Origin of the sequence: Nocardioides sp. 1609 (genome assembly GCF_004522105.1) — a bacterium.
Lineage (GTDB): Bacteria > Actinomycetota > Actinomycetes > Propionibacteriales > Nocardioidaceae > Nocardioides.
Map to the genome: position 1 here is coordinate 226473 of NZ_SPUJ01000004.1, position 228227 is coordinate 454699.

The 228227-nt window shown below is 73.5% G+C and carries 208 protein-coding genes and 4 tRNA genes (2 of these 212 cut by a window edge); 126 read left to right on the forward strand and 86 right to left on the reverse strand.

Features of this window, described 5'->3' with window-relative positions:
• Window positions 1-17, forward strand: the end of a protein-coding gene (gene purM / locus E4623_RS11470; protein WP_134766679.1) for a phosphoribosylformylglycinamidine cyclo-ligase. 1048 nt of this gene lie to the left of the window's left edge; only the last 17 of its 1065 coding nucleotides appear in the window; its start codon lies off the left edge, out of view; the stop codon is at window positions 15-17.
• Window positions 18-151: 134 nt separating this feature from the next.
• Window positions 152-340, forward strand: coding sequence for a DUF3073 domain-containing protein (locus E4623_RS11475; protein WP_134766680.1), 189 nt, complete (start codon window positions 152-154; stop codon window positions 338-340).
• 146 nt (window positions 341-486) lie between these two features.
• Here the strand turns inward: E4623_RS11475 and E4623_RS11480 are convergent, their stop codons facing one another.
• The 11 genes from E4623_RS11480 to E4623_RS11525 form a co-directional block, all read right to left on the reverse strand.
• Entirely contained in the window at window positions 487-1587 is a 1101-nt protein-coding gene (locus E4623_RS11480; protein ID WP_134766681.1) for a Glu/Leu/Phe/Val dehydrogenase dimerization domain-containing protein, read from the reverse strand.
• A 132-nt stretch (window positions 1588-1719) separates the two neighbouring features.
• Window positions 1720-5025 (reverse strand): response regulator, encoded by a 3306-nt coding sequence (locus E4623_RS11485; protein WP_167736581.1) that lies wholly within the window; start codon window positions 5023-5025, stop codon window positions 1720-1722.
• A gap of 120 nt (window positions 5026-5145) precedes the next feature.
• Window positions 5146-5424: an HU family DNA-binding protein gene (locus E4623_RS11490; RefSeq protein WP_134766683.1), complete on the reverse strand. Its 279-nt coding sequence runs from the start codon at window positions 5422-5424 to the stop codon at window positions 5146-5148.
• 144 nt (window positions 5425-5568) lie between these two features.
• A complete protein-coding gene (locus E4623_RS22615; protein WP_167736582.1) occupies window positions 5569-5730 on the reverse strand; it encodes a hypothetical protein in 162 nt (53 codons plus the stop codon).
• A 46-nt stretch (window positions 5731-5776) separates the two neighbouring features.
• Complete coding sequence (locus tag E4623_RS11495) at window positions 5777-7081, reverse strand: hypothetical protein (protein WP_134766684.1); 1305 nt, start codon at window positions 7079-7081, stop codon at window positions 5777-5779.
• Between the two features lie 31 nt (window positions 7082-7112).
• Window positions 7113-9041, reverse strand: a complete 1929-nt coding sequence (locus E4623_RS11500; protein ID WP_134766685.1) for an LTA synthase family protein — start codon at window positions 9039-9041, stop codon at window positions 7113-7115.
• Window positions 9042-9221: 180 nt separating this feature from the next.
• Window positions 9222-15758, reverse strand: coding sequence for an Ig-like domain repeat protein (locus E4623_RS11505; protein ID WP_134766686.1), 6537 nt, complete (start codon window positions 15756-15758; stop codon window positions 9222-9224).
• Entirely contained in the window at window positions 15755-21940 is a 6186-nt protein-coding gene (locus E4623_RS23340) for a carboxypeptidase regulatory-like domain-containing protein (RefSeq protein ID WP_134766687.1), read from the reverse strand. The genes E4623_RS11505 and E4623_RS23340 overlap by 4 nt, the downstream gene beginning before the upstream one ends.
• Window positions 21933-24692: a carboxypeptidase regulatory-like domain-containing protein gene (locus E4623_RS11515; RefSeq protein ID WP_134766688.1), complete on the reverse strand. Its 2760-nt coding sequence runs from the start codon at window positions 24690-24692 to the stop codon at window positions 21933-21935. Before E4623_RS11515 ends, E4623_RS23340 begins: the two co-directional genes overlap by 8 nt.
• Before the next feature lies 1 nt (window position 24693).
• A complete protein-coding gene (locus E4623_RS11520) occupies window positions 24694-26982 on the reverse strand; it encodes a carboxypeptidase-like regulatory domain-containing protein (protein WP_134766689.1) in 2289 nt (762 codons plus the stop codon).
• Between the two features lie 216 nt (window positions 26983-27198).
• Window positions 27199-27759, reverse strand: coding sequence for a DUF4255 domain-containing protein (locus tag E4623_RS11525; protein ID WP_167736583.1), 561 nt, complete (start codon window positions 27757-27759; stop codon window positions 27199-27201).
• Between the two features lie 139 nt (window positions 27760-27898).
• Between E4623_RS11525 and E4623_RS22620 the strand changes: the two genes are divergently transcribed.
• The gene (locus tag E4623_RS22620) at window positions 27899-28393 is read left to right on the forward strand and encodes a septum formation family protein (protein WP_167736584.1); all 495 of its coding nucleotides are present in this window, start codon (window positions 27899-27901) and stop codon (window positions 28391-28393) included.
• Window positions 28394-28415: 22 nt separating this feature from the next.
• Window positions 28416-28808 carry a DUF4280 domain-containing protein gene (locus tag E4623_RS11535; protein WP_134766691.1) on the forward strand — a complete coding sequence of 131 codons (393 nt, stop codon included), beginning with the start codon at window positions 28416-28418 and terminating at the stop codon, window positions 28806-28808.
• 1104 nt (window positions 28809-29912) lie between these two features.
• Here the strand turns inward: E4623_RS11535 and E4623_RS11540 are convergent.
• On the reverse strand, window positions 29913-30950 hold the full coding sequence (locus tag E4623_RS11540) for a helix-turn-helix domain-containing protein (RefSeq protein ID WP_134766692.1): 1038 nt from the start codon (window positions 30948-30950) through the stop codon (window positions 29913-29915).
• 214 nt (window positions 30951-31164) lie between these two features.
• Between E4623_RS11540 and E4623_RS11545 the strand changes: the two genes are divergently transcribed.
• From E4623_RS11545 to E4623_RS11595, 12 genes are read left to right on the forward strand one after another with little or no spacing between them, the layout of a single operon-like run.
• Window positions 31165-32736, forward strand: coding sequence for a phage tail sheath subtilisin-like domain-containing protein (locus tag E4623_RS11545; RefSeq protein WP_134766693.1), 1572 nt, complete (start codon window positions 31165-31167; stop codon window positions 32734-32736).
• A gap of 47 nt (window positions 32737-32783) precedes the next feature.
• On the forward strand, window positions 32784-33263 hold the full coding sequence (locus tag E4623_RS11550) for a phage tail protein (protein ID WP_134766694.1): 480 nt from the start codon (window positions 32784-32786) through the stop codon (window positions 33261-33263).
• Window positions 33260-33796, forward strand: a complete 537-nt coding sequence (locus tag E4623_RS11555) for a hypothetical protein (protein WP_209020640.1) — start codon at window positions 33260-33262, stop codon at window positions 33794-33796. The genes E4623_RS11550 and E4623_RS11555 overlap by 4 nt, the downstream gene beginning before the upstream one ends.
• Before the next feature lie 27 nt (window positions 33797-33823).
• Window positions 33824-34000, forward strand: a complete 177-nt coding sequence (locus E4623_RS22625; protein ID WP_167736569.1) for a DUF6760 family protein — start codon at window positions 33824-33826, stop codon at window positions 33998-34000.
• Window positions 33990-34484, forward strand: coding sequence for a phage tail protein (locus tag E4623_RS11560; RefSeq protein WP_134767102.1), 495 nt, complete (start codon window positions 33990-33992; stop codon window positions 34482-34484). The genes E4623_RS22625 and E4623_RS11560 overlap by 11 nt, the downstream gene beginning before the upstream one ends.
• A 24-nt stretch (window positions 34485-34508) precedes the next feature.
• Complete coding sequence (locus tag E4623_RS11565) at window positions 34509-38399, forward strand: hypothetical protein (RefSeq protein ID WP_134766695.1); 3891 nt, start codon at window positions 34509-34511, stop codon at window positions 38397-38399.
• The gene (locus E4623_RS11570) at window positions 38399-39055 is read left to right on the forward strand and encodes a LysM peptidoglycan-binding domain-containing protein (RefSeq protein WP_134766696.1); all 657 of its coding nucleotides are present in this window, start codon (window positions 38399-38401) and stop codon (window positions 39053-39055) included. The genes E4623_RS11565 and E4623_RS11570 overlap by 1 nt, the downstream gene beginning before the upstream one ends.
• Window positions 39055-40821: a phage baseplate assembly protein V gene (locus E4623_RS11575; RefSeq protein ID WP_134766697.1), complete on the forward strand. Its 1767-nt coding sequence runs from the start codon at window positions 39055-39057 to the stop codon at window positions 40819-40821. The genes E4623_RS11570 and E4623_RS11575 overlap by 1 nt, the downstream gene beginning before the upstream one ends.
• Window positions 40821-41255: a GPW/gp25 family protein gene (locus tag E4623_RS11580; protein ID WP_134766698.1), complete on the forward strand. Its 435-nt coding sequence runs from the start codon at window positions 40821-40823 to the stop codon at window positions 41253-41255. Before E4623_RS11575 ends, E4623_RS11580 begins: the two co-directional genes overlap by 1 nt.
• A 33-nt stretch (window positions 41256-41288) precedes the next feature.
• Entirely contained in the window at window positions 41289-43241 is a 1953-nt protein-coding gene (locus E4623_RS11585) for a putative baseplate assembly protein (RefSeq protein ID WP_134766699.1), read from the forward strand.
• Window positions 43238-43825 carry a phage tail protein gene (locus E4623_RS11590; RefSeq protein ID WP_134766700.1) on the forward strand — a complete coding sequence of 196 codons (588 nt, stop codon included), beginning with the start codon at window positions 43238-43240 and terminating at the stop codon, window positions 43823-43825. The genes E4623_RS11585 and E4623_RS11590 overlap by 4 nt, the downstream gene beginning before the upstream one ends.
• A gap of 2 nt (window positions 43826-43827) precedes the next feature.
• Window positions 43828-44409 (forward strand): hypothetical protein, encoded by a 582-nt coding sequence (locus E4623_RS11595; protein WP_167736585.1) that lies wholly within the window; start codon window positions 43828-43830, stop codon window positions 44407-44409.
• Between the two features lie 71 nt (window positions 44410-44480).
• On the opposite strand, the gene E4623_RS11600 is transcribed toward E4623_RS11595, so the two are convergent.
• Together E4623_RS11600 and E4623_RS11605 are read right to left on the reverse strand one after the other, a co-directional pair.
• Window positions 44481-44687, reverse strand: coding sequence for a helix-turn-helix transcriptional regulator (locus E4623_RS11600; protein WP_134766702.1), 207 nt, complete (start codon window positions 44685-44687; stop codon window positions 44481-44483).
• Window positions 44687-45154, reverse strand: coding sequence for a DUF2975 domain-containing protein (locus E4623_RS11605; RefSeq protein ID WP_134766703.1), 468 nt, complete (start codon window positions 45152-45154; stop codon window positions 44687-44689). The genes E4623_RS11600 and E4623_RS11605 overlap by 1 nt, the downstream gene beginning before the upstream one ends.
• Before the next feature lie 140 nt (window positions 45155-45294).
• On the opposite strand from E4623_RS11605, the gene E4623_RS11610 reads away from it, so the two are divergent.
• Window positions 45295-46209: an NAD(P)H-binding protein gene (locus E4623_RS11610; protein ID WP_134766704.1), complete on the forward strand. Its 915-nt coding sequence runs from the start codon at window positions 45295-45297 to the stop codon at window positions 46207-46209.
• 76 nt (window positions 46210-46285) lie between these two features.
• Here the strand turns inward: E4623_RS11610 and E4623_RS11615 are convergent, their stop codons facing one another.
• Genes E4623_RS11615 through E4623_RS11625 form a run of 3 tightly spaced genes read right to left on the reverse strand, consistent with a single transcriptional unit; the run spans window position 46286 to window position 48656 of the window.
• Window positions 46286-47050 (reverse strand): SDR family NAD(P)-dependent oxidoreductase, encoded by a 765-nt coding sequence (locus E4623_RS11615; protein ID WP_134766705.1) that lies wholly within the window; start codon window positions 47048-47050, stop codon window positions 46286-46288.
• Window positions 47050-47889, reverse strand: coding sequence for an enoyl-CoA hydratase/isomerase family protein (locus E4623_RS11620; protein ID WP_134766706.1), 840 nt, complete (start codon window positions 47887-47889; stop codon window positions 47050-47052). Before E4623_RS11620 ends, E4623_RS11615 begins: the two co-directional genes overlap by 1 nt.
• The gene (locus E4623_RS11625; protein ID WP_167736586.1) at window positions 47886-48656 is read right to left on the reverse strand and encodes a tyrosine-protein phosphatase; all 771 of its coding nucleotides are present in this window, start codon (window positions 48654-48656) and stop codon (window positions 47886-47888) included. Before E4623_RS11625 ends, E4623_RS11620 begins: the two co-directional genes overlap by 4 nt.
• Before the next feature lie 115 nt (window positions 48657-48771).
• Here E4623_RS11625 and E4623_RS11630 point away from each other — a divergent pair, with 115 nt between their 5' ends.
• The 5 genes from E4623_RS11630 to ppsA all read left to right on the forward strand — a co-directional run bounded on the left by E4623_RS11630 (window position 48772) and on the right by ppsA (window position 55718).
• Window positions 48772-49632: a 3-hydroxybutyryl-CoA dehydrogenase gene (locus E4623_RS11630; protein ID WP_134766708.1), complete on the forward strand. Its 861-nt coding sequence runs from the start codon at window positions 48772-48774 to the stop codon at window positions 49630-49632.
• A gap of 51 nt (window positions 49633-49683) precedes the next feature.
• On the forward strand, window positions 49684-52047 hold the full coding sequence (locus E4623_RS11635) for a hypothetical protein (RefSeq protein WP_134766709.1): 2364 nt from the start codon (window positions 49684-49686) through the stop codon (window positions 52045-52047).
• Between the two features lie 60 nt (window positions 52048-52107).
• Window positions 52108-52284 carry a hypothetical protein gene (locus E4623_RS22630; protein WP_167736587.1) on the forward strand — a complete coding sequence of 59 codons (177 nt, stop codon included), beginning with the start codon at window positions 52108-52110 and terminating at the stop codon, window positions 52282-52284.
• Between the two features lie 108 nt (window positions 52285-52392).
• Window positions 52393-53280 carry a pyruvate, water dikinase regulatory protein gene (locus tag E4623_RS11640; protein WP_134766710.1) on the forward strand — a complete coding sequence of 296 codons (888 nt, stop codon included), beginning with the start codon at window positions 52393-52395 and terminating at the stop codon, window positions 53278-53280.
• Window positions 53277-55718, forward strand: a complete 2442-nt coding sequence (gene ppsA, locus E4623_RS11645) for a phosphoenolpyruvate synthase (protein WP_134766711.1) — start codon at window positions 53277-53279, stop codon at window positions 55716-55718. Before E4623_RS11640 ends, ppsA begins: the two co-directional genes overlap by 4 nt.
• Before the next feature lie 30 nt (window positions 55719-55748).
• On the opposite strand, the gene E4623_RS11650 is transcribed toward ppsA, so the two are convergent.
• From E4623_RS11650 to E4623_RS11670, 6 genes are all read right to left on the reverse strand, one after another.
• A complete protein-coding gene (locus E4623_RS11650) occupies window positions 55749-56735 on the reverse strand; it encodes a TauD/TfdA family dioxygenase (RefSeq protein ID WP_134766712.1) in 987 nt (328 codons plus the stop codon).
• Between the two features lie 291 nt (window positions 56736-57026).
• On the reverse strand, window positions 57027-57908 hold the full coding sequence (locus tag E4623_RS11655) for a LysR family transcriptional regulator (protein WP_167736588.1): 882 nt from the start codon (window positions 57906-57908) through the stop codon (window positions 57027-57029).
• A gap of 14 nt (window positions 57909-57922) precedes the next feature.
• Window positions 57923-58435: an Hsp20/alpha crystallin family protein gene (locus tag E4623_RS22635; RefSeq protein WP_209020641.1), complete on the reverse strand. Its 513-nt coding sequence runs from the start codon at window positions 58433-58435 to the stop codon at window positions 57923-57925.
• Between the two features lie 53 nt (window positions 58436-58488).
• A complete protein-coding gene (locus E4623_RS11660; protein WP_167736589.1) occupies window positions 58489-59430 on the reverse strand; it encodes a glycine betaine ABC transporter substrate-binding protein in 942 nt (313 codons plus the stop codon).
• A complete protein-coding gene (locus E4623_RS11665) occupies window positions 59427-61001 on the reverse strand; it encodes a BCCT family transporter (protein WP_167736590.1) in 1575 nt (524 codons plus the stop codon). Before E4623_RS11665 ends, E4623_RS11660 begins: the two co-directional genes overlap by 4 nt.
• 135 nt (window positions 61002-61136) lie before the next feature.
• Window positions 61137-61877: a GntR family transcriptional regulator gene (locus tag E4623_RS11670; protein WP_134766716.1), complete on the reverse strand. Its 741-nt coding sequence runs from the start codon at window positions 61875-61877 to the stop codon at window positions 61137-61139.
• A 146-nt stretch (window positions 61878-62023) separates the two neighbouring features.
• On the opposite strand from E4623_RS11670, the gene E4623_RS11675 reads away from it, so the two are divergent.
• The 13 genes from E4623_RS11675 to E4623_RS11735 all read left to right on the forward strand — a co-directional run bounded on the left by E4623_RS11675 (window position 62024) and on the right by E4623_RS11735 (window position 76289).
• Window positions 62024-62917, forward strand: a complete 894-nt coding sequence (locus E4623_RS11675; RefSeq protein ID WP_134766717.1) for a TIM barrel protein — start codon at window positions 62024-62026, stop codon at window positions 62915-62917.
• Window positions 62914-63903, forward strand: coding sequence for a 5-dehydro-2-deoxygluconokinase (iolC, locus tag E4623_RS11680; protein WP_280633651.1), 990 nt, complete (start codon window positions 62914-62916; stop codon window positions 63901-63903). Before E4623_RS11675 ends, iolC begins: the two co-directional genes overlap by 4 nt.
• Window positions 63900-64805 (forward strand): aldolase, encoded by a 906-nt coding sequence (locus tag E4623_RS11685; RefSeq protein ID WP_134766718.1) that lies wholly within the window; start codon window positions 63900-63902, stop codon window positions 64803-64805. Before iolC ends, E4623_RS11685 begins: the two co-directional genes overlap by 4 nt.
• Window positions 64802-65710, forward strand: coding sequence for a 5-deoxy-glucuronate isomerase (gene iolB, locus E4623_RS11690; RefSeq protein ID WP_134766719.1), 909 nt, complete (start codon window positions 64802-64804; stop codon window positions 65708-65710). The genes E4623_RS11685 and iolB overlap by 4 nt, the downstream gene beginning before the upstream one ends.
• Window positions 65707-67692, forward strand: a complete 1986-nt coding sequence (gene iolD / locus E4623_RS11695) for a 3D-(3,5/4)-trihydroxycyclohexane-1,2-dione acylhydrolase (decyclizing) (RefSeq protein WP_134766720.1) — start codon at window positions 65707-65709, stop codon at window positions 67690-67692. Before iolB ends, iolD begins: the two co-directional genes overlap by 4 nt.
• A complete protein-coding gene (locus E4623_RS11700; protein WP_134766721.1) occupies window positions 67689-69197 on the forward strand; it encodes a CoA-acylating methylmalonate-semialdehyde dehydrogenase in 1509 nt (502 codons plus the stop codon). The genes iolD and E4623_RS11700 overlap by 4 nt, the downstream gene beginning before the upstream one ends.
• A 29-nt stretch (window positions 69198-69226) precedes the next feature.
• On the forward strand, window positions 69227-70189 hold the full coding sequence (locus E4623_RS11705) for a sugar ABC transporter substrate-binding protein (protein ID WP_134766722.1): 963 nt from the start codon (window positions 69227-69229) through the stop codon (window positions 70187-70189).
• A gap of 81 nt (window positions 70190-70270) precedes the next feature.
• A complete protein-coding gene (locus tag E4623_RS11710) occupies window positions 70271-71308 on the forward strand; it encodes an ABC transporter permease (RefSeq protein ID WP_134766723.1) in 1038 nt (345 codons plus the stop codon).
• A gap of 38 nt (window positions 71309-71346) precedes the next feature.
• Window positions 71347-72255, forward strand: coding sequence for an ATP-binding cassette domain-containing protein (locus tag E4623_RS11715; protein ID WP_245155032.1), 909 nt, complete (start codon window positions 71347-71349; stop codon window positions 72253-72255).
• A complete protein-coding gene (locus tag E4623_RS11720) occupies window positions 72252-73406 on the forward strand; it encodes a Gfo/Idh/MocA family oxidoreductase (protein ID WP_245155033.1) in 1155 nt (384 codons plus the stop codon). Before E4623_RS11715 ends, E4623_RS11720 begins: the two co-directional genes overlap by 4 nt.
• Complete coding sequence (locus E4623_RS11725) at window positions 73403-74410, forward strand: Gfo/Idh/MocA family oxidoreductase (protein ID WP_134766725.1); 1008 nt, start codon at window positions 73403-73405, stop codon at window positions 74408-74410. Before E4623_RS11720 ends, E4623_RS11725 begins: the two co-directional genes overlap by 4 nt.
• 66 nt (window positions 74411-74476) lie before the next feature.
• Complete coding sequence (locus E4623_RS11730; RefSeq protein WP_134766726.1) at window positions 74477-75499, forward strand: Gfo/Idh/MocA family oxidoreductase; 1023 nt, start codon at window positions 74477-74479, stop codon at window positions 75497-75499.
• Between the two features lies 1 nt (window position 75500).
• On the forward strand, window positions 75501-76289 hold the full coding sequence (locus E4623_RS11735) for a TIM barrel protein (RefSeq protein WP_134766727.1): 789 nt from the start codon (window positions 75501-75503) through the stop codon (window positions 76287-76289).
• A 182-nt stretch (window positions 76290-76471) separates the two neighbouring features.
• On the opposite strand, the gene E4623_RS23165 is transcribed toward E4623_RS11735, so the two are convergent.
• A complete protein-coding gene (locus E4623_RS23165; RefSeq protein WP_134766728.1) occupies window positions 76472-77725 on the reverse strand; it encodes an HNH endonuclease signature motif containing protein in 1254 nt (417 codons plus the stop codon).
• 141 nt (window positions 77726-77866) lie between these two features.
• Between E4623_RS23165 and E4623_RS11745 the strand changes: the two genes are divergently transcribed.
• Complete coding sequence (locus E4623_RS11745) at window positions 77867-78598, forward strand: GTP pyrophosphokinase family protein (protein ID WP_245155034.1); 732 nt, start codon at window positions 77867-77869, stop codon at window positions 78596-78598.
• Window positions 78599-78636: 38 nt separating this feature from the next.
• Window positions 78637-79047, forward strand: a complete 411-nt coding sequence (locus E4623_RS11750; RefSeq protein ID WP_134766729.1) for a hypothetical protein — start codon at window positions 78637-78639, stop codon at window positions 79045-79047.
• A 1-nt stretch (window position 79048) separates the two neighbouring features.
• Here the strand turns inward: E4623_RS11750 and idi are convergent, their stop codons facing one another.
• Window positions 79049-79591 carry an isopentenyl-diphosphate Delta-isomerase gene (idi, locus tag E4623_RS11755; RefSeq protein WP_134766730.1) on the reverse strand — a complete coding sequence of 181 codons (543 nt, stop codon included), beginning with the start codon at window positions 79589-79591 and terminating at the stop codon, window positions 79049-79051.
• 79 nt (window positions 79592-79670) lie between these two features.
• Between idi and E4623_RS11760 the strand changes: the two genes are divergently transcribed.
• Genes E4623_RS11760 through E4623_RS11780 form a run of 5 tightly spaced genes read left to right on the forward strand, consistent with a single transcriptional unit; the run spans window position 79671 to window position 84343 of the window.
• Window positions 79671-80504, forward strand: coding sequence for a UbiA family prenyltransferase (locus E4623_RS11760; RefSeq protein WP_209020642.1), 834 nt, complete (start codon window positions 79671-79673; stop codon window positions 80502-80504).
• Window positions 80501-81655 carry a hyaluronate lyase gene (locus tag E4623_RS11765; RefSeq protein ID WP_134766731.1) on the forward strand — a complete coding sequence of 385 codons (1155 nt, stop codon included), beginning with the start codon at window positions 80501-80503 and terminating at the stop codon, window positions 81653-81655. Before E4623_RS11760 ends, E4623_RS11765 begins: the two co-directional genes overlap by 4 nt.
• Before the next feature lie 11 nt (window positions 81656-81666).
• Window positions 81667-82758, forward strand: a complete 1092-nt coding sequence (locus E4623_RS11770) for a 3-oxoacyl-[acyl-carrier-protein] synthase III C-terminal domain-containing protein (RefSeq protein WP_134766732.1) — start codon at window positions 81667-81669, stop codon at window positions 82756-82758.
• The gene (locus E4623_RS11775) at window positions 82755-83276 is read left to right on the forward strand and encodes an isoprenylcysteine carboxylmethyltransferase family protein (RefSeq protein WP_134766733.1); all 522 of its coding nucleotides are present in this window, start codon (window positions 82755-82757) and stop codon (window positions 83274-83276) included. The genes E4623_RS11770 and E4623_RS11775 overlap by 4 nt, the downstream gene beginning before the upstream one ends.
• Entirely contained in the window at window positions 83273-84343 is a 1071-nt protein-coding gene (locus E4623_RS11780) for an NAD(P)/FAD-dependent oxidoreductase (protein ID WP_134766734.1), read from the forward strand. Before E4623_RS11775 ends, E4623_RS11780 begins: the two co-directional genes overlap by 4 nt.
• A gap of 772 nt (window positions 84344-85115) precedes the next feature.
• Here the strand turns inward: E4623_RS11780 and E4623_RS11785 are convergent.
• Complete coding sequence (locus tag E4623_RS11785) at window positions 85116-85442, reverse strand: antibiotic biosynthesis monooxygenase (RefSeq protein ID WP_134766735.1); 327 nt, start codon at window positions 85440-85442, stop codon at window positions 85116-85118.
• A 131-nt stretch (window positions 85443-85573) separates the two neighbouring features.
• Between E4623_RS11785 and E4623_RS11790 the strand changes: the two genes are divergently transcribed.
• The 10 genes from E4623_RS11790 (at window position 85574) to E4623_RS11835 (ending at window position 100727) form a co-directional block, all read left to right on the forward strand.
• On the forward strand, window positions 85574-86962 hold the full coding sequence (locus tag E4623_RS11790) for a serine hydrolase domain-containing protein (RefSeq protein WP_134766736.1): 1389 nt from the start codon (window positions 85574-85576) through the stop codon (window positions 86960-86962).
• A gap of 64 nt (window positions 86963-87026) precedes the next feature.
• The gene (locus tag E4623_RS11795) at window positions 87027-88622 is read left to right on the forward strand and encodes an ABC transporter substrate-binding protein (protein WP_134766737.1); all 1596 of its coding nucleotides are present in this window, start codon (window positions 87027-87029) and stop codon (window positions 88620-88622) included.
• An 8-nt stretch (window positions 88623-88630) separates the two neighbouring features.
• Entirely contained in the window at window positions 88631-89674 is a 1044-nt protein-coding gene (locus tag E4623_RS11800; protein ID WP_134766738.1) for an ABC transporter permease, read from the forward strand.
• Window position 89675: 1 nt separating this feature from the next.
• The gene (locus E4623_RS11805; RefSeq protein ID WP_134766739.1) at window positions 89676-91610 is read left to right on the forward strand and encodes a dipeptide/oligopeptide/nickel ABC transporter permease/ATP-binding protein; all 1935 of its coding nucleotides are present in this window, start codon (window positions 89676-89678) and stop codon (window positions 91608-91610) included.
• Window positions 91607-92425 (forward strand): ATP-binding cassette domain-containing protein, encoded by an 819-nt coding sequence (locus tag E4623_RS11810; protein ID WP_134766740.1) that lies wholly within the window; start codon window positions 91607-91609, stop codon window positions 92423-92425. The genes E4623_RS11805 and E4623_RS11810 overlap by 4 nt, the downstream gene beginning before the upstream one ends.
• Window positions 92422-95730, forward strand: a complete 3309-nt coding sequence (locus tag E4623_RS11815; RefSeq protein ID WP_134766741.1) for a serine hydrolase — start codon at window positions 92422-92424, stop codon at window positions 95728-95730. The genes E4623_RS11810 and E4623_RS11815 overlap by 4 nt, the downstream gene beginning before the upstream one ends.
• Window positions 95731-96894, forward strand: a complete 1164-nt coding sequence (locus E4623_RS11820) for a M20/M25/M40 family metallo-hydrolase (protein ID WP_245155035.1) — start codon at window positions 95731-95733, stop codon at window positions 96892-96894. It abuts the gene before it with no gap.
• A 32-nt stretch (window positions 96895-96926) separates the two neighbouring features.
• On the forward strand, window positions 96927-97805 hold the full coding sequence (locus E4623_RS11825) for a GNAT family N-acetyltransferase (protein WP_245155036.1): 879 nt from the start codon (window positions 96927-96929) through the stop codon (window positions 97803-97805).
• Between the two features lie 56 nt (window positions 97806-97861).
• Window positions 97862-98932, forward strand: a complete 1071-nt coding sequence (gene menC, locus E4623_RS11830; RefSeq protein WP_134767109.1) for an o-succinylbenzoate synthase — start codon at window positions 97862-97864, stop codon at window positions 98930-98932.
• A 91-nt stretch (window positions 98933-99023) separates the two neighbouring features.
• Window positions 99024-100727 (forward strand): helix-turn-helix domain-containing protein, encoded by a 1704-nt coding sequence (locus E4623_RS11835; protein WP_134766742.1) that lies wholly within the window; start codon window positions 99024-99026, stop codon window positions 100725-100727.
• Between the two features lie 7 nt (window positions 100728-100734).
• Here the strand turns inward: E4623_RS11835 and E4623_RS11840 are convergent, their stop codons facing one another.
• Window positions 100735-101049, reverse strand: a complete 315-nt coding sequence (locus E4623_RS11840) for a hypothetical protein (protein WP_134766743.1) — start codon at window positions 101047-101049, stop codon at window positions 100735-100737.
• Between the two features lie 67 nt (window positions 101050-101116).
• The gene (locus tag E4623_RS11845; protein WP_134767110.1) at window positions 101117-102103 is read right to left on the reverse strand and encodes an aldo/keto reductase; all 987 of its coding nucleotides are present in this window, start codon (window positions 102101-102103) and stop codon (window positions 101117-101119) included.
• Between the two features lie 95 nt (window positions 102104-102198).
• Here E4623_RS11845 and E4623_RS11850 point away from each other — a divergent pair, with 95 nt between their 5' ends.
• Window positions 102199-103281: an SDR family oxidoreductase gene (locus E4623_RS11850; protein ID WP_134766744.1), complete on the forward strand. Its 1083-nt coding sequence runs from the start codon at window positions 102199-102201 to the stop codon at window positions 103279-103281.
• Window positions 103282-103349: 68 nt separating this feature from the next.
• Here the strand turns inward: E4623_RS11850 and E4623_RS11855 are convergent.
• The 3 genes from E4623_RS11855 to E4623_RS11865 form a co-directional block, all read right to left on the reverse strand.
• A tRNA-Phe gene (locus E4623_RS11855) sits at window positions 103350-103423 on the reverse strand.
• 81 nt (window positions 103424-103504) lie between these two features.
• Window positions 103505-105109: a TerD family protein gene (locus tag E4623_RS11860; protein WP_134766745.1), complete on the reverse strand. Its 1605-nt coding sequence runs from the start codon at window positions 105107-105109 to the stop codon at window positions 103505-103507.
• 4 nt (window positions 105110-105113) lie between these two features.
• Window positions 105114-106427 (reverse strand): TerD family protein, encoded by a 1314-nt coding sequence (locus tag E4623_RS11865; RefSeq protein WP_134766746.1) that lies wholly within the window; start codon window positions 106425-106427, stop codon window positions 105114-105116.
• A 139-nt stretch (window positions 106428-106566) separates the two neighbouring features.
• Here E4623_RS11865 and E4623_RS11870 point away from each other — a divergent pair.
• From E4623_RS11870 to E4623_RS11880, 3 genes are all read left to right on the forward strand, one after another.
• Window positions 106567-106639, forward strand: a tRNA-Glu gene (locus E4623_RS11870).
• A gap of 107 nt (window positions 106640-106746) precedes the next feature.
• Window positions 106747-106820: transfer RNA gene (locus tag E4623_RS11875), tRNA-Asp, on the forward strand.
• 81 nt (window positions 106821-106901) lie between these two features.
• Entirely contained in the window at window positions 106902-107258 is a 357-nt protein-coding gene (locus E4623_RS11880; protein WP_134767111.1) for a metallopeptidase family protein, read from the forward strand.
• Window positions 107259-107268: 10 nt separating this feature from the next.
• Here E4623_RS11880 and E4623_RS11885 read toward each other — a convergent pair whose 3' ends face one another.
• From E4623_RS11885 to E4623_RS11895, 3 genes are read right to left on the reverse strand one after another with little or no spacing between them, the layout of a single operon-like run.
• Window positions 107269-107589, reverse strand: coding sequence for a CrcB family protein (locus tag E4623_RS11885; RefSeq protein ID WP_134766747.1), 321 nt, complete (start codon window positions 107587-107589; stop codon window positions 107269-107271).
• The gene (locus tag E4623_RS11890) at window positions 107586-107996 is read right to left on the reverse strand and encodes a CrcB family protein (RefSeq protein ID WP_167736591.1); all 411 of its coding nucleotides are present in this window, start codon (window positions 107994-107996) and stop codon (window positions 107586-107588) included. Before E4623_RS11890 ends, E4623_RS11885 begins: the two co-directional genes overlap by 4 nt.
• On the reverse strand, window positions 107993-108892 hold the full coding sequence (locus E4623_RS11895) for an ATP-binding protein (protein WP_245155039.1): 900 nt from the start codon (window positions 108890-108892) through the stop codon (window positions 107993-107995). Before E4623_RS11895 ends, E4623_RS11890 begins: the two co-directional genes overlap by 4 nt.
• Window positions 108893-109178: 286 nt before the next feature.
• Here E4623_RS11895 and E4623_RS11900 point away from each other — a divergent pair, with 286 nt between their 5' ends.
• The 5 genes from E4623_RS11900 to E4623_RS11920 all read left to right on the forward strand — a co-directional run bounded on the left by E4623_RS11900 (window position 109179) and on the right by E4623_RS11920 (window position 114398).
• The gene (locus E4623_RS11900) at window positions 109179-110672 is read left to right on the forward strand and encodes an NAD(P)/FAD-dependent oxidoreductase (protein ID WP_134766750.1); all 1494 of its coding nucleotides are present in this window, start codon (window positions 109179-109181) and stop codon (window positions 110670-110672) included.
• 48 nt (window positions 110673-110720) lie between these two features.
• Window positions 110721-111284 carry a GNAT family N-acetyltransferase gene (locus E4623_RS11905; protein WP_134766751.1) on the forward strand — a complete coding sequence of 188 codons (564 nt, stop codon included), beginning with the start codon at window positions 110721-110723 and terminating at the stop codon, window positions 111282-111284.
• A gap of 100 nt (window positions 111285-111384) precedes the next feature.
• A complete protein-coding gene (locus tag E4623_RS11910) occupies window positions 111385-112665 on the forward strand; it encodes an acyl-CoA dehydrogenase family protein (RefSeq protein WP_245155040.1) in 1281 nt (426 codons plus the stop codon).
• Between the two features lie 108 nt (window positions 112666-112773).
• Complete coding sequence (locus tag E4623_RS11915) at window positions 112774-113424, forward strand: response regulator transcription factor (protein WP_134766752.1); 651 nt, start codon at window positions 112774-112776, stop codon at window positions 113422-113424.
• A 77-nt stretch (window positions 113425-113501) separates the two neighbouring features.
• Window positions 113502-114398: a DICT sensory domain-containing protein gene (locus E4623_RS11920; protein ID WP_167736592.1), complete on the forward strand. Its 897-nt coding sequence runs from the start codon at window positions 113502-113504 to the stop codon at window positions 114396-114398.
• A gap of 15 nt (window positions 114399-114413) precedes the next feature.
• On the opposite strand, the gene paaZ is transcribed toward E4623_RS11920, so the two are convergent.
• On the reverse strand, window positions 114414-116468 hold the full coding sequence (gene paaZ, locus E4623_RS11925; protein WP_134766754.1) for a phenylacetic acid degradation bifunctional protein PaaZ: 2055 nt from the start codon (window positions 116466-116468) through the stop codon (window positions 114414-114416).
• 156 nt (window positions 116469-116624) lie between these two features.
• On the opposite strand from paaZ, the gene paaA reads away from it, so the two are divergent.
• The 7 genes from paaA to paaK all read left to right on the forward strand — a co-directional run bounded on the left by paaA (window position 116625) and on the right by paaK (window position 122259).
• The gene (gene paaA / locus E4623_RS11930) at window positions 116625-117596 is read left to right on the forward strand and encodes a 1,2-phenylacetyl-CoA epoxidase subunit PaaA (protein ID WP_134766755.1); all 972 of its coding nucleotides are present in this window, start codon (window positions 116625-116627) and stop codon (window positions 117594-117596) included.
• Between the two features lie 62 nt (window positions 117597-117658).
• Complete coding sequence (gene paaB / locus E4623_RS11935; RefSeq protein ID WP_134767113.1) at window positions 117659-117964, forward strand: 1,2-phenylacetyl-CoA epoxidase subunit PaaB; 306 nt, start codon at window positions 117659-117661, stop codon at window positions 117962-117964.
• A 13-nt stretch (window positions 117965-117977) separates the two neighbouring features.
• Window positions 117978-118907: a 1,2-phenylacetyl-CoA epoxidase subunit PaaC gene (gene paaC / locus E4623_RS11940; RefSeq protein ID WP_134766756.1), complete on the forward strand. Its 930-nt coding sequence runs from the start codon at window positions 117978-117980 to the stop codon at window positions 118905-118907.
• Window positions 118908-118945: 38 nt separating this feature from the next.
• Window positions 118946-119428, forward strand: coding sequence for a 1,2-phenylacetyl-CoA epoxidase subunit PaaD (gene paaD, locus E4623_RS11945; protein ID WP_209020643.1), 483 nt, complete (start codon window positions 118946-118948; stop codon window positions 119426-119428).
• Complete coding sequence (gene paaE / locus E4623_RS11950; protein WP_134766758.1) at window positions 119428-120522, forward strand: 1,2-phenylacetyl-CoA epoxidase subunit PaaE; 1095 nt, start codon at window positions 119428-119430, stop codon at window positions 120520-120522. Before paaD ends, paaE begins: the two co-directional genes overlap by 1 nt.
• The gene (gene paaI, locus E4623_RS11955; protein ID WP_134766759.1) at window positions 120515-120949 is read left to right on the forward strand and encodes a hydroxyphenylacetyl-CoA thioesterase PaaI; all 435 of its coding nucleotides are present in this window, start codon (window positions 120515-120517) and stop codon (window positions 120947-120949) included. Before paaE ends, paaI begins: the two co-directional genes overlap by 8 nt.
• Before the next feature lie 2 nt (window positions 120950-120951).
• Complete coding sequence (gene paaK / locus E4623_RS11960) at window positions 120952-122259, forward strand: phenylacetate--CoA ligase PaaK (protein WP_134766760.1); 1308 nt, start codon at window positions 120952-120954, stop codon at window positions 122257-122259.
• Window positions 122260-122269: 10 nt separating this feature from the next.
• On the opposite strand, the gene E4623_RS11965 is transcribed toward paaK, so the two are convergent.
• On the reverse strand, window positions 122270-122878 hold the full coding sequence (locus E4623_RS11965) for a TetR/AcrR family transcriptional regulator (protein WP_134766761.1): 609 nt from the start codon (window positions 122876-122878) through the stop codon (window positions 122270-122272).
• Between the two features lie 105 nt (window positions 122879-122983).
• Here E4623_RS11965 and E4623_RS22640 point away from each other — a divergent pair, with 105 nt between their 5' ends.
• The 4 genes from E4623_RS22640 to E4623_RS11980 all read left to right on the forward strand — a co-directional run bounded on the left by E4623_RS22640 (window position 122984) and on the right by E4623_RS11980 (window position 125615).
• The gene (locus E4623_RS22640) at window positions 122984-123139 is read left to right on the forward strand and encodes a hypothetical protein (protein ID WP_167736593.1); all 156 of its coding nucleotides are present in this window, start codon (window positions 122984-122986) and stop codon (window positions 123137-123139) included.
• A gap of 300 nt (window positions 123140-123439) precedes the next feature.
• On the forward strand, window positions 123440-123973 hold the full coding sequence (locus E4623_RS11970) for a hypothetical protein (RefSeq protein WP_134766762.1): 534 nt from the start codon (window positions 123440-123442) through the stop codon (window positions 123971-123973).
• A 47-nt stretch (window positions 123974-124020) separates the two neighbouring features.
• Window positions 124021-124320 (forward strand): TraR/DksA C4-type zinc finger protein, encoded by a 300-nt coding sequence (locus E4623_RS11975; protein ID WP_134766763.1) that lies wholly within the window; start codon window positions 124021-124023, stop codon window positions 124318-124320.
• The gene (locus tag E4623_RS11980; RefSeq protein ID WP_134766764.1) at window positions 124317-125615 is read left to right on the forward strand and encodes an FAD-binding oxidoreductase; all 1299 of its coding nucleotides are present in this window, start codon (window positions 124317-124319) and stop codon (window positions 125613-125615) included. The genes E4623_RS11975 and E4623_RS11980 overlap by 4 nt, the downstream gene beginning before the upstream one ends.
• On the opposite strand, the gene E4623_RS11985 is transcribed toward E4623_RS11980, so the two are convergent.
• Window positions 125616-125882 carry a hypothetical protein gene (locus E4623_RS11985; protein ID WP_134766765.1) on the reverse strand — a complete coding sequence of 89 codons (267 nt, stop codon included), beginning with the start codon at window positions 125880-125882 and terminating at the stop codon, window positions 125616-125618. It lies immediately after the preceding gene.
• Between the two features lie 71 nt (window positions 125883-125953).
• On the opposite strand from E4623_RS11985, the gene E4623_RS11990 reads away from it, so the two are divergent.
• The gene (locus E4623_RS11990) at window positions 125954-126598 is read left to right on the forward strand and encodes a TetR/AcrR family transcriptional regulator (RefSeq protein ID WP_134766766.1); all 645 of its coding nucleotides are present in this window, start codon (window positions 125954-125956) and stop codon (window positions 126596-126598) included.
• Between the two features lie 43 nt (window positions 126599-126641).
• Here the strand turns inward: E4623_RS11990 and E4623_RS11995 are convergent, their stop codons facing one another.
• A complete protein-coding gene (locus tag E4623_RS11995; protein ID WP_134766767.1) occupies window positions 126642-127430 on the reverse strand; it encodes a hypothetical protein in 789 nt (262 codons plus the stop codon).
• 82 nt (window positions 127431-127512) lie between these two features.
• Window positions 127513-127585, reverse strand: a tRNA-Lys gene (locus E4623_RS12000).
• A 372-nt stretch (window positions 127586-127957) separates the two neighbouring features.
• On the opposite strand from E4623_RS12000, the gene E4623_RS12005 reads away from it, so the two are divergent.
• Together E4623_RS12005 and E4623_RS22645 are read left to right on the forward strand one after the other, a co-directional pair.
• The gene (locus tag E4623_RS12005; RefSeq protein WP_134766768.1) at window positions 127958-128161 is read left to right on the forward strand and encodes a cold-shock protein; all 204 of its coding nucleotides are present in this window, start codon (window positions 127958-127960) and stop codon (window positions 128159-128161) included.
• 217 nt (window positions 128162-128378) lie between these two features.
• Window positions 128379-128552: a hypothetical protein gene (locus E4623_RS22645; protein ID WP_167736594.1), complete on the forward strand. Its 174-nt coding sequence runs from the start codon at window positions 128379-128381 to the stop codon at window positions 128550-128552.
• A 72-nt stretch (window positions 128553-128624) separates the two neighbouring features.
• Here the strand turns inward: E4623_RS22645 and E4623_RS12010 are convergent, their stop codons facing one another.
• Window positions 128625-129683: a hypothetical protein gene (locus tag E4623_RS12010; protein ID WP_134766769.1), complete on the reverse strand. Its 1059-nt coding sequence runs from the start codon at window positions 129681-129683 to the stop codon at window positions 128625-128627.
• Between the two features lie 46 nt (window positions 129684-129729).
• Here E4623_RS12010 and E4623_RS12015 point away from each other — a divergent pair, with 46 nt between their 5' ends.
• The 6 genes from E4623_RS12015 (at window position 129730) to E4623_RS12040 (ending at window position 135573) form a co-directional block, all read left to right on the forward strand.
• Window positions 129730-130596, forward strand: a complete 867-nt coding sequence (locus E4623_RS12015) for an NUDIX hydrolase (protein WP_134766770.1) — start codon at window positions 129730-129732, stop codon at window positions 130594-130596.
• Between the two features lie 145 nt (window positions 130597-130741).
• Entirely contained in the window at window positions 130742-131857 is a 1116-nt protein-coding gene (locus E4623_RS12020; protein WP_209020644.1) for a phosphate ABC transporter substrate-binding protein PstS, read from the forward strand.
• Window positions 131858-131949: 92 nt separating this feature from the next.
• Entirely contained in the window at window positions 131950-132906 is a 957-nt protein-coding gene (gene pstC, locus E4623_RS12025) for a phosphate ABC transporter permease subunit PstC (RefSeq protein WP_245155041.1), read from the forward strand.
• On the forward strand, window positions 132903-134006 hold the full coding sequence (pstA, locus tag E4623_RS12030; RefSeq protein WP_134766771.1) for a phosphate ABC transporter permease PstA: 1104 nt from the start codon (window positions 132903-132905) through the stop codon (window positions 134004-134006). The genes pstC and pstA overlap by 4 nt, the downstream gene beginning before the upstream one ends.
• A gap of 18 nt (window positions 134007-134024) precedes the next feature.
• Window positions 134025-134804 (forward strand): phosphate ABC transporter ATP-binding protein PstB, encoded by a 780-nt coding sequence (gene pstB, locus E4623_RS12035; RefSeq protein WP_134766772.1) that lies wholly within the window; start codon window positions 134025-134027, stop codon window positions 134802-134804.
• Between the two features lies 1 nt (window position 134805).
• Window positions 134806-135573 (forward strand): response regulator transcription factor, encoded by a 768-nt coding sequence (locus E4623_RS12040; protein ID WP_134766773.1) that lies wholly within the window; start codon window positions 134806-134808, stop codon window positions 135571-135573.
• Window positions 135574-135603: 30 nt separating this feature from the next.
• Here the strand turns inward: E4623_RS12040 and E4623_RS12045 are convergent, their stop codons facing one another.
• The 3 genes from E4623_RS12045 to E4623_RS12055 form a co-directional block, all read right to left on the reverse strand.
• Window positions 135604-136632 carry an inorganic phosphate transporter gene (locus E4623_RS12045; RefSeq protein ID WP_134766774.1) on the reverse strand — a complete coding sequence of 343 codons (1029 nt, stop codon included), beginning with the start codon at window positions 136630-136632 and terminating at the stop codon, window positions 135604-135606.
• Window positions 136633-136636: 4 nt separating this feature from the next.
• On the reverse strand, window positions 136637-137254 hold the full coding sequence (locus tag E4623_RS12050) for a DUF47 family protein (RefSeq protein WP_245155042.1): 618 nt from the start codon (window positions 137252-137254) through the stop codon (window positions 136637-136639).
• A gap of 88 nt (window positions 137255-137342) precedes the next feature.
• The gene (locus E4623_RS12055) at window positions 137343-139526 is read right to left on the reverse strand and encodes an RNA degradosome polyphosphate kinase (protein ID WP_134766775.1); all 2184 of its coding nucleotides are present in this window, start codon (window positions 139524-139526) and stop codon (window positions 137343-137345) included.
• 69 nt (window positions 139527-139595) lie between these two features.
• On the opposite strand from E4623_RS12055, the gene E4623_RS12060 reads away from it, so the two are divergent.
• Window positions 139596-140657, forward strand: coding sequence for an alpha/beta hydrolase (locus E4623_RS12060; protein WP_245155043.1), 1062 nt, complete (start codon window positions 139596-139598; stop codon window positions 140655-140657).
• An 85-nt stretch (window positions 140658-140742) separates the two neighbouring features.
• Here the strand turns inward: E4623_RS12060 and mshD are convergent, their stop codons facing one another.
• Window positions 140743-141582 carry a mycothiol synthase gene (gene mshD / locus E4623_RS12065; protein ID WP_134766776.1) on the reverse strand — a complete coding sequence of 280 codons (840 nt, stop codon included), beginning with the start codon at window positions 141580-141582 and terminating at the stop codon, window positions 140743-140745.
• Window positions 141582-141944, reverse strand: a complete 363-nt coding sequence (locus E4623_RS12070) for a DsrE family protein (protein ID WP_134766777.1) — start codon at window positions 141942-141944, stop codon at window positions 141582-141584. Before E4623_RS12070 ends, mshD begins: the two co-directional genes overlap by 1 nt.
• A 128-nt stretch (window positions 141945-142072) precedes the next feature.
• On the opposite strand from E4623_RS12070, the gene E4623_RS12075 reads away from it, so the two are divergent.
• The gene (locus tag E4623_RS12075; RefSeq protein WP_134766778.1) at window positions 142073-143005 is read left to right on the forward strand and encodes a folate-binding protein YgfZ; all 933 of its coding nucleotides are present in this window, start codon (window positions 142073-142075) and stop codon (window positions 143003-143005) included.
• A gap of 161 nt (window positions 143006-143166) precedes the next feature.
• Complete coding sequence (locus tag E4623_RS12080) at window positions 143167-144126, forward strand: hypothetical protein (protein WP_134766779.1); 960 nt, start codon at window positions 143167-143169, stop codon at window positions 144124-144126.
• 128 nt (window positions 144127-144254) lie between these two features.
• On the opposite strand, the gene E4623_RS12085 is transcribed toward E4623_RS12080, so the two are convergent.
• The gene (locus E4623_RS12085; protein ID WP_134766780.1) at window positions 144255-144989 is read right to left on the reverse strand and encodes a response regulator transcription factor; all 735 of its coding nucleotides are present in this window, start codon (window positions 144987-144989) and stop codon (window positions 144255-144257) included.
• Window positions 144990-145162: 173 nt separating this feature from the next.
• Between E4623_RS12085 and E4623_RS12090 the strand changes: the two genes are divergently transcribed.
• The 4 genes from E4623_RS12090 (at window position 145163) to E4623_RS12105 (ending at window position 147149) form a co-directional block, all read left to right on the forward strand.
• Window positions 145163-145378, forward strand: coding sequence for a MoaD/ThiS family protein (locus E4623_RS12090; RefSeq protein ID WP_245155044.1), 216 nt, complete (start codon window positions 145163-145165; stop codon window positions 145376-145378).
• Window positions 145375-145716 (forward strand): thioredoxin family protein, encoded by a 342-nt coding sequence (locus E4623_RS12095; protein WP_134766781.1) that lies wholly within the window; start codon window positions 145375-145377, stop codon window positions 145714-145716. The genes E4623_RS12090 and E4623_RS12095 overlap by 4 nt, the downstream gene beginning before the upstream one ends.
• A gap of 286 nt (window positions 145717-146002) precedes the next feature.
• Entirely contained in the window at window positions 146003-146851 is an 849-nt protein-coding gene (locus E4623_RS12100; protein WP_134766782.1) for a sulfurtransferase, read from the forward strand.
• A 1-nt stretch (window position 146852) separates the two neighbouring features.
• A complete protein-coding gene (locus E4623_RS12105) occupies window positions 146853-147149 on the forward strand; it encodes a DUF1416 domain-containing protein (RefSeq protein ID WP_134766783.1) in 297 nt (98 codons plus the stop codon).
• Between the two features lie 138 nt (window positions 147150-147287).
• On the opposite strand, the gene dtd is transcribed toward E4623_RS12105, so the two are convergent.
• Entirely contained in the window at window positions 147288-147734 is a 447-nt protein-coding gene (gene dtd, locus E4623_RS12110; protein ID WP_134766784.1) for a D-aminoacyl-tRNA deacylase, read from the reverse strand.
• A 278-nt stretch (window positions 147735-148012) separates the two neighbouring features.
• Here dtd and E4623_RS12115 point away from each other — a divergent pair, with 278 nt between their 5' ends.
• From E4623_RS12115 to E4623_RS12135, 5 genes are read left to right on the forward strand one after another with little or no spacing between them, the layout of a single operon-like run.
• The gene (locus E4623_RS12115; protein WP_134766785.1) at window positions 148013-148972 is read left to right on the forward strand and encodes a hypothetical protein; all 960 of its coding nucleotides are present in this window, start codon (window positions 148013-148015) and stop codon (window positions 148970-148972) included.
• A 1-nt stretch (window position 148973) separates the two neighbouring features.
• On the forward strand, window positions 148974-149648 hold the full coding sequence (locus tag E4623_RS12120) for a hypothetical protein (protein ID WP_134766786.1): 675 nt from the start codon (window positions 148974-148976) through the stop codon (window positions 149646-149648).
• A gap of 23 nt (window positions 149649-149671) precedes the next feature.
• Window positions 149672-150541, forward strand: coding sequence for a 3-keto-5-aminohexanoate cleavage protein (locus E4623_RS12125; protein WP_134766787.1), 870 nt, complete (start codon window positions 149672-149674; stop codon window positions 150539-150541).
• A gap of 10 nt (window positions 150542-150551) precedes the next feature.
• Window positions 150552-151046 carry an FABP family protein gene (locus E4623_RS12130; RefSeq protein ID WP_134766788.1) on the forward strand — a complete coding sequence of 165 codons (495 nt, stop codon included), beginning with the start codon at window positions 150552-150554 and terminating at the stop codon, window positions 151044-151046.
• Entirely contained in the window at window positions 151039-151491 is a 453-nt protein-coding gene (locus tag E4623_RS12135; RefSeq protein WP_134766789.1) for a Fur family transcriptional regulator, read from the forward strand. Before E4623_RS12130 ends, E4623_RS12135 begins: the two co-directional genes overlap by 8 nt.
• 87 nt (window positions 151492-151578) lie before the next feature.
• Here E4623_RS12135 and E4623_RS12140 read toward each other — a convergent pair whose 3' ends face one another.
• The 5 genes from E4623_RS12140 to cysC form a co-directional block, all read right to left on the reverse strand.
• Window positions 151579-152868, reverse strand: coding sequence for a GTP-binding protein (locus E4623_RS12140; protein ID WP_245155045.1), 1290 nt, complete (start codon window positions 152866-152868; stop codon window positions 151579-151581).
• Window positions 152868-153782 carry a sulfate adenylyltransferase subunit CysD gene (cysD, locus tag E4623_RS12145; RefSeq protein WP_134766790.1) on the reverse strand — a complete coding sequence of 305 codons (915 nt, stop codon included), beginning with the start codon at window positions 153780-153782 and terminating at the stop codon, window positions 152868-152870. Before cysD ends, E4623_RS12140 begins: the two co-directional genes overlap by 1 nt.
• Before the next feature lie 167 nt (window positions 153783-153949).
• Window positions 153950-154159 carry a hypothetical protein gene (locus tag E4623_RS12150; protein WP_134766791.1) on the reverse strand — a complete coding sequence of 70 codons (210 nt, stop codon included), beginning with the start codon at window positions 154157-154159 and terminating at the stop codon, window positions 153950-153952.
• Window positions 154160-154191: 32 nt separating this feature from the next.
• Window positions 154192-155184 (reverse strand): sulfite exporter TauE/SafE family protein, encoded by a 993-nt coding sequence (locus E4623_RS12155; protein ID WP_134766792.1) that lies wholly within the window; start codon window positions 155182-155184, stop codon window positions 154192-154194.
• Window positions 155184-156419 carry an adenylyl-sulfate kinase gene (gene cysC / locus E4623_RS12160; protein ID WP_245155046.1) on the reverse strand — a complete coding sequence of 412 codons (1236 nt, stop codon included), beginning with the start codon at window positions 156417-156419 and terminating at the stop codon, window positions 155184-155186. The genes E4623_RS12155 and cysC overlap by 1 nt, the downstream gene beginning before the upstream one ends.
• A 40-nt stretch (window positions 156420-156459) precedes the next feature.
• Here cysC and E4623_RS12165 point away from each other — a divergent pair, with 40 nt between their 5' ends.
• The 5 genes from E4623_RS12165 to E4623_RS12185 all read left to right on the forward strand — a co-directional run bounded on the left by E4623_RS12165 (window position 156460) and on the right by E4623_RS12185 (window position 159917).
• Window positions 156460-157428 (forward strand): asparaginase, encoded by a 969-nt coding sequence (locus E4623_RS12165; protein ID WP_134766793.1) that lies wholly within the window; start codon window positions 156460-156462, stop codon window positions 157426-157428.
• A gap of 194 nt (window positions 157429-157622) precedes the next feature.
• Window positions 157623-158132 (forward strand): helix-turn-helix transcriptional regulator, encoded by a 510-nt coding sequence (locus E4623_RS12170; RefSeq protein ID WP_134766794.1) that lies wholly within the window; start codon window positions 157623-157625, stop codon window positions 158130-158132.
• Window positions 158133-158134: 2 nt separating this feature from the next.
• A complete protein-coding gene (locus tag E4623_RS12175; protein WP_134766795.1) occupies window positions 158135-159025 on the forward strand; it encodes a hypothetical protein in 891 nt (296 codons plus the stop codon).
• Between the two features lie 120 nt (window positions 159026-159145).
• On the forward strand, window positions 159146-159427 hold the full coding sequence (locus E4623_RS12180; protein ID WP_134766796.1) for a DUF2516 family protein: 282 nt from the start codon (window positions 159146-159148) through the stop codon (window positions 159425-159427).
• A 40-nt stretch (window positions 159428-159467) separates the two neighbouring features.
• A complete protein-coding gene (locus E4623_RS12185) occupies window positions 159468-159917 on the forward strand; it encodes a phosphomannose isomerase type II C-terminal cupin domain (protein WP_280633654.1) in 450 nt (149 codons plus the stop codon).
• On the opposite strand, the gene E4623_RS12190 is transcribed toward E4623_RS12185, so the two are convergent.
• The 3 genes from E4623_RS12190 to E4623_RS12200 all read right to left on the reverse strand — a co-directional run bounded on the left by E4623_RS12190 (window position 159887) and on the right by E4623_RS12200 (window position 164646).
• Window positions 159887-161290: a sugar nucleotide-binding protein gene (locus tag E4623_RS12190; RefSeq protein WP_134766797.1), complete on the reverse strand. Its 1404-nt coding sequence runs from the start codon at window positions 161288-161290 to the stop codon at window positions 159887-159889. The genes E4623_RS12185 and E4623_RS12190 overlap by 31 nt on opposite strands.
• 75 nt (window positions 161291-161365) lie before the next feature.
• Complete coding sequence (rfbB, locus tag E4623_RS12195; protein ID WP_134766798.1) at window positions 161366-162367, reverse strand: dTDP-glucose 4,6-dehydratase; 1002 nt, start codon at window positions 162365-162367, stop codon at window positions 161366-161368.
• Between the two features lie 38 nt (window positions 162368-162405).
• Window positions 162406-164646: an MMPL family transporter gene (locus E4623_RS12200; RefSeq protein ID WP_167736596.1), complete on the reverse strand. Its 2241-nt coding sequence runs from the start codon at window positions 164644-164646 to the stop codon at window positions 162406-162408.
• 156 nt (window positions 164647-164802) lie between these two features.
• Between E4623_RS12200 and E4623_RS12205 the strand changes: the two genes are divergently transcribed.
• Entirely contained in the window at window positions 164803-169548 is a 4746-nt protein-coding gene (locus tag E4623_RS12205) for a family 16 glycoside hydrolase (RefSeq protein ID WP_167736597.1), read from the forward strand.
• 141 nt (window positions 169549-169689) lie between these two features.
• Here E4623_RS12205 and E4623_RS12210 read toward each other — a convergent pair whose 3' ends face one another.
• The 6 genes from E4623_RS12210 to E4623_RS12235 all read right to left on the reverse strand — a co-directional run bounded on the left by E4623_RS12210 (window position 169690) and on the right by E4623_RS12235 (window position 175763).
• Window positions 169690-169887: a hypothetical protein gene (locus E4623_RS12210; protein ID WP_134766801.1), complete on the reverse strand. Its 198-nt coding sequence runs from the start codon at window positions 169885-169887 to the stop codon at window positions 169690-169692.
• 258 nt (window positions 169888-170145) lie between these two features.
• A complete protein-coding gene (locus tag E4623_RS12215; RefSeq protein ID WP_209020645.1) occupies window positions 170146-170757 on the reverse strand; it encodes a hypothetical protein in 612 nt (203 codons plus the stop codon).
• Window positions 170754-172097 (reverse strand): MFS transporter, encoded by a 1344-nt coding sequence (locus tag E4623_RS12220; RefSeq protein ID WP_134766802.1) that lies wholly within the window; start codon window positions 172095-172097, stop codon window positions 170754-170756. Before E4623_RS12220 ends, E4623_RS12215 begins: the two co-directional genes overlap by 4 nt.
• Window positions 172098-172314: 217 nt before the next feature.
• Window positions 172315-173286 carry a GDP-mannose 4,6-dehydratase gene (locus E4623_RS12225; protein ID WP_209020646.1) on the reverse strand — a complete coding sequence of 324 codons (972 nt, stop codon included), beginning with the start codon at window positions 173284-173286 and terminating at the stop codon, window positions 172315-172317.
• On the reverse strand, window positions 173283-174263 hold the full coding sequence (gene gmd, locus E4623_RS12230) for a GDP-mannose 4,6-dehydratase (RefSeq protein ID WP_134766804.1): 981 nt from the start codon (window positions 174261-174263) through the stop codon (window positions 173283-173285). The genes E4623_RS12225 and gmd overlap by 4 nt, the downstream gene beginning before the upstream one ends.
• A gap of 36 nt (window positions 174264-174299) precedes the next feature.
• The gene (locus tag E4623_RS12235) at window positions 174300-175763 is read right to left on the reverse strand and encodes a sugar transferase (protein ID WP_134766805.1); all 1464 of its coding nucleotides are present in this window, start codon (window positions 175761-175763) and stop codon (window positions 174300-174302) included.
• Window positions 175764-176048: 285 nt separating this feature from the next.
• Here E4623_RS12235 and rfbA point away from each other — a divergent pair, with 285 nt between their 5' ends.
• The 4 genes from rfbA (at window position 176049) to E4623_RS12255 (ending at window position 180137) form a co-directional block, all read left to right on the forward strand.
• Window positions 176049-176927 (forward strand): glucose-1-phosphate thymidylyltransferase RfbA, encoded by an 879-nt coding sequence (gene rfbA / locus E4623_RS12240; RefSeq protein ID WP_134766806.1) that lies wholly within the window; start codon window positions 176049-176051, stop codon window positions 176925-176927.
• 320 nt (window positions 176928-177247) lie between these two features.
• On the forward strand, window positions 177248-178252 hold the full coding sequence (gene galE / locus E4623_RS12245) for a UDP-glucose 4-epimerase GalE (RefSeq protein ID WP_134766807.1): 1005 nt from the start codon (window positions 177248-177250) through the stop codon (window positions 178250-178252).
• A gap of 7 nt (window positions 178253-178259) precedes the next feature.
• Window positions 178260-179105 (forward strand): N-acetylmuramoyl-L-alanine amidase, encoded by an 846-nt coding sequence (locus E4623_RS12250; RefSeq protein WP_245155048.1) that lies wholly within the window; start codon window positions 178260-178262, stop codon window positions 179103-179105.
• 108 nt (window positions 179106-179213) lie between these two features.
• On the forward strand, window positions 179214-180137 hold the full coding sequence (locus E4623_RS12255; RefSeq protein ID WP_134766808.1) for an alpha/beta hydrolase: 924 nt from the start codon (window positions 179214-179216) through the stop codon (window positions 180135-180137).
• A gap of 8 nt (window positions 180138-180145) precedes the next feature.
• Here E4623_RS12255 and E4623_RS12260 read toward each other — a convergent pair whose 3' ends face one another.
• The gene (locus E4623_RS12260; RefSeq protein ID WP_134766809.1) at window positions 180146-181105 is read right to left on the reverse strand and encodes a dihydropteroate synthase; all 960 of its coding nucleotides are present in this window, start codon (window positions 181103-181105) and stop codon (window positions 180146-180148) included.
• Window positions 181102-181836 (reverse strand): dihydrofolate reductase family protein, encoded by a 735-nt coding sequence (locus E4623_RS12265; RefSeq protein ID WP_134767124.1) that lies wholly within the window; start codon window positions 181834-181836, stop codon window positions 181102-181104. Before E4623_RS12265 ends, E4623_RS12260 begins: the two co-directional genes overlap by 4 nt.
• A gap of 213 nt (window positions 181837-182049) precedes the next feature.
• Between E4623_RS12265 and E4623_RS12270 the strand changes: the two genes are divergently transcribed.
• The 3 genes from E4623_RS12270 (at window position 182050) to E4623_RS12280 (ending at window position 186663) form a co-directional block, all read left to right on the forward strand.
• Window positions 182050-184587: a reprolysin-like metallopeptidase gene (locus E4623_RS12270; protein WP_245155049.1), complete on the forward strand. Its 2538-nt coding sequence runs from the start codon at window positions 182050-182052 to the stop codon at window positions 184585-184587.
• An 83-nt stretch (window positions 184588-184670) separates the two neighbouring features.
• On the forward strand, window positions 184671-185990 hold the full coding sequence (locus tag E4623_RS12275) for an MFS transporter (protein ID WP_134766810.1): 1320 nt from the start codon (window positions 184671-184673) through the stop codon (window positions 185988-185990).
• A gap of 85 nt (window positions 185991-186075) precedes the next feature.
• Window positions 186076-186663, forward strand: a complete 588-nt coding sequence (locus E4623_RS12280; protein WP_134766811.1) for a rhomboid family intramembrane serine protease — start codon at window positions 186076-186078, stop codon at window positions 186661-186663.
• 136 nt (window positions 186664-186799) lie between these two features.
• Here E4623_RS12280 and E4623_RS12285 read toward each other — a convergent pair whose 3' ends face one another.
• Both E4623_RS12285 and typA read right to left on the reverse strand, forming a co-directional pair.
• Window positions 186800-188380: a fatty acyl-CoA synthetase gene (locus E4623_RS12285; RefSeq protein ID WP_134766812.1), complete on the reverse strand. Its 1581-nt coding sequence runs from the start codon at window positions 188378-188380 to the stop codon at window positions 186800-186802.
• Window positions 188381-188421: 41 nt separating this feature from the next.
• Window positions 188422-190320, reverse strand: a complete 1899-nt coding sequence (typA, locus tag E4623_RS12290) for a translational GTPase TypA (protein ID WP_134766813.1) — start codon at window positions 190318-190320, stop codon at window positions 188422-188424.
• A 152-nt stretch (window positions 190321-190472) separates the two neighbouring features.
• On the opposite strand from typA, the gene E4623_RS12295 reads away from it, so the two are divergent.
• Entirely contained in the window at window positions 190473-191198 is a 726-nt protein-coding gene (locus E4623_RS12295; RefSeq protein WP_134766814.1) for a hypothetical protein, read from the forward strand.
• Window positions 191199-191207: 9 nt separating this feature from the next.
• On the opposite strand, the gene E4623_RS12300 is transcribed toward E4623_RS12295, so the two are convergent.
• Together E4623_RS12300 and E4623_RS12305 are read right to left on the reverse strand one after the other, a co-directional pair.
• Complete coding sequence (locus tag E4623_RS12300) at window positions 191208-191897, reverse strand: aspartate/glutamate racemase family protein (RefSeq protein ID WP_134766815.1); 690 nt, start codon at window positions 191895-191897, stop codon at window positions 191208-191210.
• Window positions 191898-192150: 253 nt separating this feature from the next.
• Window positions 192151-192894, reverse strand: a complete 744-nt coding sequence (locus tag E4623_RS12305) for an SDR family oxidoreductase (protein ID WP_134766816.1) — start codon at window positions 192892-192894, stop codon at window positions 192151-192153.
• Window positions 192895-192955: 61 nt separating this feature from the next.
• Between E4623_RS12305 and E4623_RS12310 the strand changes: the two genes are divergently transcribed.
• The 3 genes from E4623_RS12310 (at window position 192956) to E4623_RS12320 (ending at window position 195168) form a co-directional block, all read left to right on the forward strand.
• Window positions 192956-193282, forward strand: coding sequence for a hypothetical protein (locus E4623_RS12310; RefSeq protein WP_134766817.1), 327 nt, complete (start codon window positions 192956-192958; stop codon window positions 193280-193282).
• 93 nt (window positions 193283-193375) lie between these two features.
• The gene (mshA, locus tag E4623_RS12315) at window positions 193376-194611 is read left to right on the forward strand and encodes a D-inositol-3-phosphate glycosyltransferase (RefSeq protein ID WP_134766818.1); all 1236 of its coding nucleotides are present in this window, start codon (window positions 193376-193378) and stop codon (window positions 194609-194611) included.
• A 38-nt stretch (window positions 194612-194649) separates the two neighbouring features.
• Window positions 194650-195168, forward strand: coding sequence for a YbjN domain-containing protein (locus tag E4623_RS12320; protein ID WP_348537293.1), 519 nt, complete (start codon window positions 194650-194652; stop codon window positions 195166-195168).
• 15 nt (window positions 195169-195183) lie between these two features.
• On the opposite strand, the gene E4623_RS12325 is transcribed toward E4623_RS12320, so the two are convergent.
• The 8 genes from E4623_RS12325 to pilM form a co-directional block, all read right to left on the reverse strand.
• Window positions 195184-196500 carry an EAL domain-containing protein gene (locus E4623_RS12325; RefSeq protein ID WP_134766819.1) on the reverse strand — a complete coding sequence of 439 codons (1317 nt, stop codon included), beginning with the start codon at window positions 196498-196500 and terminating at the stop codon, window positions 195184-195186.
• Between the two features lie 3 nt (window positions 196501-196503).
• Complete coding sequence (locus E4623_RS12330) at window positions 196504-196947, reverse strand: response regulator (RefSeq protein WP_134766820.1); 444 nt, start codon at window positions 196945-196947, stop codon at window positions 196504-196506.
• 234 nt (window positions 196948-197181) lie between these two features.
• Window positions 197182-197988, reverse strand: a complete 807-nt coding sequence (locus tag E4623_RS12335; protein ID WP_245155050.1) for an A24 family peptidase — start codon at window positions 197986-197988, stop codon at window positions 197182-197184.
• Window positions 197985-198920, reverse strand: a complete 936-nt coding sequence (locus E4623_RS12340; protein WP_134766821.1) for a hypothetical protein — start codon at window positions 198918-198920, stop codon at window positions 197985-197987. Before E4623_RS12340 ends, E4623_RS12335 begins: the two co-directional genes overlap by 4 nt.
• Before the next feature lie 84 nt (window positions 198921-199004).
• On the reverse strand, window positions 199005-200390 hold the full coding sequence (locus E4623_RS12345; protein ID WP_134766822.1) for an EAL domain-containing protein: 1386 nt from the start codon (window positions 200388-200390) through the stop codon (window positions 199005-199007).
• Complete coding sequence (locus E4623_RS12350) at window positions 200387-201022, reverse strand: hypothetical protein (RefSeq protein ID WP_134766823.1); 636 nt, start codon at window positions 201020-201022, stop codon at window positions 200387-200389. The genes E4623_RS12345 and E4623_RS12350 overlap by 4 nt, the downstream gene beginning before the upstream one ends.
• Entirely contained in the window at window positions 201019-201960 is a 942-nt protein-coding gene (locus tag E4623_RS12355) for a hypothetical protein (RefSeq protein ID WP_134766824.1), read from the reverse strand. The genes E4623_RS12350 and E4623_RS12355 overlap by 4 nt, the downstream gene beginning before the upstream one ends.
• Complete coding sequence (pilM, locus tag E4623_RS12360; protein WP_134766825.1) at window positions 201957-202979, reverse strand: type IV pilus assembly protein PilM; 1023 nt, start codon at window positions 202977-202979, stop codon at window positions 201957-201959. The genes E4623_RS12355 and pilM overlap by 4 nt, the downstream gene beginning before the upstream one ends.
• 140 nt (window positions 202980-203119) lie before the next feature.
• Here pilM and E4623_RS12365 point away from each other — a divergent pair, with 140 nt between their 5' ends.
• The 5 genes from E4623_RS12365 to E4623_RS12385 all read left to right on the forward strand — a co-directional run bounded on the left by E4623_RS12365 (window position 203120) and on the right by E4623_RS12385 (window position 209136).
• Entirely contained in the window at window positions 203120-204265 is a 1146-nt protein-coding gene (locus tag E4623_RS12365) for a PilT/PilU family type 4a pilus ATPase (protein ID WP_134766826.1), read from the forward strand.
• Window positions 204266-204408: 143 nt separating this feature from the next.
• A complete protein-coding gene (locus E4623_RS12370) occupies window positions 204409-204915 on the forward strand; it encodes a hypothetical protein (protein ID WP_134766827.1) in 507 nt (168 codons plus the stop codon).
• A gap of 117 nt (window positions 204916-205032) precedes the next feature.
• Entirely contained in the window at window positions 205033-206706 is a 1674-nt protein-coding gene (locus E4623_RS12375; RefSeq protein ID WP_209020649.1) for a GspE/PulE family protein, read from the forward strand.
• Window positions 206693-207922, forward strand: coding sequence for a type IV pilus twitching motility protein PilT (locus tag E4623_RS12380; RefSeq protein WP_209020650.1), 1230 nt, complete (start codon window positions 206693-206695; stop codon window positions 207920-207922). Before E4623_RS12375 ends, E4623_RS12380 begins: the two co-directional genes overlap by 14 nt.
• Window positions 207919-209136 carry a type II secretion system F family protein gene (locus tag E4623_RS12385; RefSeq protein WP_245155051.1) on the forward strand — a complete coding sequence of 406 codons (1218 nt, stop codon included), beginning with the start codon at window positions 207919-207921 and terminating at the stop codon, window positions 209134-209136. Before E4623_RS12380 ends, E4623_RS12385 begins: the two co-directional genes overlap by 4 nt.
• A 159-nt stretch (window positions 209137-209295) precedes the next feature.
• Here the strand turns inward: E4623_RS12385 and E4623_RS22990 are convergent, their stop codons facing one another.
• Window positions 209296-210135: a hypothetical protein gene (locus tag E4623_RS22990; protein ID WP_209020651.1), complete on the reverse strand. Its 840-nt coding sequence runs from the start codon at window positions 210133-210135 to the stop codon at window positions 209296-209298.
• 192 nt (window positions 210136-210327) lie between these two features.
• Between E4623_RS22990 and E4623_RS12395 the strand changes: the two genes are divergently transcribed.
• The 6 genes from E4623_RS12395 (at window position 210328) to E4623_RS12420 (ending at window position 216376) form a co-directional block, all read left to right on the forward strand.
• Entirely contained in the window at window positions 210328-211626 is a 1299-nt protein-coding gene (locus E4623_RS12395; protein WP_134766828.1) for a carboxypeptidase regulatory-like domain-containing protein, read from the forward strand.
• Entirely contained in the window at window positions 211623-212360 is a 738-nt protein-coding gene (locus E4623_RS12400) for a hypothetical protein (protein WP_134766829.1), read from the forward strand. The genes E4623_RS12395 and E4623_RS12400 overlap by 4 nt, the downstream gene beginning before the upstream one ends.
• Complete coding sequence (locus E4623_RS12405; RefSeq protein ID WP_134766830.1) at window positions 212357-214153, forward strand: hypothetical protein; 1797 nt, start codon at window positions 212357-212359, stop codon at window positions 214151-214153. The genes E4623_RS12400 and E4623_RS12405 overlap by 4 nt, the downstream gene beginning before the upstream one ends.
• Before the next feature lie 332 nt (window positions 214154-214485).
• Window positions 214486-214890, forward strand: coding sequence for a prepilin-type N-terminal cleavage/methylation domain-containing protein (locus tag E4623_RS23345; RefSeq protein WP_134766831.1), 405 nt, complete (start codon window positions 214486-214488; stop codon window positions 214888-214890).
• A gap of 103 nt (window positions 214891-214993) precedes the next feature.
• Window positions 214994-215566: a hypothetical protein gene (locus E4623_RS12415; RefSeq protein ID WP_134766832.1), complete on the forward strand. Its 573-nt coding sequence runs from the start codon at window positions 214994-214996 to the stop codon at window positions 215564-215566.
• Between the two features lie 78 nt (window positions 215567-215644).
• Window positions 215645-216376 carry a FliA/WhiG family RNA polymerase sigma factor gene (locus E4623_RS12420; protein WP_134766833.1) on the forward strand — a complete coding sequence of 244 codons (732 nt, stop codon included), beginning with the start codon at window positions 215645-215647 and terminating at the stop codon, window positions 216374-216376.
• A gap of 64 nt (window positions 216377-216440) precedes the next feature.
• On the opposite strand, the gene E4623_RS12425 is transcribed toward E4623_RS12420, so the two are convergent.
• From E4623_RS12425 to E4623_RS12440, 4 genes are all read right to left on the reverse strand, one after another.
• Entirely contained in the window at window positions 216441-216791 is a 351-nt protein-coding gene (locus tag E4623_RS12425) for a DUF1304 domain-containing protein (RefSeq protein ID WP_134766834.1), read from the reverse strand.
• Window positions 216792-216816: 25 nt separating this feature from the next.
• Window positions 216817-217755: a DMT family transporter gene (locus E4623_RS12430; protein WP_134766835.1), complete on the reverse strand. Its 939-nt coding sequence runs from the start codon at window positions 217753-217755 to the stop codon at window positions 216817-216819.
• A 99-nt stretch (window positions 217756-217854) separates the two neighbouring features.
• Window positions 217855-218532, reverse strand: a complete 678-nt coding sequence (locus E4623_RS12435; protein ID WP_134766836.1) for a response regulator transcription factor — start codon at window positions 218530-218532, stop codon at window positions 217855-217857.
• Window positions 218529-219728, reverse strand: a complete 1200-nt coding sequence (locus E4623_RS12440) for an ATP-binding protein (protein WP_134766837.1) — start codon at window positions 219726-219728, stop codon at window positions 218529-218531. The genes E4623_RS12435 and E4623_RS12440 overlap by 4 nt, the downstream gene beginning before the upstream one ends.
• Window positions 219729-219849: 121 nt before the next feature.
• Between E4623_RS12440 and phoU the strand changes: the two genes are divergently transcribed.
• Window positions 219850-220503 carry a phosphate signaling complex protein PhoU gene (gene phoU / locus E4623_RS12445; protein ID WP_134766838.1) on the forward strand — a complete coding sequence of 218 codons (654 nt, stop codon included), beginning with the start codon at window positions 219850-219852 and terminating at the stop codon, window positions 220501-220503.
• A 174-nt stretch (window positions 220504-220677) separates the two neighbouring features.
• Here phoU and E4623_RS12450 read toward each other — a convergent pair whose 3' ends face one another.
• The 3 genes from E4623_RS12450 to E4623_RS12460 all read right to left on the reverse strand — a co-directional run bounded on the left by E4623_RS12450 (window position 220678) and on the right by E4623_RS12460 (window position 223337).
• Complete coding sequence (locus E4623_RS12450) at window positions 220678-221421, reverse strand: phosphoglyceromutase (RefSeq protein ID WP_134766839.1); 744 nt, start codon at window positions 221419-221421, stop codon at window positions 220678-220680.
• A gap of 2 nt (window positions 221422-221423) precedes the next feature.
• Window positions 221424-222026 (reverse strand): hypothetical protein, encoded by a 603-nt coding sequence (locus tag E4623_RS12455; protein WP_134766840.1) that lies wholly within the window; start codon window positions 222024-222026, stop codon window positions 221424-221426.
• A 111-nt stretch (window positions 222027-222137) separates the two neighbouring features.
• Window positions 222138-223337, reverse strand: a complete 1200-nt coding sequence (locus E4623_RS12460; RefSeq protein WP_134766841.1) for a UbiA family prenyltransferase — start codon at window positions 223335-223337, stop codon at window positions 222138-222140.
• A gap of 186 nt (window positions 223338-223523) precedes the next feature.
• On the opposite strand from E4623_RS12460, the gene E4623_RS12465 reads away from it, so the two are divergent.
• Together E4623_RS12465 and E4623_RS12470 are read left to right on the forward strand one after the other, a co-directional pair.
• Window positions 223524-224009: a CarD family transcriptional regulator gene (locus E4623_RS12465; RefSeq protein WP_134766842.1), complete on the forward strand. Its 486-nt coding sequence runs from the start codon at window positions 223524-223526 to the stop codon at window positions 224007-224009.
• 149 nt (window positions 224010-224158) lie between these two features.
• On the forward strand, window positions 224159-224743 hold the full coding sequence (locus E4623_RS12470) for a 2-C-methyl-D-erythritol 4-phosphate cytidylyltransferase (RefSeq protein ID WP_134766843.1): 585 nt from the start codon (window positions 224159-224161) through the stop codon (window positions 224741-224743).
• On the opposite strand, the gene E4623_RS12475 is transcribed toward E4623_RS12470, so the two are convergent.
• Window positions 224684-225385 carry a 2-C-methyl-D-erythritol 4-phosphate cytidylyltransferase gene (locus tag E4623_RS12475; RefSeq protein ID WP_134766844.1) on the reverse strand — a complete coding sequence of 234 codons (702 nt, stop codon included), beginning with the start codon at window positions 225383-225385 and terminating at the stop codon, window positions 224684-224686. The two genes, E4623_RS12470 and E4623_RS12475, sit on opposite strands and share 60 nt — an antisense overlap.
• 154 nt (window positions 225386-225539) lie before the next feature.
• On the opposite strand from E4623_RS12475, the gene nirD reads away from it, so the two are divergent.
• The gene (gene nirD, locus E4623_RS12480) at window positions 225540-225902 is read left to right on the forward strand and encodes a nitrite reductase small subunit NirD (protein WP_134766845.1); all 363 of its coding nucleotides are present in this window, start codon (window positions 225540-225542) and stop codon (window positions 225900-225902) included.
• Between the two features lie 116 nt (window positions 225903-226018).
• Here nirD and ispF read toward each other — a convergent pair whose 3' ends face one another.
• The gene (ispF, locus tag E4623_RS12485; RefSeq protein ID WP_280633656.1) at window positions 226019-226528 is read right to left on the reverse strand and encodes a 2-C-methyl-D-erythritol 2,4-cyclodiphosphate synthase; all 510 of its coding nucleotides are present in this window, start codon (window positions 226526-226528) and stop codon (window positions 226019-226021) included.
• Window positions 226529-226559: 31 nt separating this feature from the next.
• Between ispF and E4623_RS12490 the strand changes: the two genes are divergently transcribed.
• A complete protein-coding gene (locus E4623_RS12490) occupies window positions 226560-228083 on the forward strand; it encodes a molybdopterin-dependent oxidoreductase (protein WP_134766847.1) in 1524 nt (507 codons plus the stop codon).
• An 18-nt stretch (window positions 228084-228101) separates the two neighbouring features.
• Here the strand turns inward: E4623_RS12490 and E4623_RS12495 are convergent, their stop codons facing one another.
• Window positions 228102-228227: the final stretch of a C39 family peptidase gene (locus E4623_RS12495; RefSeq protein WP_134766848.1), read on the reverse strand. It continues 1167 nt past the right edge of the window; only the last 126 of its 1293 coding nucleotides appear in the window; its start codon lies beyond the right edge, outside the window; its stop codon occupies window positions 228102-228104.

Sequence of the window (228227 nt, forward strand, 5' to 3'; positions counted from 1 at the left end):
AGCACCCCGGCTGGTAGGAATTCGTCGTCCGAACGTGATCCCGGCGTGCCGGAACAGACAGCGAACAGGTAGCGTTGCCCCCACGAGATCCTGTTGAGAGAGTCCGGGACGCCATCGGCGCCCGGCCAAGTGTGCGAGGGGGCTGGACCCTATGGGCCGCGGCCGAGCGAAAGCCAAGCAGACGAAGGTCGCGCGCGACCTGAAGTACCGGACGCATGAGACGGACTTCGGGGCGCTGGCCAAGGAGTTGCACGGTGAACCCGACGACGTCGACCCGGTCGACCCGGTCGAGGAGCCAGATGAGTGGTCGGGCTACGCGCCCGACCGCTCGCGCGATTGACGCACGCACGCATCGACGCCCGGGGCCCTGAGCCCCGGGCGTGACGTGTCACGCCTCGGCGCGTGGGACCGGCGTGCCGTGCGCCCGCGCGCGGTCGGTGGACCGCGCCCGGGCGACGTCCGGCTCGGTGGGCCCGGTCGGTCCGGTCAGGGCAGCCAGATCCCGCGCAGCCGGCCGACCTCGCGCATCCGGCGCTCGGCGAGCCGGTCGGCGGCGGTGGCGGGCGGGACACCGTCGGAGGCGGCCAGCTCGAGGACCGCGCGGGTGGTGTCGTAGATGCGGGCGGCGCGCTGCTGGGCGCGCTCGAAGGAGAACCCCTCGAGCTCGTCGGCGACCTGGATGAGGCCGCCGGCGTTCACGCAGTAGTCGGGGGCGTAGACGACACCGCGGTCGGCGAGGGTCTTCTCGACGCCGGGGTGGGCGAGCTGGTTGTTGGCAGCGCCGCAGACCACCCGGGCCGAGAGCACGTCGACGACCTCGTCGCTCAGCGCGTGGCCGAGGGCGCACGGTGCGTAGACGTCGAGGGGCGAGGCGACCAGCGCCTCGGTCGACTCCGCCACCCGGACGCCGGGGTGCTCGTCGCGGACCCGGTCGAGCGCCCCGTCCCAGACGTCGGTGACGACCACCGAGGCGCCGGCCTCCACGAGGTGGCCGACGAGGTGCCGCCCGACCTTGCCGACGCCGGAGACGCCGACGACGCGACCCTCGAGCGCGCCGGTGCCCCAGGCCGCCTCGGCGGCGGCGATCATGCCACGGAAGACGCCGAAGGCCGTGAGCACCGAGCTGTCACCGGCGCCGCCGTGGGCGACGGTGCGACCGGTGACGTGGCGCGACTCGCGGGCGACGTGGTCCATGTCCTCGGAGAAGGTGCCGACGTCGCACGCCGTCAGGTAGCGCCCCGACAGCGACTCCACGAACCGGCCGTAGGCCCGCAGCAGGGCCTCGCTCTTCAGCGTGGCGGGGTCGCCGATGATGACGGCCTTGCCGCCGCCCAGGTCGAGCCCGGCGAGCGCGGCCTTGTAGGACATCCCGCGGGAGAGGTCGAGGACGTCGGCGACGGCGTCGGCCGTCGTCGCGTACGGGTGGAAGCGGGTGCCGCCCAGGGCGGGGCCGAGCGTGGTCGAGTGGATCGCGACGATGGCGCGCAGCCCGGTGGCGGGGTCGTTGCAGAAGACGACCTGCTCGTGCTCGGCGCCCAGGTCGAGGACGTCGACGGGCGGGGCTGGCGGGGACGACGTGACTGACATGGGTGGTGTCCGTTCGGTTCGGTACGACGGTCACCGGATGAGGCGACCTGGGCGGCCCGCAGGGGTGGCGCGGACCACACCACCCTAGGACACGGGCCGCGGACCCGCGGCACGTCGAGCGTCGCGGCGGTGTCAGGGTGCGGGCGGACGACGGCCGGGGAGGTCGACCCCGACGAGCGCCTCGACGCCGAGGACGACGGCGTGGCGCAGCGCCTGGAGCAGCGCGTCGGCGTGGTCGAGCGAGCCGTCGCGGGCGGCCTGCTCGAGGTCCTCGGCGGTGGCGCCGACCCGTCGCAGGCCCAGGTTGAGCGCGCTGCCCCGCAGCTGGTGGGCGCTCTGCGCGGTGCCCTCGGCGTCGCGGTCGGCGACGGCGCGCCCGAGCTGGTCCATGGACTGGTCGATGCGCGCCAGGAACGACATCCGGCCGCGCTCGAAGAAGCTGACGCCGTCCTTGACCAGCTCGTCGAGCAGCTCCACCCGGCCCACGTCCAGGACGTCGCCGTCGTCCGGGGGCGTCACCGCCCCGGTGGCGGCGGGGAGGGCCGCCTCGTCCTGGGGCACGCTCGGATCGGTGCGCGTCGCCACCGCCCGGGCGAGGGCGACGGCCAGCCGGGCCGGGTCGACCGGCTTGGTCAGGAAGTCGTCCATCCCGGCGGCCAGGCACCGGTCGCGCTCGCCGGGCAGGGCCGAGGCGGTCATCGCGATGATCGGTACCCGGCGGCCGGTCTCCACGGCGCGGACGGCGCGGGTGGCGCCGAAGCCGTCGAGGCGCGGCATCCGGCAGTCCATCAGGACGACGTCGAAGGCGTGGCCCGGACGCAGCGCGATGACCGCCTCCTCGCCGTTGTCGACGGCGGCCACCGTGCACCCGAGGTTCTCCAGGACGCCGATTGCGACGAGCTGGTTGACGGCGTTGTCCTCGACGACCAGCACGTGCAGGCCCAGGCTGGGGGCCGGGCCCCCGGGCCGGACGGCGGGGGACGGTCGCCGCCTCCGGACCCGGGCGGGGGCGACCCCGTCGTCGCCGGCGTCGCCGGTGTCCGTGACCGCGTCGAGCAGGTCCTCGCGGAGCGCGGCGACGCGGATCGGCTTGGCCGTCACCGTGCGGAAGCCGGCCTGGCGTGCCGTCGCGAGGTCGGCACTGCCGTCGGCCGCGACGAGGACGAGGGCGACGTCGGCGAGGTCGGGGTCGAGCGTGATCCGGTTCCCGAGCGCGAGCCCGTCGGTGCCCGGCATGTCGAGGTCGACCACGGCGAGGTCGAACGGCGTCTCGTCGGCCGCCGCCGCGGCGAGCGTCCCGATCGCGTCGGTCGTCGAGCCGACGACGACAGGGGACAGCTCCCACTCGGCGAGCTGACGGGCCAGGAACGCCGCCGCGGTCGGGTTGTCGTCGACGACGAGGACCTTGCGCCGGCGCAGCGGCCGGACGGGCGGCAGGGCGGTGTCGGCCCCCGGTGGAGCCGTCCGGAGCCGGACGTTGAACCAGAACACGCTGCCCTCGCCGGGGGTGCTCCGCACGCCGATCTCGCCGTGCATCGTCGTGACCAGCCGGCGGGAGATCGTCAGCCCGAGTCCCGTGCCGCCGTGCTTGCGGGTGGTCGACAGGTCGGCCTGGGTGAAGGCGTCGAACAGCCCCTCGACGTCGGCGGGCGCGATGCCGACCCCGGTGTCGCGCACCTCCACCTGCAGGACGACGTGGTCGTCGTGCTCGTCGTGCTCGGCGAGGTCGTCGTGCTCGTCGGGGGCGAGGCGGGTCACCTCGATGACCACGGTGCCGGTGTCGGTGAACTTCACCGCGTTCGAGCCGAGGTTCGCGATCACCTGGCCGAGCCGCACCGGGTCGCCCAGCAGCGTCCGGGGCACCCCGGGCCCGTAGCCCGCGACCAGGTCGAGCCCCTTGGCCAGCGCCGGTGCGGCGAGGAGCCCGACGGTCTCGTCGACCAGGGCGCGGAGGTCGAACTCGGTGACCTCGAGCTCGAGCTTGCCGGACTCGACCTTGGACAGGTCGAGGACGTCGTCGATCAGGGCCAGCAGCGTGAGGCCCGCGCTGCGGACGCCCTGCGCGTAGCGCTGCTGCTGGTCGTCGAGGGCGGTGCCGAGCAGGAGGTCGTTGAGCCCGATGACGCCGTTCATCGGCGTGCGGATCTCGTGGCTCATCACGGCCAGGAACTCCGACTTCATCCGGGAGGCGGCCATCGCGTCGTCGTGGGCGCCGGCGAGCCGGGCCGCGGCCCGCTCGCGCTCGGCGACCCAGCCGAGCTGGTCGCTGCTCTGCCGCACCAGGGACAGGGTGGCCGCACTCGGTGTCTCGGTGTCGGTGAGGAGCTGGTAGACGTAGACGACCTCGTCGTCGGTGACCACGGGGACCGACAGGATGCCCGTGCCGGGACGACCCGGAAGCGGTGCCACCTCGGGTCGACCGCTGCGCAGGGCAGCCTCCGCCAGGGCCGCGTCGGCGGCCGGGAGGTCGGGCCCGAACGGTTCCGGGAGCCGCTGCTGGACGAGCGCGCCGTCGGGGGTGACCGCGAAGAGCCCGACCGTGCGCCACCGGCTCAGGTCGACCAGCTCGCGGTGGGACTCGACGATCGCCTCGGCCACGGTCGCGGACCGGTTGGCGGCGGCGGCGAGCCGCTGCAGGATCTCCACGCGCCGGGTGGCCTCGCCGACGGCGTGGTCGGCGGCCCGCAGGGCGGTGATGTCCTGGCTCGTTCCCGTGGCCCGGACGACGGCGCCGTCCTCGTCGCGCTCGAGCACGCCGAAGTTGCGGATCCAGTGCTCGGCGCCGTCGGCGGTGGTGACCCGGCCCTCCCAGGAGAAGTCGTCGGAGTGGGCGAGCGCGTCGAGGATGACGGTGCGGCCGTGCTCGGCGTCCTCGGGGTGGAACGCCGACAGCCCCGCCTCCCAGCTCCCGCCGAACGACCCCGGGTCGACGGCGAGGATCTCGAAGAGCTCGTCGGAGAAGGTGACCAGGTTGCGCGGCAGCTCCCACGTCCAGCCGCCGAGCCGGGCCATCCGGCCGGCGGTCGCGAGCTGTTCCTCCCGCAGCCGCAGCTCCTCCAGGAGCCGGCGCCGTTCGGTGTACTCGGTGAGCCGGTGCAGGTAGGTGCCGGGGGCGCCGGGGACCGGCGCCCAGCTGACGAGCGTCCAGACGGGGGTGCCGTCGCGCCGGACCAGCCGGACCTCCTCGTTCTCGGCCCCGGCGTGGCCGTCGCGCATCTTCTGCAGGTGCCGCTCGAGGTCCGTGCGCCCCTGGGCGTCCACGAGGTCGTGCAGGGAGAGCCCGAGCAGCTCGTCGAGGGGGTATCCGACGAGGTCGGCGAGACGCTGGTTGGCGTAGCGGGTCACGCCGTCGGTCCCGAGCAGCCAGAGGCTGTCCGGTGTCGCGTCGACCATGCTGCGCAGCAGCGCGTCGTCCGGCCCGGGCGGCATCCCATCCATCCGGGACATCATCGCTGCTCCGGGCCGCCGTGTCTCGCTCCCGGGCAGAAGGGCGGCGGAACGACGGAAGCCGGCCCCGCGTGGCGGGACCGGCTTCGGACGTGGTGCGTGGTGCGTGGGTCAGCTGCCGGAGACAGCCTTCTTCAGCGCGGACCCGGCCTTGAAGGCGGGAGCGGTGCTCGCGGCGATGTCGATGGCCTCGCCGGTCTGCGGGTTGCGACCCTGGCGGGCGGAGCGCTCGCGGGTCTCGAAGGTGCCGAAGCCGGGCAGGGTGACCTTGTCGCCCTTGGCCAGGGCGCCGGTGATGGCGTCAAGGACGGCGGTGAGGGCCTGGTCGGCCTGGGCGCCGCTGAGGCCGGTCTCGGTCGCGATGGCCTCACGGAGCTCGGTGCGGTTCATGGGAGTTACTCGTCCTCTCGGTGGTGGTCAGGGGTGCGGACCCCAGGGAAGTGAGGTCACGCAGCAGCCGACCGTAGCGCAGTCCGGGTGGCCACCGGGCCACCAGGGCCGGTAGCGCGGGCCCCGGGGCCGCTGCCGGCACCCTCAGCGGGGGAGCAGACCCTGGGCCAGGAAGCACGCGACGGTGAGCGCCAGGATCGCCATCATGGCGAGGATCGCGACCAGGTCGTGGTCGAGGTCGGCGCGTCGCCGGGGGTCGGCCGCGTGGTGCTCGTGGTGGCTCGTGTCGTGGTGCAGTGCGCTCATCGTGGGGCTCCCGTGGCCGTCAATGACTAGTGAGATACTAGGGATACTACGCGAGAACGACGCGCTGCACCACCAGGTCCCCGTGGGTGCCGTAGCCGAGCAGTGGTCCGCCGGCCGGGGTGCCGTCGAAGCCCACCACGACCGGACCCTCCGACGTCGGCACGAGGGTCGGCCACGGGATGTTGGTGGGGTAGTCGGCGTCGAGCGTGCCCCGCTGGCGCAGGTCGAGGTCGTAGACCGGGTAGCCCGCCCGCCGTCCGCGGGGGTTGTCACGGCCGTCGGAGGCCAGCACCGCCCACTCCTCGCCGAGGCGGGTCAGCGTCGGTCCCTCGGTGGCGGTGCGGTCGGTGGCCGCGGCGCGCAGCCGCAGCCGGTCGAGGTCGGGCCCCTGGGCCAGCACCGGGTGGAAGGAGAAGAACCGCCGCGCACTCACGTACGCCGCCAGCCAGCCGCCCTCGGTGCGCACCAGGTGCGGGTCCCAGCGGCCCACGGAGTCGAGCCCGTCGACCGGGAGGTCGAGCGGGACGGTGTCGAGCACGTGGTGACCGCGCAGGAGGTCGCCGTCCGCCGCCGCCCCGGTCGCCAGCGTCGTGGTCACCCGCGGGTGGGTGCGCTTGTCGAAGTCGCCCCACGTGCTGGTCGCGACCAGCCACCGGTCGGCGTCGCGCACCAGGTGGGTGGCGTGGTCGCCGAACGTCCCGGGCCGGTCCGCGCGGCGGAAGAACAGGTCGGCGCGGTGCTCCAGCTCGAGCCGCAGCGGGTCGAGGGCCCACACCGAGGTGTGACCGGTCCGGAAGCCGCCCGGCCCGGCGCTGGTCGCGGTGAGCAGCACCCGGTCGCCGTCGAGGTACGCCGTCCCGTCGGCGTGGGTGACCGCGCGGACGTCGCGGAACCCGAGCTGGCCGAAGGTGCCGGTGCGCTCGCCCTCGGCCGTCAGCGCGGCCAGCCACGCCTCGTCGTGCACGTCGGGCGCGCCGGGCAGCAGCGTCAGGTCGACCACCGCGCGGGCGACCCACGCCCCGGCCTCGCGCACGAACGCGGACACGAACGGGCCGGTGAGGGCGACCGCCAGGCTGGTGGGCGACTCGGCGCGCCCGTGCCGGCGGCTGACGTGCCGGCTGACCCCGCCGGTGGGGCCACCGACCTCCAGGGCGACGACGGCGCCGTCCCAGGTCGCGCGCAGCGTCGTTCCGCCGGAGCGGAGGACGACGTCGGCCGGCACCGGGCGACCGGCGCCCAGGTCGCGCTCGGCGGCGACGTACGGTGCGGGCCCGACCCGGGTGCCGGGCTGGACGACGTCCACGGGGCGCAGGCGGGCGGCGGTGCGGAAGGCCGGGAGAGGAGCGGGCACCCGGCGAGCCTAGGGCGGGTCGGTGCGCCGGTCAGCGCATCGAGCCGGGCCACATCCGCTCGACGGAGTAGCGGTCGCCGATCGAGAAGTCGTACTGCACGAGCCGCATGTCCTCGAGGAGCCGCTTGCCCTTGGGTGGCAGGTCGTCCTCGGTGATCTCCTGGCCCTCGGGGGAGAGCATCCGGCCCTGCTCGAGCGCGCTGACGTAGGTGCGGAGGCGGTTGAGCAGCACGTAGTAGGGCGGGAGCGGTGCGCCGACCATGTCGTAGAGCATCGGCAGGAACTGCGTGGGGCTGCTCTGCGGGAGCTGCTGCTTCGGCGTCCCGGCGCTGTCCCAGAGGAAGAACGGCGTCGTGTAGAGCGCGAGGCCGGGGTTCTGGTCGGCGATCGAGGAGTCGTAGATGCCGGGCTGGTGGTCGCCGTAGAACACCACGACGGTGCGCTCCTTGGACCGCTTCATCCGGGTGAGGAACTCGGCGACGGCGTCGTCGGTGTGGCTCAGCCCGCGGGCGTAGTTGGAGATCCGGTCGGCCTGGTCGCCGTCGACGCCGGTGACCGGGATCGGGTCGTCGTAGTTGCCGTCGACCGGGATGTGGTTCTGCATGGTGACGAGGTTGACCATCAGCGGCTCGTCGGCCTCGTCGATCTGCTGGGCGACCTCGTCGAAGGCCGACTTGTCGGAGATGAACTCGTTGTCGTCGATCTTGTCGGTCTCGGTCATCGTCGTGTCGTGGATGAACTCGTCGAAGCCGAGGGTCTCGTAGACCTTGTCACGCTTGTAGAACGACGTGAGGTAGGGGTGCACCGCGATCGGCGTGTGGCCGTGCGCGCCGAACCAGCCCACCGCCGAGGGGTACTGGTCGTAGTCGGAGACGAGCATCTGGTACGGCGTGCTGAGCTGCGGCTCGAAGAGCCCGATCGACTCGCCGGTCAGCGTCTCGAACTCCATGTTGGCCGTGCCGCCGCCGAGGAGCTGGGCCATCATCGTGCCGGAGCTGCCCTCGCGCATGAGCTTGCGGATCTTCGGGATCGGGTCGCGGGCGAGCTCGAAGCCCTGCAGCTGGGTCGGGTCGGTGAAGGACTCGCTCAGCACGACGACGACGTTGGCGTCGTCGAGGGACCCGGTGCGCTTGCGGTTGATCCGGGCCGCGGCCCGCTCGTAGCGGGTCGCGACGGCGTCCATGGTCTCCTCGGAGTAGGTCTCCGGGGTCTTCATGGCGACGGTCGGCATGTTGGACAGGAAGCCGCCGACGAAGCCGTTGGCGAGGTAGTTGTTGCGCTGGTTCCAGTACTTCCACTCGTGGTCGCCGACCTCGTAGAGCCCGCGCAGCGGGTTGCCCGGGTCGTTGAAGTTGGCGGTGTTCTGAATCGTGCCGACCGCGAGGGTCACCAGGACCGCACGCACCCCCACCGCGACGAGCTGCTTGCGCATGGTCAGGTGGTGCGGCCAGATTCGCGGCATCCGGGGCTCGAAGCGGCGCCCCAGGAGCCAGGCGACGACGACGAGGCAGACCAGCCCGATCCCCGCGACCACCAGCGTGCCGACCGAGACCTGGGTGAGCAGGAAGCTCGGCTCCCGCAGGAAGTCGACGTCGCTCGGGTAGACCGGCTCCGAGCGGAGCCCCAGCTTGACCCGGTTGGCGGCGGCGAGCGTGATGGTGCCCGCCGCGACGATGCCGAGGGAGAGGATCACCCGGTTGGTCAGGCCGATGACGGCCGCCAGGATGACCCAGATGACGACGCTGTCGAGGACGTAGCTGAGGCCGTCGACGAAGGTCGAGTGCCACCAGTAGGACTCCTCGCCGATCAGCCCCGACAGCTCCAGCACCAGGGCGCAGGCCATCGCGCCGAGCCAGGACACCCGCAGCGCCCACAGCAGCGACTGCCACGGGTTGTAGGCCGGGCGCGCGTCGGCCGCGTCGGTCGTCCCGACCGGCTCGTCGACGAGCTGCTCCGACAAGGTGACCTGCTTCCGCGGCGACGTGGTGAGCCGCGAGAGGTGCGGCCGGCTGGACGCCCATCGTAGAAGACACGACGTCCTGCGTTCATTTCCCTTTCGCCTGCCCGTCAAACTCCGGCGAGCGCTGAGCGTGGCCCGGTGACGGACCTCACGTCGCTCCGGCCGGCCCCGCGGGCCCGGTCAGCGGGCCACGAACCGGATGACCTGCACCTGCTTGCTGCCCTGGAGACGGACGCCGAGGCGGTGGGAGGCGACGTTGGCGGGCAGCCGGGAGGTGGTGGTGAAGAGGAACAGGCCCTCGCGCACGCTCTCCGCGACCATCACGGGGCCGGGGGTCCAGCCGCCGCCCTTGCGCGGCAGCATCAGCTGCGGCTTCCGGCGCGTGCTGGTCGCCGCGATGCGCACCGTCGAGCGGGGCTTGACGGCGAACCGGCTGCCCCGCAGCGGGGCACCGACGACCCACTCCTTGAGCTGGCGGTAGGGCACCGTGACGACCGTCCGGTTGCCGGCGCGGTCGGTGGCGGTCGCGACGAGCTCGCGGGTGTCGCGCCCGGTGACGACCGTCCTGGTCACGCAGCCCACGAGGCCGGACAGGGCGTCGGAGGCGACGCAGCGCCCGCGCGGCGGGACGTCGCGGTAGTCGGCGTTGCGGGTGACGCCCTGGATCACCGGCACCGGGCCGGTCTTGTCGATGTCGATCCCCCCGACCGTCACGGTGGCCCGGCCGCCGTTCGTGGCCCGGACGGTCTCGGTGTGCGACTGCCCGGCCGCGTCGGCGGAGAAGACGTGCGGCGACGGGCACGGGGCGGCGAGCTCCGCGCCGGCCGGTCGCGTGCACTCGTAGCGGATGGTGACGTTCGTCCGCTGCCAGCCGGAGGCGCCGCCGGGCGTCGCCCTGATCGTGGGCAGCGCCCGCCGCAGCGTGCCGGTCTGACCGGCCCGGGTGCCGTCGCCGGCGTACGACGCCTGGACGACGACGTCGGCGGTCGGGTCGAGCGTGTTGTCGATCCGGGCGACGCCGGAGGCCAGCGTCGCGGTGCCGAGGGTCGCGCCGCCGACGATCCGGAACACCACGCTGCCGGTCGCCGTGCCGGCCGCCGCGCGCTGGGGCGAGACGGTCGCCCGCACGGCGTCCGCGGTGATCACCAGCTCGACGTCGACCGGGGCGGGGGCGACCGTGGAGGACCCGGTCGCGTCGCTGCCCGCGTAGAGCGGCTCCGAGGTCCCGGTCGGCACGAACACGGCCCGGACGGCCGTGTCGCCCGCGGAGGTCGGGACCCACGAGAGGGTCGCGCGGCCGCCCACCACGGGCACCGGGTCGCCGACGGGCAGCCCGGACGCGCTGAACTGCACGGTGCCGCCCGCGGGCGCCGCGCCCGGCACGGGGAGCACGGACGTGACGGTGGCGGTCAGGTCGGTGGGTGCGCCGACGGTGGCGCCGGCCGGCACCAGCACGGCGACGCTGGTCGCGTTCCTCTCGACGGCGACCGTGGCCCCGAGGGTGGGCGCCGCCGCGTAGTAGTCGTCGCCCGGCTGGGAGAACGTGATCGTGCAGGCGCCGACGGCGCTGTAGGTGACGACGGCGCCGGCCGCGGTGCACGACGCGGACGTCGGCGTGACGACGACGGGCAGCCCGGCGGAGCTCTCGGCGAACGGGTAGGTCCAGGAGGTCAGCACCTTGGCCGGCGTGGGCGGCACCACCTGCGTGATCGTCTGGGCGTGCTTGCGGACGAGCACCTGGTACGAGGTGGTGCTGCCGGCGAACGTCACCGGGTCGCTCGGCACGAACGTCGCGGTCACGGTGTAGCTGCCGAACCGGGTGAACGAGACGTCGGTGGAGGCCGCACCGCTCTCCGCCACGACGCGGGCCAGCTCGACCGGACCGGGCGGGTCGACCGGGTCGGTCGAGACCCGGGTGCGGGTGAACACGACGGTGCCGGCGAGCGCGCCGGGGTCGAGGACGTCGCCGCTGAGCCGGCCGGTCAGCGTGGCCGGGATCGTGAGGGCGGGGTCCTGGAACGTGGTGCCCGGGCGGGTGACGAGGGTCGAGGCGGCGCTCGGCAGCGCGATCGCGGTCGGGTTGCGCAGCACCCCGATCGTGCGGGAGACGGTCGTCGCCGGGAGCCAGTCGGGCGAGGCGGCACCCTCGGGGGCCTCGACCACGCCCAGCGTCACCGTGCAGGTGCCCTCGGCCTCGAGGTGCACGACCGTGCCGTCCCAGCGACACACGGCGGGGGTGGCCACGTCCACGGCCACCTCGGCTCCGGCCGGGCCGTGGGTGACGACCGCGGCCGGGGTCCACCCGTCGCCGACGTACTGCTGGTCGGCGGGCGGGTCCGCGGAGGAGAAGGTCTGGGTGCCGGCGTCGACGGCGACGGTGACGGGGGTGGCGATGCTGTCGGCGAAGGCGTTGTCGTCGTCCGGCGCGAACGTCGCGGTCGCCTCGACCGGGCCTCGCGAGGTCGGCGTCCACGTGGTGCTCGCGGTGCCGTCGGGGTGGGGGACCGTGACGGCGTCGGGCTGGCCCGCGACGGCGATCGCGTAGTCACCGGGGACGGCCGCGCCGGCCAGCGAGGACGCCGTCGCGCGGGCGGTCACGGTGACCGGCGTGCCGACCCGCGGCGACCCGCTGACGCTCAGCGTCACCGTGGTCGGGGCGCGGTCGACGGTGAACGAGACGACCCGGTCGGCGGCGAGGTAGTCGTCGTCGCCGTCCTGGTGGAAGGTCACCGTGCACAGGGTCGGCGAGGTGAGGTAGACCTCGGGCGCGGCCGTCGTGCCGCGCAGCGTGCAGCCGCCGGACGCCTCGACGACGACCGGGTTGCCGGAGCCGCCGCCGGTCGGTGCGGGGAACCAGCTGCCGTCGACGTAGTCGGGCCCGGTCCGTGGCGTGACGTCGATGTCCTGGCCGGCCCGGCCGACGGTGAGGGACGTCGGGCTGACCTGGCGCAGGGGCTGGGGCTGACCGGCAGCGGGAGCGACGTAGGGAGCGACCTCGTAGACGCGGCTGTCGGTGGGGGCGAACTCGTGCCAGACCTGGTAGCTGCCCGCGCGCACCGGGGTGGCGGAGAGGAAGCGGCCGCTGCCGAACCACGCGGTCGTGGGGTTGGCGGTCTGCGCCAGCGTCGTGGCGGTCCCGCCCGCGACCCGGTCGATGCCGATCGCGCCGGTGCCGGCGATCTTGAGGTTGCTCCCGCCCGTGCCCTCGCCGCGGGCGAACGCCTCGGCGCGGACCTCGAGCTCGCGGTCGACGGCCAGGTCCGTGACGACCTCGCCGTCCACCGGGCTGACCGGGGTGACGCGCAGCGTGACCGTGACCTGGATCCGGTCGACGGTGACGAGGATCGACACCGGGGTGGCGGCGGAGTACTTGGTGGGCACCGCGGCCTGCGTGGCCTGGAGCTCGCAGGTGCCCTCGCGGTCGAAGGTCACCACGCCGGCGGAGACCGAGCAGTACACCGAGGCGGCCGGCACCGTGGCGAGCACGATCGGCTGGGTCGCGTTGGTGCTGGTCAGGGTCGGCGTCCACGTCTTCGTGACCCGGCCGGGATCCGGCTTCGCCGGGGCGGCGCCGAGGGTGACGACCTGCTTGGCGAGCGCGACCGTGATCGACGCCGTGCGGCCGGTGAAGGACTCGTGCCGCGTGGTCGCGGCCGTGAACGTCACCACGATGTCCTGCGGGCCGGCCGCGGTCGGGGTGTAGGTCAGCGTCGCCCGCCCGGTGACCGGGTCGAAGGACTGCTGGGAGGCCGGGAACCCGGCGACGACGGCGGTGCCGGTGCCGAGCACCACGTCGGCCGACGCGGCGGGCTGGAGGGCGTCGTACAGCTGGACGACGACGGTCGTGAGGACGCCGAACTCGGGGGCGGCGGGCGTGGTCGTCACCGCGATCCGGACGGGGCGGCTGGTGACCGCGACCGTGCGCTCCACCGCGGGAGCGGCCTGGTAGTTCCCGTCGCCGGCCTGGGTCACGCTCACCGTGCAGGTGCCGGGGGCCGGGACCGTGAAGGTGACCACGAGGCCCGCGACCGTGCACGAGCCGCTGGGCACGATCGTGACCGCGCCGGACGACGGGCCGCGTGCCGCCAGCGGCTCCCACGTCTGACCGACGTACGCCGGGCTGGGGGCGGTCCCCACGGTCACCGACTGCGGCGCCTTCGCCACCACCAGCGGTCGGGTGGTCGTCCCGGCCGCGTGGGTGGGGGTGGCCGTGTACGTGGCCGAGATCGTGAACGAGCCGACCGGGACCGAGGTCAGCCGGCGCGTGGCCGCGCCGAGGGCGGGACCGGTCGAGGCGTAGGTGACGGCCTCGGGGTCGCCGGTCATCGGGGCGTCGACGGCGATCGTGCCGGAGCCGGGGAGCCGGGCACCGGTGAGGGTGTCGGTCGCCACGACGGTGACCGTGACGGTGTCGCCGTAGACCGGGGCCGTCTCGTCGACCGTCGCGGTCAGCGTGACCGGGCGGCGGACCACCTGGAAGGAGTGCTCGAGGTGGGCGGCCTCGTGGGTGGCTCCCTCGGCCTGGTCGGCGTAGACCGTGCAGGTGCCGCCGGCCACGAGGGTGACGGTCGTGCCGCTGACGGTGCAGACGGCGGCGTCCGCGGTGGTGATCACCAGGGGCTGGGGCGAGGCGCCCTTGACCGCGCCGGTGACCCACGTGCGCCCGGCGTAGGCCGGGCTCGGGACGGCCCCGGTGTTCCAGGTGATCGGGGAGGAGGCCTTGGCGACGGTGATCGTGCCGGTGCCGGTGGCGGTGGCGTACTTCTTGGCCACCCCGTTGAACGTCGCGACGGCCGAGACGCTGCCGACGGTGCCGGCGGTGAAGGTGCGCGTGTAGGTGCCGCCGGTCCAGGTCACCGTGGCGGGGCTCGGGTTGGCGACGCCGGTGATCGTCATCGAGCCGGTGCCACCGGTGACCAGGTCGCCGCTGGCGCGGTCGCGGACGGTGGCGGTCACGGTCACGGTGCTGCCGAAGACCGGAGCGGCCGGGCTGGAGGTGACGACGACGTCGACCGGCGCGGTCGCGGCGGTGACGGACCTCGTCACGGCGCTCGCCGCGGCGTAGAGCGAGGTGCCGGGGTGGCTGGCCCGGAGGGTGCAGGTGTCGGTGGTGAGGAACGTGACGTCGTTGCCCGAGACGGTGCACGACGACGTGGTCTGCGAGGTCAGCACCGGCGTCAGGCCCGAGTCGGACGGCGTCAGGGTGGCGGCGTCGGTCCAGGTGCGGCCGACGACCAGGTCGGCGGCCGGCGGGGTGGGGATGGACGCCGTCAGCGCGGCCCTGCCGACCACGACGTCGTACGACGCGGCGGCCACCGACGCCCACACGCCGGTGTCGGTGGGCACGAAGTCGGCCCGGGCGACGTAGGTGCGCACGCCCGGGGCCTCGAACTCGCGGGTCGCCCGGCCGTCGACCCAGGTGGCGTCGGCCGGCGCGGCGGCGTCGACGTCGACGATCTCGATGTGCCCGGACCCGGGGACGACCTCGTCGGTCACGCTGTCGCGGGCCTGCGCGGTCACCTTGACGAGGTCGCGGTAGCGGGGCCCGACCGGCGCGACCGACCACGAGATCTCGACGGTGCGGGCGTCGACGTCCATCGTGGCGGTCGCGGAGTCGGCGTCGTACAGGGTGCCGGCGGGGACCGAGGCGGTGACCTCGCACGCGCCGGCGCGGTCGAGACGCACGCTGGTGCCGTTCGCCCGCACGGTGCAGGCGTCGGCGTCGCTGACCTCGAGCGTGACGTCCTCGTCGCCGTCCTGGGTGACCACGGGCGTCCAGGTGCCCCGCACCACCGAGGACGCGGTCGGCTGCGCGATCGACAGGGCGGGGTCGGCCAGGCCGACGGCGATCGTCTCGTCGTCCTGGGCGGCGTCGTCCTCGGTGTCGGCCTCGACCGTCGCGCGGACGGTGCAGTCGCCGGGCTCGAGCAGCGACACGTCGACCCCGTTGGCGGCGATGCTGCAGACCACGGGGGTCCTCGACGTCAGCTCGACGCTCGACGTGCCGGCGCCGGTGACGACCGGCGTCCAGGTCCCGAGCGCGCGGAAGGAGCCGGTGGGCGCGGTGATGGCGAAGGTGCGCGGCCGGCGGACCCGGTAGGTCGCGGCGGCGGTGCCGACGGCGTACGTGGTGTCACCGGGGACGGTGGCGGTGACGGCGCAGTCGCCGGGTCCGACGAGCGTGACGCTGCTGCCGTCCGCCGCAGCGGTGCAGACCGCCGCCGGGGTGCTGCCGACCGCGTAGCTGATCGGCGTGCCGGTCGACGGCGTGGTGATCGGTGGCGACCACGGCGTGGCGCTGACCTGCTGCGCGGCCGTCGTCGGGGTCGTGAACGCCGGCGACTGCGGGCGCCGGACCTGGAAGGTCTTGCTGGCGGTGCCGACCTCGTAGGTGGCGTCGCCGGGGACGGTGGCGGTCACGGCGCAGCTGCCCGGCGCGACAAGGGTGATCGTGCGCCGGTCGGTGGGCGTGGTGCAGGCGCCGGCCGGGGTCGCGACGACCGAGAAGGTGATCGGGGTCCCGGACGACGGCGTGGTGACGGCCGGGGTCCACGGGGTCGCGCTGACCAGCCGCGGGGTCGCTGCGGAGTCGGTGAGCACCGGGGTCTGCGGGGTCGCCGCGACCGCCGGCACCGCGGTGGCCGCCGTGGTGACGAGCGCGCCGACGAGCGCCGCCGTCAGGACCGTCGTCAGGCGCCGGGGCGCGGCCGGCCTCACGGGGTGAGCTCCCCGTCGGTCCCGTCACTGCCGTCGGTGCCGGTCCCGGTGCCGTCATCGGCGTCCGGGTCGGGCTCGGGGTCCGGGTCGGGAGCGGGGTCCGGGTCGGGCACGGGGTCGGCCGGTGCGGGTCGCAGGGTGACCGTGGTCGGGCCGGTGACGGTGACCTGGACGGAGTCGGGGCCGTCGGCCCAGTCGCCCTCGAAGAGCCAGGCGCCGTGGGGGAGCGTGAAGACGACCTGTCCGGAGGCGTCGGCAGTGAGGAGGGCGGGGCTCGGTGCGACGCCGTCCTGCCCGGTGCCGGGCGAGACCTGGACGGTCGCGACGTCGCCGGCGGTGAACCCGTCGATCCGCACGGTGACCTCGAACGTCGACTCGGCCAGGGCGAGGACGACCGGGGACGCCGTCGGCACGCTCACCGAGGACGTCGTGACCGGCCACCAGGCGTCGGGGACGCCGGCGAGGACCGGGGTGACGTCGTACTGGCCGGGCGGCACCCAGAGCTCGCCGCCGGCCGTGACCGGGGTCGGGACGGTGCGGTCGAACCCGCCGCCGTTGGTGCGGACGAGCCGCAGGGACGTCGTGGGCTCGGGGTGGCCGTCCCAGGCGTCGGCGCTGAGCGTGTAGGCGAACCGGTCGGCCTCGACCTCGTAGGCCAGGACGACGCGCTCCTCGGAGGTGCCGTCGGGCACCCGGACGACGGTCGTGCCGGCGGCCCCGGCCGGGCAGTCCGCCGTCGTGCCGGTGCCGGTGGGACCGCTCACGGTGCCGAGGTGCCCGGCGCCCTGCGTGAGGGTCACCTGGTAGCAGCCGGAGCGGACCTGCTGGAAGGAGCCGGTGCCGGCCGCACTGAGGGTGAGGTCGAGCTCGGGGCTGACCGTGCCGCCGATCGGGTCGAGGGTGAGCTCGGTGCCGGACAGGTTCTCCGCGGCACCGGCGCTCGAGGTCAGGGTCACGTCGAGGAAGCGGCGGGTCGGGACCAGCGCGTGGTCGAGCTGCATCGCGACGCTGCTCGGGAAGCTCGTCTCGGGCGAGGAGGACGTCTCGAAGCCGGGCTTGGCGAAAGTGACGACGTACCGGCCGGTCGGCACGTCCTCGATCTGGTAGGTGCCGTCGGCGGCGCTGACGGTGGCGGTCAGCGGCTGGCCGTCGGTGCCGCGGGCGGGGGCGTCGTCGGGGCAGAACGTCGCGGCGCGGTCGGTGCAGGTGAGGGTGACGGTGGCGCCGCCGGCGAAGTCACCGGCGTCGGAGTCGGAGCCGCCGACGGTGACGACGCCCTCGATCGAGGCCTCGGTGCGCTCGACGGTGACGGTGTCCTCCTGCTGGGGGTCGCCGGGCACCAGGACGGTGTCCTGGGTGGTGCGGATGATCGTCGGTCCGGTCACCACGATGGTCCAGGTGCCGGGGACGACGGCGCCGAAGACGTAGCGCGGGTCGGCGGTGCCGCTCCCCACCAGCGTGGCGGTGGGGTCGCCGGCGGTGGGGACCTCGTCGTCGTTCTGGGTCAGGCGGACGACGACGCTCGCGTCGTCGACGGTCGCCACGGCGTCCTTCACCGTGAGGGAGAGCGCGACCGCGGTGGCGTAGACGTCGACGTCGGCGGTCTGGACGCCGCGCCCGACCTGCACGACCCGACCACGCACGCCGGCGGCGTTCGTCCGCTGGTCGAAGCCGGGGACCGCGGCGGTGAGCACCCACGTGCCCTCGGCGAGGCCGGACCGGCCGACCTGGTTGGTGCCGGTGAGGACGAACGCGCCGTCCTCGTCGGTGGTGGCGGTGAAGACCTCGCCGGGTGCCTCGGAGACCGCCGTGCACCCCCCCGCGACCGGGTTCGTGCACAGCGCGGCGGTGACCACGACGTCCTCGGGGTGGCGGACCTCGCTGGAGGTGCCGCCCTGCACGCCGAGGTGGGCCAGGACGTCGCCGCTGATGGTGCCGAGCCGGGTGAGGATCAGGTCGCAGCGGGTGGTGCCGCCGGGCTCGACGGTGACCCGGGTCGGGTCGGGCACGTCCTTGCAGTCGAGACGGACCTCGTCGGCGGAGTTCTGGACCAGCCGGGTGGTGTCGTGGGCGTAGCCGGCGGCCCGCACGGCGAACTGGGTGCGGGTGTCGGTGCCCGGCACGACCTGGTCGTAGGTCACGACGTTGCCGGTCGGGCTCAGCTCGAAGGAGTCCGCGGCGCCGTCGACGATGCGTCGGACGACCGCGCCGTTGACGGCCTCGCCGTCGCGGCCCTTCAGGGTGAGCTCGATCTCGCCGAGCTTCCGCAGCTCCACGTCGTCGTCGAAGGCGCAGCCGCCACCGACCTCGCAGACCAGGTCGCCGGTGAAGGGGACGTAGCCGTCGAGCTCGATGGTGACCGGGTAGGTGCCCGGGATGGCGCGGCCGACGGGCAGCGCGTTGCCGCGGGCGTCGTTGCCCTGGTCGTCCCACTGGAGGACGCCGCGCGCCGGGTCGAGCGGGTCCGCGACCAGTCGGGCGGTCACGGTGCGGCCGTTGGGGACGTCGTCGACGGTGACGGTGACGGGCATGGTGAACGGCGAGGTGGTGCCCGGCGGGGTGACGGTCACGTCGACGTCGACGTCGACCGGTGCCGGGGCGAGCTCGATGGTGTTGACGGCGCCCACGACGAGCCGCTCCTTGGTGCGCCGGTAGGGCTCCCAGCCCCGGGACTCGCCGCTGACCACGATCTCGTTCATCGTGTCGGTGAGGAAGCGCATCACGGTCCGGTTCGTGTCGTTCCAGCCGGTCGTGCAGCCGTAGAGCGGCGGCGCCTCCCGAGCCTCGACGGCGAAGCACCCGTCGCTGCCGGTGACCGGCTCGGTGACGCTGTAGGCGGGCACGCCCTCGTCCGAGAACGAGGTGGCCCCGCGCAGGCGCACCGGGATGTCGCTCAGGGGCACGAGCGCGCCGTCGAGGCGGCCGACGACCCGGCCGACGAAGTTCGGGATCGGGTCGATGAGGGCCAGCCGCAGCGGCAGCACCTGGTTGTACGCGACCGTGGCCTCCTCGGTGCCGCTGTAGGCGCCGCTGGTGCCGGTGACGTTGTAGGTGCCCGGCTGGACCTGGTAGATCCGGGTGACGCCGGGGTCCGGCTCCTCCTCCTGCTGGTAGCCCGGCGGCGCCGGCGCGAGGCTCAGCGTCGGACGCGGGTCGCTCGGCACGAGCCGGTCGGTCGGGTCGACCTCGCCGTCGCCGGGGACCGGCTCGGGCTGCAACGACGTCACGACGATCTGGCCGAGCCGGTTGAGGACCGGGTTGTACTGCTCGGCGCCGCCGTCGAGCAGCAGCGTGCCGGACCGGGAGACGACGTACTCGGGGTCGGCCGGGACCACCGTGAGCGTGTAGGCCCCGGTCCGCGGGGCCTCGATGGTGAACCGGTCGTCGGCCCCGATGGCCGCGCACCAGCGGGTCCGGCCCGGCTGGGCGCCGACCTGGTAGAACGCGCCGGGCAGGCAGGCGTCCACGTCGGCCTGGGCGGCGGCGTCGTTCGCGGTGCCGGCCGCCACCGCGGCGGTGCAGTCGGGCAGCGCGCCGGCGGCGCCGTCGACCTGCATCCACACGCAGGTGACCGGCACCGGCTGGTTCGGCTGCGGGTCCAGGGCCTCGAGGTCCGCGCCGACCAGCGGCGCGAGGCTGACCCGGCCGGTGACCGAGGGGACCGCCGTCAGCTCGGCGACGGGGGCGGTGACGTTGCTGCGCTCGGCCACCTGGACGTCGAGCGACTTCGGGAGGTAGCCGGGGGCCTCGATGAGCACGGTGTAGAGCCCGGGCGCGATGCCGCAGGTGCGGCCGGCGGTGATGGCCTCCTCGCAGAGGTCGTCGGCGGGGTCGGGCAGCGTGTAGGCGTCCTCGGGACCGAAGCGGGTGGTGAACTCCTCCGGGTCGGCGGCGCCGTTGCCGTTCTCGTCGAGCGTGGCGGCCAGGCAGCCCTCCGGGTCCACCGGCCGGCCGTCGTCGCAGGTCCGGATCGGCTCGGCGGTCGCGACGTCGACGACGGTGCCCCGGATGGTCGAGGTCTGGGGCAGGACGCCGTCGGCGACCGGCTCCATGACGAGGTCGACCCGCTTCTCGCCCCCGGCGGTGACCCGGACGGTGAGCTGGCGCGAGACGTAGCCGAAGTACTCGGCCGTGAGCGAGTAGACGCCCGGCTCGACCCCGGTGAACACGTAGGAGGAGGTGTCCTTGCCGGACGAGCTCGTCGTCTTGTAGGTGGCCTCGTTGTTGGTGAGGACCAGCCCGGTCGCGCGCAGCGGGACCCCGGAGGACACCGGCTCGCGGGCCCGGCCGCGGGCGTCCACGGGGGTGGCCGTGGGCTTGTCGGCGATCGTCACGTCGCCCACGAGCCGGCCCGACGAGCTGAGCAGGAGCGTCGAGATGGGGTCGGGACGCCGTCCTGGCACCAGGTCGACCTGCCGGCTCTCGGACTGGAAGCCGGGCGCGCTGATCGTGACGGTGTAGCTGCCGGGGACCGGCACGCCGGAGAGGAAGAACTTGCCCTGGGGCTGCTCGGTGAGCGTGGTGGCGGTGCGGACGTTGCCCTCGCCGTCGCTGACCGACACGGTGGCGCCGAGCAGCGGCCCCTTCGACCCGTCGGGCAGGTAGCGCTTGACCTTGCCGGTGAGCAGGGCGACGCCGGGGGTGAGGGTGAGGTCGACGGTGCGGGTCTCCTCGGGGTCGACCCGCACCGAGGTCGCCTCGCTGCTCATGTCGTGGCGCGTCGCGATGACGACGTAGGTGCTCGGCGTGGAGAGGCCGGTGATCGACCAGGCGCCGACGTTGCCCTGCGAGTTGCTGCTCGTCGTGACGGTGTTGATGCCGTCGGTGATGGTGACCTGGGCGCCGCCGACGGGCCCGTCCGGGCCCGAGATACGGCCCTGGAGGGCGCCGCTGCCGGGCACCATCTCGACCTCGAGCGGCTCCTTGGCGGCCTCGCTGGCGCTGTTCACCACGAAGCGCTGGGTCTGGTAGCCCGGCTTCGACATGGTCAACAGGTAGTAGCCGGGGCTGCGGACGTCCTGGAAGGCCCACGCGCCGTTCTCTGGGGTGGTCTTGGTGCGGGCGTCGCTCTCGCTCGGGAGCGCCGCGACGGCGGCCGAGGCGAGCCGCTTGCCTTCGCCGGCGACGTCGTCCTCGGACACGCCGACGGTGCGCACACCCTGCTGCATCGACTCGTCGACGAGGGCCTTCGACTCCAGGCGGACCGTCACGCCAGCGGGGGCCTCGCCCAGCATCGTGCCGCTGATCAGGCCGGGTCCGCCGGCCGCGGCGGGCGCCGCGCCGGCGCCGCCGTCGGCACCGCCGTCCTCGCCGCCCGAGCCGCCGTCGCTGCCGCCGTCCTCGCCGCCGTCCTCGCCGTCGGTGGTGGCGCCGGCCGTCGTGGCCTCGTCGGAGGACGACGAGATCTTCTCCGACAGCATCGGGACGAGGGTGAGCGCCGCCGCCGCCCAGACCGCGAGGACCGCGACCAGCGCGACGGCCTTGAGGGCCCACGGGCCCAGCAGCGCGCGCTGGTGCAGGGTGCCGACGGTGTGCCGCACGGAGTCGGCGGCGTTCGCCGTCACCGCGAACGCCGCGCGCGAGCCGTAGCCGGCCATCCGGGGGCGGTTCATCCGGGCGCGCGCGCCGATGCGGACCTCGCCCTGGGCGGGCACCGTCACGCGCTGCCGGCGCAGCTTGACGTAGCCGATCGAGGGGTTGGTGACGCTGAGCCCGACGTCGGTGGCCACGCTGCCGCCGTTGCGGACGACGACGGTGAAGCGGGCCTTGGCGACCGCGGACGGCTCGGCCGGCTCGAGCGAGACCGACAGGGTCGTGCGCGGGTTGACGAGGAGGGTCGTCTCGGCGAGACCGGGTCGGCTGCCGTCGGTGAGACCGGTCGCGGGGTCGAGCGCCTGGACGGTGACGACGAGCGGGTACGACGCGGGCAGCGTGCCCTGCGGCGGGTGCAGGGCGACGGTGAGCTCCTGCGACGCCCCGGGACCGAGCGTCGTGGTGCGCTGCGGCGGGCCGACGACCCAGCCGGGGTCGACGCCGAGCGGGGTGACGGTCAGGACGCGCGGGGAGGCGGCGGTGTTGGTCACCGTCACCGGCACCGCGAGCTCGACGCCGGCCGCCGTCCGGAGCACCGGTGCGGTGGTGACGCCCGGCGGGAGCGGGGCGTGGGGGACGTGGTCAGCCATCGGAACGCACCTGGAAGTCCTTGGTCTGGGGCTCGCTGCGGTTGACCTCGGCCCGAGCGGTCGCCAGGGGCGCGCCTCCGCTGGTGCGTCGGACCTGGATCACGTAGGTCTGCGGAGCATCGATGTCGAGGAACTCGTAGTAGGCGCACATGTTCTCGGGACACCCCCGGCCGCGGAGCTCCTTCATCACCACGGTGGTGGTGAGGTAGGTCTGGCTGGGGTACTCGGAGGAGCGGTAGAGCTCGACGACCCACCCGGCGCGGGCGTTGGTGATCACGCCGCTCAGCGACGCCGGCGGATCGAGCCTGAGGTTGCGCTCGTACTCCTGGCCGGCCTCGACGGTGAGGGTCTCCGTCGTGGGGGTGACGCCGCTGCGGCTGGTCTGCAGCGTGTAGGTGCCCGGGGGCACGGCGTCGAAGCGGTAGTCGCCGGCCGAGGCGGCCGGGACCGAGGCCGCGACCACGCTGTAGGTCGCGGTGTTGGAGATCAGCTGGACGACGGTCTCGCCGGCCGGCTGGGCCGCGACCCCGCGCGTCGGCGACTGGGTCACCTTGCCGAAGACGACGGCGGTCGAGGCCTGCAGGCGCACGGTGATGACGCCGTTGACGACGGCGCTGTTCTCGGCGTCGGCGGAGACGTTGCCCTCGCCGTCGAGCGCGACGGCGACCGTCTGCGACTCGAGGTCGGCGCGCGAGAAGGTGATCGTGTAGTCGCCGGGCAGGGGGAGGCCGGAGGCCTTCCAGTTGGTGCCGGGGCTGGTCGGGCAGGCCGGCCCGGCCGAGTCGTCGGACTGGGTGGCGGTCTGCACCGTCTGGCTGCCGTCGGTGACGGTGACGGTGACGTCGGGCGCGGGCAGGTCGTCGAGGACCGAGATCACCTTGCCGCAGAGCTCGCCGGAGGACTTGTCGAGGTTGACCGCGACGCCGGTGAGGCGCTGACCCTCGCCGAGCGCGACGGTCAGGGTCTGGGAGGCGTAGCCGTCCTGGCTCACGACGAGGGTGAACGCGGCCGGGGTCGGCAGGCCGCGCAGGGTGAAGTCGCCGCCGTCGGTGCCGGTCTGCGACGTCGTGGTCACCGACGTCTGCCCGACGGTGGCCGTGATCGTGGCGCCCTCGACCTTCTGGGTCGCGGACGTGACGGTGCCGCTGATGACGCCGTCGCCCTGGCGCAGCGTGATCTCGACGTCCTCGCGCTCCTCGCCGGCGCTGACGTCGATGCGCTGGGTGGAGGTGGCGTACCCCTCCTTCTCCACGACCAGGTCGTAGGTCTGCGGCGAGGGGACGTCGGTGAGCGAGAACGTGCCGTCGTCGCCGATCGGCACCGAGGTCACCGTCGCGCCCTCGGAGGCGACGTCGACCGACGGGTTGTCGACGCCGTCGGCCGGGATGGGCGCGTTGGCGCCCGCCCCGGCGCCGGTCGCGTCGAGCGGCGCCTTGAGGGTGAGCGTGGCGTTCGAGACGTCGGCGCCGACGACCGTGCCGCTGATCGAGGCCGGGACGCCGCCGAGGTCGACGTCCAGCGAGAGCTGCTGGCCGCCGGACTCGACGGTCACGGTCTGGCCGTCGGCGGCGTCGAGCGCCGTCGGATACCAGAGCTGCACGAAGCCGGCGCCGCGGAAGGAGAACTTGTAGTCACCGGCGGGGAGGTCGGCGACCTTCCAGGCGCCGTTGCGGTCGGTGGCGATGGTGCCGCGCGCGGTCTCGGTGTCGTCGGCGGAGAAGACACTGACCTCGACGCCCTCGACCGGCTTGCTCGACGTGAGCAGCCGCACGGTGCCGCCGACCTGGGCGGACCCGCTGGTCGCGCTCGCGTCACCCGCGGCGGCGATCGCCAGGGCGAGGTCGCGGTCCTCGGCGGAGCGCCCGACCAGCTGGCCGAGCGAGAGGGTGATGACGATGGCGAACACGGTGACCGCGACGAGCAGCCCGACCAGGGACAGGCCGCCGCGCGAGATGGTCGCGCGCTGCACGAACGTCGCCTGCGCCTGCGCGGGCACGTCCTCGCCGACCTGGGGCGGGCGCCTGCGCCGCAGCTTCGGGCCGAGCTTCTGGGCCGCGCCGGGCTGGGGCGCGGGCTCCTGGGCGGCGCCGTCGGCGGCGGCGGCGGGGACGGCGGCGGGGACGGCGACCGGCTCCTCCTGGGCGCGGGCCAGCGCCGCGCTCTGGGCCTCGTCGAGCATCCGCAGCTCGAGCGGACGGATCACGGGGCTGCCGGTGAGCGGACGACGGCTGCGCGCGCGCAGGTCGATCATCGTGTTCTCGCCCGGCGCGAGGTCGACCGCCTCCGGGCTGAACTCGAACCGGACGCGGCCCTCGGGGTCCTGGCCGTGCATCCGGCCGCTGACGCGGGTGTTGCCCTCGTTGGCGACCAGGATGCTGAGCTTGGCGGTGCGACCGGCCGAGACGACCACCGGGTCGGCGGTGACGGTGACCGAGGGGGCCTCGGGCACCGACAGGACGACGTCCTCGACGATGCTGGCGAACGGCGGCGTGACCTCGCGGACCTGCACGGCGACCCGGCGGTCGCCGGCGGTCATGCCGGGCGGGACCTCGAGCGTGACGATCACCGTGCGGGTCTCGTCGGGGAACAGCGTGATCTCGGCGTCGTCGAGGCCGACCCACGACGGGTCGGCGCCGAGCACCCGGAGCGTGTAGCCGCCGATGACGTCGCCGGTGTTGCTCAGGGTGACGACGATCGGCTGGGGGATGCCCGCGATGACGTCGAACTGGCGAGGGGAGACGTCGACGTGCACCTCAGCCGCCGCCCGAGCCGAGGGCGAGGTCCTGGAACGACGTCAGCCCCTCCATCACCACGACCATCGCGGTCTGCTGGCGCAGGCCCTCGGCGGTGACGGTCACGCTGTAGGTGCCCGAGGGGAGTCCCTCGACCCGGTACCCGCCGTTGCCGTCGATGCTCCCGGTGCCGCCGCTGGTCGCGGTCCACGTGGTGAGGCCGTTGGTGATGGTGACCTGCGCGCCGACGTAGGGGTTGTCGGTGGCGCCGTAGACCTGGCCGGCGATGCCGCCGAGCTTGTTGTTCAGCTGCACCTCCACCTCGGGCGGCGGGCTGACGCCGTCGAGCGAGACCGGGACGCTGCGCGGGGCGTAGCCCTCGAGGGTGAAGGTGAGCGTGTAGTCGCCGGGGGCGGCCAGGCCGCTGAGGCTGAACCGGCCGACGTCGCCGGAGGTCAGCGTGGTCGTCGTGGGGGTCGTGGTGCCGTCCTCGGTGGCGGCGACGCCGCCCACCGTGACGGTCGCGCCGCCGAGGCCGTTGCCGTCGGGGCCGCGCAGGTAGCCGGTGACGCTCGTCGTGCCGGCCTCGACCTGCACCACCAGGCCGTCCTCGCTGGCGCCGGCGTCCAGGTCGACGATGGTGGTGTCGGTGCCGTAGGTCTCGGAGGTGAAGGTCAGCACGTAGGTCGCCGGGGTGGGGAGGTGCTCGAGGGTGAACGAGCCGACCGCCCCGACGGTCGGGGTGACGACCGCGACGGTCTCGCCGTCGACGGTGGTGGTGACGGTGACGCCGCCGGCCGGCGTCCCGTCGGGCAGCTCGACGCGGCCGGTGATCCGGCCCTCGGCGGAGGCCGGGACGACGCTCGGCTGCAGCCGCTGCTCGCCGCCCGCGACGGAGGTGGTCAACGTCTTCACCTCGTAGCCCTCGGTGGTGAAGCTGAGCTCGTAGCGCGACGGCGCGAGGAGGCCGAGCAGCCGGTAGGTGCCCCGGCCGTCGGTGGTGGTGCGCACCGTCGGGGCGTCGGGGATGTCGAGGGAGCGGGCCACGACGGTCGTCGGCAGCGTCGTCAGCGAGGCGCCCTGGTCGACGACGCCGGTGATCGAGGCGTCCAGGCCGGTGACGACGACGTTCTGCAGGCCCTCGGCCTCGCCCTGCGCGGGCACCGGGACGGCGGTGGCGCGGCCCCTGGCGACCGGGCCGCGGTCGCCCCACCAGGTCGGCTCGTAGCCCTGGGCGACGAACTGGAGCTTGTAGCTGGTGGGGAAGAGCCCGACCAGGCGGTAGCTCCCGTCGGCCTGCGTCGCGGCCGAGCTGACCAGCACCGGGCCGTCGCGGCCGTCGCGCCAGGCCTTGACCAGGATCCGGGGGACCGGCTGCAGGTTGCTCGCGGCCGTGACGACGCCCTGGATGGTGCCGCCGATCTCGGGGTCCACCAGGCCGTCGTCCTTGTCGAGCGCACCCTCGGGGGCCGTGGCGGCGACGTTCTCGACGCGGTCGGCCGGGTAGAACGACGTCGCGACCTTCTTGGTGACCGGGTCGCCGCCGAGGACCTGCGCGAGGCCGAGCACGAAGATGGCCGCCCACACGGCGATGATCCCCATCAGGATCAGCGCCGTGAGCAGGCCGCGGCTCAGCGTCGGGCGCTGCTTGAGGACGACGCGCGTGTCGGCGACGAGGTCGGGGTCCTGCTCGGTCTCCTCCATCGCGGCGATCGAGTGCGCCCGGCTGGCGGTGAGGTTGATCGCGGCGGTGCGGTCGATCTCGGCGCCGGTGATCATCCGCGGGCCCTTGACGACCAGGATGACCGGGGTGCGGGTGCCGGGATCGACGGTGAACCGCTCCGAGCTGAACCGTGCGGTGCTGCGGCCGTCCTCGAGGGAGGAGGCGAGGGTGACGTCGAGCGCGGTGTTGCCGGTGTTCTCGACGTCGAGCAGGAAGCGGCCGGAGCGCCGGGCCCGGATCAGCTGCGGCGTGCGGTGCAGGCGCAGCGCGGGGTGGGCGGCCACGGACAGGTCGAGGTCGAGGTGCTGGGTCGGGGCGCCGCTGCCGTGGGAGACGACCTCGACGGTGACCGGGTGGCTGCCCGCGGTCAGCGACCGCGGGACGTCGACGTGCATGACGAGCCGGCCCTCGGCGCCGGGGAAGAGCGGCAGCAGCTGCGGCTCGATCCGGGTCTCGGCGTCCGGGAGGCCGATGAGGCGGGCGGTGACGCCGTCGATGAGGTCGCTGGTGTTGACCACGTCGACGGGGATCTCGAGGGTCGTGCCGGGGTCGGCCTGCAGGACGAGGTGCTCGGTCGCCAGTCTCATCGGGCGTCCCCCGCGGGCATGCGGAGGTGCCGCGCGTGGGGGGCGGGGACGGAGCCGAGCACGGATACCTGCCGAGGGCCTAGGACGAGGGGGGCAACACCAGGCACAGTAGGAGCAGGGAGCAGCGCCGCGAGGCGGAATGAGGAAAGTTTTCCCCGCCCACGACGCGGTGCTCCCGTCCGGGGCGACGGCGACGACCCGACGGGTCGGACCGTCTCAGATCTGCTTCGGAGCGGCCAGCACCGACACGCGCTCGACCGCGGCGGCCTGGTCCTCCCAGTCCCAGGTGTCGGCGGCGACGGTGGCGCGGATGACCGCACAGGCCTTGAGCTGTCCGCTCACGCCCTGCCAGATCTCCCGCGGCCGCATCGTGGGGTCGCTGCCGAAGCCGAGGGTGACGCTCGAGTTGAGGTTGGCGTGCGTCAGGTCGGGCGGGAGGACCGGCACGCCGGCGAACAGGCTGACGACGTCGCTGAGCAGCTGGTGCTCGTCGCGGGGGCTGCCGGCCCAGGCGCTGACGAGGTAGTCGAGGTCGACCATCGGCAGGGGAGCGCGGCGCTCGGCGCGGCCCGACGCGTCGACCCGCGCCTGCACGGTCCGGGTGGGCTGGTTGCTGCGGTCGAGGCCGTAGAGGAAGAGGTTCACCGTGAGTCGCGAGAGCTGGGCGGCCCAGGTGGAGGTGGGCGTCTCGAAGCTGACGTCGCCGACGTCCTCGGGGAGCGGGAGGCGACGACGGACCAGCTGCTCGAGGCCCTCGTCGACGTACCTGATGAACACGTGCGCTCTCCTCGGGTGGGGGGTCGGAGCCAATGTAGGGGCGGCGACGGGGTGCGTGCGGGCAATCTCCGCATTCACCCGCGGCGGGCGTCCGGCCGCGACTAGATTGCCCGGGCCGGGTCGTCGAGAGCGAGAGGTCGTGACCGGGAACGTGAACGCTCCCCACACCCGCCGAGCCGCGCGCCTGGTCGTGCTGGTGTGCCTCGCGGTGCTGGCGCTCGCCGGCTGCAGCGGTGACGACGACGGCGACGAGAACCCGGTCCTCGACCTCGAGGTCGGGGACTGCGTGAACGCCCCCGAGGAGATCAAGGCGCAGGTCAGCGACATCGCCACCGTGCCGTGCGACGAGCCGCACGACCAGGAGGCCTACGCGGTCGCCGACTACGAGCCCGCCGACCAGGACGTCGACGGCGACGTCTTCCCGGGCGACGACGCCCTCACGGCGTTCGCCGACGGCCGCTGCGCCGAGGAGTTCAAGGGCTACGTCGGCGTCGACTACCTCGACTCCCAGCTCTACTTCACCTACCTCTACCCGTCCCCGCGCTCCTGGCAGTCCGGCGACCGCGCCGTCGTCTGCCTGGTGCTCGAGTCCGGCCGCCAGCTCGACAAGTCCGTCAAGGGCACCAAGCTCTGACCGATCTGACCAGGAGACAGCCATGGGCAACCCCGCAGCGGTGACCGGCGCGATGCTGGCCTGCACGTTCGGCGTCGCGCCGTCGACCCTGAACACGCTCCCCGCCAAGCTGGTGATGGTCGAGGGCCGCCCGGTCGCCACCATCCCCGACATCGCGCCGGGGATGAACATCGCGCCGTTCGGGATGTGCACGAGCCTCGCCAACCCGACGGTGGCCGGCGCCACCGCTGCCGCGCTCGGCGTGCTCACCCCCATGCCCTGCGTCCCGGTCGTCCCGGGGCCCTGGACCCCCGGCGCCCCGAAGACCCTCATCGGCGGCGTGCCCGCCCTGACGGCCGGCTCGATGTGCAACTGCGCCTGGGGCGGCGTCATCAGCATGACGATGTCCGGCGCCGTCCGCACGACGATGGCCTGACGCTCGCCCGATCGATCCGCCCCCGGTGGTCGTCCGCCCCCGGTGGTCGATCCGCCTCCGGTGGTCGAGCCGCCTCCGCTGGTCGAGCCGCGGGGACGGAGTCACCGCGAGTCGAGACCTGGTGACGGGGTGGGGGTGGTCTCGACTCGGCTCGCTGGCGCTCGCCGGCTCGACCAGCGGTGTCGTCCGGTGGTCGAGCCGCGGGGACGGAGTCACCGCGAGTCGAGACCTCGCGGGTGGGATGCGGTGGTCTCGACTCGGCTCGCTGACGCTCACCGGCTCGACCAGCGGGGGTTGTCGGTGGTCGAGCCGCGGGGACGGAGTCACCGCGAGTCGAGACCTCGCGGGATAGGTGGGCTCGACTCGGCTCGCTGGCGCTCGCCGGCTCGACCAGCGGTTGCCGGTGGTCGAGCCGTGGGGACGGAGTCACCGCGAGTCGAGACCCTGGTGGGCTGGTCGGTGGTCTCGACTCGGCTCGCTGGCGCTCGCTGGCGCTCGCTGGCGCTCGCCGGCTCGGCCAGCGGTGTCGTCCGGTGGTCGAGCCGCGGGGGCGAAGTCACCGCGAGTCGAGACCCTGGTGGGCTGGTCGGTGGTCTCGACTCGGCTCGCTGACGCTCGCCGGCTCGACCAGCGGTTGCCGCCTCCGGTGGTCGAGCCGCGGGGACGGGGTCACCGCGAGTCGAGACCTGTTGGCAGTTGTGGGGGTCTCGACTCGGCTCGCTGGCGCTCGCCGGCTCGACCAGCGGGGGGTGCCGGTGGTCGAGCCGCGGGGACGGAGTCACCGCGAGTCGAGACCTGGTGACGCTGACGTGGTCTCGACTCGGCTCGCTGGCGCTCGCCGGCTCGACCAACGGTGTGGCGGGTTCCGGTGGTCGAGCCGCGGGGACGAAGTCACCGCGAGTCGAGACCCTGGTGGGCTGGTCGGTGGTCTCGACTCGGCTCGCTGACGCTCGCCGGCTCGACCAGCGGTTGCCGGTGGTCGAGCCGCGGTAACGGGGTGCGGTGGTCTCGACTCGGCTCGCTGGCGCTCGCCGGCTCGACCAGCGGGGGCGCTCGACCAGCGGGGGGGGGCTCGACCACCGGGGCGCGACGAGGAGGCGCGGCCTACCGGCGCGGCGGGACGACCGTCCGGGCACCGGGTCCGGACCAGACCAGGGGCGCGGGCAGGACGAGGTCGCCGGAGGTCAGCCCGCGCAGGAGGTCGGCCATCTCGGGCGCGCAGCCGGGACCGGCGGTCTGGGACTCGGCGAGGGTCAGGAAGGCCGTGGTGAGGCCGAGCCACCGGCGGGTGCTGCCGGCGTGGTGGGTGCGGACGTGGGGCCGGGCCGAGAGCCAGGCCGCGACCGCGGGCCGGGCGAGGGCGTCGGCGGTGTCGGCGACCAGGCACAGCCGCGCGCCGCCGGCGCCGTCGCCGGTCTCGAGGCCGTCCAGCCACCGACCGAGGTCGAGCCGGCCGCGGCGCGCGTGGGCGGCGGGGTCGGCGAGCGCGGCACGGGTGGCGGCGTACAGGTAGAGGGGCGCCAGGCCGGTGCGGGGGGAGCGGGTCAGCGCGTGCCGGGTCGCGCCGGTGGCGGTCGCGTCGCGCACGAGGAGCGCGACCAGGCGGACGTCGCGGGCCACCACCAGGCCCACCACCTCCACCAGCTGGACGACGAGCTCGGGCGTGGTCGCGACGCGGAACGTGTCGGCGCCGTTGGGCCGGACGCCGTGCGCCACCCACGCCCGCGCGACGGTGCTGTGCCCGACGCCGAGGTGGGTCGCGAGGGTCCGCGCCGACCAGGTCGTGCTGCCGACGGACGCCGGCGGCGGCACCAGGCTGGCCGCCACGATCGCCCGGTCGTCGACCGCGCGGACCGGCTCGGGCGGCTGGTCGTGGAGGCCGGCGAGACCCGCGCCGGCGTACCGCGTGCGCCACGTGTGCACCGTCTGCCGGCTCACGCCGAGCACCCGCGCCACCTGGGTCGGGCCGATCCCGCGCCCGGAGAGCAGCACGATCCGCGCCCGCAGGCCGAGTGCGCTCGGGGCCGCGGCGTACGCCGAGAGCTGCGGCACCTCACCGGGGCGCAGCGCGTAGCGCTCGGCGCGGGCGGGGGAGATCTCGGGGAGGTCGGCCGGGCCCCAGGACCCGGCGGTGGTGGTCACGACACCAGTCTGGGCAGGAACGCGTCCCGGCGGGCGAAAACGTCAAGACCCGTTGGGACGCTCCCTGGTCAGATCGAACCACTTTCCGCGATTACCCGCCGGGGCCCGCCCGACCGGACCACGATTCGACTTGTCAGAACGTGTCTGCCCGGGCGTGATGCCGTCGCCCTCCCCGAATTTCCCACGAGCCACGAAGCCACGAAGCGGAGAACCCATGCCTACCTACACCGCACCCGGTGTGTACGTCGAAGAGGTCCCGTCCTCTCAGAAGATCCTCTCGGCCGCCCCCACCGCTGTCGCCGCGTTCGTCGGCTTCACGGAGCTGGCACCCACCGACGACCCGCTGGACCCGCAGGGCCTCGCCCCGCGCCTGGTCACGAGCTGGACCCAGTTCGAGAGCCTGTACGGCGGCTTCGCGCCCGGCTGCATGCTCCCGCTCTCCGTCTACGGCTACTTCGCCAACGGCGGCTCCATCGCCTACATCTGCCGCGTGCCGAACACCGAGCCCGCCGGTGAGCCGGCCACGGCCGCCCTCCCGGCCGCCGACCGGTCCCTGGGTCTGCCCGTTGCCGTCACGAGCGTCGAGCCCGACGCCAACATCGCCGTCCAGGTCACCTCGGACGACGCCGGTGACGACGACGACGCGCAGCCGACCTTCACGATGACGATCATCGAGAACGGCGTCGCGGTCGAGGAGTTCTCCGGCCTCAGCTTCGACAAGGGTGACTCGAACGTCGCCACGAAGGTCAACGCGACCTCCACCAAGGTCAAGGTCGACCTCGACCTCGCCGAGGACGCCGACGTCGCCAGCCAGCTCGAGCTGGTCAAGCCCGGCACCTACAGCCTCTCGAAGGCCGCGCCGATCCCGGTGCCCGTCACCGGCAAGAAGTTCGCCGGCTCGGAGTCGGCCCGCGCCGGCATCAACGGCCTCGCGGTCGCCGAGGACGTCACCATGGTGATCGTCCCCGACCTCGTCACCGCGGCCACCAAGGAGGACGGCAGCCTCGACCTCGGTCTCTGGAAGGCCGTCCAGACCGCCCTGATCTCGCACTGCGAGCAGAACGGCAACCGGATGGCGGTCCTCGACGCGCCTCCCGGCATGAACCCGCAGCAGGTCAAGGAGTGGCGCTCGGAGACGGCCATGTACGACTCGGCCTACGCCGCGCTGTACTACCCCTGGGTCAAGGTCGAGAACCCGAACCCGACCAACGGCGAGACCGAGATCCTGATCCCCCCGTCGGGCCACGTGGCCGGCGTCTGGGCCCGCACCGACGACACCCGCGGCGTGTGGAAGGCCCCGGCCAACGACACCATGCGCGGCGTCCTCGACATCGAGCGCTCGGTCACCCAGAACGAGCAGTCGCTGCTCAACCCGATCGGCATCAACTGCATCCGCCCGTTCGGCACCCGCGGCATCCGCATCTGGGGCGCCCGCACCCTGGCCTCGGACACCGACTGGAACTACATCAACGTCCGCCGCCTGTTCAACATGGTCGAGTCGACCATCCTCGAGGGCACCCAGTATGCCGTCTTCGAGCCGAACGACATGGCGCTCTGGGAAGGTGTCAACCGCACCGTCAGCGGCTTCCTGCGTGGCCTCTGGACGGCCGGCGCCCTGTCGGGTCTCTCGGCCGACGAGGCGTTCTACGTCAAGTGCGACGCGGAGACGAACCCGCCGGAGTCCGTGGACGCCGGCATGCTCGTGGTCGAGGTCGGCATCGCGCCGGTCAAGCCCGCCGAGTTCGTCGTGTTCCGCATCAGCCAGAAGAAGCAGGTCGCCGGCTGACGCCGGTGCCCGTCCCCCTCACCCACACCGAGAAAGTGGTTTAGCAGATGCCCAACGAGTCTCTCATCGCGACCGACCCGATCGTCGCGCAGAACTTCTACCTGGAGATCGCCGGCGAGAACATCATCCTCACCGGCGTCTCCGGCCTCGACGTCGAGGCCGACGTCGTCTCCATCCAGCAGGTCGGCAAGACCGGCCGCTCGGAGATGGTCAAGACCCGCGGCAACATCAACAAGGCCGCCGACATCACGATCACCCGGATGGCGCCGATGGACGCCATGTCGGACCCGATCTGGAAGTGGTTCAAGGACATCCGGGACAAGGGCATGGGCGGCACCGCCCGCACCGCCACCCGCAAGGACGGCTCGATCGTGCTCTACGACGGCGCCTACGCCGAGGTCGGCCGGTTCAACTTCTCCAAGGGCTGGCCCAGCAAGATCGCCACGGACGCCGTGAGCACCGACTCCAACGAGGCGGTCAAGGAGACCATCACCCTCGTGATCGAGCGGCTCGACCGCGTCAAGTGAGCTCGCTGCGCACGACGTACGAGTTCACGCTGCCGCGAGGCTACGTGGACGACGAGGGCACCCTGCACCGCAAGGGCGTCATGCGGCTCGCGACGGCGCGCGACGAGCTCGCGCCGCTGCGGGACCCCACGGTCCAGGGTCCCGACGACCCGAGGCTGACCATCCTGGTGCTCACCAGGGTGGTCACCCGCCTCGGTTCGCTCGAGCAGATCAACTCGTACGTCATCGAGGGCCTGTTCGCGGTCGACCTCGCGTTCCTCCAGGACTTCTACGGAGTGATCAACTTCGGGAACCAGGAGGAGTTCGACGCCCTCATCGCGGCGCAGGAGTCCAGTGCGCTGGTCGGGTCGTCCTCGCCCGCTCCGTCCCCGGCCCCCGCGGCGGCTCCGGCCGCCGAGGGTGCCGGGGCGGAGCCCGCGGACGCCGCGGTCGCTCCTGCGGCCCCGGCCGGCTCGACGGGTGTCTCGGAGCAGGTGTCCGAGCGACCCAGCCTGCGGCACAGCGTCGAGGAGCTGCCGCGTCGCTCGTCGTAGCGTGCGTCGGGACAGGAGCACCGCCGCATGATGCGCTACCCGAGTGACGCCCTGTGGCAGGAGATCGCCTACCTGGCCTACCACCTGCACTGGCCGCTCGACGAGCTGCTCGACCTCGAGCACATGGATCGCGTGCGGATGGTGCGCGCGGTCGTCTCCCTGAACGAACGAGCCTGGCAGGTGGTGCGTGAGTATGGCCAGTAGCGGCGGAAGCGGCAGCGCCGCCGAGGATCCCCTCGGCGGGGACATCCCCACCGCGAACCGGTTCCTGTTCGAGCTGGACGGCGTCGAGATCGGCGTCTTCCGCGAGCTGTACGGGCTGCAGGTCACCGTCGGCGTCGAGGAGTTCCGCGAGGGCGGGCAGAACGGCTTCAGCCACCGGGTGCCCGGCCGGATGACCTGGCCGAACATCGTGTTCAAGCGCGGTGTCACCTCCAGCAACGCGCTCTTCGAGTGGCTCCAGAAGAGCTCGGGCGAGGGGTTCGCCAGCTCGGGCAACAAGCTGACCCGCTCGACCGGCGCGGTCACCGCCATCGACCACGTCGGCACCCGGCTCCGCGCCTGGGAGCTGATCGACGTCTTCCCCGTACGGTGGAAGGGACCCGACTTCTCCGTCGCCAGCCAGGACGCGCTCGAGGAAGAGCTCGAGATCGCCCACCACGGGTTCCGCGCCAAGACCCAGGCCTGACCCCGGACCCCCGAGATGACCGACATGACCGACGCACCGGCCGACCCTGCCGACTCCCCGCCCCCGCCCGCGCCGTGGCTGGGCGGTGCCGTGCGCCGTCGCCTGCGCCTGCCCGGTCCGCCGGTCGGGCGCCCGCTGCCGTCCCGGATCGGCTCGCTGGCCTCCGGCGTCTCCCGCTTCGCGGCCGCCACCTCGCGCCCGATCGACATCCGGCGTGCGCTGGCCGGCCCGGACCCGGGTGGCCCCGGCGTCCGTCCGCCGCGCTGGTGGGTGCCGCGCCCGGTCGACGACGACGTCGCGGACGTCGTCGACCCCCGCCCCGTCTTCCGTCAGACCGGGCCTGCGGTGGTCTCGACACGCGGTGACTCCGTCCCCGCGGCTCGACCAGCGGAACCTGCCCCCGTCGGTCGAGCCGGGTCCACAACACCGGCCCCCGGTTCCGCCCCCGCGGTGCGACGGACCGAGGCCCCCGCCTCCGAGTCCGCCCCCACGGTGCGACGGACCGAGGTTCCCGCCTCCGAGTCGGCCCCCACGGTGCGACGGACCGAGGCCCCCGCCTCCGGGTCCGTCCCGACGGTGCGACGGACCGAGGCCGCCCCCGCCTCCGAGGCCGCCCCCGCCTCCGTTGGTCGAGCCGGCGAGCGCCAGCGAGCCGAGTCGAGACCTCCGACCCCCGGACCCGGCTGGCTCACGTCGTCGCGGCCGCTCGACGTCGAGGCGCTGCCCGAGCGCCGGCTGCCCCGCGCGGCGCACTCGGTGCCCCAGCAGGACACCTACACGCCCGGTGGCATCGTCGGCGGGTTGACCGCCCAGGTCGCCCAGGTGCGCCGGCACGTCGAGGTCCAGGCGGCCGGCCCGATGCTCACCCCCGGCGACCTCTCCCGGCTCCAGGCCACCCGTCGCGTCGCGGCGCCGCCGCCCGACCCGGCGCCCCCGGTGCGGCGGACGCCGTCCGCCGCCGCGAGCCCCGGACCCACCAGCCCGCCCCGCACCGACGGCCCCGACCTCGGCGAGGGTCCCGCGGCACCTCCCGCTCCCGGTCCCTCGGGCGGCCCGTCCGGCGGCCCGTCCGGCGGCCCCGGCCCGAGCACGCCGCCCCCGCCGTCCGGTCCGGTCGCCGGGCCGTCCGGAGCCGCGGTGCCGACGTCTACCTCGTCGCCCGCTCCGTCGTCCTCCGCGTCCACCGCGTCGTCCTCGGTGTCTCCGGCGCCGTCCTCGGCGGCCGCCGCCGCGACGGGTCGCGCGGGGGCGCCCGCGCTGCCCCCGGTCCGCCGCGCGTCGTGGCAGCTCGGCTCCGGTCCCGGCCGGTTCGGGGCCATGGTCCGCCGCACCCCCGCCGCGGCCGCGACGCACACCACCGCGTCGGCCCCGCTGGTCGCGGGTCGCGCGGCGCTCGACAGCGGCGTCCGCGACACCCGGACGGTCGCCGCGTCGGCGCCGTCCCTGATCCGCCGATCGGCCACCCCACCGGGCGTCTCGCGCCGCGACGTGTGGTCGGCCGGCAGCCTGGTGATGCGGCAGTCCGGACGCTCGGCCGGGATGGCGCTGAGCACCGCGGGCTCGCGCTCGCGCTCCACCGCCCCCGGACTGGTGGCCGCCTCCGCGCCCACCGTCCCCACCCCGCTCGCGACCCCGGCCTCGACCGGCACCGCACCCGCCGTCGGGTCCGTCGCTCCCGCGCCGGCGACCGCAGCCACGACCACAGACCCGACCGCAGCCACGACCGTGGGCGCCGGCGTGCCGGTCGCCGCGGCGACCGGCCTGCCCTCGAGCCAGCAGCGCGCGCTCGGCAGCGCGGTCCGCGACGGCGAGGTCGTGCGCGCCGCGGGGCCCGACCTCATCGCTCGCGCCTACGCCGCCCCGGCCTCCGGTGCCGCTGCCGGCGCCGCTGCCGGTGCCGCTGTCGGCGCCGCGCGGCGACAGCGCTGGACGGCGTCCAGCCCGGTGATGCGTCAGGCCGGCGGCACCGTGCGCCGTTCGACGGCCGGGCCCACCTCGTCGTCGGTGTCGTCACCCGCCCCGTCGTCGGGGACCGCCGGCTCGCCCGCGCTCGCCGCCCCGTCCGCCGCCCCGTCCGCCGCCCCGGCCCCTGCGCCCGGCGCGCACCCGGCCACGGCACCCGGGGCGACCCCGGGTCTCCCGGCGTCCCCGGGTGCGCACCGGCGGGGTCCGCGCGCTGTCGACCCCACCCCCGCAGCCGCACCGGCCGCCGCTCCGTCCGCTCCGTCCGCGCCGGTTGCCCAGGGCGGCGGCGTCGGCCGGGCGCCAGGCGGCGTCCTGCGCCGCATGCTCGGCGCGGCACCCCTGGGTGCCGCCGCCGGCGCCGCCGGCTCCCCGCCGGACGCCGTCGCCGCCGCCGCGTCGCCCAGCACGTCGACCGGTCCGCTGCCCTCCGGATCACCGGCCACGCCCGGGCTCGCGCGGAGCACCCGTCGCCCGGTCCGCCGGCTGTGGGGCGCCGACCAGGTCATCGCCCCCGCCGCCGACGTCCGCCGCTCGGCCGTCGTGGGCCGGCAGGCGCCCGGCCTCGCCGCCGGCGCGGCGTCGTCCGCGGCCGCGACGCCGACCACCCCCGCGGTATCGCCGGTCGAGGTGCCCGCCCCGAGCGCTCGGGCCACGCCGGGTCGAGCGGCCGTCCCCGGGACGACGGGACCGGCCGCAGTCCCGGTGCCCGTGAGCGTGACCGCGCCCGCGACCGCGCCCGTGACCGCGCCGACCATCGCCCCCTCGATCGGTCGCGTCGGTGCGACGTCGGTCGCGATGGGCGACCTCTACTCCGTGCGCCGCTCCACCCGGTACGGCGTCGACGCCGGCCACCCGCTGGCCACCGCGCTCGGCACCGCCGAGGACATCCGGCCCGCCACCGCGAGCGCCTCGCCTTCCCACCCGCAGCTGGTCGGAGCCGGAGCCGGAGCCCGGTCCGGCGCCGGTGGGCGCCCGGGTCGGGCCCGCGGCGGGTCGGCCCCGGAGCAGATCCGTCGCCAGGTGGCCCGCGCGTCCACGCCGTCCGCGGCCTCGGTCCGCGGCGCCGGCGGCTCCCGCGCCGCCGGCAGCTCCCGCGGCGCCGGCGCCGCGGCGTCGGGGCCGACCGTGCTCCGGTGGGCGGCCCCGCCGGCCCCCGCGACCGACGCCGCGACCGACGCCACGACCGCCGCCACCCCCGACGTGCGCCGCGCGGGTCTCGGCGCCCAGGTCCCCGCGCTCGGCCGGCACCCGGCGTCCGGCACCGCGGAGGCGGTCGCGCTCGTGGCCCGGGCGGGCGGCATGCCGATCGGCCCGGGAGGCCCGACCGGCCCGGCGGCTCCCGCCGTGGCCCGCCTCGGCCGGCCCGGCGCGCCGGCGGCACCCGGCGCACCCGGCGCACCCGGCGCCGCCACGCCCGACCCGAGCCTGCTGCGCCGGATGACGGTCGCCCCGCCGCGGGTCAGCCTCAGCCCGGCCCGCCCGGCGGCCGCCGCGCCGCCGGTGCCGGCGTCCGCCCGGGCCGACGTCGTCCGCCGCACCCCGTCCGCGACGGCCGCGCCGGTCGCGCCTGGCGCCCCGGCCGGCGGCTCGCTGCTCTCCTCGACCGCCCACCTGTTCGGTGACGCCCAGGCCGGCGTCGTCCGGCGACTGCTCGACCAGGGAGGACCCACCATGCCCGGTGGCAACGCGCCAGACTTCTTCGGCCAGGGCCGCGAGAGCTGGGAGCTCGAGCAGCGCGGCGGCAGCATCACGCCGGCCGAGGACATGACCGGGTGGACGTCGAACGACGGCTACCGCGGCTTCGCGGTCAACACCGCCGCCGCCGACGCCGGCGCCCTTCCCGGGGACGCGATGGAAGCGCTCGTCGACGCCGTCGTCGAGCGGATCGAGGCCCGCGTGGTCGACGAGCTCGAGCGGCGCGGACGGCGCCAGGACTGGGGAGTGTTCTGATGGCGGAGCTGGAGAAGGCGTTCCTCGAGATCGAGGGCGGCGCGAAGGTGCCGTGCCTCTACAACCCCGAGACCCTGAGCGTCGGTCGCCGCAACAACTGGACCTCCAACCCGATGCCCGGCAAGGGCGTCCCGACGCTGCAGTACGCCGGCGCCACGTCCGGGTGGATGCGCCTCGACCTGGTCTTCGACACGACCTCCGACGGCACCCCGGTCAGCGTCCACACCGGCAAGATCCTGGGCCTGATGGACGTCGACCCGAACCTGCCGGGCAGCGACGAGACCTCCAACAACCTGCGACCGCCGACGCTGACCTTCCACTGGGGGGACCTGCACTCCTTCACCGCCGTCGTGGAGGACCTGCGCCTGACGTTCACCTACTTCTCCTCCTCGGGGGTGCCGCTGCGGGCCCGGATGCTGCTGGAGCTGCGGCAGTACGAGGAGTCGCAGGCCTTCGGGCCGCAGAACCCCACCTCCGGCACGCCGAAGCCGCACCGCACGCACCGGGTGCTGCCCGGTGAGACGCTCGACCGGATCAGCGCCCGCTACTACGGCAACGCCACCCGGTGGCGGATGCTCGCCGACGCCAACGGTCTGCAGGACCCGCTCGCGGTCCGTCCGGGCACCATCCTGGACATCCCCCGGCTGGAGAACTGATGGGTGCCGAGCTCGGCGTCGCGCCCACCGTGAAGGTGAAGGGCAGCCCGCTGCAGTCGACGTGGCTGGACCTGCTCTCGAGCATCCGGATCGACCTCGCGGTCGGCCTGTCCGGTCGGACCGTGCTGCGCTTCCGGGACCGGGGGTTCGCGCTGTCGACGTCCCAGCAGTTCGCGATGGGCGTGGAGGTCGAGATCACCGCGGGGGGCAACCAGCTGATGATCGGGGAGGTGACCGGCGTCGTCCTCGAGCAGGCGGCCGGGCAGACGCCCGTGCTCGTGGTCACCGTCGACGACCGGGCGTGCCGGCTCAACGGCTCGACGAAGAACCGCACGTTCCTCAACCAGACCTACACCGACGTGGTGAGGAAGATCGTCGGCGAGACGGGCCTCTCGATGGGGACCGTGCCCGCGACCAACCCGGCGCACCCCTACCAGCTCCAGACCGGGAGCAACCTGGCCTTCCTGAACGCCATCTGCTCCCGCGCCGGGCTCGCGTGGTGGGTCGAGGGCGTGGCCCTGAACGTCGTCCCGGTCGGCACCGCGGGCGCGACGGTGCCGCTGGCGCTCGGCACCGACGACCTCACGTCGTTCTCGGTGCGCGCCACCAACACCGGTCCGGCGCAGGTCGTCGTGCGCGGCTGGAACCCCGACCAGCAGGCGGTCGTCAGCGGCGAGCACACCACGAGCGTCACCGGGGAGTCCGCCTTCGTCGCCAAGGCCGCCGGCCGCGACGCGCGCCCCTCGCGCGGCGCCACCGACGTCATCCTGGCGGCGCCCGCGCTCGACGCGGGGGAGGCCGGCACGATGGCCAAGGCCCGGTTCGCGGAGGCGAGCTCCGCGGCCGTCGTCGCCAAGGGCGGCGGCGCGATCAACTCCAGGATCAAGCTCTACGACAAGGTCAAGATCTCGAACGCAGGTCCGGCGTCCGGCTCCTATCTCGTCACCGGCCTCGAGCACGTCTACAGCCACTCCGCCGGGTTCCGGACCCACTTCACCGCCGGGCCGGTCCGCCCTGCCGGCCTCGTCGACCTGCTCGGGACGCCGCCCCCCGACTCGGGGATGGCCGTCAGCGGCGTCCTCGCCGCGGTCGTCACGAACCTCAAGGACCCCGACAACAAGGGCCGGATCGCCGTGAAGTACTCCGCCGTCTCCGAGCAGGTCGAGTCGGCCTGGGCGCGGATGGTAGTCCTCGGCGCCGGCAAGGACCGCGGGATGCTCTTCTACCCCGAGGTCGGCGACGAGGTGCTGATCGCCTTCGAGAACGGCGACACCCGCCGTCCCGTCGTCCTCGGGGGGCTCTTCTCGGCCAAGAACACCCTCCCGGTCGGCAGCGGCGCGGCCGTCGACAACAACAAGATCAAGTACCGCCGGATCACCTCGCGGCTCGGTCACATGGTCGAGCTCGCCGACGGCGAGCAGCCCGGCGAGCAGCACATCCTGCTGCAGCACAAGGAGAAGAAGCACCAGATCAAGATCTCCGGCGAGGAGGTCGAGGTGATCTCCGACGGGCTGCCGATCACCCTGTCGAACGGTCAGGCGAAGGTGATCCTGGCCAAGAACGGCGACATCACCCTCGACGGCAACAACATCGAGATCAAGGCGAAGGCGGCGATCAAGGTCACCGCCAACGGCCAGGTCGCGATCAAGGGCACGGCGGGCACCGAGGTCGGCGGCGCCTCGGTGAAGGTGAAGGCCGACGGCCTGGCCTCGGTCGAGGCGAGCGGCCCGCTCACCCTCAAGGGCGCGCTGGTGGCGATCAACTGATGAGCGAGCTGGCAGTGCCGGGTGGGCCCGGCGACGAGACGTCGTTCATCGGCCGCGGCTTCGGCTGGCCGCTGGGTGTCGACCACACCGGCTCGATCCGGCTGTCGAACGGCGTCCCCGAGCTGGACCGCTCGATCGAGATGGTGCTGATGACCGCGCCGGGGGAGCGGCTGATGCGGCCCCAGTTCGGCTGCCGGATCTGGGACCTGCTCTTCGAGCCGGTCACCGCGAACCTGCTCGGCCTGATCAACCAGGCCGTGCGCGACGCCCTGGCCCAGTGGGAGCCGCGCATCACCGTCGAGGAGGTCACCAGCGTCGGTGACGACTCCTCGTCCTCCCTGGTCAACATCCACATCGGCTACCGCGTCCGCTCCACCAACGACCGCCGCAACCTCGTCTACCCGTTCTACGTCATCCCGCACGACGCCGAATAGCCGTCGCGAAGCCCAGTCAGGACACCCGAAGCCATGCCCCTGCCGAGCCCGTCCCTCGACGACCGCACCTTCCAGGACATCGTCGACGAGGCCAAGCGGATGATCCCCCGCTTCTGCCCGGAGTGGACCAACCACAACGTCTCCGACCCCGGCGTCGCACTCATCGAGCTGTTCGCGTGGATGAGCGAGATGGTGCTCTACCGCGTCAACCAGGTGCCCGACCGGCTCTACACGCAGTTCCTCAACATGGTCGGGATCGAGCCGTTCCCGCCGTCGGTGGCCAGCACGAACCTCACGTTCTGGCTCTCCGCGGTGCTGGAGTCGGCGGTCGTGGTGCCCGCGGCCACCGAGGTGATGACCGTGTCGACCACGTCGGCCGCCGTGGACTCGGTGGTCTTCTCCACCGTCGACGAGCTGGTCATCGCGCCGCCGAGGCTCGAGCACGCCAAGGTGTCGACCGCCGTGGAGGGCACGGTCACCGACGTGTGGGACGACCTCCGCTTCGGCACCGTCGGCGCCCGCGTCTTCGCCTCCTCGACGATGACGGTGGGTGACACGTTCTGCCTCGGCTTCCGCGACTCGCTGGCCGGGATGGTGCTGCGCCTGGCCGTCGAGGCCCAGGCCGAGGGCATCGGCGTCGACCCGCGCAACCCGCCGATCGCCTGGGAGGTCTGGAACGGCGAGGGCTGGCTCGCCACCGAGGTCTACGAGGACACCACCGGCGGTCTGAACCGGGCCGGCGAGATCGTGCTGATGGTCCCCGTCGAGCACCAGCCGATGAGCGTCGGCAACCAGTCGGCGTACTGGCTGCGGGCCCGGCTGCTGCCCACGGCGAACGGCCGGCCCACCTACCAGGCCTCGCCGCGGGTGCAGCGGATCGAGGTCTCCGCCCTGGGGGGCACGGTGCGCGCCGAGCACGCGGAGGAGGCCGCCGGCGAGCAGGTCGGCCGCAGCGACGGCGGCGCCGCGCAGCGCTTCTCGGTCTCGCACCGCCCCGTCCTCCCGCGCCGGGGCGACGAGGTGGTCCGCGTCGTCGACGGCACCGACGTCCAGGAGTGGACCGAGGTCGCCGACTTCTCCGGCTCCACCCCGCGCGACCGGCACTACGTGTGGAACGACAGCGACGGCGAGATCCAGTTCGGCCCGCGGGTGCGCTACCCCGACGGGTCGGTGCGCCAGCACGGCGACATCCCTCGCGACGGCGCGATGATCGAGGTCAGCGGCTACCGCCACGGCGGTGGCTCGCGCGGCAACGTCGGCGCCCGCACGCTCACCCTGCTGCGCTCGACGGTCCCGTTCGTCAGCGGCGTGGTCAACCTGCTGCCGGCGACCGGCGGCGTCGACGCGGAGAGCGTCGAGGAGGCCAAGATCCGCGGCCCGCTCACCCTGCGCACCGGCCAGCGCGCCGTCACCGCCCAGGACTACGAGCGGCTCACCATCGAGGCCTCGCCCGCGGTCGCCCGCGCCCGGTGCCGCTCGGCCCGGCGCGGCAACGGCACGGTGCAGCTGCTCGTCGTCCCCGAGGTGCGCGGGGAGCCCAGCGGCCACACGATCGACGACTACGCCATCTCCCAGCAGCTGATGGCCACCATCACCGACCACCTGGACGCCCACCGGGTCGTCGGCACCGCGGTCGAGGTGACCACGCCGTTCTACCAGGGCGTCTCGGTCGTCGCGCTCGTCCACGGCGCCCCCGGACGGCCCCAGGGCATCGTCAAGCAGCGGGCCGCGGAGGCGCTGGCCCGGTTCGTCAACCCGCTCCTCGGCGGGCCCGACGGCGCCGGCTGGCCCTTCGACGCCGACCTGAACGTCGCCACCGTCACCCAGCTGCTCGAGTCGGTCGAGGGCGTCGAGCGGGTGGAGGAGGCGCTGCTGTTCGAGTACGACCTGCGCACCGGACGCCGCCTCGGCGCGGCCAAGGACGTCATCCGGCTCGACCGCCAGTCGCTGTTCCTCTCGGCCTCGCACCAGGTGGTGGTGCGATGAGTGCCCTGGTCAAGGTCGCCTCGGCCGGCCTGACCCGGCCACGCACGCCGCGCCGTCCCGATGACTGGATGCTGCGCCAGCTGCCGGTGCAGATGCTCAGCCACGACTTCTTCGTCCGGTTCGTCTCGATCTTCCAGGAGCTCGGCAGCACCCTCCTCGAGGACGCCGACGGCGTCGAGCACGCCGTCGACCTCACGATCGCGCCGGAGAGCTCGATCGCCTGGCTCGGGTCGTGGATCGGGGTGGACAAGCTCGACAACTCCATGCCGGAGGCGCTGCGGCGCCGTATCGTGGCGACCGCGGCTCGCACCCTCTCCACGAGGGGCACGGTCGCCGGGCTTACGTCGTTCCTCGAGCTCCTCAGCGGCTCGTCCGCCGAGGTCGTCGAGGGGGGCGGGATCTGGCGGGCGGGTGAGGTGCCCGACGACACGGCGTGGGTGCGGATGCGGGTCGCACGGACCGGTTCTCTCGACGAGGCCGCGTTCGTCGACATGGTGCGCGACGAGATCCCGGCCCACGTGACGGCCGAGCTCTGGGTCGCGGACCGTCAGGTGTGGAACTCCGAACAGGACGAGGAATGGTGACCATGCGCGTCGACGGGCAGGCCGACCCCGGCGAGGGTCTGGGAGGGCCGGTCAAGCCGGCCGCCCCCGAGCCGCCGGCCACGCAGACCCAGGGTCTCCCCGTCGTCCCGGTCGTGGCCGAGGGGTACGAGCAGTCCACGCACGCGGTGGGTCGGTCGGTGACGTGCCCCGAGTGCGGCGCGGTCGCCGAGATCACCGTCAACCGGCGCGAGTCGCACGACTTCTGCCCGCGCTGCGACTTCCCGCTCTTCTGGACGCCGGCCCAGCTGGTGCTCAGCGACGCCGAGTCCGCGACCCAGGCGCTGCGCCGTCTTCCCGGCACCGGCGGCCGCGTCACCGTCGGCTCGCTGGCCTGCCCGCACTGCGCGGAGGCCAACCCGATCACCGGGTCGCTCTGCCTGCGCTGCGGCGGCGACCTTCACCCGGTCGCGCCCCCGCCCGCCCCCGCCCCCGCGCCGGTCGTCGTCGCCCCGCCGCCGCCCGCGGCCGAGCCGGAGCGCAGCATCCCGCTGTGGTGGTGGGTGCTCGGCACCATCACGGTGTTCCTGCTGGTCGCGGTGGTCGTCGTCCTGGTCCAGCGCTGACGCTGGTCCCCGTGCGGGTCTCCCCGGCCGCCCGGGGAGCCTGCCGGTCGGCGCCGGGCCGCGCGGGCGACTCAGTCCTGCTCCCAGCGCAACAGGTCGCCCGGCTGGCAGTCGAGCACCTCGCACAGCGCCTCGAGCGTGTTGAACCGGACGGCCTTGGCGCGGCCGTTCTTGAGGACGGCGAGGTTGGCCGGGGTGATGCCGACCCGGGCGGCGAGCGCGCCGACGCTCATCTTGCGGCGGGCCAGCATCACGTCGATGTCGACGACGATCGCCATCAGATGACGGCCTCGAGCTCGGTGCGCATGGCGGTGGCCTGCACGAGCAGCGCGCGCATCACGAGGACGGTGAGCGCCGCGCCGGCGACCAGGACGCCGAGGCCGCCCAGGAGGAGCACCACCCCGGGAGCGACGTCCTCGCCCGGCGCCAGGACGACGCCGAGCGCGAGGGCGAGGAGCGCGGCGGCCGCGATCGAGCCGATCAGGACGTCGACGAGGCGGAACGCCGCGTCGGAGAAGACCGTGTCGCCGCGCACCATCGTGACCAGGCGCCAGACGCAGACCATCGCGACCTGGATCGTGACGATGCCGAGGAGCACGATGGCGACCACCGGCCAGCGCACGGCGGCGTCCGCGCCCTCGAGGTCGACCGCGAGCAGCGGAACCATGACCGCCTGGACGACGAGCGAGCCGGCAAGCCCGCAGGCCAGGACGAGGCGGAGCAGCGTGGTGGTGATCGATCCCATGTCGATGCCTTTCGGTCGGGAGACGATGACAACCTATCGAATGTCGATCGATTACGCCAGTGGGTCGGGGTGCGTCGCACCAGCGCCGGAGGAGGTCGGCCGCCTCGTCCGTGCCGACGGCGCGTGCCATGGTGGTGGGCATGACTGAGAGTGCTGCTGCCCCCGTCGTCGTGGTCACCGGGGCGAACGGGTTCGTCGGCTCCCACGTGTGCGCCGCGCTGGTCGAGCGGGGCGCACGCGTGCGGGCCGTCGTCCGCCGTGCCGGGACGGCGCCCGACCTGCCCGGCGTCGAGGAGGCGGTGGGGGAGTTCTCCGACCCGGAGGTCGCGCGCAGCGTGGTCGAGGGTGTGGCCGCCGTGGTCACCACGGTGCACCCGATGGGCAGCGACCGGGAGACCCAGCAGCGGATCGGGGTCGAGGGCACGACGACCATCGCCCGGGCCGCCGCCGCCGCGGGCGTCGAGCGGTTCGTGCACGTCTCGACCGCGTCGGTCTACGACCGCTCGGCCGCGGCCGGCGACATCGACGAGGACGCCAGGCTCGCCCCCGACGACGGCGACGACTACTCGGTGACCAAGCGTGACACCGATGTCGCGCTCGCCGCCGTCGACGGGACGACCCGCGTGCTGGTCCGTCCGCCCGCCATCCTCGGCCCCGGGGAGACCTCGATCTGGAACACCCTGCGGCCCGCCGACCTGCGCGACGACGAGAGCCAGCGCCACGACGTCCCCGACCGGACCTTCGCCTGGGTCCACGTCGTCGACCTCGCGTCCTTCACCGCCGACCTGGCCGTCGGGCGGATCGCCACCGCCGACGACGCCGCGGCCGGTCCGCTCGCCGGCGGCTGCACCCCGGTCAACCTGGCGGCCGCGCCGGCCACCCAGCGCGACTACTACGACACCGTCTGCGCCGCCCTCGGCGTCGACCCCGTCTGGGACGACGGCCCGGCCTGGACCGGCCGGATCGTCGCCGACCGGGCGCACGGCTGGGGCTGGCGGCCCAGGGTCGACCGGGACCGCGCGTTCACCGAGATCGCGGCCGGCCTGCGCGGCTGACCGGGATCCCCGTCGTCCGGGATCCCCGTCGTCCGGGATCCCCGTCGTCCGGGATCCCCGTCGTCCGGGATCTGCGTCAGCGGGGCATCTGCCCGTCGTCGACCTTGATGATCGTGCCGGTGACGTACTCCGACGCCGGCGAGACGAGGTGGAGCAGGGTCGAGTCGAGCATGGCCGGGTCGCCGAGCCGGCGCCGCGGGTAGCCGGCGGTGATGTCACCCATCCGCTCGAGCATGCCGTCCATCATCTCGGAGGCGAAGGCGCCGGGGGCGATGGCGTTGACGTTGATCCCCTTCGCGGCCCACTCGACGGCGAGCACCTCGGTCATCCGGTTCACCGCCGCCTTCGTGACGGAGTAGAGGGTGGCTCCCTCGCCGCCGTACTGGAAGGCCGACATCGAGGAGATGTTCACGATCCGGCCCGGGCGCTCGGCCGCGATGAGACGGGCGGCGAGCGACGTCGCCAGCAGCCACGGCCCGCGGAGGTTCGTCTCGAGGACGGCGTCGACGAGCTCGAGGGGCATCCGGTGGGCGCGTCGGGCGTCCGGGACGCCCGCGTTGTTGACGAGGATCGAGGGGAGCCCGAGCGCGTCGGTCACGCCGTCGAGGGTGGCCTCGATCGCGGCCGCGTCCCGCACGTCGAGGACGACGGGCAGCACGGTGCCGCCCGCCGAGCGGATCGCGTCGGCGGCCTCGTCGAGCCGGTCGAGCCGGCGACCGGCGACGGCCACCGCTGCCCCGTGGCGCGCCAGGGTCTCGGCGAACCGGCGGCCGAGGCCGGTCGCGGCGCCGGTGACCAGGGCGACCTGGCCGGTCAGCACCGGCTCGGTGACGGGCTCCATCACCGCCTCCCGAACGACGGCGGCCGCTTCTCCAGGAACGCTCGTTGGGCCTCGACGGAGTCCTCGGTGAGGGCGGTGATCACCTGTTGGCGGTTCTCCAGCTCGATCATCGTCTTGAGCGAGGGCACCTCGAGGGCCAACCACATGCCCTCCTTGGTGAGCTCGACCTGGATCGGCCCGTTGAGCATGATCTCCTCGGCCTTGGCCAGCGCCACGTCGAGCAGCGTGTCGGGGGTGACGACCTCGACGACGAGACCGATCCGGTGCGCCTCGTCGGCGTCGAACCGGCGCCCGGTGAGCATCAGCTCGTGGGCGGCGCCCGCGCCGACGATCCGCGGCAGCAGCCACGAGACGCCGATGTCGCACGCCGAGAAGCCGGCCCGGATGAACGAGACCGCGAAGACCGCGCCCTCGGCGGCGATCCGGACGTCGCTCGCGCAGACCAGCGCCAGTCCGCCGCCGGCCGCCGGGCCGTTGACGGCCGCGATCACCGGCTGCGGCAGCGAGTGCAGCCGCTCGGTCAGCGCGGCGATCTCGCGCTGCCGCTCGAGGGTGGCCCGCGTCCTGCCGAGCCGCTCGTCGCGCTCGGGGTCGCCGTACCCGCCGAGGTCGAGGCCGGCGCTGAAGGCCCGTCCGGCGCCGGTGAGGACGACGACCCGGCAGGTGGGGTCGTCGGCGATCTCGTCGAGCGTGCGGTGCAACCGCTGGACGAGCGTCACGTCGAGCGTGTTGAGCCGGTCGGACCGGTCGAGGGTGACCAGCCGGACGCCGTCGCGCGGGGTCTCCACCCGCACGGTCCCGGCCGATCGGTCCGCCGGAGCGGACGGTGTCGTCGTCATTGCTTCTCCTCCACGAGCTGGTGGTCGAGGGTGTCGAGGACGGCGTCCTCGACGCCGACCGAGCGCAGGTACGCCGCCGCGCCGCCGTACGTCGCCCGGACGCCGGCGAGGAACGCGGTCATGGTCGCCGGCTGCGCGCCGAGCGCCTCGGCGGGCAGGGCGGCGATCCGCTCGGCGTACCCGGGCAGCGCCCGCAGCCGGTCGAGCAGGTCGTCGTTCTGACCCTCGGTGCGGGCGTAGTCGGCGACGATCGCCTCGTCGGTGACGCCGACGGCCGAGAGCAGCAGGGCGACGGTGACGCCGGTGCGGTCCTTGCCGAGCGTGCAGTGCACGAGCGCCGGGGTGCGCCCGGGCGTCGCCACCGCACGGGTGATCGCCGCGAACGCGTCGGGGGAGTGCTCGAGGAAGCGCAGGTAGTGCGCGGTCATGATCTCGACGGGACCGGTGCCCTCGTCGCCCGTCGGGTCGACCGCGAACGACGCCCCCGACCGCACCGGCGCGTGCAGGACGTCGTGCTCGACCGCCGCGAGGTGGTCGCTGCTCGCCCCGGCGACCTCGCCGCGGGAGCGGAGGTCGATCCGCAGGCGGACCCCGACCTCGTCGGCGAGCACCGCCGCCTGGGCGGCGTCCAGGTAGAACGGGGTCGCGCTGCGCAGCAGGCGGCCCGACCGGGTGCGCCGGCCGTCGTCGGTGGGCAGCCCGCCGACGTCGCGGAGGTTGGCCAGGTCGGGCAGCCACGGCGGTCCGGTGGGCGCGGCGTCCGTCATGCTGGCACCATACCTAACGATCGTTCGGTTTTGTCCAGGTCGCCCGGCCCCCGGTCGGGGCCGGGCCCCGGACGGACGACATGATGAGCAGAGTCGACCAGCGTGGAGGAGCGGGATGAGCGTCAGCAGGACCGTCAGCAAGGCCGGGGTCGTGGGCTTCGGGCTCATGGGCAGCGGCATCGTGGAGGTCTCGGCACGCGCCGGCCTGGACGTCGTCGTCGTCGAGTCGAACGACGCCGCCGCGCAGGCCGGGCTCGCCCGCCTCGAGAAGTCGCTGCGGCGCGCCGTCGACCGCGGCAAGCTCGACTCGGCCGAGGCCGTCCTCGAGCGGGTCCGGGTCGAGACCGAGCTGGACGCGCTCGCCGACCGTGACCTCGTCGTCGAGGCCATCGTCGAGCAGGAGGCGGCCAAGGTCGACCTGTTCAAGCGGCTCGACGCGATCGTCACCTCGCCGGACGCGATCCTCGCGTCCAACACCTCGTCGATCCCGATCATGAAGCTCGGCGTCGTCACGGCCCGTCCGGAGCACGTGCTCGGCATCCACTTCTTCAACCCGGTCCCCGTGCTGGCGCTCGTCGAGCTGGTGCCGAGCCTGCTCACCTCCGCCGAGACCACCGAGCGCTCGCGCGCCTTCGTCGAGGGCTCGCTCGGCAAGCAGGCGATCCTGTGCCAGGACCGCGCCGGCTTCGTGGTCAACTCGCTGCTGATCCCGTTCATCCTCTCCGCGATCCGGATGCTGGAGTCCGGCTTCGCGACCGCCGAGGACATCGATCGCGGCCTGGTCCTGGGCGCCGCCCACCCGCAGGGCCCGCTCGCCCTCGCCGACCTGATCGGCCTCGACACCACGAAGGCCGTCGCCGAGTCGCTCTACGAGGAGTTCAAGGAGCAGCTCTACGCCCCGCCGCCGCTGCTCGCCCGGATGGTCGACGCCGGCCTCCTCGGTCGCAAGACCGGCCGCGGGTTCTACGACTACTGACGCCGGGCGACCACACGGTTGGCGGGCGCCCCACGTGGGAACGACGGGGTCATGGCAACCCGACCCGCCCCTCGGCTCCTCGCCGTGGCGGCCCTCCTCCTGCTGGCTCCGACGTTGGCTGCCTGCAGCGACGACGACCGGGACGCGGCCGCGCCGGGGTCGACGAGCACGACGTCCGCGGACCCGGCGCCGCCCGCGATCGAGCCGGTGTGGAGCGCGGTGGTGCAGGACCCCCGGCAGAGCGTGGTGACCGACGACCTGGTCGTCTACACCACCGACACCGCCGTGGTGACGGTCCGGCTCGACACCGGCGCGGAGGTGTCGCGCTGGACGCCGCCGAAGGGCCGCACGCTGTGCCAGGTCTCCGACCAGGTGAGCGCGGACGGCGTCCTCGGCGTGCTGGTCAAGGACCGGTCCTGGCGCACGTGCGCGGGCGCCGTGGCGCTCGACGTCCGGTCCGGCACGGTCCGCTGGCAGCAGGTGCTGGAGTCCACCGACCCCGACGTCGGACCCGGTGAGCGGGACCAGTACCACTCGGTCGACGCGATCGCCGTCACCGATCGCACGGTGCTGGTGACCACGTTCTGCAGCGAGGTCCGGCGGTTCGCGATCGGCGACGGCCGCGCCCTCCGGTCGATCGTGCCGCGCGACACCGCCTGCCGCAACGAGAGCGCCATCCTCGGCGACCGCGTCGCGGTGATGGACTACGACCTCGGGCCCGACGACACCGTCGACGAGTCGGGCACTGGGTGGGTCCCGGCGGAGTCCGGGGTCGGCGCGATCGCGTTCTACGACGCCGACAGCGGGCGCCGGCTGTGGATGCACCTGGTGCGCGACCACCGCTACGCCGAGGTGCACGACCTCGTCTCGACCGACCCGGTCGTCCTCACCACGACCGTCCAGGGCCGCGCGGCCACCCGGCTGTGGGACGCCACCGGGCAGCCGGGGGCCTACGTCGGCAGGACGCCGCCGGCCTACCTCAACGACGACGAAGCCGCCTTCACCGTCGTGGGGCGCCACGACGACCTGCTGGTCGGGCGCTACCCGGCCAGTCCCGACCCGTCGGTGCTGTACGCCTACGACCTCACCACCGGCGCGGAGGTGTGGGCCTGGACACCGTCGACGGCCGACGGCGGCGGGTTCCCGGCCGAGGCCGTGGTCGACGGCGACCGCCTGCTGGTGACGGTGGCGACCGGCGCCGGGACCGACGTCCTGGCCTACGCGGTCGACGACCCCGGCACGCCGCAGGTGCTCGGCCGCCTCGACGCCGCCGCGGCCTACACCGGCCTGCAGGTCGCCGGCGGCCTCCTGGTGGTCGGGGCGACGGCGTACCGGCTGCCCGACGAGGGCGAGACCCGCGACTACCAGCTGCCGGCCGGGCCCGGCTCCGACCAGGACGAGCCGTGGGCCGAGGGCGAGGTCCGCCCCGAGCAGGCGGTCCGGGCCTGCGAGGCCGCCGGCGCGACCGCGCCGCGGCTGCTCCGGCTCGGGTGGGGCGACCGGCCCGCGCCGGTCGACTGCACGTGGCGGCGCGACCACCAGCCGACGTACCGCGACCTCGGCCTCGCCGTGACGGTGGACGTCGGGACGCCCGGCCTCGACAGGACGGCCACCGAGGACGCGCAGGTGCTGGCCGACGGTGTCCGGGGCATCAGCGACGGCGAGCCGATCGACCCCGACGTCGTCCCGCCCCCGCTGCTCCCGCCGGAGGCGACGGTGGGGGAGGAGTCCTGGGGCTCGTTCGGCACCGAGGACGGCAGCTCGTTCGAGGGGTACGGCGCCCGGCTGATCACCCGCTGGCGGAACGTCGTGGTCACCGTCGAGGCGGACCAGAGCCTGCAGATCGAGGACCGGGTCGGCGCGCTGACGCCGTACGCCCGGCTCCACGACGCGACGTACGTCGCCACGGTCGACGTGCTCCGCTCCCTCGGGGCCCACGTCGACCTGCCCGCCCGTGGGACCGACGGTCCGGTCCGCCGGGTCGCGGAGGTCTGCGGTGCGCTCGCCCCGGTCGTCGCCGTCCTCCAGCCCGACCTCGCCACGCTCGCCGGCGGCGCCGGGGACGAGCAACGCACCTGCGCGTGGTCCGGCGACAGCCTGGACTCCGTCACGGTGGTCGCGAACGCGGTGCGAGGCGGCTACGACGGCTCCGACGCGACCGACCGGGCACCGGTCGTGGCGGCGATGCTCGGGTCGGGGCGGCGCGCCGGTGCGGACGTCACCGGCTTCCCGGGCGACGTGGTCGCGGTGCGTCGCTACGTCGACGACGACTACCTCGTCTGGTCGGTCTCCACCGTGGTCGACAACCTCGCGGTCTGGGTCGAGTACGCCGACTACGAGGGGACCGCGGACCGGGCCTCGATGGAGGCGGGGCTGCGGCGCCTGGTGCGGACCACCGTCCGGGCGGCGACCTGACCCGCCTCTCACCCCCGGGGTCGTCGTGCGCCGGCCGCCCCCGGGACTAGCGTCGGGTCCATGAGCACCGGACCCTCCGACCCCGACCCGACCACCGCTGACGTCGACACCGACGCGCCGGCCGACCCCGACACCCAGTCCGACCCCGCCCTCGACGACAGCACCACCTCGGAGTGGGCCGGTGAGGGCGGCGCCGTCGACGAGGGTCCGGCGACCGCCGTCGACGACGACGCCTGAGGGCCCACCCCCGGACGGCTGCTCCGGGGGCCGGCGTCGCCCGGTGGACGGGCAACCGAGCACGCGGAGGGGATCGCGCTTCCGGCGCGCGTGCAGCAGAGTGGGCCCATGGTGAGCGAGTCCGGTGCCGACGCGGGCGTCGTCCCGGTGTTCTTCCTGTCCGACTCGACCGGGATCAGCGCCGAGACGATGGGCAACGCGCTGCTGCTGCAGTTCCCCGACCTCGTCTTCGAGCGGACCACGATCCCGTTCATCACCACGCCCGAGAGGGCCCGCGAGGTCGTGGCCATGCTCGACGCCGCGATGGACGGGCCTGTCGCGCCGCTGGCCTTCACCACCGCGGCCGAGGACGCCATCCGGGCCGAGCTGACCCGCACCCGCGCACCGATCGTCGACTTCTTCGACATGCACATGGAGCGCGTCGAGGGCATCCTCGGGCAGCGCGGCGTGCGTGAGGTCGCCCGGCTGCACGGCGTCGGCGACATCAAGCGCTACAACACCCGGATGGCGGCCGTCGAGTTCACCATCGAGCACGACGACGGGCAGAGCGTGCGCGCCCTCGACCGGGCCGACGTCATCCTGCTGGCGCCGTCGCGGTGCGGCAAGACGCCGACCAGCATGTACCTCGCGCTGCAGCACGGGCTGTTCGTGGCGAACTACCCGCTCGTCGAGGAGGACCTCGAGGACACCCGCCTGCCGCAGCCGATCCGCGACCACGCGGAGCGGTGCTTCGGCATCGTCACCACCGTCGACCGGCTCAGCCGGGTGCGCAACGAACGACGTCCGGGCTCGAAGTACGCCGAGCCGTCGCAGTGCCGGTGGGAGCTGCGGCGCGCCAAGGAGCTCTTCGCGGCCCACCGCGTCCCGGCGATCGACTCCTCGACGAAGTCGGTGGAGGAGATGGCGGCGCTCATCCTGCAGACCCTGAAGAAGAACGGCGGTGTCCCGAGCCGACAGGCGGCCCGGGCGACGCGCAAACCGGGAGGCACCTCGTGAACGACAGCACCAGCACCGACGCCGGCGGACCGGCCAACGTCCGGTGGTTCTCCACCCTCGGCCTCGGTGACCTCGAGCAGGTCGGCGGGAAGAACGCCTCGCTCGGCGAGATGGTCTCCCACCTGACCGACCTCGGCGTCCGGGTGCCCGACGGGTTCGCGACCACGGCCGACGCCTTCCACCGCTTCATCGGCACCGACGTCGACGGGAGCGGCGGTCTGGCCGAGCGGATCTCCGGCCTGCTCGCGGGGCTCGACACCGACGACGTCCGCCGGCTCGCCGAGGTGGGGGCCGAGATCCGCGACGCCGTGGTCGGGCAGCCGTTCCCCGAGGACCTCGAGGCCGACGTCCGCGCGGCCTACGACCAGCTCGTCGCCGACTCCGGCGGGCCCGACGGCGCCGCGTCGTTCGCGGTGCGCTCCTCGGCGACCGCCGAGGACCTGCCCGACGCCTCGTTCGCCGGTCAGCAGGAGACGTTCCTGAACGTGCGTGGCATCGACGCGGTGCTGCACGCGATCCGCGAGGTCTTCGCCTCCCTCTACAACGACCGCGCGATCGCCTACCGCGTGCACCACGGCTTCGCCCACGACGACGTCGGGCTGTCGGCCGGCGTGCAGCGGATGGTGCGCTCCGACATCGGCTCCTCCGGCGTCATGTTCACCATGGACACCGAGTCGGGGTTCCGCGACGCCGTCTTCATCACCTCCGCCTACGGGCTGGGGGAGGGCGTCGTCCAGGGCGCGGTGAACCCCGACGAGTTCTACGTCTACAAGCCCGCGCTGCGTGCCGGGCGGCCCGCCGTGCTCAAGCGCGGCGTCGGTGGCAAGGCGACCAAGATGGTCTACACCTCCGACGAGACGGTCGGGCGCACCACCGAGTTCGTCGACGTCGAGCCCGCCGACAGCCGGCTGCTCAGCCTCACCGACGCCGAGGTCGAGGAGCTGGCCCGGCACGCGCTGGTCATCGAGGACCACTACGGCCGGCCGATGGACATCGAGTGGGGCAAGGACGGCGTCGACGGCAGGCTCTACGTGCTGCAGGCCCGGCCGGAGACCGTCGAGTCGCGTCGCGGCGGTGCGCTCGAGCGGTTCGCGATGAACGAGTCCGGCCCGGTGCTCGTCGAGGGCCGCGCGATCGGGCAGAAGATCGGCGCCGGTCCGGTGCGGGTGCTGCGCGACGTCGAGCAGATGCACGAGTTCCAGGAGGGCGAGGTGCTCGTCGCCGACATGACCGACCCCGACTGGGAGCCGATCATGAAGCGGGCCTCGGCGATCGTCACCAACCGCGGCGGCCGGACCTGCCACGCCGCGATCATCGCCCGCGAGCTCGGCATCCCCGCCGTCGTCGGGTCCGGCAACGGCACCCGGGAGCTCGCCGACGGCCGCGAGGTCACCGTGTCCTGCGCCGAGGGTGACACCGGCCTGGTCTACGACGGCATCCTCGACTTCACCGTCGAGCGCACCGAGCTGTCCGAGATGCCCGACCTGCCGGTCAAGATCATGATGAACGTCGGGACGCCCGAGCAGGCGTTCTCGTTCGCGCAGCTGCCGCACCGGGGTGTCGGCCTGGCCCGGCTCGAGTTCATCATCAACCGGCAGATCGGCATCCACCCGAAGGCGCTGCTCGACCTGGCCCGCGACCCCGACGCCCTCGAGGCGGACCTGCGCCAGGAGATCCTGGAGACGATCGCGTCGTACCCCGGCCCGCGCGAGTTCTTCGTGCAGCGCGTCTCGGAGGGCATCAGCATGCTCGGGGCCGCGTTCGCGCCGTACCCGGTGATCGTGCGGATGTCGGACTTCAAGTCCAACGAGTACGCCAACCTCGTCGGCGGCGAGCTGTACGAGCCGCACGAGGAGAACCCGATGATCGGCTACCGCGGCGCCGCGCGGTACCTCTCGCCGGACTTCGCGGAGTGTTTCACGATGGAGTGCGACGCGATCAAGTACGTCCGCGAGGAGATGGGCCTGAGGAACATCTGGGTGATGATCCCGTTCGTACGGACCGTCAAGGAGGCGCGCGGCGTGATCGACCTGCTGGCCCAGCACGGGCTGGTCCGGGGCGAGAACGACCTGAAGGTCGTGATGATGTGCGAGGTCCCCTCGAACGCCGTGATCGCCGAGCAGTTCCTCGAGCACTTCGACGGCTTCTCGATCGGCTCCAACGACATGACGCAGCTGACCCTCGGCCTCGACCGCGACTCGGCGCTGGTCTCCGAGGGCTTCGACGAGCGCGACCCGGCCGTGCTGCACATGCTCGACCTGGCCATCACCGCCTGCCGCGCCCAGGGCAAGTACGTCGGCATCTGCGGTCAGGGCCCCTCCGACCACCCCGACCTCGCGGAGTGGCTGCTCGAGCGGGGCATCGAGTCGATGTCGCTCAACCCGGACACCGTCGTCCCGACCTGGCTGCGGCTGGCGAAGGTGGCCGGCGGCTCCTGACCGCGGCGGTCCGGCCGGGCCGCGGACCCGTCAGGAGATGAGCTCGTCGATGCGCGAGTAGGCCTCGGCGTCGCCGCGCAGGACGCGGCTGCGCTGGCCGCCGATGCTGACCGGGACGTCGCCGGCGACGGTGATCCGGCGCATCTCGCGGTACTGCGTGCCGAAGTCGGCCACGGCGTAGTGCTGGGTGGCGCGGTTGTCCCACATGGCGATGTCGCCGGGCTGCCAGATCCAGCGGATGGTGTTCTCGAGCTTGGTGATCCGGTTCTGCAGCAGCGTGAAGACCGCGGCCGACTCGGCGGAGTTGAGGCCGGTGAAGTGCTTGACGAAGTGGCCGAGCGTCAGCGAGCGCTCGCCGGTCTCGGGGTGCACGCGCACGACGGGGTGCTCGGTCTCGAAGATCTGGGCGGCGAAGTCGGCGCGGCTGTAGTTGGCGTCCGGCTCCTCGGACTCCTCGTCGCGCTGGGCGTAGTCGTAGCTGTTGGTGTGCACGGCCCACAGGTCCTCCACCAGGCCCTTGAGCGACGGCGTGAGCGCCTCGTAGGCGGCGACCGTGTTGGCCCACACCGTGTTGCCGCCGTACGGCGGGAGGTGGATCGCCCGCAGCACGCTGATCGCCGGCACGCGGTCGACGAAGGTCACGTCGGTGTGCCAGGCGTTGGCGGCCATGCCCTTGTCGGCGGTGACCTTGAAGATGCGCTTGCTGCCGGTGTTGACCGTCGGGTGCGCGGTGGTGAGCGGGCCCATCCGCTCGGCGAAGGCCTGGTGGCTGTCGTCGTCGAGGTGGTCCTGGCCGCGGAAGAAGACGACCTTGTGCTGCAGCAGTGCCGCGCGGACCTGGGCCACGGTGTCGGCGTCCAGGTCGCCACCGAGGCGGACGCCGTCGATGCGGGCGCCGATCCGCGCGCCCAGCTGGTGGACCTCGACGCCGGCGGCGGAGGTCGCGGAGGTCCGGGAGGGCTCGGTGGTGACGGAGGCGGGCGGGGCGACGTCGCGGTGCTCGAGGGTGCTGGTCATCGGGTGCTCCTGGGGTTGCGGTGAGGCCGGGGAAGACCTGGAACGGGTGGACCGTGCTCCTCCGCCGGTCCCATATATGAGTGAGAGTATAGAGTTAGCGCAGACCGGTCACCAAGCCGAGGCGCGCCACGAGCGAGACCAGTTCCGGCAGCCAGGTATAGATGCCGTCTATGGGTCGACGCCGAGTCGGCGTGAAGCTCAAGTCAGTTCTCGCCGAGTCGGCGTTCGTGCTCGACGCGAACGCCGACTCGGCGTCAGGGGGACCGACCACCCCGGTGGCGCGGCCGGGGGTCAGCGCTGTCCGCGCGCCAGCCCTCGGGCGATGCCGAGCAGGGCCTCGCCCGCGTGGTCGAGGTGGCCGTCGCGCCAGAGCAGGTGGACGGCGGCGCGGGTCGGCGGGTCGAGGCGGGCCAGGCGGGCGCCCTGGGCGCCGGCCTCGCCGGCCATCCCCTCGGGCAGCAGGGCGGCGCCCGCGCGGGCCAGGACCATCGGGACGACGCTGGCGACGTGGGCGGTCTCCACGGCGAGGTCGGGCGGGAGGCCCGCGGCCTCGAGCCGCTCGTCGAGCAGGGTGCGCAACGCGCTGCCGCGCGGGGTGCAGATGAGGCCGTGCGAGGCGATCTCGGCGAGGTCGACGGTGAGGCCGTGGTCGGTGCCGGGGGGCAGGACGCCGACGAGCTCGACGTCGACCACGTGGAGGCTGGAGACGTGGTCTCCTGGCGGCGCGCCGGACACCAGGCCGAAGTCGACCTCGCCGGCGCGCACCTGCTCGACGACGACGGTGCGGTTGGCCGGGTCGGTCACCTGGAGCTGCAGCCGCGGCATCAGCTGGCGCAGCTCACCGACCACCTGCACCAGGGGGTCGATCGCCCACATCGTGTTGGTCACCACGCGCAGCTGGGCGAACCCGTCGTCGCCGGCCCCGCGGACGGCGCCCGCGGCCTGCGCGAACGAGCGCAGCGTGCGCCGCGCCGGCCGCACCAGTGCGTGACCGGCGGGCGTCAGCCGGACGCCGCGGCCGTGCCGCTCGAAGAGCCGCTCGCCGAGCTCGTCCTCGAGGGTGCGCACGGCGTAGGACAGCGACGGCTGGGCGATGCTCAGCACGCGCGCCGCGCGGGTGAAGCTGCCGGCGTCGGCGATGGCCAGGAAGAACTCGAGCTGCCGACGTTCCACCGTCGGGTCCCGGGTCAGTCGTCGCGCGCGTCGACCGCGCGCGACGTCCTGCCGCGGGAGCGGTCGGCCAGCGCGATCCGGGTGCCCACGCCCCGGACGGCCGCGCCCCGGACCGTGATCTCCACCAGGCCGTCGTCGAACTCGGCGCCGAGGTCGTCGGCCTCGGTGCCCTCGGGCAGCGTGACGACCCGCCGGAACTCGCCGTGGAACCGCTCGCGGACGTAGAAGACGACGTCGTCGTCCCCGTCGCCGGCCGCGGACCGGCGCGCCCCCGACACGGTGAGCACCCCGTGGTGGAACTGGAGGTGGACGTCGTCGGGGTCGACGCCGGCGAGCTCGATGCGGATGACGACGTCGTCGCCGCGGGCGAGGATGTCGGTCGTGGGCAGCCACGCCGAGGCGTGGGTGCGCTCGGACGCCTCGCTCCCGAGCTCGCTGCCGTGGACGCCGAGGGTGCGCATCCGGCTCAGCTCGCTGACGAAGTCGGTGATGCCCTCGAAGGGGTTGCGACGTGAGGTCGGCGGCACGGGTTGCTCCTGGTGGCTGGTCGGGACGGGCGGGTGGGGCGGGACGGGGCTGGTCAGTCGAGGTCGAGCGGCGTCAGCAGGTCGACGCTGCGCAGGTGGTCGCGGGCGACGTCCTCCTCGTCCTCGCCGGCGGTCACCTGCGCGTTCATCGCCACCATCGCATCCTCGCCGAGGGTGCGGTTGACCGCCGCGACGACGGCCATGAACGCGTCGGCGTCGATGGAGTCGAGCTTCTGCTGGCCCACCACCATGACGACGTTCTGGGAGCCGAACAACCGCTCCGGGTCCTCGAGCAGGGTGTAGGCGCCCGACTCGAGCTCGGGGTCGGTGGTGAAGGCGTCGGCCGCGTCGGCGTCCTCGGCGTCGAGGGCGGCGTACTGCTCGCCGAGCTCGGTCGGCTGGAAGGTCACGTCCTCGAGCCCGTAGACCTCCCGCAGGCCCTCGAGCCCGAGCTGGAGGGACTCGAACTCCGCCCGCGCGGACAGCCGGACGCCGCCCTCGACGCCGGCGAGGTCGCCGATCGAGGTGAGTCCGTTGGCCTGGGCGTACTCCCGGGTGACCGCGATCGCGTCCTTGTTCTCGAACGGCGTCATGGTGCTCATCACCATGTCCTGGCCGGCGTAGAAGTCGGCGGCGCGGTCGTAGGTCTCCTCGGGGTCGAGGCCGCTGACCTCCTCGCCCGCGACGACCGAGAGCACGGTGCCGGTGTAGGCGACGTAGCCGTCGATGTCGCCGTCCTTCAGCGACTGGTCGAGCTCCTCGGCAGGGCCGACGCCCTTGCGGAGGTCGACGGTGTAGCCGTTCACGGCGAGCGCCTGGCGCCACAGCTCGCCGAGGATCCGGCCCTCGGGGAACTCCTGCGTGCCGATCCGGATGCGCAGCGTCGCACCCTGCGGCTGCTGCGACGCGTCACGCTCGGAGCTCTCGCCGCACGCCGAGAGCAGGGTCGCGCCCAGCAGCGCCGCCACCAGTGCGGCGAGCGGGCGGCGGTTCACCGGTCGACCTCCACGGGGGGCGCGGACGCGGGCACGACGTCCGTGCGTGGCCCGGCTGGGGGATCGCCCCGTTCGGCGCGGGCGTCCTCCCGCAGCGCCTTCATCCAGCAGTAGGCGACGGCGACGAGCACGAACGTGAACGGCACCGATCCGAGGACGGCGGCCTGTTGCAGCGCGACCAGACCGCCGACGAGCAGCATGGCGCAGGCGATGCCGCCCATCAGCACGCCGAGGATCACCACGACCGCCTTCGACGGCGCGAGCGACCCGCGGGAGGCCATCGTGGCCATCACGATGCTGGCGGCATCGGCGCCGCTGATGAAGAACAGCGCGATCAGCAGCACGCACAGTGCCGAGCTGACCACCGGCAGGGGCAGCGCGTCGAGCGCGGTGAACAGCGACAGCTCGGGCGTCGCGAGCGAGCCGAGGATGTCGGCGCGGCCGCTGCTCTGCAGCTCGATCCCGGTGCCGCCGACGACGGCGAACCACAGGAAGCCGAAGCCGGTGGGCGCCGCGACCACGCCGAGGACGAACTCGCGGATGGTGCGCCCGCGCGAGATCCGCGCGACGAACATCCCGACGAACGGGGCCCACGAGACCCACCAGGCCCAGTAGAAGATCGTCCAGCTCGCCATCCACTGCTCGTCGCCGACGCCGGTCTGCAGCGACATCGGGAGCACCTGGATGACGTAGTTGCCGATCGACTCGATGCCGTTGGAGATCACCAGCACCGTCGCGCCGCCGACCACGGCGAAGAACACGAACAGGCCGATGGTCGCGAGCGAGCCGAGGTTGGCGAGGAGGTTGATGCCCTTCTCGACGCCGGACGTCGCCGACAGCAGGAACAGTGCGGTGACCCCGACGATGATCGTCACCGCGACGGCGTTCGACTTCTCCACGTCGAAGAGGTACTCGAGCCCGCTGTTGAGCTGGAGGCCGTTGAGGCCGAGGGCGGTCGCCGTCCCGAAGAGCGTGGCGACGATGGCGAGCGCGTCGACGATCCGGCCGATCGGTCGCTCGTGGGCCTTCGGGCCGAGGATCGGCGACAGCGTCGAGCTCACCAGCGTCGGCAGGTTCTTGCGGTAGCTGAAGTAGGCCATCGCGCCGCCCATGATCGCGTACATCGCCCAGCCGTTGAAGCCCCAGTGGAAGTAGGTGTAGCGCAGCGCGGTGAGCGCCGCCTCCTCGCTCTGCGGCTCGGCCAGGCCGTGCGGCGGGGCGCTCCAGTGCGAGACCGGCTCGGCGATCCCGTAGAAGAGCAGCCCGGCGCCGAGCCCGGCGGCGAACATCATCGAGACCCACGAGAACGTGCCGAACGCCGGCCGCGAGTCGTCCGGGCCCAGGCGGGTGCGGCCCCACGGGTGCACGACCAGGAAGATGCACAGCGCCAGCGAGCCGAAGGCCAGCAGCACGAACGACCAGCCGAAGTTGCCGATCACCCAGTCGAGGCTGGTCTTCATCACCGTGCCGAGGCTGGTCGGTGCGGCGAGCCCCCAGCCGACGAAGCCGGCGATGAGGAGGGCCGACCCCCAGAACACGCCCGGATCGACACCCTTGATCCACCTGTTCATGCCCGACCTCCGCACCATCGAGAATTAGTCGAGCGACAAACTAGACCAAATCGGCAGCACGTGCTGGACGGGTGTCCGGGAACGGCGACCCTCGACCCGGCCGGCCGAGGGCCGGGCGGCGTCGGGGGGCCGGCGTCAGCGCTCGACGAGCGTCAGGTCGAAGGAGTAGAGCTCCGGCCGGTAGGCGTGCCGGCCGAACTCGACGGCCTGGCCCGCGTCGTCGTACGCCGTGCGCTGCATGGTGAGCAGCGGCGAGCCGCGGCGCTCGCGGAGCCGGGTGGCCTCGGCGGTGGTGGCGCGTCGGCAGCCGATGCGCTGCCGGGCGACCCGGATCAGGATGCCCGAGCGGCGCAGCGTCGCGTAGAGGCCGTGGTGCTCGAGGTCGGCGCCGGCAAGGTCGATCAGGCCGATCGGGAGGTAGTTGCGCATCAGGGCGAGCGGCTCGTCGCCGACGAAGCGCAGTCGCTCCAGCGACCAGACCTCGGCACCCTCGGCGACCCGGAGCTCCTGGGCGGTCTCCTCGTCGGCGGGGGAGCGGCGCAGGTGCAGGATCTCGGTGCGCGGCTCCTGGCCGGCGCGGGCGAGGTCGTCGTACAGGCTGGTCAGCTCGACCGAGCGACGGACCTTGCCGTGCACGACCTGGGTGCCGACGCCGCGCTTGCGCACGAGCATCCCCTTGTCGACGAGGGTCTGGATCGCCTGGCGCATCGTCGGGCGGGAGAGGCCGAGGTCGCGGGCCAGGTCGACCTCGTTGTCGATCCGGTCGCCCGGCGCGATCGCGCCGGAGAGGATGGCCGCCTCGAACTGCTCGGCCACCTGGAAGTACAACGGGATCGGGCTGGAGCGGTCCAGGGTGATCGCGGGGCGGCCGGGCATGGGCGGATCGTAACCCCTCTATGTCAGGACCTTTTAATGTCAGGACAATTGCTTGACAGGGCGGTGTGACTGTCGACACACTCGTCGGAGTCGAGCATATGTCACGACATACCGCGCCGCACGGCCTCCCCGAGAGAAGGTCCCGCATGACCCTCCGTCCCCACTCCCGCATCGCCGGAGCCCCGATCTCGTGGGGCGTCTGCGAGGTGCCCGGCTGGGGTCTGCAGCTGCCGGCCGAGCGCGTCCTGTCGGAGATGCGCGAGCTCGGCCTGCGGGCCACGGAGCTCGGGCCCGACGGGTTCCTCCCCGACGAGCCGCAGGCGAGGGCAGCGCTCCTCTCGGGCTTCGGGCTGCAGGCGGTCGGCGGGTTCGTGCCGGTCCTGCTCCACGACGCCGGCCACGACCCGCTGCCCGAGGTCGACGCCTTCATCGACGGCTGCCTCGCCGCCGGCGGCGCGACCGTGGTGCTGGCCGCGACCACCGGCCAGGACGGGTACGATGCCCGCCCGGTCCTCGACGACGTGCAGTGGAAGACCCTGCTCACCAACCTCGACCGGCTCGCCGACCACGCCCGCGAGCGCGGCGTCGTCGCCGTCGTCCACCCCCACATGGGCACGATGGTCGAGGGGGCCGACGACGTGCAGCGGGTCCTCGAGGGCTCGCACATCGGGCTCTGCGTCGACACCGGCCACCTCGTCGCCGCCGGCGCCGACCCTGTCGCGATCACCCTGGCGCACACCGCGCGCGTCGGCCACGTGCACCTCAAGGACGTCGACGCCGCGCAGGCCGCCCGCGTGCTGGCCGGTGAGATCTCCTTCTCCGACGCGGTCCGTGAGGGTCTGTGGACGGTGCTCGGCGAGGGCTCGGTCGACGTGCTCGCCATGGTCGAGGCGCTCGAGGGCGTCGGCTACCAGGGCTGGTACGTGCTCGAGCAGGACCTGATGCTGAGCGGTGAGCCCGAGGGCGAGGGGCCGGTCGCCGACGTGCGGCGCTGCCTGTCCTACGTCGAGGCCGCGCTCGAGCGGGCGGCGCGCGCGTGAGCCACCCCGACCCCGCCGACACCCCCTTCGAGCTGGTGACGATGGGCCGCGTCGGCGTCGACATCTACCCGCTCCAGGTCGGCGTCCCGCTCGAGGACGTCACGTCGTTCGGCAAGTACCTCGGCGGCAGCTCGACGAACGTCGCCGTCGCGGCCTCCCGCCTCGGTCACCGCGCCGCCACGATCACCCGCACCGGCGACGACCCGTTCGGCCGGTTCGTGCACCGCGCGCTCCGCGGCTTCGGCGTCGACGACCGCTGGGTCACCGCGGTCGACCACCTGCCCACCCCGGTCGTCTTCTGCGAGATCTTCCCGCCCGACGACTTCCCGCTCTACTTCTACCGGTTCCCCACCGCCCCCGACCTCGAGATCCACGCCGAGGAGCTCGACCTCGACGCGATCGCCGCGGCCGACGTCTTCTGGACGACGGTCACCGGCCTGTCCCGCCAGCCCAGCCGGGCCGCGCACCTGGCCGCCCTCGCCGCCCGGTCGGCCCGCTCGACGAGCGGGCGGGGCGGCACCACCGTGCTCGACCTCGACTACCGCCCGATGTTCTGGGACTCCGAGGCCGAGGCCACCGCCGCCATCGGCGAGGCGCTGCCGCACGCCACGGTCGCGGTCGGCAACCGCGAGGAGTGCCGGGTGGCGGTCGGCGAGACCGAGCCGCAGGCCGCCGCCGCCGCCCTGCACGCCGCCGGCGTCGACCTCGCCGTCGTCAAGCAGGGACCCGACGGCGTGCTCGGCAGCCGCCGGCACCCCGACGGCCGGATCGAGCAGGTCGTCGTCCCGCCCGTCCCGGTCGACGTCGTCAACGGGCTCGGCGCGGGCGACGCCTTCGGCGGCGCCCTCGTGCACGGCCTGCTCGCGGGGCTCGACCTCCGTGACACCCTCACCCTCGCGAACGGTGCCGGCTCCTACGTCGCCGGGCAGCTCTCCTGCGCCGACGCGATGCCCACCCTCACCGAGCTCACGGAGTACCTCTCATGACTGCCCCCACGCGCGTCACCCCCGACGACGTCCGCCGGATCGTCGAGACGCGCGTCGGCGACCCCGGACGGATCGCCGGTCTCGCGGCCGCCCGGCAGCAGCCGACCGGTCTCGTCGGCTCCACCGGCCGGCTGATGCTGATCGCCGCCGACCACCCGGCCCGCGGCGCGCTGCGCGCCGGCGACGACCCGCTCGCCATGGGGAACCGGCTCGAGCTGCTCGACCGGATGGTCCGCGCGCTCGCCCGGCCCGGCGTCGACGGCGTCCTCGGCACCGCCGACGTCCTCGAGGACCTGCTGCTGCTCGGCGCCCTCGACGGCAAGGTCGTGGTCGGCTCGATGAACCGCGGCGGCCTGGCCGGCAGCGCGTTCGAGATCGACGACCGGTTCACCGGCCACGACGCCGCGGGGATCGCCGCGGCCGGCTACCAGGGCGGCAAGATGCTGATGCGCATCGACCCGGAGGACCACGCGACGGTCCGCACGCTGGAGGCCTGCGCGCACGCGGTCGGTCAGCTCGCCGAGCGCGGCCTGATGGCCATGGTCGAGCCCTTCCTCTCCTACCGCGACCCGGCCGGGCCGGGCGGCCGGGTGCGCAACCTGCTCACCGCCGAGGCCGTCGTCCGCTCCGCCACCGTGGCCGCGGGGCTGGCGGCGACCTCGGCCCACACCTGGCTCAAGCTGCCGGTGATCGACGACATGGAGCCGGTGCTCGCCGCCACCACCCTGCCGGTGCTGCTGCTCGGCGGCGAGGTCGCGGCCGACCAGGACGCCCAGCTCGCCACCTGGCGCAAGGCGCTGGCCAACCCGGTCGTGCGCGGCATGGTCGTCGGCCGGTCGCTGCTCTTCCCGCCCGGCGGCGACGTCGAGGCCGCCGTCGACGCCACCGTGGAGATGATGTGAGCAGCCCCGCACCCGACCTCGGCCTCGTGGTCCGCGACGGTGAGTCCGCCCGCGGGCCGTGGGTCCTCGACATCGACCCCGAGCGGGCCGGGTGGGGCCACAGCGGGCTCCGGGTCCTCGCCCTCGACCCCGGCGCCGAGCACACCTTCGCCACCGGCGACAGCGAGGTCGTCGTCCTGGCGCTGGCCGGGTCGGCGACCGTCACGGTCGACGGCGCGAGGTTCGAGCTCGTGGGCCGGGCCTCGGTCTTCGCCGGCCCGAGCGACGTCGTCTACGCGCCCCGCGACGGCGAGGTCACCGTCGCCAGCGCCGCGGGCGGCCGGTTCGCGCTCTGCGCCGCCCGCTGCGAACGGCGCCTCGCGCCGGTCCACCTGCCCGCCGCCGACGTCCCGGTCGAGCTGCGCGGCGCCGGACGGGCCAGCCGCCAGGTGCACAACTTCGGGGTGCCCGGCGTCCTCGACGCCGACCGGGTCATCGCCTGCGAGGTACTCACGCCCGGCGGCAACTGGTCGTCGTGGCCGCCGCACAAGCACGACGAGGAGCGCCCCGTCGAGGACCGGGGTGGGGAGACCCTGCTGGAGGAGATCTACTACTTCGAGGTCGCGGACGGACCCGCCGCCGCCGGCCCCGGCATCGGCTTCCAGCGGGTCTACGGCCACGCGGACGCCGACATCGACGTCACCGCCGAGGTACGCACCGGCGACACCGTGCTGGTGCCGCACGGCTGGCACGGTCCCTCGGTCGCCGCCCCCGGCTACGACCTCTACTACCTCAACGTGATGGCCGGTCCCGGCGCCGAGCGGGCCTGGCGGATCTGCGACGACCCCGCCCACACCTGGGTCCGCGACGCGTGGGCCGGCGAGGAGATCGACCCCCGGCTCCCCTTCGGGGAGGAGGCGCGATGACCACCCGGCTCACCGTGGCCCAGGCCCTCGTGCGCTTCCTGGAGGCGCAGCGCGTCGAGCGCGACGGCGTCCGGACGCCGTTCTTCACCGGCTGCTGGGGCATCTTCGGCCACGGGAACGTCGCCGGCGTCGGCCAGGCGCTGCTCCAGCACGAGGTCGCCGGCGGCCGGCTGCGCTACCTGCAGGGCCGCAACGAGCAGGCGATGGTGCACGCCGCCGTCGGCTACGCCCGGCACCGCGACCGCACGGCGGCGATGGCCGTCACCGCCTCCGTCGGCCCCGGCGCCACCAACATGCTCACCGGGGCCGCGCTCGCCACGATCAACCGGCTGCCCGTGCTGCTGCTGCCCGGTGACACCTTCGCCACCCGCGTCGCCCAGCCGGTGCTGCAGGAGCTCGAGTCGCCGACCGCCGGCGACGTGTCGGTCAACGAGGCGTTCCGGCCGGTCTCGGCGTACTTCGACCGCGTCGACCGCCCCGAGCAGCTCGCCTCGGCGCTGCTCAACGCCACCCGCGTGCTCGTCGACCCGGCCCTGACCGGCGCCGTCACGATCGCGCTGCCGCAGGACGTGCAGGCCGAGGCGCACGACTGGCCCGACGAGCTCTTCGCCGAGCGCACCTGGCACCTCGCGCGCCCGGTGCCCGAGCCGGCCGCCCTCCACCGTGCCCTGGAGGTGATCCGCGGCGCCCGTCGCCCGCTCGTCGTCGCCGGCGGCGGCGTGCTCTACAGCGGCGCGGACGCCGCCCTGCGCGCCTTCGCCGAGGCGACCGGCATCCCCGTCGCCGAGACCCAGGCCGGGAAGGGGTCGCTGCCCCACGACCACCCGCAGGCGGTCGGCGCGATCGGGGCCACGGGCACCACGGCCGCCGACGCGCTGGCGAACGACGCGGACGTCGTCATCGGGATCGGCACCCGCTACAGCGACTTCACCACCGCCTCCCGCACGGTCTTCGCCGAGGGCGCGCGGTTCGTCAACGTCAACGTCTCGGCCTTCGACGCCCACAAGCTCTCGGCCACGACCGTCGTCGCCGACGCCCGCGAGGCCGTCGTCGCGCTGACCGCCGCCCTGGCCGGCCCCGACGGCTGGACGGCGCCGCCCGAGCACACCGCCCGCGCCACCGCGCTCGCGCAGGAGTGGGACCGGATCGTCGAGACGGCGTACGCCGGCCCCGCGACCACCGCCACGGGTGACCGGCCCCACGACGGGCGACTCGTCCAGTCGCAGGTGATCGGCGTCGTCAACGAGACCACCGACCCGCGCGACGTCGTCGTCTGCGCGGCCGGCTCGATGCCCGGCGACCTCCACAAGCTGTGGCGCACCCGCGACCGCAAGGGCTACCACGTCGAGTACGGCTTCTCCTGCATGGGCTACGAGGTGGCCGGCGGGCTCGGCATCAAGATGGCCGCGCTCGACGAGGTCGAGGCGGGCCTGGCCCGCGACCGCGACGTCGTCGTCATGGTCGGCGACGGCTCCTGGCTGATGATGAGCACCGAGCTGGTCACCGCCGTCGCCGAGGGCGTCAAGCTCATCGTCGTCCTGGTGCAGAACCACGGCTTCGCCTCCATCGGAGCGCTGTCGGAGTCGCTCGGCTCCCAGCGCTACGGCACCCGCTACCGCCGGCGGACGGCGTCCGGGCTCGACGGCGACCTGCTGCCGGTCGACCTGGCCGCGAACGCCGCCAGCCTCGGCGCCGACGTGCTGCGCGCCGGGACGCTCGACGAGCTGCGCGACGCCGTCCTGGCCGCCAGGGCGTCGACCCGCACCACCGTCATCCACGTCGAGACCGACCCGCTCGTGCCCGCGCCCGACAGCCCCGCGTGGTGGGACGTGCCGGTCGCCGAGGTCTCCGAGCTCGCCTCCACGCAGGAGGCGCGTGCGGCCTACGAGAAGCACAAGGGCGACCAGCGCCACCACCTGACCCCTGCCCCGGCACCCGCCGTCGAGCCCGACCGGGCGCACCAGCCGAAGGACCCCGCATGAGCGACCTCCCCGTCCACGACCACTGGATCGACGGCACGCCCACCGCCGGCACCGGGCAGGAGCGCCTCGGCGACGTCTTCGACCCGGCCACCGGGCGGGTCCGCAGCCGGGTCCGCCTGGCCGGCGTCGCCGACGTCGACGCCGCCGTGGCCGCGGCCCGCTCCGCCGCGGTCACCTGGGCCGAGACGTCGGTGACCGCCCGCTCCCGCGTCATGTTCACCTTCCGCGAGCTGCTGGTGCAGCACGAGGACGAGCTGGCCGCGGTGATCTCGGCCGAGCACGGCAAGACCCTCGACGACGCCCGCGGCGAGGTGGTCCGCGGCCGCGAGGTCGTCGAGTTCGCGTGCGGCATCCCGCAGCTGCTCAAGGGCGACTTCAACGACCAAGTCTCGGCCGGCGTCGACTCCCACTCGTTCCGGCAGCCGCTCGGCGTCGTCGCCGGCATCACGCCGTTCAACTTCCCGATCATGGTGCCGCTGTGGATGCACCCGATCGCGATCGCGTGCGGCAACACCTTCGTGCTCAAGCCGTCCGAGCGGGTGCCCGGCGCCTCCGACCTCGTCGCCCGGCTCTACCAGCGGGCCGGCCTGCCCGACGGCGTCTTCAACGTGGTGCACGGCGACAAGGTCGCGGTCGACGCGCTGCTCGAGCACCCGGACGTCGACGCGGTCTCGTTCGTCGGCTCCACGCCGATCGCGCGCCACGTCCATGAGGGCGCCAGCCGCACCGGCAAGCGCGTGCAGGCGCTCGGCGGCGCGAAGAACCACGCCGTCGTGATGCCGGACGCCGACCTCGACTTCGCCGCCGACCACGTCGTCGCGGCCGGCTACGGCTCGGCCGGGCAGCGCTGCATGGCGATCTCCGCCGTCGTCGCGGTCGGCCCGGCCGCCGACACCCTCGTCGACAAGATCCGCGAGCGCACCGTCGACCTCACGGTCGGACCGGGCAGCCGGGCCGGCGTCGACATGGGCCCGGTCATCACCCGCGCCTCCCGCGACCGGGTCGTCGACTTCGTGGGCCAGGCCGAGGACGCCGGCGCGAAGGTCGTCGTCGACGGTCGCGACCTGGTGGTCGAGGGTCACGAGGGCGGCTTCTTCGTCGGCCCCACCCTGGTCGACCACGCCACCACCGCGATGTCGGTCTACACCGAGGAGATCTTCGGCCCGCTGCTCACCGTCCTGCGCGTGGCGACCCTCGACGAGGCGATCGCGCTGGTCAACGCCAACCCCTTCGGCAACGGCACCGCCGTGTTCACGTCGTCCGGTGAGGTGGGTCGCTCCTTCCAGAGACGCGTCAAGGTCGGCATGATCGGGGTGAATGTGCCGGTCCCGGTCCCGATGGCCTTTCATTCCTTCGGTGGGTGGAAGGACTCGATGTTCGGCGACCACCACATGCACGGCCCCGAGGGGGTCCGGTTCTACACGCAGGCCAAGGTGGTCACCACGCGGTGGCCCCACGTGAGCGAGGAGTCGCTCGCCCAGCTCAACTTCCCGACGGCACAGTGACGCCGGGACCGAGGAGAAGGAAGCACCACATGAAGAAGCTCACCACGGTGGCCGCGCTCGCGCTGGTCGCCACGACCCTGGCCGCGTGCAGCGGCACGGGCGACGAGGAGAAGCAGGACGAGGTCGCCCCCAACGAGCTCACCTACGCGGTCATCACCCACAGCTCCTCCGGCGACGCGTTCTGGGACCGGGTGAAGTCCGGTGCCGAGAAGGCCGGCACCGACTACGGCGTCACGGTCAGCTACTCCTCGGACCCCGACCCGGCCAAGCAGGCCCAGCTGATCGACGGCGCCGTCGCGGACGAGGTCGACGGGATCGTCGTCTCGATGGCCAACCCCGACGGCCTCGAGACCAGCATCAAGGACGCGGTCGCCGCCGGCATCCCGGTCGTCACCATCAACTCCGGGGTCGACCGGTTCGCCGAGTTCGGCGCGATCACCCACATCGGCCAGAGCGAGACGATCGCCGGCGAGGCCGTGGGCGAGCAGCTGAACGAGAACGGCCTGACCAAGGCGATCTGCGTGATCCAGGAGGCCGGCAACGTCGGGCTCGAGGAGCGGTGCGCCGCCGCTGCGGAGAGCTTCGACGGCGACATGGAGAACCTCCAGGTCGACGGCACCGACGACAGCGCGGTGCAGGCCAGCATCACCTCCAAGCTCCAGGCCGACCCCGACATCGACGGCGTCCTCACCCTCGGCGGCCAGTACGCCATCGACGCGGTCGGCGCGGTCGACGAGTCCGGCTCCGAGGCCCAGGTCGCGACGTTCGACCTCAACGAGGACGTCGTCGCCGGTGTCGAGGACGGTTCGATCCTCTTCGCCGTCGACCAGCAGCCCTACGTCCAGGGCTTCCTCGGCGTCACGACGCTCTACCTCAAGTCGATCAACGGCAACGACGTGGGCGGCGGCCAGCCGATCAACTCCGGCCCGGCCTTCGTCACCAAGGAGAACGCCGCCGAGGTCGCCGAGTTCGCCGCCAACGGCACTCGCTGACCCCTCCACCACGGCCTCGTCGAGGTCTGTCGCAGCACGGCATCCCCGCCACACCGAGCACGTCCGAACCTGGGAGTAGTCATGGCCACAGCCATCGCGGTCGACGAGCGCGTCGCGCGCACCTCGACCCTGACGCGCGTGATGAAGCGACCAGAGGTCGGCGCCCTCAGCGCCGCCATCGTCATCTTCGTCTTCTTCGCACTCACCACCGACGTGTTCGCCACCGGCAGGGGAGCCAGCACCTGGCTGCAGCAGGCCTCGACGGTCGGCATCATGGCCGTCGCCGTCGCCCTGCTGATGATCGGCGGGGAGTTCGACCTGTCGGCCGGCGCCATCACCGGCTTCACCGGGCTGGTCGTCGGCGTCCTGACCCGCGAGTACGGCGTCAACATCTTCGCCGCGATCCTGATCTCGCTCGCGCTGGCGCTGCTCATCGGGGCGGTGAACGGGGTCCTGGTGATGAAGACGGGGCTGCCCAGCTTCATCGTCACCCTCGGCACGTTCTTCGTGCTGCAGGGCATCGACCTGGCCGGCACCAAGGCGCTGATCGGGCAGGTCGCCATCCAGGGCATGTCGAAGGTGCCCTACTACGACCAGGCCAAGACCGTCTTCGGCTCGACGCCGCTGACCATCGACGGCGGCGGGATCTACGTCTCGGTGTTCTGGTGGCTCGGCGTCACCGCGGTGGCGACCTGGGTGCTGCTCCGCACCCGGGCCGGCAACTGGATCTTCGCCGTCGGCGGCGCCGTCACCGCGGCCCGCCAGGTCGGCGTCCCGGTCTTCCGCACCAAGGTCGGGCTGTTCATGACCACCGCCGGCGCGGGCTGGCTGGTCGGCATGCTGCTGCTGTTCCGCACCTCGACGGTGCAGAGCAACACCGGCGTCGGCCAGGAGTTCATCTACATCATCTGTGCCGTCGTCGGGGGCTGCCTGATGACCGGCGGCTACGGCTCGGCCATCGGGGCCGCGCTCGGCGCCCTCATCTACGGCATGGTGAACCAGGGGATCGTCTACGCCGGCTGGGACAACAACTGGCTCAAGGCCTTCCTCGGGGTCATGCTCCTCGGCGCCGTGCTCCTCAACGAGTGGGTGCGCAAGCGGGCGGAGACGAGCCGATGACCGACCGCACACCCCCGCTGACGGGGAAGGGGAACGACGTGTCCGAGAAGCCCGACCTGGCCAAGGTCGACGCGGCCGCTCCCGCGGCCGGCGACGGCGGTGAGAGGCGCGACGGCCGCGGCAGCCGCCAGGGCGAGGCCCTCGTCGAGGTGCGGGCCATCGGCAAGCGCTACGGCAACATCATCGCGCTCAGCGACGTCTCGACCGTCGTCCGGGCCGGCGAGGTCACCTGCGTGCTCGGCGACAACGGCGCCGGCAAGTCGACCTTCATCAAGATCCTGGCCGGAGCGCACTCCCACAGCGACGGCACCATGGTCGTCAGCGGCGAGGAGAAGGAGCTCTCCAGCCCGCGCGAGGCGCTCGACCTCGGCATCGCGACCGTCTACCAGGACCTGGCGGTCGTCTCGCTGATGCCGGTGTGGCGCAACTTCTTCCTCGGCAGCGAGCTGACCAAGGGCCTCGGCCCGATCAGGCGCCTCGACATCCCCACGATGAAGAGGATCGCCAAGGCCGAGCTCGCCGCGATGGGCATCGACCTCCGCGACGTCGACCAGCCGATCGGCACGCTCTCGGGCGGCGAGCGCCAGTGCGTCGCCATCGCCCGCGCCGTCTACTTCGGCGCCAAGGTGCTCATCCTCGACGAGCCGACCGCCGCGCTCGGCGTCAAGCAGTCGGGCGTCGTCCTGAAGTACATCGCCGCCGCGCGGGACCGCGGGCTCGGCGTCGTCTTCATCACCCACAACCCGCACCACGCCTACCCGGTGGGCGACCGGTTCCTGATCCTGCGGCGCGGCAAGAGCATGGGCGACTTCCCGAAGGCCGAGCTGGCCCTCGACGACCTCGTCTCGATGATGGCCGGCGGTGCCGAGCTGGCGTCGCTGGTGCACGAGCTCGAGCGGTCCGAGGCCGGCGCCGACATCGCCGCGGAGATGCAGGTGGATCCGTGAGCTCCCGCGAGCTCCGCGTCGGCGTCGTCGGGCTGGGCTGGATGGGGCAGGTCCACGCCCGCAGCCTGACCCGGCTCGCCCACCACTACCCGGACCTCGGCCTCCGGCCGCGGCTGGTCGCGGTCGCCGACACCGCGACCGACGAGCGGACCGCCGCCGCGGTGGCGGCGTACGGCTTCGAGGAGCGCACCGACGACTGGCGCGAGCTGGTCGCCCGCGACGACCTCGACCTCGTCTGCGTCACCGGCCCCAACTTCATCCACCGCGACGTCGGCGTCGCGGTGGCCGCGAGCGGCAAGCACCTGTGGATCGAGAAGCCCGCCGGGCGCAACGCCGCGGAGACCCGTGAGATCGCGGACGCCGTCGCCGCCGCCGGGGTGCAGTCGGCCGCCGGGTTCAACTACCGCAACGCCCCGGCCGTCGAGCGCGCCAGGGCACTGGTCGCGGACGGCCGGATCGGCACCGTCGAGCACACCAGCATCCGCTTCCTCGCCGACTACGCCGCGCACCCCGACGGGGCGCTGTCGTGGCGCTTCGTGAACGAGCACGCGGGCAGCGGCGTCCTCGGCGACCTCGTCAGCCACGCGGTCGACCTCGGTCGCCACGTGGTCGGCGAGCCGGCCGAGCTCGTGGTCGACCGGGCGACGTTCATCCCGCAGCGGCCCGAGGCCGTCGCCGGCGCCCGGCACTTCGAGCGGGGCAGCGGCACGATGGGTGACGTCGAGAACGAGGACTACGTCAGCGCCCTGCTCCGTTTCGCCGACGGCTCGCGCGGGGTGCTCGAGTCGAGCCGGGTCGCGGTCGGGGAGCAGTGCACCTACGGCATCGAGGTGCACGGCACGACCGGTGCCGTCGCGTGGGACTTCCGGCGGATGGGCGAGCTGCGGGTCTGCCTCGACCAGGACTACCAGGACGGCGCCTGGGCCACCGAGCTCATGACGCCGGCGCACGGCGAGCTGGGTGCGTTCCAGCCCGGCGCCGGCATCGCGATGAGCTACGACGACCTCAAGGTCATCGAGGCGCACCGCCTGCTGGAGTCGATCGTCACCGGCACGCCGGTGGGTGCGACGATCCACGACGCCCTGGTGGCGGCCGAGATCGTCGAGGCGATGATCGAGTCGGCCGACGAGCGACGGTGGGTGAGCCTGTGAGCGCGTCCACCGCCTCGTTGCGGGTCGGCGTCATCGGCGCCGGCGCCATGGGCGCCTCCCACGTCCGCACCCTGACGAGCGCCGTCCCGGGCGCCGTCGTCACCGAGGTGTTCGACACCGACACCGGGCGCGCGACGGCCGTGGCCGGCCCGGGGGGTCGCGCGGCGTCGTCCGCGGAGGACCTGATCGCCTCGGCCGACGTCGACGCGGTCGTCATCGCCTCCCCCGATCGCACCCACGCCGAGCTCGCCGTCCGGTGCCTCGAGGCCGGCAAGCCGACCCTGTGCGAGAAGCCGCTGGCCCTCACGGCGGCCGAGGCGCGCACCGTCGTCGACGCCGAGGTCGCCCTCGGACGGCGCCTCGTGCAGCTCGGCTTCATGCGCCGGTTCGACCCCGGCTTCGTCGCGCTCCGTGACGCCGTCGCCGGCGGCAGCGTCGGCCGGGTGCGGGTCGTGCACGCCGTGCACCGCAACGCCTCGAGCTCCACCAGCACCGACGACGCCGGGCTGGTCACCGGCTCGATGGTCCACGAGCTCGACACGATCCCGTGGCTGCTCGACGACCCGCTGGTCGCGATCCGGGTCGAGTCGCCGATCACCAGCGGCTTCCGCGACCCCCAGCTCGCGACCCTGTGGACCCGGGGCGGGGTGATGGCGACCGTCGAGGTCTTCGTCAACGCCGCCTACGGCTACGACGTCCGATGCGAGGTCGTCGGCACCGCGGGCTCCGCCTCCCTCGAGCCGTCGACGCCGGTCCGGCTGCGCTCGGCCGGCGTGGACGGCGTCGAGGTGCGCGACGACTTCGTCGCCCACTTCACCGAGGCCTACCGCCACGAGCTCGGCGCGTGGGTCGTGGCGGCCGCCTCGGGTGGCGTGCCGTCGTCGGCACCCTCGGCGTGGGACGGCTACGTCGCCAACGTCGCCGCCGCGGCCGGCGTCGCCTCGCTCGGCTCCGGCGCCCGCGAGGACGTCGTCCCGGGCGAGCGCCCGGCGCTCTACGCCTGACCTCCCGCTCGCTCCTGCCCCGCCCTGCCCGCCCTGCCCGCACCCCCGTCCTGGGAAGGACCCGCCATGCCCTCCTCCCCCCTCCGCATCGGTCTGATCGGTGCCGGCCGGATCGGCGCCGCCCACGCCGGGACCATCGCCCGGCGGGTGCCCGAGGCCGACCTCGTCGCTGTCGCCGACCCTCGACCCGGTGCCGCCGACGCCGTCGCGGGGCCGCTCGGCGCCCGCGGTGAGACGTCGGTCGAGGCCGTGCTCGGCGCCCCCGACGTCGACGCGGTCGTCGTGGCGGCGTCCTCGGTGGCGCACGCGGAGCTGATCGTCGCCGCGGCCGCGGCCGGCAAGCACGTCTTCAGCGAGAAGCCCGCCGGCATGACGCTCGCCGAGATCGACGGCGCCCGCCGGGCGACCGCAGCGGCCGGCGTGGCGTTCCAGGTGGGGTTCAACCGCCGCTTCGCCCGCGAGTTCGTCGAGGCACGGGCGCTGGTGGCCGACGGGCGCCTCGGGGAGGTGCGGCAGCTGCGGTCGCTGACCCGCGACCCGGGGCGCGGACCGGCCGACCCGGACGCCGTCCCGGAGTGGACGATCTTCACCCAGACCCTGATCCACGACTTCGACACGCTGAACTGGCTCAACCCCGGCGCTCGAGCCGTCGACGTGGTCGCCACCGCGGGCTCGCTGACGGCGCCCGGCCACCCGACGCTGCTCGACCACGCGACGGTCGTCGTCCGCTACGACAACGGGGCGATCGGCACGGCCGAGGCGAGCTTCGCGGCGGTCTACGGCTACGACGTCCGCGGGGAGGTGCTCGGTTCGGAGGGCATGGTCACGATGGGGGACGGCGCCCGCTCGTCGCTGCGGGTGCACGACGGCGCGGGCCGGCTGGCCGCCACGTCGCACAGCGACACCGAGCTCCTCGCCGACGCCTACGCCGCGGAGTTCGCCGAGCTCGCGCACGCCGTCGCCGAGGGGCGGACGCCGTCGGTCGGCGGCGACGACGCGTGGGCGGCGTTCGCGATCGCCTGGGCGGCGATCGACTCGATGACCTCCGGTGGCCGCGCCGCGGTCGCCCAGCCCGGGTCGGGAGCCTGAGATGACCTTCACCCTCGCCGTCTGCTCCGAGATGGTCTTCACCGACCTGCCCGTGGCCGAGCGGGTCCGGCGGATCCACGAGCAGGGCTTCGCCGTCGAGATCTGGGACTGGAGCGTCCACGACGCCGACGCGCTCGCCGCCAGCGGCGCCCGGTTCACGTCGATGACTGGTTACCTCCGTGGCGACCTCACCACCCCGGACGGCGCCGACGAGCTGCTCCGCACGGCGGAGGCGTCGCTGCCGTTCGCCCGGGCGATCGCCTGCCCGTCGCTGAACCTGCACGGCACCGGTCTCGGGCCGGGCGGGCTGCCGGTCCGCCCGGTCGAGCACGTGAGCGGTGAGATGTGGCTGGCCGCCGTCCGCACCCTCGAGCGGGTCGCCGCCCTCGGCGCGGAGCACGACGTCACGTTCGTGCTCGAGAACCTCAACACCGAGGTCGACCACCCCGGGACGCCGTTCGCGAGGGCCGCCGACACCCTCGCCCTCGTGCGCGCCGTCGGCAGCGACCACCTCAGGATGAACCTGGACCTCTACCACGCCCAGATCGGCGAGGGGAACCTCGTCGAGCTGGTGCGCCGGGCCGCGCCGTACCTCGGCGAGGTGCAGGTCGCCGACGTCCCCGGCCGCTGTGAACCGGGCACCGGCGAGGTCCGCTGGCCCGTCGTCGCCCGCGCCCTCGCCGACGCCGGCTACGACGGCGTCGTCGCGATGGAGGCCTTCGCCTCGACCGAGGGCACCGCCGGCAGCGACCTCGCGCTCGAGAGGTTCCGCGAAGCGTTCACGCTCTGACCCTGGGTGGACCTAGGCTCCCCGAGCCGGTCTCCGAACCGGGTCGGAACGGCTGGAGCTCCGGGTCGTCTCGGACGGGCGCCCGGTCCTGTTGCACGGGATCGCCGTCACGCCCTAGCCCCCGGACGGCGTTCGGGCGCGGCCGGTGGCCCCGCTGGGGGCGGGGTGTGGGGGCGGGGTGGTCAGGGTTCGGCCGGCTCGGCTGGTGGTTCGGCTGGTGGTTCGGCTGGTGGTGGGTGGAGTGGGGTGGTGCCGTGGTGGTCGCGGCGGTGGGTGAGGCCGGAGGGTGCGGTCCACTCGAACGTGCCGGGTTCGGTCATCTGGTAGCGCCATCGTCCGTGGGTCTTGGCGCGGTGGTGCCTGCGGCACAGGGGTGCGAGGTTGTCGCTGGAGGTGGGGCCGCCGAGGTCGTGGGGGGTGATGTGGTCGAGGTCGCAGCGGGTGGCGGGTCGGCGGCAGTGGGGGAAGACGCAGGTGAGGTCGCGCAGCTCGATGTGTTCGCGGAGGCGGTCGGGTGCTTCGTAGGCCTCGACGTGGACGTGGCCGTGGAGGTCGATGACGGGTTTGACGGTGACCTTGGTGGAAGCGGTGCACCAGCCCTGGATGGTCTCGATGGTGACCGGGGTGCGGGTGGTCTCGCAGCGGGCGAGGTCGGGTGAGTCCTGGTGCAGGTGGACCACCAGCGCCCGGCTGGTCTGAGCGGTGAGGTCGAGGGGTTGGTCGCCGCGGGCGAGGTCGCCGAGGGCGAGGGAGCGTCGGACGTCGAGGGGCGCTTGGCAGCCGGCGTCGGCGAGCCTGGCGGCTCCGGTGCGAAGGGCGTCCTCGAGGTCGAGGGCGTCGGGGACGGAGAGGAGTCCCTCGAGGCGGACGTGACCTTCCAGGGTCGGCTGGGTGAGGTCGATCCAGGCGTGTCGCTCGTCGCCGGCGGGGTCGAGGTCCTGGGGTGCGTAGCGGGCGAGGGCTTCGTCGATGAGGCGGTCGAGCTGGGCGAAGGTGATGGTGCGCACGGCTTGGGCGAGGCGGGCGTCGACGTGGGCAGCGCCCTCGACCGGCAACCGCATGGTGGCCTCGGCGATCCGGCCGGCCTTCCACACGGGGAGCCGGCCGTCGAGGACTGCTGCCCAGAGTCGGGGAAGTCGGTAGCGCAGCTCCAGGGCGCGGCCGAGGTAGCCCAGGCCGGCGTCGGTGCTCATGCCCATCGCGGCGGCGAGGTCGTAGGCGGCGAACTCCTCGATGACCGGGCACCCGGCACCACCGAGCGGGAGCGGGCGTTCACCGAAGGTCACGGCTTCCGGGTCGTCGTCGGTGGTGTGCTCGAGGGCCCAGTCGAGGACCGCGACCAGGGTCGCGACCTCGGCCTGGCGTGCGGTGCTCTGGCGGGCGCGCACCGTGGCCAGCGCCGGGTCGGCGGTCTGGGCTGCGGTGGTTGCGGGCACGAGCCAATTCTACCTCGCACTGCATCTATTCGCTACCGTGTTCGAGCATCTGTGGAGAAGGCTCGGCGGTGGCGCTTCGTGGCGGCCGTGCCCGGGCCGGTCCTCAGCCCGGCTTCAGCGCCGACACCTAGGGTGGGGGCCGTGACCGTCGAACCCGCGCCGGACTTCGGCTTCGTGTCGGACCTGCGCCGCTTCCTGCTCGAGCACAAGTTCGGCATGGACGAGGTCGTCACCAAGCTCTCGATCCTGCGCGACGAGTTCGCCCACCTGCACGACGAGAACCCCATCGAGCACGTCCGGTCCCGGATCAAGAGCCCGGAGAGCCTGCGCGAGAAGATGGTGCGCAAGGGCATCGCCGTCGACGGGTCGGCCTCCTGGGAGGAGATCCGGGCGACGGTCTGCGACGTCGCCGGCGTGCGCGTGGTCTGCTCGTTCGTCTCGGACGTCGTCCGCGTCTTCGAGCTCCTCGCCCGGCAGGTCGACGTGGAGGTGATCGAGGTCCGCGACTACATCTCGCAGCCCAAGGCCAACGGCTACCGCAGCCTGCACGCGATCGTGCGGGTGCCGGTCTTCCTGTCCGAGGGCCCGGTGCCGGTGCCGGTGGAGGTGCAGTTCCGCACCATCGCGATGGACTTCTGGGCCAGCCTCGAGCACAAGATCTACTACAAGTACGACAGCGAGGTGCCCGCCGACCTGCTCGCCGGACTGCGCGAGGCGGCCGACAACGCCGCCGGCCTCGACACCACGATGGAGCGGCTACGCCAGGAGATCCGCGGCCTCGAGGACCTGCCCGCGGACGTCGTCGCCGGCCTCCGCCGCGGCTCCGGCCCGGACGCGTCGTTCGTCGAGTCGTTGCGCCGCCTCGACGGCTGACCCGGAGGGGTGGCTCAGGGCCCCCTACGGTCGTCGTCGTGGACACCCCGGTCGTCGCGTTCGCCCTCGCCTCCGTGCTGCACGCCGGCTTCCAGGTCACCGTCACCACGCTGGCCTACCCGGCGCTGGCGGCGCGGGGTCCCGAGGGCTGGAGGGCGACGCACGACCGGCACAGCCGGGCGATCGTGCCGCTCGTGGCCGTCGTGTACGCCGGGCTGCTGGTCACCGGCGGGTTCCTGGTGGCGTCCGGGCCGGACGTCGCCGGCTGGCTCGCGCTGGGCGGCGCCGGTGCCGCCCTCGCGGTCACGGCGGCGCTGGCGGCGCCGATCCACGGCCGGCTGACGACTCACGACGAGGCGCTGGTGGCCTGGCTGCTCGTCGTCGACCGCTGGCGGTGCGCTGCCGCCGTGGTCGGTGCCGTGGCGGCCGTGGCGGCCCTGGCCGGCTGAGTCAGCCCAGCAGCCGCAGCGCCGGCTCCTGCTCGACCAGCCACGGGCTGAGCGCCCACGGCGCCCGCCCGACGACGGCGAGGACGTCGGCCACGTCGACCCAGCGGTGCTCCATCACCTCGTCGGGGTTCGGTGAGGGCGCGGGCGAGGCGGTGCGGGCGCTGAAGACCGGGCACACCTCGTTCTCGACGACGCCCGCGGCGTCGACGGCGTGGTAGCGGAAGTCGGGCAGCAGCGGCTCGATGTCGGTCACGTCGAGGCCGAGCTCGTGCCGGGCGTGCCGGCGGACGGCGTCCTCGAACGACTCGCCGGGTCGCGGGTGCCCGCAGAACGAGTTCGTCCAGACCCCGGGCCAGGTGCGCTTGGTCAGCGCGCGACGGGTGACGAGCACCCGGCCGGCGTCGTCGCGGAGGTGGCACGAGAACGCCAGGTGCAGCGGGGTGGTCGTGGTGTGCACGGTGGCTCGTGGCGCGGTGCCGATCGCCGCCCCGGACTCGTCGAGGAGCACGACGAGGTCGTCGGTGGTGGTGGGGGAGGTGGTCACCGGCCCAGCCTCGCACCCTCACGTTCGGGTGTGCCCCGCCGGAGGGGTGAGGCGGTAGGAAGTGGCCTGGGAGGTTCACGTGACGAGCACCGGATCGGCTGGGCCGACGCTGGCGCGCGCGCCCGCGCTCCCGAGCCTCCTCGCCGCCGCCCACGGCGGCCCGGCGCTGGCGGTGACGGTGGTGGCAGCGCTGCTCGGCGTCGCCGCGGACCTCCCCCCGCCCACCCTCGCCCTCGTGACCGCCGCCGTGCTGGCCGGCCAGCTCACCATCGGCTGGGGCAACGACCTCGTCGACGCGCGCCGCGACCACGACGTCGGGCGCCGCGACAAGCCGCTCGCGACCGGCGCGCTGTCACGCAGCCTCGTCGTCGGCTGCCTGGTCGGCGCCGCGGCGGTCTGCGTCGTGCTGTCCGCCGCCCTGGGCGGGCGCAGCGCGGCGGTGCACCTCGGTCTCGTCGTCGCGATGGGTCACGCCTACAACCTCGGCCTCAAGGCGACCGCCTGGTCGTGGTTCCCGTACGCCGTCGCCTTCGGCAGCCTGCCCGCCGTCGTCTCGCTCGCGGGCGGGCGCTGGCCCGGCTGGTGGCTGCTGGCCACCGGCGCGCTGCTCGGGGTCGGTGCCCACCTGCTGAACGCGCTCCCGGACCTGGCGGACGACGTCCGCACCGGCGTCCGCGGGCTGCCGCACCGGCTGGGGGCGACGGCGTCGCGGGTGCTCGCGGCGGGCCTGCTCGCCACGGCTTCCGTGCTCGCCGTCGTCGGCCCGGGCGGCGAGCCGCCCCTGTGGGCCTGGCCCGTGCTGGCGCTCGTCGCCGCACTGGCGACCGCTGCGGTCCTCGGCCGCGGCCGGCTGCCGTTCCAGGCGGCGATGGCGATCGCGCTCGTCGACGTCGTCCTACTGGTGGCCCGATGAGGGGCCCGACGAGCAGCCCGAGCGACCTGACGATCGTCGGGGCCGGCCCGGCCGGTGCCGCGACCGCCCTCGGCGCGCTGAGCGTCGAGCCGCGGCTGCGCGTCACGCTCCTCGACCGCGCCGACTTCCCGCGCGACAAGGCGTGCGGCGACGGGATCGCCCCGCACGTGCTCGACCTGCTGGCCGAGGTCGGCGTCACCGGCCTCCTCGACGACCGGACGCCGGTCGACCGGCTCCGGCTGTCGAGCCGCGCGCAGGTCGTCGAGCGCACGATGGCCCGGCCGGCCTGGGTCGTCCCGCGGACGGTCCTCGACGCCCGGCTGGTCGCGGCGGCGCAGGCCGCGGGCGCCCGGCTGGTGCGGCAGCGGGTGCGCTCGCTCGAGGACGTCGACCACGCCGCGGTCGTGGTCGGCGCCGACGGCGCCCACTCGGTGCTCCGCCGCGCGCTCGGGCGGCCCAAGGGCCCGACCGCCCTCGCGCTGCGCGGCTACGCCCCGACGCCGGCGGGACGACGGGGCGCCCAGGTCATCGTCTTCGGGTCCGAGCGGCAGCCGGCCTACGCCTGGTCGTTCGACCGCGGCGACGGCCTGGCCAACGTCGGGTACGGCGAGCTGCTCACCGACCGCCCGCCGCCGACGCGCGGCTTCCTGCTCGAGCAGCTGGAGGCCCTGCTGCCCGGCAGCACCGCGGGCGGCGCCGGCTGGACCGGCCACCACCTGCCGCTCTCGACCGCGCGCTGGCAGGTGCCCGACGGGCGGGTGCTGCTCGTCGGCGACGCCGCGGGGCTCGTGAACCCGCTGAGCGGCGAGGGCATCTACTACGCCGTCGCCACCGGCCTCGCCGCCGGGCGGGCCGCCGCCGAGGCGATCGCCCTCGGCCGTCCGAGCACCGCCGGACGCCGCTACCGTCGCGTCACCGGCCCGCTGCTGACCCGGCACCTGCGCCACACCGCGCTCGCCTCGCGGCTCACCCGCGGCGGACCGGTGCTCGACGCCGGGCTCCGCGCCGCCGGCCGCGACCAGCGGGTCTTCGACGACCTCGTCGAGCTCGCCCTCGCGAGCGGCCGACTCACCCCCGCCCTCCTGCGCGGCCTGGCCCACGGCCTGGCCCGCGGCGCCCTGCCCGCCCCCCGACCCGTCCCCGTCCCCTGAGGAGAACCGACATGCGCGTGCTGAGCGTCCGTGGCGTCCTGCCCGACCACCGCTACCGCCAGGAGGAGATCACCGACTCCTTCGTCGATCGCATGACGACGGGGAAGGTCGACCGCAAGGTGGTCGAGCGGTTCCACCGCAACGCGTGCGTCGACACCCGCCACACCGCGCTGCCGCTCGAGGCCTACGCCGGGCTCGACGACTTCGGCGCCTCCAACGACGCCTTCATCGAGGCGGCCGTGGCGCTCGGGTCGCGCGCCGTCGTCGACGCGCTCAAGGCGGTCGGCCTCACGCCCCAGGACGTCGACTACATCGTCTCGGCCACCGTCACCGGCCTGGCCGTCCCGTCGCTCGAGGCCCGGGTCGCCGCCGAGATCGGGCTGCGCCCCGACGTGGTGCGGGTCCCGCTCGTCGGTCTCGGCTGCGTCGCCGGAGCGGCGGGTGTCGCCCGGCTGCACGACTACCTCGTCGGGCACCCCGACGCCGTCGCCGTCCTGATGTCGGTCGAGCTCTGCTCGCTGACCCTGCAGCGCGACGACCTCTCGGTGCCGAACCTGGTCGCCAGCGGTCTCTTCGGCGACGGCGCCGCCGCCGTCGTCGCGGCCGGGTCGCGCCGCGCGCGCGACCTCGTCGACGCCGCGGTCGGCGTCCAGCCCGAGGTGCTCGACAGCCGCAGCCGGCTCTACCCCGACTCCGAGCGCACGATGGGCTGGGACGTCGGCGCCGGCGGACTCAAGATCGTCCTCGACAGCTCCGTGCCCGACCTCGTGCGCCGCTACGTCGGCGAGGACGTCGAGGCGTTCCTCACCGACCACGGCCTGACCCGCGCCGACGTCGGCTGGTACGTCGCGCACCCCGGCGGCCCGAAGGTGCTCGAGGCGATGCAGGACGCCCTCGGCGTCGAGCGGCACGCCCTCGGCGTCACGTGGGACTCGCTGGCCAAGATCGGGAACCTGTCGTCGGCGTCGGTCCTGCACGTGCTGGCCGACACCCTCAGCGACCGACCGCCGGCCCCCGGGTCCTACGGGCTGATGCTCGCCATGGGTCCCGGCTTCTGCTCCGAGCTGGTGCTGCTGCGCGCCCCCGGGGAGGCAGCCCGATGAGCAGCGAGGTCTGGTTCACCGTCCTGGTGCTGCTGGTCGGCGTCGAGCGGCTCGCCGAGCTCGTCGTCTCGAAGCGGAACGCCGCGTGGTCCTTCGACCGCGGCGGCGTCGAGACCGGGCTCGGGCACTTCCCGGCGATGGTCGTGCTGCACACGGGGCTGCTCGTCGGCGCCCTCGCCGAGGTGTGGCTGCTCCGGCCCGGGCCGCCGTCGGTGCTGGCGTGGTCGATGCTCGCCCTCGTCGTCGCGAGCCAGGCGCTGCGCTGGTGGTGCATCGCGACCCTCGGGCCGCGCTGGAACACCCGCGTCATCGTCGTCCCCGGACTGGCCCCGGTCGCCGCGGGGCCCTACCGCTGGCTCTCGCACCCCAACTACGTCGCCGTCGTCGTCGAGGGCGTCGCGCTGCCGCTGGTCGGCGGGGCGTGGGTGACCGCGGTCGTCTTCACCGTGCTCAACGCCGCGCTGCTCCGGGTGCGGATCCGCGTCGAGAACCAGGCCCTCGCCGGGCTGGCGGCATGAGACCCGCCCCGGACGTCGACCTGGTCGTGGCCGGCGGAGGGCCGGCCGGGCTCGCGACCGCGCTGCACGCCGTCCGGGCCGGGCTGACGGTGCGGGTCGTCGAGCCGCGCCCGGCCGTGATCGACAAGGCGTGCGGGGAGGGCCTGATGCCCGGCGCGCTCGCCGCGCTGGCCGACCTCGGGGTCGACCCTGCCGGGCACCCGCTGCACGGCATCGCCTACCGCGCGGGCAGCCGGTGGGCGGCCGCCGACTTCGCGGCCGGGCCCGGCCGGGGCGTGCGTCGTACCGTCCTGCACGCGGGCCTGCGCGACGCCGTCGACCGGGCCGGCGTCGAGGTCGTCGCGGGCCGGGTGCGCGCGGTCGAGCAGGACGCCGACGGCGTCCGGGCCGAGGTCGACGGCGAGCACGACGGTGACGGCCTCCGGGCCCGCTACCTCGTGGCGGCCGACGGGCTGCACTCCCCGCTGCGCCGCTCGCTCGGGCTCGACGTCACCCACCGGCGCCGGGCGCGCTACGGACTGCGGCAGCACCACGCCCTCGCACCCTGGACCTCGCACGTCGAGGTGCACTGGGCGCCGGACGCCGAGGCCTACGTGACGCCGGTGGCGGACGACCTCGTGGGCGTCGCCGTGCTGTCGTCGTCCCGACGCACCTACGACGACCACCTGGCCGCGTTCCCGGCGCTGCGCGAGCGGCTGGGGGCGACGACGCCCGCGAACGACGTCCGCGGCGCCGGGCCGCTGCGCCAGGACGCGCGTCGCCGGGTCGCCGGCCGGGTGCTGCTCGTCGGCGACGCCGCGGGGTACGTCGACGCGCTGACCGGCGAGGGCGTCTCGCTCGCCCTCGGCCAGGCCGCCGCGGCGGTCGCCGCGATCCGCGCCGACGACGCGCAGGCCTACGAGCTGGCCTGGACGTCGCTGACCCGGCGCTACCGCTGGCTGACCGGCGGACTGGTCGCCGCGACCGCGCTGCGTCCCGTGCGGCGCACGATCGTGCCGGCGGCGTCCGCGCTGCCGTCGGTGTTCTCGCTCGCCGTGAACGCACTCGCCCGCCCCGTCGGCGCCTGAGGGCCTCTCCCGCCTCCGGTGGGGTGGTCTCGACTCGCGGTGACTCCGTCCCCGCGGCTCGACCAGCGGTGGGCCCTCGGGTGGTCGAGCCGGTCTCCGGTGGTCGAGCCGGCGAGCGTCAGCGAGCCGAGTCGAGACCCGGTGGGTGGTCTCGACTCGCGGTGACTCCGTCCCCGCGGCTCGACCAGCGGGGCGGTCCTGCGGTGGTCTCCGGTGGTCGAGCCGGCGAGCGTCAGCGAGCCGAGTCGAGACCTGGTGGTGTGGTCTCGACTCGCGGTGACTTCGTCCCCGCGGCTCGACCAGCGGGTGGGCCCTCGGGTGGTCGAGCCGGTCTCCGGTGGTCGAGCCGGCGAGCGTCAGCGAGCCGAGTCGAGACCTGGTGGGTGGTCTCGACTCGCGGTGACTACGTCCCCGCGGCTCGACCAGCGGGTGGGCCCTCGGGTGGTCGAGCCGGTCTCCGGTGGTCGAGCCGGCGAGCGTCAGCGAGCCGAGTCGAGACCTGGTGGGGTCTCGACTCGCGGTGACTTCGTCCCCGCGGCTCGACCAGCGGGGCGGTTCAGCGGTGGGCCCTCGGGTGGTCGAGCCGGTCTCCGGTGGTCGAGCCGGCGAGCGTCAGCGAGCCGAGTCGAGACCCGGTGGTGTGGTCTCGACTCGCGGTGACTACGTCCCCGCGGCTCGACCAGCGGGTGGCAGCGGGTGGGCCCGCGGCTCGACCAGCGTATGGCAGCGGGTGGGCCCGCGGCTCGACCAGCGCGTGGGGTTGGGCTCGTGGTCAGCCGGCGGAGCCGCCGGCGACCTCGTAGCTCCACACCTCGCTGTGGGTCGAGACGGGGCGCGGGGCGTCGCCGCCGGCCCGCTCGGCGGCGGAGCGGTGACCCTCGGCGAAGCCGGGGGAGCTGACCCAGGCCTGGAACGACCCCTCGTCGCGCCAGCGGGTGATCACCAGCCACTGCTCGCGGTCGTCGGTGGGCCGGAGCAGCTCGAAGCCCTCGAAGCCGTCGGCACCGTCGACGGCGCCGGCCCGGGCGGCGAAGCGGTGCGCGAGCTCGTCGCCGGAGCCGGCGGGGACGGTGATGGCGTTGATCTTGATCGTGGTCACGGCCCCAGCCTGCCAAAGGGCTGCGCACGCGCTCCCGTGACCACCGTTTCGTGCCCGGCGACCGATCGGCGCCGCCGTCCTTGTGGCGTCGGACGAACACGCCAGGGGTGCTGCCTCCCTAGCGTGACGGCATGAGCGCACTCGCGGACGTGGAGACCTGGATCGCCGAGCAGCTGCCGCTGCTCATCGAGAAGTACGACGTGCCCGCTGCCGCCGTCGCGGTGCTGGCCGAGGGCCGGGTCGTGGACCGCGCGGCCGGCGTCCTGAGCCGGGCGACCGGGGTCGAGGCGACCGTCGACTCGGTCTTCCAGATCGGCTCCATCACCAAGGTGTGGACGGCCTCGCTCGTCCTGCAGCTGGTCGACGAGGGCCTGCTCGACCTCGAGGTGCCGATCCGCACCTACCTGCCGGAGTTCAAGATCGCCGACGAGGCGGTCGCCGAGAAGATCACCACCCGCCAGCTGCTCAAGCACACGGCGGGCTTCGAGGGCGACATCTTCACCGACACCGGCGTCGGCGACGACTGCGTGGAGAAGTACCTCGCGGTGCTGCACGAGGTGCCGCAGCTGTTCCCGCCCGACGAGCTGTTCTCCTACAACAACGCCGGCTACTGCGTCCTGGGCCGCCTGGTGGAGGTGCTGCGGGGCAAGCCCTACGACCAGTGCCTGCGCGAGCACCTGATCGCCCCGCTGGGCCTCGCCCACGCCGCGACCGACGCCTACCAGGCGATCCTGCACCGCGCGGCCGTCGGTCACCTGCAGCTCGAGCCCGACGCCCCGTGCGAGCCGGCGCCGATCTGGGCGCTGACGCGGTCGAACATCCCCGCCGGGTCGATGCTCGCGATGACGCCGCGCGACCTGCTCGGCTTCGCCCGCCTGCACCTCGACGGCGGGGTGGCCGCCGACGGCACCCGGCTGCTCGAGGCCGAGACGGTCACCGCGATGCAGCAGCCGCAGGTCGCGCTGCCCTACCTCGGCCTGATGGGCACCCACTGGGGGCTCGGCTGGGAGCTCTTCGCGACGCCCGACGGGTTGCTCGTCGGCCACGACGGCAACACGATCGGCCAGGCGGCCTTCCTGCGCATGGTCCCCGAGCGCGGGGTGGCGATCGCGCTGCTCACCAACGGCGGCGACGCCTTCTCCCTCTACCGCGACCTCTACTCCCACCTGCTGGCCGAGCTCGCGGACGTGCGCCTGCCGGAGATGCCGGCACCCCCGACCTCGCCCGAGCCGATCGACGCCGCCCGGTACGTCGGCCGGTACTCCGCGGAGGTGTTCGACATCGACATCACCCAGGACGCCGACCGCCGGATCTGGATGGACCTCGTCCCGAGCGGGGTCGCCGAGGAGCTGGGCGAGAAGGCCGAGCGCAAGGAGCTCGTCGCCTTCGGTGACGACAGCCTGATCCCGGTCGAGGCCGACCGCGGCATGTTCATGCCGCACGTGTTCGTCGGCGACGACGGCGCGGGACGCGCCCTGTACCTCCACGTCGGCCGGGCCGTCCGGCGCGCCGGCGCCTGACCCCCGCACGTCCGCCCCACCCCCGCCAGCACCCCGACCCCGCCCGCGACCAGAGGACCCGTCCATGAAGCTGACCGCCGCCGCCCTCGGCCTGTGTGTCACGTCCGCCCTCCTCGCCGGCTGCGGCGGTGGGAGCAGCTCCGGCCCGTCGTCCGGCGGCGGCGAGGTCGTCGACGGTGGCACGTTCACCATGGCCACGTCCGCCGACCCCGGCAACCTCGACCCGCAGATGGGAGCCGGGAGCGCGCTGTTCGCGATCACCCAGCTCGCCTACGACCCGCTCCTCAGCGTCGACGAGGAGTCCGGCGAGATCCAGTCCGGCCTGGCCACCGAGTGGTCGGCGGAGGGCACGGCGGTCGAGCTCACCCTGGCCGAGGGCATCACCTGCGCCGACGGCACCGAGCTGACGCCGGGCATCGTCGCCGACAACCTGAACTTCGTGGCCGACCCGGCCAACCAGAGCCCGCTGCTCGGCACCTTCCTGCCGGTCGGCGCCGAGGCGGTCGGGGACGACGCCGCCGGCACCGTGAGCCTCACGCTCACCACGCCGGCGCCGTTCGTGCTCAACGGCCTCGCCAGCCTGCCGATGGTCTGCCCGGGCGGGCTGGAGGACCGGACGTCGCTGGCCCAGGCCACCAGCGGCACCGGTCCCTACGAGCTGACCGAGGCCGCGCCCGGTGACAGCTACACCTACCAGATCCGCGACGGCTACACGTGGGGCCCGGACGGCGCCGCGACCGACGTCGAGGGCATGCCCGACACGATCGTCGTCAAGGTGATCGAGAACGAGACGACGGCGGCCAACCTCCTGCTGTCGGGCGAGATCAACGCCGCCCAGGTCGCGGGCCCCGACGCCCAGCGCCTCCAGGGCGCGGGGCTGTACGTCGCCGAGACGCCCGCCCTCACCGGCGAGCAGTGGTACAACCAGGCCGCGGGCCGCCCGACCGAGGACCCGCAGGTCCGGATGGCGCTGACCCAGGCCCTCGACCTCGGCGAGCTCCAGAAGGTGCTGACCTCCGGCACCGGCGCCCCGCCGACCACCCTCGCCGCGGTCGCCCCGACGACGTGTCCCGGCGACTCCGCCACCGACTCGCTCCCGGCGCACGACCCGGACGCCGCCGGCGCCCTGCTCGACGAGGCCGGCTGGACGCTCGGCGACGACGGCACCCGCAGCAAGGACGGCACGCCGCTCGACCTGGTCCTGATCTACCAGGGCAACTCCGGCACCGGGGGCGCGGCGGCCGCCGAGCTCGCCGTCCAGCAGTGGAACGAGGTCGGCGTCCAGGCCACGGCCACCAGCCAGAACGAGACCACCCTGACCGACACGATCTTCTCCGGCGGCGACTGGGACGTCGCCTGGGTCGCGCTCAACGTCAACGCCCCGGACCAGCTCGTGCCCTTCCTCTCCGGAGCGGCGGCGCCCGACGGCACCAACTTCGCCGCGATCGACAACCCCGACTACGAGGCGGCGATCGAGGAGGCCTCGGCGATCCAGGGCACCGAGGGGTGCGCCGCCTGGCTCGAGGCGGAGTCGCAGCTGATCGCGAACGCCGACATCGTCCCGTTCGCCAACAACGTCGTCCGGACCTACGGCAACGGCGCGGAGTTCGAGACCCCCGGCAACCTGGTGCCCACCAGCATCCGGATGACGGCGAAGTAGTCGAGGCGATGACGACCACGGCGAGCTCGGTCGCCAGCACGACGTCCGCCCGCGAGGTGTCCGGCGCGAAGCCCCCGACCGTGGGGAGGGTCTCGGCCCTCACGACGCACCGCTGGGTGCGCTTCGGCGTCCGGCGTCTCGGGCGGCTGGTCACCTCCCTCGCGGTGCTGGTGACGGCGTCGTTCCTGATGATCCACCTGATCCCCGGTGACCCGGTGCGCGGCGCGCTCGGCCCGACGGCGCCCACCGCGCTGGTCGAGGCCCGGCGCGAGTCGCTCGGCCTGAACGACCCGTTGCTGGTGCAGTACTGGGACTACCTCCGGGGCCTGTTCACCGGCGACCTCGGGACGTCGTTGACCTCCCAGCTCCCGGTCGCCGACGTCGTGTCGCAGCGGCTGCCCGCGACCCTCACCCTGGCGCTGCTCGGGTTCCTCGTCGCGGTCGCCATCGCGGTGCCGCTCGGCGTCGTGATGGGCGTGGTCACCCGGCGCGGTCGCGGTCGACGCACCGAGCTGGCGTTCACCACGACCAGCGTCGTCGTCGGCACCGTCCCGGACTTCCTGATCGGCGTCGGCCTCGTCTACGTCTTCGGGGTCCACCTCGGCTGGCTCCCGGTCGCGGGCAACGCGACCCCCGACGCCTACGTGCTGCCGGTCGTCGCGCTGGCGCTCGGCCCGGCCGTCATCCTGGCCCGGATCATCCGGGTGGAGATGGTGGCGGTTCTCGAGGCCGACTTCGTGCGGACCGCGCGCGCCAAGCGACTCCCCGCGCGCACCATCTACCTCGGCCACGCCCTGCCGAACGCCCTCACCGCCGGGCTGACGATCTGCGGCCTGCTGCTCGGGTCCCTGGTGGCGGGAACCGTGCTGGTGGAGAACGTCTTCGCCTGGCCCGGTCTCGGCCGGACCATCGTCTCCTCGATCCTCAGCAAGGACTACCCGGTCGTCCAGGCGATCGTGCTCGTCTACGGGGTCGGCGTGCTCCTCGCGAACACCGCGGTCGACGTCGTGCTCGCCCTGCTCGACCCGCGCTCGATGATCGCGGAGGACTGACGTGGCGCGCCGCTGGCTGGCCGTCGTCCGGACGCCGCTCGGGCTGACCACCGGGCTGCTCGTCACCGCCGTGCTGCTCCTGGCGGTCGTGGCCCCGATCCTCTGGTCGGACCGTGCCGAGGTCGTCGACACCGACCAGATCCTCGCCGCGCCCTCCGGGGAGCACTGGGCCGGCACCGACTCCCTCGGCCGCGACATCTTCTTCCGCGCCCTCGTCGCCAGCCGGCTCTCCCTCGAGCTCGCCCTCGTCGCGACGGTGATCGGCGTCGCGGCCGGGCTGCTGCTCGGTGCGGCACCGCTGCTCCTCGGCCGCCGCCTCGGCCGGCTCGTCACCGCCGGCGTCAACATCGCCGTCGCCTTCCCGGGGCTGCTGCTGGCGTTGTTCTTCGCGGTCGTCTTCGGGGTCGGCGCGACCGGCGCCGTCCTCGCGATCGGCCTGGCCGGGGCGCCGTCGTTCGCGCGCCTGGTGCACACCCTCGTCGCCGGCGTCGCCGCGCTGGACTACGTCTCCGCCGCCCGGGTCGCCGGCGTCGGACGGTTCCGGGTCCTGCTGCGCCACGTGCTCCCCAACATCGCCGAACCCCTCGTCGTGAACGCCACGATCTCCGCGGGCGGCGCGCTGCTGGCCTTCGCCGGGCTGTCCTTCCTCGGCCTCGGGGTCCAGGCGCCCGCCTACGACTGGGGCCGGCTGCTGTTCGAGGGCGTGGGGATGATCTACGTCAACCCCGCCGCCGCCCTCGCCCCCGGCCTGGCGGTCCTGCTCGCCGGCCTGGCCTTCAACCTCTTCGGCGAGGTCGTCGCCAAGGGGCTCGGCGTCACCACCGTCGGGGGCATCCGGCTGCCGGCCGCGACGCCGGCGCGGTCCGGCGCCGAGCGTCGCTCGGAGGCGGCCAAGGGCGAGCACCTCGCGATGGCGCCCTCGGACCTCGTGCTGGACGTGCGCGACCTCCGGGTGTCGTTCCCCGGGCCCGCCGGCCCGATCCGGCCCGTGCGCGGCGTGACGTTCTCGGTGCGCCACGGCGAGGCGCTCGGCGTCGTCGGGGAGTCGGGGTCGGGCAAGTCGCTGACCGCGCTCGCGGTCGCCCGGCTGATCGAGGAGCCGGGACGGGTCGAGGCGAGCCGGATGGAGTTCCGGGGCGCGGACCTCCGCGACGGCGCGAGCGCCCACCGGCACCTGCTGGGCACGTCGATGGCGATGGTCTTCCAGGACCCCATGACCTCGTTCAACCCGACCCGGCGGATCGGCGGCCAGCTCGCGGAGGTCGCCTTCCACCACCAGGGGATGACGCGCAAGCAGGCGCTCGCGCGGGCGGTCGAGCGCCTGGACGCCGTCCGGGTGCCCGACCCCGCGAAGCGTGCGACGCAGTACCCGCACGAGTTCTCCGGCGGCATGCGGCAGCGCGCGATGATCGGCATGGGCGTGATGGGCACGCCGTCGCTGATCATCGCCGACGAGCCGACGACCGCGCTCGACGTCACCGTGCAGCAGCAGGTCCTCGACCTGCTCCAGTCCATCCGCGACGAGGACGACGTGGCCCTGGTGCTCATCAGCCACGACGTGACGGTGGTCGGCGAGGTCTGCGACCGCGTCCTGGTGATGTACGCCGGCCGGATCGTCGAGGACCTCCCGGCCGACCGGCTCGACGGCGGCGCGCGGCACCCCTACACGCGGGCGCTCGTCGCCGCCGTCCCCGACATGGACACCGACCTCGACCAGCCGCTGGCCGTGGTGCCGGGGCGCCCGGTCGACCCGGCCGACGTCCCGTCCGGGTGCGCGTTCGCCGCGCGCTGCCCGCTCGCCGACGCCCGGTGCCGCGCCGAGGACCCGCCCCTGGAGCCGGCCGGCGACGGCAGCCAGGTCGCCTGCTGGCACGCCGGCGAGCCGCTCGGGCTCGACGGGAGCACCGGCGTCCTGGTGGAGGTGAGGACGCCGTGAGCGACCTGGTCTTCGACGACGTCACCGTGCGCTACGGCACCGCGCGGCGTCCGTTCACCGCCGTCGACGGCGTCAGCCTGGTCGTGCCCGAGGGGCAGGTGGTGGGCCTGGTCGGCGAGTCCGGCTCTGGCAAGTCGACCCTGGCCCGGGCGGCGGTCGGCCTCGCACCGGTGCACTCCGGGTCGATCCTGCTGGACGGGCGGCCGCTGCCGCGCAGGGGCCGTGAGCGGCCCCTGCAGATGGTCTTCCAGGACCCGTTCTCCTCGCTCGACCCGCGGATGACGATCGGCGAGAGCATCACCGAGGCGCTGCCCCGCGACCTCTCGCGCGGCGAGCGGCGCGCGGAGGTGGCCCGGCTGCTCGCCCTCGTGCACCTCGACCCGGACGCCGCCCGGACCCTGCCCGGCCGGCTCTCCGGCGGGCAGCGCCAGCGGGTCGCGCTGGCCCGGGCCCTGGCGGGGCGCCCGCAGGTGGTGATCGCCGACGAGATCACCTCGGCCCTCGACGTGTCGATCCAGGGCGCCGTCCTCAACCTGGTGCGCGAGCTGCAGCGCGAGCTGGGGCTCTCGATGCTCTTCATCTCCCACAACCTCGCCGTGGTGCGGTACGTCGCGAACCACGTCGCCGTGATGTACCAGGGGCGCATCGTCGAGCAGGGTCCCGTCTCGGAGGTCCTCGTCGACCCCCGGCACGACTACACCCGCGAGCTCCTGGCCGCCGTGCCCGGTGCTCGCACCACCACCGCTGTCAGGGCGGGCGCACCGGACACCCCGGGCACCCCCGCCGCCCTCGTGAAACCCAGGAGCACCTCGTGACCCGCAGGATGCGCATCGACGACCTGACCGCCCTCGCGGTCCCCTCGCAGCCGGCCCTGTCCCCGGACGGCGCCCGGCTGGCCTACGTGCTGCGGACCCTGGACGCCGAGGCCGACCGGCCCGTCGACCGGCTCTGGGTCGTGGGCACCGACGGCGGCGTCCCGCGTCCCCTGACCAGCGGGCCCGGCGACACCGCCCCGCGCTGGGCCCCGGACGGCTCGCGACTCGCCTTCCTGCGCGAGCACGACGGCACGACGCAGGTCTGGACGCTGGCCGCCGACGGCGGCGAGCCGGTGCAGCTCACGACGCTGCCCCTCGGCGCCGGCGCACCGGCCTGGAGCCCCGACGGCAGCCGGATCGCGTTCACCGCGGCCGTCGACCCGGCGCCCCGCGGCACCGGGCCCGTCGTCTCCACCGGCCTCGGCTACCAGAGCGACGGCGCCGGCACCATCGGCGCGACCCGCACCCAGCTGCACGTGCTCGACGTCGCGTCCGGCCACTGCCGCCAGGTGACCGACGGTCCCGAGCACGCCGGCGAACCGGCCTGGGCCGCCGACGGGCGCACCCTGGTGTTCACCCGCCGGGTGGGGGAGGACAGCGACCTCACCTTCCGCACCGCCGTGCACCTGCTCGACGTCGACGACGCCCGGCCCCGACCGCGCGTCGCCGCCCTCGAGGACGGCGTCGCCGTCGCCGTGTCCTTCGCCGACGACGGCAGCCTGCTCGTCGTCGGCTGGCCCGGCGACCTGGTCGGCCACGCCCACCTGTTCCGGGTCCCGCTCGACGGCGGCGCGCCCGTCGACCTGACCGGCGACCTCGACCGCAACGTGATGCCCGGTGCGACGGCCTACCCCGGCGCGCGTCCGGTCGACACGCCGGACGGCGTCCTGTTCTGCCTGCGCGACCGCGGCTGCACCCACCTGTGGCGCGCGGGCGACGGCGCGGCCGTGCCGGTGCTCGACGGCGACGACCGCGTCGTCTCGGGGCTCTCGGTCGTCGGCGGCACCGCCGCCGTCGCGCTGGCCACCGCCACGTCGTACGGCGAGATCGTCGTCGTCGACCTCGCCACCGGCACCGAGCGGGTGCTCACCGACCACGGCGCCGCGCTCGCCGACGTCGAGCTGTTCGAGCGGGTCTCGCGCACCTTCACGATCGGCGACGGCACCGAGGTGCAGGCCTGGATCGTCCGCGACCCGGCCCTGACCGGTCCCGGGCCGCTCGTCGTCGACGTGCACGGCGGTCCGCACAACGCGTGGAACGGCGCCGCCGACGAGATGCACCTCTACCACCAGGAGCTGGCCTCCCGCGGCTGGACGGTGCTCCTGGTCAACCCGCGCGGCAGCGACGGCTACGGCGAGGCCTTCTACGACGGGGTGAACGGCGCGTGGGGCGTCGCCGACGCCGCCGACTTCCTCGAGCCGGTCGACGCGCTCGTCGCCGAGGGCGTCGCCGACCCCGCACGGCTGGCCGTGACCGGCTACAGCTACGGCGGCTTCATGTCCTGCTACCTCACCGCCCACGACGACCGCTTCAGGGCGGCGGTCGCCGGCGGCGTCGTGAGCGACCTGGTGAGCATGTACGGCACCTGCGACGACGGCGCCTGCATGAGCCGCTACGAGCTCGGCGGCACCCCGTGGGCCGAGCCGGAGCGGTACGCCGCGATGTCGCCGCTGACCCGGGTGGCCGACGTCCGGACGCCGACGCTCGTGCTGCACGGCGGCGACGACCGGACGTGCGACCTGGGCCAGGCCCAGCAGTGGCACACCTCCCTGCGCGAGCTCGGCGTGCCGACCCAGCTGGTCGTCTACCCCGACCAGTCGCACGCGTTCATCCTCACCGGCCGCCCGTCGCACCGCCTGGACTACCAGCACCGCACCGTCGACTGGCTCGAGCGGCACACCCGCGCCGCCGGCCGGCCCCGGCTCGACGCCGCGCACTGGGAGCGGCGGCTCGCCGCGCTCGCCCGCCGGCACCGGGTGCCGGGCGCGCAGCTCGGCGTCCTGCGCCTCTCGCCCGAGGTCGGGGACGAGGTCCTCACCACGTCGTACGGCGTGCTGAACCTCGAGACCGGGGTGCCGGCGACGAGCGACTCGCTGTTCCAGATCGGCTCCATCACCAAGGTGTGGACCGCGACCGTCGCGATGCAGCTGGTCGACGAGGGCCTGCTCGAGCTCGACGCACCCCTCGTCGAGGTGCTGCCCGACCTGCGTCTCTCCGACCCCGAGGTCACCAAGACCGTCACCCTGCGGCACCTGCTCAACCACACCAGCGGCATCGACGGCGACGTCTTCACCGACACCGGCCGCGGTGACGACTGCCTGGAGAGGTACGTCGGCGAGCTCGCCGACGCCGGGCAGAACCACCCCCTGGGCGCGACCTGGTCCTACTGCAACTCCGGCTACTCCCTGATGGGGCGGGTGATCGAGCACGTCACCGGCACCACCTGGGACCAGGCGATGCGCGAGCGGCTCTTCACCCCGCTCGGTCTCGAGCGGACCGTCACCCTGCCCGAGGAGGCGCTGCTCCACGGCGCCGCCGCCGGCCACGTCGAGCACGAGGGCGAGCAGCGCGTGGCGCCGGTCTGGGCGCTGCCCCGCTCGCTCGGACCGGCCGGGCTCGTCACGGCCACCGCGGCCGACGTCCTCTCCTTCGCGCGGCTGCACCTGACCGGGGGCCTGGCCGCCGACGGCACCCGGGTGCTGAGCGAGGAGGGCGCCGCCGCGATGGCCGCGCACCAGGCCGACCTGCCCGACAAGATCGTGCTGGGCGACTCCTGGGGCCTGGGCTGGATCCGCTTCGGCTGGGGCGACCAGCGACTCGTCGGCCACGACGGCAACACCATCGGGCAGGCCGCGTTCCTCCGGCTGCTGCCCGAGCAGGGCCTCGCCGTCACGCTGCTCACCAACGGCGGCCACGCCCGCGACCTCTACGAGGAGCTCTACCGCGAGCTCTTCGCCGAGCTGGCCGGCGTCGCGATGCCGACGCCGTTCGCCCCGCCCGCCGAGGCGCCCCCCGCCGAGGTCGCCGACATCACGCCGTACGTCGGCACCTACCGGCGCCACTCGGTGCTGATGGAGGTCCTCGACGGCGCCGACGGCCCGACCCTGCGCACGACGCTCAGCGGACCGATCGCCGAGATGCTGCCCGACCCGGTCGAGGAGCACCCGCTGGTGCCGGTCGGCCCCGGGCTCTACGCGGTCCGCCCGCCCGAGGTGGAGACCTGGGCCCCGGTGACGTTCTACGCGCTGCCGACCGGGGAGCGCTACCTGCACTTCGGTGTCCGCGCCACGCCCCGGGTGGACTGAGTGACCACGATCGCCGGGGTCGCGATGCCCACCCTCCTCGACGACCTGCGCGTGCTCGTGGAGTGCGAGTCGCCGTCGTCCGACCTGGCCGCGGTCGCCCGCTCGGCCGACGTCGTCGCCCGGGTCGGGACCGAGCGCCTCGGCGTCGCCCCGGAGCGGATCGTGCTCGACGGGCGGACCCACCTGCGGTGGCGCCTGGGCGAGGGTCCCCGGCGGGTGCTGCTCGTCGGGCACCACGACACGGTGTGGCCCGTCGGCACCCTGGCGGCCCGTCCGTTCTCGGTCGCCGACGGCGTCGTGCGCGGGCCCGGCTGCTTCGACATGCTGACCGGGCTGGTGATGGCCTTCCACGCCCTCGCCTCGCTCGGGACCGGCACCGACGGCGTCACGCTGCTGGTGACCGGCGACGAGGAGCTCGGCTCGCCCAGCTCGCGCGGGCTGGTCGAGGACGAGGCACGGCTCGCCGGAGCGGCGCTGGTGCTCGAGGCGTCCGCCGACGGCGGCGCGCTGAAGACCGCCCGCAAGGGCGTCTCCCTGTACGACGTCCGGGTGCGCGGCCGCGCCGCGCACGCCGGCCTCGAACCCGAGCGCGGCGTGAACGCCACCGTCGAGCTCGCCCACCAGGTGCTCGCGGTCGCCGCGCTCGGCGACCCGGACCTCGGCACCACGGTGACGCCGACCGCCGGGACGACGGGCACGACCAGCAACACGGTGCCGGCGGCGGCGGCGTTCGCGGTCGACGTCCGGGTCCGCACGGTGGCCGAGCAGGACCGGGTCGACGCCGCCGTGCGCGCCCTCCGCCCGGTGCTCGACGGCGCCGGTGTGGAGGTGCGCGGGGGACCCAACCGACCACCGCTGGAGGAGTCGGCGTCGGCGGCGCTGCTCGAGCGGGCCCGCGGGCACGCCTCCGACCTGGGTCTGCCGCCCCTCGCGGCGGTGGCGGTCGGCGGTGCGTCCGACGGCAACCTGACCGCCGGTGCCGGGACGCCGACCCTCGACGGCCTGGGCGCGGTCGGCGGTGGGGCCCACGCCGACGACGAGCACGTGCTGGTCGAGCCGGTCGCGGGGCGCACGGCCCTGCTGGCCCGGCTCGTCGCCGACCTGCTCGCCCACCCGTCCGCGACGACCAACGCCGCCGTCCCGACTGGTGCGGCACGACCATGACCGGCGCCGAGAACGCCGCCAGCATGGGTGTCGTGACCAACCTGACCGTGACCCGCGCCCCCGACCTCGACCTCGCGGTCGAGGCCGCCGACGCCGCCGCACTGGCTGCCGGTGTCAGCGTGCGCACGGTCACCGACCTGCGGGAGCTCGGGGGCGTCGTCGACCTCTTCGCCACGATCTGGGGGCGCAGCGGGAACCCGCCGATCACCCTCGAGCTCCTCCGGGCGTTCAGCAAGGCCGGCAACTACGTCGGCGGCGCCTTCGACGGCGACCGGCTCGTCGGCGCCTGCGTCGGCTTCTTCCACGCCCCGGCCGACGACGCCCTGCACAGCCACATCGCCGGCGTCGCGCCGTCCGCGACCGGCCGCAGCGTGGGGTTCGCCCTCAAGCTGCACCAGCGGTCGTGGGCGCTGCTGCGGGGGGTCTCGCAGATCGCGTGGACCTTCGACCCGCTGGTGCGGCGCAACGCGCACTTCAACCTCGTCAAGCTCGCCACCCTCCCCGTGGAGTACCTGCCGAACTTCTACGGCGCGATGCCCGACCAGATCAACGGCGGCGACGACACCGACCGGCTGCTGGTCCGCTGGCCGCTGCTGGCTCCCGCCGTCCTCGCGGCGTGCGCGGGGACGACCTCGCGGCCGGTCGTCGGAGCCGGGGCCGTGGTCGCCCTCGGCATCGGAGCCGACGGGCTCCCGGTCCGCGGCCGCCTCGACGGCAGCACGTCGCTGGTGCTGGTGCCGCCCGACGTCGAGCGGCTGCGCCGCACCGACCCGGCCGCCGCCCAGCACTGGCGGGTCGCCGTCCGCGAGGTCCTCACCAGCCTGGCCGCCGACGGGGCCCGGATCGTCGGCCTCGACCGCGACGGCGGCTACGTCGTGCGGCACACCGACGCCGGCGGGGTCATGTCGTGAGCGCGCACGGACGGCCGACCGGCACCCTGCAGGGCGTCGAGCTCCGCTGGGTGTCGATGCCGCTGGTGTCGCCGTTCCGCACGTCGTTCGCCACCCAGACCAGCCGCGACCTCCTGCTGCTGCGTGTCGTGACCGACGCGGCGCAGGGTTGGGGCGAGTGCGTGGCCATGGCCGCGCCGCTCTACTCCGAGGAGTACGTCGACGGGGCGGCCGACGCGCTGCGCCGCTTCCTCGTGCCGGCCCTGGCGGCGGCCGGGCCGGTCCCCGCGACGTCGGTGGCCTCGGTCCTGGCGCCGTTCCACGGCCACCGGATGGCGAAGGCGGCGCTGGAGATGGGCGTCCTGGACGCCGAGCTGCGGGCCGAGGGCCGACCGCTGTCGCGCGAGCTCGGGGCCGTGCACGACCGGGTCCCGTGCGGCGTCTCGGTCGGCATCATGGACGACGTCGGCGCGCTGCTCGACGCCGTCGGCGGCTACCTCGACGAGGGCTACGTCCGGATCAAGCTCAAGATCGAGCCCGGCTGGGACGTCGAGCCGGTGCGCGCGGTCCGCGAGCGGTTCGGCGACGACGTCCTGCTGCAGGTCGACGCCAACACCGCCTACACCCTGGCCGACGCCCGCCACCTCGCGCGGCTCGACCCCTTCGACCTGCTCCTGGTGGAGCAGCCGCTGCCCGAGGACGACCTCCACGGGCACGCGGACCTCGCCCGGCTGATCACCACCCCGGTCTGCCTGGACGAGTCGATCACCTCGGCCCGGACGGCAGCGGCCGCGATCCGTCTCGGCGCCTGCCAGGTGGTCAACATCAAGCCCGGGCGGGTCGGCGGCTACCTCGAGGCACGCCGGATCCACGACCTGTGCGTCGCCCACGGCGTGCCGGTCTGGTGCGGAGGGATGCTCGAGACGGGTCTGGGGCGCGCCGCCAACGTCGCCCTCGCCGCCCTGCCCGGGTTCACGATGCCGGGGGACACCTCCGCCTCCGGTCGCTACTACGCGAACGACATCACGACGCCGTTCGTCCTGGACGACGGCCACCTGCCCGTCCCGACCGGCCCCGGTCTCGGCGTCGAGCCCCTGGCCGACGAGCTCGCCGCGGTCACCACCGCGACGGAGTGGATCGCGGTCTGAGGGTCCGGGTTCGTCCGGTAGCACCAGATCGGGGACGGATCCGGTGCGCCGCGACGACCTGCGGTGCCCGCCGCGCCCCTATGTTCGGGTCGTGGACCCCGCGACCAACCTCCGCCCGCGCGCCAGCCTCGGCCGCGTCCTCGACGACCTCGGGGCCACCCTGCTCGACCTGGTGGCCGGTGACGTGGACGGCGCACCCGAGATCGGCGGCGTCGTCATCCACGACCCGATGGACGCGCCGGTGCTGCCCGGGGGAGCGCTGGTGCTGGGCGTCGGCGTCGACACCCCCACCCGGGTCGTCGACCTGCTCGGCGTCCTGGGGGAGCAGCGGGCGGCCGGCCTGGTCCTGCGCGGTCCGGTGCAGGTCACCGAGGCGGTCGAGGACGCCGTCGCCGCGACCGGCGTCGCGCTGCTCGCGCTGAGCCCCGGCGCGCCCTGGGCGCACCTGGCCGCCATGCTGCGGTCGCTGCTCGCCGAGGGTGACATCGCGGTCGGCGGCGCCGAGTCGCTCGGCGGGCTGCCCTCCGGCGACCTGTTCGCGGTCGCCAACGCGATCGCCTCGCTGCTCGACGCCCCGGTCACCATCGAGGACCGCAGCTCGCGGGTGCTGGCCTTCTCCGGCCGCCAGGACGAGGCGGACCCCTCCCGGGTCGAGACGATCCTCGGCCGGCAGGTCCCCGAGCGCTACGCGAAGGCGCTCGCCGAGCAGGGCGTGTTCCGCGACCTGCACCGCAGCGACCGGCCCGTCTTCGTCACGCCGATCCCGATGGACGGCGACACCTTCACCCGACCGCGGGTCGCGGTGGCGGTCCGCGCCGGCGACGAGGTGCTCGGCTCCATCTGGGCCGCCGTGCCCGGTCCGCTGAGCGACGAGCGCACCGAGGCGCTGTGCGACGCGGCCAAGCTCGTCGCCCTGCACCTGCTCCGCGTCCGCGCCGGCGCCGACGTCCAGCGCCGGCTCCGGGCTGACCTGCTGAGCACGGCGCTCGAGGGCGGCGTCCGGGCCCGCGAGGCGCTCGACCGGCTCGGTCTCGGGGGCCAGCAGCTGATGGTGCTCGGCGTCGCCGTCGCCGGCTCCGACGTCGGCGACGGCGCCACCGACGACGCGGTGGTGGCCCACGAGCGCGAGCGGCTCAGCGACGCCTTCGCCGTGCACCTCGGTGCGGTGCACCCCAAGTCGGCCGCGGCCCTGATCGGCGGGGTGGCCTACGGGCTCGTGCCCGCCACCGGTGCCGTCGACGGCGCCGAGGAGCGCGCGGTCCGGATCGGTCGTGAGTTCCTCGACCGGGTCGGCGACCGCCGCGGCGGCGTGGTCGGGGTCGGGCCGGCCGCCGGTGACGTCGCCGCGCTCGCGCACTCGCGCCAGTGCGTCGACCGGGCGCTCCGGGTGCTGCGCGACGAGCACGGCCAGCACGACCAGCGCGACCACGACGGCGGGCGCCGGGTGGCCCGCCTCGCCGACGTCCACTTCGAGGCGCTGGTGCTCGAGATGCGCGACCTGATGGCGGCCCGCGGTGAGCGTCCCGAGGGGGCGCTCGCGCGGCTGGGGGCCTACGACGCGCAGCACCGCACCAACCTCGTCGAGACCCTCCAGGCGTGGCTGGAGGCCTTCGGCGACGTGGTCGCCGCGGCCGAGGCGCTCTTCGTGCACCCCAACACCTTCCGCTACCGGCTGCGCCGGGTCGCGGAGGTCGGCGAGATGGACCTCACCGACCCCGACGTGCGTTTCGGCGCGCTGCTCCAGCTGAGGCTGCTCCCGCCGGGCGCGGTCGGCGCGGGCGCCGAGGAGGTGTGAGCCGGCCTCAGCCGGCGGGGTCGGCGTCGCCGCGTCGCTCGTGCAACCGCTGCTCGGCGGCGGCCCGGTAGGTCAGGCAGGGCGCGTCGGCGTCGCGGTGCTTCTCGGTGAGGTGGAAGATCCAGCGATCCATGACGGCCATGTAGCCGTTGTCCTCACCCGGCCGGTACGCGGACCAGGCGCGGCGGCCCTTGGCCACGCACGTCGTGCAGCCGATCTTGTAGACGAACTGCTCGTCGGCGCCCAGCTCGATGCGGACCGTCGCCAGCGGACCGGCCTCGACCTTCGCCTTGCGCTCGCGCGCCGACCGGCTCGCCACCATCTGCCCACCCCTGTCCGTGTGTCGGAGGGAGCCTACGGGGGTGGTGCCGGCCCGCACGCGGAGCGGGTCAGCGGTCGATCATGCGCTGCATGGCCTCGGGGTAGCGGTCGCCCTGCACCTCGACGGCCTCGATCGCTACGGCGATCGCGGCGAGGTCGTCGGGACCGAGGTCGACGTCGGCGCCGCCGACGTTCTCGGCGACGCGGGACGCCCGGCGGGTGCCCGGGATGGGCACGATCCACGGCTGCTGCGCCAGCAGCCAGGCCAGGGCGACCTGGCCGGGCGTCGCGTCCTTCGCGACCGCGATGCGGGTGAGGAGGTCGACGACCGCCCGGTTGGCCGCCAGTGCCTCGGGGCTGAACCTCGGCAGCGAGGTCCGGATGTCGGTGCTGTCGAAGGAGGTGGTCGCGTCGATGGCTCCGGTCAGGAAGCCGCGACCGAGCGGGCTGAACGGCACCAGCCCGATCTCGAGCTCGGCCAGGGTCGGGAGGATCTCGGCCTCGACGTCGCGCCACCACAGGGAGTACTCGCTCTGCAGCGCCGTCACCGGCTGGACGGCGTGGGCCCGCCTGATCGTGCTCGCGCCGGCCTCCGACAGGCCGAAGTGGCGGATCTTGCCCGCCTCGATCAGCTCCTTGACCGTGCCGGCGACGTCCTCGATCGGGACGTCGGGGTCGACGCGGTGCTGGTAGCAGAGGTCGATGTGGTCGACGCCGAGGCGGCGCAGGGAGCCGTCGACGGCCGCCCGGACGTGGTCGGGACGGCTGGAGAGGCCCGTCTGGCGACCGTCGTCGTCGAAGGCGAACCCGAACTTGGTGGCGATGACGACGTCGTCGCGGAACGGGGCCACGGCGCGGCCGACCAGCTCCTCGTTCGTGTGGGGGCCGTAGACCTCGGCGGTGTCGAAGAAGGTGACGCCGAGGTCGTGGGCGGCGCGGATCACCCCCACCATCTCGTCGACGTCGCTCGCCGGCCCGAAGCCGTGGCTCATGCCCATGCAGCCCAGGCCGAGGGCCGAGACCTCCAGGCCCTGGCCGAGCGTGCGGGTGTCCAGGTGGTCGCTCATGTCCCCGACGCTACGTCGGTCGTCCGCGCCCCGCGAGGGGCGCTCACCCCCGCCGGCCACGGCCGGGTCCGTAGGTTGGGTGGATGGACACCACCTCCCCGCCCACGGCCCTGGTCGTCGGCGCCACCGGGATCGCCGGATCCGCGCTCTGCCGGCTGCTGGTCGACGAGGGCCACCACGTGCTCGGACTGTCGCGCCGGTCCTCGAGCGAGGTCCCCGGCGTCGTCGGCGTCACGGCCGACCTGACCGACGCCGAGGGGCTGCGCCGGGCGCTGGACGGACACCGCCCGACGTCGGTGTTCCTCACCGCCTGGGCGCGCCAGGACTCCGAGGAGGAGAACATCCGCGTCAACGCCGGGATGGTCCGCGACGTCCTGGACGCCGTGCGGCCGGCGGGGTCCGTGCGGCACGTCGCCCTGGTGACGGGTCTCAAGCACTACCTCGGCCCGTTCGAGGCCTACGGGCAGGGCGACGTGCCCGACTCGCCGTTCCACGAGGACGAGGAACGACTGCCCTACCCGAACTTCTACTACGCGCAGGAGGACGAGCTGTTCGCCGCCGCCGCCCGCGACGGCTTCACCTGGAGCGTGCACCGGGCGCACACGGTCATCGGGTCGGCGGTGGGCAACGCGATGAACATGGGCCAGACCCTCGCCGCCCAGGCGGCGATCTGCCGCGAGACGGGGCGGCCGTTCGTCTTCCCCGGGTCGAGGACCCAGTGGGACGGTCTGACCGACATGACCGACGCCGGCCTGCTGGCCGAGCACCTGCGGTGGGCGGCCACCACGCCGGCGGCCGCCGACACCGCCTTCAACATCGCCAACGGCGACGTCTTCCGCTGGCGCTGGCTCTGGCCGCGCCTCGCCGAGCGGCTGGGGGTCGAGCCCGAGGGGTACGCCGGGCAGCCGCGGCCGCTGGAGGAGCAGATGGCCGGGGCCGGACCGGTGTGGACCCGCCTGGCGGAGGCCCACGACCTGCGGGAGCCCGACCTGGACCGCGTCGCGTCCTGGTGGCACACCGACGGCGACCTCGGCCGCGACCTCGAGTGCCTGACGGACATGGCCCGGAGTCGCGCGGCGGGATTCGTCGGGTACCGCTCGACCCTGCAGAGCTTCGTCGACCTGTTCGACCGGCTCGAGTCCGACGGCGTGGTGCCGCGGCCGTGACGCGAGAACGCCCCCGCCGGAGTCCGGCGGGGGCGTCTCGGTGCGGGTCCGGGGACCTGCGGTGCCTGTGGGCAGGGGCGGGGTCGAACCGCCGACCTATCACTTTTCAGGCGATCGCTCGTACCAACTGAGCTACCTGCCCCCACAAGCGGACTTGCGACGTGAACCATACCGGAGCCGCGCGGCCGGTGTGAACTCGGCCCGGGCCGGTGCCGGGTCCGCGTCAGGGGAGGTCGCGCTCGGCGATCCGGCGCCGGACGGTCGCCTGCACCCGGTCGTCGACGAACGGGTCGTCGGGTCCGAGGTCGGGGTGGAAGACCCACGTCACCCCGCCGAACGCGTCGACCAGGTCGCCGCCGGGGGCGGTCGGCACGCGCAGGCACGAGTCGTGCAGCAGGTCGAGGACGGCGATGCCGAGGCTCTCCGGGCGCCGACCGGACAGGACGACGCTCAGGCCGGCCTCGGCGCCGTGCAGCACGAGCTGGTGGACCGCCGTCACCGAGGCGTCGTCGAGGCCGTTCGGGAAGTCGGGGAGCAGCACCAGCCGCCCCGGTCGGTGCTCGGGAGCGAGGTCGCCGAGGCCCCCGGAGCGGCGGGCCAGGAGCACCAGGTTGACGTGCTCGACGTGCTGCTGGAGCACCCGCGCGGCGCTGCCCGGGTCGGTGGCCGGCGGCTGGTCGGTCGGCAGGTGGCCGAGCCCCGCGCGACCGCCGACGTCGACGACGCTGACCCGCGGCGCCCGCGGCAGGGCGAGCAGGATCCGGGTCGTCAGGGCGGCCATCATCCGGCCGGCGACGACCTCGCCGCCGTCCTCGAGCTCGATCCAGACCGGAGGGGCGAGCGGCAGGACCCGGACCATCGGCAACCGGAAGTCGGGCGCGGACTCCAGGGCCAGCTCGCCGAGGCGGAAGGCCCAGGCGGGCTCCGGGCGGGCCCCCGGGTCGTCGGGGTGCCACGCCGGGGCCGACCACGGGGCGAGCGAGGCCGGCAGCACCCGGGCCAGGTCGGCGAGCTCGCCGGTGAGCTGGGCGAGGTCGGCGTGGTGGCGGGCACGGGCCTCGGCGACGAGCTGGTCGCGACGCCGCTGCGCCTCCGCGCGGGCGGCGTCGCCCCGCGGGCCCATCCGCATCGACGGGTCGCCGACGATGTGCTCGAGGTCGCGCTCGAGCCGCTGCTCGGCGAACGCCTCCGACGACTCGAACGACGCCGTCGTGCGCGACGCGTCGTCGAGGATCATGCCGATCCGGCGCACCGGGTCGTCGACGACCATCGGCGCGGCCTGCGCGGCCTGCGCAGGCTGGACGGGCTGGGTCGGGGCCGGCGGGGGAGGCGGCGGGGGAGCAGGGGGTGTGGCCGGGGACGCCGGCGCCGGGGCGTCGTACGCCGCGGCGAGCGCGCCCGGCCCGCCGGCGTACCCCTGGGCGAGCGCGCGGACCTTCCACGCACCCTCGCGCCGGTAGACCTCGGCCATCACCAGGGCCGTCTCGACGCTGAGCCGCTCGGGGGTGACGGTGAACGCGACGGCGCCGTCGGTGGTGAGCAGCTGGGCGGTCGGGGGCGGGCCGAACCCGGTGGCCACGACCACGACCCGGGCGACCGTCGCGTCGACGTCGGGCAGGTGCACGGTCACGCCCTCGACGGTGCCGCCGAGGTGCTCGACGCCGCCGCGGGACGGCGCCGCGTCGTCGACCCAGGCGGCCGCGTCGAGCGCCCGGCCGTCGGCGCCCAGCAGCAGCGCGGAGACCCGGGCGCCGGCGACGTACGCCGTGACGCGGGCGTCGGGCCAGGGCCGATTCTCCCCGCTGCGCAGGGCGGTGGGGTCGGCCATCGGGCTACTTGGTGAGGTAGGCGTTCAGCAGCGGCAGGGCGTCGAGGGGCGTCTTGGCCTGGATGCCGTCGCCGATCGCGGTGAACTTCCAGTCCGACCCCACCCGGTGCAGCTTGGCCATCACCATGCCGGTGTAGGCCATGCCGCCGGTCAGCGTGTAGCGGGCGAGCTCGCCGTCGGCGTGGTCGATGAGCCGGCAGAAGGCGTTCTGGATCTGCTCGAACGTCTGGCCCTGGTAGCTGGTCACGATGAAGAAGACCGTGTCGACGTGCACCGGCACGCGGGTCAGGTCGACGGCCACGACCTCGTCGTCGCCGTCGCCCTCGCCGGTCCGGTTGTCACCCATGTGCTGGATGGAGCCGTCCTTGGTGGTCAGGTTGTTGTAGAACGCCAGGTCGGCCACCTGGCCGCCGGCGAACAGCACCGCCGAGGCGTCGAGGTCGACGTCGACCTCCCGGCTGCCGAAGAAGCCGCCCTTCTTGATGGCGTCCCAGCCCAGGCCCATCCGGACCATCGTGAGCTTCTGGTTGTCGTCCTTGACGAGGTTGACCGTCTGGCCCTTGGTGAGGTTCACCGGACGGCCCTTGGTGAGGTTGACGCCGCCACCGGACGCGGGGGCCGGTGCGGCCGGAGCGGGCGGCGGCGGGGGCGTCGAGGACGACGGGGGCGGGGGCGGCGGCGTCGGCGTGGACGGCGGCGTGGCCGGCTGGCCGTAGACCGGGGCCGGCGGCGGGGGAGTGGGCGCGGGGGCGGCGACCGGGGGCGCGGGGGCGGGCGGCGGCGGCGTCGGGGCGGCCGGGGCGGCGGGGGCCGGCTCGTCGCTGGCGTCGATGCCGTGGTCGCTGAGCAGGGCGGCCAGCCCGCCGGCGTACCCCTGGCCGACGGCGCGGACCTTCCAGGCGCCCTGGCGGCGGTAGATCTCCAGCGGCATCACGATGGTCTCCGACGACAGGTCGGTCATCGCGAACTCCACGAGCGGCGTCCCGGTCCCGTCGGCCACCCGGGCGACCGGCTGGCCGACCTGGCCGAAGGTCTTGCCGCCGTCGTCGAGGGAGGTGACGAGGCGGACGATCTCCACGTCGGCCGGCACCGCGCCGAGGTCGATCGCGACCTGCCACCCCGCGCCCCCGGACGGCGACTTGCACTGCACGCCCGGACCGTCGGGGGCGTTGTAGAAGACGAAGTCGCTCTCGCCGCGGACCTTCCCGCCGGGCGCCAGCAGCAGCGCGGACAGGTCGGCGGTCGCGGCGATGTCGACCGTCACCGTCAGCTGCGTCGCGTCGAGCGGAGCGTTGGTGCCTTTGGTCAGCTGGATCATGCGTCCGTGGTCCTGTCGTCGTGCGGGCGGGATCGGCTCCGGGGAGCCGCGTGAGGGCAACCTACCTGCGCGGCCTGAACGGGGCGAGACACCTGTCCGCACCCGCACCGGGGAGCCGTCTAGGATGGTCGCCGTTCAGGCCCCCATCGTCTAGCGGCCCAGGACCCCGCCCTTTCACGGCGGTAGCACGGGTTCGAATCCCGTTGGGGGTACGACGCACGACGAGGTGCCACCCCTCGATTGGGAGGCGGCGCCGAGTCTGAGTTACAGTTCCACCGCTCCACTCGTGGGAGCGAGAGCAGCACCAGTAGTTCGAGATGGCCCCGTAGCGCAGTTGGTTAGCGCGCCGCCCTGTCACGGCGGAGGCCGCGGGTTCGAGTCCCGTCGGGGTCGCAGGTGAACGCCCCAGGTCACTGACCTGGGGCGTTCCTGGATTTCGAGACTTCGCCGATCCGGCAGGATGGGCGGGTGCCGATGGAGATGGACCGTGACGCCTTCGAGTCCCTCGTCGACCGCGCCCTCGACGCGATCCCCGACGAGCTGGCCTCGCTGGTGCGCAACGTCGTGGTCCTGGTCGAGGACGAGCCGCCCGACGACGAGCCCGCCGACCTCCTCGGCCTCTACGACGGCATCGCGCTGACCGAGCGCAGCGACGTGATGATGGGCGGCCTCGAGCTGCCCGACCGGATCTTCGTGTTCCGCAACCCGCTGCTCGACTACTGCGACGACGAGGAGCAGCTGACCGAGGAGGTCCGGATCACCGTCGTCCACGAGATCGCGCACCACTTCGGCATCGACGACGCCCGGCTGCACGACCTCGGCTACGCCTGACGCCCGCGCGTCACCCGACCCAGTAGCCCAGCGCCGCGGCGCCGACCGACGCCACGATCGTCCCGGCGGCGTACCCCGCTCCCCGCCGGCCCAGGCGCACGGTCTGCACCGCGAACGCCGAGTACGTCGTGAGCCCGCCGCAGAAGCCGACGCCCAGCAGCGCGTAGGCCCGGCCGTCGACCGACAGCGCGACCAGGAGCCCCAGCACGAAGGAGCCCGCGACGTTGACCGCGAGCGTGCCCCACGGGACGTCGTCGTCGAGCCGGGTCGCGATCCAGAACCGGAGCGGCGCACCCAGGGCGGCGCCCAGCGCGACCAGCAGCGCGCTCACGCGTCACCGCCCTCGGTCGCGACCTCGTCCTGCGCCGCGGGGGTCGACCACCGGGTGGCCAGGACCACCACGGCGCAGCAGGCCACCAGGGTGGCCAGCACGTACGCCCCGGCGAGCCCGGCGCGGCCGTCGGCCAGCAGTGCCCGCGTCTCCTCGGCGTAGGCCGACAGGGTGGTGTAGCCGCCGAGCAGGCCGGGTCCGAGTGCCGCGGTCCAGACGACCGAGCGGCGCACCGGAGCCAGGCCGGGCAGCAGGGCGAGCAGGAACGCGCCGGTGACGTTGATCGCGAACGTCGTCCAGGGGAAGCCGTCGTGCGGGGGGAACCACTCGCCGAGACCGAAGCGCAGCACGGCTCCCGCCGCCCCGCCCAGGGCCACGACCGGCAGCAGCCGGCCCGGCGGTCTCACGAGACGCTGGAGCGGCGCTGCTCGGACCCCGTGGAGGACGTCGGGAACGCGGTCGGCTCCCCGCCGTCGGCCTGGCGGACGAACTCGCCGAGGAACCACGCCTGGAAGGTGTGCTGGGAGGGCGTGCGCGCCAGCGAGAGCATCTTCTCCTCGCGGGCGAAGGCGTCGGTGAGGTCGAGCAGCTCGACGAAGCGCCCGACGCCGCGGGCCTCGGTGCGACCCATCACGACCTCGAGGTCGGTGTGGGTCAGCCCGTCCTCCTGCGCGCGACCGACCTCGTCGCGCATCACGCCGAGGGTGAGCGGGCGGCCGAGCTGGGCGAAGACGTCGGCGAGGTCCTTGGCGAGCGGGTAGTCGGCCTCGTGCGCCATCGCGAGCAGGCGCACCTCCCGGCGCAGCTCGCGGAAGTGGTTGTAGAAGGAGGCGTAGTCCTTGACCGGCACGTTGAGCAGGCGGAACCGCATCGGGTCGGCGGGCTGGTCGCCACCCTGCTGGCCGTGGCCCGCGACGAGGCCGGTGATGATGCCCTCGGCGCCGTCGTCCTCGGCGAACTCGGGGGCGGGCGCGCACCAGACGGTCTTGCCCTCGTCCTCGATGTCGGCGCCCCAGGCGTCGCTGGCCCGGGCGACGATGCTGAGCCCGCGCCCGAACGTCAGCAGGTCGTCGAGGTCGTCGCCGGTCGGCGGGGCGGGCAGTGTCGGTGCCTCGGTGGAGCCGTCGCCGACCTCGATCCGCGGGTGCTCACGGGTGCCGCGGACCCGGACCCGGATCGGCGGGGCGCCGTGCAGGAGGGCGTTGGTGACCAGCTCGGAGACCGCCATCTCGGCGCACTCGACGAGGTCGCTGCGCCCGATGTCCACGAACGTGCTGACGACCCATCGCCGTGCGTCCTGCACGCTGCGAGGGCCGGCACCCAGCGAGAGTGCAGGCCGGTTCAGTGGCACGTCGGTAGCTCCGGGTCAGGGCGAGGGACAGGCTGGTGGGTGGGCGACACGGGGAGGGACCGGATCGGGGCTCGCCTACCCGCCCGTCCACGGGCCAAACGCGAGAAGTTGAAAATACTCCCATCTCGTTGCTGTGACCGACGAGACGCGCCCGCGAGATAGTGGCGGGAAGGGGTCGTTCGGGACAATGGTTGTACCGACGACACCCACCACAGCCCACCACAGCCACGGAGCCCCCATGTCGAGCAGTGCGAGCAAGTCCCAGCCGACCGACCACGGCGGTGTCCACCGCGTGGTGGTCGTCGGATCCGGGTTCGGCGGCCTGTTCGGCACCAAGGCGCTCAAGCGCTCCGACGTCGACATCACGATGGTCGCGAAGACGACGCACCACCTCTTCCAGCCGCTGCTCTACCAGGTGGCCACCGGCATCCTGTCCGAGGGAGAGATCGCGCCGCCGACCCGCGAGATCCTCGCCAGCCAGAAGAACGCGCGGGTGCTGCTCGGTGAGGTCACCGACATCGACCTCGACGACCGCACCGTCACCTCGCACGTGCTCGGCCGCACGATCACCATCGGCTACGACTCGCTGATCGTCGCCGCCGGCGCCGGGCAGTCCTACTTCGGCAACGACCGGTTCGCCGAGTTCGCCCCCGGCATGAAGAGCGTCGACGACGCCCTCGAGCTGCGCGGCCGGATCTTCGGCGCCTTCGAGATGGCCGAGCTGGGCGCCAGCCGCGGCGAGGACGTCGACCACCTCCTGACGTTCGTCGTCGTCGGTGCGGGCCCCACCGGCGTCGAGATGGCCGGCCAGATCGCCGAGCTCGCGCACCGCACCCTCAAGCGCGACTTCCGCTCGATCAACACCCGCACCGCTCGCGTCATCCTGGTCGACGCCGCGCCCCAGGTGCTGCCGCCGTTCGGCCACAAGCTCGGGCTCTGGACCAAGCAGAAGCTCGAGAAGATGGGCGTGGAGGTGATGCTCGGCGCGATGGTGACCGACGTCTTCGAGCGCGGCCTGACCGTGAAGTTCAAGGACGGCCGCGAGGAGACCATCGACGCGGTCACCAAGGTGTGGGCCGCCGGCGTCCAGGCCTCCCCGCTGGCCAAGGTCCTCTCCGAGCAGACCGGGACGCCGCTCGACCGGGCCGGCCGGATCGCGGTCAACCCCGACCTCACGCTCACCGGCTACCCCGAGGTGTTCGTCGTCGGCGACATGATCGCGCTCGACAACCTCCCCGGCGTGGCCCAGGTCGCGATCCAGGGCGCCAAGTACGCCGCCAAGGAGATCGACGGCCGCATCAAGGGCAAGCCGTCGCAGGGCCCGTTCAAGTACTTCGACAAGGGCTCGATGGCCACCATCAGCCGGTTCAACGCCGTCGCGGCGATCGGCAAGGTGCGCCTGACCGGCTTCATCGCCTGGCTGATGTGGCTGGCCGTCCACCTCGTCTACATCACCGGATTCAAGAACCGGCTCTCCGCGGTGATGCACTGGTTCGTCTCGTTCCTCGGCCGCGGCCGCTCCGAGCGGACCTCGACCGAGCAGCAGATCTTCGCCCGCAGCGCCCTGGCGCGGCTCGAGCGCGGCGCGGTCGACCTGGTCTCCCAGCCCGACGTGGCCGAGGAGGTCCACCCGACCGAGACCCGCGAGGAGCTCGAGGCGCGTGCCCTCGAGGAGGTCCGCCTCACCGACGAGAGCAAGCGCGGCGTGAAGGCCGCCTCCGGCAGCATCTGAGCCGGATAATTGGTTGAGGGCGCTCGGCGCGCCCTGGTGGGATCGAGCATGACCGCGCTCGCCGTGCCCGACGTCCGCCTGCACCCGACCTGGGCGGCGACGCTGGCCGAGTTCGCCTCGGCCCTCCCGGAGCCGGAGCACCCGCACGGCTCGGGCGTGCCCGCCGGGCACTGGCCGGCGCTCGACGGCGACGGGTGCGCGACGTTCGTCGCCCACGTCCTGGAGCATGCCGACCCGGCTGCCGCGCTGCCCGATGGCCGGGTGCACTGCACCTACTTCTGGGTTCTGGACGCCGACCCGGTGCCCCGCGACGCCGACGACCCGATGGTCGGGTTCGTCGCCGTCCGGCACCGGCTCAACGACTTCCTGCTCGAGCTCGGCGGCCACATCGGCTACTCGGTGCGTCCCTCGCGCCGCGGCCGGGGGCACGCCGGACGGGCCCTCGGGCTGGCGCTGGCGCACGCCCGCGGGCTCGGTCTGGACCGTGCGCTGCTGACCTGCGACGTCGACAACGAGGCGTCGCGGCGCACGATCGAGCGTGCCGGCGGCGTCCGGGAGGACACCCGCCAGGGGAAGCACCGCTTCTGGATCGACCTCGGGCCGGCCGCGTGAGGCCGGCAGCACCGGCGCGCTGAACGATCGTTCGGTTTTCTCGCGGGGCAGTGCCAGACTGGCCGACGTCCGGTCCACCCCTCGTCCTCCAGGAGCCTCCATGACCTTCGGTCCGTCCGGGATGTACCCCGCCTACCCCGCGCCGAGCGACGCCGCCGTGCGTCACCACGAGTCGATGCTGGCGTTCATGCGCGAGGAGGTGTTCCCGGCCGAGGCGGCCTACGAGTCGTACCGGCACCGGGCCGGCGAGGGCGACCACACGGCCCCGCCGGTCATCGAGGAGCTCAAGGCCAAGGCCCGTGCGCGTGGTCTGTGGAACCTGTTCCTGCCGTCCGAGAGCGGTCTGACGCAGCTGGAGTACGCGCCGATCGCCGAGCTGTCGGGGTGGAGCAACGAGCTCGCGCCGGAGGCGATCAACTGCCAGGCGCCCGACACGGGCAACATGGAGCTGCTGCACCTGATCGGCACCGAGGCCCAGCAGGCCACGTGGCTCGCGCCGCTGCTGGCCGGCGAGATCCGCTCGGCGTTCGCGATGACGGAGCCGCGGGTGGCCTCCTCCGACGCCACCAACATCGAGACGCGGATCGTGCGCGACGGCGACGAGTACGTCATCAACGGCCGCAAGTGGTGGATCTCCGGCGCCGCCGACCCGCGCTGCCGCGTGCTCATCGTGATGGGCAAGACCGACCCGGACGCCGAGACCCACCGCCAGCAGTCGATGGTGATCGTGCCCGTCGACACCCCGGGCGTCGAGATCCAGCGCTCGCTCCCGGTGTTCGGCCGCCAGGACCAGCACGGGCACTGCGAGGTGCAGCTGACCGACGTCCGGGTGCCGGTGACCAACGTCCTCGGCGAGGAGGGCGGCGGGTTCGCCGCCGCGCAGGCCCGGCTCGGCCCCGGCCGGATCCACCACGTCATGCGGGCCCTCGGTGCCGGCGAGCGCGCGCTGGCGATGATGGTCTCGCGCGCCCAGGAGCGGCGCGCCTTCGGCGGCCCGCTCTCCGACCAGTCGGCGGTCCGCGAGCGGATCGCGGAGTCGCGCATCGAGCTCGAGCAGGCCCGGGCCCTGTGCCACCACGCGGCGTACGTCGTCGACAGCGAGGGCAACAAGGCCGCCCGCCACCTGATCGCGGCGGCCAAGGTCGCGGTGCCCCGCGCGGTGACGTCGGTGGTCGACCGGGCCATCCAGCTGCACGGTGGCGCCGGCGTCACCGACTCGACGCCGCTGGCGATGATGTACGGCTGGCACCGGGCGATGCGGATCTTCGACGGCCCCGACGAGGCGCACCTGACGACGCTGGCTCGTGCCGAGCTGGGTCGTGAGCCGCTCTTCGACCTGCCGCCGACGATCTTCGACCAGTCCCGCGACGTCGGGCACTGAACCTCGACACTCTGTTGAAGTCTCACCCGGGGAGGTGAGAGACCTAGACAAGATGTTCCACTTTGCCGTAGATTCTTAAACATCCCGTTTAGGTCTCTGGAGGCTCCCATGAACGCATCGCCCTTGCGCATCACGCTCGTCGACGAGTCCGATCTCGCCGCGGCCGGGCTGCGGACCATCCTCGAGCCGTACGCCGACCGGGTGGCCCTGGTCGACAACCGCGAGGCGCTCGCCAGGCCCGAGCAGATCGACGTCGTGCTCTACGAGCCGGTCGGCCAGACCAGCATGTCGCGCGCCCTCCTCCGCGACCTCCAGGCGATGAGCCGTGCCCAGGCCGCGGTCTTCAGCTGGGCCGGCCCGGAGGCGGTGTCGTCCGCGGTGGCCAACCCGCACCTGCCGAAGACCCTCTCCGCGGCCCAGATCGTGCGGTCGGTCGAGCGGCTCGCGGCCGGTCGCTTCGAGGCGATCACCATCCCCGCCCCCCAGGTCGAGGCCGTCCCCGCGGCGGACGCGCAGGAGCGCCGCACCGTCGAGGACGACGGCGGGCTGACCGCCCGCGAGCGCGAGATCGTGGGTCACATCGTGGCGGGGCTCAGCAACCGCGAGATCGGCGACGCCCTCTCGCTGAGCATCAACTCGGTGAAGACCTACATCCGCAGCGCCTACCGCAAGATGGGTGTCGAGCGGCGCACGCAGGCCGTCCTGTGGGGCCTCTCGCGCGGGCTCGGCTCGGACCCGACGCCTGCCCTCGTGGGCTGACGTGGACACGACGAGCCCCCGTCCTCCACACTCTCCTCCACAAGCTGTGGAGATCTGTGGTCGAGGAGGTGGACGGGGTGTCGAGCTCCAGCCAGGAGTCCGCGTCTGACGACGCGTCCCTGAGCATCGGCGACCTCGCCGAGCGCACCGGGGTCAGTGCCGCGACGCTGCGGGTGTGGGAGAGCCGGCACGGCTTCCCCGTGCCGCACCGCCGGGCGAGCGGGCACCGGCGCTACGACGCGCAGCACGTGGCCACCGTCCGCGACGTGGTGCGGCGGCGCGAGGAGGGCATCCGGCTCGACGTCGCGATCCGCTTGGCCCGGGCCGCGACGCACGACGTGCCGGCGTCCGGCCCACCCGGGACCGGGTCGGTGTTCGCGCGGCTGCGCCAGACCCATCCGGGGCTGATGCCCCAGCGGCTGCGCAAGTCGACCCTGCTCGGGGTCTCGTGGGCGATCGAGGACGAGTTCTGCTCGCACTCGCAGCGGGCGCACGTCTTCGGGGCCTTCCAGAAGGCGCGTCACTACCGCTCGGCGCAGACGCGGTGGTCGGACCTGGCCCGCACCAACACCTCGACCTACGTCTTCGCGGACTTCCCGGACGGCGACCCCGGTGGGTCGTCGATCGTGTCGGTGCCGCTGGCGTCGGACCACCCGATGATCCGAGAGTGGGCCGTCGTCTGCGACGGAGCCGCGCTCCCGGTGGCGCTGACCGCGTGGGAGCTCCCGGGCCAGTCCGGCGTGCGCGACGCCGACCGGGTCTTCGAGTCGGTCTGGACCGTCGACCCCACCGCCGTCCGCGAGGCCAGCCGGGTCTGCGCCGGGGTGGCGGCCGAGGCCGGTGCGCCGGGAGCCGACGCGCTGGCGACGGAGCTCGCCGGACCGCTCAGCGGAGCCAGGGCCGACGTCACGCAGATGACCTCGTTGTTCAACCGCGTCGTCGGCTACGTCGACGGCACGCCGCAGGGGCGGTGACCCCGACCGGTCCGGTCAGGCCGGCGTCGGGGGCCACTCCTTCGCGACGAGCGTGAGGACGTCGTAGGTCGCGACCGGCTCGCCGTCGGCGTTGGCGACCACGGCGTCCCAGCGCACCTCGCCGTAGTCGGCGTTGGTGCGCGGGGTGACCTGCTTGACGGTGAGGGTGACCGCGATGGTGTCGTCGGCCTTGACCGGGGTGAGGAAGCGGAGGCTGTCGACGCCGAAGTTGGCCAGCACCGGACCCGGGTCGGGGTCGACGAACAACCCGGCCGCGAGCGACACCACGAGGTAGCCGTGTGCGACGATCCCGCCGAAGAGCGGGTTGGCGGCCGCGGCCTCGGGGTCGGTGTGGGCGTAGAACGTGTCGCCGGTGAACTCGGCGAAGTGGTCGATGTCGGCGAGGGTCACCCGCCGCGGGGCGGAGGCGATCGCGTCGCCGACGCGGAGGTCGGCCAGGCTCTTGCGGAAGGGGTGGACCCCGTCGTCGGTGCGTCGGGAGCCCGTGGTCCAGCGACCGGTGATCGCGGTCAGCATGTCGGGGGAGGCCTGGACGGCGGTGCGCTGCATGTGGTGCAGGACGCCGCGGATGCCGCCGAGCTCCTCACCGCCCCCGGCCCGTCCGGGACCGCCGTGCACGAGGACCGGCAGCGGTGAGCCGTGGCCACCCGCTGCGCCGGCCTCGCCGGCGTCGTCGCGGTCGAGCACCAGCACGCGGCCGTGCCACGGCGCGATGCCGAGGACGACCGAGCGGGCCACCGCAGGGTCGTGGGTGACGACGGAGGCGACCAGGCTGCCCCGGCCGCGCGCGGCCAGCCGGACGGCGTCCGCGACGTCGTCGTAGGCCACCACCGTGCTCACCGGACCGAACGGCTCGACGTCGTGCGGCTCGACCGCACCGTCGGCGGCCCGCAGCAGCACGGGGGCGAGGAAGGCGCCGCGCTCCGCGTCCGCGTCGACGACGTCGACGTGGTCGGGATCGCCGAACACGATCTCCGACGACGCCCGCAACGACTGGATCGCCTTGCGGACCTCCTCGCGCTGCTCGAGGCTCACCAGCGCGCCCATCCGGACGGAGTCGGAGCGCGGGTCACCCACCACGACCTTCGCCAGCCGGGCCGCGATCGCCTCGGTCACCGCGTCGGCCTGGGCGCGCGGCACGAGGACCCGCCGGATCGCCGTGCACTTCTGGCCGGCCTTGACGGTCATCTCGGTCACGACGGCCCTGACGAACAGGTCGAGCTCGGGGTCGTCGGCGGTGACGTCGGGCCCGAGGATCGAGCAGTTGAGGGAGTCGGCCTCCACGGTCAGCTCGACGCCGCCGTGCAGGACGTTGGTGTGGTTGCGCAGCAGCCCGGCGGTGTGGGCCGAGCCGGTGAAGGCGACCCGGTCCTGGACGGTGAGCTCGTCGAGCAGGCCGGCGGGGCTGCCGGCCAGCAGCTGGAGCGTGCCCTCGGGGAGCAGGCCGGACTCGACGATGCGGCGCACGGCGAGCTCGGTGACGTACGCCGTCTGGGCGGCCGGCTTGACGATGGTCGGAGCGCCGGCGAGGAACGCCGGGGCGAGCTTCTCGAGGAAGCCCCAGACCGGGAAGTTGAACGCGTTGACCTGGACCGCCACGCCGGGGCGGCTGGTGTAGACGTGCTGGCCGAGGAAGGTGCCCGCGCGACCGAGTCGCTCGAGGCCGCCGTCGAGGTGGACGGTGTCGTTCGGGAGCTCGCGGGTCGCCTTGCCCGCGAGCGAGAAGACGGTCCCGATGCCACCGTCGATGTCGACCGCGGAGTCGCGACGCGTCGCGCCGGTGCGGAACGACAGCTCGTAGAGCTCCTCCTTGAGGCCGGTGAGGTGCTTGGCCACCGCCTTGAGCAGGCCGGCCCGCTCGTGGAAGGTCAGTCCGGCCAGCGCCGGGGCGCCGACGGTGCGGGCGTGGGCGAGCATCGCGCCGAGGTCGAGGCCCGTCGAGCTGATCCGGGCGACCTCCTCACCGGTCACGGCGTCGAGGACCGGGCGGCCGTCGTCCGGGGCGCGGAACCAGCGTCCGGCGGCATAGCTCTCGAGCAGTTCGGTCACGGGGTGACTCCGTCCTTCGACTCGTGGTGGGCCAGGTGCGGGCCCAGGTGCGGGCCCAGGTGCGGGCTCGTGCGGGGCGCTTGCGTGGCGCCGGTCCGCCGTGTCAAGGTATTACAGACCGCACGGTCAGTAAACCCCCGACGCGAGGAGGTCCCGGTGACCACGACACAGGTCGCACCGGACGCGGACGACGCGCTGCTGGCGCAGTTCGAGGCCACGATCGGTCGCAGCGACCGCATCGAGCCGCGCGACTGGATGCCGGACGCCTACCGCAAGACCCTGGTGCGCCAGGTCGCCCAGCACGCCCACTCCGAGATCATCGGGATGCAGCCGGAGGGTGCGTGGATCACCCGTGCGCCGTCGCTGCGCCGCAAGGCCATCCTGCTGGCCAAGGTGCAGGACGAGGCCGGGCACGGCCTCTACCTCTACTCCGCGGCCGAGACGCTCGGCGTCTCCCGCCAGGAGCTGACCGAGCTGCTCATCGAGGGTCGGCAGAAGTACTCCTCGATCTTCAACTACCCGACGCTGTCGTACGCCGACGTCGGCACCATCGGCTGGCTGGTCGACGGCGCCGCCATCTGCAACCAGGTGCCGCTGTGCCGCACGTCGTACGGGCCCTACGGCCGGGCGATGATCCGGATCTGCAAGGAGGAGTCGTTCCACCAGCGCCAGGGCTACGAGCTGTTGAGCACGATGATGCGCGGCACCGACGAGCAGCGCGCGATGGTGCAGGAGTCGGTCGACCGGTTCTGGTGGCCGGCGCTGATGATGTTCGGCCCGCCCGACGCCGACTCCCCGAACACGGCCCAGTCGATGGCCTGGGGCGTGAAGCGCAACACCAACGACGACCTGCGTCAGCGCTTCGTCGACATGAGCGTGCCGCAGGCCGAGGCGCTCGGCGTCACGTTCCCCGACCCCGAGCTGCGGTGGAACGCCGAGCGCGGCCACCACGACTTCGGCGAGCCCGACTGGGACGAGTTCATGCAGGTGGTCCGGGGCCACGGGCCGTGCAACACCCAGCGGATCGCGCACCGGCGGCGCGCGCACGAGGACGGCGCGTGGGTCCGCGAGGCCGCGACGGCCTTCGCCGACCGCCAGCGCTCCGAGCGGGCGGAGGCCCACGGGTGAGCGGCGAGCAGGACCTCACCGCCGAGGGCGGCCACGGCGCCGTCCCGCTCGCCGGGGTCCCGGTGGCGAAGAAGGAGCACAGCGCCGAGCGCGAGTGGCCGCTCTACGAGGTCTTCGTCCGCGGCAAGCGCGGTCTCAACCACGTGCACGTCGGCTCGCTGCACGCCGCCGACGACGAGATGGCCGTCCGGCACGCCCGCGACGTCTACACGCGACGCAACGAGGGGGTCTCGATCTGGGTGGTGCGGGCCGACGCGGTCACCGCGTCCAGCCCCGACGAGAAGGACCCGCTGTTCGCGCCGAGCGGCGACAAGGTCTACCGCCACCCGACGTTCTACGCCATCCCCGACGACGTCCCGCACATGTGAGGGAGGAGCTCCGATGACCGACCACAGCAACGCCTACGACGGCCTGCTCGAGCACCACGACGTCGCCGGCGACTCCTCGCAGTGGGCCTTCGGCACCGACTTCGAGGACCCGCTCGCGGGAGTCGACACCACCGTGCCCGACGACGTCGACCCGGCCGCGCTCGCGACGTACTGCCTGATGCTCGGCGACGACGCCCTGGTGATGTCGCACCGTCTCGGCGAGTGGTGCAGCCGCGCGCCCGACCTCGAGGAGGACATCGCGCTGGCCAACACCGCGCTCGACCTCCTCGGCCAGGCCCGGCTGCTCCTCGCCCGGGCCGCGGCCGCCGACCCGTCGGTGGTGCCGGTGCTCCCCGAGGGGTCGCCGGTGCCGGCCGAGGACGCCCTCGCCTTCTTCCGCGGGCCGGGCGACTTCCGCAACGTGCGGCTGGTGGAGGTGCCCAACGGCGACTTCGCCCACACGGTCGCCCGCCTGCTGCTGTTCGCGACGGTCCGGCTGGCGCTCCTGACCCGGCTCGCCGGGAGCCGCGACCCGGTGCTGTCGGCGATCGCCGTCAAGGGCGTCAAGGAGCTGACCTACCACCGCGACTACGCCGGACGCTGGTTCCTCACGCTCGCGAAGGGCACGGAGGAGTCGCGCCGCCGGCTGCTCGCCGCGCTCGAGGACGTCTGGCCGCTCCACCCCGAGATGCTCGCCACCCACCCGGTCGAGGCCGCCGTCGCGGCGCTCGGCGTCGGCGTCGACCCAGCCGAGGTGCGCGACGAGGTCGACGCCGTCCTCGAGCAGGTGCTGACGGCCAGCGACGTCGAGCGTCCGGAGCGCGGCGCGCTCGCCGGGGTCCGGGGTCGCACCGGCCGGCACGGGCTGCACACCGAGGCGCTGTCGCGGCTGCTCGCCGAGATGCAGGTGGTCGCGCGCGAGCACCCCCTGGGCCAGTGGTGAGGGGCCAGTGGTGAGGGGCCAGTGGTGAGGGGCCGGTGGTGAGGGCGGCGGCGATCGCGGCCGAGGTCCGCGACCCGGAGATGCCGATGCTCACGCTCGCCGACCTCGGCGTGCTGCGCGACGTCCGGCAGCGCGGTCGGACGGTGGTGGTGACCATCACCCCGACCTACTCCGGGTGCCCCGCGATGGCGACCATGCGCGACGACCTCGTGCACCGGCTGGCCGACGCCGGCTACGACGCCCGCGTCGAGGTGGCCCTGACCCCGGCCTGGTCCAGCGACTGGATCACCGAGCGCGGCCGCCAGGCGCTGCGCGACCACGGCCTGTCGGCGCCGGGCCCGGCGCCGTCCCGCACCGGCCCGATCCCGCTGTCGCTGCTGCCGACGGCACGCGCCGTGACCTGTCCCCGCTGCGGGTCGGTGCGCACCGACCTCACCTCGGAGTACGGCGCCACCGCTTGCAAGGCGCTCTACCGCTGCGCCGACTGCCTCGAGCCGTTCGAGCACGTGAAGGAGATCTGATGACCGTCCTTCCCGCGCCGCAGACCGCACGGTCGACCCGGTCGGCACCGTTCCACACGCTGAGGGTCGCCGCGGTCGAGCCGCTCTGCGACGACGCCGCGGCGGTGACCTTCGACGTCCCGGCCGACCTCGCCGACGACTACGCCTTCGCGCCCGGGCAGTCCCTGACCCTGCGACGCACGGTCGAGGGCCGCGAGGAGCGCCGGTCCTACTCCATCTGCGCCCCGGCGGGGGCGCGCCCCCGCATCGGCGTCCGGGAGATCCCCAACGGCCTCTTCTCGCGGTGGCTGGTGCGCGACGTCCGCCCGGGGGACCGGATCGAGGTCCAGGTGCCCACCGGCACCTTCACGGCCGACCCGCGGTCCGGCGGCCGGCACCTGTGCGTCGCGGCGGGCTCCGGCATCACCCCGATGCTGTCGATCGCCAGCTCGCTGCTCGCCCACGGCGACGCCGAGGTCGCGCTCCTCTACGGCAACCGCACGAGCGCGTCGGTGATGTTCGCCGAGGACCTCGGGGACCTCAAGAACGAGCACGGCCCGCGCCTGCAGGTCGTGCACGTGCTGTCGCGGGAGCCGCGCGACGCCGAGCTCTTCTCCGGCCGGCTCGACGGCGACCGGTTGCGCCGGATCCTCCAGGCACTGCTGCCGGTCGACCGCTTCGACGACGTCTGGCTGTGCGGACCGTTCGCGATGATCACCGAGGCCCGCGAGGTGCTCGCCGAGCTCGGCGTCCCCGCCGACCGGGTTCACGCCGAGCTGTTCTACGTCGACGAGCCGCCGCCGGAGCTCCGGCGGGAGACCACGGCGCACGACGGTGCCACCACCGACGTGACCGTCGTGCTCGACGGGCTCTCGGCCACCGTGGCGATGCCGCAGGACCAGACGGTGCTCGACGCCGCGCAGGCCTCCCGCGCCGACCTGCCGTTCGCCTGCAAGGGGGGCGTGTGCGGCACGTGCCGGGCGAAGGTCACCGACGGGCAGGTCGACATGCGCCGCAACTACGCGCTCGAGGCTGCCGAGGTCGAGGCCGGGTTCGTGCTGACCTGCCAGTCCTACCCCGTCGGCGACCGCGTCACGGTCGACTTCGATGCCTGACGGCGACGGGCCCGACCCGCTCGACACCGCGCGGGCGATGTGGGCCGCCGACCCGGCGTCCCGGGCCCTGGGCATGGAGCTGCTCGACCTCGGGGCCGGGTGGGCCGAGGTGGCGATGACGGTGCGCCGCGACATGGTCAACGGCTACGCGATGGCGCACGGCGGCCTGGTGGCCACCCTGGCCGACAGCGCCTTCGCGCTGGCGTGCAACTCCCGCGGCCGGGCGACGGTCGCGTCGGGCTTCGACATCACCTTCCTCGAGGCCGGCCGGCTCGGCGACCGGCTCGTGGCCCGGGCGCGCGAGACCGCGCTGCGCGGCCGGACGGGTCTCTACGACGTCACGGTCCGCCGTGGGTCCGACGGCGTGGGGATCGCCGAGATGCGGGGTCGCAGCCGCGCCCTGTCGACCGCTCGCGAGCAGGAGTGACCATGGACGACCTGAGCCCCCGCCCCGGTGACCTCGACGCCATCGAGACGGCGTCGATCGACGAGCTGAGGGCGCTGCAGACCGAGCGGCTGCGCTGGACGGTGCGGCACGCCTACGACCACGTGCCGCACTACCGGGTGTCGTTCGACGCCGCCGGCGTCCACCCCGACGACGTGCGGGAGCTCAGCGACCTCGCGCGGCTGCCGTTCACGGCCAAGGCCGACCTGCGCGACAACTACCCGTTCGGGATGTTCGCGGTGCCGCGCGAGCAGGTCGTGCGGCTCCACGCGTCGTCCGGGACGACGGGCAAGCCGACCGTCGTCGGCTACACCCGCGCCGACGTCGACATGTGGGCCGACGTGGTGGCGCGCAGCATCCGCGCCGCCGGCGGTCGGGCCGGGCACGTGCTCCACAACGCCTACGGCTACGGGCTGTTCACCGGGGGCCTGGGCGCGCACTACGGCGCCGAGCGGCTCGGCTGCACCGTCGTCCCCGTCTCCGGCGGGATGACCGAGCGGCAGGTCCAGCTGATCCTCGACTTCCGGCCCGACCTGGTCATGGTGACCCCGTCGTACATGCTCTCGGTCGTCGACGAGATGGAGCGGCAGGGCGTCGACCCGCGCTCGACGTCGCTGAAGGTCGGCATCTTCGGCGCCGAGCCGTGGACCAACGACATGCGTCGCGAGATGGAGGAGCGTCTCGACATGCACGCGGTCGACATCTACGGCCTCTCGGAGGTGATCGGCCCCGGCGTCGCCAGCGAGTGCGTCGAGACCAAGGACGGCCTGCACGTCTGGGAGGACCACTTCTACCCCGAGGTCGTCGACCCGGTCACCGGCGAGGTGCTGCCCGACGGGGAGGAGGGCGAGCTGGTGTTCACCTCGCTCACCAAGCAGGCGATGCCGGTGATCCGCTACCGCACCCGCGACCTGACCCGGCTGCTGCCGGGCACCGCGCGCACGATGCGGCGGATGGAGAAGATCACCGGCCGCACCGACGACATGATCATCCTGCGCGGGGTCAACCTGTTCCCCACCCAGATCGAGGAGCTGATCCTGCGCACGCCCGAGCTGTCGCCGCACTTCCAGTGCGTGCTCACCCGCGAGGGCAACCTCGACAGCCTCACCGTGCTCGTCGAGCGGAGGGACCACGCGGCGCCCGGCGCGGCGGCGGAGGCCGGCGTCCGGCTGCGCCAGCTGGTCAAGGCCTCGATCGGGGTGAGCGTCGCCGTCGACGTCGTCGAGCCGGACGCCGTCGAGCGCTCGCTCGGCAAGATGCGGCGGATCGTCGACCGGCGTCCGAGTCGCTGAGCCGGCGGCGTCAGCCGGGGGCGGCGTCCAGGCCCTCGAAGGCGATCGCCGCGACGGCGGCGGCGACGTCGTCGGTCGGCACCGGCCCGCTGGCGCGGTACCACTCGACGAGCGAGTTCACCATGCCGAAGATCAGCCGGCTGACGAGGTCGGGGTCGAGGTCGCGGCGCAGCGCGCCCTCGTCGGTGGCCTGGCGGACCAGCGCCGCGAGCTGCGTGTCGATCGCGCGCCGGCGGCGCAGCGCCGTGCGCTCGGTCTCGCTGTTGCCGTGCACCCGCAGCAGCAGGGTCACCGCCGACTGGTGCTCCACGAGCACCTCGACGCTGCGCCGGACGACGCCGCGCAGCCGGTCGTACGCCGAACCGCCGGCCGCCGTCGCCTCGGCCACGGTCGCCTCGAGCTCGTCGAGGGCGAGGTCGAGCGCCTCGGAGAGCAGCTGGTCCTTGGTGGCGACGTGGTGGTAGATCGCCGACTTGGTGAGGTTCAGCGACTCGGCGATGTCGCCGATGCTGGTGCCGTCGTAGCCCTGGCGGTTGAACAGCTCGATCGCCGCCGCCAGCACCGCCGCCCGGTCGTGTCCCGGTCGTCCCCGCCGTGTCCCGGACACCGCTTCCCTCACGGGCGAACCCTCGCACACCGCGCCGCGGCGACCCAGCCGAGCACTCGCGGGGAGGGCCCTGCCGGCGAACGGGACCCCGTCGCCGCGCGGTGCTATGGTCCGGCCATGGCCCCCTCCTCCTCCGCACGGCAGACGACGGCAGAGCCGTCGCACGTGCCCTCGGGTGCCGCCCTCCTCGCCATCGAGCTGAGTGAGATCGCCCGCGGCATCCGCGGGCTCGACGTGCTGCGCCGCAGCGTCGACCGCGCCCCGCCTGCCTGACCCGGTCACCCGAGGTGTGCCGTCCGGAGAGCGTCCCCGCCCCGGTCGCAGCCTGACCCGCACGCCACCCCCGCTCGGCCGCCCGCAGCGACCGCGCGGGGCGTCCGGCCGCCGGTGACCACCCCCGCCCGCCGCCGTCGTCGATGACGGCGACGGCACCCGTCGCGCCCGCCCGCACCGGGGACCAGCCGCGCCCGCCGCGGCGTCGTCCGGGTCGTCGGGTCCAGGACCGCGCCCCGCTTCCCCTCTCGCACCGACACCGGGTCGACGAGCCGTCCGCTCGCGCCCCAGGAGGACACCATGCCCATCGAGCTCGCCCACGCGAGTGCCTTCCTCGACCGGATCTCCGAGCTGACGACCGCTCTCTCGAACCGACGCGCGTCGCCGGCGCCCGGGCGTCGGGGTCGCCGGGCCGCCGCCGCCGCGCCGCCGCCCCGGAACACCCCGGCGCGGGTCCCGACCTCAGAGGTCGACCCCGGTCGGGTCGCCGCGGCCGACCACGTCCCCGCCGCCTCGTTGCTGTCGCGTCGTGAGGGACCCAGGTTCGACGACACCGTCGCGCTGCCCCGGGACCTCCCGCGGCGTCTCGACGACGTCATCCGGGCCGCCGGGGCGCAGGTGCGGGCGCTGCCCGAGGCGGAACGGCTGAGCCACCGCACGATCCAGCGGCGTGCGCACGTGGAGCGCGTCTTCCGACAGGCCCTGCAGGCCCGGGCCCGCCTGGTCGCCGGCACCTACGGCCGGTGCCTGCAGTGCGCGAGACCGATCTCGCTGGCGATCTTGAGCGAGAAGCCGTGGGCGCCGCGATGCGTCTACTGCGCCCTCGACCTCTGACGCCCGCCGCCACCCCCCTCCCACCCCCGACTCGAACCGAGGTCCCCATGACCGCCACCGAACCCACCACGACCAGCCCGACGAGCCCGGCCTTCCGACTCCTGCTCGACGAGGCCGCGGCCGCGCGGCGACAGCAGCTGGCGTCGCTGTCCGTCGCGCCCGGCGACGAGGTCGCCGCGGCCCAGCGGGCCGCGCTCGCGCAGACCCTGGCCGACATCGCCGCCGCGCACCGCAGGCTCGACGACCACGACTTCGGCACCTGCCTACGGTGCCGTCGGCAGATCGCGCCCGAGCGGCTCGAGTTCCGGCCGTGGTCGGCGACGTGCGTCGGGTGTGCGAGCCGGTGAGCACCCCGAGGACGACGGCGCGACCGCGCGACGTCGCGGTCGTGGGGTCGGGCGTCGTCGGGCTGAGCGCGGCGTGGTTCCTGCAGGCCGGCGGCGTCCAGGTCACCGTCTACGACGCCGAGCCGGAGGCCCGGCCGGCCTCGTGGGGCAACGCGGGGTGGCTCACGCCCGGTCTCACCGCTCCGCTGCCGGAGCCCGACGTCCTGCGCTACGGGCTGAGGTCCGTCCTCCGGCCGACGTCGCCCGTCTACGTCCCAGTCCGGCCCGACCCGACCCTGTGGCGGTTCCTGGCCGGGTTCGCCCGCCACTGCACCCATCGCCGGTGGCACAGCTCGATGCAGGCCTACGCCGGGCTCAACCGGCTGGCGCTGCGAGCCTTCGACGACCTGGCCGACGCGGGCGCGACGGCGCGGCCGCGGCCGGCGCGACCGTTCCTCGCCTGCTACCGCACCACGCAGGAGGCCTCCTCGATGCTGCGCGAGCTGGCGCGCATCGAGGAGGCCGGCCAGCGGGTCCACTTCGACTACCTGACCGGGCCGCAGGTGCGTCAGGCGCAGCCGGCCGTCAGCGCCGAGGTCGGAGCCGCGGTGCGGCTCCACGGGCAGCGCTACCTGCACCCGCCGCGGTTCCTCGCGTCGCTCGGGCAGGCGGTGCGGGGCGCCGGGGGCGAGCACCGTCCCGAGCGCGTCGTCGACGTCGAGACCGAGCCGAACGCCGCCTGGCTGGTGACGGACACCGGACGGCGGCATCGGCACGAGGCCGTCGTCCTCGCCACGGGCGCGGGTCTCGGTGACCTGGCCCGTGGGTTCGGGGTCAGGCGCCTCGTGCACCCGGGGCGCGGGTACTCCTTCACCGTCACCGGGACCGACGTCCCCCGCGACCCCGTCTACTTCCCGCACCAGCGGGTGGCGTGCACGCCGCTCCACGAGCCCGTCGACGGCGGCGAGGCGCCCGCCGGGGACGCCGACCTGCTGCGCGTGGCCGGGATGATGGAGTTCCGTCGCGCGGGCGAACCCCTCGACGGACGCCGGGTCCGCGCCATCGTCGACGCGGTGCGTCGCTTCCTGCCGGGCGTCGACCTCGACCGTCGGTGGGACGAGTGGGTCGGCTCGCGGCCCTGCACGACCGACGGCCTGCCGCTGGTCGGCGCCACCGTCTCGCCCCGGGTGTTCGTCGCGGGCGGGCACGGGATGTGGGGGGTCGCCCTCGGGCCGCTGACCGGCAGGCTGCTGGCCGAGCAGATCACGACCGGCCGCACTCCCGACGTCCTGCGGCCACTCGACCCGCTCCGGTGATCATCGCTGGCGCAACCGGGTCCCGGCGAGCAGGGAGCTCCCGAGCGGCGCCAGCGGGTGGGGGAGGCCGCCGGCGTCCTCGGACGTCCCGGCCTCCCGCGTGCCGGGCTCGCCCGGCGAGCCCGGCGTGCCCTGGGTGCCGCTCGTCCGGTTCCGGCGTCGCGGCCGGGGGAGGAGGTCGGCGGCCGCGAGGGTGCCCACGGTCAGGATGGTGGTGACCGCGATCGCCATGGCGATCAGCGCGATCAGGTGGCTGGTGTCGGTCATGTGGTCTCCTTGGGTCGACAGCTACTTATATAACGCTACGCGTAGCGTAGTTATTTCCGGTGAAGGACGCCATGAACTCCTCCGTGCCGCGACCCGGTCGGCCACGTGACCCCGCCAGCGACCGGCGCATCCACGACGCGGTGCTGAGCCTCCTGCGCGAGCGCGGCCCGCAGGCCGTGACGGTCGAGTCGGTCGCCGCCGCCTCCGGGGTCGCGAAGACGACGATCTACCGGCGCTTCGCCGATCGACAGGCCCTGCTCGACGCGACCCTGCGCGCCGCGGTCCACGTGCCGGAGGAGCCGCCCGACGTCGCACCCCGCGAGAAGGTGCGCTGGGCGATGGACCTGACCTGGCGCCAGATGGGCGACGTCCTGGGGCGCGGCGGCCTCGCGGCCGTGATCGGCGACCTCGACCGCGAGTTCACCGCCCTGTTCCGCAGCGTCCTGACGCCGTCCGCCGAGGTGCTCGTCCGCCTCGTCCGGGAGGACGTCGCCGCGGGCGAGCTCCGGGCCGACCTCGATGCCGACGCCGCCGTGAGCCTGCTCGTCGGGGCGTACCTCGGCGAGCTGCTGCGCCGGGGCGAGGTGGCCCCCACGTTCGCCGACCAGTGCCTCGACCTGGTGTGGACGGCCATGTCCCCGGTGTCCCCGGTGTCCCCGGTGTCGCCGGTGTCGCCGGTGTCCCCGGCGTCGCCGGCGTCGCCGGACCACGCCTGACCGGGCGCCGGCGTCCTCCGGCGGGTTCGGGTCGGGCGCGCCGTCAGGTCGCCGGCGCGAGCGGGGTCGTGCGGCCCCGCCACCACGCGAGGAGCGCCACGGCGGCCAGGACCAGCGCGGCCGCGACGGCCAGCACGGCGACCGGGCGGGTGCCGTCGGAGGCGCCGGTGACGGCCACGCCGACGAGCGCCCAGCAACCGGCGGCGGCGTAGGCCGAGGCCCCGCGGGCCAGGAGGGTGACGCCGACGAGCGAGAGGGACGCGACGACCAGGACGACCGCCTGCCACCCGACCTGGTCGGCCTCGAGGCCCGTGTTGTCGACCAGCGCGGTCGAGACGTTGAGGTAGAACGCGGCGGTCACCCACCCCCCGAACAGGCCGACGGCCACGCCGGTCGCCACCGCGAGGCCGGTCGAGGTCACCCGGCCTCGGGCGGTCAGCACCGCGTCGACCGCGGCGACGAGCATCACCAGCAGCACCGCTGCCGTGCCGAGGCTGCTGTCCGCCCCGGCCACGGCGATCCAGACGGCCGCGGCGAGGTAGAGCACCACCTGGTCGACCTGCAGCCTGCGCGGGACGGCCTCGGCCCCGTGGAGGAGCACCCACACCGCCTGCACGATCGCCGCGGTGTAGATGACGCCCCAGATCGAGAAGGCCCAGCCGGGCGGGGTGATGAGGAGGTCGGGTCCGGACCCGGCGCCCGGCGAGCTGCCCGGACCGTTGATGGTCACGACCGGCGCGACGACCTGCGCCACCGAGGCCGCGAGGACCGCCCACGCCAGCGGGCGGGTGCCACGGGGGACGTCGGTACCGGTGTCGCCGGAGCCACTCATCCGACGAGCCTACCCAGGGTGACCGGCCGGGCTCGGCGCGCGACGGCCGCCCGGGTGGGCCCCGGGCGCGCGCCACGCTGGGTAGGCCCCGTGGGACTCGAACCCACAACCTAAGGATTAAAAGTCCTCAGCTCTGCCAATTGAGCTAGGGGCCCCTCGCAGCGCTGACGCTACCGAACCCCGCCGTTCCCGGGAGCACGACGTCGTCCCGGCCCCTGCCGAGGCCGCGCAGATCCGCGTGGTTGAGCGGATCGACCGATCTGTGGGCCAGGTCACGCGCCCGTCATCCGACGTTCACCCGTTCGGTTCCACAAACTCGGCCGCAGGGGTTGATTCGGGCGCGGCCGTGCTTGGTAGTCTCAGCAGCGCAACAGGTGAAGTTCCAGCTGGTCTGACGCCTAAGGAGTACGTGATCCAACGGCGTTTCTGGTTTGTGGTGTCATCCCATGGGTCGGAGCGACGTGTCACCGCACCTGTTGCGGGTCGCTGAAGTGGCGGCTCTCGCCCCGACGAAGGAGAAATGAGCAATGGCTCAGGGCACCGTGAAGTGGTTCAACGCTGAGAAGGGCTTCGGCTTCATCGCGCAGGAGGACGGCGGCGACGACGTCTTCGTGCACTACTCGGCGATCCAGACCCAGGGCTACAAGTCCCTGGACGAGAACCAGAAGGTCGAGTTCGACGTCACGCAGGGCCCCAAGGGTCCGCAGGCCGAGAACGTCCGCCCGGCCTGATCCCGGCTGGTCGACCGACCACTAGCGACGAGGCCCCGCCGTTCGGCGGGGCCTCGTCTGCGTCCCGAGGAGGGTGCGGGGCCCGGGTGCGACCTGGTCAGGCATGGCCCGTGCGGAACTCTCCGAATCACCCCGAATAACCATGAACCGGACGAGCGGGACCACGTAGTCTGGACGGGACCACATCAGGCGCGGCGATCGGGAGCGGGGGGCCACGATGTACGACCAGTTCGACGTGTCCCTCGAGGACGTCGACCTGCTCGGCGAGGTCGAGCTCACCACCAACCTGATCATCGCTGCGAGCGAGTCCGAGGACCGTCTCGCCGTCGACGAGATCGACCGGATCCTGGGCGTCGTCCCCGAGCCGCCGCGACCCCGCAGCGAGAGCTGACGCGGCCGAGCCTGCGAGGCTGCGTCGTCGGCGCTCGCTGGTGCTCGTTCCCTCGACCTCCGTTGCGCCGGGCTAGCACGTGGCGAAGAGCACCGGCCCGCTGCTGAGGTCGGAGACGAGCATCGTGTCCGCGGCCGGTGCCAGGTCGATCGTCACGACGGTGCCGTCGGCGCTCACCTCGTCGACGGCGAACCGCTCGGCGAACGTGCCGCCCTGGCCCGGTGCGGGCCCCACGGCGAGGACGGCGCGGGTGTCGGCGTTGGTGCGTGCCTTCTCGGCGGTCTCGAACGACATCACCACCTCGGCGGCGCGGTCGGCGCCGAGCGCGATCGCGAAGCCGGTGACCGGGTCGACCTCCCCGGCCTGGGACACCAGCGACTCGCCGGCCTGCTGGTCGCGGGGGTCGGCGTTCGCCATCGCCAGGGCGCTGCAGGCCTCGTCGCCGGAGAGCAGCACCGCCGACAGGGGCTCGTCCAGGGCGTCGACGACGCCCTGGGGGATCGGCGGGGCGGGGTCCGCGGTGGCGTCGAGCACGTTCTGCACGCCGACGCTCGAGTCGCTGGCGAGGACCAGTCCCGCGTCGGCGTCCAGCGCGACGAAGGCCAGCTCGGGCGTCACCTCGGCGGTCACCGCGACGACGGCCGCGTCGCTCGACCACAGCCCGTCGGGCTCGTCGGGCTCGGCGTACCCGAGGGCGCGCAACCGGTCGGCGACGTCGTCGGTCCGCACGCCGTCGCCGAGCTTCATCACCAGCGACGCCCCGGACTCGGCCTGGGCGAACATCTCCCACTCCAGCGACGCGGGGGAGAAGCCGAACGAGCGCTGCATCGCGACCGCCGACGACCCGAGTGCGCTGGCCGAGGTGAGGTCGGCCTCGAAGCCCGCGTCGAGGAGCTCCTCGACCTCGGCCTCGTCGGACCCGGCGCCGAGGTCGAGGCCCAGCTCGGCGCGGACGCCGGACCAGTCGGTCCACACGACGCGACGGGCGTCGGACGGCGCCATCGCGACCGCCGACTGCAGGTCGGTGCGCTCCTCGTCACCGCCGTCGCGCAGGACGACCAGGACGACCGCCACGGCGACGACGAGCACCAGCACGGCTGCGGCGAGGACGAGCAAGCGTTGGCGTCTCACGTGGGTGCCGCTCTCCTGTCAGCCGGAAGGTGTGAGACTAGCCGTCGTGCCCGCACCCGATGCCAAGGACGTGCTCGCTGCTGGTGTCGTGGCCTTCCGGCCGGGACGCCGGGTGCTCCTGGTGCACCGACCCAAGTACGACGACTGGTCCTTCCCCAAGGGCAAGCTCGACCGCGGCGAGCACCGGACGGCGGCCGCGGTCCGCGAGGTCGCCGAGGAGACCGGCCTGCACGTGCGGCTCGGGGTGCCGCTCGGCGACCAGCACTACCCGGTCGTCGCCGGCCGGAAGACGGTCTACTACTGGACCGGTCGGGTCGTGGGCGACGACGACGTCAGCGGCTACCGCCCGAACGCCGAGATCGACGACGTGCGCTGGGTCCACGCCGACGAGGCCGCCGAGCTGCTCACCTACGACCACGACCGGGTCACCCTCGCCGAGGCGGTGCGCCACCGGCGCGCGACCCGGGCGGTCGTCGTCCTGCGCCACGCGAAGGCGCGCGCCCGCCGGTCCTGGCGCGGCGACGACCGGGTGCGCCCGCTGCTGGTTTTGGGCGAGCACCAGGCCGAGCGGCTGGTGCCGCTGCTGGCGGCGTACGGCGTCACGCGGGTCGTCTCCTCGCCGAGCACCCGCTGCGTGCAGACCGTCGACCCGTACGTGCTGACGACCGGGTGGGACCTCGAGCGGAGCCCGTGGCTCGCCGAGGAGGACGCCGTCGCGGCGGGGGTCGCCGAGGTCGTCGCCGACGTCCTGCACGACGACCGGCCCACCGTGCTGTGCACCCACCGGCCGGTGCTCCCCGAGGTGCTCGAGGCGCTCGGGGTGCGGGCGGATCCGCTGGAGACGGCCGAGCTGCTCGTGCTGCACGTGCGCAAGGGCCGGGTCGTCGGCTCCGAGCGCCACCTCGCCGGTTGAGACGACTGTCGCCCAGGTCACAACCTGCCGTCGCCGAGTGGGCGGGTCGAGTTCACCCCTCGTTCACCGGCGACGGTCAATCCGTCTACCTGCTGCGTTCACAGTTCCTGTCGTAACCCTCAACGTTGAAACAGGAGACACCGAAGTGATTCGCACTTCCCTTCGCCGGGCCTTCATCCCCGGCATCGCCGCCGCCACCATCTTCTCGATGAGCGCCTGCGGCGCCTCGAACGAGGACAGCGGCAACGGCGACTCGGAGAACACCGGCGGCAGCGTCGAGAGCGCCGGCCTGTCCGGTGTCCTCAAGGGCGCCGGCGCCACCTCGCAGGAGAAGGCCCAGGAGGCGTGGACCATCGCCATCCAGGGCGCCAACGAGGGCCTCGAGGTCCAGTACCAGCCGGTCGGCTCGACCGACGGTCGCAGCGCGTTCGTCTCGGGCGCCGCGGCGTTCGCCGGCACGGACTCGGCGCTGAACGACGAGGAGGGCCAGCTCACCGCGGCCACCGAGCAGTGCGGCAGCGAGCCGATCCAGATCCCGGCGTACGTCTCGCCGATCGCGGTCGCCTTCAACCTCCCCGACATCGACGTCGTGCAGATGTCGGCCGACACGATCGCGCAGATCTTCGACGGCAAGATCACCAACTGGAGCGACGTCCCCGACGAGCAGGCCGACGGTGTCGAGCTGCCCGACCTGGACATCACCCCGGTTCACCGCTCCGACGACTCGGGCACCACGAAGAACTTCACCGACTACCTCGGCAAGGCCGCTCCCGACTCGTGGAGCTACGAGGCCGAGGACGCGTTCCCGGTCGACGGCGAGGCCGCCGACGGCACCTCGGGCGTCATCCAGCAGGTCAGCACCATCGAGGGCGCGATCGGCTACGCCGACAACAGCCAGGTCGAGGGTCTCGGCAAGGTCTCGGTCGGCGTCGGCGAGGAGTTCGTCGCCCCGTCGCCCGAGGGTGCCGCGAAGGTCCTCGAGGTCTCGCCGCCGGCCGAGGGCGTCTCCGACGTCGACATGGCCGTCTCGCTCGACCGCACCACCACCGAGTCGGGTGCCTACCCGGTCGTCCTGCTGTCGTACCTGGTCGCGTGCCAGAGCTACGACGACGCCGCCACCGAGGCCAACGTCAAGGGCTACCTCGAGTACATCGTCTCCGACGCGGGCCAGGAGACGGCCGCCTCCGAGGCCGGCTCGGCCCCGCTGGGCGAGGCCACCGCGGCCAAGGCCCAGGAGATCGTCGCCAAGATCGGCGCCTGACGCCACCGCGGGCGGGGGCCCGGATCCTCTCCTGGCCCCCGCCCGCGCACCGTTCCACCCCTCTCGACACCACGCCCGCGAAGGACTGCTGAGTGAGCACGACAACCAAGGACAAGCCCCAGGCCCAGGAGCCTGTGCCCCGCGCGATCACCAGCGTCGGTGACCGGGTCTTCGCCGGGCTGACGCTCGGTGCGAGCCTGCTCATCCTGGCCGCGCTGGCCAGCGTCTTCATCTTCCTGTTCGCCAAGGGCCTCCCGGGCTTCAACCGGGCCGCCGAGGTCTACGGCCCGCGCGCCGACTCCTTCCTCGGCTACGTCGCCCCGCTGCTCGGCGGCACCGTCATCGCCGCGATCATCGCGCTGATCATCGCCGTCCCGCTCGCCTGGGGCATCGCGCTGGTGATCAGCCACTACGCGCCGAAGTTCATCGCCGTGCCGGTCGCCTACCTGGTCGACCTGCTCGCGGCGGTGCCGAGCGTCGTGTTCGGCCTCTGGGGCGTGATCGTCCTGGCGCCGAAGATGGTGCCGGCGTTCGACTTCCTCAACAGCTACTTCGCCTGGATCCCGATCTTCGACGGCGACGTCTCCAACAGCGGGCGCACGATCATCACCGCCGGCGTGGTGCTGGCCATCATGATCCTGCCGATCATCACCGCGATCACCCGCGAGGTCTTCTCGCGGACGCCGCGCCTGAACCAGGAGGCGGCGCTCGCCCTGGGCGCCACGCGCTGGGAGATGATGCGGCTGACCGTCTTCCCCTACGGTCGCTCCGGCATGGTCTCGGCCGCGATGCTCGGCCTCGGTCGCGCCCTCGGCGAGACGATGGCCGTGGCCATGGTGCTCTCGCTCGGCGGCTGGAGCGGGAACCTGCTCGGGCCGGGCAACTCCTCGATCGCCGCCAACATCGCGAGCAAGTACAAGGAGCGGTCCGAGGACCTGCTCTCCGTGCTGATCGCCAGCGGGCTCGTGCTGTTCCTCCTCACGTTCCTCGTCAACTTCGCGGCCCGCTGGATCGTCGGTCGCGCCGAGCGGAAGATGGCCGGGGCATGAGCGCCGATCTCACCAAGACGCCCACCGAGACGCCGGACGAGTCGTCCGAGGAGACCGCCACCGGGACCTCCCGCGGCGCGATCCCGATCACCGCGGCCCAGCTGCCGCGGCTCGCTCCGCTGCTCGTCGCCGTGGTCGGCGCCGCCGTCGCCGCCTTCTTCTGGCTGATCCTCGACTGGCCGCCGGTCGGCTCCCTCATCGTGGGTGGCATCGTCTACCTGCTGGCGCTGCCGGCGTGGTCGCTGGCCGTCGAGGGACGCCGCCGCGCCACCGACCGGATGATGACCGGCCTGGTCTGGACCAGCGCCGTCATCGCGATGGTGCCGCTGGTCTCGCTGATCTACACCGTCATCAGCAAGGGCGCCGGTGTCGTCAACAGCGAGTTCCTGACCTACTCGCTCTTCGCGACCCAGCTCGACCAGCCGCCCGGCATCTACCACGCGATCATGGGCACCCTGATCATCACGCTGGGTGCCGCGATCATCTCGATCCCGATCGGCGTGCTGGCCGCGATCTACCTGGTCGAGTACGGCAAGCGCAACCGCCTGGCCCGCATGGTGACCTTCCTGGTCGACGTGATGACCGGCATCCCCTCCATCGTGGCCGGACTGTTCGCCTTCGCGCTGTTCACGCTCCTCTTCGGCGCCGGCTTCCAGGGCGGCATCGGCGGCTCGGTGGCCCTGTCGCTGCTGATGATCCCGATCGTCGTGCGAGCCACCGAGGAGATGCTGCGCCTGGTCCCCGACGACCTGCGCGAGGCGGCGTACGCCCTCGGCACGCCGAAGTGGCGCACGATCACCAAGGTGGTGCTCCCCACGACCATCGGCGGCATCATCACCGGCGTCACGCTCTCGATCGCCCGCGTCATCGGCGAGACGGCGCCGCTGCTGCTCATCGCCGGCCTCGCGGCCAAGACGAACACCAACCCGTTCGACGGCGCGATGACGACCCTGCCGGTGCAGATCTACTCCTTCAACTCCCGCCAGGAGACGATCGACCTCGCGTGGGGTGCGGCCCTGGTCCTCATCGTCATCGTGCTGGCGCTCAACCTCGTGGCTCGGCTCATCGGCAAGTTCTACGCCCCCAAGACGGGCAACTAGGTAAGGAAAGACAGGATCATGGCCAAGAGCATCGACGTCTCGGACCTCAACATCTACTACGGCGACTTCCTCGCCGTGCAGGGCGTCAACATGACGATCCGGGCACGAGCGGTGACGGCGTTCATCGGACCGTCCGGCTGCGGCAAGTCGACCTTCCTGCGGTCGCTGAACCGCATGCACGAGGTCATCCCGGGCGCGCGGGTCGAGGGCAAGGTCGTCGTCGACGGTCAGTCGCTCTACGGCTCGACGGTCGACCCGGTCGCCGTCCGCCGCCAGATCGGGATGGTCTTCCAGCGCCCGAACCCGTTCCCGACGATGTCGATCTACGACAACGTCCTCGCGGGCAACCGGCTGAACGCCAAGCGCATGAAGAAGGGCGAGGCGGACTCGATCGTCGAGAAGTCGCTGCGCGGCGCGAACCTGTGGAACGAGGTGAAGGACCGCCTCGGCAAGCCGGGCATGGGCCTCTCCGGTGGTCAGCAGCAGCGTCTCTGCATCGCCCGCGCGATCGCCGTCGAGCCGCAGGTGCTGCTGATGGACGAGCCGTGCTCGGCACTGGACCCGATCTCGACGTCGGCGATCGAGGACCTCATCCACGAGCTGAAGTCCGACTACACGATCGTCATCGTGACCCACAACATGCAGCAGGCGGCGCGCGTCTCCGACGAGACCGGCTTCTTCAACCTCAAGGCGACCGGCGAGCCCGGCCAGCTGGTCGAGTTCAACCCGACCAAGAAGATGTTCTCCAACCCGGACGACCCGGCCACCGAGGCCTACATCTCCGGTCGCTTCGGGTGACGTGACGGGCTCGCTCCGGCGTGCCCTGCCCACCGCCCCCGACGGCTCGCTCCCCGCGCGCCACCGGGCGATGCAGCACGCCTCGCACCGCTGGGTCGAGGTGGCCGGGGCCGACGTCCTGGTCGTCGACCCGGACGCCGAGCAGCCCGAGCTGCGGGACGCGATGGCCGGGCACGGCGTCCACCTGACCTGGGTCAGCTCCACCACCGACGCCCTGGTGGCCTACGGCCGCACGGAGCCGAGGACCGTCGTCGTGGCCGTTGGCACGCCGGGCCTCGCGCCCGTCGACTTCGTCACCGCGATCCGGCGGCACGGGGCGCCGTACGTGATCGCGTCGGGCGACAGCCTCACCGACCCCGCGGCCGGCGTCCTCCTGGTCGCGGGGGCCTGCGCCTGGCTCCCGCGTCCCTACGCCGCCGCCGACCTCTGGGACGTGCTGGCCACGTCGCCGTACGCGACCGAGGGCCACGGCCGGGTCGTCGTCGGCCCGCTCGAGCTGGACGCCGCCGCCTACCGGGTCGCCTTCGCCGGACGCCGGCTCCCGGACCTGCCGCTGAAGGAGTTCGAGCTGCTCCGCGCGCTGATGCTGCGCTGCCCGGACGTCGTCAGCGACGCCGACCTGCTCGCCGCGCTGTGGGGGACCGATGCCGGCACCCACGGCACCAGGACGATCGCGATGCACGTCACCCGGCTGCGCACGCGGCTGGGCGGGGTGGCCGCGGTGCGGCGGGTCCGCGGGCGTGGGTACGCCCTGACCGTCGAGGACTGACCTCGGGCCGGACCGTCCGCCGCGCGGGGGTCAGAGGATGACGAGGTGCAGGATCTCGAAGGACAGCCACGCCATCAGGCCGGCCATCGGGAAGGTGAGGATCCACGCGGTGAGGATGGTGCGGGCCATGCCCCACCGGACCGCGGACAGCCGCTTGGTGGCGCCCGCGCCCATGACTGCCGAGGTGATGGTGTGGGTGGTCGAGATCGGGGCGTGGAAGACGAACGCCGTCGTGTAGAGCACCGTCGCGCCGACGGCCTCGGCGGAGAAGCCCCGGGCCGGGTCGAGGTCGATGATCTTGCGGCCCAGCGTGCGCATGATCCGCCAGCCGCCGGCGTAGGTGCCGGCCGAGATGGCGCCGGCCGCGGCGAGCACGACCCACAGCGGCAGCGTCTCGATGTTGTAGCTGGCGGGGTAGGCGATGACGAGGGTCAGCAGGATGACGCCCATCGTCTTCTGGGCGTCCTGGAGGCCGTGGCCCAGCGACAGCGCGGCCGCCGAGAACGTCTGCATCAGCCGGAAGCCACGCATGGTCCGGTGCGGGTTACGGCGGCGGAAGATCCACATGATCGACAACATGACGACGAACGCCGCGCAGAAGCCGAACAGCGGCGACAGCACCATCGGGATGAGGACCTTCTCCACGATGGTGTCCCACTTGACGCTGACGCCGCCGGCGATCGCCGAGCCCACGAGGCCGCCGATGAGGGCGTGCGAGGAGGACGACGGGAGCCCGAACCACCAGGTGATCAGGTTCCAGACGATGGCGCCCAGCAGGCCCGCCATGACGATGACCAGGCCGGTGTTGACCCCCACCTGGAGCTCGCCGGCGCCGTTCTCGATCGTGATGACGTCGGCGACGGTCTTGGCGACCTCCTGGCCGAGCAGTGCGCCGACGAAGTTCATGATCGCCGCGAGGGTCAGCGCGACCCTCGGGGTGAGCGCCCGGGTGGAGACCGACGTCGCGATCGCGTTCGCGGCATCGTGGAAACCGTTGGTGTAGTCGAATGCGAGCGCGATGACGATCACGGCGATCACGATCGCCAGGGTGAGGGTCACAGCCTCAGCTTTCCTTGACGGCGATCTGCTCGATGATGTTGGCGACCTTCTCGAAGGCGTCGATCGCGGCCTCGAGCGACTCGACGATGTCCTTGAGCTTGAGGACCTCGATCGTCTTGAACTCACCGGAGAAGAGCTTGGCCAGGGTGCGGCGGTGGTTCTTGTCTCCTGCGTTCTCGAGGCGGTTGATCTCGATCCAGTACTCCTCGAGCGACTGCGGCGACTGCAGCTTCGGCATCCACTCGGCGGTCAGCTCGGCGCACCGCTGGAGCACCTCGACCTGCTGGGACAGCTCGGCCGGGAGCACCTTGACCTCGTACAGGAGGATCAGATCGACGACCTCGTCCATCTCGTCCATGACGTCGTCGAGCCCGGAGGCCAGCGCGTAGATGTCCTCGCGGTCGAACGGCGTCACGAAGGTGCTGTTGACCCGTCGGATCAGCGCGTGCGTCGTCTCGTCGGCGTCGTGCTCGGCCGCGCGCATGCGCGTGGCGACGTCCTCCTTGTCGGAGGCCTCGGCGAGCATCTCCGCGAGCAGTGCGGTGCCGGTGACGAGGTGCTGCGCCTGCTCGGTGAAAAGTGCGTAGAACGCCGAGTCGACCGGACGGAATCGCAGACCCACGTGAACTCCTGATGAAGCGGAAACAAACCCGCACCAATGTAGGGGGTCGCCTCGGGTGGGGCGCAAACGCCGTCCATGCCGTACGGGATCAGGACGACGTGCGCCGCCGCCGCTGCCGCTCGATCAGCGTCTCCTGGAGATGCACGTCACCGACGTTGCGGGTCCACGAGCCGTCGCTCTCGAGCTCCCAGGCGTCCGTCGTGGGCTCGAACGCGAGGTCGAGCAGGCCACGGACCTCCTGGACGCTCTCGGGGTCGGGGAGCCGCACGAGCACCTCGACGCGGCGGTCGAGGTTGCGGTGCATCATGTCGGCCGATCCGATCCACGTGATCGGGTCGCCGCCGTTGTCGAAGGAGAAGACGCGGCTGTGCTCGAGGAACCGGCCGAGCACCGAGCGCACGATGATGTTCTCCGAGAGCCCGGGGACGCCGGGACGCAGCGCGCAGATCCCCCGCACGAGCAGCTGCACCTGCACGCCCTCCTGGGAGGCCAGGTAGAGCGCGTCGATGACGGCCTCGTCGACCACGGAGTTCGCCTTGAGCCGGATGGCGGCGGGCCGGCCGGCCTGGTGGTGGGCGATCTCGCGGTGGATCTGGTCGACCAGTCCGAGACGGACGGAGTCCGGCGCCACCAGCAGCTGCTGGTACGACGCGTTGCGCGACCAGCCGCTGAGGTTGTTGAACAGGTGGGCGACGTCCTCACCGACCTGCTCGTCGGTCGTGATCAGGCCGAGGTCCTCGTAGAGGCGGGCCGTCTTGGAGTTGTAGTTGCCGGTGCCGATGTGGGTGTAGCGGCGGATGCCCCACTGCTCGCCCTCGTCGCGCACCACCATCGCCAGCTTGCAGTGCGTCTTGAGACCGACCAGGCCGTACACGACGTGGCAGCCGGCCTGCTCGAGCTTGCGCGCCCACCGGATGTTGGCCTGCTCGTCGAAGCGGGCCTTGATCTCGACGATGACCAGCACCTGCTTGCCGGCCTCGGCGGCGTCGATGAGGGCGTCGATGATCGGGCTGTCGCCGGAGGTGCGGTAGAGCGTCTGCTTGATCGCCAGCACGTGCGGGTCGGCCGCGGCCTGCTCGATGAAGCGCTGCACCGACGTCGCGAACGAGTCGTAGGGGTGGTGCAGCAGGATGTCGTGGCGCCGCGCGGCCTTGAACACGTCGACCGGCGCGGCCGACTCGACCTCGGCCAGCCGCGGGTGGGTGGTCGGCACGAAGGCCGGGTACTTGAGCACCTCGTGGCTCAGGTCGGCGATGCCGTGCAGCCCGCGCAGGTCGAGCGGGCCGGGCAGCCGGAACACCTCGTCCTCGGTGACGTCGAGCTCCTCCTTGAGCAGCTCCAGGACGCTGTCGGAGATCGACTCCTCGACCTCGAGCCGCACCGGAGGGCCGAACCGGCGCCGCAGCAGCTCCTTCTCGAGGGCGGCCAGGATGTTCTCGGCGTCGTCCTCCTCGACCTCGAGGTCCTCGTTGCGGGTCACGCGGAAGGTGTGCGCCTCGAGCACCTCCATGCCGGGGAAGAGTCGCTTGAGGTGGGCGCCGATGACGTCCTCGAGCGGCACGAACCGCGCGCCGCTGCCGGAGGACCCGAGCGGGACGAAACGGTCGAAGATCGGCGGCACCTTGACCCGGGCGAAGTGGTCCTTGCCCGTCTGCGGGTTGCGGATCAGCACGGCGAGGTTGAGCGAGAGCCCGGAGATGTAGGGGAACGGGTGCGCGGGGTCGACGGCGAGCGGCGTCAGCACCGGGAAGATCCGGCTCTTGAAGAGCTTCTTGCAGGACTTCTGCTCCTCGGGGGAGAGGTCGTCCCACCGCACCAGCTCGATGTCGTGCTCGCGCAGCGCCGGGACGATCTGGTCGCGGAAGAGCTCGGCCTGGCGGCGGGTGAGCTCGCGCGTCGTCGTCCAGATCTGCTCGAGCACCTCGCGCGGCATCAGGCCGGACGCCGCGCGGACGGCGAGCCCGGCCGCGATCCGGCGCTTCAGGCCGGCGACGCGGACCATGAAGAACTCGTCGAGGTTGCTGGTGAAGATCGCGAGGAACCGGGTGCGCTCCAGGAGCGGGAGCCGCTCGTCCTCGGCCAGCTCGAGGACCCGCTGGTTGAACCGCATCCACGACAGCTCGCGGTCGAGGAAGCGGTCGTCGAACTTCTCCACGGCCGCGACCTGCTCGGGGTCGGGCGTGTAGGGCACGTCCACGTCGTAGGACTCGTCGGGCACGCCCGCGTTCGCCGCCGCCTTGGCGGAGGGGTCGGGCACCATCTCGAGGCTCATGCGTCCATCCTGGCACCGGTGGGTGAACGAGAGGTATCCCCGCGAGCGGAGCGGCGCTACCGTCGCTGCGTGGGTGTCGACGTGCAGGTGCCGGACCGGGTCATGACCATCAGCCTGCGGGCGTTCATGGCGCTGCCCGCGCCGGTGCAACGGGTCCTGGCCGGACGGCGCGTGGTGCTCGACGGCCAGACGCTGGCCGCCGACACCCAGCTCACGCTGCGGCTGCAGAGCCGCACGGTGCCGGCCGCCGAGTCGCTGCCGATCCCCGAGGGGCGGGTGGTGGTCGACCGGCTCTCGGCCGTCGCCGGCGGGGTCCAGCCGATCGGTGCGGTGCGCTCCCTGCCGGTCGGGGGGCTGCCCGGCCGGCTCTACACGCCGACCGGGGCGTCCGGCCTGATGCCGGTGCTGGTGTTCTTCCACGGCGGCGGCTTCATGTACGGCGGCCTCGACTCCCACGACGCCGTGTGCCGCGTGCTGGCCGAGCAGGCCGGCGTCCGGGTGCTCGCCGTGGACTACCGGCTCGCGCCGGAGCACCCGTTCCCCGCGGCGTACGACGACGCCGTGGCGGCGTACGAGTGGACGATCGCGCACGCCGCGTCGATCGGCGCCGACCCCGACCGGATCGCGGTGGGGGGCGACTCCGCCGGCGGCAACCTCGCCGCCGGCGTGGCGCTGCACGCCGCCCGCGCCGGCCTGCCGCTGGCCTTCCAGCTGCTGGTCTACCCGGCCACCGACGCGACCCGCGACACCCGCAGCTACGAGATGTTCGGCGAGGGCTTCTTCCTGAGCCGGCGGTTCATGGAGCTCGCCACCGAGAGCTACCTGCCCGACGCCGCCGACCACCGCGACCCGCGGGCCTCACCGGCGTTCGCCGAGGTGCTGGCCGGCACGGCGCCGGCGTACGTCGCGACCGCGGGGTTCGACCCGCTGCGCGACGAGGGCGAGGCCTACGCGCGCCGGCTCGCGGACGCGGGCGTGGAGGTCGAGCTGCGCCGCTTCCCGGACCAGATCCACAGCTTCTTCAACGTCGTCGCCGGCGCCCGCGGCTCCCGCGCCGCGATCGACGAGATCGCCCGGGCGCTGGGGTCCGGGGTCAGGTCGCGCGACGGTGCTCGCGCGGCGGGCGCGTGAGCGCGGCCCGGTAGGCCCCCCGCTCGTCGTCGCCCCGCCCGCGCGTCGACTGGGACGGCGGTCGGGACGGCGGTCAGGCCGGTTGTCAGGACCCTGCCGTCCCCGGGCGGGTGTACTGCACGTGGGTGTCGGTGGCGGCGTGCTCGAAGCCGAGCCCGGCGTAGACGTGGACGGCCGGCGCGTTGTCGGACTCGACGTAGAGCAGCACCTCCGCGACGCCGAGCCCGGCGAGGTGGTGCAGCCCGGCGAGCGTGAGCAGCCTCCCGAGACCGCGGCCCTGGGCGGCCGGGCCGATCGCGACGACGTACACCTCGCCGAGCGAGGCGTCGTGCTGCTTGGTCCAGTGGAAGCCGAGCAGGGTCCCGGTCCCGGTGTCGACGGCGAGGAGCAGGCCCGCGGGGTCGAACCACGGCTCCGCCATCCGCTGGGCCAGCCCGTCGGCGTCCAGGCCGCCCTGCTCGGGGTGGTGCGCGAACGCCGTCGCGTTGACCTCGAGGACGGCGGCGGCGTCGCCGTGGCCGTAGCCGCGGACCTCGACACCAGCACGCTCGTCGAGCGCGGGCAGGACCTCCGAGGTCCGGCGGCGCATCACCCAGAGCTCGCGCGTGCGGGCGAAGCCGAGGTCGGCGGCGATCCGCGCGGCGGCGGGGGCGTCGCCGTGGGACCAGGCGCGGGTGGCGGCCGCAGGCTCGGCGGCTCGCGCGAGCCGACCACCGACACCGTGACCGCGGGCCGGGGGAGCGACGGCCAGGGTCAGCTCGCCGTCGCGGACGAGCGCGAAGCCGTCCGGCTCGGTCCAGAGGTCGGCGCCCTCGAGACCGCGGTGACGCAGCGCCAGGTCGGCGGCCTCGTCGAGCGGGTCGTGGCCGTCGGCCTCGACGCAGGCGGCACGGACAGCGGCGACGACGTCCAGCGGGGCGGCCATCAGTAGACCAGCGCCTGGACGTCGGGCTGGAGGACCAGCTCGGTGAACGACGCCGCGCCCGCGATCCGGGCACCCTCGACGAGGTCGTCCTCGGTGAGGGAGCGGCGCGCCGCGCACTGCGAGCAGACCGTGATCCGGCCGCCGGTCCGGACGACCTCGACCAGGTCGGCCGCCGGCGTCGCGTGCTCGAGCCCGAGGTCGGGGCAGCGCCCACGCACCCCGAACCACACGGCGTCCCCGGTGAGCCAGAGCGACACCTCGGCGCCGGCCGCGACCGCCGCACCGGCGACGGTCAGGCCCTGGTTGGCGCGCTCGGGGGCCTCGACCCCGCAGGTGATCTTGACGGCGAGGGGGCGGGTCACGCCGTCCACCCTAGTGACGTCGCGCGGGCGGGGCGACGTACGACGTCCGCCGGTCACGAGACCGCCCCGGCTGCGGCGGGGGCCGGGAATCGTGGGGGCCCGGCGGCCGTTCTGTCAGAGTGGACGACATGACCAGCCCCCTGCTCGCCCTGCCCGGAGCGGTCGCCGGCAACGGCGTCGACGCGCCGGTCGCCGCCCACTACGGCTCGTTCAACGGCGAGCAGCGGGTCCTCGAGTCGGGGGAGGGGTTCGTCGACCTGTCGCACCACGACGTGCTGCGGATCGAGGGTCCCGACCGGCTGACCTGGCTGCACAGCCTCACCACCCAGCACCTGCTCGAGCTCGCGCCGGGCGTCGAGACGCAGGCGCTGGTGCTCAGCCCGCAGGGCCACGTCGAGCACGAGCTCCGCGGTCGCGACGACGGCGAGGCGCTCACGGTCTGGACCGAGCCCGGCGCGTCCGGCGCGCTCGTGGAGTTCCTCGAGCGGATGAAGTTCATGATGCGCGTCGAGATCACCGACGTCACCGCAGACCTCGCGCTGACCTGGCGCCCGGCCACGGGGCACCGGCTGGTGCCGCGGGCCGACCTCACGACGTACGCCGCCGCGACCGAGCCCGCCGCCGGGCTGTGGGCCTACGAGGCGCTCCGCATCGCACGCGGTGAGCCGCGGTTCGGCCTCGACACCGACCACCGCACGATCCCCAACGAGGTCGGCTGGATCGGCCCGGCCGTGCACCTCGACAAGGGCTGCTACCGCGGCCAGGAGACCGTCGCCCGCGTGCACACCCTCGGCCGGCCCCCGCGCCGGCTGACGCTGCTGCACCTCGACGGCTCCGAGAACCGGCTGCCCGCCGCCGGCTCCCCGGTGCTGCTCGGCGAGAAGCAGATCGGCACCGTCGGCTCCTCGGCCCGCCACCACGAGCTCGGCCCGATCGCGCTGGGCCTGCTCAAGCGCAACACCGCGGTCGACGCCGAGCTGCTGGTCGACGGCATCGCCGCCGCCCAGGAGGTGCTGGTCGACCCCGAGGTCGGGCTGCACGTGCGGCCGAAGCTGCGCTGACCGGCCCGGTCGGGGTCGTGTGCCTGAGCACGGTCGGGGGACCGGTGTCAGGCACACGACCGACACGGAGGCCGACACGGGGACGGACGGAGCGCGCGGCGTCCTGACCCGGCCTGTGGAGGACGCCGGCGCCGGTTCGTCGATGGGTGCAGGGTGCCCGCATGCCCTCCGACGACCTCCGCGGTGCACGCCGCGGCCGGCTCGAGCGGCTGCTCGTCGCGCAGGAGAGCATCGTGGCGCGGCGCCAGCTCACCGCCCTCGGCATCGACTGGGACGCGGCCCGGGCGAACGTCGTCGCCGGGCGTTGGGCGGTGCGCACCCCGCGGGTGCTCAGCACCGTGACGGGTGCTCTCACGATCGGGCAGCGACGGTGGGTCGGGGTGCTGCACGCCGGGCCGGGCAGCATGCTCGGCGGCCTGACGGCGGCCGCCCAGCACGGGCTGACCGGCTGGGAGCGGCCGGTGGTCACCGTCCTCGTCGACGACGAGCTGAGCTACGACCCGACCAACGGGATCCGCTTGTTCCGGTCCCGCCGACCGTTCCCGCTGATGATCGGCTCCCGGCCCGGCATCGCGACGGCGCGCGTCGAGCCGGCCCTGCTGCTGTGGGCCGGCTACCACGCATCGACGACCAGGGCGGCTGAGGGCGTGCTCGCCGCTGCAGTGGCGCAGCGGCTCACCACCGCACAGCGGCTGTACGAGGAGGTGGAGGCGCTCCGCCCCCTTCGCAGGGCCCGCCACTTCCGGGCGGCGCTCGCGGTCATCGACGCGGGTGCCCACTCCAGCGCCGAGATCGACGTGGCCCGGATGTGCCGCCTCTTCGCCATGCCCGCGCCCGCTCGGCAGACACCGAGGGAGGAGCGGGACGGACGCCGGCGCCGGACCGACTGCGAGTGGGACCTCCCCGACGGCGGCACCGTCGTGCTCGAGGTGGAGGGACCGGGGCACCTCGACGTGCGGGTGGCCGACGACGACATCCGGCGCCAGCGGCGTCTCACGGTGCCGCGCTGGCGCTGCGTCGTCCGGTGCTCCGCCCGCGAGCTGCGGCACGAGCCGCACGAGGTGGCGATCGACCTGGTCGGGTACGGCGTCCCGGGACGGATCCCGGGCGTCGCCTCGTGACCGGGCCACGTCCGGCGTCGGCGTCGGGGTCGGCGTAGCTGTGGGGTCGTGTGCCCCAGACCGGTGTCGGGACCGTGCGCAGGCACACGACCCGCTCGGGGCCGACGACGGGGCCGGCCGCGGGAGGCTCAGGCGTGCTGGCGGCCGGAGACGCGGGCGGCGTCGGCGGCGGAGTCCTTCTCCTTCGCCGGCAGGACGAAGCGGTAGCCGACGTTGCGGACGGTGCCGATGAGGGTCTCGTTCTCGACGCCGAGCTTGGCGCGGAGGCGTCGGACGTGGACGTCGACGGTGCGGGTGCCGCCGAAGTAGTCGTAGCCCCACACCTCCTGGAGCAGCTGCTGGCGGCTGAAGACCCGGCCGGGGTGCTGGGCCAGGAACTTCAGGAGCTCGAACTCCTTGAAGGTCAGGTCGAGCGGGCGGCCGCCGATCTTGGCGGTGTAGGTGGCCTCGTCGACCACGACCTCGCCGGAGCGGATGACGTGGGCGTCGGGGTCGGCGGCGTTGCGGACGGCGGTGAGCCGACCGATCGCGAGCTTGATCCGGGCCTCGAGCTCGGCCGGCCCGCAGGTGTGCAGGACGACGTCGTCCATGCCCCAGTCGTGGCTGACGACGGACAGGCCGCCCTCGGTGACGACGAGGAGCACCGGGACGTCGGTGCCGGTGGTGCGGATCAGCCGGCACAGGTCGCGGGCGCCGGCGAGGTCCTGCCGGCCGTCGACCAGGAGCAGGTCGGACTCGGGTGCCTCGAGCAGCGCGCTGCCCTCGGCTGGCAGGATCTTGACCTGGTGTCCGAGCAGCGCAAGCGCCGGCAGGACAGCGGCTGACGGCTGAAGTGCACTGGTCAGCAGCAGAAGTGTGCTCACGGGGGTCCCTCCCACACGAAACGCGGGTGAGACCGAAACACGTCACTGGGCTCCGGCCTTGTTACTGGGGTGAAGAATAGCGAAACGTGAGCGACACAGTCAGTGAAGTCGACGGAACTGAGACTCAGATCATCCTGGTGCGTTACTGGGCCTCGGCGCGGTCGGCGGCCGGGGTGGACTCGGACACGTTCGAGGTCGACGGCCCGGTGACCCTGCTCGACCTCCTCGGCAGGGTCGTCGCCGCGCACCCCGGGAGCCGGCTGCCGCAGGTGCTGGAGGTCTGCTCGGTGCTGGTCGGCGACCGTCCCGTCTCGACCCAGGACCCCGCGGACGTCGTCGTCGCGCCCGGTGCGTCGGTCGAGTTCCTGCCGCCGTTCGCCGGCGGATGAGCGGGCAGGTGCTCGCCGGCACACCCTGGGCGGACCTCCTCGGCGAGCGGGCGACGCTGGTGCAGCTCAGCTCGGCGTTCTGCGCGCCGTGCCGCGCGACCCGGCGCGTCCTGGCCGACGTCGCCTCGGGTGCGGACGGCGTCGCGCACGTCGAGATCGACGCCGACCAGCACCTGGAGCTGACGCGCCGGCTCGGGATCGAGCGGACGCCGACCACGCTGGTCCTCGACGCCGCCGGCCACGAGGTGGTGCGCGCCGAGGGGGCGCCGACGCGCGACCAGGTCCTGGCGGTCCTGCCCCAGGCCCGCCCGGGCGGCGTCGCGCCGCCGTCCCGGTGACCTGCGTCTCACATGATGGAAGCCTTGTCCGCTTCGTGAGACGCCGAGGGGAATGAATCGGGCGTTGTCCGTACTGTTCCTGTTGTGTCGACGACGTGGCTGACCAAGCGCAGGGCAGTGGATCACTGCCGCACGCGCTCGTCGCTGTGTCTGATGCCCTGACGGGCGCTGTCCTTCTCGCCGTGCTCGCGGCCTGACGCCGTCCGTCATACCCCCGGATCTCCGCCGTGCCCGCAGGCCGCCGGCCGGCACCACGTCGCTGCACCCAACCGAAAGGCAACCCGACATGACCCGCGAGAACGCTCTCGTCACGACCCAGTGGGTCGAGGACAACCTCGACACCCCCGGAGTCGTGATCGTCGAGGTCGACGAGGACACCACGGCCTACGACAAGGGCCACATCCAGGGAGCGATCAAGCTCGACTGGTCGACCGAGCTCCAGGACCAGGTGCGCCGCGACTTCGTCGACAGGGCCCAGTTCGAGGAGCTGCTGTCGGGCAAGGGTGTCGGCAACGACGACACCGTCGTCCTCTACGGCGGCAACAACAACTGGTTCGCCGCCTACGCGTACTGGTACTTCAAGCTCTACGGCCACCAGGACGTCAAGCTCATGGACGGCGGCCGCAAGAAGTGGGAGCTCGACTCCCGTGAGCTCACCGACGAGCTGCCCGCGCGTACCGCGACGTCGTACACCGCGCAGGAGCAGGACCACTCGATCCGCGCCTTCCGCGACGACGCGGTCGCCGCGATCGGCGTGCAGAACCTGATCGACGTCCGCAGCCCCGACGAGTACGCCGGCCGCCTCCTCGCCCCGGCGCACCTCCCGCAGGAGCAGTCGCAGCGCGCCGGCCACGTGCCGACGTCGCTCAACGTGCCGTGGAGCAAGAACTGCAACGACGACGGCACCTTCAAGTCCGACGACGACCTGAAGAAGCTCTACGACGAGGTCGGCCTCGACGGCTCGAAGGACACCATCGCCCTGTGCCGCATCGGTGAGCGCTCGTCGCTGACCTGGTTCGTGCTCAAGGAGCTGCTCGGTCACCAGAACGTCAAGAACTACGACGGCTCCTGGACCGAGTACGGCTCGCTGGTCGGCGTCCCGATCGCCCTCGGCGACGAGCCCGGGGAGGCCTGACATGTGCGGAGCAACCGAGGGCGGTCTGTCGCTCGACGGCGTCAACGTCGCCAAGGAGGCCGTGATCCAGGGCCAGGTCGTCCGCGCGGGCGAGCCCGTCGGCAACGCCTACGTGCGCCTGCTCGACCGGACCGGTGAGTTCACCGCCGAGGTGCCCACCTCGGCCAGCGGTCACTTCCGCTTCTTCGCGGGCGAGGGTCAGTGGACCCTGCGGACGCTGGCCCCGAAGGCGACCCCGGTCGACAACCTGGTGCACGCCGCCGTCGGCAGCGTCGCCGAGGTCACCGTCGCCATCTGATCCACCCCGCCGCCGCGCGCGGCCCGTCGACCCGTCACCTATGGGTGACGGGTCGATGTCGTTGCTGCGCTGACCCGTCGCCTATGGGTGACGGGTCGATGTCGTTCCTGCGCTGACCCGTCACCTATCGCTGACGGGTCAGCGCGCGGGTGCGGTCGGGTCGCGCTCGAGGACGACGGTGAACGGTCCGTCGTTGACCGACTCGACCCGCATGTCCGCGCCGAAGACGCCCCGCTCGACCCGGGCACCCAGCGCGACGAGGGCGTCGCACACGGCGTCGTACGCCGGCTCGCTGACCGGGCCGGGTGCGGCGGCCTCCCAGGTGGGACGGCGTCCCTTGCGTGCGTCGCCGTACAGCGTGAACTGGCTGACCACCAGCAGCGGGGCGCCGACGTCGGAGGCCGACCTCTCCTCACGCAGGATTCGCAGGCCCCACGTCTTGCGGGCGATCCAGTCGACCTCGGCCGCTGCGTCGCCGTGCGTGACGCCGAGGTAGACCAGCAGCCCCGGCTCCTTGATCGCGCCCACGACGACGCCGTCCACGCTCACCGACGCCCGTTCGACCCGCTGGATGACTGCTCGCACGGGGCCATCCTCGCGCACGGCCGAGCACCGTGTGGTGGGCCTGTGGAGGAGTCGTTGACCCTGCCGGGACGTCGTGATGTCATCCCTGAACTCTCGGGAAAGGGGCAATAGAGATGCGGATCACCTGTCTTGCCGCAGCTGTCGGAACCTTCATCGCGGCGTCCACGACACCGCTGGCACCCGCCGCGGTGTCGGCCACACCCACACCGGCGGCGTGTGTCGACGGTTCACCGCCGGGGCCGGAGCTCGCGCGCGGTCTCGTCCCGGCCGAGGCAGCCGTGCGGGCGTTCGCCCGCTCGGACGCCCGGACCGGGATCGGTGACGCGATCACCGAGGTCGAGCTGTGCGTCACCGTCGACGGTGACGAGTTCACCGTCCACGCCGACCCCTCGGAGCTGTCCTCGGCGTACGTGCAGGCGGACGGCGTGCTCGACTTCAGGGTCGTCGCCGAGTCGGGCTCCGGCGAGCTCTTCGTCGACCACTCGTCCGCTCGACTGTCGCCGGCCGGTGGTGCGGCCCGCTGGGGCGGAGACACGGACCTCACCGCCACCCGGTCGCGAGCCGCGGCAGTGGAGGTCGTGCAGCTCGGGGCGCTGGCCCGCGCCGGCGATGCCGTGGTCCCGGCCGCCCGCACGTCGGCAGCGGCCTGCGTCCCCACGGTGATCAACTCCCACCTGGTCAAGACGCGGATCGGGTCGACCTATCCCGCGCCGGGACTGAAGGCGCGGCTCCTCGTCGAGCGCTCGAGCGGTGGCCAGTACCAGGTGGCCATGAAGGTGCCGAACCACCCGGTCCAGAAGATGGAGATGATGCACGCCGACGGAGGATGGGGTGCCCGCCCCGACGGTGTGGCCTCCCAGGTCCACTGGAACACGAGGATCCAGTACCTCACGATCGACAACCGCTACCGGGCGACCGACGGGAGCTGCCAGTACTACCTCACCTACGAGCCGGACGAGGAGACCGGCGGCCTGACGAAGGAGGCCGCCTCCCGACCCCAGTTCACGCGCTGCATCGCCGTCGCCCGCGGTGGGTGGAAGCGGATCAGGAGCGACGGACGCCCGTTCGCCCTGACGTACGGCGTCAGCGCGGCCGCGATCGTCGGCGTCAGCCTGGGTGTCACCAAGAACTACGGCGAGTCCTCGCACGCGCTCGTCTACCGGATACCCGCGGGCGGTGGCCGGATGTGCGGGAAGGACGACTATCCAGCGGTCGCCTCGATCGTCATGGGGAAGTAGCGTGACCGGCCGGCGTGGGGCGTGCCTCGCCCTCGTCGCACTCCTCGTCGCCGTGTCTGCGGCCTGCTCGGGCGAGCTCTCGCCGTCGGGTGGCTCGACGACGACCGGCCGCGACGCGGCCCACGACGGAGGCCCGTTGGAAGCCCTGGCCGGCGCGGGCACGACCTCGGCCGTGCCGGCGAGGGAGGGCCGGACGAAGACGGTCACCTTCGGCGTGCTCCTGTGCAGCGCCGACCCGTCCCAGGACATCGAGCTCGACGCCGTCCGCTACGACACCGTCCCGGCGGACCTGGCCACCGACTGGGGCAGCGCCGCCGGACCGCCGGCGATCGGGACCTACCTCCGATCGATCCCGACGCCCGTGAGCACGGGGCACGAGATCCTGCCCGTCGCGTCCGCCGTCGGTGCGCCGCACACGCTCGACGGCGACGTCGTCGACCTGGGTGATGCGTCCTCGGTCTCCATCGACCGGCCCTGCGACGGCTACACGGACCCCGATCGGACGTGGCCGCTCGTCGAGCTGCTGACGGTGATCACCGCCGACGACGGCGGCGCGATGGCCACGGGGACCCACATCGACTACCACGTGGGAGCGAAGCGCTACACCACCACCGTCGAGTGGAAGCTCGCCATCTGTGGGCCCGCGATGCCGCGCGGGGCGAGGTGCCGGCGCTGAACCGTTCTGGCAGCATGCCAGCCATGTCCGCCGCACCTGTCAGCCCGACCACCGACGCCGTCCCGCCTGAGGCCCTGCTCGTCACCGTCGCCCCCACCGGTGCCGAGACGAGCAAGGCCGACTGCCCGCAGCTGCCGACCACGCTCGGGGAGCTCGTGGTCGCCGCGCAGGAGTGCGAGGCCGCCGGCGCGGCGATGGTGCACGTGCACATCCGCGACGACGAGCACCGGCCGACGCTCGACCAGGGGCGGCTGCGCGAGACGGTCGCGGCCCTCCGGGAGGGCACCGACCTCGTCGTCCAGCTCTCCACCGGTGGGTCCGTGCACGACCCGCTCGACGCGCGCCTGAAGGTGCTCGACGCCGCGCCCGACTCCTGCAGCCTGACGATGGGCACCACCAACTTCGGCGACGACGTCTTCTCCAACCCCTGGCCGTTCATCTGCGACCTCTACCAGCTCAGCCAGGAGCGGGAGGTCGTGCCGGAGTTCGAGCTGTTCGACCTCGGCCACGTCGCCTCCCTGGAGCGGCTGCTGAGGACCTACGGCCTGCCGTACGGCGGTCGCGTGCACGTCGACCTCGTCATGGGGGTCCCCGGCGGCATGCCCGGGACGACGGACGCGCTGGTCGCCGCCGTCCGTGCGCTGCCCGCCGCCGTCACCTCGTGGGGCGCCACCGGCATCGGCCGCAGCACGCTGGCCGTGGGCCTGGCCGCCCTCAGCAAGGGCGGCCACCTGCGCGTGGGGATGGAGGACGTGCTGACCCTCAGCCGCGGGGTCCCGGTCGAGCGCAACAGCCAGCTCGTCGAGCGTGCGGTCGCGATGGGCGCGCTGGCCCAGCGTCGTCCGATGACGCCGGCCGAGGCGCGCGTGCTGCTCGGGACCCGGCCGCTCTAAACTCGACGCCATGCCCTTCCAGATCCCCGAGAACCTCCACCCCGACTGCGGGCCCGTCGTCTGGCTGCTCGGCACCTGGCACGGCAACGGTCGCGGCGACTACCCGACCATCGACGCCTACGAGTACAAGCAGGAGGTCGTCTTCCAGCAGGACGGCCGCCCCTTCTTCCACTACTTCGCCCGCTCGTGGGTGATCGACGAGAACGGCGAGACCATCCGACAGGGCGCCCAGGAGACCGGGTTCCTGCGCTGCCTCCCGGAGGGCAAGCTCGAGCTCGTGCTGGCGCACAACACCGGCATCAGCGAGGTCTGGTACGGCGTCGCGGGGGCCGGCAAGGTCGAGCTGCGGACCGCGGGCGTGAGCTTCACCGAGACCGCCAAGGAGGTCGTCGGCGGGCACCGGCTCTACGGCAACGTCGAGGGCGACCTGCTCTACGCCTACGACATGGAGGCGGAGGGACACCCGCTGCAGCCGCACCTGTGGGCCAGGCTGCAACGTGCCTGACGACGGTCGCGCCGACAGCGACTGGCGGGCCGAGCTCCGGAGTCGCGGCTACCGGCTGACCCCTCAGCGCGAGCTCATCCTCGGCGCGATCGACGAGCTCGGGCACGCCACCCCCGACGAGGTCCTCGCCCACGTGAAGAGGTCGGCGTCGTCGATCAACGCCTCGACCGTCTACCGCACCCTGGAGGTGCTGGAGGACCTCGGCCTGGTGCGGCACGCGCACCTCTCGGACCGTGCGCCGACGTACCACTCGGTCGGCGGGCACGAGCACTTCCACCTGAAGTGCCGCGCCTGCGGCACGGTCCGCTCCGTCGACGTCGAGGTGGCGCGCGCGCTCACCGACCGGCTGGACGACGAGCTCGGCTTCGTCGCCGACGTCGGCCACCTCACGGTCTTCGGCAGCTGCCGCGACTGCCTCGCCGCCGCGGAGCCCGCACCGGTCTGAGTCAGCGACGTCGGTGGCGTTCCCGCCGCGACGACGAGGGGCCGGCCACACGATCGTGTGGCCGGCCCCTCGTCGTGACGTGCGTGGTCAGGCGCCGCTGTTGATCATCCCGGCGCCGACGGTGATGCCGGTGGCCTCGTCGATCAGGATGAACGAGCCCGTGGTGCGGTTCTGCGAGTACGGGTCGCACAGCAGCGGCACGGTGGTGCGCAGCTGGACGCGACCGATCTCGTTGACGCCGAGCTCCTTGGTCTCCTGGTCGCGGTGCAGGGAGTTGACGTCCAGGCGGTACTGGATGTCCTTGACCAGGGCGCGGGCCGTGCGGGTGGTGTGCTTGATGGCCAGCTTCTGCCGCGGCTTGAGCGGCGTCGTGGTCATCCAGCAGACCATCGCGTCGATGTCCTGGGACGGCGTGGGGGCGTTCTTCACGCGGGCGATCATGTCGCCGCGCGAGACGTCGACGTCGTCGGCCAGGCGGACGGTGACCGACATCGGCGGGAACGCCTCGGTGACCTCCTGGTCGAACAGGTCGATGCCCTCGATCGTCGAGGTCATGCCCGAGGGGAGGACGACGACCTCGTCGCCCGGCTTGAGGATGCCGCCGGCGACCTGGCCGCCGTAGCCGCGGTAGTCGTGGTGCTCGTCGGACTTCGGCCGGACGACGTACTGGACCGGGAAGCGGACGTCGACGAGGTCGCGGTCGGAGGCGACGTGCACGTGCTCGAGGTGGTGCATGAGCGTGGGACCGGAGTACCAGCTCATGTTCTCGGAGCGGTTCACGACGTTGTCGCCGGCCAGCGCCGAGATCGGGATGACCTCGAGGTCGGGGATGTTCAGCTTGGTCGCGAACGTCGTGAACTCGGCGTGGATCCTCTCGTAGACCTCCTGCGAGTAGTCGACGAGGTCCATCTTGTTGACGGCCAGCACGAGGTGCGGGACCCGCAGCAGGGAGAGGATCACCGCGTGCCGACGGGACTGCTCGGTGAGGCCCTGGCGGGCGTCGACGAGCACCAGGCCGAGGTCGGCGGTGGAGGCGCCGGTGACCATGTTGCGGGTGTACTGCACGTGGCCCGGGGTGTCGGCGATGATGAACTTGCGGTTGGGCGTCGCGAAGTAGCGGTAGGCCACGTCGATGGTGATGCCCTGCTCGCGCTCGGAGCGCAGCCCGTCGGTCAGCAGGGCCAGGTCGGTGTAGTCGTAGCCCTTGGCCACGCTGGTGGCCTCGACGGCCTCGAGCTGGTCGGCGAAGATCGACTTGGAGTCGAGCAGCAGGCGACCGATGAGGGTCGACTTGCCGTCGTCGACCGAGCCGGCCGTGGCGAACCGCAGGAGGTCCATGTTGGTCGCGTTGGCCGCGCCCTCGTTGGTCTCGGACATCAGAAGTACCCTTCCTTCTTCCGGTCCTCCATGGCAGCTTCGGAGAACCGGTCGTCACCGCGGGTCGCGCCCCGCTCGGTGAGCTTGGCGATGGAGATCTCGGCGATGATCTCGGGGATGGTCGACGCCGTCGACTCGACGCAGCCGGTGAGCGAGATGTCGCCGCAGGTGCGGAACCGGACGGTGCGCTCCTCGACGGTCTCGCCCGCACGCAGGGGGTTGAGCGGGGTCTCGCTCATCAGCATGCCGTCGCGCTCGAAGACGCGGCGCTGGTGGGAGAAGTAGATGTCCGGGATCTCGATGCCCTCGCGACCGATGTAGTCCCAGATGTCGAGCTCGGTCCAGTTGCTGATCGGGAAGATCCGCATGTGCTCGCCCGCGTGGATCCGGCCGTTGTAGAGGCTCCAGAGCTCGGGGCGCTGCATCTTGGGGTCCCACTGGCCGAACTCGTCGCGGTGGGAGTAGACGCGCTCCTTGGCGCGGGCCTTCTCCTCGTCGCGGCGACCGCCACCGAAGGCGGCGGTGAAGCCGTTCTCCTCGATGGCGTTGAGCAGCGTGGCGGTCTGCATCCGGTTGCGCGAGGTCTTGCCGTCGTCGATCACCACGCCCTGGGCGATGGCGTCGTCGATGCTCGCCACGACGAGCTTGACGCCCAGCCGGCCGACCCAGTTGTCACGGGTGTCGAGCACCTCGGGGAAGTCGAGCCCGGTGTCGATCTGCAGCACGGGGAACGGGATCTTCGCGGGGTAGAACGCCTTCTCGGCCAGGCGCAGCATCACGATGGAGTCCTTGCCGCCCGAGAACATCAGGACGGGCTTCTCGAACTCTGCGGCGACCTCACGGAAGATGTGGATCGACTCCGCCTCCAGCTGGTCGAGCTGGCTCAGCCGGTAGTCGGCATGCGTGGTGGTCATATGCGGGATGGGGCCTCTCGAAGGGGACAAGCGCTCGCGGCACGGCAGCCGTCATCGTAGCCGCGTGCCCGGATCTGCACGAACACGACGAGTATGTCGATCTGGTCACCCTAGTTCGGGACGTCGTCAGGCGCGGCGCCGACCGGACGGTGGGACGGTCGCCGGACTCAGCGGTCGCGTCGCCACAGGGCGCCGCAGCACCCCACCCCGACCAGCCAGAGGCCGATGATCGGCAGGTCGCCGGAGTTGACGCCGTTCTGCCTCGTGACGGCGAGAAGCATCTCGCCCGAGCCGGGCCCGTCGCCCTTGACGAGCATCAACGACAGCACGGTGAGCACCAGCACCACGACGCCGAGCAGGACGCGGTTCGCGCGCACGGCGGTTCAGCTCCGGGCCCGGGCCGACGGGCTCACGCGGACGGCGTACCGGTGCGGTCGCTCTTCGAGGTGCCCTCGAGGTCGGCGACGTACGGAGCGCCGAACATCGGCAGGCCCTGCTCCTTGCGCAGGACACCCCAGACCAGCGGCACGAGCACGACCATCACGATGCCGGTGGCGGCGATGAAGTAGGGCGCGCCGTCCTCGCCGAACGGCTCCCAGCCGGCCTTGCCGAGCAGCGCGACGCCCGACATCGTCAGCACCACGACGATGGCGCGGCGGATGAAGGACTGCGGCACCTTCGGTGCGAGCTTGCTGCCCAGGATGGTGCCGGGGATCGACCCGACGAGGAGGGGGATCAGCAGCTCCCAGTCGAGGCCGTGGATGGCGATGTTGGAGATGGCGGCGGCCAGCACGAGCGGGACCGCCTGCACGAGGTCGGTGCCGACCAGCTTCACCGCGGACAGGCCCGGGTAGAGCATGAGCAGCGCGACCATGATGACCGAGCCCGAGCCGACGCTGGTGATGCCGACGAGCAGGCCGCCCAGGGCGCCGACGAGCAGCGTCGCGACCGGTCGGATGCGGGGGTCCTCGTCGCCGAGGTCGCCGCCGGCGCGGACCCGGCGCAGGTTGATGTAGAGCCGCAGCGCGTACGTCGTCGCGGCCAGCAGCAGCGCGATCCCGATCGCGAACTTCAGCGTGTGGTCGAGGTCCTCGGGGTCGGTGAACGCCTTGAGCGCGTAGGGCCCGAGCAGCGCCATCGGCACCGACCCGAGGATCAGCCACTTCGCGAGCTGGAGGTTCGGCGAGCCCTCGCGCGAGTGCACGATCGCTCCGCCGGACTTGTAGACCGCCGCCGCGGTGAGGTCGGCCGCGACGACCGCGGACGCCGCCTGGTGCGGCGCGAGGAACAGCAGCGCCGGCGTCATCAGCGCGCCACCGCCCATGCCGGTCAGGCCGACGACGATGCCGACGAAGAAGCCGGCGGCGAGGATGCCGAGCGCGGTCGCGGTGAACAGGTCCATCAGATGATCCTCTCGGGGGCGACGGTCTGCGGTGCGGCGACGCGCAGGTCGGCGTAGCCGGCTGCTGCGAGCGCGTCGAGGACGTCGCCGAGCGCGTCGTCGATCGTGCGACCCGTGGTGTCGACGCGGACGTCGGCGTCGTCGGGCTCCTCGTACGGCGAGGAGATGCCGGTGAACTCGGGGATCTCACCGCGTCGCGCCTTCGCGTACAGGCCCTTGCGGTCCCGGCGCTCGCACTCCTCCAGCGGCGTCGCCACGTGCACGAGGAAGAACGCCCCACGGGCCTCCTCGACCATCGCGCGCACCTGGTCGCGGGTCTCGGCGAACGGGGCGATCGGACTCACCACGGCGACCCCGCCGTGGCGGCTGATCTCCGCGGCGACCCAGCCGATCCGGCGGATGTTGGTCTCGCGGTCGGCCCGGGAGAACGTCAGGCCGGCCGACAGGTGCCGGCGGACGACGTCGCCGTCGAGGCTGGTCACGGTGCGGAGGCCCTGCTCGAGCAGCCGGTCCATCAGCGCGCGGGCCAGGGTCGACTTGCCGCTGCCGGACAGACCGGTGAAGAAGACGACCAGGCCCTGATGCTCGGGCGCCGGCAGGTCGGCCTCGAGGATGTCGTCGAGGGAGGCCAGCGGCTCGCCGGCCTCGACGAGCCCGACGACGCGGTCGCCCCCTGCGCCGCCGGCGTAGGACGCAGTGACCCGGACGCCGAGTTCGTGGTCGGCGTCCGCGTCGTCGTGCGCGGCCAGCGGGACGGCGACCACGGCGGCGTCCGGCAGCTCGGACGCGACGCGCAGGGTCGCGCGCAGCAGCGCGACGGGGGAGAGGTCCGGCGTGCCGTGACCGACCAGTGCGAGCAGGACCAGCGGGCCCAGCCCGGCCAGCTGGGCGAGCTGGTCGTCGGTGACGGGTCCGGTGACCGGGACGACCGTGCGGCCGGCGTACCGCTCGCGCACCTGGGCCGGCGCGAGGTAGAGACGTCGGAAGGGACCGTGCTGCGCGGTGGCGAGCGGCTCGACGCGGCGGGCGCCGTCGGCCTCGAGGTGCACGAGCGCGAGGGGGAGGCCCTCGGGGTCGACGAGCTCGACGACGGGCTCGTCGGCGACGGCGTCCGGGAGGGTGAGGGTCAGGGGGCTGCCCGGCGTCCCGAAGGACGCGACGGGGGCGGCGCCGGACACGATCAGCTCGAGGTCGTCGAGCTCGCGCGGCGTCGGACAGTGCTGGGGGCTCGACACGGGGGAGATCATGCCAAACTCGCGTCGATAACCTGACTTCATGAGCACTGTGCAGAACGCCACCGCGAGCCCGCGGCCCGAGATCGTCGCCGAGATCGTCCGCTCCGGATTCGTGGAGGGACACCACTACGGCTCCCTCGTCGCGCTCGACGCCGACGGCGCCGTCGAGTGGTCGGTCGGCGCGACCGACGTGCCGGTGCTGCCGCGCTCGTGCAACAAGCCGCTCCAGGCACTCGGGATGGTGCACCTCGGCCTCGACCTGCCGGACGACCTGCTCGCGCTGGCCTGCGCGTCGCACTCCGGCGAGGACTTCCACCTCGACGGCGTACGCCGGATCCTGGCCTCGGCCGGCCTCACCGAGGACGCCCTGCAGACCCCGCTCGACCACCCGCTCGACGACGTCGCCCGTGAGGCCGCGATCCGCGCCGGCCGCGAGCGCGACAGCATCTCGATGAACTGCTCCGGCAAGCACGCCGCGATGCTCGCCACCTGCGTCCTCCAGGGGTGGGACCTCGCCACCTACCTCGACGCCGCCCACCCGCTCCAGGTCGCGCTCGCCGCCACCTTCGCCGAGGTGACCGGCGAGCCGGTCGAGGTCGTGGCCGTCGACGGGTGCGGCGCGCCGCTGCTCTCGACGTCGCTCGTCGGCCTGGCCACCGCCTTCCGCACGCTCGCCGTCGCGGAGTCCGGCCCGGAGCGCCGCATCGCCGAGGCGATCCGGGCGTTCCCGGCGTTCGTCTCCGGCACCCGCCGCGACGAGCTCGCCCTGCTCACCGCCCTGCCCGGGGCGATCGGCAAGGCCGGCGCCGAGTCCTGCTACGCCGTCGCGCTCCCCGACGGCCGCGCCTTCGCCCTCAAGACCGACGACGGCGCCCCCCGCGTCCGACCGGTCCTGATGGCCGCCGCGCTGCGCCGTTCCGGCATCAGGTCGGACGACGTCGACGCCACCGGGCGGCTGCCGCTGCTCGGCGGCGGGGTGCCGGTGGGGGAGATCCGCGCCGTGTTCTGAGCGCTCGGGGTAGGGCCAGATCGCGCAATTGCCGCGAATGGCTCGGTCGCGCGCGCCGGAACCGAGCAATCCGCGGCAATTGCACGATTTCCGTCCCCGCCCGACCGCTCCCACGCCGCTCGCCCCGCCCGGTGTGACCAGACCCACGCTTGCTGTGTTTGCATTTTGCTAGCAGGAGCAAGCACTCTGGAGGCATGGCAAAGAGCAAGGTCGGGCAGACCGTCGACAAGGTCGGACAGACCGTCGAGTCGCTCGGTGACTACCTCAAGGAGCAGCGGGTCGCGTCCCGCCTGTCCCTGCGGCAGCTCGCCCAGCAGGCGGGTGTGTCCAACCCCTACCTGAGCCAGATCGAGCGCGGGCTGCGCAAGCCGTCGGCCGACGTCCTGCAGCAGCTGGCCAAGGCGCTGCGGATCTCGGCCGAGCAGCTCTACATCCGCGCCGGCATCGTCAGCCCCGGCAGCGACGTCGCGGGCACGGTCGAGATCGCCGTCCTCGGCGACCCCGGCCTGACCGAGCGGCAGAAGCAGTCGCTGCTCGACGTCTACTCGTCGTTCCTCGCGATGAACGCGACCGCCGAGGCGCCGAGCAGTCCCCGGCCCACCGACGACCCCACCGACAACCCCGCCGACAACCCCGCCGGCGATGCCGCCGGCAACCTCGTCGGCGACCCCGCCGACAACCCCACCGACACCCAGGAGAGCTGACCATGGCCAAGACCAAGATCGACTTCAAGTCCCTCGACATCCCCGCAGCCGCGCTGACCCCGATCTACGCCTACGTCGGCGCCGGCGACCTCGCCGTCACCGCCGTCATGGAGTACGTCGCCGACGTGCAGAAGAAGCTCACCGGCTACCAGAAGGACGTCGAGACCCGCGTCGCCGACGTGCAGAGGACGGTCACCGGCTTCGACGCGACCAAGGCCCGCGAGTCCGCCCTCGAGCAGGCCAGGGCCCGCCGGAGCAAGGTGGAGACCCGCGTCGCCGAGCTCCAGGCCGAGGCCCTCGCGCTGCCGACCAGGGTCCAGACCGCCGTCAACGACAACGTCGCGACCCTCACCAGCACCGTGACCAGCACCGTCACCGGCACCTACGGCGACCTCGCCAAGCGGGGCGAGGCCGTCGTCCGCGGCACCAAGCTCCCCTCGTCGGCGAGCGTCGAGGTGAAGGTCAACTCGACCAAGCCGTCGGCCAAGACCGCGACCGCCACGAAGCCCGCCCCCCGCAAGGCCGCCAGCAAGACCGCGGCCAAGCCGGCACCGCAGAAGACCACGGCGAAGGCGACCACGGCGAAGGCGACCCCGGCCAAGGCGACCCCGGCCAAGGCGACCCCGGCCAAGAAGACGGCCACCGCCACCAAGAACACGGCCACCGCGACGACGGCCACCAAGCCCGCGGCCACCAAGTCGACGGCGACCAAGCCCGCCGCCAAGAAGGCCTCGACCGCGAAGAAGGCGCCGGCCGCCAAGAAGGCCCCCGCCGCGAAGACGACCACCCCGGCCAAGGCCCCGGCCGGCACCAGCACCCCGGCCAGCACCCCGGCCCCGGCCAGCACGCCGGCGCCGTCCACCGCGACCTCGACGGACTCGCCCTCGGCCTGAAGGAACGACGACGGGCAGCTCGCGCTGTTCTGAACGGCCCGTCCCGGCTCGACCCCCGGAGCCCCCGCAGCCATCGGCAGCGGGGGCTCCGTGCTGTCTGCCGATAGGGTTCGCGTCACCATGAACGTCTTCGAGATCCAGAACGCCGTCTACCTGATCGTGTTCTTCGTCGGGCTGAGCGTCGCGATCTTCGCCTTCGTCAACTCGCTGCTGTACTCCGCCGAGTCCTACGACGCCGCCAACAAGCTGACCAAGACGGCCTGGTGCACCATCCTCGGCCTGGGCGTGGTCATCTACTTCGTGCCGGTCCCGATCCCGCTGGTCAACATCATCCTGCTGGTGGCGGCGCTCGTGTACCTCGCCGACGTCCGTCCGGCGCTCGCCGGACTCCGCCGCCGCTGAAGCACCCCCGGGTGCACGTTCACCCCTTGATGGGGGACCCGTGGCGGCCGGACCGGGTTACAGTCGGTTACTCGGCAGTCACTACGACCTCGCCGACTCCATCCACGCCACGAACCCGGGGGACTCAGTGATCGGCGACCACGCGACCAGGCCGTGGGGTTCCTGGACCGTCCTCGACGAGGGTGCCGGCTTCAAGGTCAAGCGGATCTCCGTCGCACCGGCCCAGCGGCTGAGCTACCAGACCCACGAGCACCGCGCCGAGCACTGGACCGTCGTGGCCGGCCGTGCCACCTGCGTGATCGACGACTCGGTGCTCGTCCTGCGCTCGGGCGAGTCGGTGCGCGTCGACATCGGGCAGGCCCACCGGATCACCAACGAGGAGGACGAGGTCCTCGTCCTCATCGAGGTCCAGCTCGGCGCCTACTGCGAGGAGGACGACATCTGTCGCCTCCAGGACGACTACGGTCGCGAGGCGTCCGTCACGCAGTAGCGCTCCAGCGCCGCCGCCGCGTCCTCGGGCTCGAACCCCGTGGCCCGCAGCTTGGCGAGGTCGAACGCGCTGTGCGCCGGCCGCGGCGCCATCGCCCGACCCACGGCGTACTCGGCCGTGGTCGTCGCGGTCACGTCGCCGGCGTCGCGCCCGCTGAGCGCGAACACCCGGCGGGCGACGTCGGCCCACGACATCGGGTCGCCGCCGTTGCTGACGTGGTAGGTGCCGTATGCCGCCCGTGACTCGAGCAGGTGCCGCGTCGCGCGGACGAGCTCGTCGGTGAACGTGAGCCGCCCGACCTGGTCTCCCACGACGGCCGGGGAGACGCCGTTGCCGGCGAGCCTCTGCATGGTGCGCACGAAGTTGTTGCCCTCGCCGACGACCCATGAGGTCCGCACCAGGTAGTGCCGCGCCGCGGTGCCGACCGCGAGCTCGCCGGCCGCCTTCGACTGCCCGTAGACGCCGCGCGGTGCCAGCGGCTCGTCCTCGACGTGGTCGGCGACCTCGCCGTCGAAGACGTAGTCGGTGGAGTAGTGCACCAGCGTCAGCCGGTGCGCGTCCGCGACCCGGGCCAGCGCCGCGGGGGCGGCGGCGTTGGCAGTCCACGCGGCCGCGCGGCCCTCGGGGGTCTCGGCCGCGTCGACGGCGGTGTAGGCGGCGGCGTTGAGGACGACGTCGTGCTCGTGCCAGGGCCACGCCTCGACTGCCCCACCCGGACCCGTGTCGGTGACGTCGAGCTCGGCCCGGGTGACTCCGACGGCCCCGGGGATCGCGGCCACCAGGGCACGACCGAGCTGGCCGCCGGCGCCGAGCACCAGCGGTCGCAGCCCGGCGACCGGCGTGACGTCGGCGAGCCGGGGGTTGTGGCGGTCCTTCTCGGAGACCTCGGCCTCCTCGAGCGGGATCGGCCACGCGACGGCGGCGTCCGGGTCGGCGAGGTCGAGGGCCGGGTAGCTGGTGCCGGGGCGCCAGTGGTCGTTGACGAGGTAGCTGTAGGCGACGCCGTCCTCGAGGGTCTGGTAGCTGTTGCCGACCCCGCGCGGGACGTAGACGGCGACCGACGGGTCGAGCTCGATCGTGAACGTGGCGCCGAACGACGCGCCCTCACGCATGTCGACCCACGCCCCGAAGGCCCGGCCGGTGCTGACGGAGACGAACTTGTCCCACGGCTCGGTGTGGATGCCGCGGGTCGCGCCGCGGCGGGTGTTGAACGAGACGTTCTGCTGCACCGGCCCGAAGTCCGGCAGCCCGAGCGCCGTCATCTTCGCCCGCTGCCAGGCCTCCTTGAACCAGCCGCGCGCGTCCGCGTGCACCGGCAGCCGCACGACGAGCAGGCCGGGGATCGGGGTGGTCTCCACGGCCAGCTCAGCCATGGGTCGGCCTGGGTGCGCGGGTTGCCTGCTCGACCTGCGCGGGGGACGCCGACCGCCCGCACGTCGCGGTCGGCTTCACGCCTGCCCCTTGGCCGCGTACGCCGCCTCGGTGGCGTCCTTGCCGGGGCGCCACCACGACTCGTGGTCGCGGTACCACTCGATGGTGCGGGCCAGGCCGGTCCCGAAGTCGGGGAACGACGGCGTCCAGCCGAGCTCGGCGCGCAGCTTGGAGGAGTCGATCGCGTAGCGCAGGTCGTGGCCGGCGCGGTCGGTCACGAGGTCGAAGTCGTCGGCGTCGCGGCCGAGGTGCTCGAGGATCATCCGGACGACCTCGAGGTTGTTCTTCTCGCCGTCGGCGCCGATCAGGTAGGTCTCGCCGATCCGGCCGCGCTCCAGGATCGTCCACACGGCCGAGGAGTGGTCCTCGGCGTGGATCCAGTCGCGCACGTTGGTGCCGGCGCCGTAGACCTTCGGCCGCCCGCCGTCGAGGACGTTGGTGATCTGGCGCGGGATGAACTTCTCGACGTGCTGCCAGGGACCGTAGTTGTTGGAGCAGTTGCTGATCGTGGCCTGCACGCCGAAGCTGCGCACCCAGGCACGCACCAGGTGGTCGGACCCGGCCTTGGCGGCGGAGTACGGGCTGCTCGGGTTGTACGGCGTCGCCTCGGTGAACCGGGCCGGGTCGTCGAGCTCGAGGTCGCCGTACACCTCGTCGGTCGAGATGTGGTGCAGCCGGGTGCCGTGCTTGCGCGCGGCCTCCAGCACGCAGAACGTGCCGACCAGGTTGGTCTGGATGAACGGGCCGGGCTCGCTGAGCGAGTTGTCGTTGTGCGACTCGGCCGCGAAGTGCACGATCGCGTCGTGCTCGCCGGCGAGCCTCTCGACCAGCGGCTGGTCGGCGACGTCGCCGACGACCAGGTCGACGCGTCCGGCCGGCAGCCCGTCGAGGGACTCCCGGGACGCGGCGTAGGTCAGCTTGTCGAGCACCGTCACGGTGGCGTCGGTGCGGCCGAGGACGTGGTGGACGAAGTTGGAGCCGATGAACCCGGCCCCGCCGGTCACGAGGATGCGTTGCACGGGCCAACCCTAGAGGGGACCGACCGTGCGCCCGGCTCCTACGCCGACGCCTTGCCCGACGCCTTGCCCGACGCCTTGCCCGACGCCTTGCCCGACGCCTTGCCCGAGCCCTTGCCCGAACCCTTGCCCGGGCCCTTGCCCGGCGCCCTGTCGGGCGCCCGGTCCGGCGTCCTCCCCGGCCGCCACCAGTTCCACTGCCCGAGGAGGGTCATGGCGGCCGGGAGCAGCAGGCCGCGGACCACGGTGACGTCGAGCAGGATCGCGACGGTCATGCCGACCCCGATCTCCTTGATGGCCACGAGCCGGCCGGCGGCGAAGCCGAGGAAGACGATGGCGATGGCCAGCGCGGCCAGGGTCACGACCGGGCCGGACGCCGTGATGCCGGCGAGGACGGCGTGGTCGTTGGCGGCCCGGCTGCCGCGGGCGGGAGCGCCGCGGCCGCGGGCCGGTGCGTCCCAGGCCTCCTTGATCCGGGCGACCAGGAACACGTGGTAGTCCATCGAGAGCCCGAAGACGAACATGAACAGCAGCAACGGGGAGGTGATGTCGAGCGCGCCCCAGGACGTGAAGCCGAGCAGCGAGGAGCCCCAGCCCCACTGGAAGATCGCGACCACGACGCCGAGGGTGGCGGCGAGCGAGAGCAGGTTCAGCACGAGGGTCTTGGCGGCGATGACCAGCGACCCGGTGAGTCGCAGCAGGAGCAGGCCGGCCACCAGGACGACGGCGAGCACCGCCAGCGGCAGCCGTGCCGCGGTGGCCGACTTGGCGTCGACCAGCTCGGCGGCCGGCCCTCCGACCAGCACCGGGACGCCGAGGTCGAGCTCGCGCAGCTCGGTCACCAGGCGCTGCGCGGTCGCGCCCGAGGTGGGGCCCTTCGGCTCCACGGCCAGCCGGCTGGACCCGTCGCGGAGCGGGTCGCGCACGAGGACCTCGTCGACGTCGTCGCGCTCGACCAGCCGGCTGACGACCGCCAGCAGCCGGGCGTCCCCGGGCGGAGGTTCGGCGAGCACCGTGATGGGTGTGGTCCGCAGGTCGGGGTAGTCGCGCTGCACGGCCTCGTAGACCTGCCGGGGCTCGCTGTCGCGCGGCAGCGCCCGGGCGTCGGAGTTGCCGACGTCGAGGGCGAGCAGCGGGCTGGCGAGGAGCAGGAGGAACGCGGTGGCGGCGAGCAGCACCGGCCACGGGCGGGCCTGCGCGAAACCGGCCAGCACGGCCAGGAGCGACCGGCCCTCGGGCCGGGGACGGCGGGCGGGGCGGCCGGCGCCGGGGGCCGGCACGCGGGCGTGCCCGACCGCGATCATGGCCGGTGCCAGGGTGAGGCCCGCCGCGGTGGCCACGACCACCGCCACCACCCCGCCGACGGCCATGCCGGTGAGGACCGGGTCGCCGAGCACGAGCAGCGCGGCGAGCGCGGAGCCGACGGTGACGCCGGAGACGAGCACGGTCCGCCCGGCCGTCGCGGTCGTCCGCCCGAGCACGGCGGCGAGTGAGTCCTTGCTCCCGGCGGCGGCCCGCTCCTCGCGGAAGCGGGCCAGGACCAGCAGGCTGTAGTCGACGGCCAGGCCGAGGCCGAGGACCGTCACCACGTTGACGGCGTACTCGCTGACCGAGGTGAGGGTGGTCAGGCCGGTCAGGCCGAGCAACGAGACCGCGACGGCGCCGAGCGCGGTCACGACGGGCATGGCGCCGACGACCCAGCCCCCGAGCGCGACCACCAGGACGACGAGCAGGACCACGAGCGCGACGCCCTCGCCCCGGGCGGCGTCCTGGACCGCCTGGTCGGCGAAGTCCTCCTCGGCGAGCAGCTCACCGCCGACCAGCACGGAGGGGAAGGGGATGGCGCGCAGCTCCTCGGCCACCTGGGCGGCCACCGCGAGCGCCTCGTCGCGGGTGAGCGTCGGGTCGAGCTCGACCTCGACGACGGCGCCCTGGCCGTCGGCGGCGACCAGGTCGCTCGCGCCGGTCGTGTACGGGTCGCGGATCTCGGCGACGCCGGGCAGCTCGCGCAGGTCGTAGAGGATGGTGCTGGCGGCGTCGACGAGGTTGACGGCGAGCGCATCGGTGCCGGCGAGCACCGCCACGACCTGCTCGCCCTCGGGGTCGAGACGGTCCAGACGCTGCTCGACCGTCGTCGACTCGACGCCGTCGCGCAGGCCGGGCTCGGTGGCCTTGTCGAACACCGAACCGCCGAGCACGGAGCCGGCGACGACCAGGAGGGCCCAGGCCCCCAGCACGACGGCGCGTCGGTGACACACCCATCGGCCCCACCGCTCCAGCACGAGCGCGACTCTAGACCGGTCCGACTTTTGTAGAGAACTCAGTCCTAAGTCTTCCAAGAGTCGGCAAATGTCCCCTACAGTGACGGTCATCACGTGTATCCCGGCTCGCTCGAGCCCGGGACTTCTGGGAGGTCATCGGTGTCAAGCACCCGTCTGTTGCAACACAATCGCCCGCGAGCCCTGCGCCGCGGTTCCTTCGCCACCCTCGCCGCCGGCGCCCTGACGCTGGGGCTGCTCGCGTCGCTGCCCAGCGCGCAGGCAGCGATCCCGGCCGGCAACGAGCCGGGCGTCACCCTGCGTGGCTACCAGCTCGGCGCGTCGATCTCGGAGCTCTGCACGCTCAAGGCGGCGCAGACGCCCAACGTCGACCTGCTCAAGCCCACCATCGACTGGGACGCCCCCGAGGACTTCGGCGGCCTGTCCGACAACTTCGTCGTGGAGGCGCTCGCCGACCTCGACATCACCACCGCCGGTGAGTACACCTTCCGGCTGCTGAGCGACGACGGCTCCCAGCTGTTCATCGACGGCACCAGCGTCATCGACAACGACGGCCTCCACGGCAACGTGCCGAAGGACGGCGCCGTCACGCTGACCACCGGCGTCAAGAAGCTGCGGATCGACTTCTTCGAGGCCGGCGGCGGCGAGCAGCTGACGCTGCAGTGGAAGAAGCCCGGCGACACCGCCTTCACCGTGGTCCCCAACACCGTGCTCAGCACCGAGGCCGGCGTCACCCGCGTCACCGCCCCCGGCTTCAAGCAGTGCGAGGGCCAGGACGACTCGGCCGGTGACGGCCTCATGCTCGACGGCGTCAACCCCGCCTACGACCTGGTCGACCTCCGCCCGAGTGGCTTCGAGCCCCAGGTCACCGGCCTGGAGTGGGACGGCGACGACCTCCTCGTCCTCACGTGGGGCGGCAACGGCAACGACCAGGGCAACGTCGAGCTCGGCGAGCTCTACCGGCTCGAGGGCGTCAAGGACGCCGCCAGCCCCACCGACGTCACGCGCACCAAGATCGCCGGCGAGCTCAAGGAGCCGCAGGGCATCAAGGTCGTCGACGGCGACATCTACATCTCCGAGAAGACCGGGCTCATCAAGCTCGTCGACGGCAACTCCGACGGCGTCTTCGAGGGACGCGAGGACATCGCGGCGTACCCCTTCGACGGCAACTTCCACGAGTTCGGCTTCGGCATGCTCTACGACGAGGCCACCGACCAGTTCCACGTCAACCTCTCGGTCTCCATCAACCTCGGCGGCGCCACCACCGTGCCGCAGGGCTCGCAGGACCGCGGCACGCACATCACCATCGACCGGGCGACCGGCGAGATCGAGTACGTCGCCGGCGGCCTCCGCACGCCCCACGGCATGGGCTGGGGAGCCGACGGCGAGATCTTCGTGACCGACAACCAGGGTGGGTGGCTCCCGGCCAACAAGCTCATCGAGATCAAGCCGGGCCAGTTCTACAACCACTTCACCACCGAGAAGGACGGCACGCCGGGTCGCTTCGACGACCAGCCCGTGACCAAGCCGGTGCTGTGGATGCCGCAGAACGAGATCGCCAACTCCCCGAGCACCCCGATCGTCGTCGAGGAGGGTCCCTACGCGGGCCAGATGTTCATCGGCGACGTCACCTACGGCGGCCTGCAGCGCGCCGACCTCGAGGAGGTCGGCGGCGCCAAGCAGGGTGCCCTGTTCCGGATGACGCAGGGCCTCGAGGCCGGCGTCAGCCGCGTCCTCGCCGGTCCTGACGGCTCGCTGATCGTGGGCGGCCTCGGCGCCGGCGGCAACTGGGGCCAGAACGGCAAGCTCCGCTTCGGCCTGCAGAAGCTCGACCTCAGCGGCACCGTCCCGTTCGACATGCTGTCGATGGACGTGGTCGAGGGCGGCTTCGAGATCACCTACACCGAGCCCCTCTCCGCCGCGACGCTGGCGAACCTCGACGACGCCTACGTCGTCGACCAGTGGCGCTACCGGCCCACCGCGCAGTACGGCGGCCCGAAGCTCGACGAGGAGACCCTCACCGTCTCCAGCGCCGAGGCCAGCCAGGACGGCAAGACCGTCACGGTGATGGTCGACGGCATGAAGCCCGACCGCGTCGTGCACCTGCGCTCCCCGCGCCCCTTCGCCGCGGCGTCGGGCGAGCAGCTGTGGAACACCGAGGCCTGGTACACGCTGAACAACTACCCGGGCTACGTCGCCCCCGAGCCCGAGGCCCCGGCCGACGGCATCTACGAGCTCGAGGACGGCGACCTCACCGGCTCCGCCGGCATCTCGACCGAGCACGCCGGCTACACCGGCTCCGGCTTCGTCGACGGCATCCAGTCCATCGGCTCCGGCACCACGGTCGAGGTCGTCGCGCCGAAGGCGGGCGCCTACGACCTGCAGCTCCGCTACGGCAACGGCCCGAACCCGCAGCCGAACCAGGCCAAGAAGATGAGCCTGTACGTCGGCGGCGTCCTCCAGACGATCACCCTGCCGCCGTTCGCGGACTGGAAGACCTGGGGCACGTTCACCGTGCGGGTGAACCTGCCCGCCGGGACCACCCGCGTCGAGCTCGCCTACGAGACCGGTGACGACGGCAACGTCAACCTCGACCACCTCAAGGTGATCGACCCGACCGGCGGTCGGGTCGAGGCCGAGGACGGCACGATCACCGGCGAGAACAACCGCGTCCAGACCGAGCACGCCGGCTACAGCGGCACCGGCTACGTCGGTGGCTTCGAGAACGACGGCACCGCCGTCACCTTCGACGTCACCCCGACCGCGGCCGGGCTCCACAACGTCACGGTCGGCTACGCCAACGGCCCGAACCCGCAGCCCGACCAGACCAAGCAGATGTCGGTCTACGTCAACGGCACCTTCGCCAAGAAGCTGTCGCTGCCGCCCACGGGCTCGTGGAAGACCTGGGGCACGATCACCGACCAGCTCGAGCTGGCCGCCGGCGCCAACGTCGTCACGATCCAGCGCGACACCGGTGACAACGGCAACGTCAACATCGACTACCTCGCCCTCGGCGCCCGCGAGGCGTGCGCCCCGGGTCAGGTGCCGGGTGCCGACGACGAGTTCGACGGCACCACGCTCGACACCTGTCGCTGGAGCACGATCCTGAACAAGACGGCGACCGGCGTCACCGTCGCCGGCGGCCAGCTGCGGATCAACGCCCAGGGCGGTGACCTCTCCGGTGGGGCGGTCGACGCGAAGAACATGATCCTGCAGTCGGCTCCCGCCGAGGGTCCGTGGGCGGCTACCACGCAGTTCTCGATGACCGGCGCCGACGACTACCTCCAGGGTGGTCTCGTGGCCTGGACCAGCGCCACGAACTACGCCAAGTTCGTCGCGATGGAGAAGCCGGACGGCGACTGGGTGCTCGAGCTCGGCCGCCGGATCAACGGCGACATGGTCTACACCAACGCCGACCTGCCCGACGGCGCCGCTCCTGACGAGCTGCAGCTGCAGCTGGTCTCGACCGGCACCGCGATCCAGGGCCGCTGGTCGGTCGACAACGGCACGACGTGGACGTCCATGGGCTCGGGCTACCCGAGCACCGGGCTGGTCGACCCCAAGATCGGCCTCGCTGCCTACAACGGCACCGGCAACGGCAACCAGGTCGGCGTCTTCGACTGGTTCAAGGTCACCGGCGACCCGGTCGTCACGCCCGACACCTGCACGGGCACCGAGGCCGACCCCGGCTACCGGATGCTCTTCGACGGCACCGCAGCCAGCATGGCGGACTGGAAGATGGCCGGTCCCGGCCTGTTCACCCGCGAGGAGGACTGCACGCTGAAGACCAACGGCGGCCTCGGTCTGCTCTGGCACACCGACCCGCTCGAGGGCGACTACTCGCTGCAGCTGGACTGGAAGCTCGTCAAGGACGACAACGGCGGTGTGTTCGTCGGGTTCCCGAACCCGGAGACCACCCCCCGCTACGAAGGTGACGCCCCCAACCCGGCCGGTGACCCGTGGGTCGCCGTCGACAAGGGCTACGAGATCCAGATCGACGCGTCGGACGACGCGGACAGCACCACGGGAGCGGTCTACAACTTCCAGTCCGCAGACCTTCCTGCCCGCGATGCTGCGCTCAACCCGGTCCCGGAGTGGAACCACTACGAGATCAAGGTCGAGGGCAAGCGCATCCGGATCTACCTCAACGGTGCGCTGGTCAACGACTTCACCAGCACCGACCCCGCACGGATGGGTCTGCCGTCGTACTTCGGTCTGCAGAACCACGGCGGCGGCGAGAACGTGTTCTACCGCAACGTCCAGATCAAGGACCTGGCCGACCCGGAGAACGTCGCCTCGTCGACGACGGTGACCCCCACGCCGTCCGAGGTCGAGATCGGCAAGACCGCCCAGGTCCAGGTGACCGTCGACTCCGAGGCCCAGGAGACCCCCACCGGTGACGTCGTCGTCTCGGTCGCGGGCAAGCCGATGGCCCCGGTCGCGCTCGACGCCACCGGCAAGGCCACCGTCACGGTCGGTCCCTTCACCACGGCAGGCACGGTCGCCCTCACGGCGACCTACGCCGGCGACATCGCGCACGAGCCGAGCGAGGCCGCGGCCTCGCTGACGGTGAAGGCGAAGACGCCGCCCCCGGTGGTCAAGAAGCCGAAGGTCTCCGCCGTCGGCAAGAAGCTCGACGCGAACAAGGCGCGACGCCAGGCCTCGGTCTCGCTGCGCTGCGTCGATGCCACGTGCGCGGCCACCGCCACGGTGCAGCTGGCCAGCGGCAAGGTGCTGGGCAAGGGCTCGTTCACCATCAAGGCCGGGGCGAAGAAGAAGGTCACGGTCTCGCTGAACCAGCAGGCTCGTGCCCGCCTCGCCAAGGCGAAGTCGACTCCTGTCGTGATGGTCGTCCGGTTCGCCGACGGTCGCACCCAGAAGCTCTGGCTGCGCCTGACCAGGTGAGCTGACCTGAAGCACTGAACCGCCGGCGACCACCCCCTGCTCCACGGGTGGTCGCCGGCGGTTCGCATTTCGGCGGCCGTGGGTGTGGCTGTGGCTGCGGCTGCGGCGCGCCCGCCCGCACCTGCGGGACGCGGCCCGGGCTCAGCGCCGGACCTTGACCTTCCGGGTCACCTTGAACGGGCCGCCCTGCACGCTGACGAACCCGATCTCCGCCACGCGCGACCTGGTGGCGCACAGCCGGTAGTGGCGCTTCTCGATGACGTAGTCCTGGGACACCGCCACCCGGTCGTCGAAGCGGCCGTCGAACCCGACGACCTTCTCGACGCGCGCGATCGTCATGCCCCGGCGCACCTTTTTGTACTCGGCCGCCGACACGCAGCGGTCGACACCGTGGCCGGGTCCGCGGGCGGACCCTGGGTCCGGGGCACCGGCGGCGGCGCCTGACAACGCAGCGAGCAGGAGGGGCACGGGGAGCGCGACGCGCAGGGCGGCGTGACGAGGTGACATGTCCCGGTCACTGCCCGACGGTCCGTGCGGCAAACCCGCCCCCCGGGTCGGGTGGAGCGGCGTCGTCCCGGGGGCTGTCCGCCCCTGCCGTCAGACCAGGTCGCGCAGGCGGTCGGCCAAGGAGTCCTTGACGGCGTCCACGATGGCCGGCTGGAGCTGGTCGTTGAGCGCGTCCTGGCTGTCGAGGTTGGCCAGCAGCTCGCGCAGGTCGAGGTCGTCGATGGCCCGGACCAGCACGTCGTCGGTCTTCAGGGCGCCGTCGACGATCGAGTCCGGCAGGGCCCGGATCGCGGCCTCGAGGAATCCGTTGAGGTCGGCGGAGTCCAGTGCCTCGTCGACCAGCTCGGAGGACGGTGGCAGCGTGCCGTCGTCCTCCATCCGGGCGACGGCGGCCTTGAGGCCCTCACGGAGCGCGTCGACCTGTGCGTCGGTGGGATCGCCGCCCTGGCCCAGGTCGAGCGTGAGTGCCTCGCGGCTGACGTCGAGCCGGCAGGCGGCCCCGTCGATGCCGAGCAGCACCAGCCGCTCGGTGAGCCCCTCGATGCCGTCGGACTGCGAGGTCACGTCCCGGGCCACGCACGGGTCGGCGGTCCTCAGGGGCTCGAACGTCCCGCCGCCGTTGGCGAGCTGGGTGCCGATCACGCCGGCGACGAGGACGAGAGCGACCGCGGGCATGCTCGCCCGGCGCAGGGCGCCGGTCACGACGTCCTCCGTCGGCGCGGGACGGCCGCGGCGAGCAGGGCGGCGAGCGCGAGACCGGCGCCGATGAGGAAGGAGTCGCGGAACGCGAACGTCGCGGCGCTCTCGAGCTGGACGTCGAGCGCCCGCTCGAGCGCGGCCTTGGCGGGGCGGTCCTCGGGGGCGACGTCCAGGCTCGCGAAGGCGCCGCTCAGGTCGGGCACCTGGCCCTCCTCGCCCTCCAGCTCGTCGCCGAGCGCCCGGGCGAGCTCGATCTTGTCCTGCGCCGGCAACGGTGCGTCGATCACCAGCGCCACGATCGCCTCCTGCGCCGGGACCTGGGCGTCCTGGAGGTCGGTCGTGAAGACCGGCGTGAGGATCGCGAGGCCCACCACGACGCCGACGTGCCGGGCGCCGATCGTCCAGGCTGCGTGCCGGGCCCGGGGCAGCCGCATCTCCATGGCCTGCGCGGTGAGCCGGTCGACGGTGAGGCCGAGGCCGAGCCCGACGAGGGCCTGCGGGGCGATGGTCCAGGCGAGGTGCGCCGAGGGCGGGATCGCCAGGCCGACCAGGCCGCCGGCGATCAAGAACGATCCGACCGCCACCTCGACCTCGGGCGAGGGGCGCGTCAGCCGGGCGAGCGGGCGCGCGAGCAGCGCCGCGACCGGGACGACCGACACGGTCACCGCCGCCGTGGCGGGGGAGTGCCGCCAGCCCTCGACCAGGAGCAGCACCAGGAGGAACAGCGCCGCGGTCAGCGCGGCGGACAGCAGGGCCAGCGTCAGGTTCGGCCGGAACGCCGGCCGGTGCCGGTCGGGGGTGTGGGTCGGTGCCGCGCGCACCGCCAGGGCTGCCGGTACCGCGAGGACCGCGAACGGCACCTGCACCACGAAGATCGCCTGCCACGAGATCGCCTGCGTGAGCAGCCCACCCGCGAACGGCCCGGCGGCCGTGCCGACGACACCGGCGGTGACCCAGGCCGCGACCCCGCGGCGTTCGCCCGACTCCGCGACCATCAGCTCCAGGCACCCGACCAGCGCCAGCGCGCCGCCGATCGCCTGCACGCACCGGGCGATGATCAGCACCTCGATCGAGTCCGCGACCGCGCACCACGCGGACGCGCCGGCGAAGACCGCGATCCCGACCGCCCCGTAGAGACGGGGCTGGGCCCGGGACAGCGCCCTCGCCGTCGGCACGACGCCGAGGCCGAGCACCAGGTTGAACGAGATCAACACCCACGCGACCTGTCCGACGGTCGCGTCGAGCTCGGCGAGGATGTCGGGCAGGGCGAGCGTGACGATCGCCGAGTCCGCGAGCACCAGGGCCACGGTCACGGCGAGCAGAAGAGCCACGGCACGACGCACGCCGACATCCTGGCAGGACGGGTCCGGACCCCCGCCGGTCGGGACGGTCGTGCTGGCGGCGTTCGTCGCGCTCGGGACCTCGCGGCCGACGCCGCGCGCTCCCCGGGTCCGGGGACCGGGCGGCCGAAACCTGAACCTGGGGGCCGGGATCCCGCCCCCCAGGTTCAGGTTTCCCCGGTCGACCGGGGAAACCCCGCCCCGGTCCGGCCCGCCGCCGTCAGCGCAGCAGGGCCAGGTCCGCGTCGACCATCCGCCCGACGACGCCGGCGAAGTCGACGGTGGGGGTCCAGTCGAGTGTCGTCCGGGCCTTGGACGCGTCGCCGACGAGCTCGGTGGCGTCGGCGGGACGGACCAGCGCGGGGTCGACCTCGACGAGGCCCTCCCAGTCGCTGACGCCGGCGCGGGCGAACGCGGCGGCCACGAAGTCGCGGACCGAGTGCGCGACCCCGGTGGCCACGACGTAGTCGTCGCCGTGCGGCGCGTCGGCGGCCGCTGCGAGCGCGGCGACGTAGTCGGGGGCCCATCCCCAGTCGCGGCGGGCGTCGAGGTTGCCGAGCACGAGACGGGCGGGGGCGTCGTCCGCGCCGGTGGCGATGGCGGCGACGGTCCGGGTGATCTTGCGGGTCACGAAGCCGGCCGGACGACGCGGCGACTCGTGGTTGTAGAGCACCAGGCTCGAGGCGTGCAGCCCGCGGCCGCGGTAGACCGCGACCATCAGGTGGGCGTAGGCCTTCGCGGCGCCGTACGGGTTGATCGGCCGCACCGGCGTCGACTCGTCCTGCGGCGAGGACGGCGGCTGCCCGAAGACCTCCGCGCTCGAGGCCTGCACGAAGCGGACCTGCCGGCCGGTGCGCTCCGCGACCCGGTACGCCGACTCGAGCAGCCCGACCGCGGCGGTGCCGTTGACGAGCGCGGTGCGGTCCGGCTCCGACCACGACTGCGCGACCGAGCTGATCGCGGCCAGGTTGAAGACCCGGTCCGGCGCGAGGTCGAGCAGCAGGGCGCGGGTGCCGGCGACGTCGGCGACGTCGCCGACGTGGGTCCGCACCGCCCCCGGGACGTCGGGCGTCGACTCGCCCTCGAGGACCAGGGCGTGCACCTCGACCCCTCGGGCGAGGAGCAGCTCGGCCAGGTAGCCGCCGTCCTGGCCGCCGACACCGGTGATGAAGGCGGTCGTCACCTCCTTCACCACCCCGACCGGGCGGCCTCGATGTCGGCGTCGACCATCATCCGGACCAGCTCGTCGAACCCGACGCGCGGCTTCCACCCGAGCACCTCGCGGGCCTTGCTCGCGTCGCCGACCAGCTGGTCGACCTCCGCCGGCCGCATGAAGCGGGGGTCGTGGCGCACGTGCCGCTCCCAGTCGTCGATGCCGACGTGGGCGAACGCCGCCTGCACGAACTCGCGCACCGAGTGGGTCTCGCCGGTCGCGATCACGTAGTCGTCGCCGGCCGGCTGCTGCAGCATCAGCCACATCGCCTCGACGTAGTCGCCGGCGAAGCCCCAGTCGCGCTGCGCGTCGAGGTTGCCCATCACGACCTCCTCCTGCAGCCCGAGGTGGATCCGGGCCACCGCCTGGGAGACCTTGCGGGTCACGAACTCGGGTCCGCGCCGCGGCGACTCGTGGTTGAACAGGATGCCCGACGAGGCGTGCATGCCGTAGGACTCGCGGTAGTTGAGCGTCATGTAGTGCCCGTAGACCTTCGCGACGCCGTACGGCGAGCGGGGCCAGAGCAGGGTCCGCTCGTGCTGCGGGACCTCCTGCACCTTCCCGAACATCTCCGAGCTCGACGCCTGGTAGAACCGCACCCGGCTCGGGTCGTCGCCGGTGTGCAGCCGCAACGACTCCAGCAGCGTCAGCACGCCCTTGGCGGTGACGTCGGTCGTGAGCGCCGCCTGCTCCCACGAGTAGGCGACGAACGAGACGGCACCCAGGTTGTAGACCTCGTCGGGGTCGGAGTCGCGCAGCGCACGGATCAGGCTCGACATGTCGGTCAGGTCGCCGTTGTGCAGCGTGACCGTCGGGAGCAGCTGCCGCACCAGGTCGAGCTTGGGGTTGTTCTGGCCCCGGATCAGCCCGTGGACGTCGTACCCCTTGGCGACGAGGAGCTCGGCGAGGTACAGGCCGTCCTGGCCGGTGATCCCGGTGATGAGCGCGCTCGGCATGCGCTCATCCTGACAGGGTGGCCGCGCCCGGGGCTCCTAGTACGCCCCGCGGGAGCCGACGACGGCGCCGAAGGTCTTCATCAGGATCGAGAGGTCCCGGAACATCGACCAGTTGTCGACGTAGAACAGGTCGAGGCGGACGGCCTCGCTCCAGGCGAGGTCGGAGCGGCCCGAGACCTGCCACAGTCCCGTCATGCCGGGGCGCACGTTGAGCCGGCGCGACGTGATGTCGTCGTACGTCGCGACCTCGGTGGGCAGCGGCGGTCGCGGTCCGACCAGGCTCATCTCGCCGCGCAGGACGTTGAACAGCTGCGGCAGCTCGTCGATGGAGAACCGGCGCAGGAAGGCGCCCGGCCGGGTGACCCGCGGGTCGCCCGCCATCTTGAACAGCCCCTCGGCGTACCCGGTCTCGGCGTGCAGCCGGGCCAGGTGCGCCTCGGCGTCGACCACCATCGTGCGCAGCTTGAGGCAGGGGAACTCCTCGCCGTCGCGGCCGATCCGGACCTGGCGGAACAGCACCGGACCGCCGTCGTGCGCCCAGATGCGCAGGGCCGCGAAGACGAAGACCGGGGACAGCGCGAGGATCAGCGCCGCCGAGCCGAGGACGTCGAAGAGTCGCTTGCCCCAGCGGACGGCGTCGATGGTGCCGGTCGGGTCGATGTGGATGAGCGGGAGACCGCCGACGGGTCGCACGTGGACCCGCTCGCCGGAGACGTCGGACACGCTCGGGGCGACGATCACCTGGACGCTCTCGCGCTCGAGGTCCCAGGCGAGCCGGCGCATCTCGACCGACGACGACACGCCTCCGCTGGCGAAGAACACGACGTCGGCGCCGGAGAGCCGGACCTGCTCGACGACGTCGGTGCACAGGCCGAGCACCGGGACGCCGTACGCGGTGTCGGTGACCGAGACGGTCGGCGTCAGCGCGCCGACCACGCGGTAGCCGAGCCCGGACTCGCGGCTCAGCACGGTGGCGACCTCGTCGATCGGGCCGGGGAGCCCGGCGATCAGCACGCTGTGCGAGAGGGCGCCGCGCTTGCGGGCCCGCTGCACCGCGCGGCGCAGCGCGAGGCGCCCGCACAGCAGCGCCGGGATGCCGATGCCGAAGGCGAGCACGAAGAAGCCGCGCGAGAGCGGGAACTTGAGGAGGAACGCGCCGATGCCGACCGCGGCCGCCGTGGCGAACGTGGCGCGGGCGACGCGGCGGAACTCGTCGGTGCCGGCGTCGAAGAGGCTGGGCGCGTAGCCCCCGGCGAGCCAGATGGCGGCCAGCCAGCCGGCGCCGAGCAGCGGACCCGCGTAGCCCATCCGCTCGGTGAGCTCGGCCCCGGAGGACAGCACGTGCCACCGCTCGCGGCCGACGACGGCGGCCAGCGTGGCCAGGACGACGAGCACGGCGTCGAGGGCGAACGCGGTCGCCGGGAGGTACTGCAGGGTCCGCGACGGCAGCGGGACGCGCAGGCGTGACTCGCCGCGCACGCGGTGCATCAGCAGCGACATGCTCGTTCCCCCTCGACGTGTGGCGCTCGTGCTGCGAGCGCGCCGGAGGAGGCGACGACGTCGCCGTCGTCGTGCCTGTGGGCCCCGAGTGCCTGGAGCCGTTGTCGCCCCCCGTGGACAGGGACGACGCTAGGTCCGCCACCGGCAACCGCCGGATTTTTTCACGTCTTGTGGGTATGCGCGGCACGGCCCGGGCGACGGGGGTCACCCCGCCGCGTCGGGCATGCTGGGTCCCCACGACCCGACGAGCCACGTCGCGGTCGCGGTCACGAGACGAGGAGCACCATGCGCGGCATCATCCTGGCCGGCGGGACCGGAAGCCGGCTGCACCCCATCACCCACGCGGTGAGCAAGCAGCTGATGCCGGTCTACGACAAGCCGATGATCCACTACCCGCTGTCGACGCTGATGCTCGCGGGCATCACCGACGTGCTGGTGATCACCACGCCGCACGAGGCCGAGCAGTTCGTCCGCCTCCTCGGCGACGGCTCCCGGTTCGGGATCTCGATCTCGTACGCCGTCCAGCCCTCGCCCGACGGCCTGGCCCAGGCGTTCCTCATCGGTGAGGGCCACATCGGGGGCGAGCCGGTGGGCCTGGTCCTCGGCGACAACATCTTCCACGGCGCCGGGCTCGGCACCCGGCTGCGCCGGTTCGCCGACCTCGACGGCGCGGCCGTCTTCGGCTACCGCGTCGCCGACCCCACGGCGTACGGCGTCGTGGAGTTCGACGCCGCCGGCCGGGCGATCTCGCTGGAGGAGAAGCCGGTCGCCCCGCGCAGCCGGTACGCCGTGCCGGGCCTGTACTTCTACGGCACGGACGTCGTGGAGAAGGCCAAGGGCCTGCGGCCCTCGGAGCGTGGCGAGCTCGAGATCACCGACCTCAACCGGCTCTACCTCGAGGAGGGCCGGCTCCAGGTCGAGGTGCTGCCGCGCGGGTCGGCCTGGCTCGACACCGGGACCTTCGACGACCTCAACGACGCCAGCAACTTCGTGCGCGCCGTGGAGGCGCGGCAGGGCACCAAGGTCGGCGCGCCCGAGGAGGTCGCCTGGCGGATGGGGCTCATCGACGACACCCAGCTCGCCGCCCTCGCCGAGGGCCTGGTCAAGAGCGGCTACGGGGCCTACCTGCTCGACCTGCTCGACGAGCAGACCGGGCCGGGCTGACCTCGCGGCCGGCCTCCCGGGGCCCGGCTGCCGCTCCGATGACTGTTCGGCTGGTCGGCCTAGTCACTCGTGACTAGGGCGGACGGCCCTGGGAGCCGATGCCGGACGGGGTCCCCGGACGCCACTCTTGACGCAGTGCCCCCCCGGAAAATCGGACGGACGCCATGGGGGCGTCCATCGACGCCCGCGACCGACCCCCATCGGACCGCGGGCGCTCCGGATCGAAGGACGTGCGGGGCCGCGGTGCCGACGACGTGAGGGAGGTCGTCGGAGCCGCGGCCCGAGCACGACCCCTGCCGGACGACGGTTAGGGTCGCGTCATGAAGGTTCTCGTGACCGGCGGTGCCGGCTACATCGGTTCGATCACCGCCAAGGCCCTCGAGGAGGCCGGCCACACGCCGGTCATCCTCGACTCGTTGCTCAGCGGCCCGCAGGCCTTCGTCCGTGACCGGATCTTCTACGAGGGCGACATCGCCGACCGTGCCCTCCTGCGCCGGATCGCCGAGGAGCACCCCGACCTGCACGCCACCATCCACATGGCCGCGCGCATCGTCGTGCCGGAGTCGGTCGAGAAGCCCTACGAGTACTACCGCGACAACGTCGCCAAGTCGCTGGAGCTCTTCGACGAGCTCGCCGCGCTCGGCCTGAACCGCGTGCTCTTCTCCTCCTCCGCGAGCCTCTACGCCACCAAGGAGGGCTTCGAGGTCACCGAGGACGACGCCCTCGAGCCCGGCTCCCCGTACGCCCGCACCAAGCGGATGATCGAGGAGGTCCTCGCCGACCTCACGGTCGCCACCGACCTGCGCGCGGTCGTCCTGCGCTACTTCAACCCGATCGGATCCGACCCCGACCTCGAGTCCGGCATCTACGCCAAGGAGCCGTCGCACGTGCTCGGCCAGCTGGTGCTCGCCGCGCGCGGCCAGAAGCCGTCGTTCACCATCACCGGCACCGGGTGGCCGACCAGCGACGGCACGGGCATCCGCGACTACGTCCACGTCTGGGACCTCGCCCGCGCGCACGTGCGTGCCGTGGAGCGCTTCGACGACGTCCTGGTGCAGGTCGGGACGACGTCGACCGTCATCAACGTCGGCACCGGCGCGGGCGTCACCGTGCGCGAGCTCGTCGGCTCCTTCGAGCGGGTCTTCGGCTCCGAGGTGCCCGTGACCGAGGCCGGGCCCCGCCCCGGCGACGTCGCCGGTGCCTTCGCCGGCGTCGACCGCGCCGCCGCCCTGCTCGACTGGCGCACCGAGCTCACCCTCGACGACGCCATCGCGTCGGCGCTCGCCTGGGGCGAGAAGCGCCAGGAGATCCTGGGCTACGAGTGAGCCCGTCGTGAGGCTGGGACCCTCGGCCGCGGCGGCGCTCGCGCTGTCGCTGGTCGTCGCGGGCTGCGGCGGCGACCCCGCCGGCACCTCCGAGGACGCGCGTCCGGCGACGTCGCAGTCGTCCTCGTCCTCGCCGCCGTCGTCGCCGGCCCCGTCACCGGCGCCGGCCGCGGGGTCCGACGCCCGCCCGCTGCGGGGCCGGGTGGTCGTGCTCGACCCCGGCCACCAGCTCGGCAACCGGAACTTCCCCGAGCAGGTCTCACGCCCGGTCCCGGCCGGCGGCTTCACCAAGCCGTGCAACACCACCGGCACCGCGACGGACGCCGGCTACCCCGAGGCGACGTTCACCTGGCAGGTCTCGCGGCTGCTCGCCCGACGGCTCGAGCGGCTCGGTGCCCGTGTCGTCCTGACCCGGACGACGAACTCCGAGCGTCGCTGGGGCCCCTGCGTCGACGTCCGGGGACGGGCCGGGAACCGCATCGACGCCGACCTCAAGCTGAGCATCCACGCCGACGGCTCGTACACCGCCGGCGCGCACGGGTTCCACGTGATCCGCCCGCCCGACCGGCCGCCCTGGACCGACGACATCGTGCGGCCCTCGCGACGGCTGGCCCTCGACCTGCGCCGCTCGCTGCGCCGCTCGGGCTTCCCGTACGCGACGTACGTCGCCGGCGGCGACGGGCTCGACGTCCGCCGCGACCTCGGCAGCCTCAACCTCTCCGACGTGCCGACCGTGATGGTCGAGCTCGGCAACATGCGCTCCTCCGCCGACGCACCCGTCATGACCCGCCCCGCCGGCCGGGCCCGGTACGCCGACGCGCTCGCGGCCGCCGTCGTCCGCAACCTGCGCTGACGCCCGGTCCCGGGACAAGAGCCGGGGCGCCTTCCTCGACCTCTCGTGCGGTCGTGCCCCGACGCCAGGGCGTGCCGGGCGGAGGGCTTGCGTGGCTACAGTCGCGGCATGCCTCTGGACCCCGGGATCGCCACCCTGCTGCAGCTGGTCGACGCCGCGCCGTACCCGCCGATGTCGGAGGGGACGCCGGACCAGGCGCGACGGGCGATGCGGGCGATGACGGTCGACCTCGTGACGCCGGAGACCCGGGTGCCGGTCGGCAGCGTGGTCGAGCTGGAGGTCGCCGGGCGGCCGGCGCGGCTCTACCGGCCGGTCGACGACGGGCCGCTCCCGACGCTGGTCTACCTGCACGGCGGCGGCTTCGTGATCGGCGACCTCGACACCCACGACCAGACCTGCCGGCGACTGTGCGCGGGCGCCTCCGTCGTGGTGCTCGCGATCGACTACCGGCTCGCGCCCGAGGCGCGCTTCCCGGCGGCGGTGGACGACGCCCTGGCCGCCGTCCGGTGGGCCGACGAGCACCGCGGCGACCTCGGCGGAGGTGACGTCCTCGCGGTCGGCGGCGACTCCGCCGGCGGCAACCTCGCCGCCGTCGCCGCCCTCACGCTCGGCAGCAAGGTCGACGCCCAGGTGCTCCTCTACCCGGCCACCCACATGACCGGCGACTTCCCCTCGCGCACCGAGAACGCCGAGGGCTACTTCCTCGACCTGGCCACGATGGGCTGGTTCGGTGGCCACTACCTCGGTCACGACGTCGACCGGGCCGACCCCCGGCACTCGCCGCTGCTGGCCGACGTCGCCGCGGTGGACGGCGCTCTCGCTCCGGCGCTCGTCGTCACCGTCGAGTACGACCCGCTGCGCGACGAGGGGGAGGCGTACGCCGCACTCCTCGAGCGGGCCGGCGTGCCGGTCGAGGCGGTCCGCTACGACGGGCTCGTGCACGGGTTCATCGACATGGGGCCGATGAGTCCGGCGGCCGCCGCCGCGCTCGACGACGTCGTCGTCCGGGTCGGGCGGCTCCTGCGCCGCTGAGCGCCGGGTCAGTCGACGGACAGGGCGTCGAGGGCTCCCAGCACAGCGACGACGTGCGGCACCTCGTGGGTGCGGTAGACGCCGGTGCCGCCGAGGTGGGCCAGCACGGTGAAGAAGCCCTCCGCCGTGCGGAACTGCTCCTCGAAGAGCTCGAAGGAGTGCGGCACCGAGTGGCAGACCGGGACGCCGAGGCTCCGCAGCCGGAACGACTGCACGAGCATCCGGGCCTGGTGGCGCACCCGGGCGCGCTGGTCACCGAGCGAGAAGCCGAACCCGGCCCCGGGGTCGACGGTGAGCGCGGTGACACCGCGGGCGCGGGCGTCGTCGATCCGGCGCGCGAACCCGTCGAGCATGCCGGCCAGCGGGTCGGCCAGCGGGTCGGCCAGCGGGTCGGCCAGCGGGTCGGCCAGCGGGTCGGGCGCGGACGAGCCGTCCGCGGCCGGGTCGAGGGCCCGCGCGTGCGGGCCGAGCACGTGGCACAGCACGACGGCGGCCCCGTGCGCGGCCGCGAGGTCGAACATGGCCGCGTCGTGGGCCGAGCCGGTCAGGTTGACGATGCGCGCCCCCGCCTCGAGGCCGGCCCGGACCGCGGCCGGCTCGTAGCTCTCGATCGAGACCAGCACGCCCTCGGCGGCGAGCTCGCGGATGAGCGGGGTGAGCCGCGCGGCCTGCTCGGCGGCGTCGACCCGTGCCGACGTCGCGTTGCTCGACTCGGCGCCGAGGTCGACGAAGTCGGCGCCCTGCGCGACCAGCACGCGGGCGCGCCGCAGCGCGGAGTCGTACGACGTCACGACGCTCTCGCGGTAGGTGGAGTCGCGCGACAGGTTCACCACCCCCATCACGGCCGGGCGGGCGTCGGTGTCGAAGCTGCGGCCGGCGACCTCCAGCGGCGCGATCGGGCGGTCGAGCGCAGCGAGGTCCTCGGCGTGCTCGGCGGCCAGCCGGGCGAGGTCGGCGAGGCGGATCACCGGCCGCTCCCGGGGGCCAGGTAGCGGTTCATCAGGAATCCCTCGGCGTGGATGACGTGGGCCAGCTCGAAGTGGCGCACCACGTCCCGGGCGCTCCCGGGGCGCTCGGTGAGGCCCGCGAAGGCGGGGGAGACGGTGATGTCGGCCTCGTCGAGCCGGCCGTCGGCCACGAACCGCTCGAGCAGGCTCGGACCGCCCTCGCACACGATGCGCCGCAGGCCGCGCGCGACGAGCGTGTCGACGACGAACCCCGGACCCACCCGCTCGTCCGGGGCGACCACGAGGTCGCAGTGGGCGGCCGCCGCGGCCCGCGCCGCGGCGGTCGCCCCGGCCCCGGCGACCACGATCGGCCGCTCGGTGGACGCGGTGAACAGCTCCGAGTCCCACGGCAGGTCGAGCGACCCGCTGACGACCACGACGACCGGGGCGGCGGCCTGGCCGGCGGCGGTACGGCGCGCGACGTCGGCGGGCTTGGCGCGCATGGCGCCGTACCCCTCGGCGCGGATGGTGCCGGCGCCGACCACCACGGCGTCCGCGAAGCGCCGGACGGCGTCGAAGACGGCCTTGTCGACGCTGGAGGAGATCGAGTCGCTGGTGCCGTCGGGCCCGGCCGCGGCGCCGTCGAGGGTGGTCACCATCATCGCCCGCACCCAGGGGCCCTCCGCGGGCCACGGGTAGGCCGCGGCCACGGCGTCGTCGTCGAGGTCGCCCGAGGTCGGGCCCAGGATCATCTGCACCCGGTGGAATCTAGTGGCAGGCCCCTGCGACCCGACCCACCCGCCGGAGATCTCCTGCGCGAGGCACTGGCCGCTGTCGGCGCCCGCCCCTAGGGTGCAGGGAGCCCGGGTACGCCTGCCCGGCTGGGAGGAGCTCACCACCACATGCGTCCGTCACGTCTCGCGGCTGCCACTGCCCTCGTCATCGCTGCGGCGATGGTCCCCGCAGTGTCAGGATCGTCGTCCGCCGCCCCACCACCCGATCCGGCCTACCGTCCGCTCGACGGCTTCCGGCCGACCGGCGACAAGATCCGGGTGGAGCCCAAGCAGTACTCCGCCGTCCGAGTCGACCTGGGCAAGGTCCGGGCCGACCTCGCCGACGCCCCGGCCGAGGGCGACGGCGGCGGCCTCGTCTTCGCCCTGCCGACGCCGACCGGAGGCACCGAGAAGTTCTCGGTCCAGCGCACCCAGGTGCTCGCTCCGCGGCTCGCCGAGGCCCACCCCGAGATCGCCACCTACTCCGGCCGCTCGGTCAGCCGGCCCGGCCACACCGTCGCGCTCGACGTGACGCCGATGGGCCTGCACGCCGCCGTCCGCGGTCCTCAGGGCCAGGGCACCTGGTACGTCGACCCGGCCTACGACCGGCGCGGCACCACCCAGCACCTCGCCTTCTACGGCAACGACACCACCAGCCCCGAGGAGCAGTTCGCCGAGCGGGAGGCCCCGGAGATCCGGCGCGCCGCGACCCGCACGGGCGGCGGCGCCTCGGGCCGCGCCGGTGCCGCGGTCGTCGAGAAGCGCTACCGGCTCGCCCTGACCTCCGACCCGTCCTACGCCGCGTACTTCGGCACCGACAACGTGCTCGCCGAGAAGGCCACGCTGATCAACCGGGTCAACCAGATCTACAAGCAGGACCTCGCGATCACGCTGCAGCTGATCAACGAGACCGACGACCTCAACTTCGACACCACCGCCGAGGCCACCGGGGCCAACGGCCCGTGCGGCGCGGAGCCGTGCTTCCGCACCGTCATCTACCCCGACGACGCCCCCGCGGACCAGTTCGGCGACCTCGACTTCTGCAGCGGCGAGACCCTCGCCCGCAACCGGCTCGTGCTCGGCCAGGTCGTCGGCGCCAGCAACTACGACGTCGGCCACATCGCGCTCGGCGTGAACGGTGGCGGCGTGGCCTACCTCGGCGTCGTCGGCGCCGACTACAAGGGTGGCGGCTGCACCGGCCTGCCGGAGCCCAAGGGTGACTTCTTCGCGATCGACTACGTCGCCCACGAGATCGGTCACCAGTTCGCCGGCAACCACACCTTCAACGGCGTCTACCGCAGCTGCTCCGGAGGCAACCGCAACGACACCACCTCGGTCGAGCCCGGCTCGGGCTCCTCGGTGATGGCCTACGCCGGCATCTGCCGCCAGGACAACCTGCAGGACCACACCGACCCGTACTTCTCGGCCCGCACCCTCGACGAGGTCAACGCCTACACCGGCGCCGACCTGCCCGACACCGTCGAGGTGCAGACCGTCTCGCTGCGCGGCTTCGGGGCCCCCGGCTCCACGGTCACCCTCGGCTTCGACGGCGACACCGTCGAGGTCGACGCGGACGACGACCGGGCCGCGATCGAGGCCAAGATGGCGACGCTCACCGGCCAGGACGTCACCGTCGCCGGCTGGGGCTACGACCCCTACGGCAGCTACACCGACTACCCCGCGCCGCTCACCGACGTGACGTCGACCGGTTTCCAGGTGATCTTCGCCCCGACCGGTGCCCCCGACGAGCCCGGTCCGCACGCCGACGTCGACGCGATCACGGTCGTCGGCGGCAGCGCCGGGGTCTCCGGCTTCGTGGGCGAGACCGCCAAGGGCGGCGCCGCCGACAACGACGGCACGACGGCGGTGACCACGAGCGACCGCGCACCGGAGGTCACCTCGGTCACGGTCGTGCGCAAGGTGCCGACCCGCACGCCGTTCATCCTCACCGGCAAGGCCAAGGACGCCGACGGCGACCCGCTCACCTACCTGTGGGAGCAGACCGACGACGCCCGCGGGCTCGACGGCACCGCGCTGCCGTCCAACAAGAAGACCCACGGACCGCTGTTCCGGGTCTTCGGCACCGCCGCCGACGTCAGCGACGCCGACTCGCTCGAGTCGCCCTCGCCGGGCATCAACCTCGCCACCGGCGCGCCGTCGCGGTCCTTCCCGGACCTGGCGCAGGTGCTGTCGGGCAACACCAACGCCCGCACCGGGCGCTGCCCGGTGGCTCCGCCGCCGCCGCCGGACGACGGCCCGAACGTGCCGCTCGACCCGGCGCTGGTCGAGTGCTACTCGGAGTTCCTGCCGACGGCCGCCTACCAGGGCACCCCGGGCAAGCAGAAGGGCGCGATGCACTTCCGGGTCACCGTGCGTGACGGCCGCGGTGGCGTCGCCTACCGCAACGTCGTGGTGCAGGTCGTCAAGAAGGCCGGCCCGTTCCTCGTGACCTCGCAGGCGAAGAAGAGCTACGTCGCGAAGAAGGGCACGACCATCCCCGTGAGGTGGAAGGTCAACGGCACCCGCAAGCTCACCAAGAAGGTGACGATCTACCTGTCGACCAACGGCGGGAAGACCTGGTCGCGCACCCTCGCCAGGGCGACGGCCAACGACGGCAAGCAGGTCGTCCAGCTGCCGAAGGGCGTGCGGTCGAAGAAGGCGCGGATCGTCGTGACCTCGCTCAAGGGCGGCTTCTACGCCGTCAGCAAGGCGGACTTCAAGATCCGCTGATCCACCCGCCGGCCGAGGCCGGAGCACGAACGAGACCAGCGGCGCCGGGAACATCCCGGCGCCGCTGGTGGTTCGCCCCCACGATGACCACCGACGACTCCCGCCGCGTGTCGCTGCTCCTGGGACTCCTCTTCGGCCTGGCCGGCATGGGTTCGTCCTCCGCGGCGATCGCGCTCCCGCTCATCGGCGACGACCTCGGCGTCAGCCCCGGGACCGCCACCTGGACCATCAGCCTCTACACCCTGATGCTCGCGGTGACGACCGCCGTCTACGGCCGGTTCTCCGACCTGGTCGGCATCCGGATCCCGCTGCTCGTCGGCGTCAGCCTGATGACCGCCGGCGCCGTCCTGGCCGCCGCTGCGCCGACGTTCGAGACCCTCGTCCTGGCCCGGATGCTGCAGGGCGCCGGTGCCGCCGCGGTGCCGACCCTCGGCGTCGCCGTCCTCAACGGGCGGTACTCCGGCTCCGTGCGCGGGCTCGCGCTCGGGCGGCTCGCCGGGATGGCGGCCGCGATCAGCTGCCTCGGTCCGCTCCTCGGGGGCGTGCTCGAGCAGGCGCTCGGGTGGCGAGCGGTGATGGCGCTCCCGGTGCTCGGACTCCTGGTGCTGCCGGTGCTGTGGCCGGCGCTCACGCGCGAGGGCAGCGGGGCGCGGCTCGACCTGCTCGGTGCACTGCTGGTCGCGTTCACCGCTGCCGGTGTCGTCCTGGTCGTGCAGTCGCCGTCGACCGGCTTCGTCGTGCTGGCCGCCGGGGTGCTCCTGCTCGTCCTCGGCACGCCGGCCACGATCGTCCGGGTGCGGCGCCGCCCGCACGGGTTCCTGCCGATGTCGGTGGTCCGCAACGGCACCGTCGTGCGCAGCGCGGTGGCCGCCGCCGCGGTGCCGGCGTCCTGGTTCGCGCTGCTCGTCGCGGTGCCCGGCGTCCTGGTGGCACACGACTGGGAGCCGTGGCAGGTGGGACTGCTGCTGGTGCCCAGCGCGGCCCTGGCGCTCGTGGTGCCGCGGGTGGCCGGTCCGCTCATCACCTCGGCCGGCCCGACCCGGGCGATCGCGATCGCCGGCGTCGTCGCGACCGTCGCCCTGGTGATCGCGTCGGTCGGCGCCACCACCGTCTCCGCGCCCCTGCTCGGCGTCGGGGTCCTGCTCGTCACCGTGGCCTTCGGCCTGGGGCAGCCGGCGATGACCGCCGCGGTCGCCGATGCCGTCGACGCCGACGTGCGTGGTGTCGCACTCGGCGTGGCGACGCTGGTGTTCCTGGTCGGCGGGAGCGTGGGATCGGCCGTCGTGGGCGGGCTGGGGGAGCCGATCGGCGTCGGCTGGAGCCTCGCCGTGCTCGCCGCGCTGCCCCTGCTCGGCCTGGTCACCATCACCGCCGAGCTGCGCCGCCCCGTCGCCCTCGACTGACCTGGGCCGGCGCCGCGCCCCGGCCGGGCCGGGCCGGGCCGGGCACAGGGTCCGGGCACCCGGTGCCGGGTGGCACAGTTGCTCCATGAGGACGCAGCAGGAGACCGGCCGGCGTTCGCCGGTCGCGGTCGCGGCCCTGGGCGCGGGTGGCTTCGTCGCGCTCCTGTGGCTGATCGAGATCATCGACGCCCTCGCCGACCACCGCCTCGACCAGTACGGCGTCCGGCCGCGCTCCGACGAGGGCCTGGTCGGGATCCTCGTCGCCCCGCTGCTGCACGGCGGCTGGCTGCACCTCGAGGCCAACACGCTCCCGGCACTGGTCCTGCTCTTCCTGGTCCTGGTCACCGGCGTGGCTCGCGGGCTGCAGGCGACCGCGGTCATCTGGGTGGTCGGCGGGCTCGGGGTGTGGCTGGTGGCGCCCTCCGACACGGTCCATCTCGGCGCGTCCGTGCTGGTGTTCGGCTGGCTCGTCCACCTGGTGCTGCGCGGCGTCTTCAACCGCCGGGTCCGCGAGATCCTGCTCGGGGTGGCGCTGCTCGTCGTCTACGGCAGCGTGCTCCTCGGCGTCCTTCCCGGCGAGCCGGGGATCTCCTGGCAGGGACACCTCTTCGGCGCTCTCGGCGGCGCCCTCGCCGCGTTCCTGCTCGCCGAGCGCGAGCGCACCGTCGTCTGACCCACGCCGCCGACGCCCTGCGTCTGCGTGGTCCGGGCGTGACGCCGAGTCGGCGTTCGCGTCGAGCACGAACGCCGACTCGACGCGATCCGACTTCAACTCCGCGCCGACTCGGCGTGGATTGCGGCGCCCGGGCTCAGTCGCTCGCGATGGTCGCGTGCTCGTCGCGGAGCTGGCGCTTGAGGATCTTGCCGCTGGGGTTCTTCGGGAGCGCGTCGGCCAGGACGACGTACTTCGGGGCCTTGTAGCCGGCCAGGACGGACCGGGCGTGGGCCAGCACGTCGTCGGCGGTGAGCTCGGCGCCGGCCCGGGCGACGACGACGGCGGTGACCGCCTCCACCCAGCGCGGGTGGCTGACGCCGAACACGGCGACCTCGGCGACGCCGGGCAGCGTGTAGATCGCCTCCTCGACCTCGCGGCTCGCGACGTTCTCGCCGCCGGTCTTGATCATGTCCTTCTTGCGGTCCACGACGTAGAGCCGGCCGCCGTCGTCGAGGTAGCCGAGGTCGCCGGAGTGGAACCAGCCGTGCTGGAACGCCTCGGCCGTCTTGGCGGGGTCGTCGTGGTAGCCGAGCGTCGCGTGCGGGGAGCGGTGCACGATCTCGCCGACCTCGTGCGGGGGAAGCGGGTCGACCGAGGATCCGTCGGCGGGGACGATCCGGGTCTCGACGTTGAGCGCGGCCCGGCCGGCGGAGCCGGCGTGGGTGAGCTGCTCCTCGGGACCGAGGATGGTGGCCAGCGGCGCCATCTCGGTCTGGCCGTAGAAGTTCCACAGGTCGACGTCGGGGAGCCGCTCGCGCATCTCCTTGAGCACCTCGACCGGCATCGGGGAGGCGCCGTAGTAGCCCTTGCGCAGCGAGGACAGGTCGGCGGTGTCGAAGGCGGGGGAGCGCAGCAGACCGATCCACACCGTGGGCGGCGCGAAGTACTTGGTGACCCGGTGCTCGGCGATCGCCGCCAGCACGGCGGCCGGGTCCGGCCCGGGGAGGATCACCGAGGTCGCTCCGAGGTAGACGTCGACGCCGAGGAAGCAGTCGAGCTGGGCGCAGTGGTAGAGCGGCAGGGTGTGCAGCTCGACGTCGTCGGCGCTCATCGACCCGTCGATCACGCACGAGACGTACTGCCACATCAGGGCCCGGCTGCTCAGCAGGGCACCCTTGGGGCGGGACTCGGTGCCCGAGGTGAACATCATCCGCACCGGGTCGTCGTCGGCCACCGGCACGTGCGGCGGGACGCCGTCCCGCTCGACCCAGTCCTGGAGGTCGACCCAGCCGTCGGGCACCGCGCCGTCGGCGAGCCGGACGACGGCGCGGACCGGCACCGCTCGGCCGAGCGCCCCGAGGGCCTGCCCGGCGACCTCGAGGAGCCCGTCCTCGACCACGAACGCCGACGCGCAGCTGTGGTCGAGGATGTAGGCGATCTCGTCGCCGCCCAGCATGAAGTTGATCGGCACCAGGACGACGCCGACCCGCGCCGCGGCGAAGTCGAGGACGGCGAACTGCCAGCAGTTGTGGCTCAGCAGTGCGAGCCGGTCACCCTTGGCCAGACCCGCGTCGGCGATCGCGGCCGCGACCCGGTCGACCGTCGCGTCGAGCTCGGCGAAGGTCAGCCGGGTCGACCCGTCGATGATCGCGGTCTTGTCGGGGTACCGGGCGGCGCTGCGCCGGGGCAGGTCTCCGAGCGTGTGCTGGCGGGCGTGGGAGATCTCCGGGTCCATGGACCGAACCTACGACGTGGAGCCGGAGACCGGGAGGTCGGTCAGCGCCCGCCCTTGCGCACGCGGGAGGCGGTCTTGGCGCGCTCGTTCTGGTCGAGGACGACCTTGCGGATGCGCACCATGTCGGGCGTGACCTCGACGCACTCGTCGTCGCGGCAGAACTCGAGGCACTGCTCGAGCGAGAGCTTGCGCGGCGGGATGAGCTTCTCGAAGTTGTCGGAGGTGGCGGAGCGGATGTTGGTCTGCTGCTTCTCCTTGGTGATGTTGACGTCCATGTCGTCGGCGCGGGAGTTCTCGCCGATGATCATGCCCTCGTAGACCTCGGTGGTGGGCTCGACGAACATCGTGCCCCGCTCCTGCAGGTTGGTCATGGCGTACGCCGTCGCCGCGCCCTTGCGGTCGGCGACCAGTGAGCCGTTGGTGCGCGAGCGGATCTCCCCGGCCCACGGCTCGTAGCCCTCGGAGATGCCGTGCGCGATGCCGGTGCCGCGGGTGTCGGTGAGGAACTCGGTGCGGAAGCCGATCAGGCCCCGGGCGGGCACCATGAACTCCATGCGGACCCAGCCGGTGCCGTGGTTGGTCATCTGCTCCATGCGGCCCTTGCGGCTCGCGAGCAGCTCCGTGATCGTGCCGAGGTACTCCTCGGGGGCGTCGATCGTCAGGCGCTCGTACGGCTCGTGGACCTTGCCGTCGATCTCCTTGGTGACCACCTGCGGCTTGCCGACGGTGAGCTCGAAGCCCTCGCGGCGCATCTGCTCGACCAGGATGGCCAGCGCCAGCTCGCCGCGGCCCTGCACCTCCCAGGCGTCGGGCCGCTCGGTCGGGAGCACCCGCAGCGACACGTTGCCGACGAGCTCGACGTCGAGGCGGTCCTTGACGAGGCGGGCGGTGACCTTGCCGCCCTTGGTGCGGCCCACCAGCGGGGAGGTGTTGGTGCCGATCGTCATCGAGATGGCCGGCTCGTCGACGTGGATGAGCGGGAGCGCGACCGGGTTCTCCGGGTCGGCGAGCGTCTCGCCGATGGTGATCTCCGGGATGCCGGCGATGGCGACGATGTCGCCGGGGCCGGCGGACTCGCCGGGCTTGCGCTCGAGGCCCTCGGTGACGAGGAGCTCGGTGATCTTGACGTTCTTGACCTCGCCGTCGCGGCGCATCCAGGCGACCTGCTGACCCTTGCGCAGGGTGCCCTCGTGGACGCGGACGAGCGCGAGCCGGCCCAGGAACGGGGAGGCGTCGAGGTTGGTGACGTGGGCCTGGAGCGGCGCGCCCTCGGTGTACGTCGGGGCGGGGATCGTCTCGAGGATCGTCTTGAACAGCGGCTCGAGGTCGCTGCCCTCGGGCATCGTGCCGTCCTCGGGCGCGGTCAGGCTGGCGATGCCGGCGCGGCCCGAGGCGTAGACCACCGGGAAGTCGAGCGCGTCCTGGCTGTGGCTCTCGTCGAGGAGGTCCATGAACAGCTCGTAGGTCTCGTCGACGACCTCGGCGATGCGCGCGTCGCTGCGGTCGGTCTTGTTGACGACCAGGATCACCGGCATGTCGGCGTTCAGCGCCTTGCGCAGCACGAAGCGGGTCTGGGGGAGCGGGCCCTCGGACGCGTCGACGAGCAGGACGATGCCGTCGACCATTGACAGGCCGCGCTCGACCTCGCCGCCGAAGTCGGCGTGGCCGGGGGTGTCGATGATGTTGATGACCATCGGCATCCCGCCACCGGCGGGGCCCTCGTAGTGCACCGCGGTGTTCTTCGCGAGGATCGTGATGCCCTTCTCGCGCTCGAGGTCGCCGGAGTCCATGACCCGTTCGGCGACCGACTCGGCCTGGTGGGCGGTGAACGCCCCGGCCTGGCGCAGCATCGCGTCGACGAGGGTGGTCTTGCCGTGGTCGACGTGCGCCACGATGGCGACGTTGCGCAGGTCGGAGCGAGTGGTGGTCCGGTCGGACATGCGAAAGCCTCGGTCTGTTCTCAGGAGTAAGGGGGACGTCGGCCGACGTCGCCGGGCGCGAGTGCGCAGGACCGAGTCTAGTGAGGGTGACCGCGCTGGCCCGCATCGGCGGCGGGCGGCAACTTTCGGCCCGCCCGTGCGTCCTACCGGACATGACCACCACCACCCCCGGGCGTGCCCGCCCCGTCCTCGTCCTCCGCCGCCTCGCGCCGGCCCTCGCACCGGCCCTCGTGCCGGCCCTCCTCGTGGCCCTCGTCGGGGCCCTCGTCGCGGCCCTGCTCACCACCTCCGTCGCCGCGCGGGCCGACGCCGCGGTCCCCGCCGAGCGAGGGGTGACCGGGGCCGACGTCCCGACCACGGGGCAGGTGGCGCGGATCTTCCCGTTCCTCGCCGGCGGCAGCCGGGCGCTCGACGTCGGCAGTGCTCTCGACCTGTACGACGACACCTGTGTCGGGCTCACCGGCGGCTTCCGCGCCCGGTCGGTCCGGTTCGCCGCCTACCTCGACGCCGACGGCGCCGTCCCGTACTTCGAGGGCCGCGAGGACCCGACGTTCTTCGTCTACGAGTTCGGCTCGCGGCGCCGCGCCCGCGCCGGCTTCCAGGCCCTCGTCGACTACGCGACCCGGTGCGAGGGCACCGCCACCGACGGCGACACGACCAGGACGCTGAGCCCGGTGTCGGTGCCCGCCCTCGGTGAGCGGCGGCTCGGGTTCCGGACCGCGAGCCGGTTCCTCGACTCCAGCGTCGCCCGCAACCTCGAGGTCTACGTCCTCCGCGGCCGCCGCATCGAGCGCTCCTGGATCCAGCGGGACACCCGCGTGATCAACCGCCAGCACGCCGTCCGGATGGCCCGGCTGCTCGGCCGGACCGCAGGCTGAGCCGGCGGCTCAGGCCAGGGCGCGGTCGAGCGCGGCGTTGACGTGCAGCGTGGTGCAGGGGAACAGCGGCAGCTCGGAGTCGGCCTGCTTCACGAGCAGCTCGAGCTCGGTGCAGCCGAGCACGAGGCCGCCGGCGCCGGCGTCCCACAGCTGGTCGACGAGCCCGACGACGGTGCGGCGGGAGCTGTTGAGCACCCGGCCGTGCACGAGCTCCTCGTAGATGATCCGGTTGACCTCGGCGTGCTGCGAGGCGTCGGGCACGTGGACCGTCAGCCCGTGCGAGGCCATCCGCTCGACGAAGAAGTCGCGCGACATCGCGAAGGTGGTGCCGACGAAGCCGACGGAGTCGAGACCACGGGCCACGCACGCCTCGGCGACGACGTCGGCGAGGTGCAGCACCGGGATCGAGACGGCCGCCGCGACCTGGTCGGCGACCCGGTGGAACGTCGTGGTGCACAGCACCAGGAAGTCGGCGCCGGCCACCTCGACCGAGCGGGCCGCCGCCACGAGGATCGCCGCGACGTCGTCCCAGCGCTCCTGCTCCTGCAGGGCCGTGACCTCCGCGAAGTCGACCGAGGCCATCACGGTCCGCGCCGAGGACAGCCCGCCGAGGCGCTGCTCCACGCCGGCGTTCAGCATCTGGTAGTACACGGCGCTGGATTCCCAGCTCATGCCGCCGATGAGTCCGATGGTCTGCACGGGGTCAGTCTGCCGCACCCTCGGCGCGCCGCCCGTCCCTCACCGGAGGTTGAGCAGGCGAACGTCGACGAGCGCCGGCGAGACCCCGGCCCGCCGTTGCCGACCCGACCTCGGGGGCTTGGCCTTGATGGGCCAGGCGTCTCGACACGCGGGTTGCCACCTCGACCCTCGGTCGCGCCGCTTGCTCGACGACCGTCGAGCTGACCCGCCCTCGCCGGCTCGGGCGGCCAGCTCGGGCGGCCAGCTCGGACGGTCAGCTCCGGTGGACCTTGAACTGGGAGGCCTGGGCGCGTGGGCGGATGACGAGCTCGTCGATGTTGACGTGGCGCGGGCGGGTGACCATCCAGGTGATCGCGTCGGCGACGTCCTCGGCGACGAGGGGCTCGGCGACGCCCGCGTAGACCGCCGCCGCCCGCTCCGCGTCACCGTCGAAGCGGGTCAGGGCGAACTCGTCGGTGCGCACCATGCCGGGAGCGATCTCGGTGACCCGCACCGGCTGGTCCCACAGCTCGAGGCGCAGCGTCTCGGAGACGACCTGGGTGCCGTGCTTGGCGACGGTGTAGCCGCCCCCGCCCTCGTAGGCGATCCGGCCCGCGGTCGAGCCCACGTTGCAGATGATCCCGGCTCCGTCGTCGGCGGCGAGCAGGGCGGGCAGGAGGGCCCGGGTCACCTGCATCAACCCGATGACGTTCACCTCGTACATCCGGCGCCAGTCGTCCGCGTCGGACTCGGCCACGGTCGCGGCGCCGAACGCGCCGCCGGCGTTGTTGACGAGGACGTCGAGCCGGCCGCCGACCACCTCGGCGAGCGCGGCGACCGAGGCGGGGTCGGTGACGTCGCACGTCACGGCCGTGCCGCCGATCTCCTCGGCGAGCTCGGTGACCCGCTCGGTGCGACGGGCGGCGCAGTAGACGTGGAAGCCGGTGGCGGCCAGCGAGCGGGCGGTCGCGGCGCCGATCCCGCTGCTGGCTCCGGTGACGACGGCGTGACGGGTCATGGCACGATCATCCACGCCCTGGCCGGTCGAGAAGTCGCCAGGGCCGGGGAGGAGAGCCGGGGTGCGAGGACTGGAGCTGGCCACGTGGGGCGCCGCCCTCCTGGGTGGGATCGTGCTGGTGGCCCACCTGTTCGTCGCCGACCAGCGGTTCGGCTGGGTGGGGTGGGGCCTGGTCGGCGTCGCCGTCGCCCTGGCCGGCGCGGGCCTCGCGCGGCCGCGGGTGCTGGCCCTCATGGGTGCCATCGGTGCGCTGACGCTCGGCTGGGCCGTCCTGGAGGTCGGCCACGAGCTCGCGTCCGAGCGTCAGCTCGGCGCCGTCGTCGGCGGGCTCGCCACGCTGTCGGTCGCCGTCACGGTGCTCCGTTCGTCCCGGCCGGACGAGGCGTAGGTGATCGAGCGGGCGAGCCGAGGTCCCGGTCGCGGGAATGCTCGGCCGGCCACGCGTGTTGAGCACCCCGTGGTGGACGTGAGGCGACTGGCGATGATCAGCCTGCACACCTCGCCCCTCGACCAGCCCGGCACGGGTGACGCCGGCGGCATGAACGTCTACGTCGTCGAGCTGGCCCGCCGTCTCGCCCGCCGCGGCGTCGAGGTCGACGTCTTCACCCGCGCCACCAGCTCGACCCTCGAGCCCGTCGTCCCGCTCGCGGACGGCGTCCTGGTGCGCCACATCGCCGCCGGACCCTTCGAGGGTCTCACCAAGCACGAGCTGCCCGGCCAGCTCTGCGTCTTCGCCCGCGAGGTGCTGCGCACCGAGGCCGCGCACCCGGTCGGGCACTACGACGCCGTCCACTCGCACTACTGGCTCTCCGGCCAGGTGGGAGCGCTCGCGCGCGACCGGTGGGGCGTGCCGCTGGTGCACAGCATGCACACGATGGCGAAGGTGAAGAACGGCGCGCTCGCCGACGGTGACACGCCCGAGCCCGCCGCCCGGCTCATCGGCGAGGAGCAGGTGGTCGAGGCCGCCGACGTGCTGGTGGCCAACACCGCGCTCGAGGCCCAGCAGCTGGTCAACCTGTACGACGCCGACCCGGCGCGGGTGGACGTCGTCCACCCCGGCGTGGACCTCGACCTGTTCCGCCCCGAGCCGCTCGTCGCGGCCCGCACCGCGCTCGGCCTCGCCCCCGGCGCCGTCGTCCTGCTCTTCGCCGGCCGCATCCAGCCCCTCAAGGCGCCCGACGTCCTGCTGCGCGCGGTCGCGGTGCTGCTCGCTCGCGACCCCGGCCTCCGCTCGCGCCTCGTGGTGCCGATCGTCGGCGGCCCCTCCGGCAGTGGCCTCGACCGGCCCTCCGCGCTGGCCGCCCTCGCCGTCGAGCTGGGCGTCGACGACGTCGTCCGGTTCGTCCCGCCGGTGACCCAGCGTGAGCTCGCCCGGTGGTACGCCGCCGCGACGCTCGTCGCGGTGCCCTCGCACAACGAGTCCTTCGGTCTGGTGGCCGTCGAGGCCCAGGCCTGCGGCACCCCGGTGGTGGCGGCGGCCGTCGGCGGGCTGACCACCGTCGTCCGCGACGGCGGCAGCGGGCTGCTCGTCCCCTCGCACGACGCCGACGCCTGGGCGACCGCGCTCGGCCGGGTCGTCGACGACCCCGCGCTGCGCGACCGGCTCGCGGTCGGGGCGCTCGCCCAGGCGCAGGAGTTCTCGTGGGAGGCGACCGCCGACCAGACGCTCGGGGTGTACCGGAGGGCACGCACCCTCATGCGAGAGTCGGTGGGGTGACCGACCCCAGCACGAGCACCGACGTCGACCCCGCCGAGCTGGTCGCGGAGGGCGCCGACCCGGACCTGGTCGCCGTCGTCCGTGCGTACCTGGGCGACAACGACCTCGACCACGAGGAGCCGGCGGGCCAGGGAGCTGGCGTCTTCTCGTTCGCGCTCCCGGGCGAGAAGAAGCTGCAGACGCCCGTGCGGCTCGACATCGGGCCGCACGCCCTCGGGGTGCACGCCTTCGTGTGCCGGGCACCCGACGAGAACCACGAGCAGGTCTACCGGTGGCTGCTGCAGAAGAACCTGCGCACCTACGGCGTCGCGTTCGCCGTCGACCGGCTCGGCGACATCTACCTCGACGCGCGCCTGCCGCTCGTCGCCATCAACGCCGACGAGCTCGACCGGCTGCTCGGGTCGGTGCTCGCCACGGCCGACGAGTCGTTCAACACCCTGCTCGAGCTCGGCTTCGCGACGTCGATCCGCAAGGAGTGGGCGTGGCGCCGGCTGCGCGGGGAGTCGACGAAGAACCTCGAGGCGTTCCGCGGCTGGCTGGAGAACGACGAGGCGTAGGCCCGACCGGCGAGGTCAGGCCGTGCGGCCCGGGGCGTGGGTCGCCGGCAGGAACTCCGCGGCGGGCACCGGCCGGCCGAGGTGGTAGCCCTGCCCGATGCTGCAGCCCATCGCCTGCAGGTGGGCGGACTCGAGGGCGGACTCGATGCCCTCCGCCACGACCGTGACCCCGAGCGTCGTGACCAGCCCGATCACGGCGCGGGTCCGCTGGAAGGCGCCGACGTCGTCACCCATGCCGGAGATCAGCGACCGGTCGACCTTGACGGTGTCGATCGGGAGGCGGTGCAGGTGGGCGATGGAGGAGTACCCCGTGCCGAAGTCGTCGACGCCCAGCCCGACGCCGAGCTCGCGCAGCCCGAGCAGCGTCGCGTGGACCGCCGGCTCGTCGTTGAGCATCGCGGTCTCGGTGATCTCGAGGAGCAGGTTGGCGGCGGGCACACCGGCTCGGGCCAGGGCGGCCTCGACGTGGTCGACGTAGGACGGCTCGCCGAGCTCGATCGGGGACACGTTGACGTGCATCCGGAAGCCGGGGTGCAGCTGCTGCAGCCAGACGGCGGTCTGCGCGAGGGCCCGGTCCAGCACGAGCCGACCGAGCGGGACGATCAGCCCGGTGCGCTCGGCGGCCTCCACGGCGAGCATCGGCGAGATCGGCCCCCGGAGGGGATGGGTCCACCGCAGCAGGGCCTCGGCGCCGACGAGTGCGCCGTCGCGGAGGTTCTGGACGGGCTGGTAGTGCAGCTGCAGCTGGCCGGGCTCCTGCGTGAGGGCGACGGCGAGGTCGCGGACCCGGGTCAGCTCGTCGGCCACGTTGTAGGTCGACACGCCCTCGTGCCAGCGGATCGCGCCGGGCGCCTCGCGGCCGGCGGCGACGACGGCGGAGCGCACGTCGCGGATCACCGACCAGATCCGGTCGTCGACGTCGCACTCGGCCGCGCCCACGGTCAGGACCGGCCAGACCTGGTCCCCGACGAGGTCGACGAGGCCACGGACGTCGGCAAAGAGGTCCTCGACCTCGGCACGGGCCGTCTCCCGGCGGACCACCGCGGCGGCGAGGAACCCGCCGAGCGGGGAGGAGCGCAGCAGCCGGACCCGGACGCCGTCGTGCTGCATCGCGCGGCGGGTGACCTCGCCCGTCACGACCTCGAGGGCCTGGGCGCCGTGCACGTCGGCGATCTCGGCGGCGTTGGTGACCGAGGCGGCGAGCAGGACGAGGGTGTGCCGGTGGTCGCTGTGGCCGGCTCGCAGCTCGGCGATCGCGGTGACCAGCGACGTCGTCGTCGGGAGCGTGGCGCCGTGCTGGTCGAGACCGAGTGCCGTCGAGGGGGGCGGCATCCCTCAGGCCCCGATCTCGGCGTGGCCGACGGTCCAGGGCACACCGGTGTCGCGGATGACCCCGACGAGCACGTCGACCGCCACCCGGCGGCCCAGCACCGCGGCGGCGCCGAGCTGTCGGGCCTCGGCGATCTCGTCCTCGTCGACGTCGCTGCTCTCGTCGCCGACGAGGATGACGGGCGTGCGGCGCAGGCTCAGGTGGCTGCGGACGGTGCGCAGGACGTCGAGGCCGCCGCCCCGGGGGAGGTGGAGGTCGGTGACGACCACGGCCGGCAGCGGGTGCCGGTCCCGGTCCGCGTAGGGCGCGTGGCCCAGGATGTAGGCGCGAGCCGCGACGGCGTCGGCGACGCCGACCACCGGGTTCGTGAGCCGCTCACGCACGAACGCGTCACGCGTCGAGCGCAGTCGGGCCTCATCCTGACCGATGACGAGGACGGGGGGGTGCATCGAACCTCCTGGGGAAGCGCGCACCAGTCGCACCGGGGGGTGCGGGGAGCGGGGGGAGTGCGGCCAGGGTGAGTCTGGCTGGTCGCGCGTCGCTGTGCCCAGGCTTTCCAACAATTCGTGTCACAGGTCTGGACCGCGGGACAGGTGGTCATCCCTGGGACAGGAGGTGGCGCCTGTGGCGCACCGCACCCCGGGTCTCGGCGCGGGAGGCGAACGAGCGGGGGCCGGGTCGTCTCAGGTGATGCCGACAGTTGCCAGGTAGGCCTGGCTGAGAGGCACCCCCAGGAACAGGCCGAGCGCGGCCCCGGCGAGCATGAACGGACCGTGCGGGACGGCGGCCCGCCGTCCGATCCGGCCGGTCGCCCGCAGCGGCACCAGCACCACGGTGCCGAGCACGAAGCCCCCGAACAGCCCGACGATGGCGGCCGGCCAGCCGACGAGGCCGAGGACCAAGCCGAGGACGGGCGCGAGGGCGACGTCCCCGAGTCCCATCGCCCGGCCGCCCGACCCGTAGTGCAGCAGCGCGTACAGGCCGGTCCAGCACGCGACCGAGACGGCGACCGCCGTCCAGTCGATCGTGCTGCCGGCCGCCGCACCGGCCACCACGACCAGCACCACCAGGATCGTCGCGACGCGGGTGATCGCGAACGGCAGCCGCTGGTGCTCGAGGTCGATCAGGGCGAGCCCGATGCCCGCGCCGACGACGACCAGCGCGGCGACCAGGACGACCGGGTCGTCGAACCGCCAGGCCGTGACGGCGAAGGCGGCACCCGTGCCGGCCTCGACCAGGGGGTAGCGCGCGGGGATCCGCACGGCGCAGTCGCGGCAGCGCCCGCGCAGCAGCAGCCAGGAGACCACCGGGACGTTGTCGCGGTGGCGGACCACGTGGGCGCAGCCGGGGCACGCCGACGGCGGGCTCACGACGGAGAGCCCGGCCGGGACGCGGTGCACGACGACGTTGAGGAACGAGCCCACCAGGAGCCCGAGCACGCCGGCCAGGGCGACCACGAGGCCGGCCGGCACCGCGGCGGCGTCGGTCACGACGCCCGACCTGCGAGCGCGGTGTCGAAGCGGCCCCGCTCGTGCGCCTCGAGGAGGTCGCGCACCCGCGCCTCGACGTCGGCCGGCGACTCGGCGGTGACGACGTGGGCCAGGAGGTCGCACCGCAGGCCCACGGAGACCCCGAGGTGGTCCCCGGCCAGCGCCGCCGACCCGACGAGCACGCTCTCGAGCGCACGCACCAGGTGGTCCGGCAGGACGTCGGCCGACACGTCGCCGTGCGGCTCGGCGCGACGACCGGCCGGGACGGGACCGGAGAGGTGCGAGACGTCGGCGAGCAGCGCCGACACCGCGAACGACGGCCCCACCAGCGCGGACGCCGCGGCCCGGGCGCCTAGGAGGGTGGCGACGGGGTCGGCCGGGTCGATCGTCCCGAGGGCCGCGCACAGCTCGTCGCCGCGGTCGGCGAGCAGCGGGGCCAGCACCCGGACGTCGGCGGCCCACTGGGCCAGCACCGCCTCGCGGGTCCGGCCGGTGCCGGCCAGGGAGCGCGACAGGTCGGCGTAGGCGCGGGCGGTGCGGTCGGCCGGTGAGGGAGCCGGCAGGTCGGGCAGCGGTCCCAGCAGCGGCCCGGACAGTGCGTCCGGCGCCCCCTCGGGCGCCACGTCCAGCGCCACCTCCGGCACCACGTCCGCGACGGTGATCGGGACGACGGGCTCGGGGGCGGGGTCGGGGGTGAACGCTGCCGCCTCGGCCGGTGCGGGTGGCCCAGCCGGCGCCGCGGTGGTGCGGGCGTTGGCCTCGTGCAGGGCGTCGGTCAGCGTCTCCACCTGCAGCCGCAGCAGCCGCACCTCCTCGCTGTCACGTGCGGTGGCCGCTGTGCCCGTCGCCGCGTCCGACCGGCGGCGCCGGAGCACGACCAGCGCGACGAGCGCGACCAGCAGCAGCGGCAGGAGCAGGAGCAGGGGAGGCATGACGCCCTCCGATCTCGGGATGGGGTCGGGCGGGGACGGGCAGGGTCACCCCTGTCATCGGCGTCCCCGCCCGCTCACTTGAGGTCAGCGCAGCGCCGGTTCCACCTGCCGGGCCCGGCACCACCGCACCACCTCGTCGATGCCGGCCGGTTGGGTGACCGCGAAGCCCTGGACGACCTCGCAGCCGAGCTCGCGCAGCAGCGCGAACGACGACGGGTCCTCCGCGCCCTCGGCGACGACCCGGATCCCGAGCCCGCGCGCCGCGCTCGCGAGGGCCCGGACCAGGCGCGCGGTGCGCCGGCGTCCGGCCGTCCCCTCCGGGCCGCCGTCCTCGGCGATCGCGGCCACGATCGACGGGGCGACCTTGACCTCGCGGACGGCGGGGTTGCTCCACAGCACGGTCAGCGAGGAGCGCGCGGTCCCGAAGCCGCGGATGCTGATGCCGAAGCCACGTCGACTCAGCTCCTCGAAGGTCGCGGTCGTCTCGGGGGAGGTCCGGGTGAGCGGCTCGGTGATCTCCAGGACGATGTCGCCCGGCGACGACCCGTGCTCCCGCACGCGGGAGGACAGGTCGTCGACCAGACCGGTGCCGAGGATGTGGCGCGGGGTGACGTTGATCGACAGCCGGGCGCCGGGGGCGGCCTCCTGCAGCCGGGGCAGGTCGCCCAGGGCCCGGTCGAGGACGGCGGCGGTCAGCGGGGCCATCAGCCCGGAGCGCTCCGCGAGCGGGATGAACTGCCGCGGCGGGAGCAGCCCGTGCTCCGGGTGGTCCCACCGGGCGAGCGCCTCGAACCCGACGACGTTCCCGGTCTCGAGGTCGAGCTGGGGCTGGTAGTGCAGCACGAGCTGCTCGGAGGCGCGGCCGGCCCGGAGCTCGGCGAGCAGCTGCCGGGTGACCCCGGTCGAGCGCAGCGCCTCGGGGGTGCTCGCCCGCCACTGACCGGTGCCGGCGGCCTTCGCGGCGTACATGGCCTGGTCGGCGGCGCGCAGCAGCTCCTCGACGGTGCCGCCGTCCTCGTCGTGGACGGCGATGCCGACCGAGACGCCGACACCCAGTCGCAGCTCGTCGACCTCCAGCGGTCGCCCGAGGGCCTCGATGATCGCCGTCGCGAGCACGACGGCGTCGTCGCGGTGCTGCAGCGGCGCGGTGACGACGGCGAACTCGTCGCCACCGAGCCGGACCACCAGGTCCTGCGGGCCGAGGGTGTGCCGCAGCCGGGAGCCGACGGCCGCGAGGACCGCGTCGCCGACGTGGTGCCCGGCGGAGTCGTTGAGGACCTTGAAGTCGTCCAGGTCCAGCACCAGCACCGCGACCGGACGGCGCTGGCCGTCGGCCTGCGCGAGCAGGAGCGGGCCGCGCCGGAGCAGCTCCTCGCGGACGGCCAGGCCCGTGAGCCGGTCGACGGACCGGTCGAGCCGATCGTCGTCCGTCGTGGTGCGCGCGATCCCCCCGTGGACGCCCGCGCTCATGGCACCGGTGGCGGGTCGAGGGGCGGGGCCACGAACGTCCGGCCCACCACGGTGAGGCTCAGGGCGTCCGTCTCGGCGTCGCCGGTCTCGGCGCCGAGGGTCACGGAGCCGATGAGGAACGCGCGGGGCATCTTCTCGAGCCTGGCGAGCAGGGTGCTGAGCTCGGCGTAGGTGCCCTGGGCGCCGATGGTGACGTCCTGGACGGCAAGGTCGCCGATGCCGACCGCGGGTGCCTCGGTGCCGGGCTCCGCGGGCGCGGCCCCGGGGTCGACACCGACGCGCTGGGGAGCGCCGGGGCTGAGCACGGTGACGTCCTCGAGCCCGATGCCCGCGTCGGTCGCGGCGTCGGAGACCTGGGCGAAGAAGCCCGGCTGGTCGGCGGTGGCCGGCCACATCTCGGTCAGGCGGGCCGCCTGCCTGTCGGTCTCGGGCAGCTCCTCGGCCTGGCGGCGCAGCTTCGCCAGCTGCACCGTCATCGCGCCGGCCCGGTCCTGGGCGGCGAGGCGGGCATCGCCGTTCTCACCGATCGCGCCCATCGCGGGTCCGATCAGGGCCATCCAGCCGAGCCCGAGCAGCAGCGCGAGTCCGAGCGCGCCGAGCAGCAGGGTGGCCGGGGCGGACTTGAGGTTCATCGGCCCTGCCCCCTCGCGTCGTCGGTGTCGGTGTCGGTGTCGATGTCGGTGTCGATGTCGGAGTCCGACCCGTCCAGGTCGAGGTACCGCCCGGTGTAGACCGCCTCGGCCAGTCCGACCGAGCCGGCGAACTCGAAACCGTCGGCGCCGCTGCCGGGCTCGCTCGCGGTGATGCTCGACTCCCGGACGAACGGCTCGACCAGGATGTCGCGCGTGCCGAGTGCCTGCACGAGCTCGCCGATCTCGGCGCGCGAGGAGACGGTGCCGGTCAGCTCGACGCACCCCACGACCACCACCGCGCCGAACGGGTCCGGGCCGGGGCACAGCGGGGCCTCGGTCGTGGCCGACGCGTCCGCCACCGTCGGGTCCTCGGGGAGCATGATCGTGACCGAGGTGTACGCCGCCCCGCCCGGCAGCGCCTCGTCGAGCGCCTGCACGACCTTCGAGACCGCGACCTCGTGGGCCATCGTGTCCTCGAGGTCCGAGGCACGGACGGTGACGTTCCCGACGTAGGTGCGGACGTCGGCCAGCTCGGCGATCTGCCGCTGCAGCCCGGCCGCGGCCTGCTCGTCGGCGCGCAGGTCGGTCTCGGCGTTGGCCAGCGTCATGCGGAGCAGGCCCCAGGTCGCTGCGATCACGACGAGCACGACCGCGGCGGCCGCGAGGAACCGGTGCCGCAGGCTGCGGACCTTCATCTCCTCGAAGACCCACGGCGAGAGCAGGTTGACCGAGGCGGAGACCGACTGGGCGCGGCGTCGTCCACGGACCGGCTTCGCGGCGCCCTTCTCGGGCTTCCCGGTCTTCGCGGCCTTCCCGGTCTTCGCGGCCTTCCCTGGCTTCCCGGTCGTCACGGGCTTGCCGTCGGCCGGCTTGCGGCCGAAGCCGCGCCGCTTCTCCGGCACCGGGTCCGGGTTCCTGGTCAGGGTGGGCGCGCTCACGCCGGGACTCCCAGGCAGAGACCGTAGGAGACGGCCAGGTCGGCGTCGTGGTCGAGACCCGTGGCGTTGCGGCCGCGGCCCGTGACCGGCGTGGGCAGTGCGTGGGCGGGGAGCCCGGTGGTCGCCGCGACGAGCTCGGAGAAGCCGGGGTTGGCGGCGCCGAGGCCGGTGAGGACGACGCGGTCCGGGGGGTGCTCGACGTCGGCCGCGGCGTAGAACCGCAGCGTGTCCCGGATCTCGTGGGCGAGCCGCTCGGCGGCCGCGCGGACGATGGAGGAGACCTGGTCGGGCGCGTCGAGGTGCGCCGAGCGCTTGCGCTGCTCGGCGACCGAGGCGTCCTCGCCGGTCGCGTCGACCAGCGCCCGGGTCAGGGTCGCGCCACCGACCCCGGGGATCACCCGCACGAAGCGGGGCAGGCCCCGGGTGTGCACGGCGACGGAGATCTTCTCGGCGCCGACGTCGACGACCGCCTCGGTGCCGGCGTCGGGGGAGGTGTGCCGGGCGGCGGCCCGGACCAGGGCGAGCGGGGCGAGGTCGGCCGCGACCGGGCGCAGCCCGGCGGCCTGGACGCTGCGGACGACGTCGTCCACCCCGTCGCGGGCGGTCGCCACCAGCAGCACCCGCACGAGGCGCTTGCCGTCGCGCTCGGTCTCGCCGAGCAGGACGTGGTCGATGTTGGCCTCGTCGACCGGCACCGGCAGGAGGTCGGCCACCAGGTAGCGCATCGCCTTGCGCAGGTCCTGCGCGGGCATCCAGTCGAGCTCGACCGGGCGCACCAGCACCGAGCCGCTCCCGACGCCGAGGCGCACCTGCTTCGACGAGAACCGCTGCTCGTGCCAGAGCCGTCGTACGGCGCGCGCCACCTCGACGTGGTCGCGGAGCTGGCCACCCTCGACGGCCCCCGGGGGCAGGTCGACCCGGCCGGCGCGGCGCACGCGGGCGGACCGGCCGCGACCGGAGATCTCGACGGCGCGGACCGCCGAGCTGCCGATGTCGAGTCCGACGACGGTGGATGCCATGGGCGGTTCTCCGGGCGGTGAGGAGGGATGAGGGCGAGCACCTGGTGCATCGGCCGACGGCGTCCGCCACTTGAGGGCCCGCGAGGGTCAAGTCCGACCCGCCGCCGACCGAAGAGACACGTGAACGAAGGGAGCCCCCCATGCCCGAGCCCACCGCCGCCGTCCCCCCCGAGCCCGACCACCACGCCGTCGACCCGCGCGCCCGCGAGTTCCTGAACAGCCTGTTCGAGCTGGTCGTGAGCCGCGAGGCGAGCGACCTGCACCTGCGTCCCGGCGCCGTCGCCAAGATCCGTGTCGACGGCGCGCTCGAGGACGCCACCACCGCGCCGCTCGACGCGACCCTGGTCTCGGCGATGGTGGCGGCCTCGATGTCGGCGGCCACCCGCCGCGAGTTCCTGCGCGACTACGAGGCGGACTTCGCCGTCGTGGTCGACGGCGTCGGCCGCTTCCGCGCCAACGCCTTCCGCACCCGCGGGGACGACGGCATCATCCTGCGCCGGGTCCGCGACGCGCCGATCCCGCTCGCCGACCTCGACGTGCCGGCCTCGGTGCACGACCTGGCCCGCAAGCAGCGTGGCCTGGTGCTGGTGACCGGGCCGACCGGCTCGGGCAAGTCGACGACGCTGGCGGGGATGGTCGACCTGATCAACCGCGAGCGGGCCTGCCACATCCTCACCCTCGAGGACCCGATCGAGTTCATGCACACCGACCGGGTCGCCACCGTCACCCAGCGCGAGCTCGGCACCGACACGCGCAGCTGGCCGAACGCGCTGCGGGCCGCGATGCGGCAGGACCCCGACGTCATCCTGATCGGCGAGCTGCGCGACAAGGACACCGTGCACGCGGCGATGACCGCCGCCGAGACCGGCCACCTGGTCCTCGGCTCGATGCACACCAACGACGCCCGCGAGACGGTGCACCGGCTGATCGAGTTCTTCCCGGCCGAGGAGCAGCAGCGCGTGCGCGCCGTCCTGGCCGGTTCCCTCGAGGGCGTCGTGTGCCAGCGCCTGGTCCGGCGGATCGACGGCGGCCGGGTGTGCGTCATGGAGGTCGCGGTGCGTGACGCGCGCTTCTCCGAGGCGATCGCCGAGCCCGACAAGACCCACCTGATCCCGACCATCCTCGCCTCGGGTGAGTACTCCGGCATGCAGACCTTCGACCAGCACCTCTTCACGCTGGTGACCTCCGGCGTCCTCGACGAGGAGACCGCCCGGACGGCGGCGTCCAAGCCGCACGACCTCGCCGTGATGCTGCGCCGCGCCGGGTGGAACCCGGTCGCGGTCTGACCCACCGGCCCCTCGACCGAGCCACCATGGGGGAGGCTCGGCTCGAGGGGCCGCGTGCCGGGCGCGTGCCGCCCGACCACCGGCGGCGTGCCCCGGCGGCGTTCCCCGGCGGCGCCCGACTCCGGTCGCCTATCGTGACCGCCGTGAGCGACGACCTTCCCCCGAGCGGACAGCGGCGCACCATCACCGCGGCGGCGGCCTCGCCGCACCTGGCGCAGGTGAGCCTGCCCGAGCTGCGGTCCTACCGCGAGAAGCTGCGCGCGGAGGAGGAGCGGATCTCCTACTGGCGTCGCCTGATCCACGCGCGGGTCGACCTGCTCCAGGCCGGTTCGCTCGCCGACTCCCCGGTGCTGGACGTCGACGCGCTCGCCCGGGTGCTCGGTGACACCGGGCGGGGGCAGGTGCGCGCGGCGCTGCACCGGGTGCGCGCGGCCGACCCGCTCCCCGACCTGCCCGACCTCGAGGGCGTGTGGACGACGCCGTCCGACGAGGCCGGCACCGCCGAGGCTCTCGAGCGGCTCGGCGCCGCCGAGCAGACGCTGACGACGTACCGGCGCGGCCTGCACGACCGCATCGACGAGGCCACCGCCGAGCTGATCGTCCGCTACCGCCAGGACCCGACGCGGGCACTGGAGATCCTCGCCCCGTAACGCCCCCGCCAGGCGCTCAAGTCGCCGTTCCCCGCTGCCGAGACTCACTCTGCGTGGCCGGGTCCCCCCCACCCGGCCACGCGGACATCTTCCAGCGGACCAGGAACGGAGACCGACGTGCTGACGACGACCGGGGACACCATCGAGGCGCTGCTGGCGGCCGGGCTCGTCACGGCGGACGACGTCGCCCTCGCCGCGGCGTCCGCGGCGCCCGGCCAGTCGGTGGTGGAGGTGCTGGTCGACCGCGGCGCCGTCGACCGGCTGTCCCTGATGCACCTGGCGGCCGAGACCGCCGGGCTCGAGTACGTCGACCTGACCGACCTCCCGATCGACGCGTCGGCGGCCTCGCTGCTGCCGGGAGACTTCGCGCGCCGCTCGTCGGTCATCCCGTTCGCCCGTCGCGACGGCGCGCTGCACGTCGCCGTCCCGCTCCGGGCGCTGAACGACCTCGACCTCAAGGACGACATCGCACGGCTGACGCGGCACCGCGTCGTGTTCGCGCTGGCCGGGCGCGGCGAGATCGAGGCCCAGATCAACCGCAGCTACCGGGCCGAGGGCGAGCTCGCGACGCTCGGCTCCGACCTGGACGTCGGCGACGAGCCGGAGGAGCTCGACAACTTCACCGAGGTCACCGAGGACGCGCCCGTCGTCCGGTTCGTGAACCTGCTCATCAGCCAGGCGATCAGCGACCGGGCCTCCGACGTCCACCTCGAGCCGACCGAGCGCGAGCTCCGGGTGCGCTACCGCATCGACGGCGTCCTCACCGACGCCCACCGGGCGCCCCGCTCGATCGTCAACGGCGTCATCAGCCGGATCAAGATCATGGCCGACATGAACATCGCCGAGCGGCGGATCCCGCAGGACGGCCGGCTCACCGTCACGCACGGCACCCGGACGATGGACCTCCGCGTCGCGACCCTGCCGACGGTGTGGGGCGAGAAGATCGTGATGCGGGTGCTCGACAACTCCAACACCCGGCTCAGCCTCGACGACCTCGGCTTCAGCGAGCACAACTACCAGCGGTTCAAGGCGTCGTACAGCAAGCCCTACGGGATGATCCTGGTGACCGGGCCGACCGGGTCGGGCAAGTCGACGACGCTCTACGCGACGCTGAACATCCTGAACCAGCCGCACGTCAACGTGATCACGGTCGAGGACCCGGTGGAGTACCGGCTGGCCGGGATCAACCAGGTGCAGACCAACCCGAAGGCCGGGCTGACCTTCGCCTCAGCGCTGCGCAGCATCCTGCGCTCGGACCCCGACATCGTGCTGATCGGCGAGATCCGCGACCACGAGACGGCCAACATCGCCGTCGAGGCCGCGCTCACCGGCCACCTCGTGCTCTCGACGCTGCACACGAACGACGCGCCGAGCGCGCTGACCCGCCTGGTGGAGATGGGGATCGAGCCGTTCCTGGTGAGCTCCTCGCTCGACTGCATCGTGGCCCAGCGGCTGTGTCGGGCGCTGTGCAAGCGCTGCGCCGTCGAGTACGAGCCCGACCCGGCCGAGCTCGCCTCGGTCGAGCTGGTGCTGCCGGCCGGCGTGACCACGCTGCACCGCCCGGTCGGCTGCTCGTCGTGCGGAGGCACCGGCTACCGCGGCCGGATGGCGCTGCACGAGGTGATGCCGGTGTCCGAGGAGATCGAACGCATGACCGTCCGTCGGGCCTCGACGGAGGAGATCGGGCGCCAGGCCCGCACGGAGGGGATGACGACGTTGCGCGAGGACGGATGCCTCAAGGTCCTGCAGGGCCGGACCACCATCGAGGAGGTGCTCCGTGTCGTGGGGTGAGCCGCAGGGCGGGGCCCCGGGCGCGGTCGCACCCATCGACCTCGACCAGCTGCTGGCCCACGCCACCCGTGCCGGCGCCTCCGACCTGCACCTGACGGTCGGCGCCCCGCCGACCATGCGGATCCGCGGGTCCATGGTGCCCGTGCCCGACCAGCAGCCGCTGGAGGCACGTCAGCTCCGGGAGAGCATCTACGCCATCCTCACCGAGGCACAGCGCAAGGTGCTGGAGGAGGAGCGCGAGCTCGACCTCGCCCACTCGACGCACGGGGTCGGCCGGTTCCGCGTGAACGTCTTCTGGCAGCGCGACTCCATCGGCGCGGTCCTGCGGATGATCCCGTGGGAGATCAAGCGGCTCGAGGACCTCGGCATGCCGCCGGTGCTCGGCACCCTGGCCAACCTCAAGCGCGGCCTGGTGCTGGTCACCGGCCCGACCGGGTCCGGCAAGTCGACGACGCTGGCCGCGATCATCGACCAGGTCAACCGCACCCGGCGCGGTCACATCATGACCATCGAGGACCCGATCGAGTTCCTCCACCAGCACCACGGCTGCCTGGTCAACCAGCGCGAGGTCGGCGCGGACACCCACGACTTCCGCAGCGCGCTCAAGCACGTGCTGCGCCAGGACCCGGACGTCATCCTGGTCGGCGAGCTCCGCGACCTCGACACCATCTCGGTCGCGATCAGCGCCGCCGAGACCGGCCACCTGGTGTTCGCGACCCTGCACACCCAGAGCGCCCAGGACACCGTCTCCCGCGTCGTCGACGTGTTCCCGGCCAACCAGCAGCAGCAGGTCCGCACCCAGCTCGCCGCCACCCTGCAGGCCGTCGTGTGCCAGAGCCTGGTGCCGTCGGTCGACGGCCGCGGCCGGGTCCCCGCCGTCGAGGTGATGATGTGCACCGAGGGCATCCGGGCGATGATCCGCGACGACAAGCTGCAGCAGATCCCGGGCGCCCTGCAGGCCGGCGGCCGCCAGGGCATGCAGACCCTCAACGCCCACCTCGCCGAGCACGTGAAGTCCGGCCGGATCAGCCAGGACACGGGCCTGGAGTACTGCTCCAACATCGGCGACTTCATCACCCTGCTCGGCGGCGGGAGCCGGGCCGCGACCGAGGCCGCCTCCCTCGCGGCGACGCAGTCCCCGTCCACCTTCGGGACGAGCCGTCCCGACCCGTCCGACCCGTGGCGCGTCGCCTCGACGCCGGGAGCCGTGACGTGAGCGTCGGCCACTACGACTACAAGGTCCGCGACGCCGACGGTCGGTTCCGCGAGGGCCGGGTCAAGGCCGAGACGCAGAGCGCCGTCGCCGAGAAGCTGATGGCGATGGGCTACATCCCGCTCGAGGTCAAGGAGGCCGGGACCGGGCTGCAGAAGGAGCTGAGCCTCGGCCGCAAGCGCGTGAAGATGAAGGACCTCGCCGTCTTCGCCCGCCAGCTGGCGACCATGATCGACGCCGGCCTCACCCTGCTCCGCTCCCTCTCGATCCTCGCCGAGCAGGTGGAGAACCCCTCGCTCCGCGAGGTCCTCGCCAAGGTCAAGACCGACGTCGAGGGCGGGCACAGCCTGTCCAGCGCGTTCGCCAACGACGAGCACCACACGTTCCCGCCGTTCATGATCAGCATGACGAAGGCCGGCGAGGCCGGGGGGTTCCTCGACCTCGCGATGCGCCAGGTCGCCGACACGTTCGAGGCCGAGGTCAAGCTCCGCGGCAAGGTCAAGGCGGCGATGACCTACCCCGTCGTCGTGTTCGTGATGGCGATCCTGATGTGCGTCGGCATGCTGCTGTTCATCGTCCCCGTCTTCGAGAAGATGTTCAGCGACCTCGGCGGGGAGCTCCCCGCGCCGACCCAGTTCCTCGTCAACCTGTCCGCCGCGCTCCGGTTCATCGGACCCGGCCTCGTCGTCGTGGTCGTCGCCTTCCTGTGGTGGTGGCGACGACACAAGAACGACGAGAAGGTCCGCGACGTCGTCGACCCGCTCAAGCTCAGGCTGCCGGTGTTCGGCGGGCTCGCCCGCAAGATCGCGCTGGCCCGGTTCTCCCGCAACCTCAGCGTCCTGCTGTCCTCGGGCGTGCCGATCCTGGCCTCGCTCGAGATCGTGGGGTCGACCACCGGCTCGGTCGTGATCACCCGCGCCCTCGACGACGTCCGGCAGTCGGTCGCCCAGGGCGCCTCGATGTCGGGCCCGCTCGCCGGGCACGCCATCTTCCCGCCGATGGTGGTGCAGATGATCGCGTCCGGTGAGGAGACCGGCGCCGTCGACAGCATGCTCAAGCGGATCGCGGCGTTCTACGACGAGGAGGTCGAGGCCACCACCGAGGCGCTGACCTCGCTCATCGAGCCGCTGATGATCGCGGTGCTCGGTGCCCTGGTCGGCGGCATGATCGTGGCGCTGTACCTGCCGATCTTCAACGTCGCGAACCTCATCCAGTGAGCGCGGGCGGGGCGACGACCGCCTCGTCGCGGGCACGGTGCTGCTGTCGTGCACCTGCGACCCGGGGGCTGAGGCGGCCCGGACAGCTCGTCCGGGCGTGAGACGGCCCTGCCGCCTGGAAGAAGGCGACAGGGCCGTCGTCAGTGGGGCCGTCGAGGGTCAGGAGCGGGGGAGGGGGAGCCCGCCCAGGAGCCCGCCGAGGAGGTCGTCGAGTCCGCCCTGGACGTCCTCGAGGATGGGGTTGAGCTGGTCGAGCGGGGTTCCGGCCAGGGCGTCCTGGACGGCGTCGACGATGAGGTCGATGAGCCCGTCGGGGTCGCTCGGCAGGTTGCCGGCGGACAGCGCGTCGAGCACCTGCTGCAGGACCTCGGCGATCTGGTCGGCCGGCAGGCCGGCCGAGGTGAGCGCGTCGATGACCGGCTGCAGGGCTGCGGCGAGCTGCTCGGGGGTGAGGCCGCCACCGCCGGCGAGGGCCTCGGCGATCTGGTCGGCGATGGCCCGCAGCTGGGCGGCGTCCAGACCGGCGGCGGCCAGGGCGTCGAGGATCTCCTGGAACGCCGCGGTCTGCTCGGGGGTCAGCGGGGGCGTGGTGTTGTTGCGGTGGCAGCGCTCGGCCGCACGACGGGCGTCGGCCCGGTTGGCGCGCTGGGTGCGCAGGTTGCGGATGGCCTTGCGGTTGGCCTTGCGGGCCTGGTTCAGCCGCTTCTGCGAGGCGCGGGTGTCGCGCCGCTGGTCGACCCGCTTGGCGTTGCGGAGCTTGCGGGTGGTGACGTTCTTGTGCTTGCGGGCCTTGGCCACGCGGACCTGGGTCTGGCCGTGGCGACGGTCCTGCACCGAGCACGGGCCGGCGGCCGCACGAGCCGCGGAGCCCGCGTCGACCGCGGCGGCTGCGGGTGCCGCGGGGGCGGCAGCGGCAGGTGAGGCCGGCACGGCGGTGGCGCCGAGTGCGACGGCGAGGCTGGCAACGAAGACCGACAAGATCTTGTACGGACGAGACATCGAGTGTTCCTCTTTCCAGTGGGGGGTCACCGGCACAGGAACCACGAGGCCGGTGTGACCCAACTAACGATCCCCGGTTCCGGGGGTTACGGCCTCTCGGAAGTTCGCCCGTCGAGGGGGTGTCCGGGCTCCTGGCGGTCGTGGTCCGTACCACCGCTCAAGCGGGCGGCCCGGCGTACCGATGACCACCCCGTGAGCAACCGACCCACCGGCCGCGACCGCGCCCTGACGCGCGACGCCGGCATGTCGATGGTGGAGGTGATGGTCGCGCTGGTGCTGTTCGCGCTGCTGACGACCGGGATCCTCCTCACCGTCACCCGGGCCTCCCGGTTGACCCACGAGGACGCCGCCCGGACGGCCGCCACGAACCTCGCCGTCCGCGAGATCGAGATCACCCGCGACACCTTCGCCGGCGTGACCCGCGGACCCGACCGGATCAAGGAGGGCATGGTCACCAACCCGAGCCCGTTGCCCGGGAAACGGGTCGGTCAGGACCTGGTGGTCGACGGCACGAAGTTCAGGGTCGAGCGGACGGCGTCCTGGAAGCAGCGCGGCAACACCGCCTCGGCCTGCGACCAGGGCTCGAGCGTGGAGCTCGGCTACCTCGAGGTCGACGTCGACGTCTCCTGGAACGCCCAGGGGCGGGAGAAGTCGGTGCACATGGCGACCACGATGACCCCGCCGAAGGGCACCTACTCGGCACTGACCGGACACATCGGTGTGAAGGTGATCGACCGCGACGGCGAACCGGTCTCGGGGGCCACGGTCACCGCGACCGGGGCGATGACCAAGAGCGGTGCCACCGCCGGCGATGGCTGCGTGCTGCTCGCGTTCCTGACGCCCGGCACCTACACGCTGACGATGAACCTGGCGGGTCACGTCAACCCCGCCGGCGACGCGACGGCGCGGACGACCGCGAACGTCGTCACGGGCCAGCTCTGGCGCGGGACGATCGAGTACGACCGGGCCGCGACGATCAACGTGACCTTCGCGACCCAGGTCGGGTGGAGCCTGCCGCCCGCCACCGCCGCGGGCATCAACCAGGTCGCGGTCACCATCGGCAACAGCGCGCTGATCCCCGGCGGGAGCCGGTCGGTCACGGGCACCGGCCTCAACCGCGTCCTGACGAAGCTCTGGCCCTACCCCAGCGGGTACGAGGTGTGGGCGGGCAGCTGCGTCGACAGCGATCCCGGCGACGACCGAGCCGCCCCCGTGGCGGCCGACCCCGAGGCCCTCGTGGCGCCGGCGGCCACCGCGACGTTGGCTCCGCTGACCGTCAGGGGGACCACGGGCCAGGTCATCACCGCCACCCACGCCGCGGACACGGCGTGCCCGAGCGGCGTCACCATCACCCTGGGCGCGACGCTCGACGGCGAGCTGCGCACGAGCCTCCCGTACGGCACCTGGACGATCAAGCGCAGCGGGAGCGGCTCGACCAAGGTCGTCACCCTCAGGCCGACCGACACCGCCGTCCCGACGGTGACCCCGTGACCGCGGCGACGCGACACCGCAGGACCGACGAGTCCGTCCCCCGCGACCGCGGCGTCAGCCTCGCCGAGCTGATCGTGACGGTGGGCATCATGACGCTGATCGGCACGCTCGTGATGGGGGTGGCCGTGACCGTGCTGAAGACGTACGCGGGCATCGACGCGCGTCTCGACAACACGACCCAGAGCGAGCTGGGCGTGGCGGCGTCGGGCAAGGTGCTGCGGACCGCGATCCTGCCGGCCCAGCTCGAGGACACCGTCTGCGCGGGCTGCTCGGACACCGCGATCCTCAGCGCCACCAAGACGGCGATCACGTTCTACGCGAACGTCGGCAACACCACCGTCGGTCCCAGCCTGGTGACCCTCAAGGTCGTCGCCGACCCGGCCCACCCACGCACCGGCAAGCTCGTGCAGGACACGCAACCGCCGATCTCGTCGGGCAACGGGCAGTACAGGTTCTGCGACCGGGCGCTGCCGACCTGCGTCGTCCGCTCGCGGGCGATCGCCCGCGGGCTGACCTGGCCCTCGCCCGGTGTCTTCACCTACTACGACTACGAGGGCGCCGCGATCACCCAGGCCACGTTGAGCACCGCCACGCTGCCCCGGGTCTCCAGCGTCGACGTCGTCGTGACGGTCCAGACCAAGCCGGGCGACGCCGACTTCCCGCCCCGCACCGCGGTCAGCCGCATCCGGCTGCCGAACGTCGAGATCAACGTCCTCACGGAGACCGGCACATGACGACCCAGCCCACCAGCGACGGACCGCCGAGCACGCCGCGCGACCGCGGCTCCTCGATCATCCTCGTGCTGACCTGCCTCACCGCCGTCGCGCTCTTCGCCACGGTGGCGCTCAGCGCCGCGGTGGGGTCGCTGAGGACGGCCGACCGGTCGACCGACTGGAACCAGGCACTCTCGGCGGCGGAGGCCGGTGTCGCGGACTACCTGGCCCGGCTCAACAAGGACGACGGGTACTGGACGAGCGTCGACTGCACCAACAACGCCCTGAAGGGTCCGCTCAACGGCACCAACACGTGCGGGTGGAGCGGCACGACCACGCCGGGCTGGCTCCCGGTGCCGGGCGCACCGGACTCGACGTTCCACTACGACGTCGACTCGACCAGCACCTACAGCACCGGCGCGATCAAGCTGGCCTCGACCGGCAAGGTGGGCGACACCACCCGCACCGTCGAGGTGCGGCTGCGCCGCGGCGGCTTCGGCGAGTTCCTCTACTACACGGTCTACGAGACCACCGACCCCGCGGACGAGCGGGTCTACGGCATCTCCAACGCCACGGTCCAGAACGAGTGCACCCGCTACAACTGGCCGTCGCTCCCCGCGAGCCAGCAGCGGCCGGAGGGCAGGTCCAGCGGGGGGTACGGCTACTGCACCACCATCAACTTCGTCACCGGCGACGTCATCAACGGTCCGATGCACACCAACGACGCGTTCCAGGTCACCGGCTCACCCCGCTTCAAGGGCACCACGACCACGTCGAACCCGGGCTGCCGCGCCAGCGAGTCCGGACCGCCGCCGATCACCGCGTGCTACGTCAACGGCGGCTCGGCGAGCCCGGTCTTCGAGCGCGGCCTGGCCTACCGGGCCGAGATCGAGCTGCCGACGTCCATCGGGGACCTGCGGCAGTACGTGGTCGCGAGCCCGAAGGCCCCGGTGCCGGGCTGCCTCTACACGGGTCCGACCCGGATCAAGTTCCTCCCGACCACCGGGTCCGCGACCCCGCAGATGCAGGTGTGGAGCAAGTTCAGCACCGGCACCCTCAACCCCGGCTGCGGCACGACGGGCACCGGCAGCGGGGCCCTCGGCAGCTCGACCGGCGCCACGGTGGACGTCCCGCAGGAGCGGCTCATCCTCGTCGAGGACGTGCCGGCGAGCCGGACGACCCCGACGGTGAGCACGTGCAAGACGACGGGGGGCATCGGGGACGGGCTGCCGCTGGCCGGCACCACCGGCACCTACCCGGACTACGACGTGAACCTGAACCTGGCCGAGTCGAGCTGTCGGTACGGCACGGTCTACGTCCAGGGGGTCCTCAAGGGCCGCACCACCCTGGCCGCCGACAACAACATCATCGTGACCGGCAACCTCACCTACGCCAGCGGGCGCACCGGCACCGACGTGCTCGGCCTGATCGCGAAGAACTCGGTCCGCGTCTACCACCCGATGAAGTGCACCGCGAGGAACAGCAGCGGGGTCTGCACGACCTGGGCCAACCTGGCCGGGACGATGAGCAGCGGCGTCGAGGTCAACGCAGCCATCCTGACCCTGCAGCACAGCTTCTCGGTGCAGCAGTACCACGAGGGCGGCAGGCTCGGCACGCTCAAGCTCTACGGCAGCTTCGCGCAGCGGTTCCGGGGCCCCGTGGGCACGTCGAGCGGCGGCACGACCGTCACGGGCTACCTGAAGGACTACACCTACGACACCCGGCTCCGCTACGCGCCTCCGCCGTTCTTCCTCGACCCGGTGCGCTCCGGGTGGGGCCAGAAGACGTTCGGCGAGCTGACTCCGCGCTACTAGCGTCCACGAGCCCGTGTCGTCCCCCCGTGAGGGCGCGGGCCCGTCGGCGTCCCGGACGCACCCGCTCCGGTGCCGCGCCCGGTGGGGTCCGGCGGCGGTCGGCGGGCACCGCGTCCTGGCGCGGTGGTGGGACGCCGACGGCGGGTCTGGCCCCGGCTCGCGCGATGGCGGGCCGGACGTGTCATCGGCACTCGACCAGGCCGACTTGAGACTTCGGCCCGGCGGTCCAGACCGGCCTCAAGACCGTCCCGGGTTGCTCCGACACCTCTGCTGTCACGTCAAACACCTCGGGTGAGAGACACTCCCCGACACCCATTCAGGAGACCCCCGACATGCCGAACGACCTGCAGACCGAGACCGTCGCCGAGAAGGACAAGGGCTTCACGCTCATCGAGCTCCTCGTCGTCGTCGTCATCATCGGCGTCCTCGCCGCCATCGCGATCCCGATCTTCCTGAACCAGAAGGACAAGGCCGCCGAGGCCGGCGTCAAGTCCGACATCAAGAACGCCTCGACCTACCTCGAGAGCTACTTCGTCGACAACAACACCTACGTCGGTGCAGAGACGTTCCTCAACGACACCACGCCTACCGGTTCGGGCTTCAAGTCCTCCGACGACAACACCATCACTGTTCCGACCGAGGCTGCCGACAGCTACTGCATCGAGGGCGTCGGCTCGACCGATACCGAGTTCCACCTGTCGTCGGCTGACGGCTCCGTCGCCGAGGGCGGATGCTGATCCACCCCTAGATCCCCCCGAGCCTGTCGGCGGCGCGTCGCACCCGCGGCGCGCCGCCGTCCGGCTCTCCCCCCAGCCCCCGATCGATCCCCTGGAGGAGCCCATGTCGGCCAACGACTGGCACGTCCACGCCGCGCGGGTGCGGCCGCTGCACCCGGTGCCCGCGCCGCGTGCCGTCGCCGCCCCGACCAGCTCGGACACCCCCGTCCTCGACGGCCTCGCCGACGAGCTGACCGCCCTGACCCGGGTGCTGCTCGGCCTCGGCGCCGACCTCCCGGCGGCCCCCGCCGCGCCGGAGGACCGGGTCGTCGTCGACACCGAGCCGACGCCGTGGCTCCCGCGTCCCGCGGAGCCGGCGCTCGTGCTGGCACCCCCGGTCGAGGCCGAGCCGGTCGTCGTCCCCGAGCCCGTCTTCGTCGCGCAGCCGATCGTCGAGGTGGAGCCGCTCGTGCTCCCCGACCTCGCCTTCGTGCCGCAGCCCGTCGTCGAGGTCGAGCCGCTGGTGCCCGTCGCGCCGGTGCCCACCACGCTGCCGGACGACGCCTGGCCGGCCATCGTGTCGCTGGCGGTCGCGGAGACCGAGCCGCCCGCCCCCGAGCCGGAGCCGGAACCGGAGCCCGAGCCGGCGCGTCCGCGCGTCGTCCGTCTCGACGACCTGGCCTTCCTCGACCTCTGACCTCGCCCGTCTGCAGGAACCGAGCGTCCCGGACCCGCTAGGGTCTGGGACGTTCGTGCTTCGGGGGAGGTGGCGCAGGTGGGTGTGGAGATCGAGTCGGTCGACGAGCTGTGGCGCCGCTACAAGGCGACGGGGGCGCCCGAGGTGCGCAACCAGCTGGTGCTGCAGTACTCGCCGCTGGTCAAGTACGTCGCCGGCCGCGTGCGCAGCGCCCTCCCGCAGACCGTGGAGTCAGCCGACCTGGTCTCCGAGGGCGTCATCGGCCTGATGGACGCCATCGACAGGTTCGACCACGACCGGGGACTGCAGTTCCAGACCTACGCCGTCCCGCGGATCCGCGGGGCGATCATCGACAGCATCCGCGCCGCCGACTGGGTGCCGCGCTCGGTCCGCACCCGTCTGCGCGACGTCACCCGGGCGCGGGAGGAACTGCAGCACCGGCTCAACCGGGCGCCCACCGACGACGAGGTGTGCGACGAGGCCGGCATCACGCTGCGGGAGCTCCGCGAGCTGAAGGAGCGGCCGACGGCGTTCTCGCACGCCGACGACGAGGAGATGGCCGTCCTCGACGACCTCACCCCCGCCGTCGACGCCGCCCTCGAGGACGAGGACACCCGCCGCTCCCTCCTCACCGCCCTCGCGACCCTGCCCGAGCGCGACCAGATCGTCATCGCGCTGTACTTCTTCGAGGGCCTCACGCTCAGCGAGATCGGCCAGGTGCTCTCGGTCACCGAGTCCCGGGTCAGCCAGCTCCGCAGCCGCGCGACCGCGTCGCTGCGCACCGGGCTCGCCCAGGTGCTCAGCGGGTAGTCCGCCACCCGCGGCCGTCCGAGGCAGCCCCTTTCGCGCGCCCTCCGTGCGACGGTGCGGTCGGTCAGGCCGCGAGCACGGCGACGCCCGCGAGCACCGCCGGCACCGTCTGGACGAGGAGGATCCGCGGCGAGACCGTGGCGGCGCCGTACAACCCCGCGACCGCGACGCAGCCGAGGAAGAACAGCCGCACGTCCTGCTCGCCGGAGACCAGGCCCCACGCGAGTCCCGCGACGAGGAAGCCGTTGTAGAGCCCCTGGTTGGCCGCGAGCGACTTGCTGGCCCGGGCGAACTCGGGGTCGGTCCCGAAGATCCGGCGCCCGGTCGGCGAGGTCCACAGGGCCATCTCGACCACGACGACGTAGACGTGGATGGCGGCCACCAGGCCGACCAGGACCCCGGCGACGACGTTCATGCGCGCAGCATGCCAGGCCCGGCGCTCAGACGGGCGGGATCGGCCGCGGGCGCGCCGTACGACGGGCGACGGCCACCCCGACGAGCGCCAGCGCGCCGCCGACGTAGGCCGCGCCGGGCGGCACCTCGTCGAGGAACACCAGGCTCATCACGATGGTCAGCACCGGCACGATGTAGGTCGTCACGCCCAGGCTGGAGGCGCTCATGTGCCGCAGCGCGAACGCGTAGGTCGTGAACGCGATCGCCGTCGGGAAGACCCCCAGGTAGACCAGCCACGCCACCGAGGACGCCGGAGCGTCGCCGACCTCGGTGACCAGGCCGCCGGCGAACGGCAGGCAGGCGACGGCGCCGACCGAGCAGGCCAGCCACGTCACGTGGACGGCGGGCAGGCTGGCGACCAGGGGCTTCTGCAGCACCAGGCTCACGGCGTACACGACCGCCGCGAGCAGGCAGAGCGCGACGCCGACCACGTCGCGGTCGCCGTCGGGGGAGCCGGCCAGCCCGATCACCGCGACCCCGCTGAACGCGAGGGTCAGGCCCAGCGCGAGCTGCGGGGTGAACCGCTCCGACAGGAAGATCGCGGCGAGGACCGCGATCAGCACCGGCGAGACCTGGATGAGCATCGCCGCGGTGCCGGCGTCGACGCGCCGCTCGCCCTCGTTGAGGGCGACGTTGTAGACGCCGAACCAGAGCACGCCGATCGTCACGATCGACACCCACTGCCGCCCGGTCGGCCGCGGCACCCCGCGCCCCAGCGCCACGACGCCGAGCGCCAGGGCGCCGACCAGCAGCCGGCCCAGCGACAGCGGGCCGGGCGCGAAGTCGCTGCCGAGGTGCCGGATCGCCACGAACGCGGAGGCCCACAGCACCAGCGTCACGCAGACCGCCACCACCGGCAGCCAGGCCGGCGGGGCGGGCTCCGTGGCGTGCGAGTCCGACGGCGTGCTGAGGGGCGTGCTGGTCACGAGGCCCAGCCTAGGAACCGGCGGCCGTCCCGGTCGCGCGGGTTTCGGACAGCGAGGGCCGACATCCGGACACGGGGCCGCCCGGCCGGGACGCCGACCTCAGAGGTCGAGCTTGTAGCCCAGCCCGCGCACCGTGACGAGGTACTTCGGCTCGCCCGGGTCGGGCTCCAGCTTGGCGCGCAGCCGCTTGACGTGGACGTCGAGGGTCTTGGTGTCGCCGACGTAGTCGGAGCCCCAGACCCGGTCGATCAGCTGGCCGCGGGTCAGCACCCGGCCGGGGTTGCGCAGGAACATCTCCAGCAGCTCGAACTCCTTGAGCGGCAGCCGCTGCTCGTGGCCGTCGACGGTGACGACGTGACGCTCGACGTCCATCCGCACCGGGCCGGCCTCGAGGGTGTCGGGGGCGAGGTCGGGGTCGCTGCCGCGGCGCAGCACGGCGCGGATGCGGGCGACGAGCTCGCGCGGCGAGTACGGCTTGGTGACGTAGTCGTCGGCGCCCAGCTCCAGCCCGACGACCTTGTCGACCTCGTCGTCCTTGGCGCTGACCATGATGACCGGCACGTTCGACGTCTGCCGGATGGCGCGGCACACCTCGGTGCCGGGCAGGCCGGGCAACATCAGGTCGAGCAGCACGATGTCGGCGCCGTTGCGGTCGAACTCGGTCAGGGCGGCGTGGCCGTCGGCGGCGATGGCGACCTCGAAACCCTCCTTGCGCAGCATGTAGGCGAGTGCCTCGCTGTAGCTCTCTTCGTCCTCGACGACGAGTACCCGTGTCACGGGCTTTCCTCCTGGGTCGGCCCTGGGTCGTCCAGGGTCTGGTCGGCGGGCGCGGGGCGCGCCTCACCGTGGGGCCCGCGGGCCTCGGCCCGCGGAAGCGTGAGGGTGAACGTCGAGCCCTGGCCCTCGACCGACCACACCGAGACGTCGCCGCCGTGCGTGGCGGCGACGTGCTTGACGATCGAGAGGCCGAGCCCGGTGCCACCGGTGGAGCGGTGCCGCGCCGGGTCGACGCGGTAGAAGCGCTCGAAGATCCGGTCGATCTCGACCGAGGGGATCCCGATGCCCTGGTCGACGACGCTGACCGCGACGAAGGCGTCCTCGACGCGGGTGGTGACCAGCACCGTCGAGTCGGGGTCGGAGTAGCGGACGGCGTTGGCCACCAGGTTGGCGACGGCCATGGTGACCTGCTCCTCGTTGCCGAGCACCTTCAGGCCGCGCTCGCCACCCGTCACGACCGAGATCCCCTTGGCGGCGGCGTCGATGGCGCTGGTGTCGACCGACAGGCTGACGACGTCGTCGAGCGACATCGGCAGCGGCGACTCCAGCCGCTCGTCGCCCTGCAGCCGCGACAGCTCGATGACCTGCTGCACCAGCACCGTGAGCCGCTCGCCCTCGAGGACCATCCGCTCGGAGAACCGGCGGACCGCCTCGGGGTCCTCGGCGGCCTCCCACACGGCGTCCGCGAGGAGCCGGATGGCGCCGACGGGGGTCTTCAGCTCGTGGCTGACGTTGGCGACGAAGTCGCGGCGGACCGCCTCGACCCGCCGCTCGCGGGTGCGGTCCTCGACGAGGGCCAGCACCAGCCGCGACCCGAGTGGCGCGACCCGGACGGTGACGTGCCGGTCGGGCGCCTGGTCGCGCGGCATCACCAGCTCGGTCTCGCGGATCTGCCCGTCGCGACGCACCTCGCTCACCAGCGCGGCGAGCTCGGGGGTCACCAGCGTGCTCCCGCGCACCAGGCCCATCGCGTAGGCCGGCGCGGACGCCTTGAGGACGACGTCGGAGTCGTCGACGACGACCGCGCTGCTGCGCAGCACCGAGAGGACCGTCGCGACGGCTGCCGGGATGGCGGGCTCGTCGGGCACCGGCTGCAGGTGCTGCTGGCGGTCGCTGACGTGCCAGGCGAGCACGGCACCGCCAGCGACGACGGCACCGATGAGCGCGGCCAGGAAGGCCTGCGTCGTCGGGTCCACCCTCGGATCGTACGGCGACCGCGAGCCGGGACGGACCACGGAGCGTGTGACTTCCCGCTGTTCACCCCCCGTTCACCGGATCCGCCCGGCTGGGTCTCCCGCGGCGCCTACGGTCTGCCTCATGCGCGATCAGTTCCACGACCAGCTCGACTCCGTCTTCGACGACCTCGCCGCGATCTGCCGACAGGTGGAGACCGCGGTGTCCCAGGCGACCAAGGCCCTGATGACCGGCGACGTGATCCTCGCCGAGCAGGTCATCAGTGCCGACGCCGACATCGACCGCGCCCGCGAGCGCGTCGAGGAGTCGTCCTTCACCCTGCTCTCCCTGCAGCAGCCGGTCGCCGGCGACCTGCGTACCGTCGTCGCGGCGCTGCGGATGGTGAGCGAGCTCGAGCGGATGGGCGACCTGTCCGTCCACGTCGCGAAGATCGCGCGCCTCCGGGTGCCCGAGATCGCGGTGCCGGAGGCCGCCCGCGAGACCATGCAGCGGATGGCCGTCGTCGCCGAGGACATGGTGGTGCGGGTCTCGCAGATCATCACCACCCGCGACGTCGAGGCCGCCATCGCCCTGGGCCGCGACGACGAGGAGATGGACCAGCTGCGACGCACCAGCTTCGCCGAGCTGCTGTCCGACGACTGGAAGGACGGCGTCGAGGCAGCCGTCGACATCGCCCTCCTGGGCCGCTACTACGAGCGGATCGCCGACCACGCGGTCTCGGTCGCCAACCGCGTCGTCTTCGTCGTCACCGGCGAGAGCCCGCGCGCGGCGTCCTGACGCACCCGGCCCCACGAACGAGCTGAACCCCGCCTCGGCGGGGTTCAGTGCGTTCGGGGCCGCCGCACTGCCCGCGGACCCACAGGGGTCGAGGGAGGCGCGCTCCTACCGGACGCGGGACCGGGCCGCCTCAGCGGCGGCGTCCCGCGGTGTGGTCTCGCGGGTGGTCCGAGGTCAGCGACCCTGGTTGGCCACGGCGGCGGCGGCCGCAGCCGCGGCGTCGGGGTCGAGGTAGCGGCCACCCGGGGTGACCGGCCTCAGGTCGTCGTCGAGCTCGTAGAGCAGCGGCATGCCGGTCGGGATGTTGAGCCCGGCGATGTCGTCGTCGCTGATGCCGTCGAGGTGCTTGACGATGCCGCGCAGGCTGTTGCCGTGGGCGGCGACCAGCACCGTCTGACCGGTGCGGAGGTCGGCGGCCACGGAGGACTCCCAGTAGGGGAGCATCCGCTCGATGACGTCCTTGAGGCACTCGGTGCGCGGCAGGTCCTCGCCGAGGTCGGCGTACTGGGCCAGGCCGGCCTGCGAGAACTCGTCGTCGTCGGCCAGCGCCGGCGGCGGCACGTCGAACGAGCGACGCCACAGCATGAACTGCTCCTCGCCGTACTCCTCGAGGGTCTGCTTCTTGTCCTTGCCCTGCAGCGCGCCGTAGTGCCGCTCGTTGAGCCGCCACGAGCGACGGACGGGGATCCAGTGCCGGTCGCACGCGTCGAGGGCCAGCGCGGAGGTGGTGATCGCGCGGCGCAGCAGCGAGGTGTGGACGACGTCGGGGAGGAGGCCGGCCTCGGCCAGCATCCGGCCGCCGGCGACCGCCTCGCCCCGGCCCTTCTCGGTCAGGTCGACGTCGACCCAGCCGGTGAAGAGGTTCTTGGCGTTCCAGTCGCTCTCGCCGTGCCGCAGCAGGACCAGGGTGTGGCTCATGTCTACTCCTCGCCCTCGGCCTCGGGCTCCTGCGGGATGGGCTCGCAGGAGTACCGGTCGGTGGCCTCGGTCGACTCGGTGCCCTCCTCGGCCGCCACCGGCAGCTCGAGGTTGGGCAGCTTCTCGGGACTGTACTGGTGGCACGGCGTGACGACCGGGACCTGCAGGGTCGAGACCTGGCCGTTGTCGAAGGTGAGGGCGACGTCGACGAAGTCGCCGGCGACGAAGGTGCCCCGCACCGCGACGCCCCCGGTGTCGTAGAGGTTGACCTGGCCCGCCGCGGGGATCTCGACGGGCGTGCCGACCTCCTCGATCGGGGAGACCCCGGCCTCGGTGGTGGCCGGCGAGATGCCGGTGAACGCGTCGGCGTCGTCGGTGGAGTTGTTGACCAGGCCGGCGACGAACAGCCCCCGGTCGTCCTCGCCGGCGACGACGACGGCGCCGAGCACGTCGACCTGGCCGTCGCGGTCGTTGACGCCACCGCTGATGATGTTGACCCGGTCGGTGGCGTAGTCGAAGCCGCACGACGAGAGGGCGGGCGCCGCGAGCAGCGCGCCCGCGGCGAGCAGGACGAACGGGCGGGACGGATGGCGCCGGAGAGACATGGTCAGGCCTTCACGGAGAGGTCGGAACGCGGAGCACCACCAGACTAGTGGTGCGGGGGCAGGTGTCGTGCACTGGCGCTGGCACACCCACGCGGTCCGGCACGACGGCGCCTACTGACGCAGGCCGGTGCTGCTGCCGACGATCGCGACGAGGGCGACGACGGCCGCCGTCCACACGCCCGAGAGCACGAGCAGCCGGGTGGCGCCGAGCCGCCTCCCCAGGACCAGCGGCAGGTGCGACCACCCGTCGGCGTCGTCGGGCACCAGGCCCCAGACCGAGCGCACGAAGTGCACCCCGACGCCGAGCAGGGCGGCGAGCACCACGATCGGGACCTCGGGCGGCGCGCCCTCGGCGCTGCCGCCCCAGCCGCCGTACGCGAGGTAGGCGGGGTACAGCGCGAACGACGCCGCCCAGGAGACCCACGACAGCTTCCCCCTGCGCAGGACGACGTTGCCGAGCAGGCCGATCGCGAGCGCGAGGAGGTAGCAGGTGCCGGCGGTGACGCCGGTCGAGATCGACAACGGCACGACGAGCAGGACGGCGACCACGATGGCGTACCAGACGCTGCCCGTCTCGAGGCGCCCCTCCGCCACCGGCTTGCGCGCCACCTGGTGCCGCGCGTCGCGGTCGCGGTCGACGATGTCGTTGTGCCAGCCGAGGATCGTCTGGCCCACCAGGACGGTCGCCGCGACGACGGCGGCCTCGCGGGCCGGCCGGCCGGCGGCGAGGGCGCCCGCGCCCATCGCGGAGGCCGTGAGCAGTGCCTGGCGCGGGTGCGCGGCCAGCAGCAGCGTGACCGGCGCCGAGTCGAGGATCGACAGCCGCAGGCGCCCCGCGCCCGAGGGTGTCGCGTCCGCCGTTGTCGCGTCCGCCGTGGCCGCGTCCGCCGTGGCCGCCGCGGTGGGGGCAGGCGTGGCCGTCGTCGTCGGCTCCGCGTCGGGCCCGGTCCTGATGGGTGCCGTCGCCTCGGTGGTGCCGGTGTCTGTGTCCGTGTCGGGGCCGGAGCCGCCGGCGGCGCGGGGTTTGGACAGCCTCCCCGCCCGCTCGGCTGCAGTGGTCGGTTCCTTGCCGGGTGCCTTGCCGGGCGCCTGGTCAGCCGCCTTGCCGGGCGTCTCGGTGGGCGCCCTCCCGGCGGGCTCGGCGGGGGTCTTTCCGACCGACGTCGCGCCGGTCCTCGGTCGTGCCTCGACCACGCCGTCGTCGTCCTCCGACGACGTCGTGCGAGCCGTCGCCGGCTGGGCCTCCACGGGCTCGCCCGGGGGTTGCGCGTCGGTCGTCCCGCCCCGTCGCCAGCGCTGCTGCTTCGCCATGGGAAGCAGTATCAGCCATGGGGCCGGCGGGTGTGCGCACCCACGTCCGAGAACCCGCCGCCATCACACAAACCGGGGCCTGTCAAGGGTGAGATACGGGTGATAGGGCCTCTGACCTGCACAAACGCTGTCTGAGAGATTCCTGAGTCGTGGTAGGATGGAGTTCTAGAAAGGGGTTCATCACATATGACTTTCACCGTCGGCGAAACCGTCGTCTATCCCAATCACGGGGCCGCTGTCATCGAGGACATCGAGATGCGGCAGATCAAGGGAGAGGACCGGCAGTACCTCGTACTACGGATCGTCGCTCAGCAGGACCTCGTGGTGCGCGTCCCGGCGTGCAACCTCGACCTGGTGGGTGTCCGCGACGTCGTCGACAAGGAGGGCCTCGACCGTGTGTTCGACGTCCTGCGCGCCGAGCACGTCGAGGAGCCGACCAACTGGTCGCGTCGCTACAAGGCCAACCTCGAGAAGCTGCACAGCGGCGACGTCATGAAGGTCTCCGAGGTCGTCCGCGACCTCTGGCGTCGTGAGCGCGACCGCGGCCTGTCCGCCGGTGAGAAGCGGATGCTGGCGAAGGCTCGCCAGATCCTGGTCTCCGAGCTCGCGCTCGCCGAGCACACCAACGAGGACAAGGCCGAGACCATCCTCGACGAGGTCCTCGCCTCGTAGGTCCCTGGATCACCCTGTCGACCGGCCCCCGCACCCACGGTGCGGGGGCCGGTCGCGTTCGTGGGGTCTCGTGACGGGCGCCGGGGCCGGCCACGGCCGTCCCGAGACCGTCCGACCGCAGCCGACGGCCGTGGCCCTACGGTGAGCCCGTGGACCACGACGACCTGTACGACGACGAGCCGCCGCCCTCGCTCGGGACCGTCGTCGACGACGACCGCGGCTCGCTGCCCTACCACCTCGTGCACGGCGAGGCACTCGTCGCGGCGGCCGCGTGGGCGCTCGGGGAGGCCGGCGTGACGCTCGTCGACCAGTCCGTCCCGTGGGCCTCGGTGCGCGACTCCGGGGAGACGCTCGTTCTCCACGACAGCCTCTGCCCGCTCACCCCGCCCGACTTCATCGCCGCCTGCGTCGCCCGTTCGGTCGCGGACGACGTCGCCGTGGTCGGCGTGCGCCCGGTCACCGACACCGTCAAGCAGGTCACCGACGGCGTCGTCGGCGCGACCGTCGACCGCGAGGGCCTGCTGGTCGTCTGCTCGCCGGTGGTGCTGCCGCCGACCGCCGTCGCGAGCTTCGACTCGCTGCCCACGACCGACTTCACCGAGCTCGTCGTGCTGCTGCGCGAACGGGGGGACGTCGTCCTGGTCGAGGCGCCGTCGGGCGCGATGCGGGTGACCTCAGACGACGACGTCCGGGTCCTCGAGGCGCTGCGCCAGGAGCCGCTCGGCCAGGCCTAGGTCGTGCGGCCAGGTCACCTTGAGGTTGACCGGCCCGCTGGCGACCGCGGCCACCCGGACGTCGGCCGCGTGGTGCTGGAGGCACGCCGCGGTGTCGGTGCCGCGGAACCCGTCCGCCTCGGCCCGTTCGTAGGCGGCGAGCAGGGCCGGCGCGCGGAAGGCCTGGGGGGTCTGCACGCCCGCCACCCCGCGGACCGCGCCGTCGGGGCCCAGCAACGTCGGCGCCATCACCACCGGGATCGCGCCACCGTGGGTGCGGGCCGCCGCGACGACCGCGCCGAACAGCCGGGACGACGCCAACGGCCGGGCCCCGTCGTGGATCGCTACCACGTCGACCGTGCCGGCCTCGACGTCGTCCCGCAGCACCTGCAGGGCGGCCCACTCGGAGTCGTGACGGGTCTCCCCGCCCTCGACCATCCGGACCTCGGCGTCGCCGAGGTGCGCCGCCAACGCGTCGGCGACCGCGGCCTGCTCACCGGCCCGCACGACGACGACCAGCCGGACGACGTCCTCGAGGCCCAGCGCCGTCCGCACCGAGTGCGCGAGCACCGGGACGCCCGCCAGGGGAAGGAGGACCTTGTTGACCTCGGCGCCGACGCGGGTCCCGCTCCCGGCGGCGAGGACGACGACGGCGGCAGGCACCTGGCGAGTCTCTCAGAGCCCGACGGGGCGCCCGGCCCACCCGTCCCGCCCGGGCCCCACGGTGCGCGGCGTCATCGGCTGCGACGGTCGAGACGTTTCACAGCCGTAACACTGCGAAACGTCTCCGTGTCGTCGCGGAACCTACGGTCTCGACATGTCACCCCGGTCATCCTCTCGGGAGGAGTGGCAGCCCGTCTGCCGGATCGCCGAGCTCGAGGTCGAGCGCGGTGTCGCAGCGCTGGTCCACGGTCAGTCCATCGCGATCTTCCGCACGCAGGACGACGCCGTCTACGCCCTCGGCAACCACGACCCGTTCGCCCGCGCCTCGATGATCGCGCGCGGCATCGTCGGGGTGCGCTCCGGCGTCCCGTTCGTCGCCTCGCCGACGCACCGCCACGCCTTCGACCTGCGCAGCGGACGCTGCCTCGACGACGCCCACGTCTCGGTGCCGTCGTACGAGGTCAAGGTGGTCGAGGGCGTCGTCCTGGTCGGCCAGCGCCGCGCCGTCGCCGCCTGAACCACCGACCAGTCACCTAGAGGGGACGGGTCAGCGCCCGACCCGGGTCGACCCGTCACCCATAGGTGACGGGTCAGCGCCGGACCCGGGTCGACCCGTCACCTATAGGTGACGGGTCAGCGGGGGAGGGCGACGACGAGGGCGGTGGCGATCGCGGCCGCGCCCTCGCCGCGGCCGGTGAGGCCGAGCCCGTCGGTGGTCGTCGCGGCGACCGCGACCGGGGCGCCCACGGCCGCGGACAGCACGCGCTCCGCCTCGGCGCGGCGGGCCCCGAGGCGGGGCTTGACGGCCACGACCTGGACGGCGACGTTGCCGATCGCGAAACCGGCCGCCCGCACGCGGCGGGCGGTCTCCTCGAGCAGCGCGACGCCGGACGCGCCGGCCCAGGCGGGGTCGGAGGTGCCGTAGTTCGACCCGAGGTCGCCCAGGCCGGACGCCGAGAACAGGGCGTCGCACGCGGCGTGGGCGGCGACGTCGGCGTCCGAGTGGCCCTCGAGGCCCTGGGGCTCCTCGGGGAAGGCGAGCCCGGCCAGGTGCATCGGGACTCCGTCGGCGTACCGGTGGACGTCGACGCCGATCCCGGTGCGCGGCAGGGACGGCGGGCCGGCGGCGGCAGACGATGTCACGCGCCGATCATGCCTGAGGAACAATGCGCGCATGAAGAAGTCCGCGGCCGCCTGGGCCTTCGCCGGCCTGCTGGCCGGTTTCGCCGGGCTCGCCGCCGGATTCCTGGTCGCGAAGCTGATGCACCTGCGGCTCGACCCGGTCGGCGCGGTCGCCGAGCTGGTGCACGGCTGGCTGCCCTCGGGCGTCGTCTCGTGGGCCCGCGACGTCCCCGGGCCGTCGTTCACGACGCCGGGCATCCTGCTGCTCGGCGCGGTCGTCTTCGCCGTCCTGGGGCGCCTCGCCCGGCGGTCCCGGTGGCTGCCCGCCGTCGGGTACGTCGTCCTGGCGGCCCTGGGTGGCTTCGCGCTGCTCGAGGCCAACGGCGCGAGCCGGTGGTGGCTGCTGCCCACGGTCGTCGGCTTCGTGGTGATGACCCTCGCGATGCTGCTGATGGGCGAGCGGCTCCGGCGCCTGCAGGCCCTGCCCGACCAGGACGTGTACGGCCCGGCCTGGCGCCGGCGTCGCCGCGAGTTCCTCCTGGTCGCCGGCGTCGTGACCGTCGCCTCCGGGGTCGCGTTCGTGATGGCGCGCGTCGCCGGCCGCGACCTGCGCGAGGTCGAGTCCGAGCGCCGCACCAAGGTCCGCGAGGTGACCGCACCCGACGTCCCCGCCGACGCCCGGCTCGACGTCGACGGCGCGGCGGCGTGGATGACCCCGATCGGCTCGTTCTTCCTCGTCGACACCGCCGTCGTCCGGCCGGTTCTGCGCGCCCAGGACTGGACCGTGCGGATCCACGGCATGGTCACCACCGAGATCGAGTTGACCTTCGCCCAGCTGGTCGACCGCGGTCTCCGCGAGGACTGGATGACCCTCGCCTGCGTCCAGAACGAGGTCGGCGGCGACCTGGTCGGCAACGCCTGGTTCAGCGGCGTCCTGCTCGAGCCCCTGCTGGCCGCCGCCGGCCCGCTCGAGGGGGCCGACGCGGTCCTGCAGACCGCCGAGGACGGCTGGACCTGCGGCACCCCGCTCGCGGCGATGACCGACGGGCGGGGCGCGATGCTCGCGGTCGCGATGAACGGCGAGCCGCTGACCGTCGAGCACGGCTACCCGGTGCGCACCGTCGTCCCCGGCCTCTACGGCTACGTGTCGGCCACGAAGTGGGTCGTCGACCTCGAGGTGACCCGGTTCGAGGACATCGCGCCGTACTGGACCGAGCAGGGCTTCGCCGAGCTCGGGCCCACCAAGACGGCGTCGCGCATCGAGGTCCCGCAGGACGGCGCGACGGTGCCCTCCGGACAGGTCGTCGTCGCCGGCACCGCCTGGGCCCCGGGCACCGGGATCGAGAGGGTCGAGGTCCAGGTCGACGGCGGGCCCTGGGCGGTCGCGACCCTCGGCGGCGTCCCGAACGTCGACACCTGGGTGCAGTGGAAGCTCGCCGTCGAGGTCGAGCCGGGCGAGCACACGGTCTTCGTGCGTGCCACCGACCGGGCCGGTCAGCAGCAGACCGGCGTGGCGGCCGACGTCAAGCCCGACGGGGCCACCGGCTGGCACGACATCGCCTTCACCTCGACCTGACCGCTGCCGGCGCGCGCGTCACCAGTTGCCGGGCGAGCCCGCCGGGAGCGGGTGGGCGGAGTCGCGGATCACGTAGACCAGGCCGCCCGACCTCGTCAGCCACGCGTCCTCGAGCTGGGCGCGGTCGTAGGTGCGACGGACGCC

Excerpts from the sequence above, each read along its gene's own strand:
- E4623_RS11620 (WP_134766706.1), bottom strand. The coding sequence starts at position 47,889 with ATGACGACGACACCGTCCGCTCCGGCGGACCGATCGGCCGGGACCGTG.
- E4623_RS11780 (WP_134766734.1), top strand. The coding sequence starts at position 83,273 with ATGAGACCCGCCCCGGACGTCGACCTGGTCGTGGCCGGCGGAGGGCCG.
- E4623_RS11860 (WP_134766745.1), bottom strand. The coding sequence starts at position 105,109 with ATGGCCGACCCCACCGCCCTGCGCAGCGGGGAGAATCGGCCCTGGCCC.
- E4623_RS11490 (WP_134766683.1), bottom strand. The coding sequence starts at position 5,424 with ATGAACCGCACCGAGCTCCGTGAGGCCATCGCGACCGAGACCGGCCTC.
- E4623_RS11560 (WP_134767102.1), top strand. The coding sequence starts at position 33,990 with ATGGCCAGTAGCGGCGGAAGCGGCAGCGCCGCCGAGGATCCCCTCGGC.
- E4623_RS12165 (WP_134766793.1), top strand. The coding sequence starts at position 156,460 with ATGAGCACTGTGCAGAACGCCACCGCGAGCCCGCGGCCCGAGATCGTC.
- E4623_RS11600 (WP_134766702.1), bottom strand. The coding sequence starts at position 44,687 with ATGGCGATCGTCGTCGACATCGACGTGATGCTGGCCCGCCGCAAGATG.
- E4623_RS12330 (WP_134766820.1), bottom strand. The coding sequence starts at position 196,947 with ATGCACCCCCCCGTCCTCGTCATCGGTCAGGATGAGGCCCGACTGCGC.
- E4623_RS11685 (WP_134766718.1), top strand. The coding sequence starts at position 63,900 with ATGACTGCCCCCACGCGCGTCACCCCCGACGACGTCCGCCGGATCGTC.
- E4623_RS11615 (WP_134766705.1), bottom strand. The coding sequence starts at position 47,050 with ATGGAGCCCGTCACCGAGCCGGTGCTGACCGGCCAGGTCGCCCTGGTC.
- E4623_RS11910 (WP_245155040.1), top strand. The coding sequence starts at position 111,385 with ATGACCTTCGGTCCGTCCGGGATGTACCCCGCCTACCCCGCGCCGAGC.
- E4623_RS11550 (WP_134766694.1), top strand. The coding sequence starts at position 32,784 with ATGCCCAACGAGTCTCTCATCGCGACCGACCCGATCGTCGCGCAGAAC.
- E4623_RS11795 (WP_134766737.1), top strand. The coding sequence starts at position 87,027 with ATGAAGCTGACCGCCGCCGCCCTCGGCCTGTGTGTCACGTCCGCCCTC.
- E4623_RS12235 (WP_134766805.1), bottom strand. The coding sequence starts at position 175,763 with ATGTCGCTGCTGATGCACCGCGTGCGCGGCGAGTCACGCCTGCGCGTC.
- E4623_RS11700 (WP_134766721.1), top strand. The coding sequence starts at position 67,689 with ATGAGCGACCTCCCCGTCCACGACCACTGGATCGACGGCACGCCCACC.
- cysD (WP_134766790.1), bottom strand. The coding sequence starts at position 153,782 with ATGACCACCACGCATGCCGACTACCGGCTGAGCCAGCTCGACCAGCTG.
- E4623_RS12295 (WP_134766814.1), top strand. The coding sequence starts at position 190,473 with ATGACCACCACCACCCCCGGGCGTGCCCGCCCCGTCCTCGTCCTCCGC.
- E4623_RS12130 (WP_134766788.1), top strand. The coding sequence starts at position 150,552 with ATGCCCTTCCAGATCCCCGAGAACCTCCACCCCGACTGCGGGCCCGTC.
- E4623_RS11730 (WP_134766726.1), top strand. The coding sequence starts at position 74,477 with ATGCCCTCCTCCCCCCTCCGCATCGGTCTGATCGGTGCCGGCCGGATC.
- E4623_RS12460 (WP_134766841.1), bottom strand. The coding sequence starts at position 223,337 with ATGGCGAAGCAGCAGCGCTGGCGACGGGGCGGGACGACCGACGCGCAA.
- paaK (WP_134766760.1), top strand. The coding sequence starts at position 120,952 with ATGGACGACCTGAGCCCCCGCCCCGGTGACCTCGACGCCATCGAGACG.
- E4623_RS22990 (WP_209020651.1), bottom strand. The coding sequence starts at position 210,135 with ATGTCTCGTCCGTACAAGATCTTGTCGGTCTTCGTTGCCAGCCTCGCC.
- E4623_RS12175 (WP_134766795.1), top strand. The coding sequence starts at position 158,135 with ATGGCCAAGACCAAGATCGACTTCAAGTCCCTCGACATCCCCGCAGCC.
- E4623_RS11775 (WP_134766733.1), top strand. The coding sequence starts at position 82,755 with ATGAGCAGCGAGGTCTGGTTCACCGTCCTGGTGCTGCTGGTCGGCGTC.
- E4623_RS12490 (WP_134766847.1), top strand. The coding sequence starts at position 226,560 with ATGAAGAAGTCCGCGGCCGCCTGGGCCTTCGCCGGCCTGCTGGCCGGT.
- E4623_RS12005 (WP_134766768.1), top strand. The coding sequence starts at position 127,958 with ATGGCTCAGGGCACCGTGAAGTGGTTCAACGCTGAGAAGGGCTTCGGC.
- E4623_RS22645 (WP_167736594.1), top strand. The coding sequence starts at position 128,379 with ATGTACGACCAGTTCGACGTGTCCCTCGAGGACGTCGACCTGCTCGGC.
- E4623_RS11995 (WP_134766767.1), bottom strand. The coding sequence starts at position 127,430 with ATGAGTGGCTCCGGCGACACCGGTACCGACGTCCCCCGTGGCACCCGC.
- nirD (WP_134766845.1), top strand. The coding sequence starts at position 225,540 with ATGTCACCCCGGTCATCCTCTCGGGAGGAGTGGCAGCCCGTCTGCCGG.
- E4623_RS11765 (WP_134766731.1), top strand. The coding sequence starts at position 80,501 with ATGAGGGGCCCGACGAGCAGCCCGAGCGACCTGACGATCGTCGGGGCC.
- E4623_RS12155 (WP_134766792.1), bottom strand. The coding sequence starts at position 155,184 with ATGGACCTGTTCACCGCGACCGCGCTCGGCATCCTCGCCGCCGGCTTC.
- E4623_RS12285 (WP_134766812.1), bottom strand. The coding sequence starts at position 188,380 with ATGGACCCGGAGATCTCCCACGCCCGCCAGCACACGCTCGGAGACCTG.
- E4623_RS11790 (WP_134766736.1), top strand. The coding sequence starts at position 85,574 with ATGAGCGCACTCGCGGACGTGGAGACCTGGATCGCCGAGCAGCTGCCG.
- E4623_RS11665 (WP_167736590.1), bottom strand. The coding sequence starts at position 61,001 with ATGAACAGGTGGATCAAGGGTGTCGATCCGGGCGTGTTCTGGGGGTCG.
- E4623_RS12265 (WP_134767124.1), bottom strand. The coding sequence starts at position 181,836 with ATGATCCTGGGCCCGACCTCGGGCGACCTCGACGACGACGCCGTGGCC.
- E4623_RS11735 (WP_134766727.1), top strand. The coding sequence starts at position 75,501 with ATGACCTTCACCCTCGCCGTCTGCTCCGAGATGGTCTTCACCGACCTG.
- E4623_RS12465 (WP_134766842.1), top strand. The coding sequence starts at position 223,524 with ATGACTTTCACCGTCGGCGAAACCGTCGTCTATCCCAATCACGGGGCC.
- E4623_RS12210 (WP_134766801.1), bottom strand. The coding sequence starts at position 169,887 with ATGACGATCGCGCGCGTCGAGAAGGTCGTCGGGTTCGACGGCCGCTTC.
- E4623_RS11990 (WP_134766766.1), top strand. The coding sequence starts at position 125,954 with ATGAACTCCTCCGTGCCGCGACCCGGTCGGCCACGTGACCCCGCCAGC.
- E4623_RS12255 (WP_134766808.1), top strand. The coding sequence starts at position 179,214 with ATGCCTCTGGACCCCGGGATCGCCACCCTGCTGCAGCTGGTCGACGCC.
- E4623_RS11585 (WP_134766699.1), top strand. The coding sequence starts at position 41,289 with ATGCCCCTGCCGAGCCCGTCCCTCGACGACCGCACCTTCCAGGACATC.
- E4623_RS12425 (WP_134766834.1), bottom strand. The coding sequence starts at position 216,791 with ATGAACGTCGTCGCCGGGGTCCTGGTCGGCCTGGTGGCCGCCATCCAC.
- gmd (WP_134766804.1), bottom strand. The coding sequence starts at position 174,263 with ATGCCGAGCGCGCTCATCACCGGGATCACCGGCCAGGACGGCCTGTAC.
- E4623_RS22615 (WP_167736582.1), bottom strand. The coding sequence starts at position 5,730 with ATGAGCGCACTGCACCACGACACGAGCCACCACGAGCACCACGCGGCC.
- E4623_RS12325 (WP_134766819.1), bottom strand. The coding sequence starts at position 196,500 with ATGCCGCCCCCCTCGACGGCACTCGGTCTCGACCAGCACGGCGCCACG.
- iolD (WP_134766720.1), top strand. The coding sequence starts at position 65,707 with ATGACCACCCGGCTCACCGTGGCCCAGGCCCTCGTGCGCTTCCTGGAG.
- E4623_RS11905 (WP_134766751.1), top strand. The coding sequence starts at position 110,721 with ATGACCGCGCTCGCCGTGCCCGACGTCCGCCTGCACCCGACCTGGGCG.
- E4623_RS12170 (WP_134766794.1), top strand. The coding sequence starts at position 157,623 with ATGGCAAAGAGCAAGGTCGGGCAGACCGTCGACAAGGTCGGACAGACC.
- E4623_RS22630 (WP_167736587.1), top strand. The coding sequence starts at position 52,108 with ATGAGCACCGGACCCTCCGACCCCGACCCGACCACCGCTGACGTCGAC.
- E4623_RS11485 (WP_167736581.1), bottom strand. The coding sequence starts at position 5,025 with ATGGATGGGATGCCGCCCGGGCCGGACGACGCGCTGCTGCGCAGCATG.
- typA (WP_134766813.1), bottom strand. The coding sequence starts at position 190,320 with ATGTCCGACCGGACCACCACTCGCTCCGACCTGCGCAACGTCGCCATC.
- E4623_RS22625 (WP_167736569.1), top strand. The coding sequence starts at position 33,824 with ATGATGCGCTACCCGAGTGACGCCCTGTGGCAGGAGATCGCCTACCTG.
- phoU (WP_134766838.1), top strand. The coding sequence starts at position 219,850 with ATGCGCGATCAGTTCCACGACCAGCTCGACTCCGTCTTCGACGACCTC.
- E4623_RS11975 (WP_134766763.1), top strand. The coding sequence starts at position 124,021 with ATGACCGCCACCGAACCCACCACGACCAGCCCGACGAGCCCGGCCTTC.
- paaE (WP_134766758.1), top strand. The coding sequence starts at position 119,428 with ATGACCGTCCTTCCCGCGCCGCAGACCGCACGGTCGACCCGGTCGGCA.
- E4623_RS22640 (WP_167736593.1), top strand. The coding sequence starts at position 122,984 with ATGGCCCCCTCCTCCTCCGCACGGCAGACGACGGCAGAGCCGTCGCAC.
- E4623_RS12305 (WP_134766816.1), bottom strand. The coding sequence starts at position 192,894 with ATGACCCGTCACGCCGTCGTCACCGGAGCCAGCAGCGGGATCGGCGCC.
- E4623_RS11985 (WP_134766765.1), bottom strand. The coding sequence starts at position 125,882 with ATGACCGACACCAGCCACCTGATCGCGCTGATCGCCATGGCGATCGCG.
- rfbA (WP_134766806.1), top strand. The coding sequence starts at position 176,049 with ATGCGCGGCATCATCCTGGCCGGCGGGACCGGAAGCCGGCTGCACCCC.
- E4623_RS11625 (WP_167736586.1), bottom strand. The coding sequence starts at position 48,656 with ATGACGGACGCCGCGCCCACCGGACCGCCGTGGCTGCCCGACCTGGCC.
- pilM (WP_134766825.1), bottom strand. The coding sequence starts at position 202,979 with ATGGCATCCACCGTCGTCGGACTCGACATCGGCAGCTCGGCGGTCCGC.
- E4623_RS11565 (WP_134766695.1), top strand. The coding sequence starts at position 34,509 with ATGACCGACGCACCGGCCGACCCTGCCGACTCCCCGCCCCCGCCCGCG.
- E4623_RS12275 (WP_134766810.1), top strand. The coding sequence starts at position 184,671 with ATGACCACCGACGACTCCCGCCGCGTGTCGCTGCTCCTGGGACTCCTC.
- E4623_RS11630 (WP_134766708.1), top strand. The coding sequence starts at position 48,772 with ATGAGCGTCAGCAGGACCGTCAGCAAGGCCGGGGTCGTGGGCTTCGGG.
- E4623_RS11575 (WP_134766697.1), top strand. The coding sequence starts at position 39,055 with ATGGGTGCCGAGCTCGGCGTCGCGCCCACCGTGAAGGTGAAGGGCAGC.
- galE (WP_134766807.1), top strand. The coding sequence starts at position 177,248 with ATGAAGGTTCTCGTGACCGGCGGTGCCGGCTACATCGGTTCGATCACC.
- E4623_RS12340 (WP_134766821.1), bottom strand. The coding sequence starts at position 198,920 with ATGCCTCCCCTGCTCCTGCTCCTGCCGCTGCTGCTGGTCGCGCTCGTC.
- E4623_RS11520 (WP_134766689.1), bottom strand. The coding sequence starts at position 26,982 with ATGAGACTGGCGACCGAGCACCTCGTCCTGCAGGCCGACCCCGGCACG.
- E4623_RS11770 (WP_134766732.1), top strand. The coding sequence starts at position 81,667 with ATGCGCGTGCTGAGCGTCCGTGGCGTCCTGCCCGACCACCGCTACCGC.
- E4623_RS11670 (WP_134766716.1), bottom strand. The coding sequence starts at position 61,877 with ATGCCCGGCCGCCCCGCGATCACCCTGGACCGCTCCAGCCCGATCCCG.
- paaC (WP_134766756.1), top strand. The coding sequence starts at position 117,978 with ATGACCGACCACAGCAACGCCTACGACGGCCTGCTCGAGCACCACGAC.
- E4623_RS11705 (WP_134766722.1), top strand. The coding sequence starts at position 69,227 with ATGAAGAAGCTCACCACGGTGGCCGCGCTCGCGCTGGTCGCCACGACC.
- E4623_RS12365 (WP_134766826.1), top strand. The coding sequence starts at position 203,120 with ATGCCCGAGCCCACCGCCGCCGTCCCCCCCGAGCCCGACCACCACGCC.
- E4623_RS11865 (WP_134766746.1), bottom strand. The coding sequence starts at position 106,427 with ATGATCCAGCTGACCAAAGGCACCAACGCTCCGCTCGACGCGACGCAG.
- E4623_RS12415 (WP_134766832.1), top strand. The coding sequence starts at position 214,994 with ATGTCGGCCAACGACTGGCACGTCCACGCCGCGCGGGTGCGGCCGCTG.
- E4623_RS12450 (WP_134766839.1), bottom strand. The coding sequence starts at position 221,421 with ATGAGCCACACCCTGGTCCTGCTGCGGCACGGCGAGAGCGACTGGAAC.
- E4623_RS12100 (WP_134766782.1), top strand. The coding sequence starts at position 146,003 with ATGACCCGCGAGAACGCTCTCGTCACGACCCAGTGGGTCGAGGACAAC.
- E4623_RS11635 (WP_134766709.1), top strand. The coding sequence starts at position 49,684 with ATGGCAACCCGACCCGCCCCTCGGCTCCTCGCCGTGGCGGCCCTCCTC.
- pstA (WP_134766771.1), top strand. The coding sequence starts at position 132,903 with ATGAGCGCCGATCTCACCAAGACGCCCACCGAGACGCCGGACGAGTCG.
- mshA (WP_134766818.1), top strand. The coding sequence starts at position 193,376 with ATGATCAGCCTGCACACCTCGCCCCTCGACCAGCCCGGCACGGGTGAC.
- E4623_RS11915 (WP_134766752.1), top strand. The coding sequence starts at position 112,774 with ATGAACGCATCGCCCTTGCGCATCACGCTCGTCGACGAGTCCGATCTC.
- E4623_RS12125 (WP_134766787.1), top strand. The coding sequence starts at position 149,672 with ATGTCCGCCGCACCTGTCAGCCCGACCACCGACGCCGTCCCGCCTGAG.
- E4623_RS11840 (WP_134766743.1), bottom strand. The coding sequence starts at position 101,049 with ATGGTGGCGAGCCGGTCGGCGCGCGAGCGCAAGGCGAAGGTCGAGGCC.
- E4623_RS12075 (WP_134766778.1), top strand. The coding sequence starts at position 142,073 with ATGACCAGCCCCCTGCTCGCCCTGCCCGGAGCGGTCGCCGGCAACGGC.
- E4623_RS11880 (WP_134767111.1), top strand. The coding sequence starts at position 106,902 with ATGGAGATGGACCGTGACGCCTTCGAGTCCCTCGTCGACCGCGCCCTC.
- E4623_RS11970 (WP_134766762.1), top strand. The coding sequence starts at position 123,440 with ATGCCCATCGAGCTCGCCCACGCGAGTGCCTTCCTCGACCGGATCTCC.
- E4623_RS11570 (WP_134766696.1), top strand. The coding sequence starts at position 38,399 with ATGGCGGAGCTGGAGAAGGCGTTCCTCGAGATCGAGGGCGGCGCGAAG.
- E4623_RS12455 (WP_134766840.1), bottom strand. The coding sequence starts at position 222,026 with ATGTCTCTCCGGCGCCATCCGTCCCGCCCGTTCGTCCTGCTCGCCGCG.
- E4623_RS12095 (WP_134766781.1), top strand. The coding sequence starts at position 145,375 with ATGAGCGGGCAGGTGCTCGCCGGCACACCCTGGGCGGACCTCCTCGGC.
- E4623_RS11850 (WP_134766744.1), top strand. The coding sequence starts at position 102,199 with ATGGACACCACCTCCCCGCCCACGGCCCTGGTCGTCGGCGCCACCGGG.
- pstB (WP_134766772.1), top strand. The coding sequence starts at position 134,025 with ATGGCCAAGAGCATCGACGTCTCGGACCTCAACATCTACTACGGCGAC.
- E4623_RS11480 (WP_134766681.1), bottom strand. The coding sequence starts at position 1,587 with ATGTCAGTCACGTCGTCCCCGCCAGCCCCGCCCGTCGACGTCCTCGAC.
- E4623_RS11675 (WP_134766717.1), top strand. The coding sequence starts at position 62,024 with ATGACCCTCCGTCCCCACTCCCGCATCGCCGGAGCCCCGATCTCGTGG.
- E4623_RS11610 (WP_134766704.1), top strand. The coding sequence starts at position 45,295 with ATGACTGAGAGTGCTGCTGCCCCCGTCGTCGTGGTCACCGGGGCGAAC.
- E4623_RS11650 (WP_134766712.1), bottom strand. The coding sequence starts at position 56,735 with ATGACCAGCACCCTCGAGCACCGCGACGTCGCCCCGCCCGCCTCCGTC.
- E4623_RS11590 (WP_134766700.1), top strand. The coding sequence starts at position 43,238 with ATGAGTGCCCTGGTCAAGGTCGCCTCGGCCGGCCTGACCCGGCCACGC.
- E4623_RS12140 (WP_245155045.1), bottom strand. The coding sequence starts at position 152,868 with ATGTCCGAGACCAACGAGGGCGCGGCCAACGCGACCAACATGGACCTC.
- E4623_RS12105 (WP_134766783.1), top strand. The coding sequence starts at position 146,853 with ATGTGCGGAGCAACCGAGGGCGGTCTGTCGCTCGACGGCGTCAACGTC.
- E4623_RS11580 (WP_134766698.1), top strand. The coding sequence starts at position 40,821 with ATGAGCGAGCTGGCAGTGCCGGGTGGGCCCGGCGACGAGACGTCGTTC.
- E4623_RS23340 (WP_134766687.1), bottom strand. The coding sequence starts at position 21,940 with ATGGCTGACCACGTCCCCCACGCCCCGCTCCCGCCGGGCGTCACCACC.
- E4623_RS11545 (WP_134766693.1), top strand. The coding sequence starts at position 31,165 with ATGCCTACCTACACCGCACCCGGTGTGTACGTCGAAGAGGTCCCGTCC.
- E4623_RS11710 (WP_134766723.1), top strand. The coding sequence starts at position 70,271 with ATGGCCACAGCCATCGCGGTCGACGAGCGCGTCGCGCGCACCTCGACC.
- E4623_RS12350 (WP_134766823.1), bottom strand. The coding sequence starts at position 201,022 with ATGAACCTCAAGTCCGCCCCGGCCACCCTGCTGCTCGGCGCGCTCGGA.
- E4623_RS12055 (WP_134766775.1), bottom strand. The coding sequence starts at position 139,526 with ATGAGCCTCGAGATGGTGCCCGACCCCTCCGCCAAGGCGGCGGCGAAC.
- E4623_RS11900 (WP_134766750.1), top strand. The coding sequence starts at position 109,179 with ATGTCGAGCAGTGCGAGCAAGTCCCAGCCGACCGACCACGGCGGTGTC.
- E4623_RS11605 (WP_134766703.1), bottom strand. The coding sequence starts at position 45,154 with ATGGGATCGATCACCACCACGCTGCTCCGCCTCGTCCTGGCCTGCGGG.
- E4623_RS11595 (WP_167736585.1), top strand. The coding sequence starts at position 43,828 with ATGCGCGTCGACGGGCAGGCCGACCCCGGCGAGGGTCTGGGAGGGCCG.
- E4623_RS11475 (WP_134766680.1), top strand. The coding sequence starts at position 152 with ATGGGCCGCGGCCGAGCGAAAGCCAAGCAGACGAAGGTCGCGCGCGAC.
- E4623_RS12190 (WP_134766797.1), bottom strand. The coding sequence starts at position 161,290 with ATGGCTGAGCTGGCCGTGGAGACCACCCCGATCCCCGGCCTGCTCGTC.
- paaI (WP_134766759.1), top strand. The coding sequence starts at position 120,515 with ATGCCTGACGGCGACGGGCCCGACCCGCTCGACACCGCGCGGGCGATG.
- E4623_RS12405 (WP_134766830.1), top strand. The coding sequence starts at position 212,357 with ATGACGACCCAGCCCACCAGCGACGGACCGCCGAGCACGCCGCGCGAC.
- E4623_RS11640 (WP_134766710.1), top strand. The coding sequence starts at position 52,393 with ATGGTGAGCGAGTCCGGTGCCGACGCGGGCGTCGTCCCGGTGTTCTTC.
- mshD (WP_134766776.1), bottom strand. The coding sequence starts at position 141,582 with ATGGCCGCCCCGCTGGACGTCGTCGCCGCTGTCCGTGCCGCCTGCGTC.
- E4623_RS23345 (WP_134766831.1), top strand. The coding sequence starts at position 214,486 with ATGCCGAACGACCTGCAGACCGAGACCGTCGCCGAGAAGGACAAGGGC.
- E4623_RS12080 (WP_134766779.1), top strand. The coding sequence starts at position 143,167 with ATGCCCTCCGACGACCTCCGCGGTGCACGCCGCGGCCGGCTCGAGCGG.
- E4623_RS12345 (WP_134766822.1), bottom strand. The coding sequence starts at position 200,390 with ATGAGCGCGGGCGTCCACGGGGGGATCGCGCGCACCACGACGGACGAC.
- E4623_RS12180 (WP_134766796.1), top strand. The coding sequence starts at position 159,146 with ATGAACGTCTTCGAGATCCAGAACGCCGTCTACCTGATCGTGTTCTTC.
- E4623_RS12280 (WP_134766811.1), top strand. The coding sequence starts at position 186,076 with ATGAGGACGCAGCAGGAGACCGGCCGGCGTTCGCCGGTCGCGGTCGCG.
- E4623_RS11535 (WP_134766691.1), top strand. The coding sequence starts at position 28,416 with ATGGGCAACCCCGCAGCGGTGACCGGCGCGATGCTGGCCTGCACGTTC.
- menC (WP_134767109.1), top strand. The coding sequence starts at position 97,862 with ATGCCGCTGGTGTCGCCGTTCCGCACGTCGTTCGCCACCCAGACCAGC.
- E4623_RS11800 (WP_134766738.1), top strand. The coding sequence starts at position 88,631 with ATGACGACCACGGCGAGCTCGGTCGCCAGCACGACGTCCGCCCGCGAG.